The 225,652-nt window shown below is 66.2% G+C and carries 210 protein-coding genes, 6 tRNA genes, 1 other RNA gene, 1 pseudogene and 1 riboswitch (2 of these 219 cut by a window edge); of the genes and pseudogenes, 111 read left to right on the top strand and 107 right to left on the bottom strand.

Annotated features, from left to right (window positions below; all coding sequences use genetic code 11):
* The 4 genes from C3B78_RS02405 to C3B78_RS02420 all read left to right on the top strand — a co-directional run.
* Positions 1-737, top strand: partial view of a carbohydrate ABC transporter permease gene (locus C3B78_RS02405; protein ID WP_104996651.1) — the 3' portion only. It extends 298 nt beyond the left edge of the window; only the last 737 of its 1,035 coding nucleotides appear in the window; the start codon falls outside the window, past its left edge; it ends in the stop codon at positions 735-737.
* Entirely contained in the window at positions 734-1,630 is an 897-nt protein-coding gene (locus C3B78_RS02410) for a carbohydrate ABC transporter permease (protein WP_104996652.1), read from the top strand. Before C3B78_RS02405 ends, C3B78_RS02410 begins: the two co-directional genes overlap by 4 nt.
* A complete protein-coding gene (locus C3B78_RS02415; RefSeq protein ID WP_104996653.1) occupies positions 1,627-1,875 on the top strand; it encodes a hypothetical protein in 249 nt (82 codons plus the stop codon). Before C3B78_RS02410 ends, C3B78_RS02415 begins: the two co-directional genes overlap by 4 nt.
* 134 nt (positions 1,876-2,009) lie before the next feature.
* Positions 2,010-3,062 carry a LacI family DNA-binding transcriptional regulator gene (locus C3B78_RS02420; protein ID WP_104996654.1) on the top strand — a complete coding sequence of 351 codons (1,053 nt, stop codon included), beginning with the start codon at positions 2,010-2,012 and terminating at the stop codon, positions 3,060-3,062.
* Between the two features lie 24 nt (positions 3,063-3,086).
* Here the strand turns inward: C3B78_RS02420 and C3B78_RS02425 are convergent, their stop codons facing one another.
* Together C3B78_RS02425 and C3B78_RS02430 are read right to left on the bottom strand one after the other, a co-directional pair.
* Complete coding sequence (locus tag C3B78_RS02425) at positions 3,087-3,983, bottom strand: hypothetical protein (RefSeq protein WP_104996655.1); 897 nt, start codon at positions 3,981-3,983, stop codon at positions 3,087-3,089.
* Between the two features lie 34 nt (positions 3,984-4,017).
* Positions 4,018-4,824 carry an exodeoxyribonuclease III gene (locus C3B78_RS02430; protein WP_104996656.1) on the bottom strand — a complete coding sequence of 269 codons (807 nt, stop codon included), beginning with the start codon at positions 4,822-4,824 and terminating at the stop codon, positions 4,018-4,020.
* Between the two features lie 243 nt (positions 4,825-5,067).
* Between C3B78_RS02430 and C3B78_RS02435 the strand changes: the two genes are divergently transcribed.
* From C3B78_RS02435 to C3B78_RS02455, 5 genes are all read left to right on the top strand, one after another.
* A complete protein-coding gene (locus C3B78_RS02435) occupies positions 5,068-6,567 on the top strand; it encodes a CoA-acylating methylmalonate-semialdehyde dehydrogenase (protein WP_104996657.1) in 1,500 nt (499 codons plus the stop codon).
* On the top strand, positions 6,567-7,697 hold the full coding sequence (locus C3B78_RS02440; protein ID WP_104996658.1) for an enoyl-CoA hydratase/isomerase family protein: 1,131 nt from the start codon (positions 6,567-6,569) through the stop codon (positions 7,695-7,697). Before C3B78_RS02435 ends, C3B78_RS02440 begins: the two co-directional genes overlap by 1 nt.
* Positions 7,690-8,715, top strand: a complete 1,026-nt coding sequence (mmsB, locus tag C3B78_RS02445) for a 3-hydroxyisobutyrate dehydrogenase (protein WP_104996659.1) — start codon at positions 7,690-7,692, stop codon at positions 8,713-8,715. The genes C3B78_RS02440 and mmsB overlap by 8 nt, the downstream gene beginning before the upstream one ends.
* Positions 8,712-9,488, top strand: coding sequence for an enoyl-CoA hydratase (locus C3B78_RS02450; protein WP_104996660.1), 777 nt, complete (start codon positions 8,712-8,714; stop codon positions 9,486-9,488). The genes mmsB and C3B78_RS02450 overlap by 4 nt, the downstream gene beginning before the upstream one ends.
* A gap of 75 nt (positions 9,489-9,563) precedes the next feature.
* Complete coding sequence (locus C3B78_RS02455; RefSeq protein ID WP_104996661.1) at positions 9,564-10,217, top strand: DedA family protein; 654 nt, start codon at positions 9,564-9,566, stop codon at positions 10,215-10,217.
* 29 nt (positions 10,218-10,246) lie between these two features.
* On the opposite strand, the gene C3B78_RS02460 is transcribed toward C3B78_RS02455, so the two are convergent.
* On the bottom strand, positions 10,247-10,753 hold the full coding sequence (locus C3B78_RS02460; RefSeq protein ID WP_104996662.1) for a MarR family winged helix-turn-helix transcriptional regulator: 507 nt from the start codon (positions 10,751-10,753) through the stop codon (positions 10,247-10,249).
* A 90-nt stretch (positions 10,754-10,843) separates the two neighbouring features.
* Here C3B78_RS02460 and C3B78_RS02465 point away from each other — a divergent pair, with 90 nt between their 5' ends.
* Positions 10,844-12,052, top strand: a complete 1,209-nt coding sequence (locus C3B78_RS02465; protein ID WP_104996663.1) for an acyl-CoA dehydrogenase family protein — start codon at positions 10,844-10,846, stop codon at positions 12,050-12,052.
* 30 nt (positions 12,053-12,082) lie between these two features.
* Here the strand turns inward: C3B78_RS02465 and C3B78_RS02470 are convergent, their stop codons facing one another.
* The 5 genes from C3B78_RS02470 to C3B78_RS02490 form a co-directional block, all read right to left on the bottom strand.
* Positions 12,083-12,868, bottom strand: coding sequence for a MerR family transcriptional regulator (locus tag C3B78_RS02470; protein WP_104996664.1), 786 nt, complete (start codon positions 12,866-12,868; stop codon positions 12,083-12,085).
* Positions 12,869-12,901: 33 nt separating this feature from the next.
* On the bottom strand, positions 12,902-13,258 hold the full coding sequence (locus C3B78_RS02475; protein ID WP_104996665.1) for a hypothetical protein: 357 nt from the start codon (positions 13,256-13,258) through the stop codon (positions 12,902-12,904).
* Between the two features lie 145 nt (positions 13,259-13,403).
* Positions 13,404-13,607, bottom strand: a complete 204-nt coding sequence (locus C3B78_RS02480) for a cold-shock protein (protein ID WP_013599688.1) — start codon at positions 13,605-13,607, stop codon at positions 13,404-13,406.
* A gap of 133 nt (positions 13,608-13,740) precedes the next feature.
* Positions 13,741-14,367, bottom strand: coding sequence for a response regulator (locus C3B78_RS02485; protein ID WP_104996666.1), 627 nt, complete (start codon positions 14,365-14,367; stop codon positions 13,741-13,743).
* Complete coding sequence (locus tag C3B78_RS02490) at positions 14,364-15,608, bottom strand: sensor histidine kinase (RefSeq protein WP_104996667.1); 1,245 nt, start codon at positions 15,606-15,608, stop codon at positions 14,364-14,366. The genes C3B78_RS02485 and C3B78_RS02490 overlap by 4 nt, the downstream gene beginning before the upstream one ends.
* A 192-nt stretch (positions 15,609-15,800) precedes the next feature.
* Between C3B78_RS02490 and C3B78_RS02495 the strand changes: the two genes are divergently transcribed.
* Complete coding sequence (locus tag C3B78_RS02495) at positions 15,801-16,364, top strand: GlcG/HbpS family heme-binding protein (protein WP_104996668.1); 564 nt, start codon at positions 15,801-15,803, stop codon at positions 16,362-16,364.
* Between the two features lie 15 nt (positions 16,365-16,379).
* A complete protein-coding gene (locus tag C3B78_RS02500) occupies positions 16,380-17,063 on the top strand; it encodes an ankyrin repeat domain-containing protein (protein ID WP_442778253.1) in 684 nt (227 codons plus the stop codon).
* 69 nt (positions 17,064-17,132) lie between these two features.
* Here C3B78_RS02500 and C3B78_RS02505 read toward each other — a convergent pair whose 3' ends face one another.
* The 4 genes from C3B78_RS02505 to C3B78_RS02520 form a co-directional block, all read right to left on the bottom strand.
* Positions 17,133-18,323 (bottom strand): acetyl-CoA acetyltransferase, encoded by a 1,191-nt coding sequence (locus C3B78_RS02505; protein WP_104996669.1) that lies wholly within the window; start codon positions 18,321-18,323, stop codon positions 17,133-17,135.
* Positions 18,320-19,009 carry a CoA transferase subunit B gene (locus C3B78_RS02510; protein ID WP_104996670.1) on the bottom strand — a complete coding sequence of 230 codons (690 nt, stop codon included), beginning with the start codon at positions 19,007-19,009 and terminating at the stop codon, positions 18,320-18,322. Before C3B78_RS02510 ends, C3B78_RS02505 begins: the two co-directional genes overlap by 4 nt.
* Positions 19,010-19,079: 70 nt before the next feature.
* Positions 19,080-20,519, bottom strand: a complete 1,440-nt coding sequence (locus C3B78_RS02515; RefSeq protein ID WP_104996671.1) for a short-chain fatty acid transporter — start codon at positions 20,517-20,519, stop codon at positions 19,080-19,082.
* Between the two features lie 47 nt (positions 20,520-20,566).
* The gene (locus C3B78_RS02520; protein WP_104996672.1) at positions 20,567-21,283 is read right to left on the bottom strand and encodes a CoA transferase subunit A; all 717 of its coding nucleotides are present in this window, start codon (positions 21,281-21,283) and stop codon (positions 20,567-20,569) included.
* Positions 21,284-21,463: 180 nt separating this feature from the next.
* On the opposite strand from C3B78_RS02520, the gene C3B78_RS02525 reads away from it, so the two are divergent.
* Positions 21,464-22,255, top strand: a complete 792-nt coding sequence (locus C3B78_RS02525) for an IclR family transcriptional regulator (RefSeq protein ID WP_104996673.1) — start codon at positions 21,464-21,466, stop codon at positions 22,253-22,255.
* A gap of 100 nt (positions 22,256-22,355) precedes the next feature.
* Here the strand turns inward: C3B78_RS02525 and nadE are convergent, their stop codons facing one another.
* The gene (gene nadE, locus C3B78_RS02530; protein ID WP_104996674.1) at positions 22,356-23,210 is read right to left on the bottom strand and encodes an ammonia-dependent NAD(+) synthetase; all 855 of its coding nucleotides are present in this window, start codon (positions 23,208-23,210) and stop codon (positions 22,356-22,358) included.
* Positions 23,211-23,284: 74 nt separating this feature from the next.
* On the opposite strand from nadE, the gene pyrE reads away from it, so the two are divergent.
* The 4 genes from pyrE (at position 23,285) to C3B78_RS02550 (ending at position 26,617) form a co-directional block, all read left to right on the top strand.
* The gene (gene pyrE / locus C3B78_RS02535; RefSeq protein ID WP_104996675.1) at positions 23,285-23,869 is read left to right on the top strand and encodes an orotate phosphoribosyltransferase; all 585 of its coding nucleotides are present in this window, start codon (positions 23,285-23,287) and stop codon (positions 23,867-23,869) included.
* A gap of 130 nt (positions 23,870-23,999) precedes the next feature.
* Positions 24,000-24,767: a GAF and ANTAR domain-containing protein gene (locus C3B78_RS02540; RefSeq protein ID WP_104996676.1), complete on the top strand. Its 768-nt coding sequence runs from the start codon at positions 24,000-24,002 to the stop codon at positions 24,765-24,767.
* Between the two features lie 103 nt (positions 24,768-24,870).
* Positions 24,871-25,494, top strand: a complete 624-nt coding sequence (locus C3B78_RS02545) for a hypothetical protein (protein WP_104996677.1) — start codon at positions 24,871-24,873, stop codon at positions 25,492-25,494.
* 82 nt (positions 25,495-25,576) lie between these two features.
* A complete protein-coding gene (locus C3B78_RS02550; protein WP_104996678.1) occupies positions 25,577-26,617 on the top strand; it encodes an alpha/beta fold hydrolase in 1,041 nt (346 codons plus the stop codon).
* Here the strand turns inward: C3B78_RS02550 and C3B78_RS02555 are convergent.
* A complete protein-coding gene (locus C3B78_RS02555; RefSeq protein ID WP_104996679.1) occupies positions 26,614-27,444 on the bottom strand; it encodes an HAD-IIA family hydrolase in 831 nt (276 codons plus the stop codon). The two genes, C3B78_RS02550 and C3B78_RS02555, sit on opposite strands and share 4 nt — an antisense overlap.
* A gap of 80 nt (positions 27,445-27,524) precedes the next feature.
* Here C3B78_RS02555 and C3B78_RS02560 point away from each other — a divergent pair, with 80 nt between their 5' ends.
* The 3 genes from C3B78_RS02560 to C3B78_RS02570 all read left to right on the top strand — a co-directional run bounded on the left by C3B78_RS02560 (position 27,525) and on the right by C3B78_RS02570 (position 29,762).
* Positions 27,525-28,184, top strand: coding sequence for a TrmH family RNA methyltransferase (locus C3B78_RS02560; RefSeq protein WP_234005638.1), 660 nt, complete (start codon positions 27,525-27,527; stop codon positions 28,182-28,184).
* A 133-nt stretch (positions 28,185-28,317) separates the two neighbouring features.
* Entirely contained in the window at positions 28,318-29,337 is a 1,020-nt protein-coding gene (gene fbaA / locus C3B78_RS02565; RefSeq protein WP_104996681.1) for a class II fructose-bisphosphate aldolase, read from the top strand.
* Between the two features lie 2 nt (positions 29,338-29,339).
* Positions 29,340-29,762, top strand: a complete 423-nt coding sequence (locus tag C3B78_RS02570) for a DUF3151 domain-containing protein (protein ID WP_104996682.1) — start codon at positions 29,340-29,342, stop codon at positions 29,760-29,762.
* 189 nt (positions 29,763-29,951) lie between these two features.
* Here C3B78_RS02570 and C3B78_RS02575 read toward each other — a convergent pair whose 3' ends face one another.
* Positions 29,952-30,593, bottom strand: a complete 642-nt coding sequence (locus tag C3B78_RS02575; protein ID WP_104999593.1) for a uracil-DNA glycosylase — start codon at positions 30,591-30,593, stop codon at positions 29,952-29,954.
* 358 nt (positions 30,594-30,951) lie between these two features.
* Here C3B78_RS02575 and C3B78_RS02580 point away from each other — a divergent pair, with 358 nt between their 5' ends.
* The 6 genes from C3B78_RS02580 (at position 30,952) to C3B78_RS02605 (ending at position 36,319) form a co-directional block, all read left to right on the top strand.
* Positions 30,952-32,013 carry a M14 family zinc carboxypeptidase gene (locus C3B78_RS02580; RefSeq protein WP_104996683.1) on the top strand — a complete coding sequence of 354 codons (1,062 nt, stop codon included), beginning with the start codon at positions 30,952-30,954 and terminating at the stop codon, positions 32,011-32,013.
* 257 nt (positions 32,014-32,270) lie between these two features.
* Positions 32,271-33,560, top strand: a complete 1,290-nt coding sequence (locus C3B78_RS02585) for an adenylosuccinate synthase (RefSeq protein ID WP_104996684.1) — start codon at positions 32,271-32,273, stop codon at positions 33,558-33,560.
* A gap of 177 nt (positions 33,561-33,737) precedes the next feature.
* A complete protein-coding gene (locus C3B78_RS02590; RefSeq protein WP_104996685.1) occupies positions 33,738-34,091 on the top strand; it encodes a YegP family protein in 354 nt (117 codons plus the stop codon).
* Between the two features lie 294 nt (positions 34,092-34,385).
* Positions 34,386-34,937, top strand: a complete 552-nt coding sequence (locus tag C3B78_RS02595) for an RNA polymerase sigma factor (protein WP_104996686.1) — start codon at positions 34,386-34,388, stop codon at positions 34,935-34,937.
* Positions 34,934-35,833: a hypothetical protein gene (locus C3B78_RS02600; protein ID WP_104996687.1), complete on the top strand. Its 900-nt coding sequence runs from the start codon at positions 34,934-34,936 to the stop codon at positions 35,831-35,833. Before C3B78_RS02595 ends, C3B78_RS02600 begins: the two co-directional genes overlap by 4 nt.
* A 60-nt stretch (positions 35,834-35,893) precedes the next feature.
* Positions 35,894-36,319, top strand: coding sequence for a CoA-binding protein (locus C3B78_RS02605; protein ID WP_104996688.1), 426 nt, complete (start codon positions 35,894-35,896; stop codon positions 36,317-36,319).
* Positions 36,320-36,331: 12 nt separating this feature from the next.
* Here the strand turns inward: C3B78_RS02605 and C3B78_RS02610 are convergent, their stop codons facing one another.
* Positions 36,332-37,360: an isopenicillin N synthase family dioxygenase gene (locus tag C3B78_RS02610; protein ID WP_104996689.1), complete on the bottom strand. Its 1,029-nt coding sequence runs from the start codon at positions 37,358-37,360 to the stop codon at positions 36,332-36,334.
* Between the two features lie 45 nt (positions 37,361-37,405).
* On the opposite strand from C3B78_RS02610, the gene C3B78_RS02615 reads away from it, so the two are divergent.
* The 5 genes from C3B78_RS02615 to C3B78_RS02635 all read left to right on the top strand — a co-directional run bounded on the left by C3B78_RS02615 (position 37,406) and on the right by C3B78_RS02635 (position 40,102).
* The gene (locus C3B78_RS02615; RefSeq protein WP_104996690.1) at positions 37,406-37,816 is read left to right on the top strand and encodes an MmcQ/YjbR family DNA-binding protein; all 411 of its coding nucleotides are present in this window, start codon (positions 37,406-37,408) and stop codon (positions 37,814-37,816) included.
* Positions 37,806-38,360 carry a DUF1990 family protein gene (locus tag C3B78_RS02620; RefSeq protein ID WP_234005497.1) on the top strand — a complete coding sequence of 185 codons (555 nt, stop codon included), beginning with the start codon at positions 37,806-37,808 and terminating at the stop codon, positions 38,358-38,360. Before C3B78_RS02615 ends, C3B78_RS02620 begins: the two co-directional genes overlap by 11 nt.
* Positions 38,357-38,674 (top strand): putative quinol monooxygenase, encoded by a 318-nt coding sequence (locus C3B78_RS02625; RefSeq protein WP_104996692.1) that lies wholly within the window; start codon positions 38,357-38,359, stop codon positions 38,672-38,674. Before C3B78_RS02620 ends, C3B78_RS02625 begins: the two co-directional genes overlap by 4 nt.
* Before the next feature lie 75 nt (positions 38,675-38,749).
* Entirely contained in the window at positions 38,750-39,043 is a 294-nt protein-coding gene (locus C3B78_RS02630; RefSeq protein ID WP_104996693.1) for a DUF503 domain-containing protein, read from the top strand.
* A 249-nt stretch (positions 39,044-39,292) separates the two neighbouring features.
* Positions 39,293-40,102 carry a hypothetical protein gene (locus tag C3B78_RS02635; protein WP_104996694.1) on the top strand — a complete coding sequence of 270 codons (810 nt, stop codon included), beginning with the start codon at positions 39,293-39,295 and terminating at the stop codon, positions 40,100-40,102.
* 66 nt (positions 40,103-40,168) lie between these two features.
* On the opposite strand, the gene purL is transcribed toward C3B78_RS02635, so the two are convergent.
* From purL to purS, 3 genes are read right to left on the bottom strand one after another with little or no spacing between them, the layout of a single operon-like run.
* Entirely contained in the window at positions 40,169-42,478 is a 2,310-nt protein-coding gene (purL, locus tag C3B78_RS02640) for a phosphoribosylformylglycinamidine synthase subunit PurL (RefSeq protein WP_104996695.1), read from the bottom strand.
* Complete coding sequence (gene purQ, locus C3B78_RS02645) at positions 42,475-43,248, bottom strand: phosphoribosylformylglycinamidine synthase subunit PurQ (protein ID WP_104996696.1); 774 nt, start codon at positions 43,246-43,248, stop codon at positions 42,475-42,477. Before purQ ends, purL begins: the two co-directional genes overlap by 4 nt.
* A 1-nt stretch (position 43,249) precedes the next feature.
* Positions 43,250-43,501 carry a phosphoribosylformylglycinamidine synthase subunit PurS gene (gene purS / locus C3B78_RS02650; protein ID WP_015935902.1) on the bottom strand — a complete coding sequence of 84 codons (252 nt, stop codon included), beginning with the start codon at positions 43,499-43,501 and terminating at the stop codon, positions 43,250-43,252.
* A 271-nt stretch (positions 43,502-43,772) separates the two neighbouring features.
* On the opposite strand from purS, the gene C3B78_RS02655 reads away from it, so the two are divergent.
* Together C3B78_RS02655 and C3B78_RS02660 are read left to right on the top strand one after the other, a co-directional pair.
* Positions 43,773-43,958 carry a hypothetical protein gene (locus C3B78_RS02655; RefSeq protein ID WP_104996697.1) on the top strand — a complete coding sequence of 62 codons (186 nt, stop codon included), beginning with the start codon at positions 43,773-43,775 and terminating at the stop codon, positions 43,956-43,958.
* 279 nt (positions 43,959-44,237) lie between these two features.
* Positions 44,238-47,342 (top strand): S8 family serine peptidase, encoded by a 3,105-nt coding sequence (locus C3B78_RS02660; RefSeq protein WP_104996698.1) that lies wholly within the window; start codon positions 44,238-44,240, stop codon positions 47,340-47,342.
* Positions 47,343-47,434: 92 nt separating this feature from the next.
* Here C3B78_RS02660 and C3B78_RS02665 read toward each other — a convergent pair whose 3' ends face one another.
* Genes C3B78_RS02665 through C3B78_RS02680 form a run of 4 tightly spaced genes read right to left on the bottom strand, consistent with a single transcriptional unit; the run spans position 47,435 to position 49,777 of the window.
* Positions 47,435-47,782 (bottom strand): serine protease inhibitor, encoded by a 348-nt coding sequence (locus C3B78_RS02665; RefSeq protein ID WP_104996699.1) that lies wholly within the window; start codon positions 47,780-47,782, stop codon positions 47,435-47,437.
* Complete coding sequence (locus tag C3B78_RS02670; protein WP_104996700.1) at positions 47,779-48,723, bottom strand: 3-methyladenine DNA glycosylase; 945 nt, start codon at positions 48,721-48,723, stop codon at positions 47,779-47,781. Before C3B78_RS02670 ends, C3B78_RS02665 begins: the two co-directional genes overlap by 4 nt.
* Entirely contained in the window at positions 48,695-49,243 is a 549-nt protein-coding gene (locus C3B78_RS02675; RefSeq protein ID WP_104996701.1) for an SSI family serine proteinase inhibitor, read from the bottom strand. The genes C3B78_RS02670 and C3B78_RS02675 overlap by 29 nt, the downstream gene beginning before the upstream one ends.
* Positions 49,244-49,294: 51 nt before the next feature.
* Positions 49,295-49,777 (bottom strand): MarR family winged helix-turn-helix transcriptional regulator, encoded by a 483-nt coding sequence (locus C3B78_RS02680; protein WP_104996702.1) that lies wholly within the window; start codon positions 49,775-49,777, stop codon positions 49,295-49,297.
* Between the two features lie 77 nt (positions 49,778-49,854).
* Here C3B78_RS02680 and C3B78_RS02685 point away from each other — a divergent pair, with 77 nt between their 5' ends.
* Positions 49,855-50,097, top strand: coding sequence for a hypothetical protein (locus C3B78_RS02685; RefSeq protein WP_104996703.1), 243 nt, complete (start codon positions 49,855-49,857; stop codon positions 50,095-50,097).
* Positions 50,098-50,213: 116 nt separating this feature from the next.
* Positions 50,214-50,429 carry a hypothetical protein gene (locus C3B78_RS02690; RefSeq protein WP_104999594.1) on the top strand — a complete coding sequence of 72 codons (216 nt, stop codon included), beginning with the start codon at positions 50,214-50,216 and terminating at the stop codon, positions 50,427-50,429.
* 120 nt (positions 50,430-50,549) lie between these two features.
* Here C3B78_RS02690 and C3B78_RS02695 read toward each other — a convergent pair whose 3' ends face one another.
* Complete coding sequence (locus C3B78_RS02695; protein WP_104996704.1) at positions 50,550-51,908, bottom strand: aspartate kinase; 1,359 nt, start codon at positions 51,906-51,908, stop codon at positions 50,550-50,552.
* 206 nt (positions 51,909-52,114) lie between these two features.
* On the opposite strand from C3B78_RS02695, the gene C3B78_RS02700 reads away from it, so the two are divergent.
* The 3 genes from C3B78_RS02700 (at position 52,115) to C3B78_RS02710 (ending at position 55,419) form a co-directional block, all read left to right on the top strand.
* Positions 52,115-53,080, top strand: a complete 966-nt coding sequence (locus C3B78_RS02700) for an ABC transporter ATP-binding protein (RefSeq protein WP_104996705.1) — start codon at positions 52,115-52,117, stop codon at positions 53,078-53,080.
* Complete coding sequence (locus C3B78_RS02705; RefSeq protein ID WP_104996706.1) at positions 53,077-54,210, top strand: ABC transporter permease; 1,134 nt, start codon at positions 53,077-53,079, stop codon at positions 54,208-54,210. Before C3B78_RS02700 ends, C3B78_RS02705 begins: the two co-directional genes overlap by 4 nt.
* 105 nt (positions 54,211-54,315) lie before the next feature.
* On the top strand, positions 54,316-55,419 hold the full coding sequence (locus C3B78_RS02710) for a hypothetical protein (protein ID WP_104996707.1): 1,104 nt from the start codon (positions 54,316-54,318) through the stop codon (positions 55,417-55,419).
* Positions 55,420-55,492: 73 nt separating this feature from the next.
* On the opposite strand, the gene recR is transcribed toward C3B78_RS02710, so the two are convergent.
* The 4 genes from recR to C3B78_RS02730 all read right to left on the bottom strand — a co-directional run bounded on the left by recR (position 55,493) and on the right by C3B78_RS02730 (position 60,116).
* On the bottom strand, positions 55,493-56,092 hold the full coding sequence (gene recR / locus C3B78_RS02715; protein ID WP_104996708.1) for a recombination mediator RecR: 600 nt from the start codon (positions 56,090-56,092) through the stop codon (positions 55,493-55,495).
* A 76-nt stretch (positions 56,093-56,168) separates the two neighbouring features.
* Positions 56,169-59,636 (bottom strand): DNA polymerase III subunit gamma and tau, encoded by a 3,468-nt coding sequence (locus C3B78_RS02720; RefSeq protein ID WP_104996709.1) that lies wholly within the window; start codon positions 59,634-59,636, stop codon positions 56,169-56,171.
* Between the two features lie 21 nt (positions 59,637-59,657).
* An RNA gene (gene ffs / locus C3B78_RS02725) (signal recognition particle sRNA small type) lies at positions 59,658-59,754 on the bottom strand.
* Positions 59,755-59,792: 38 nt separating this feature from the next.
* Positions 59,793-60,116, bottom strand: coding sequence for a hypothetical protein (locus tag C3B78_RS02730; RefSeq protein ID WP_104996710.1), 324 nt, complete (start codon positions 60,114-60,116; stop codon positions 59,793-59,795).
* A 309-nt stretch (positions 60,117-60,425) separates the two neighbouring features.
* Here C3B78_RS02730 and C3B78_RS02735 point away from each other — a divergent pair.
* Positions 60,426-60,510, top strand: a tRNA-Ser gene (locus tag C3B78_RS02735).
* On the opposite strand, the gene C3B78_RS02740 is transcribed toward C3B78_RS02735, so the two are convergent.
* On the bottom strand, positions 60,475-61,461 hold the full coding sequence (locus C3B78_RS02740; protein WP_234005500.1) for an oxygenase MpaB family protein: 987 nt from the start codon (positions 61,459-61,461) through the stop codon (positions 60,475-60,477). The genes C3B78_RS02735 and C3B78_RS02740 overlap by 36 nt on opposite strands.
* Before the next feature lie 685 nt (positions 61,462-62,146).
* On the opposite strand from C3B78_RS02740, the pseudogene C3B78_RS19945 reads away from it, so the two are divergent.
* A pseudogene (locus C3B78_RS19945) lies at positions 62,147-62,500 on the top strand (M23 family metallopeptidase); the annotation flags it as partial.
* A 71-nt stretch (positions 62,501-62,571) separates the two neighbouring features.
* Here the strand turns inward: C3B78_RS19945 and C3B78_RS19950 are convergent.
* Positions 62,572-63,264 (bottom strand): hypothetical protein, encoded by a 693-nt coding sequence (locus tag C3B78_RS19950; protein WP_234005640.1) that lies wholly within the window; start codon positions 63,262-63,264, stop codon positions 62,572-62,574.
* 117 nt (positions 63,265-63,381) lie between these two features.
* Between C3B78_RS19950 and C3B78_RS02750 the strand changes: the two genes are divergently transcribed.
* Complete coding sequence (locus C3B78_RS02750) at positions 63,382-63,894, top strand: glutathione peroxidase (RefSeq protein WP_104996711.1); 513 nt, start codon at positions 63,382-63,384, stop codon at positions 63,892-63,894.
* Between the two features lie 165 nt (positions 63,895-64,059).
* Complete coding sequence (locus C3B78_RS02755) at positions 64,060-64,989, top strand: phosphodiesterase (protein WP_104996712.1); 930 nt, start codon at positions 64,060-64,062, stop codon at positions 64,987-64,989.
* A gap of 36 nt (positions 64,990-65,025) precedes the next feature.
* On the opposite strand, the gene C3B78_RS02760 is transcribed toward C3B78_RS02755, so the two are convergent.
* On the bottom strand, positions 65,026-66,441 hold the full coding sequence (locus C3B78_RS02760) for a stealth family protein (protein ID WP_442778254.1): 1,416 nt from the start codon (positions 66,439-66,441) through the stop codon (positions 65,026-65,028).
* Between the two features lie 277 nt (positions 66,442-66,718).
* Positions 66,719-67,648: a hypothetical protein gene (locus C3B78_RS02765; protein WP_104996714.1), complete on the bottom strand. Its 930-nt coding sequence runs from the start codon at positions 67,646-67,648 to the stop codon at positions 66,719-66,721.
* A 148-nt stretch (positions 67,649-67,796) separates the two neighbouring features.
* Between C3B78_RS02765 and C3B78_RS02770 the strand changes: the two genes are divergently transcribed.
* Both C3B78_RS02770 and C3B78_RS02775 read left to right on the top strand, forming a co-directional pair.
* Complete coding sequence (locus C3B78_RS02770; protein WP_199775313.1) at positions 67,797-68,096, top strand: type II toxin-antitoxin system VapB family antitoxin; 300 nt, start codon at positions 67,797-67,799, stop codon at positions 68,094-68,096.
* On the top strand, positions 68,089-68,763 hold the full coding sequence (locus tag C3B78_RS02775) for a LytR C-terminal domain-containing protein (RefSeq protein ID WP_104996715.1): 675 nt from the start codon (positions 68,089-68,091) through the stop codon (positions 68,761-68,763). The genes C3B78_RS02770 and C3B78_RS02775 overlap by 8 nt, the downstream gene beginning before the upstream one ends.
* A gap of 34 nt (positions 68,764-68,797) precedes the next feature.
* Here C3B78_RS02775 and C3B78_RS02780 read toward each other — a convergent pair whose 3' ends face one another.
* Both C3B78_RS02780 and C3B78_RS02785 read right to left on the bottom strand, forming a co-directional pair.
* Entirely contained in the window at positions 68,798-69,448 is a 651-nt protein-coding gene (locus tag C3B78_RS02780) for a TetR/AcrR family transcriptional regulator (RefSeq protein ID WP_104996716.1), read from the bottom strand.
* A 57-nt stretch (positions 69,449-69,505) separates the two neighbouring features.
* Positions 69,506-70,204 carry a DsbA family oxidoreductase gene (locus tag C3B78_RS02785; RefSeq protein WP_104996717.1) on the bottom strand — a complete coding sequence of 233 codons (699 nt, stop codon included), beginning with the start codon at positions 70,202-70,204 and terminating at the stop codon, positions 69,506-69,508.
* A gap of 227 nt (positions 70,205-70,431) precedes the next feature.
* Here C3B78_RS02785 and C3B78_RS02790 point away from each other — a divergent pair, with 227 nt between their 5' ends.
* Positions 70,432-71,493, top strand: coding sequence for a glycosyltransferase family 4 protein (locus C3B78_RS02790; RefSeq protein WP_104996718.1), 1,062 nt, complete (start codon positions 70,432-70,434; stop codon positions 71,491-71,493).
* A 55-nt stretch (positions 71,494-71,548) separates the two neighbouring features.
* The gene (locus C3B78_RS02795; protein WP_104996719.1) at positions 71,549-73,687 is read left to right on the top strand and encodes an amylo-alpha-1,6-glucosidase; all 2,139 of its coding nucleotides are present in this window, start codon (positions 71,549-71,551) and stop codon (positions 73,685-73,687) included.
* Between the two features lie 18 nt (positions 73,688-73,705).
* Here the strand turns inward: C3B78_RS02795 and C3B78_RS02800 are convergent, their stop codons facing one another.
* From C3B78_RS02800 to C3B78_RS02820, 5 genes are read right to left on the bottom strand one after another with little or no spacing between them, the layout of a single operon-like run.
* Positions 73,706-74,239 (bottom strand): GNAT family N-acetyltransferase, encoded by a 534-nt coding sequence (locus C3B78_RS02800; protein WP_104996720.1) that lies wholly within the window; start codon positions 74,237-74,239, stop codon positions 73,706-73,708.
* A 30-nt stretch (positions 74,240-74,269) separates the two neighbouring features.
* Positions 74,270-75,265 carry a sugar phosphate isomerase/epimerase family protein gene (locus C3B78_RS02805; RefSeq protein ID WP_104996721.1) on the bottom strand — a complete coding sequence of 332 codons (996 nt, stop codon included), beginning with the start codon at positions 75,263-75,265 and terminating at the stop codon, positions 74,270-74,272.
* 1 nt (position 75,266) lies between these two features.
* On the bottom strand, positions 75,267-76,475 hold the full coding sequence (locus C3B78_RS02810; protein WP_104996722.1) for a Gfo/Idh/MocA family protein: 1,209 nt from the start codon (positions 76,473-76,475) through the stop codon (positions 75,267-75,269).
* Complete coding sequence (locus C3B78_RS02815; RefSeq protein WP_104996723.1) at positions 76,472-77,602, bottom strand: Gfo/Idh/MocA family protein; 1,131 nt, start codon at positions 77,600-77,602, stop codon at positions 76,472-76,474. Before C3B78_RS02815 ends, C3B78_RS02810 begins: the two co-directional genes overlap by 4 nt.
* Positions 77,599-78,339: a sugar phosphate isomerase/epimerase family protein gene (locus tag C3B78_RS02820; protein ID WP_104996724.1), complete on the bottom strand. Its 741-nt coding sequence runs from the start codon at positions 78,337-78,339 to the stop codon at positions 77,599-77,601. Before C3B78_RS02820 ends, C3B78_RS02815 begins: the two co-directional genes overlap by 4 nt.
* A gap of 148 nt (positions 78,340-78,487) precedes the next feature.
* Here C3B78_RS02820 and C3B78_RS02825 point away from each other — a divergent pair, with 148 nt between their 5' ends.
* The 6 genes from C3B78_RS02825 to C3B78_RS02850 all read left to right on the top strand — a co-directional run bounded on the left by C3B78_RS02825 (position 78,488) and on the right by C3B78_RS02850 (position 85,031).
* On the top strand, positions 78,488-79,708 hold the full coding sequence (locus tag C3B78_RS02825) for an ROK family transcriptional regulator (protein WP_104996725.1): 1,221 nt from the start codon (positions 78,488-78,490) through the stop codon (positions 79,706-79,708).
* Between the two features lie 309 nt (positions 79,709-80,017).
* Complete coding sequence (locus tag C3B78_RS02830; protein WP_104999598.1) at positions 80,018-81,307, top strand: ABC transporter substrate-binding protein; 1,290 nt, start codon at positions 80,018-80,020, stop codon at positions 81,305-81,307.
* 2 nt (positions 81,308-81,309) lie between these two features.
* Positions 81,310-82,242 carry a carbohydrate ABC transporter permease gene (locus C3B78_RS02835; RefSeq protein ID WP_104996726.1) on the top strand — a complete coding sequence of 311 codons (933 nt, stop codon included), beginning with the start codon at positions 81,310-81,312 and terminating at the stop codon, positions 82,240-82,242.
* Positions 82,242-83,138, top strand: coding sequence for a carbohydrate ABC transporter permease (locus tag C3B78_RS02840; RefSeq protein WP_104996727.1), 897 nt, complete (start codon positions 82,242-82,244; stop codon positions 83,136-83,138). The genes C3B78_RS02835 and C3B78_RS02840 overlap by 1 nt, the downstream gene beginning before the upstream one ends.
* 47 nt (positions 83,139-83,185) lie before the next feature.
* Entirely contained in the window at positions 83,186-84,280 is a 1,095-nt protein-coding gene (locus C3B78_RS02845) for a Gfo/Idh/MocA family protein (protein WP_104996728.1), read from the top strand.
* A gap of 1 nt (position 84,281) precedes the next feature.
* On the top strand, positions 84,282-85,031 hold the full coding sequence (locus C3B78_RS02850) for a ThuA domain-containing protein (RefSeq protein ID WP_104996729.1): 750 nt from the start codon (positions 84,282-84,284) through the stop codon (positions 85,029-85,031).
* A 134-nt stretch (positions 85,032-85,165) separates the two neighbouring features.
* Here the strand turns inward: C3B78_RS02850 and C3B78_RS02855 are convergent, their stop codons facing one another.
* Positions 85,166-86,125 (bottom strand): D-2-hydroxyacid dehydrogenase family protein, encoded by a 960-nt coding sequence (locus tag C3B78_RS02855; protein ID WP_104996730.1) that lies wholly within the window; start codon positions 86,123-86,125, stop codon positions 85,166-85,168.
* Between the two features lie 141 nt (positions 86,126-86,266).
* On the opposite strand from C3B78_RS02855, the gene C3B78_RS02860 reads away from it, so the two are divergent.
* A complete protein-coding gene (locus C3B78_RS02860; RefSeq protein WP_104996731.1) occupies positions 86,267-87,460 on the top strand; it encodes an MFS transporter in 1,194 nt (397 codons plus the stop codon).
* Between the two features lie 255 nt (positions 87,461-87,715).
* Here the strand turns inward: C3B78_RS02860 and aceB are convergent, their stop codons facing one another.
* Positions 87,716-89,368: a malate synthase A gene (aceB, locus tag C3B78_RS02865; protein ID WP_104996732.1), complete on the bottom strand. Its 1,653-nt coding sequence runs from the start codon at positions 89,366-89,368 to the stop codon at positions 87,716-87,718.
* A gap of 93 nt (positions 89,369-89,461) precedes the next feature.
* A complete protein-coding gene (gene aceA, locus C3B78_RS02870; RefSeq protein WP_104996733.1) occupies positions 89,462-90,805 on the bottom strand; it encodes an isocitrate lyase in 1,344 nt (447 codons plus the stop codon).
* A gap of 149 nt (positions 90,806-90,954) precedes the next feature.
* Here aceA and C3B78_RS02875 point away from each other — a divergent pair, with 149 nt between their 5' ends.
* A complete protein-coding gene (locus C3B78_RS02875) occupies positions 90,955-92,469 on the top strand; it encodes an XRE family transcriptional regulator (protein ID WP_104996734.1) in 1,515 nt (504 codons plus the stop codon).
* Between the two features lie 110 nt (positions 92,470-92,579).
* Here the strand turns inward: C3B78_RS02875 and C3B78_RS02880 are convergent, their stop codons facing one another.
* From C3B78_RS02880 to C3B78_RS02890, 3 genes are read right to left on the bottom strand one after another with little or no spacing between them, the layout of a single operon-like run.
* Complete coding sequence (locus C3B78_RS02880) at positions 92,580-93,590, bottom strand: TAXI family TRAP transporter solute-binding subunit (RefSeq protein WP_104996735.1); 1,011 nt, start codon at positions 93,588-93,590, stop codon at positions 92,580-92,582.
* Positions 93,583-95,034, bottom strand: coding sequence for a HAMP domain-containing sensor histidine kinase (locus tag C3B78_RS02885; protein WP_104996736.1), 1,452 nt, complete (start codon positions 95,032-95,034; stop codon positions 93,583-93,585). The genes C3B78_RS02880 and C3B78_RS02885 overlap by 8 nt, the downstream gene beginning before the upstream one ends.
* Entirely contained in the window at positions 95,031-95,699 is a 669-nt protein-coding gene (locus C3B78_RS02890) for a response regulator transcription factor (RefSeq protein WP_104996737.1), read from the bottom strand. The genes C3B78_RS02885 and C3B78_RS02890 overlap by 4 nt, the downstream gene beginning before the upstream one ends.
* A 335-nt stretch (positions 95,700-96,034) precedes the next feature.
* Between C3B78_RS02890 and C3B78_RS02895 the strand changes: the two genes are divergently transcribed.
* The gene (locus C3B78_RS02895) at positions 96,035-97,441 is read left to right on the top strand and encodes an MFS transporter (RefSeq protein WP_104996738.1); all 1,407 of its coding nucleotides are present in this window, start codon (positions 96,035-96,037) and stop codon (positions 97,439-97,441) included.
* A gap of 335 nt (positions 97,442-97,776) precedes the next feature.
* Positions 97,777-99,054, top strand: coding sequence for a serpin family protein (locus C3B78_RS02900; protein ID WP_234005574.1), 1,278 nt, complete (start codon positions 97,777-97,779; stop codon positions 99,052-99,054).
* Between the two features lie 149 nt (positions 99,055-99,203).
* Here C3B78_RS02900 and C3B78_RS02905 read toward each other — a convergent pair whose 3' ends face one another.
* From C3B78_RS02905 to C3B78_RS02935, 7 genes are all read right to left on the bottom strand, one after another.
* Positions 99,204-100,076, bottom strand: coding sequence for a hydroxymethylpyrimidine/phosphomethylpyrimidine kinase (locus tag C3B78_RS02905; RefSeq protein WP_104999600.1), 873 nt, complete (start codon positions 100,074-100,076; stop codon positions 99,204-99,206).
* A gap of 147 nt (positions 100,077-100,223) precedes the next feature.
* A complete protein-coding gene (locus C3B78_RS02910; RefSeq protein WP_104996739.1) occupies positions 100,224-100,973 on the bottom strand; it encodes a dienelactone hydrolase family protein in 750 nt (249 codons plus the stop codon).
* A gap of 42 nt (positions 100,974-101,015) precedes the next feature.
* Positions 101,016-102,365, bottom strand: coding sequence for a tRNA guanosine(34) transglycosylase Tgt (gene tgt, locus C3B78_RS02915; protein WP_104996740.1), 1,350 nt, complete (start codon positions 102,363-102,365; stop codon positions 101,016-101,018).
* A 46-nt stretch (positions 102,366-102,411) separates the two neighbouring features.
* Positions 102,412-103,140: an SRPBCC family protein gene (locus tag C3B78_RS02920; RefSeq protein ID WP_104996741.1), complete on the bottom strand. Its 729-nt coding sequence runs from the start codon at positions 103,138-103,140 to the stop codon at positions 102,412-102,414.
* Between the two features lie 84 nt (positions 103,141-103,224).
* On the bottom strand, positions 103,225-104,244 hold the full coding sequence (locus tag C3B78_RS02925) for a DUF6707 family protein (RefSeq protein WP_104996742.1): 1,020 nt from the start codon (positions 104,242-104,244) through the stop codon (positions 103,225-103,227).
* 88 nt (positions 104,245-104,332) lie between these two features.
* Positions 104,333-104,872 carry an NUDIX hydrolase family protein gene (locus C3B78_RS02930; RefSeq protein WP_104996743.1) on the bottom strand — a complete coding sequence of 180 codons (540 nt, stop codon included), beginning with the start codon at positions 104,870-104,872 and terminating at the stop codon, positions 104,333-104,335.
* Between the two features lie 112 nt (positions 104,873-104,984).
* Complete coding sequence (locus C3B78_RS02935) at positions 104,985-105,719, bottom strand: VOC family protein (protein ID WP_104996744.1); 735 nt, start codon at positions 105,717-105,719, stop codon at positions 104,985-104,987.
* A gap of 106 nt (positions 105,720-105,825) precedes the next feature.
* Here C3B78_RS02935 and C3B78_RS02940 point away from each other — a divergent pair, with 106 nt between their 5' ends.
* On the top strand, positions 105,826-106,464 hold the full coding sequence (locus C3B78_RS02940; protein WP_104996745.1) for a YdeI/OmpD-associated family protein: 639 nt from the start codon (positions 105,826-105,828) through the stop codon (positions 106,462-106,464).
* Between the two features lie 54 nt (positions 106,465-106,518).
* Here the strand turns inward: C3B78_RS02940 and C3B78_RS02945 are convergent, their stop codons facing one another.
* The 4 genes from C3B78_RS02945 to C3B78_RS02960 form a co-directional block, all read right to left on the bottom strand.
* The gene (locus C3B78_RS02945; protein ID WP_199775314.1) at positions 106,519-107,676 is read right to left on the bottom strand and encodes an ABC transporter ATP-binding protein; all 1,158 of its coding nucleotides are present in this window, start codon (positions 107,674-107,676) and stop codon (positions 106,519-106,521) included.
* Positions 107,673-109,262: an ABC transporter permease gene (locus C3B78_RS02950; protein ID WP_199775315.1), complete on the bottom strand. Its 1,590-nt coding sequence runs from the start codon at positions 109,260-109,262 to the stop codon at positions 107,673-107,675. Before C3B78_RS02950 ends, C3B78_RS02945 begins: the two co-directional genes overlap by 4 nt.
* 4 nt (positions 109,263-109,266) lie before the next feature.
* Positions 109,267-110,322, bottom strand: a complete 1,056-nt coding sequence (locus C3B78_RS02955; protein ID WP_104996747.1) for an iron ABC transporter substrate-binding protein — start codon at positions 110,320-110,322, stop codon at positions 109,267-109,269.
* 159 nt (positions 110,323-110,481) lie between these two features.
* Entirely contained in the window at positions 110,482-111,720 is a 1,239-nt protein-coding gene (locus tag C3B78_RS02960) for a glycoside hydrolase family 76 protein (protein ID WP_104996748.1), read from the bottom strand.
* Between the two features lie 134 nt (positions 111,721-111,854).
* On the opposite strand from C3B78_RS02960, the gene C3B78_RS02965 reads away from it, so the two are divergent.
* Together C3B78_RS02965 and C3B78_RS02970 are read left to right on the top strand one after the other, a co-directional pair.
* The gene (locus tag C3B78_RS02965; RefSeq protein WP_104996749.1) at positions 111,855-112,649 is read left to right on the top strand and encodes an SDR family NAD(P)-dependent oxidoreductase; all 795 of its coding nucleotides are present in this window, start codon (positions 111,855-111,857) and stop codon (positions 112,647-112,649) included.
* Between the two features lie 11 nt (positions 112,650-112,660).
* On the top strand, positions 112,661-113,866 hold the full coding sequence (locus tag C3B78_RS02970) for an acyl-CoA dehydrogenase family protein (protein WP_104999602.1): 1,206 nt from the start codon (positions 112,661-112,663) through the stop codon (positions 113,864-113,866).
* Here the strand turns inward: C3B78_RS02970 and C3B78_RS02975 are convergent.
* A complete protein-coding gene (locus C3B78_RS02975) occupies positions 113,863-114,711 on the bottom strand; it encodes a DUF1684 domain-containing protein (protein WP_104996750.1) in 849 nt (282 codons plus the stop codon). The genes C3B78_RS02970 and C3B78_RS02975 overlap by 4 nt on opposite strands.
* Before the next feature lie 95 nt (positions 114,712-114,806).
* Between C3B78_RS02975 and C3B78_RS02980 the strand changes: the two genes are divergently transcribed.
* Both C3B78_RS02980 and ppc read left to right on the top strand, forming a co-directional pair.
* Positions 114,807-115,352 (top strand): hypothetical protein, encoded by a 546-nt coding sequence (locus C3B78_RS02980; protein ID WP_199775316.1) that lies wholly within the window; start codon positions 114,807-114,809, stop codon positions 115,350-115,352.
* Positions 115,353-115,463: 111 nt separating this feature from the next.
* Entirely contained in the window at positions 115,464-118,286 is a 2,823-nt protein-coding gene (gene ppc / locus C3B78_RS02985) for a phosphoenolpyruvate carboxylase (RefSeq protein ID WP_104996751.1), read from the top strand.
* 91 nt (positions 118,287-118,377) lie between these two features.
* On the opposite strand, the gene C3B78_RS02990 is transcribed toward ppc, so the two are convergent.
* On the bottom strand, positions 118,378-118,881 hold the full coding sequence (locus tag C3B78_RS02990) for a hypothetical protein (protein WP_104996752.1): 504 nt from the start codon (positions 118,879-118,881) through the stop codon (positions 118,378-118,380).
* A 143-nt stretch (positions 118,882-119,024) separates the two neighbouring features.
* On the opposite strand from C3B78_RS02990, the gene C3B78_RS02995 reads away from it, so the two are divergent.
* Positions 119,025-119,330 carry a hypothetical protein gene (locus C3B78_RS02995; protein ID WP_104996753.1) on the top strand — a complete coding sequence of 102 codons (306 nt, stop codon included), beginning with the start codon at positions 119,025-119,027 and terminating at the stop codon, positions 119,328-119,330.
* Between the two features lie 38 nt (positions 119,331-119,368).
* On the opposite strand, the gene C3B78_RS03000 is transcribed toward C3B78_RS02995, so the two are convergent.
* The 3 genes from C3B78_RS03000 to C3B78_RS03010 form a co-directional block, all read right to left on the bottom strand.
* A complete protein-coding gene (locus tag C3B78_RS03000) occupies positions 119,369-119,986 on the bottom strand; it encodes a DedA family protein (protein WP_104996754.1) in 618 nt (205 codons plus the stop codon).
* Positions 119,967-120,596: a hypothetical protein gene (locus tag C3B78_RS03005; protein WP_104996755.1), complete on the bottom strand. Its 630-nt coding sequence runs from the start codon at positions 120,594-120,596 to the stop codon at positions 119,967-119,969. The genes C3B78_RS03000 and C3B78_RS03005 overlap by 20 nt, the downstream gene beginning before the upstream one ends.
* A gap of 89 nt (positions 120,597-120,685) precedes the next feature.
* On the bottom strand, positions 120,686-121,669 hold the full coding sequence (locus C3B78_RS03010) for an RluA family pseudouridine synthase (RefSeq protein WP_104996756.1): 984 nt from the start codon (positions 121,667-121,669) through the stop codon (positions 120,686-120,688).
* A gap of 117 nt (positions 121,670-121,786) precedes the next feature.
* Here C3B78_RS03010 and C3B78_RS03015 point away from each other — a divergent pair, with 117 nt between their 5' ends.
* Both C3B78_RS03015 and C3B78_RS03020 read left to right on the top strand, forming a co-directional pair.
* Positions 121,787-122,416, top strand: a complete 630-nt coding sequence (locus C3B78_RS03015; protein WP_104996757.1) for an ArsR/SmtB family transcription factor — start codon at positions 121,787-121,789, stop codon at positions 122,414-122,416.
* A complete protein-coding gene (locus tag C3B78_RS03020) occupies positions 122,409-123,101 on the top strand; it encodes an ATPase (RefSeq protein WP_104996758.1) in 693 nt (230 codons plus the stop codon). Before C3B78_RS03015 ends, C3B78_RS03020 begins: the two co-directional genes overlap by 8 nt.
* 16 nt (positions 123,102-123,117) lie before the next feature.
* On the opposite strand, the gene yczR is transcribed toward C3B78_RS03020, so the two are convergent.
* Entirely contained in the window at positions 123,118-124,605 is a 1,488-nt protein-coding gene (gene yczR, locus C3B78_RS03025) for a MocR-like transcription factor YczR (RefSeq protein WP_104996759.1), read from the bottom strand.
* Between the two features lie 58 nt (positions 124,606-124,663).
* Here yczR and yczE point away from each other — a divergent pair, with 58 nt between their 5' ends.
* Complete coding sequence (gene yczE / locus C3B78_RS03030) at positions 124,664-125,311, top strand: membrane protein YczE (protein WP_104996760.1); 648 nt, start codon at positions 124,664-124,666, stop codon at positions 125,309-125,311.
* A 24-nt stretch (positions 125,312-125,335) separates the two neighbouring features.
* On the opposite strand, the gene C3B78_RS03035 is transcribed toward yczE, so the two are convergent.
* From C3B78_RS03035 to C3B78_RS03045, 3 genes are all read right to left on the bottom strand, one after another.
* Positions 125,336-126,166, bottom strand: a complete 831-nt coding sequence (locus tag C3B78_RS03035; RefSeq protein ID WP_104996761.1) for an Fpg/Nei family DNA glycosylase — start codon at positions 126,164-126,166, stop codon at positions 125,336-125,338.
* Positions 126,159-131,255 (bottom strand): Lhr family ATP-dependent helicase, encoded by a 5,097-nt coding sequence (locus C3B78_RS03040; protein WP_104996762.1) that lies wholly within the window; start codon positions 131,253-131,255, stop codon positions 126,159-126,161. Before C3B78_RS03040 ends, C3B78_RS03035 begins: the two co-directional genes overlap by 8 nt.
* A 78-nt stretch (positions 131,256-131,333) precedes the next feature.
* A complete protein-coding gene (locus C3B78_RS03045; protein ID WP_104996763.1) occupies positions 131,334-132,860 on the bottom strand; it encodes an FAD-dependent oxidoreductase in 1,527 nt (508 codons plus the stop codon).
* A 188-nt stretch (positions 132,861-133,048) separates the two neighbouring features.
* Here C3B78_RS03045 and C3B78_RS03050 point away from each other — a divergent pair, with 188 nt between their 5' ends.
* On the top strand, positions 133,049-133,513 hold the full coding sequence (locus C3B78_RS03050) for a DUF4383 domain-containing protein (protein ID WP_234005575.1): 465 nt from the start codon (positions 133,049-133,051) through the stop codon (positions 133,511-133,513).
* A 96-nt stretch (positions 133,514-133,609) separates the two neighbouring features.
* On the opposite strand, the gene C3B78_RS03055 is transcribed toward C3B78_RS03050, so the two are convergent.
* From C3B78_RS03055 to C3B78_RS03065, 3 genes are all read right to left on the bottom strand, one after another.
* On the bottom strand, positions 133,610-134,254 hold the full coding sequence (locus C3B78_RS03055) for a DUF4232 domain-containing protein (RefSeq protein WP_199775318.1): 645 nt from the start codon (positions 134,252-134,254) through the stop codon (positions 133,610-133,612).
* A 99-nt stretch (positions 134,255-134,353) separates the two neighbouring features.
* Positions 134,354-135,076: a YcnI family copper-binding membrane protein gene (locus C3B78_RS03060; RefSeq protein ID WP_104996765.1), complete on the bottom strand. Its 723-nt coding sequence runs from the start codon at positions 135,074-135,076 to the stop codon at positions 134,354-134,356.
* Between the two features lie 80 nt (positions 135,077-135,156).
* A complete protein-coding gene (locus C3B78_RS03065; protein ID WP_104996766.1) occupies positions 135,157-135,777 on the bottom strand; it encodes a hypothetical protein in 621 nt (206 codons plus the stop codon).
* A gap of 153 nt (positions 135,778-135,930) precedes the next feature.
* Between C3B78_RS03065 and C3B78_RS03070 the strand changes: the two genes are divergently transcribed.
* Positions 135,931-136,275: a hypothetical protein gene (locus C3B78_RS03070; protein WP_104996767.1), complete on the top strand. Its 345-nt coding sequence runs from the start codon at positions 135,931-135,933 to the stop codon at positions 136,273-136,275.
* A 13-nt stretch (positions 136,276-136,288) separates the two neighbouring features.
* On the opposite strand, the gene C3B78_RS03075 is transcribed toward C3B78_RS03070, so the two are convergent.
* Positions 136,289-137,341, bottom strand: coding sequence for a LacI family DNA-binding transcriptional regulator (locus tag C3B78_RS03075; protein ID WP_104996768.1), 1,053 nt, complete (start codon positions 137,339-137,341; stop codon positions 136,289-136,291).
* Positions 137,342-137,544: 203 nt separating this feature from the next.
* Between C3B78_RS03075 and C3B78_RS03080 the strand changes: the two genes are divergently transcribed.
* The 10 genes from C3B78_RS03080 to C3B78_RS03125 are packed head-to-tail and all read left to right on the top strand — an operon-like array spanning position 137,545 to position 150,252.
* Positions 137,545-138,903: an ABC transporter substrate-binding protein gene (locus C3B78_RS03080; protein ID WP_199775319.1), complete on the top strand. Its 1,359-nt coding sequence runs from the start codon at positions 137,545-137,547 to the stop codon at positions 138,901-138,903.
* Positions 138,904-138,909: 6 nt separating this feature from the next.
* Complete coding sequence (locus tag C3B78_RS03085) at positions 138,910-139,926, top strand: carbohydrate ABC transporter permease (protein WP_104996769.1); 1,017 nt, start codon at positions 138,910-138,912, stop codon at positions 139,924-139,926.
* The gene (locus tag C3B78_RS03090) at positions 139,923-140,846 is read left to right on the top strand and encodes a carbohydrate ABC transporter permease (protein WP_104996770.1); all 924 of its coding nucleotides are present in this window, start codon (positions 139,923-139,925) and stop codon (positions 140,844-140,846) included. Before C3B78_RS03085 ends, C3B78_RS03090 begins: the two co-directional genes overlap by 4 nt.
* Positions 140,847-140,848: 2 nt before the next feature.
* Positions 140,849-141,697: a sugar phosphate isomerase/epimerase family protein gene (locus C3B78_RS03095; RefSeq protein ID WP_104996771.1), complete on the top strand. Its 849-nt coding sequence runs from the start codon at positions 140,849-140,851 to the stop codon at positions 141,695-141,697.
* The gene (locus tag C3B78_RS03100; protein WP_104996772.1) at positions 141,694-142,860 is read left to right on the top strand and encodes a Gfo/Idh/MocA family protein; all 1,167 of its coding nucleotides are present in this window, start codon (positions 141,694-141,696) and stop codon (positions 142,858-142,860) included. Before C3B78_RS03095 ends, C3B78_RS03100 begins: the two co-directional genes overlap by 4 nt.
* A gap of 4 nt (positions 142,861-142,864) precedes the next feature.
* A complete protein-coding gene (locus tag C3B78_RS03105) occupies positions 142,865-143,770 on the top strand; it encodes a sugar phosphate isomerase/epimerase family protein (RefSeq protein WP_104996773.1) in 906 nt (301 codons plus the stop codon).
* Between the two features lie 4 nt (positions 143,771-143,774).
* Entirely contained in the window at positions 143,775-145,175 is a 1,401-nt protein-coding gene (uxaC, locus tag C3B78_RS03110; protein WP_104996774.1) for a glucuronate isomerase, read from the top strand.
* The gene (locus C3B78_RS03115) at positions 145,172-146,647 is read left to right on the top strand and encodes a mannitol dehydrogenase family protein (protein WP_234005501.1); all 1,476 of its coding nucleotides are present in this window, start codon (positions 145,172-145,174) and stop codon (positions 146,645-146,647) included. The genes uxaC and C3B78_RS03115 overlap by 4 nt, the downstream gene beginning before the upstream one ends.
* Positions 146,648-146,707: 60 nt before the next feature.
* Positions 146,708-147,937 carry a D-mannonate dehydratase ManD gene (gene manD, locus C3B78_RS03120; protein ID WP_104996544.1) on the top strand — a complete coding sequence of 410 codons (1,230 nt, stop codon included), beginning with the start codon at positions 146,708-146,710 and terminating at the stop codon, positions 147,935-147,937.
* Positions 147,938-147,984: 47 nt separating this feature from the next.
* Positions 147,985-150,252, top strand: coding sequence for a gluconokinase, GntK/IdnK-type (locus tag C3B78_RS03125; RefSeq protein ID WP_104999607.1), 2,268 nt, complete (start codon positions 147,985-147,987; stop codon positions 150,250-150,252).
* 150 nt (positions 150,253-150,402) lie between these two features.
* On the opposite strand, the gene C3B78_RS03130 is transcribed toward C3B78_RS03125, so the two are convergent.
* From C3B78_RS03130 to C3B78_RS03150, 5 genes are all read right to left on the bottom strand, one after another.
* A complete protein-coding gene (locus C3B78_RS03130) occupies positions 150,403-152,148 on the bottom strand; it encodes a thiamine pyrophosphate-dependent enzyme (RefSeq protein ID WP_234005502.1) in 1,746 nt (581 codons plus the stop codon).
* A 20-nt stretch (positions 152,149-152,168) separates the two neighbouring features.
* Positions 152,169-153,686, bottom strand: coding sequence for an amino acid permease (locus C3B78_RS03135; RefSeq protein WP_104996775.1), 1,518 nt, complete (start codon positions 153,684-153,686; stop codon positions 152,169-152,171).
* Between the two features lie 88 nt (positions 153,687-153,774).
* Positions 153,775-154,707 (bottom strand): glutaminase, encoded by a 933-nt coding sequence (locus C3B78_RS03140; RefSeq protein ID WP_104996776.1) that lies wholly within the window; start codon positions 154,705-154,707, stop codon positions 153,775-153,777.
* A complete protein-coding gene (locus C3B78_RS03145; RefSeq protein ID WP_104996777.1) occupies positions 154,704-156,293 on the bottom strand; it encodes a PucR family transcriptional regulator in 1,590 nt (529 codons plus the stop codon). The genes C3B78_RS03140 and C3B78_RS03145 overlap by 4 nt, the downstream gene beginning before the upstream one ends.
* Positions 156,294-156,541: 248 nt before the next feature.
* Positions 156,542-156,631 (bottom strand) — tRNA-Ser (locus tag C3B78_RS03150).
* A 164-nt stretch (positions 156,632-156,795) separates the two neighbouring features.
* Between C3B78_RS03150 and C3B78_RS03155 the strand changes: the two genes are divergently transcribed.
* From C3B78_RS03155 to C3B78_RS03170, 4 genes are all read left to right on the top strand, one after another.
* Entirely contained in the window at positions 156,796-158,616 is a 1,821-nt protein-coding gene (locus C3B78_RS03155; protein WP_104996778.1) for an HNH endonuclease signature motif containing protein, read from the top strand.
* A gap of 135 nt (positions 158,617-158,751) precedes the next feature.
* Positions 158,752-159,828 (top strand): zinc-dependent alcohol dehydrogenase, encoded by a 1,077-nt coding sequence (locus C3B78_RS03160; protein ID WP_104999609.1) that lies wholly within the window; start codon positions 158,752-158,754, stop codon positions 159,826-159,828.
* Positions 159,829-159,832: 4 nt separating this feature from the next.
* Positions 159,833-160,246: a 6-pyruvoyl trahydropterin synthase family protein gene (locus C3B78_RS03165; RefSeq protein WP_104996779.1), complete on the top strand. Its 414-nt coding sequence runs from the start codon at positions 159,833-159,835 to the stop codon at positions 160,244-160,246.
* Between the two features lie 4 nt (positions 160,247-160,250).
* On the top strand, positions 160,251-161,315 hold the full coding sequence (locus C3B78_RS03170; protein ID WP_199775320.1) for a glycosyltransferase family 4 protein: 1,065 nt from the start codon (positions 160,251-160,253) through the stop codon (positions 161,313-161,315).
* Here the strand turns inward: C3B78_RS03170 and C3B78_RS03175 are convergent.
* Positions 161,312-161,812, bottom strand: coding sequence for a nucleoside deaminase (locus C3B78_RS03175; RefSeq protein WP_104996781.1), 501 nt, complete (start codon positions 161,810-161,812; stop codon positions 161,312-161,314). The two genes, C3B78_RS03170 and C3B78_RS03175, sit on opposite strands and share 4 nt — an antisense overlap.
* 83 nt (positions 161,813-161,895) lie before the next feature.
* Here C3B78_RS03175 and C3B78_RS03180 point away from each other — a divergent pair, with 83 nt between their 5' ends.
* Genes C3B78_RS03180 through C3B78_RS03190 form a run of 3 tightly spaced genes read left to right on the top strand, consistent with a single transcriptional unit; the run spans position 161,896 to position 164,039 of the window.
* Positions 161,896-162,678, top strand: coding sequence for a phosphatase PAP2 family protein (locus C3B78_RS03180; RefSeq protein ID WP_104996782.1), 783 nt, complete (start codon positions 161,896-161,898; stop codon positions 162,676-162,678).
* A 12-nt stretch (positions 162,679-162,690) separates the two neighbouring features.
* Positions 162,691-163,326 (top strand): uracil phosphoribosyltransferase, encoded by a 636-nt coding sequence (gene upp, locus C3B78_RS03185; protein WP_104996783.1) that lies wholly within the window; start codon positions 162,691-162,693, stop codon positions 163,324-163,326.
* A 32-nt stretch (positions 163,327-163,358) separates the two neighbouring features.
* Positions 163,359-164,039 carry an HAD-IA family hydrolase gene (locus tag C3B78_RS03190; RefSeq protein ID WP_442778255.1) on the top strand — a complete coding sequence of 227 codons (681 nt, stop codon included), beginning with the start codon at positions 163,359-163,361 and terminating at the stop codon, positions 164,037-164,039.
* Positions 164,040-164,071: 32 nt separating this feature from the next.
* On the opposite strand, the gene C3B78_RS03195 is transcribed toward C3B78_RS03190, so the two are convergent.
* The 3 genes from C3B78_RS03195 to C3B78_RS03205 all read right to left on the bottom strand — a co-directional run bounded on the left by C3B78_RS03195 (position 164,072) and on the right by C3B78_RS03205 (position 167,325).
* Positions 164,072-164,785 (bottom strand): hypothetical protein, encoded by a 714-nt coding sequence (locus C3B78_RS03195; protein WP_104996785.1) that lies wholly within the window; start codon positions 164,783-164,785, stop codon positions 164,072-164,074.
* A 5-nt stretch (positions 164,786-164,790) separates the two neighbouring features.
* A riboswitch (cyclic di-AMP (ydaO/yuaA leader) is annotated at positions 164,791-164,951 on the bottom strand.
* Positions 164,952-165,046: 95 nt separating this feature from the next.
* The gene (locus C3B78_RS03200; protein ID WP_104996786.1) at positions 165,047-166,576 is read right to left on the bottom strand and encodes a HAMP domain-containing sensor histidine kinase; all 1,530 of its coding nucleotides are present in this window, start codon (positions 166,574-166,576) and stop codon (positions 165,047-165,049) included.
* Between the two features lie 8 nt (positions 166,577-166,584).
* Positions 166,585-167,325: a response regulator transcription factor gene (locus tag C3B78_RS03205; protein ID WP_104996787.1), complete on the bottom strand. Its 741-nt coding sequence runs from the start codon at positions 167,323-167,325 to the stop codon at positions 166,585-166,587.
* Positions 167,326-167,985: 660 nt separating this feature from the next.
* Here C3B78_RS03205 and C3B78_RS03210 point away from each other — a divergent pair.
* Together C3B78_RS03210 and C3B78_RS03215 are read left to right on the top strand one after the other, a co-directional pair.
* Positions 167,986-168,852, top strand: coding sequence for a winged helix-turn-helix domain-containing protein (locus tag C3B78_RS03210; protein WP_104996788.1), 867 nt, complete (start codon positions 167,986-167,988; stop codon positions 168,850-168,852).
* Positions 168,853-168,933: 81 nt separating this feature from the next.
* A complete protein-coding gene (locus tag C3B78_RS03215; RefSeq protein ID WP_104996789.1) occupies positions 168,934-169,464 on the top strand; it encodes a SixA phosphatase family protein in 531 nt (176 codons plus the stop codon).
* A 30-nt stretch (positions 169,465-169,494) separates the two neighbouring features.
* Here the strand turns inward: C3B78_RS03215 and C3B78_RS03220 are convergent, their stop codons facing one another.
* The 6 genes from C3B78_RS03220 to C3B78_RS03245 all read right to left on the bottom strand — a co-directional run bounded on the left by C3B78_RS03220 (position 169,495) and on the right by C3B78_RS03245 (position 175,318).
* Complete coding sequence (locus C3B78_RS03220) at positions 169,495-170,205, bottom strand: hypothetical protein (protein WP_104996790.1); 711 nt, start codon at positions 170,203-170,205, stop codon at positions 169,495-169,497.
* A gap of 8 nt (positions 170,206-170,213) precedes the next feature.
* A complete protein-coding gene (locus C3B78_RS03225; protein WP_104996791.1) occupies positions 170,214-170,912 on the bottom strand; it encodes a TetR/AcrR family transcriptional regulator in 699 nt (232 codons plus the stop codon).
* On the bottom strand, positions 170,909-172,945 hold the full coding sequence (locus C3B78_RS03230; protein WP_104996792.1) for a YhgE/Pip family protein: 2,037 nt from the start codon (positions 172,943-172,945) through the stop codon (positions 170,909-170,911). The genes C3B78_RS03225 and C3B78_RS03230 overlap by 4 nt, the downstream gene beginning before the upstream one ends.
* Positions 172,942-173,628, bottom strand: a complete 687-nt coding sequence (locus C3B78_RS03235; protein WP_234005503.1) for an ABC transporter ATP-binding protein — start codon at positions 173,626-173,628, stop codon at positions 172,942-172,944. The genes C3B78_RS03230 and C3B78_RS03235 overlap by 4 nt, the downstream gene beginning before the upstream one ends.
* An 80-nt stretch (positions 173,629-173,708) precedes the next feature.
* Positions 173,709-175,160: a dihydrolipoyl dehydrogenase family protein gene (locus C3B78_RS03240; protein WP_442778267.1), complete on the bottom strand. Its 1,452-nt coding sequence runs from the start codon at positions 175,158-175,160 to the stop codon at positions 173,709-173,711.
* A gap of 81 nt (positions 175,161-175,241) precedes the next feature.
* Positions 175,242-175,318: transfer RNA gene (locus tag C3B78_RS03245), tRNA-Arg, on the bottom strand.
* 277 nt (positions 175,319-175,595) lie between these two features.
* Between C3B78_RS03245 and C3B78_RS03250 the strand changes: the two genes are divergently transcribed.
* Positions 175,596-177,431: a phosphoenolpyruvate carboxykinase (GTP) gene (locus C3B78_RS03250; RefSeq protein WP_104996794.1), complete on the top strand. Its 1,836-nt coding sequence runs from the start codon at positions 175,596-175,598 to the stop codon at positions 177,429-177,431.
* A 78-nt stretch (positions 177,432-177,509) separates the two neighbouring features.
* Here C3B78_RS03250 and C3B78_RS03255 read toward each other — a convergent pair whose 3' ends face one another.
* From C3B78_RS03255 to C3B78_RS03270, 4 genes are all read right to left on the bottom strand, one after another.
* Entirely contained in the window at positions 177,510-178,670 is a 1,161-nt protein-coding gene (locus tag C3B78_RS03255) for a globin domain-containing protein (protein ID WP_104996795.1), read from the bottom strand.
* A gap of 142 nt (positions 178,671-178,812) precedes the next feature.
* Complete coding sequence (locus C3B78_RS03260) at positions 178,813-179,262, bottom strand: RrF2 family transcriptional regulator (RefSeq protein ID WP_104996796.1); 450 nt, start codon at positions 179,260-179,262, stop codon at positions 178,813-178,815.
* A gap of 15 nt (positions 179,263-179,277) precedes the next feature.
* On the bottom strand, positions 179,278-179,766 hold the full coding sequence (locus C3B78_RS03265; protein ID WP_104996797.1) for a hypothetical protein: 489 nt from the start codon (positions 179,764-179,766) through the stop codon (positions 179,278-179,280).
* 6 nt (positions 179,767-179,772) lie between these two features.
* Positions 179,773-181,191, bottom strand: a complete 1,419-nt coding sequence (locus C3B78_RS03270; protein WP_104996798.1) for a phosphomannomutase/phosphoglucomutase — start codon at positions 181,189-181,191, stop codon at positions 179,773-179,775.
* A gap of 143 nt (positions 181,192-181,334) precedes the next feature.
* Here C3B78_RS03270 and C3B78_RS03275 point away from each other — a divergent pair, with 143 nt between their 5' ends.
* Positions 181,335-183,545, top strand: coding sequence for a RecQ family ATP-dependent DNA helicase (locus C3B78_RS03275; protein ID WP_104996799.1), 2,211 nt, complete (start codon positions 181,335-181,337; stop codon positions 183,543-183,545).
* Positions 183,546-183,575: 30 nt separating this feature from the next.
* Here C3B78_RS03275 and C3B78_RS03280 read toward each other — a convergent pair whose 3' ends face one another.
* The 4 genes from C3B78_RS03280 to C3B78_RS03295 all read right to left on the bottom strand — a co-directional run bounded on the left by C3B78_RS03280 (position 183,576) and on the right by C3B78_RS03295 (position 188,092).
* Positions 183,576-185,009 (bottom strand): MFS transporter, encoded by a 1,434-nt coding sequence (locus tag C3B78_RS03280; RefSeq protein ID WP_104996800.1) that lies wholly within the window; start codon positions 185,007-185,009, stop codon positions 183,576-183,578.
* A gap of 124 nt (positions 185,010-185,133) precedes the next feature.
* A tRNA-Ser gene (locus C3B78_RS03285) sits at positions 185,134-185,221 on the bottom strand.
* A gap of 70 nt (positions 185,222-185,291) precedes the next feature.
* Entirely contained in the window at positions 185,292-185,879 is a 588-nt protein-coding gene (locus C3B78_RS03290) for a GNAT family N-acetyltransferase (RefSeq protein ID WP_324778424.1), read from the bottom strand.
* The gene (locus C3B78_RS03295) at positions 185,849-188,092 is read right to left on the bottom strand and encodes a prolyl oligopeptidase family serine peptidase (protein WP_104996802.1); all 2,244 of its coding nucleotides are present in this window, start codon (positions 188,090-188,092) and stop codon (positions 185,849-185,851) included. Before C3B78_RS03295 ends, C3B78_RS03290 begins: the two co-directional genes overlap by 31 nt.
* An 85-nt stretch (positions 188,093-188,177) precedes the next feature.
* On the opposite strand from C3B78_RS03295, the gene C3B78_RS03300 reads away from it, so the two are divergent.
* Positions 188,178-190,118, top strand: coding sequence for an FAD/NAD(P)-binding protein (locus C3B78_RS03300; protein WP_104999611.1), 1,941 nt, complete (start codon positions 188,178-188,180; stop codon positions 190,116-190,118).
* A 110-nt stretch (positions 190,119-190,228) separates the two neighbouring features.
* On the opposite strand, the gene C3B78_RS03305 is transcribed toward C3B78_RS03300, so the two are convergent.
* Positions 190,229-190,316, bottom strand: a tRNA-Ser gene (locus C3B78_RS03305).
* Positions 190,317-190,423: 107 nt separating this feature from the next.
* Between C3B78_RS03305 and C3B78_RS03310 the strand changes: the two genes are divergently transcribed.
* From C3B78_RS03310 to C3B78_RS03345, 8 genes are all read left to right on the top strand, one after another.
* The gene (locus tag C3B78_RS03310) at positions 190,424-191,407 is read left to right on the top strand and encodes an NAD(P)H-quinone oxidoreductase (RefSeq protein ID WP_104996803.1); all 984 of its coding nucleotides are present in this window, start codon (positions 190,424-190,426) and stop codon (positions 191,405-191,407) included.
* A 51-nt stretch (positions 191,408-191,458) separates the two neighbouring features.
* Positions 191,459-191,992, top strand: a complete 534-nt coding sequence (locus tag C3B78_RS03315; RefSeq protein ID WP_104996804.1) for a PadR family transcriptional regulator — start codon at positions 191,459-191,461, stop codon at positions 191,990-191,992.
* 94 nt (positions 191,993-192,086) lie between these two features.
* Positions 192,087-192,371: a DUF1540 domain-containing protein gene (locus C3B78_RS03320; RefSeq protein ID WP_104996805.1), complete on the top strand. Its 285-nt coding sequence runs from the start codon at positions 192,087-192,089 to the stop codon at positions 192,369-192,371.
* 224 nt (positions 192,372-192,595) lie between these two features.
* Positions 192,596-194,896 carry a carbon starvation CstA family protein gene (locus C3B78_RS03325; protein WP_104996806.1) on the top strand — a complete coding sequence of 767 codons (2,301 nt, stop codon included), beginning with the start codon at positions 192,596-192,598 and terminating at the stop codon, positions 194,894-194,896.
* A complete protein-coding gene (locus tag C3B78_RS03330; protein ID WP_104996807.1) occupies positions 194,896-195,099 on the top strand; it encodes a YbdD/YjiX family protein in 204 nt (67 codons plus the stop codon). The genes C3B78_RS03325 and C3B78_RS03330 overlap by 1 nt, the downstream gene beginning before the upstream one ends.
* Before the next feature lie 78 nt (positions 195,100-195,177).
* The gene (locus tag C3B78_RS03335; RefSeq protein ID WP_104996808.1) at positions 195,178-195,810 is read left to right on the top strand and encodes a bacterial proteasome activator family protein; all 633 of its coding nucleotides are present in this window, start codon (positions 195,178-195,180) and stop codon (positions 195,808-195,810) included.
* 7 nt (positions 195,811-195,817) lie between these two features.
* The gene (locus C3B78_RS03340; RefSeq protein ID WP_104996809.1) at positions 195,818-196,294 is read left to right on the top strand and encodes a hypothetical protein; all 477 of its coding nucleotides are present in this window, start codon (positions 195,818-195,820) and stop codon (positions 196,292-196,294) included.
* Positions 196,295-196,357: 63 nt separating this feature from the next.
* The gene (locus tag C3B78_RS03345; protein WP_104996810.1) at positions 196,358-197,203 is read left to right on the top strand and encodes an aldo/keto reductase; all 846 of its coding nucleotides are present in this window, start codon (positions 196,358-196,360) and stop codon (positions 197,201-197,203) included.
* Between the two features lie 108 nt (positions 197,204-197,311).
* Here the strand turns inward: C3B78_RS03345 and C3B78_RS03350 are convergent, their stop codons facing one another.
* The 3 genes from C3B78_RS03350 to C3B78_RS03360 all read right to left on the bottom strand — a co-directional run bounded on the left by C3B78_RS03350 (position 197,312) and on the right by C3B78_RS03360 (position 200,278).
* Positions 197,312-197,497 (bottom strand): hypothetical protein, encoded by a 186-nt coding sequence (locus C3B78_RS03350; RefSeq protein WP_104996811.1) that lies wholly within the window; start codon positions 197,495-197,497, stop codon positions 197,312-197,314.
* A gap of 38 nt (positions 197,498-197,535) precedes the next feature.
* Complete coding sequence (locus C3B78_RS03355) at positions 197,536-198,504, bottom strand: hypothetical protein (RefSeq protein ID WP_104996812.1); 969 nt, start codon at positions 198,502-198,504, stop codon at positions 197,536-197,538.
* 70 nt (positions 198,505-198,574) lie between these two features.
* Positions 198,575-200,278: a phosphodiester glycosidase family protein gene (locus tag C3B78_RS03360; protein WP_104996813.1), complete on the bottom strand. Its 1,704-nt coding sequence runs from the start codon at positions 200,276-200,278 to the stop codon at positions 198,575-198,577.
* Between the two features lie 191 nt (positions 200,279-200,469).
* Between C3B78_RS03360 and C3B78_RS03365 the strand changes: the two genes are divergently transcribed.
* Positions 200,470-202,065, top strand: coding sequence for an alkaline phosphatase D family protein (locus C3B78_RS03365; RefSeq protein ID WP_104996814.1), 1,596 nt, complete (start codon positions 200,470-200,472; stop codon positions 202,063-202,065).
* A gap of 334 nt (positions 202,066-202,399) precedes the next feature.
* On the opposite strand, the gene C3B78_RS03370 is transcribed toward C3B78_RS03365, so the two are convergent.
* The 6 genes from C3B78_RS03370 to tmk all read right to left on the bottom strand — a co-directional run bounded on the left by C3B78_RS03370 (position 202,400) and on the right by tmk (position 208,011).
* Positions 202,400-203,347, bottom strand: a complete 948-nt coding sequence (locus tag C3B78_RS03370) for a DUF6454 family protein (RefSeq protein WP_104996815.1) — start codon at positions 203,345-203,347, stop codon at positions 202,400-202,402.
* A 105-nt stretch (positions 203,348-203,452) separates the two neighbouring features.
* On the bottom strand, positions 203,453-204,019 hold the full coding sequence (locus tag C3B78_RS03375) for a hypothetical protein (RefSeq protein WP_104996816.1): 567 nt from the start codon (positions 204,017-204,019) through the stop codon (positions 203,453-203,455).
* Positions 204,020-204,414: 395 nt separating this feature from the next.
* A tRNA-Thr gene (locus C3B78_RS03380) sits at positions 204,415-204,487 on the bottom strand.
* 104 nt (positions 204,488-204,591) lie between these two features.
* The gene (locus tag C3B78_RS03385) at positions 204,592-206,157 is read right to left on the bottom strand and encodes an alpha/beta hydrolase (protein WP_104996817.1); all 1,566 of its coding nucleotides are present in this window, start codon (positions 206,155-206,157) and stop codon (positions 204,592-204,594) included.
* Between the two features lie 16 nt (positions 206,158-206,173).
* Entirely contained in the window at positions 206,174-207,316 is a 1,143-nt protein-coding gene (locus C3B78_RS03390) for a DNA polymerase III subunit delta' (RefSeq protein WP_104996818.1), read from the bottom strand.
* Positions 207,313-208,011 (bottom strand): dTMP kinase, encoded by a 699-nt coding sequence (tmk, locus tag C3B78_RS03395; protein WP_104996819.1) that lies wholly within the window; start codon positions 208,009-208,011, stop codon positions 207,313-207,315. Before tmk ends, C3B78_RS03390 begins: the two co-directional genes overlap by 4 nt.
* Before the next feature lie 116 nt (positions 208,012-208,127).
* On the opposite strand from tmk, the gene C3B78_RS03400 reads away from it, so the two are divergent.
* Together C3B78_RS03400 and C3B78_RS03405 are read left to right on the top strand one after the other, a co-directional pair.
* Positions 208,128-209,330 carry a trans-sulfuration enzyme family protein gene (locus C3B78_RS03400; protein ID WP_104996820.1) on the top strand — a complete coding sequence of 401 codons (1,203 nt, stop codon included), beginning with the start codon at positions 208,128-208,130 and terminating at the stop codon, positions 209,328-209,330.
* A gap of 10 nt (positions 209,331-209,340) precedes the next feature.
* Positions 209,341-209,700, top strand: coding sequence for a DUF2516 family protein (locus tag C3B78_RS03405; protein ID WP_104996821.1), 360 nt, complete (start codon positions 209,341-209,343; stop codon positions 209,698-209,700).
* A gap of 15 nt (positions 209,701-209,715) precedes the next feature.
* Here C3B78_RS03405 and C3B78_RS03410 read toward each other — a convergent pair whose 3' ends face one another.
* Positions 209,716-210,573 carry a class I SAM-dependent methyltransferase gene (locus tag C3B78_RS03410; RefSeq protein WP_199775321.1) on the bottom strand — a complete coding sequence of 286 codons (858 nt, stop codon included), beginning with the start codon at positions 210,571-210,573 and terminating at the stop codon, positions 209,716-209,718.
* Between the two features lie 111 nt (positions 210,574-210,684).
* Here C3B78_RS03410 and C3B78_RS03415 point away from each other — a divergent pair, with 111 nt between their 5' ends.
* Positions 210,685-211,431: a phosphoglyceromutase gene (locus tag C3B78_RS03415; RefSeq protein ID WP_104996822.1), complete on the top strand. Its 747-nt coding sequence runs from the start codon at positions 210,685-210,687 to the stop codon at positions 211,429-211,431.
* Positions 211,432-211,496: 65 nt separating this feature from the next.
* Here C3B78_RS03415 and phoU read toward each other — a convergent pair whose 3' ends face one another.
* The gene (phoU, locus tag C3B78_RS03420) at positions 211,497-212,159 is read right to left on the bottom strand and encodes a phosphate signaling complex protein PhoU (RefSeq protein WP_104996823.1); all 663 of its coding nucleotides are present in this window, start codon (positions 212,157-212,159) and stop codon (positions 211,497-211,499) included.
* A 205-nt stretch (positions 212,160-212,364) separates the two neighbouring features.
* Between phoU and C3B78_RS03425 the strand changes: the two genes are divergently transcribed.
* On the top strand, positions 212,365-213,621 hold the full coding sequence (locus C3B78_RS03425; RefSeq protein ID WP_104996824.1) for a sensor histidine kinase: 1,257 nt from the start codon (positions 212,365-212,367) through the stop codon (positions 213,619-213,621).
* Positions 213,618-214,298: a response regulator transcription factor gene (locus C3B78_RS03430; RefSeq protein ID WP_104996825.1), complete on the top strand. Its 681-nt coding sequence runs from the start codon at positions 213,618-213,620 to the stop codon at positions 214,296-214,298. The genes C3B78_RS03425 and C3B78_RS03430 overlap by 4 nt, the downstream gene beginning before the upstream one ends.
* 92 nt (positions 214,299-214,390) lie before the next feature.
* On the opposite strand, the gene C3B78_RS03435 is transcribed toward C3B78_RS03430, so the two are convergent.
* A complete protein-coding gene (locus tag C3B78_RS03435; protein ID WP_104996826.1) occupies positions 214,391-214,939 on the bottom strand; it encodes a hypothetical protein in 549 nt (182 codons plus the stop codon).
* Positions 214,940-215,212: 273 nt separating this feature from the next.
* Here C3B78_RS03435 and C3B78_RS03440 point away from each other — a divergent pair, with 273 nt between their 5' ends.
* The 8 genes from C3B78_RS03440 to C3B78_RS03475 all read left to right on the top strand — a co-directional run bounded on the left by C3B78_RS03440 (position 215,213) and on the right by C3B78_RS03475 (position 222,674).
* Positions 215,213-215,695: a CarD family transcriptional regulator gene (locus C3B78_RS03440; RefSeq protein WP_011690592.1), complete on the top strand. Its 483-nt coding sequence runs from the start codon at positions 215,213-215,215 to the stop codon at positions 215,693-215,695.
* A gap of 120 nt (positions 215,696-215,815) precedes the next feature.
* A complete protein-coding gene (gene ispD, locus C3B78_RS03445) occupies positions 215,816-216,598 on the top strand; it encodes a 2-C-methyl-D-erythritol 4-phosphate cytidylyltransferase (RefSeq protein ID WP_104996827.1) in 783 nt (260 codons plus the stop codon).
* Between the two features lie 17 nt (positions 216,599-216,615).
* Positions 216,616-217,116: a 2-C-methyl-D-erythritol 2,4-cyclodiphosphate synthase gene (gene ispF / locus C3B78_RS03450; RefSeq protein ID WP_199775322.1), complete on the top strand. Its 501-nt coding sequence runs from the start codon at positions 216,616-216,618 to the stop codon at positions 217,114-217,116.
* A 9-nt stretch (positions 217,117-217,125) separates the two neighbouring features.
* Complete coding sequence (gene cysS, locus C3B78_RS03455; protein ID WP_104996829.1) at positions 217,126-218,601, top strand: cysteine--tRNA ligase; 1,476 nt, start codon at positions 217,126-217,128, stop codon at positions 218,599-218,601.
* A gap of 104 nt (positions 218,602-218,705) precedes the next feature.
* Positions 218,706-219,695, top strand: coding sequence for a 23S rRNA (guanosine(2251)-2'-O)-methyltransferase RlmB (rlmB, locus tag C3B78_RS03460; protein WP_104996830.1), 990 nt, complete (start codon positions 218,706-218,708; stop codon positions 219,693-219,695).
* 10 nt (positions 219,696-219,705) lie between these two features.
* Entirely contained in the window at positions 219,706-221,817 is a 2,112-nt protein-coding gene (gene glgX, locus C3B78_RS03465; protein ID WP_104996831.1) for a glycogen debranching protein GlgX, read from the top strand.
* Positions 221,818-221,835: 18 nt separating this feature from the next.
* The gene (locus tag C3B78_RS03470; protein WP_104996832.1) at positions 221,836-222,309 is read left to right on the top strand and encodes a ribonuclease domain-containing protein; all 474 of its coding nucleotides are present in this window, start codon (positions 221,836-221,838) and stop codon (positions 222,307-222,309) included.
* An 8-nt stretch (positions 222,310-222,317) separates the two neighbouring features.
* Entirely contained in the window at positions 222,318-222,674 is a 357-nt protein-coding gene (locus C3B78_RS03475) for a barstar family protein (protein WP_104996833.1), read from the top strand.
* A gap of 12 nt (positions 222,675-222,686) precedes the next feature.
* On the opposite strand, the gene C3B78_RS03480 is transcribed toward C3B78_RS03475, so the two are convergent.
* Together C3B78_RS03480 and glgP are read right to left on the bottom strand one after the other, a co-directional pair.
* Positions 222,687-224,468, bottom strand: coding sequence for a thiamine pyrophosphate-requiring protein (locus C3B78_RS03480; RefSeq protein ID WP_104996834.1), 1,782 nt, complete (start codon positions 224,466-224,468; stop codon positions 222,687-222,689).
* Positions 224,469-224,526: 58 nt separating this feature from the next.
* Positions 224,527-225,652, bottom strand: partial view of an alpha-glucan family phosphorylase gene (glgP, locus tag C3B78_RS03485; RefSeq protein ID WP_199775323.1) — the 3' portion only. The gene runs 1,493 nt beyond the window's last position; only the last 1,126 of its 2,619 coding nucleotides appear in the window; its start codon lies beyond the right edge, outside the window; its stop codon occupies positions 224,527-224,529.

The raw sequence follows: 225,652 nt of genomic DNA on the forward strand, positions 1-225,652 counted from the left end.
CCCCGGGCGGTGGTACCGTCGCTTGCCCGCCGGGCACCCTAGGCGGCCAGTTCTGGACCGCCACCGGGACCACCTTCCTCTTCACGGTCATCACCGTGGCCTTTGAGACAGTGCTTGGCTTCTGGATGGCCATGATCATGGCGCGGACGTTCAAGGGCCGCGGCCTGGTCCGCGCAGCCGTCCTCGTTCCGTGGGCCATCCCCACCGCCGTCACGGCCCAGCTGTGGCTCTTCATGTTCGACTTCAACGGCATCATCAACAAGCTGTTCAACGTTTCCATTCTGTGGACCGGCAGCGAATGGCCGGCGAAGTGGGCAGTCATCATCGCAGACACCTGGAAAACCACGCCCTTCATGGCGCTGCTGATCCTGGCCGGCCTGCAGATGATTCCGGCGGAGGTTTATGAGGCTGCAAAGGTCGATGGAGCGAGCGCCTGGCAGCGCTTCCGCCTTATCACGCTTCCGCTGGTAAAGCCCGCGCTGATGGTGGCCATCCTGTTCCGTACCCTGGACGCCCTGCGTATGTTCGACCTTCCCTACATCCTGACCGGCGGTGCCAACAACACCACAACGCTGTCCATCCTGGTGATCAACCAGATCAGGCAAGGGTTCAACTCGGCAGCTGCCTTGTCCACCATTACGTTCATCATCATTTTCCTGGTCGCATTCATCTTCGTCCGGTTCCTTGGGGCGAACGTCGTGGAACAAAGCGGAGCCACCGGTAAGGGGAAGAAATGACAACCACCACTGCCTCCACGGCATTGCGGGCGCAGCAGGACAAAGGCCGCAAGGCTGCCCAGACCCGGGAAAAATGGGCGAGCGCCCGTACTTACATCAGCGCCGCCGTGATCCTGATCTGGTGCCTTGCACCGGCTTACTGGATGGTGGTGACGGCGTTCCGCGAGGTCGGCTTCACCTACGACACAACGCCTTGGCCGACGCACGTGACCATGGACAACTTCATCACGGCTTTCGATACTTCCTTTGGCAACAAGTTCGGCCAGGCGCTCATCAACAGCATCTTCATTGGCGTGACCGTCACGGTGATTTCCCTGGTGATCGGCGTCTTCGCCGCCTATGCACTGGCACGCCTGAACTTCCGGTTCAAGTACCTGGTACTGGGATTCATCCTGGGTGCGTCCATGTTCCCGGGCGTTGCCCTGATTACCCCGTTGTTCCAGCTGTTCACCAACATCGGCTGGATGGGCACCTACCAGGCCCTGATCATCCCGAATATCTCCTTCGTCCTGCCGCTTACCGTCTACACCCTGACCTCCTTCTTCCGCGAGATGCCGTGGGAGCTTGAGGAATCAGCCCGTGTTGACGGCTGCACGCAGGGCCAGGCGTTCCGGAAAGTGATCATGCCGCTGGCGGCCCCGGCCATCTTCACCACGGCGATCCTGGCCTTCATCTCCTCCTGGAATGAATTCCTTATCGCCAGCCAGTTGTCGAATGAGGCAACGAAGCCTGTCACGGTTGCCATCGCCAGCTTCGCCGGCGCGCAGCCCAACCAGATCCCCTACACCGCCATCATGGCCGCGGGCACCATTGTCACCATTCCTCTGGTGATCCTGGTGCTTGTCTTCCAGCGCAAGATCGTTGCCGGCCTGACGGCTGGTGCGGTCAAGTGACACGCGACGCTTCCCGCTCCCGGACTCCGGGGGCGGGGGGCAGCCGCCGGCTCCTGAGGTCCGGCGAGGATTTCGACATCATCATCGGGTTCCTCGGCTTCTGGGCACTGGTCCTTCTTGTGGTCACCGTATGGATGGAGGTGACTGCGCAGCCCGCCCTCGGCTGGGCACTGGGCCTGCTGGCAACGCTTTTGGCGCTGTACGGAATGGTGCGGCTGCGGCGGCGCCTGCCGGGCCGGAGGTAGCACGGCTGGATCCGCTGCCGGAGTCTATCCGGCGCGGTAACACTGCGATGCACGACTGTGTTCAAAATACGATTGGCACGGTGGTATCGCTTCAAGCAGGGCTGACACCTGCAGGGAGTACATGAGGGGACGCCGTGGCACGCACAACTGAAAGGTCTCAACGGGGAGGCCACAGCGGTGTCAGCATCGAGGATGTGGCAGCAGCAGCAGGAGTGTCCACTGCCACCGTCTCCCGGGCAGTCCGGGGGTTGCCCCGGGTATCGCCGGCCACCCGGCAGAAGATCCTGGAGGTCGCCGGAAACCTGGGCTACGTTGCCTCCTCCTCTGCGTCCGGCCTGGCCACCGGACGCACCAGGACCATCGGGGTGCTTGCCCCGTTCGTGAGCCGCTGGTTCTTTTCCAAGGCCATCGAGGGTGCAGACCGCGAGCTGCACGCCCGCAACTACAATCTTTCGCTCTTCAACCTTGGCGGACACGGGAGCAACAGGGAGCGGCTTTTCAGCAAGACCATGGTCTATAAGCAGATCGACGCCCTGCTGGTGTTGTGTATGGCGCTGACCCACGAAGAGCTGGACCATCTGCAGAAGATCGACATTCCGCTGGTGGTAGTGGGCGGCCATGTCGAGGAGTGCGCCTATATCGGCATTGACGACTATGCCGCGGCATCTGCTGCCGTCCGCCACCTGATCGACTTGGGCCACCGGGATATTGCCCTGCTGCACGGAGACGACGAGACAGACCTGAACTTTGATGTTCCCCGGGTTCGTATCCTTGCGTTCAAGGACGTCATGACGGCGGCCGGCCTCCGTACCCGCCCCGAATGGGATGAATGGGGTGACTTCACGGTCCGCAGCGGCCAGGAAGCCCTGCGCCGTCTTTGGTCCAAGCCGGGGAAAAAGCCGACTGCCATCTTCTGCGCCTCGGACGAGATGGCCATGGGCGTCATTTTTGAAGCCGCCCGCATTGGCGTACGGGTTCCGGAGGAACTTTCCGTGGTGGGCATCGATAACCACGATTTCGCCGACGCCATGGGGCTGACCACCGTCGGCCAGCGGCCCGACGAGCAGGCAGAGCTGGCCACCAAGATGCTGTTGGACGAACTGGACGGGCAGATCGGCTCCGTACGGTCCGCCGTGGCGTCCCATGAACTGATTGTCCGAAGGACCACGGCGCCGCCCCAGTCCTGAACGCCTGGCCTAAGCGGGCCGTCGTCAGGAAGCGCGGGCCAGCTGGCGGATGGGGATCCAGCGGGACGCCAGGCGGCGGTAGGCTGCCGCGGCGCCGGTCATGTCCCCCTCGGCGAGGCACTCAATGCCCAGCCGGATGTCCATGGGGGAATCGTCCGGGTACACCTTGTCGGCAACAGCCCCGTAATCAAGTTCCACCATCGAATTAACGTGGAACAGTTCGAGCCATTCGGTGAGCTGGGCGAGGTCGTCCAGCATGTCCAGGTCCGGCGCGGCCAGGGCCAGGTTCGCCACGGCGTAGCGTGCCCGCTCCAACGCGTCGGTAATGTGCGCCCACACCCGGACGGTGACGATCCGGCCGCCCGCCTCCACCACGTCCTTGTGGTCCGACTCCATGAACAGGGAGAACCAGCTGAAGGGGATCCCCCAGGTGGAAGCACGGGTGTGCACCCGGACGGATCCGTCGCGGGCTTTGACCTGGTCTATCCGTTCCTGATGCTTGTCCCGCTGCTCCTCGGGGATCAGCAGTTCGGCCAGCGGACCGTGGATGCCCTCCATCAGGGCGTTGGCCGCCAGTCCGGCCCGCAGCACCAGCTGGCTGGGGCAGTACAGCAGCACCGGCTCCGCGTCAGCACCGTCGTCGGATGCTTCGCCGGCAGTTCCGCCGGATGATGCCGGGGCAGTGGTGACACGGACCAGGTCCGTTCGTCCCGTGGGGAAGGGATCACCGCCGGAGCGCGTGATGCGCCCCAGCGAGGCCAGGAGTTCGGCGTTTTCGACGGCGGCGCGGGAGGCCGAGCGCGCCCCCTCCGCCTGGATTGCTTGGCGCTGCTCCTCCGGGAAGGCTTCCAGCGGCTCGTAGACGCGCAGGGTGGACGAGAAAGGCAGGCCGGCCTGTCCCCGGTAGAGGTTTCCGGTCATCTCGGCCTCCTATTGTGGGTCCAGGATGCTGACATTAGTCCGCCAGTTCCACCAGCACGGGGGCGTGGTCCGAGGCGCCCTTGCCCTTGCGCTCCTCGCGGTCGATCGAAGCGCCGGTCACGCGCGCCGCCAGGGCCGGGCTGGCCAGTACGAAGTCGATCCGCATCCCCTCTTTTTTGGGAAAGCGCAGCTGGGTGTAATCCCAGTACGTGTAGACGCCCGGGCCCGGGGTGTACGGGCGCGCCACGTCGGTGAAGCCTGCCGACTCGAAGGCATGGAAGGCAGCACGCTCGGGTGGGCTGACGTGGGTGTACCGGTTGTTGACGAAGAGGTCGATGTCCCAGACGTCCTCGTCGAACGGGGCGATGTTCCAATCGCCCATCAGCGCCACCTGGGCTTCGGGGTTTTGCATGACCAGTTCCTGGGCGTGCGTCTTCAGGCTCTCCAGCCATTTGAGCTTGTACGGCATGTGTTCGTCGTCCAGGGAACGGCCGTTGGGGACATAGAGGCTCCAGATGCGGATACCGGCGCAGGTGGCAGCCATGGCACGGGCTTCCTGCACGGGGTCCTTGCCGGCCTTGCCGAACGAGGGCTGGTCCAGGAAGGTGCGCTCCACGTCGTCCAGCCCCACGCGGGAAGCGATGGCCACCCCGTTCCACTGGCTGACGCCGAAGTGGGCAACCTCGTAGCCCATCCGCTCAAAGAGTTCCCACGGGAAGTTGTCGTCCTTGCACTTCGTCTCCTGGATGGCCAGGACATCGCAGTCGCTGCGCTGAAGCCAGGCTTCGACGCGGTCGGCGCGGGCACGGAGGGAGTTCACGTTCCAGGTAGCAATCTTCACAGTTCCTAACCTACCTTGAGCGCCGGAAATGCGGACGGGGGCGGGCTCCGAAACGGGGCACAACGGCGCGGACACGCCCAGCCGTTAGCCCGGTTCCGCGGAACAGGGCATCAATGTGCCGCACGACGGCGGCGTCCGCCACAGTGCCACAGGGCCAGGGCAGCGCGTATGGAACTTAGTAGGAAGTCCGAGTATATTCGCAACCAGGAATGACTTGGATCACATGCGAAGGAGCCTGCAGCCATGGTCCGCGAACTGTCCCATTTTGTCGGCGGCCACCATGCTGCCGGACTGTCAGGCCGATTTGGCGACGTCTTTGATCCGTGTACCGGCGAGGTCCAGGCCCGGGTGCCGCTCGCCGGCCGGGACGAGGTGCAGAACGCAGTAGCCGTTGCCGAGAAGGCGCAGGTGGAGTGGGCGGCCATGAACCCCCAGCGGCGCGGCAGGATCATGCTGCGGTTCGTGGACCTGGTCAACCGGGACATCGATGGGCTCGCCCGGCTGCTCTCCTCAGAGCATGGGAAGACCCTCGCCGATTCCAAAGGCGACATCCAGCGCGGCCTCGAGGTGGTGGAGTTCGCTGCCGGCGCGCCGCACCTGCTCAAGGGCGAGTTCTCCAGCGACGCGGGCCAGGGGATTGACATCCACTCACTGCGCCAGCCCCTTGGCGTGGTGGCGGGCATCACGCCGTTCAATTTTCCCGCCATGATTCCGCTGTGGAAGTCAGGCCCCGCCCTGGCGGCCGGCAACGCCTTCATCCTGAAACCCTCCGAACGCGATCCCTCGGTGCCCCTCCGCCTGGCTGAGTTGTACACCGAGGCGGGCGTTCCGGACGGGGTGTTCAATGTGGTGAACGGAGACAAGGAAGCAGTGGACGCGCTGCTTGAGGACCACCAGGTCAAGGCCGTCGGGTTCGTGGGCTCCACCCCGGTGGCCCGGTACATCTACGCCACGGCTGCGGCTAACGGAAAGCGGGCGCAGTGCTTCGGCGGCGCCAAGAACCACATGGTGGTCATGCCTGATGCGGACCTGGACCAGGCGGCCGACGCCCTCATCGGCGCGGGATACGGGTCAGCCGGAGAGCGCTGCATGGCTGTTTCGGTGGCCGTGCCGGTAGGGGAGGAGACGGCCAACCGGCTAGTGGCCAGGCTCCAGGAACGGGTCGCGGCGCTTAAGGTGGGCCCAAGTTTGGACAAGGAAACGGACTTTGGCCCGGTAGTCACGGCTGCCGCCAAGGAGCGCATCGAGGGCTACATTAAGGCCGGGGTGGATGAGGGCGCCACGCTCCTGGCCGACGGCCGGGGCTTCAGCGTGCGGGGACACGAAGGCGGCTTCTGGATAGGGCCTACCCTTTTCGACCACGTCAGCAAGGACATGGCCATCTACCGCAATGAGATCTTCGGTCCCGTCCTCAGCGTTGTCAGGGCGGCTGATTACGACGAAGCCCTGCGGCTGTGCACTGAAAACGAGTTCGGCAACGGCGTGGCGATCTTCACCCGCGATGGTGACGCCGCCAGGGATTTCGCCACCCGGGTGGACGTGGGCATGGTGGGCATCAACGTTCCCATCCCCGTGCCCATCGCGTACTACACGTTCGGCGGCTGGAAGGCGTCAGGATTTGGCGACCTCAATCAACACGGCGCGGACGCGTTCCGCTTCTATACCAAGACCAAGACGGTGACCACGCGGTGGCCCTCAGGAATACGGCACGGAGCCAGCTTCGTGATGCCGGAAGGAAGCTGATGACTGCCAACATGGCAAATAACGCAGTGAACGGCGCGGGGAGCCCCTCTGGAGCTGCAGGCAGCAACGCGGAGGTGCTGTTCGAGCGCCGAGGCCGGCTGGGGGTGGTGACCCTCAACCGGCCCAAGGCGGTGAATGCGCTCACGGCGGGGATGGTTGGCGCGCTCTTGGAGCAGCTCACCCTGTGGGCGGACGACGACGGCGTTGCCACGGTCCTGGTGCAGGGCGCCGGCAGCCGTGGCCTCTGTGCCGGCGGCGACATTGTGGCGATCTACGAAGACATGCTGGCGGGCGGTGACAGGACGGCGCATTTCTGGGAGACGGAGTATCAGGTCAATTCCCTCATTGCCCGGTATCCCAAGCCCTACGTGGCATTGATGGACGGGCTGGTGCTGGGCGGGGGTGTTGGAATTTCCGCCCACGGGTCCGTCCGGGTGGTCACCGAACGCACCCGGACGGGGATGCCCGAAACAACCATCGGCTTTGCCCCCGACGTGGGCGGGACCTTCCTCCTGTCCCGCGCCCCCGGGGAAACCGGAACCCATGCCGCACTGACGGGCGCGCACCTGACCGCGGCGGACGCCCTGTTCCTTGGCCTGGCCAGCCACTTTGTCCCGTCCGAAAAGCTGCCTGCCCTGGTGGCGGCGCTGGACGACGAAACGGCGGACGCCGCCGTCGAGCGTTACCGGGAGGAGGCCCCGCCCTCCGTGCTGGCGGGGCAGCGGGACTGGATCGACAGCTGCTACGCCTCGGACGACGCCGAGGAGGTTGTCCGGCGGCTTAGGGCACACGGCGGCGTTGAAGCCGCTGCCGCGGCCGATACCATCGAGGCGAAGTCGCCCACGTCGGTCAAGGTCACGCTGGCCTCCCTGCGCAGGGTCAAGGGCCGGACACTGGATGAGGCCCTGGTCCAGGAATACCGCGTGGGCCTCCGGTTCCTGTCTGCGCCGGACTTCCGTGAGGGCATCCGGGCGCAGGTGGTGGACAAGGACCGGAACCCCCGCTGGAAACCACCCACCCTGGCCGAGGTGGAACCGGGCCTGGTGGACCGCTTTTTTGAGCCGCTGGGGAACAGGGAATTGGACCTCAACGGCGTGGACCTGCAGCTAAAGGAGCCTGACCATGCCTGAAAAGTACACTGTCGCGTTCCTGGGCCTCGGCCATATGGGCGGGCCCATGGCCGTGAACCTGGTCAGGGCCGGCTACCCCGTGACCGGCTTCGACGTGGTGCCGGCAGCCCTTGACGCCGCCAAAGCCGCCGGCGTCCCCACTGCGGCGAGCGCGGAGGAAGCGGTATCCGGCGCGGATGTGGTCCTCACGATGTTCCCCGGCGGCCGGCATGTCTTGGATGCCTACCGCGGGAACGCCGGACAACGGGGGCTGCTGGCGGCGGCGAAGCCCGGAACCATGTTCCTGGACTGCTCCACCATCAACGTCGATGAGGCCCGCGAAGCAGCAGCCCTCGCTGTGGGCGCAGGCCACCGGTCAGTTGACGCTCCGGTCTCGGGCGGGGTGGTGGGCGCGGAAGCCGGCACCCTGACGTTCATGGTTGGCGGGGAGGCCGAGGGCTTCGAATACGTCCGTCCGCTGCTGGAGATCATGGGCAAGCGCGCGGTGCACTGCGGGGCGCACGGCGCGGGCCAGGCTGCCAAAATCTGCAACAACCTGATCCTCGGTGTTTCCATGATCGCCGTCAGCGAGGCCTTCGTCCTCGGGGAGAAGCTCGGACTGAGTCACCAGGCGCTGTTCGATGTGGCGTCCGCGGCGTCCGGGCAGTGCTGGGCGCTCACCACCAACTGCCCGGTCCCCGGCCCCGTTCCCTCGAGCCCTGCCAACCGCGACTACCAGCCCGGTTTTGCCGGAGCCCTCATGGCAAAGGACCTCAACCTCGCCCTCAACGCGCTGAAAAGCACCGGGGTGGCGGCGCGGATGGGCCCGCTCGCAGCAGAAATCTACGATACGTTTGCCGCGGGGGAGGGCGCCGGCCGGGACTTCTCGGGCATCATCACGGACATCCGCAACAAGTCCGCGGGGCCGGACGGCGCGGAACCAGACAACTCAAGAACCAGTGCACCACAGGACGCGTCAGGTGGTGCACCACCAGGCGCATCACGCAGAGCAGCGCAGGACGACGGGAGCCCGGAATGACGGAATACACGAACATCCTCGTGGAACAGCGGGGCCGGGTAGGCCTTGTGACGCTGAACCGGCCGCAGGCGCTTAATGCCCTCAACAAGGCCACCATGGAGGAACTCGTGTCCGCCGTGAGGATCATGGACGCCGATCCGGGCGTGGGAGCCGTGGTCATCACGGGTTCCGGCAAGGCCTTTGCCGCCGGGGCGGACATCAAGGAGATGGCGGCCCAGGGCTACATCGATATGTATGCAGCCGACTGGTTCCGCGGCTGGGAGGATTTCACCAGGCTCCGCATTCCCACCATTGCCGCCGTCTCCGGATTCGCACTGGGCGGCGGCTGCGAGCTGGCCATGATGTGCGATCTCATCATCGCCGGGGACAACGCCAAGTTCGGCCAGCCGGAAATCAACCTGGGCGTCCTGCCGGGCATGGGCGGTTCGCAGCGGCTGACCCGCGCGGTGGGCAAGGCCAAGGCAATGGACCTGATCCTTACCGGGCGGTTCATTGGAGCGGAGGAGGCTGACCGCTGCGGCCTGGTGTCCCGGGTGGTGCCTGCCGAGGATGTTGTGGAGGAGGCCCTCAAGGCCGCAGAAGTGATCGCGTCGAAGTCCAAGCCCGCGGCCATGGTGGCGAAGGAAGCCGTAAACGCCGCCTTCGAGACCGGGCTGGCCCAGGGTGTCCTGTTCGAGCGCAGGCTGTTCCATTCCCTCTTCGCCACCGAGGACCAGAAGGAAGGCATGGCGGCATTCAGCGAGAAGCGCCAGCCGGAGTTCAGGCACCGGTAAGGATGCGTCCCAGCTTGTTTACAGGTACGTAAGGTAGACAAGGCAGGGCAACCTTGAACCGGATGGGGGAGTTGTATGTGGGCAACGTTGGCGGACACGGGCGGCTCGACAGATAACCTCACCGGCCTGGTAGGTGTGGCAGCCCGCGCCATAGAGCAGCTTGGCGAGTGGGGCGTAGGTGCTTTTACCCTTGCGGAAACTGTGGTGCCGCCCATCCCCAGTGAGGTGATCCTGCCCCTGGCCGGCTACCTTGCCAAGCAGGGGTCCCTGAACCTGGTGCTGGTGTTCGTGGCAAGCACGCTTGGGGCCTACCTCGGTGCCCTGTTCCTCTACTGGCTTGGCGCCAGGCTGGGCCTGGAGCGTTCCATCCGGGGGTTGTCCAGGCTTCCGTTGGTGGACCGGGAGGATTTTGAACACGCGGCAGGCTGGTTCCGCCGCCACGGCAGGTCATCGATCTTTTTCGGCAGGCTGCTCCCCGGCATCCGCAGCCTGATCTCGCTCCCGGCAGGGGCATCCCGCATGCCCATGGGCACCTTCAGCCTGTTCACCCTGGCCGGCAGCGGCCTGTGGAACGGAGCACTGATTGGCCTGGGATACCTCCTGGGCACCCAGTACCAGCTCATCGAGCAGTACTCCAAATTCCTGAACTACGCGGTCTACGCTGCCCTGGGGATTGCCGTGGCCGCCCTCGTGGTCCGGCGGCTCAAGCGGGAGAAATACCGCCGCTGACCCGGACTTCCCCTGGGCCCGCACAGTCTTCAATCCTCAAAATCGCCGGCGTTACGGCGGAAGTCGCGGAGGATCCGGATCAGGTGCTCCACGTCGCCGGGATCAAACCCGGGTGCGCTGAACACTTCGGCATTGAGGGCCGCCGTCGAACGCTTGGCCAGGGTGCGTCCCTCGGTGGTGAGTCCGATCAGCGTGGTCCGGCCGTCCGTGGGGTGCGGGAAGCGGGCCACCAGGCCGGCGCGTTCAAGCCTGTCCACTGCATTGGTGACTGACGTGGGATGGACCTGCAACAGGGCGCTCGCCTTGTTCATGGGAAGCGAACCCTTCCTGGTAAAACTCAGCAGCGCCAGGAGTTCATAACGGGCAAACGTGAGGCCGAAGGGTTTGAGGATGGACTCGATCCTGGCCAGCAGGATCTGCTGGGTGCGCATGATGGCCGTTATGGCCGCCATTGGAGCGGCCACATCCCCCCAGCCGTGTTCTTCCCAGTTCCGCTGGGCTTCGGCAATGGGATCGCGGGGCAGCGGCGCAGCCATGGATGCCTTTCCTCGTGGTGACGTGGCTCACTTTTCCTAGCCTTGTGAATATACTAGGACATCCAACGGTTACGTGAGCGGAAGGGACTTATGCCCGTGCAGCAAGTGCAGCCAGTGCAGCCGCAAGGTGCCGCCGATGCACTGCCTTTTCCTGACGCGGACCTGATGTACGTGGCGGACCTCCTGCCCCACCACGAACGCGAGCGGTACCTCAGTGTCCGCGAATTCCTGCAGGCACGGGTGCGCCAACAGTCCATCCAGTATTGGAACCGTGAAGAGTTCCCCTTCGGCCTGCTGGCGGAGCTGGGCAGGCATGGCCTTGGCGCGCTTCAGGTGGACGGCAGTTCGGTTCTCTTCAAGGGGCTCATGTACGTGGAAATGGCCCGGGCGGATGTGTCCCTCTCGGCCCTGGCCGGGATCCACAACGAACTGATCGTGGGCACCCTCAACGAGTTGGGATCGCAGGAGCAGAAGCACCGCTGGCTGCCGGGACTGGAAGCCTTTACCAGCCTGGGGGCCTTTGCCCTGACGGAACCCGGCCATGGTTCCGACATTTCCGGAGGGCTGGAGACGTCCGCCAGGCTGGACGGAGATGAGTGGATCCTCAACGGCGCCAAGCGCTGGATCGGTGCCGGCACCATCGCCGACTTTGCCCTGGTGTGGGCGCGGGACATGGCTGACCAGCAGGTCAAGGCCTTCATTGTGGAGACGGACCGGCCCGGCTATGCAGCCACCAAGATCTGCAACAAGATAGGCCTGCGGATCATGCAGAACGCAGACATCACCCTGCGCGACGTCCGCATCCCGGCTGCCAACCTGCTGCCCGGGGCCACCGGCTTCGCCAAGGCGAACGACCTTCTCCGGGACTCCCGCGCGTGGGTGGGCTGGCAGGCCGCCGGAATCCAGCTTGCCGCGTTCGACGTTGCGCGGGCCTACTCGCTGAGCCGCCGGCAGTTCGGCCGGGAACTGGCGCGGTTCCAGCTGGTCCAGCAACAGCTCGCGGACATCCTGGGCAATGCCACCGCCTCGCTGGCACTCATGGTGCAGCTGGCCCGCGTCCAGGAGGAGGGGAAGCTGGAGATGGCGCAGGCTGCCATGGCGAAGGCCACCACCACCAGGCTTGCCCGGGCATCAGTGGCCATGGGGCGGTCCTTGCTGGGCGGCAACGGAATCAGCGCCGATTATGAGATGGGCAAGCTCTTCGGTGACGCTGAAATCCTCTACACCTACGAGGGCAGCTACGAGATCAATTCCCTCATTGTGGGGCGTGCCGTCACCGGGAAGTCGGCCTTCGTCTAGCGGGGCCCTCCTGTTTGGCGGGGCCGGGTACTAGAGGTTCCTGTCGGCGTAGACCAGCAGTGCGGCACGAACAAACGCCGCCCCCGCATCACCCCCGTAATTGGCGGCGAACCTGGCATCGGCCACATACATTTCCGCCAGTCCGGTCACGTACCCCTTGAGGTCCCCGCCTTGCTCGGCTGCGGGTGTCCCGGGAATTGCTGACAGCCAATCGACATGCCGCCTGGCCAAGTCCTGCGCCTCAGCTCCATCCGGGGCGGCCCCTGAACCTGCCGCGGCGATCCAGTCGCTGCCGAGCCTTTCAGCAGCGGACTTCCACTCCTGTTTCCTTGCTGCATCCATGTCCCGCCACCAGGCGTCGCTCTTTGCGTAGGCATCCTTGCCCCAGCGCTCTTCCACCTCGTCCTTGTACTGTGTGTGGTCGAAGCCGTCGAACATCTTTTCCGCCGCCACCTCGCCTCCTCCTTTCATTGTTTCGATTGTTTGCCGGACGGACGCCATCTGCCGCGAAAGCCTGTCCTGTTCCTGGCCCAGCCACTCCAGGTGGTGGGTGAGCGCCTCGACCGCGTCTGTCTGCCGGCGGAACACCTCGGCAATGGCCGGCAGGCCCAGCCCAAGCTCCCGCAGGAGGAGGATCCGCTGCAGCTGCAGGAGGGCGGCGGCATCGTAGTACCGGTAGCCGTTGCTGCCCACGCGGCTGGGCTTCAGCAGCCCAATGTCGTCGTAATGGCGCAGCGTACGGCTGGTGGTTCCGGCCATCCTGGCGATGTCCTGGATGGCCCAGTCCGGGCCGGCCCTACCTTCCGCTGCATCCATGCTTCGAGCGTAGGGGTTGACGCTGCGTCAAGGTCAAGCAGGTTTTTCGGGAAAACCATGGCCGCGCGGCCGGTCACGTGCTGACCGGTTCCGGGCCTGCGCCACAAGCCTTCTGAACGCGAAAATGAAGACTGCCTCGATGGCCAGCATCAGTCCCACGAGAAGCCATTGCCCGCGGGCAGCGAAAAAGATGCATCCGGTCAGGGCCAGGATGGTCCCCAGCGCGAGGGTGTAGACGGCAAATCCGATGGCGACGCGTGCGCTGCGCACGCCGGTACGGAAACCGAAGCCGAGGGGTTCCCCGCCGGGGCGCCCGGGAACGCGGTCGGGCGCCGCCGGTCCCAGCCTGTCGAACTCATCCCAGGGATCCTGGCCCTGGTCCTGTCCCATCACCCTCCAATTGTCCCAAAACCCAATCGGAACCGGGGGAGTAGCGACGGAGCCGGGAGCAAAACAGCGGCCCCTCCAGCATGATGCTGAAGGGGCCGCTGCCTGGTACGGGGTTCCCCCGGCAGAGCCGGAGGTCACCTAAGCCTTAGAGCGGGCGGATGTTCTCTGCCTGCGGGCCCTTGGGGCCCTGCGTCACATCGAATTCAACCTTCTGGTTCTCATCGAGTGAACGGTATCCGCTGCTGGCGATTGCCGAGTAGTGGGCGAAAACGTCAGCGGACCCGTCATCGGGGGCAATGAAGCCAAAACCCTTTTCGGCGTTGAACCATTTAACTGTGCCTGTTGCCATGGCTGCATTCCTTCGTGTGACTCTGATTCTCTCCCCGGGCAATAGGCCCGAAGTGCGCGGAGAACGTCCCCCGCAGTCCCCAACGTACGGGGCGGAAGCCGCGCTTGCAAGGGTTGGGCAACATTTGGCGAGGTCAGCGCATCCCTTCGCGCCGGATGGCGGTGGCAATTGCGGCCGCCCTGGTGTCCACCCCGAGCTTCGCGTAGATGTGGGCCAGGTGCGTTTTCACCGTGGCTTCCGAGATAAAAAGGCGCCTGCCGAGTTCGCGGTTGCTCAGCCCCTCAGTGAGGAGGCTCAGCAGTTCGGCCTCCCGCGGGGTGAGGATTTCCTCCGGATTCCGCAGTTGCTGGAACAGCCGCGACGCCACGGGCGGGCTCATGACGCTCTTGCCCTGCACCGCGCCGCGGATAGCGGCGAAGATTTCCTCCGGAGCTGCATCCTTCAGGAGGTATCCCATGGCGCCGGCATCGACTGCGCGCACAATATCCGCGTCGGAGTCGTATGTGGTGAAGACGAGGATCGCCTGGCCGCTGTTGCGCTGGCGGATCTTCCTGATGGCCTCAATCCCGTCCATTCCGGAGCCCATGGCGAGGTCCATGACCACCACGGCAGGGGAGTGCTCCTGCACCCGCTCCACCGCTTCTTCCCCGGATGCCGCCTCTCCGACGACCTCCAGGTCGGGCTGCGTCCCCAGGAGCGCCCGCAGCCCGCTCCTCACCACCAGGTGGTCGTCCACCAGCAGGACGGTGATCGCGCTCATGCCTGCACCCCCGCAGTGCCGGGAGTGCCCCGCCCCGCGGAGGGCAAAGGCAACTGGGCGGCCACGATGGTTCCTTCGCCGGGTGCGCTTTGCACCGAAAAAACGCCACCCAGCTGCTCCACCCGTTGCCGCATGGCCCGCAGCCCATAACCGCCGGCGTCCGACGGCGGGGCTGCCGCCGCCGGGTCGAAGCCTGCGCCGTCGTCGTAGATGTCCAGGGTGACCGCCTCCGGAAGGAAGCCGAGGGTCACGGCTGCTCCGGCCGCGGAGGCGTGCAGCCGGATGTTGGAGGCGGCGCTCTGCATTACCCGCAGCAGCGCATGGCGGACCTCCGGGGGCACAGGACGTGGTTCCCCGGTGACCAGGAGCCTGGCCGCCGGGACGTATTGCCTGGCTGCGAGGAGGAGGGCCTGAGGCAGCGGAGAGCCGTCCAGGCCCGGGGAGGCGAGCTCGTGCACCAGGCTGCGGGTTTCGGACAGATTGCCCCGCAGCAGCACAGTGGCCTCGCGGAGACCTGTCCGCGCCGCGTCACTTGGCCAGGCCCGCCCGGCGGCCTCGAGCAGGAGCAGGCTGCTGGCCAGCCCTTGGGTGACGGTGTCGTGGATCTCCCGGGAGACCCGTTCCCGCTCGGCAATGGTGCCCGCGCGCCGCTCGCTGGCTGCCAGTTGTTCCTGGGCCACGGAAACCTCGGCGTGCAGGCGGCGCTGCTCCTCGGCATCGTGCTGGATCCGGTCATAGATGAGCGTCAGCATGGCGCCCACGGCCGGCGGGCCAAGGAGCATGGCCAGGTCCGTGCCGGCGCTCATCCGGAACAGGCCGGCAGCGGTGGCAGCGGCGGTGATACCAGCCGCGGCGTACGCGGCGGCGCCGGCCAGGGCGCTGCGGCTGAGGAAGAAGAGCGCAAACGAGCACCAGGCAAAACTCGGCGCAGCGACCACCAGGACTGCCCAGACTGCCACCAGGGCGAACATCCATGGAGCCCCGGGACGCCCGCGCCGGGCCAGCACGGCCACGACGGCGTACAACAGGCAGGCGACGGCGGCCAGTCCGAGGACCAGCAGGTTGTCGGCTGGGCTGTGGCGCATGACGTACCGGACTAAGGAAGCCACCAGGAGCACCGCAAAGCCCAGGTGCACCGCCGTGTCGATGCTGCCCAAGCCGGTGCGGGCTGCAGGCAGGCGAGGTCCGCTGCCACCGGCGGCAGCTGTGACCGGCGCAGTGCCGGGGACTGGGGTAGGCATGGGATGTCCCGTTCTGGGTGGTAGGCAACGCTGCCTTCCATGCTATTGCCCCCGCCCTTGCTGGTCCCTCAGCCTTTTGGCTGATACGGCTGGCCTTGTGGTGGAGCAGGGAGCAGACGAAGGCCCGATGCCCTGTGCGGCTGCCCCCGGAAGGATTGATGCGTACCCATCCTGCCCGTCCAAGGAGACACCGTGAAGAAGTCACACAAAGCATTTGCCGCCGCAGCCGCCGGCGCACTCGTCCTTACCGCTGGCGCAGCCGCGGCAGCCAATGCCGGGACCGGCCCGGCACACGCGGCCGTCCCCGCCGCCGACATCCAGCCTGTGCCCGACAACGTGGTGCAGCAGAACCGCATTTCGGTGGGCGCCTCGGCCAAGGCTGTCCAGGCGGCGCTGGCGAAGTGCCAGGCGGACAAGCTGCCGTTCGTGACGGTGGCGGTGGTGGACCGCTTCGGGACCGTGCAGGCACTCCTGCGCGGCGACAATGCGGCAGAACACACCATTGAGGCCGCCCGGGAGAAGGCGTATACGGCGGCAGCGTTCGGTACCCCCACCAGCGAGCTCGCCAAGCGGATCAATGGAACGGGCCCCAGCATCGCGGACCTTCCGGGCACGCTGTTCCTGGCCGGCGGCGTCCCGCTGAAGGTTAACGGTGCTTCGGTCGCCGGCATCGGCGTCGGCGGTGCTCCGGATGGTGCCCTGGATGAAGCCTGTGCCGCAGCCGGCGCTGATGCCATCGCTGCTGCCGGCCAGTAGGCTGGGCCGCGCGGGATGATGCCGGTTCTAAGGTCCGGGACGCTTGTCCTGGTGCTTTCCCTACCCCTGTTCCTGACGGCGTGCCAGGCGGGGCCGAAGGAGGCCCGGCCGCCGCAGGCTGCTCCGCCGTCGTCCGCTGAAAGCACGAAAGGGGGGCCTCCTGCTACGGCGCCCGAGGCGTCATCCCCGCCGGCCCTGTCCGCCGGGGAACAGGCGCAACTCGACCAGGACCTCGTCGCTGCCGCCAAGGCCAACAACGTCCCGTTGGTCAGGGAGCTGATTAGCCGCGGGGGGAACGTCAACGCCAGGGACGCCCTCCAGGACTCGGCCTTCCTGTACGCGGGGGCCGAAGGATTCAACGAGGTGCTCGGGTTGACGCTGGCGGCCGGAGCCGACGTGGACAGCACCAACCGCTACGGCGGCACCGCCCTGATCCCGGCCAGCGAGCACGGCCATGTGGAAACAGTCCGGATCCTGATCGACGCCGGCGTGCCTGTCAACCACGTCAACAACCTGGGCTGGACCGCCATGCAGGAGGCCATCCTGCTGAACAACGGCGGTCCCCGCCAGCAGGAGGTGGTTCGGCTGCTCCTGGAAGCCGGCGCCGACCCGGAAATCCGCGATCCCGAGGGCCGGACCGCCTTCCAGAACGCGGAACGCCTGGGCTTCGCGGAGATTGCGGCCCTGATCCGGAAATAAATTCAACGCGGGGTCAGATTCGGCCCGATAATCCGACCGGCAAGGGCCTAAAGTGACCCCGTGTTGCTGTTAGGAGGCCTCGAGCACGCTGACGTAGTTGGCGATGCCCACGCCGCCCATGTTCTGGACGGCAGCCCGGCGGGGGGCGGGAAGCTGCATGTCACCCGCGGTCCCCGCGAGCTGCATGGCGGCGATGACGTGCTGGGAGACTCCGGTTGCGCCCACGGGGTGGCCCTTCGCCTTGAGGCCGCCAGAGACGTTGACGGGCAGCTTGCCGTCCTTGTACACCCAGCCTTCCTCGATGGCACGGGCGCCCTGGCCGGGCTCGGTCAAGCCCATGGCCTCGTACATCAGCAGTTCTGCGATAGTGAAGCAGTCGTGCACCTCCGCGAAGTCCAGGTCCGCCAGCCCGACGCCGGCCATCGCCAGCGCGCGCTGCCACGAGGCGCGGGTGGCCTCGAAGGCCACGGGGTCACGGCGGGCCGCGGGGAAGAAATCGTTCGCGTGGCCGAAGCCTGCGAGCCGCACGGGCGCAGTGGCACCGCCGGTTGGGGAGGTTGACAGCACGACGGCGGCGGCGCCGTCGGACACGGGGGAGCAGTCCGTGCGGCGCAGGGGATCGGCCACCATGGGGTTCTTGTCCGAGACGGTGCGGCAGAAGTCCTCGCCGAGGTCCTTGCGGAGCTGGGCGTAGGGATTGTCCACGCCGTTGCGGTGGTTCTTGGCGGCGATACTGCCCAGGACGTAGCCCAGGTTCGCGTCGCCGTACCGCTTCCCGTAGTGCTTGGCCACCTCGGCAAAGAGCCCGGTGAATCCAGTGGTGGACGCCTTGCCGGCCATGTCATAATCGGCGCCCAGCAGGCCCGCCCCCACAACCTCGGCGCCCGCATGGGTCATCTTTTCCGCGCCGATCACCAGCACCGTCTTCGCCGTTCCTGCCAGCAGCGCCTTGGTGCCCTGCTGGAAGGCAGCGGAACCAGAGGCGCAGGCGTTCTCCACGCGCGTGGCGGCGACGTTCGCCAGGTCGGGGGAGACCTGCAGCGCCAGCGACGACGGGAACGCCAGCGGCATCATGCCGGAGTTGAACTGCCCGAGGTAGATCTCGTCGATCTGGCCGGGCTCGATGCCGGCATTGCTGATGGCCTCGCTGGACACCTGGACGATCAGGGATTCCAGGGTCTCGTCCGTCAGCTTGCCGAAGCGGCTGTGGCCCCAGCCCGTGAGCAGGACATCCTTGCCGAACTGTTCCTTGAGGCTCATGCTGAGGCTCCTTCCAGGGCTGCTTCTTCCAGCGCGACAGCGAACTCCGCTTCCGTCCTGTCGCGGATCTCCTCCACGGTGACCCCTGGCGCGAGGCGGGTCAGCGTGAGCTGCCGACCGCCTCCTGGTGCCTGCTTGTTCTTCACAAGGTCAAACACTGCGAGGTCGCTGATGATCCGGTCCACGCAGCTCAGGCCGGTGAGCGGCAGGGTGCATTCGGTGACGATCTTGGCGGCGCCGTCCTTGGCGTTGTGTTCGGTTAGCACCACCACGCGGGGTGTGCCGGCGACGAGGTCCATGGCCCCGCCCATGCCCTTGACCATCTTGCCGGGGATCGTCCAGTTGGCAAGGTCGCCGCTGCCGGAAACCTGCATGGCGCCGAGGATGGCGACCTTCACGTGGCCGCCACGGATCATGCCGAAGGACGTGGCTGAGTCAAAGATGCTTCCGCCCGGCAGTACGGTGACGGTCTGCTTGCCGGCGTTGATGAGGTCGGCGTCCTCCTCGCCCTCGTAGGGGAACGGGCCCATGCCCAGCAGGCCGTTTTCGCTCTGCAGCACAACCCGCACGCCTGCGGGCAGGTTGTTGGCCACCAGCGTGGGGATGCCGATGCCCAGGTTGACGTAGTCGCCGTCGTTCAGTTCTTCGGCTGCGATGGCAGCCATTTCATCCCTGGTCCAAGCCATGGTTTTCTCCTTCACATCTCACTGCACAGTTGTCATTGTTTGGGCGGCCCGCGCAGGCCCGGTGGCCGGGCTACTTGGGTATCACCGGCGGAACGTATTCGAAGGTCATCCCCAGAAGCCAGGCGAGCAGTAGAACCACGGGCAGGTGGAACAGGAACTGTTGGAAGGTGAAGCCCACCAGGTCCCGGGCACGCAACCCCAGCACGGCCAGGAGGGGCAGCATGAAGAAGGGATTGATGAGGTTGGGCAGCGCCTCGGCCATGTTGTAGATCTGCACAGTCCAGCCGAGGTTCATGTTCACGTCAGTGGCGGACTGCATCACATACGGCGCCTCAACCAGCCACTTTCCGCCGCCGGACGGAACGAACATGCCGAGGAAGGCGGTGTAGATGGCAATGACGATTGCGAAGGCGCCGTTGCCACCGATGCTGGTGAAGAAGTGGGCCAGGTGCTCGGAAACGGTGAGGCCGCCTGCGCCGGCGGCTTTCGTCAGGATGGCGGCCATCGCGGCGTAGAGCGGGAACTGCACCAGGATGCCTGCGGTGGCGGGGACCGCCTTGGTGACTGCCTGGAGGAACTTGCGCGGGGTGCCGTGCAGCACCAGCCCAAGCATCAGGAAGACCAGCAGATACCCGTTGAGCGAGCTGACTACGGTCAGGAGCGGCAGCGTGAGCAGCTGGGAAACCAGCCAGCCCAGCGTCAGGACTCCGGCGATAACGGGGAGGATCCGGCTGTACTCCAGCCACTCACCCGGGCGCGACTTCTCAGCCGGAGCCTCGGGCTGGTCATCCAGGTCAACGCCCAGGTCGGCGGCCGTCCTGATGGCCCCGCCGGTGGGGGCGGAGAAATGGGCAATGACCGTCGTCAGGAGCATCAGGATCACCAGCGTCAGCAGTGACTGCCACGTGAAAATGGTGGTGCCGAAGTCGAGGACGCCGGTGATTTCCAGCAGGGCCGGAGGAAGGGAGGCCTTGGTTGCCTGCAGCTGCGCCGCCGAGGAAGAGAGCCCGAGTGCCCACACGGCACCGAGCCCCATGAAGGCGGCCGCGCCCAGGGCCCGGTAGTCCACGGCGAGGTCTGTGCGTCGGGCGATGGCCCGGGCCAGGAGTCCGCCGAAGATGAGGCTCAGGCCCCAGTTGATGAACGACACGGACATGGCCATGACGGCGACAAAGCTCACCGCCGTGCGGGACGACCCGGGAATTTGCGCCAGGCGTTCAATCAGCCGGGCAACGGGCGGCGACGTGGCCACGACGTAGCCCGTCAGCACCACCATGGCCATCTGCAGGGTGAAGGCCGTCAAATCCCAGAATCCGTTACCGAACGAATCCACCACGGCCTTGGGCGGAGCCCCGATGGCAAGCGCTGCGGCGGCCACGAGGACCACCCCGGCCAGGGCAAAAATATAGGCGTCCGGGAACCACTTCTGGGTCCATCCGGCCAGGCTTTCCGCCATCCGGGCAAGGCCCTTCTGGCGGACGTCCTGGTCTTGAAGCTGCACTGAATTCATAACTGGTCTTGTTCTCCGTTGAGTGGGATGCGGCGCGTCAGGCGGGCTCAGGCAGAAACGACGCCGGCGCGCGGCCGGACAGTCCGCTGCTCGATGTCCTTCACCCGTGCCGTGGCCTGGACCAGCTGCTGGACGAAGACGCCGGGGGTGACGATATGGTTCGGGTCGAGCGCCCCGGGCGCCACGATCACTTCCGCTTCGGCGATGGTGAGGTGTCCCGCCGTGGCAACCACCGGGTTGAAGTTCCGGGCGGTGTAGCGGTAGGTGAGATTACCGTCGGTGTCCGCGGTGTGGGCGTGGACAAGTGCGACGTCGGCCCGGATGGCGCGCTCCTGGACGTACGTTTCGCCGTCGAACACCTCGTGCGGCTTGCCTTCGGCAACCAGGGTTCCCACTCCGGTCCGCGTGTAGAAGGCAGGGATACCGGCGCCCCCTGCCCGCAGGCGTTCGGCCAGGGTTCCCTGCGGCGTGAACTCAACCTCGAGGCGTCCGGCGAGGTACTGCTGGGCAAAGAGCTTGTTTTCGCCCACATAGCTTGCGATGACCTTGCGGACCTGGCCCGCCTCGATCAGGATGCCCAGGCCCTTGCCGTCCACCCCCATGTTGTTCGAGACCACCGTCAGGTCCTTCACCCCGGAATCGCGGACCGCCTCGATCAGGTCAGCCGGGATTCCGCTGAGGCCGAATCCGCCCACGGCCAGGGTCATGCCGTCCCGCAGGCCCCCTTCCAGTGCGGCGGCGGCAGTTGGCTGGAGTTTGGTCATGGCGTCTCCTCGTTGAGTGTCCGGCAAGTCATCCACTTTGTGGACAAAAGGTCTGAAAAGGGACAGTACGGGGAGTTTTAGGGGGTGTCAAGAAGTATAGAAGCCGTGCAAAATGGCTTGTTTTATAGTGTGGACGGTACTGTAATCGGTATCCATATTATGGACACTTAGGAGAGTGACATGAGCCAATTGCCTGTGCAGGGAGCCCAGGTGGTAAGCCGCATCGCCGGATTGCTGCGGCTGGTCGGGCGCAGCGCGGAGGGGATGGCCCTGGCCGCACTGGTGCGGGAATCAGGCCTCACCCGGCCCACGGTCCACAGGCTTCTCTCCTCCCTTGCTTCCGAGGGGCTGCTGGACCACGATGCCGGAAGCGGCAACTGGGTTTTAGGGCCCGAGATCCTCCTGATGGGATCAGTGGCGTCGGCCCGGTTTCCGCTTGAGGACATCGCCAGGCCGAGCCTTCGCCGGCTTGCCGAAGCCACCGGCGAGAGTGCGTTCTTCTCAATACGGCGTGGTTCCGAAACGGTGTGCCTGCTGCGTGAGGAGGGCAGCTTTCCGGTCCGGTCCTTCGTGCTGCACGAGGGCGTGCGGTTCCCGCTCGGTGTGGCCTCCGCGGGCACGGCAATCATGGCCTTCCTGCCGGAGGCCGAGCAGGAGGACCTGTTCAGCGGCTGGGTGCAACATGCCGGCGATTTCGCCGCCGCACACACGGAGGCACTGGTCCGGGCCAACCTCGCCCGGACCCGGCAGGCGGGCTACTCGGTGAATCCCGGGCTGGTCCTGGAAGGCAGCTGGGGCATGGGCGCGGCGGTGTTCGACCCGTCCGGCCGGCCGGCCTGGGCCCTCTCACTCACCGGAATCGAGCCACGCTTCAAGCCGGACCGGCAGGAAGAACTGGGCAGCCTGCTGATGGCGGAGGCCCACCGGATCACGCAGCAGTTGGGCGGCGAGAAGGCCCGCCTGCCCCGCTGAGCCACTGCTGCTTTGCAGGGCAAAGCACGACGGCGCGCCTCCCTCGGCGGGTCGGCGCGCCGTCATGCTTCCCCTGACGTGGGTGATGCCACGGGAGCCGCTACAGCCCCGCCCGCGGCTCCTCCGGGCCCTCGCTCTTCCACCAGGTGTCAAAAATGGTCACGGGGACCGTGCGCTTGTGCCGGGTGCGCAGGTACTTCTGTTCGATCGACTCGGCGACGGACTCGGGAACATCCCGGCCTTCGAGGTAGTCGTCGATCTGGTCGTAGCTCAGGCCCAGCTCGTCCTCATCGGTGCGGCCCGGTTTGTCGTCCAGCAGGTCCGCGGTGGGCACTTTTTCCCAGACACGGGCCGGGGCGCCGAGCTCGGCCAGCAGGGCCCGGTTCTGCCGCTTGTTCAGGCCGAACAGCGGGAGGATGTCCGCCCCGCCGTCGCCGTACTTGGTGAAGAAGCCCGTTACGGACTCGGCGCCGTGGTCCGTGCCAATTACCAGGTAATTGTGTTCTCCCGCCAGGGCGTACTGGGCAATCATGCGGGTCCGCGCCTTGGTATTGCCCTTGTGGAAGTCGGAAATTTCCGTTCCAACGGTTTTTTCGAACTCATCCTCGAAACCGTCAACCGCCGCGGAGATGTTAAACGTCCACTCCGTCTTGGGCTTGATGAAGTCGAGGGCAGCCCGGGCGTCTTCCTCGTCATGCTGGACACCGTAGGGCAGACGCACTGCCACAAAGTCGGCTGCCACCCCTTCAGCCTCAAGCTCTTCGACTGCGAGCTGGGCCAGCCTTCCCGCCAGGGAAGAGTCCAGCCCGCCGGAAATGCCCAGGACAAAGCCCTTGGTATGGGTGGCCTTCAGGTAGTCCTTCAGGAATGTGACGCGCTTGCGCACCTCCCCGGCAGGATCGATCCGGGGCTGTACGCCCATTTCCCTGATGATGCTGGCCTGGAGTTCGCGCATGTGCACCAGCCTAGCCAGCAGTGTCAACAACGCTCAAGCATCCACACCGGGCCGCCCCCACTAAACTGGAGTCCATGACTTCCCCCAGTGACGCTGCAGTGGATACTGCAGCCGCCCGCGCCCGACTGCTGGAACTGATCAAGGAACTCGCCGTGGTCCGCGGCAAGGTGATCCTCTCCAGCGGAGCCGAGGCTGACTACTACATCGACCTGCGCCGCATCACGCTGCACCACGAGGCCTCCAAGCTGGTGGGCCAGGTGATGCTGGCGCTTGCGGACGACGCCGGAATCGATTTTGAGTGCGCCGGCGGACTCACCATGGGCGCGGACCCGGTGGGCACCGCGGTCATGCACGCGGCAGTGGATGCCGGACGGACCGTCGACGCATTTGTGGTCCGCAAGGCGCAGAAGTCCTATGGCATGGGCCGCCAGGTGGAGGGCCCGTCTGTTGAAGGACGGAAAGTCCTGGTCCTGGAGGACACGTCCACTACCGGCGGCTCGGCCCTGACCGCCGTGGAGGGCGTCCGGAAGGCAGGCGGCAACGTAGTGGCTGTGGCCGTCATTGTGGACCGCGATACGGGCGCCAAGGAAAAGATCGAAGCGGAAACGGGTGTGCCTTACCTGTTCGCCTTCGGCAAGGATGAGCTGGGGCTTTCCTAGTCCTTCGCGGTCCATTCGCCATCGCGGGCCGGCCTTGGGCCGCCCGCGGTGGCCGGTGGCGGTGTGGACCGGGCCGTGGGGCTGCTCTATCATTTGCGGTAACCCTCTATCCCGTACGGAGAACGTGCACATGCTCCCCCCTGAACAGCCTTTGAGCACCACCGATCAGGTCCAGAACCTGATCCTGGAGAGTGCCGACTTCGAGGACTTCCTCAACGAGCTTGCCCGCTTTTCCGCGCACCAGATGGCCGGCGGCGGCGACGACGCGCTCTGCGGCATCACGCTGCTCCGGGACCGCAAGGCTGCCACCATCGGCTGGAGCAGCGATTCGGCCCGGGAAGTGGACCAGATCCAGTATTCGCTCTCGCAGGGACCGTGCCTCACTGCTGCCCAGGAGGAGCGCGAGGTCCACGTTCCGGACCTGTTCGAGGAGAACCGCTGGGGTCCGGACTACGCAACAGCCGTGGCTTCCCACGGCCTGCGGTCCGTGCTGTCCCTGCCTTTCAACCTGCAGGGGGAAGCAAAAGCGGCCCTGAACCTGTATTCCGACGCCCCGCGCAAGTTCGATGAGCGTGCGACTGCCAGGGCCCGTGAATTCACCCGGGAGATCTCCCAGGCGCTGCGGCTGGCCGTACGGTTCTCGCTCCACACCGACAGCGCGGCAAACCTCCGGGCCACCTTGGAATCCCGCACCATCATCGATATCGCCATCGGCATTGTGATGGCTCAGAACAGGTGCAGCCAGGAGGCTGCAGTCGCCATCCTGACAGAGGCGTCCAGCAACACGAACACCAAGCTGAGGGACATCGCCAAGTCCCTGGTTGATTCGGTGGGCGGTGTTGGCACCCGGACCCACTTCCAGGAACCGGGGAAGGTCGAGGCGGACCAGAGCGCTTAGTAGGCTCCCTTCCTTGTTACTGGCGGGTTGTGCAGGGGCTTGGGGGGAGGTTACGCTTACGGAGGTTGAGCCGTCGGCCATAGACACCTCTTTTGGAGTACCTATGGACCGCGCCTTAAATGCCTTTGTTAACCTCGACGTTCCCGCCGATGTTGTCCGAATCGATGTCCGGGGAAGCCTCAACCAGGTCTCCAGGCCCGAACTCGCCCACATTATCCGGCGGATCAGGCGGATGGGCATCCGCTCCCATGTCCGTATTGACCTTTCCGGGGCTGTACTCGTGGAGTCGACCGCCCTCGCCGGCCTGCGGAGCGACCTGAATGCCATCGACACCGGTACGCTGCCCGGAATCTATGGCGGCGGCGTTTCCCTGGAGTTCTCCCGCGGCACCGGGGAGCGGGCCGCGGGCCACGACCTAGATGGACCTGGGCTTGCACTCATCGACGGGCTAACCGACGGCTGCGGGGACGCCGGGGACCTTGCCGAGGGTTTTGCGCTGGTGCCCGCCGGCCGCCTCGATGAGTTGTGCGGCCAGTCGCTGGCAGAGTATTCGGACGCGGAACTGCTGGCCGCGAGCGACTCCATCTTTGCCCTGCTGGACAGCCCGAAAGCGTTCCCGGGCTCGGACCTGCTGGGCCGCTACAACGACATCGGAGACGAGCTGCGGCGGCGCCAGCATGAGGCCGGCGCACCTCTTCCCGCCTCGGAGGGGCAGGCGGCCAGCTGAGCGTTGCCGCTGGCCGGGCGTCACTCAATGGTTACCGCAGCCTTCTTGCGGCGGTAAGTTCAGGTGTGCCTACGGTAGAGGCGTGCCGTATGAGGGGGAGGTAAGTCCGCAGGACCGGCCCGAGGTCCAAGGGGCCCGGCTGCTGGCGGAAGGTGCTGCCCTCAAGCAGTTCTCCCGGCGCGGGTTCCTGTCGGGAGCCGGCGCGTCGGGACTGCTGGCCGCGGACATGCTGCTGACCCGCCAGGTGCAGTCACAGCGGCGGATCAATCGGATCCTGCCCGTTGATGACGGCTTCGCCGATGTCTATTATCCCGATGCCAGTTGGTTCCTGTTTCCCGGCTACAAGACGAGCTGGGAAGAAGCCCAGTGGATCCTCAACTCCCTCCGCGGTGCGCTGAACAAGCGCGCCCGGCTTTCCGCCGTCGGGTATTCAAACCAGGGCCTGGACATTGACGAGATCGTGATTGCGGTCATCGAATATGTACGGGCGCAGAAGCTCACCAAGCTGTTCTTCTACGGCCATAGCTTCGGCGGGATGGTGGCCACCCAAGTGGCCGCACGCCTGCTGGAGATCCACGGCGTGGAGGTGCAGTTCATCGTTCTCGATTCCAGCCCCTACAGCAAGCATGACGTCCTGGACCAGAGCTGGTTCGACGGCGTGGTGTTCCTTTATGAGCGCGGGTTCCGGTTCCCGTCCACCCTCCGCGGCGGTTACGAGCTGGGGGAACGGGTCATCCACAAGGACGAACGGAGCTGGCGCCAAATCCTTGACCAGACCCTGGAGCAGCTGTCGCCAATCGCCCCGTCCAGCGTGCTCATCCAGTCCGAGTCCGCGTACATCTACCACTTCGAGGGCAGCAGGTTCGCGGACAAACTGGGCGGCGCCAAGATGGCCTACATCGGCAACCCCGGCGACCGCACTGTCCGCTACCAGACGGCGGCGGAGGCCTGGGCCGTAGCCTACAAGGCGAACATGGTGTCGAGCTCCCTTCAAACCGAGGGCGCCAGGCCGGCGCATGCGAGCCCGGGCTGGAACCCCAACGTCTACCGGCCGGTCCTGGAGGAACTGCTGGATGAGCACTTCCCGCTGCCCCGCGGCGGCTCCCGGGTGACGGTGTTCTAGATCTGGTTCTTCAGGTCAGCCACGGAGTTCAGGACCTGGTTCGGCCGGAAGGGAAACGCTGCGATGTCGTCCTTTTGGGTGATGCCGCTGAGGACCAGGACGGTGTGAAGGCCCGCCTCCATGCCGGCAATGATGTCCGTGTCCATCCGGTCCCCGATCATTGCGGTGGTTTCGGAATGGGCGTCGATCTGGTTCATCGCCGAGCGGAACATCATGGGGTTCGGCTTGCCCACGATGTACGGCTCACGGCCGGTGGCCTTGGTGATCAGGGCGGCGATTGCTCCGGTGGCAGGCATGGGGCCGTCTTTGGAGGGGCCGGTGGCATCCGGGTTGGTGGCGATGAACCGGGCGCCCGCGAGGATCAGGCGGATGGCCATGGTGATGGCTTCAAAAGAGTATGTGCGCGTCTCGCCGAGCACCACGAAGTCAGGGTTCTGGTCGGTGAGGATGAAACCTGCCTCGTGCAGCGCGGTCGTCAGTCCTGCCTCGCCGATGGTGTAGGCGCGGTTTCCGGAATCCGAGCCCCGCACCTGGTCCTTGAGGAACTGCGCGGTGGCCAGGGCGGAGGTCCAGATGTTCTCTTCGGGGATTTCCAGGCCGGAGGAGCGCAGGCGCGCAGCGAGGTCCCGCGGGGTGAAGATGGAGTTATTGGTCAGCACCAGGAAGCGCTTGGAGGTATCCACCCAGCGCTGGATGAGCTCAGCGGCGCCGGGGATCGGCTGGTTCTCATGGACCAGCACGCCGTCCATGTCCGTCAGCCAGCATTCAATCTCCTGGCCGCTGCGGTATACCGCCGGTGATCCCTTGACCTTGTCCTCGTCTGCCATGCCTACCTCCGCCTGTGATGACTGTGATGAAAAGCCCGAAAGGTCCAGTCTAGTGTTGAGGGGTGAACCAAACGCCCGGCATGACGTCCCACCCCCAGCAGCCCGAACCTGAGGAGGCTGCCCCTGAAAAGCCGGAGGTCGGCGTCGGGCCCTGGGAGGGTGAACTGCCCGAAGGCGACCACTGGGACCCCGATCTCCTCGCCGACGGCGACCGCCGCAACGTGCTTGACAAGTACCGCTACTGGAAGCACGAGGCGATTGTGGCGGAGCTGGACTCCAGGCGCCACAACTTCCACGTCGCCATCGAGAACTGGCAGCACGACCTCAACATCGGCACCGTGGTGCGCACTGCCAACGCGTTCCTCGCCAAGGAAGTGCATATCATCGGACGACGGCGGTGGAACCGGCGGGGCGCCATGGTCACCGACCGCTACCAGCATGTCCGGCACCACCCAACTGTGGCGGACTTCGTGGCCTGGGCACAGGGAGAGGGGCTGGCGATCATCGGGATCGACATTTTCCCGGACTCGGTGCCGCTGGAGACCTATGAACTGCCCAGGGACTGCGTGCTGGTGTTCGGACAGGAGGGACCCGGGCTGACGCCGGAGGTCCATGAGGCTGCCGTGGCCACCCTGTCCATCGAGCAGTTCGGCTCCACCCGGTCCATCAACGCAGCGTCGGCCGCGGCCATCGCCATGCACGCCTGGGTGCGCCGGCACGTGTTCAACCAGCACGTGTAGTGGACGCCGGGATCGCGGGCGCCGTGGGCGTAACCCAGAGCACAGCCCGCGCGGAAATGACTAGGATGGTGCTAGCCGTAAGCGGTACTCCAGGGTTACCAGCCCACAGACGAACCTCAGCATAGGAGTCAGCATGCCCATTGCAACCCCAGAGATCTACTCCGAGATGATCGACCGCGCAAAGGCGGGCGGCTTCGCATTCCCGGCCGTGAACGTGACGTCCTCGCAGACGTTGAACGCCGCTCTCCGCGGCTTCGCCGAGGCTGAGTCCGACGGCATCGTCCAGGTCTCCACCGGCGGCGCAGCGTACTGGTCCGGCGCGTCCACCAAGGACATGGTTGCCGGTTCGCTGGGCTTCGCGGCCTTCGCCCGCGAAGTGGCGAAGAGCTACAACGTCAACATCGCGCTGCACACCGACCACTGCCCGAAGGACAAGCTGGACGGTTTTGTCCTGCCCCTGCTTGCGGCGTCCGAGGCTGAGGTCAAGGCCGGCCGCAACCCGCTGTTCAACTCCCACATGTGGGACGGCTCCGCCGAGACCCTGCAGGAGAACCTGCGCATCGCCCGTGAACTGCTGGAGCGCACCGCTGCCGCCAAGATGATCCTCGAGGTGGAGATCGGCACCGTGGGCGGCGAAGAGGACGGGGTTGAGAACGAGATCAACGAGAAGCTCTACACCACCGTTGAAGACGCCCTGGCCACCGTCGAGGCGCTGGGCGCCGGCGAGAACGGCCGCTACATCACCGCACTGACGTTCGGCAACGTCCACGGCGTCTACAAGCCCGGCGGCGTCAAGCTGCGCCCGGAGATCCTCAAGGACATCCAGGCCCAGGTGGGCGCCAGGATCGGCAAGGACAGCCCGTTCGACCTCGTCTTCCACGGCGGTTCCGGCTCCTCGGACCAGGAAATCGCCGACGCCGTCTCCTACGGCACCATCAAGATGAACATCGACACCGACACCCAGTACGCCTACACGCGTCCCGTGGCGGACCACATGTTCAAGAACTACGACGGCGTCCTGAAGGTCGACGGCGAAGTGGGCAACAAGAAGACCTACGATCCCCGCGTCTGGGGCGCAGCCGCCGAAGCAGGACTGGCGGCCCGCGTTGTGGAAGCCACCAAGCAGCTCGGTTCCGCCGGAAAGACCTTCTAGGAATGTCCGACGAGTTCCGCAGGAACCTGATGGGCCCGGAGCCCACGCTCCTGCCCGCCGAGACGGAGGTTTACGAGCAGCTGGAAGCGGGCCGGGAAGCACTGGACCTCGTGGAGAAGCACCCCACATCTTCGCTGCTGTGGGCCGTGCTTGCCGAAGAGGCGTGGGCAGAGGGACGCACCATCGATTCCTACGCCTACTCGCGGGTCGGATACCACCGCGGCCTGGACTCGCTGCGCCGCAACGGCTGGCGCGGTGTGGGTCCGATCCCGTGGGAGCACGAGCCCAACCGCGGCTTCCTGCGGGCGCTGTACTCGCTCGGCCGCGCCTCGGCTGCGATTGGCGAAGCGGAAGAGCCGGCACGGATCGAGAAGTTCCTCAATGATTCCGACCCTGCGGCCAAGGCAGCCATCGAAGCTTCCTAGCAACAGCAACGCGGGGTCACTTAACGCCCTTTCCGGGACTCGGAGACGGCGTTTAGTGACCCCGCGTTGGTTTAACGAACGACGGCGGGCGGTCACCTTTTTCGCGAAAGGTGACCGCCCGCCGTCGTAAGCGGTGATTCTGGTGGTATGGGCCCACGTCCCCAGGGTTCCCTGGCCGAGCTTGCGAGGTTAGGGGGCGGATGGGGACTTCTGCAGCCCTGTCCGCGCCATCGCGTCCGCATAGGCGACCCGCATGTCCTCGAGGTATTCCTCCTGGCGGGCAGGTGAACCGGCGAAGGCACGGCCGCTGAGGGAGCGCACCTTGTACGTCTTCAGGCCACGGCGCCAGAGCAGCGGGACTTCGGTCTTCAGGAGCAGGTTGGCCAGGCGGTTGGCTTCAGTGCCGTGGGCAACGATGACCGAGGCGCGGGGAACCACCGCCAGAAACTTGAGCAGCGGCTTGAGGCCTGCCGAGATCTGGTCCGGGGTGAATTTGCCGTTTGCCTCGCCGGGGATGTGCCAGGGGTGGACATTCCACGGCATCACGAACTCGGGACGCAGGCCCAGCTTCCACTGGATACCCAGCATCCGGGTGGCGGCGTCGTCGTCCCCGGGTGTGATGAAGCCTGACTTGTCTGCCTCCCCGATGTTCGAGTACAGGCTGATGATGCGGCACTCGTCCACATCGTGCATGGGATCGACGTAGGGCACCATAGTGCCGGGCTTGGCGTCCTGCAGGGAATCGCACAGTTCGTTAACGGCAGCAACGTTGGGTTCGTAGCGGCGGCTCAGGAGTTGCTCATGGAAGGATTCGGGTGCCAGGGCTGTCATGAAGTGCTTGATCTCCTGCGGGGATTGATGGTGCTTCCGCCGGTGGAAATGGGCGCACGGCGGCATGGCTCATCAACGGCGGTTATTTGGGGTGGGCCGATTCCTGGTCGGCCTTTGCCAGTTTAGCAAGCCCCGCCAAACGAAACGCCGGTCGCCCGGACCCAAAACGCATGGACAGGTCGCCGGAGCCGCTGGGGACGGCTTCAGGCGCGTATCTTTCAGAACGTAATAACTGCCTGCAGGATCCAGTCACATCCATTGACAGGATTAATCCAGCTTGGTTGGCTTTTGTCACAGCCCGTGATGGGGGACATGGCGGGCTGGTCGCACCCAATTGCACCGGAAGAGGTACAGCACCGTGAGAAATACCCTGGCAACCTTCAGGACCCTGGCAGTATCGGGGGCCCTGGCCCTTGCAGCAATAGCTGCGCCCGCACCCGCGCTCGCCGTCGGCGAAGGCCCCAACTATGACGGCAACGGCCAGATCACCACATCGAAGCTTGCCACCTATGACCAGATGGTCTCGTTCCTCAAGGACCAGGACGCCCGCCAGTCGGCCATGGAGCTTGAAGTCATCGGCCAAACGGTGAAGGGCCGGGACATCCACCTGGTCAAGTACATTTCAGACCCGGCCAAGCCCACCATCCTCTACCTGACGCAGCAGCACGGCAACGAGCAGCTCACCACCGAAGGTGCGCTGGAATTCGTCAAGCACCTTGGCACCGGCAAATCGCAGGATGTCCTGGACGGGGTGAATATCCTCATCGTGCCCATGCTTAATGCGGACGGCGCCATGGGCGATGTGAACTTCCCGCTGGACGACTACCTGGCCAAGGGCGGCCGGAACATGACCCGCTACAACGCGGAGGAGGTTGACCTCAACCGCGACCACGTGGCCAAAATCCAACCCGAGACCCAGGCGCTCCACAACAACGTGATGCGCAAGTACAACGTGGACTACATGATCGACCTGCACCACCAGGGCACCCGCAGCCAGCGTGACGGTGAACTGGTGTCCGGCTCCATCCTGTACCCCACCACCCCCAACGCCGATCCCGCAGTGGTGGAAAAGTCCAAGCAGCTGGGCGCCGTGGTGTTCCACAACGTTGACTCCACGGGCTGGGGCCACCTGGGCAAGTACTTGGGCGGCAGCGCCGAAACCATCAGCCGCAATGGCATCGCAGTGGAATACGGCATCGCAACGCTCCTGTTCGAGATGCGCGGCATGTCCGACCACTACCTGGACGGCTACGCCCTGGGGCTCCGGAGCAACGGCTACCTGATCAAGCAGACGGTGACCACGCTGACCGCCACCGCCGCTGCCATTGCTGACGGTTCAATTGCCGACGCCGACACCTCCTTCTGGGACAGCCTCGCCACCCAGACCTCCCGCCCGGGAGAGGAAGCCGACGACGAGTAGCAGCCCGCGCTGACAGTGCGCCGCGGTCCTCCCTGCGGGAGCCCTTTACCCTGCAGGAAGGACCGCGGCGGCCAACGAGTGGACAAAGTCCCTCATCGGCTAAACTTGGGTGGTAAGAGCCCCGGAACTCTTGCGTCGTTGCGCCGCCCCGCGGACCAGCGAAGGCCGGTACGTTCGGGGCATTCTCATGAACGGCGCTGCGCAGGACCGCCACTTGGTGGCTACCCGGGCAGCCCGAACGAATGGGGGAGGATCCCATGCCAGCAATTGTGATCGTAGGAGCCCAGTGGGGCGACGAAGGAAAAGGCAAGGCCACCGATCTCCTGGGCGGCCGTGTTGATTACGTCGTCAAGCCAAACGGCGGCAACAACGCCGGGCACACCGTCGTCGTAGGCGGTGAAAAGTACGAACTCAAGCTGTTGCCGGCAGGCATTCTCAGCCCCAACGCAGTCCCCATTATCGGTAACGGCTGCGTGGTCAACCTCGAGGCCCTTTTCCAGGAAATTGACGGCCTGCAGGCCCGCGGTGCGGACACCTCCAAGCTCCGCGTCTCGGCCAACGCCCACCTGGTGGCCCCGTACCACCAGGTGCTGGATAAGGTCACGGAACGTTTCCTCGGCAGCCGCGCCATTGGCACAACAGGCCGCGGCATTGGCCCGGCCTACATGGACAAGGTGGCCCGCCTGGGCATCCGCGTGCAGGACGTCTTCGACGAGTCCATCCTCCGCCAGAAGGTGGAAGGGTCGCTGCGCCAGAAGAACGAGCTCCTGGTCAAGGTTTACAACCGCCGCGGCGTGGTGGTGGACGAGATCGTGGAGTACTTCCTGTCCTTCGCCGAACGGCTCCGCCCGCTGGTCATCGACAGCACCCTGGTCCTGAACTCGGCTTTGGACGAGGGCAAGGTAGTCCTGATGGAAGGCGGCCAGGCGACCTTCCTGGACGTGGACCACGGGACGTACCCGTTCGTGACCTCCTCCAACCCCACGGCAGGAGGCGCCTCCGTTGGTTCGGGCATCGGGCCCACCCGCATCTCGCGCTCCATAGGCATCATCAAGGCGTACACCACCCGCGTGGGCGCCGGCCCGTTCCCCACGGAACTCTTTGACGAGATGGGCATGTACCTGCAGAAGACAGGCGGCGAGTTCGGTGTCAACACCGGCCGACCCCGCCGCTGCGGTTGGTACGACGCCGTCCTGGCCCGCCACGCCTCCCGCGTCAACGGCTTCACGGACTACTTCGTCACCAAGCTGGACGTGCTCACAGGCATCGAGCAGATCCCTGTGTGCGTGGCCTATGACGTGGACGGCGTCAGGCACGATGAAATGCCCATGACGCAGACCGAATTCCACCACGCCAAGCCCATCTTCGAGTACTTCGAGGGCTGGACCGAGGACATCACCACCGCCCGTACCCTGGCAGACCTGCCGGAAAACGCACGCAATTACGTGCTTGCGCTTGAGAAGCTGTCCGGCACGCGCTTCTCCGCAATCGGCGTGGGGCCGGACCGGGACCAGACCATCGTAGTGAACGACCTCATCAACGACTGACCGGGCAGGAATTGCGACGGCGGCGGGCCACCTTTCCGAGGGGGTCCGCCGCTTGCGTTTGCCAGGGCCGCCGGGGCGTGGATCAATTTACACAGGATTAACGCGGTTGGCCTTGTGGGGCCGAAGGCGCGCCCGCGAGACTCGTCTGTACACCGTGTGACCCGAGGAAGGATTGTCATGGCCGGAAAGTTCGAAGCGTTCGTTGACTCTGACGCGTATTTCAGGTTCCGGCTCTTGGCACCTGACGGCGCAGTGGTGGCTGTCTCCGGACCATACGAGGACAAGCATGCCCTCGCGGCCGGCATCGCCGCGGTCCGCGAATGTGCAGGGACCGGGCTGGTCACCGATCTCTGCCCCGCCGGCGTGGCCGTGCGCCAGGCCGCGGCTGACGTGCGGGTCCGGGTACCAGTGCCCGCCGGGGTGGACTGTGATGGCCCGCGCGTCCCGGCAGGAGTGCACACCTTTGTCCTCGCCAAAGGGCCTCGGCGGCAGGGAACCAGGCCACGCTGGAGTGCCGCGGCAGCCCGCTGATTCCCTGGAAAAAGGATCTTCAAAGTTTTTTCCCCACACGCGTAACCCTTGGCGTGCCTGCAGCGATTACCCATATGTAGCGCCGGTCTGGAACTTGTCCCCCATCACGTTCCAGACCGGCTCTTCCACTTTCCGAGGGCAGGGGCAGCTGCCGCATGGGACCGGCGGGATGCGCGTGGCGGTCCCGGACGGTGATTACCCTGGGGGTAAAGTTGTGCCGGGAAACCGGCCTTACACAGGCCGGACAGCTTCTCCGTTCAAACGAACCCCCTTTTGACTGAAAGCACTACGTCCGTGAGTGATGCCCTGACAGACGAGGACCTGCGGGACGGGCCCGTCGGGGCAGCCGGCTTCAGCCTTGTCTATCGGACGTATGCATCACAGGTTCTGGGCTACCTGACAGCCCGGGGTGTCGAGGATCCGGAGGCGGCCATGCAGGAAGTGTTCCTTTCCATCCTGCCGCGCCTTGACTCTGTCCACGGGGGAGCCGCAGGACTTCGTACATTCATCTTTTCGGTGGCCCACGCCAGGATGGTGGACGACCACCGGCGCCAAAGCCGCATGCCCGCCAAACTGCCGTTTGAGCCGGAACTGGACCAGCGGCAAGATTCGTCGGCTGAATCAGAGGCCCTTGAGCGTATTTCGCCGCAGGAAGTCCTTGGTCTGCTTGACTCTTTGCCGCACGACCAGCGCGAGGTACTGGCCCTCCGCCTCGTGGCCGGACTCACCGTGGAGCAGGCAGCGGACGCCATGGGCAAGAGTGAGGGCTCCGTGAAGCAGCTCCAGCGCCGGGCACTCCTCAAGCTCCGGGACCTTGCGGAAGTGAAGGAGTACCTGAAGCCGTGACACCACAAGCACACCACCTGTCCGCCATTGCGGAGGAGATGCTCCTCGATGCAGGCCTGGCACAGGACGCGGAACTTCGCCGCGCACTCCTCGCCGTGGGCCGGCTGGCAGAGCTGCCTGTGCCGGTTCCTTCGGGACGGCTGGCAGCGTTGCTGGGCGAGCCCGTCGATGCGGCACCGGAAAGTGTCCCCGCTCAACGCGGCGAAGACACCAGGAACGTCCCGGGCGACGAGCTCGGCAGGCGCCGCCGGCTCCGTTCACACCGTCCCACGGTCGTGGGCTTGGCGCTCGTGGCTGGAATGGGCATGGGTGTGGGTACTGTTGCGGCCAGCCCGACCGGTTCCGCCCCGGCCGGCAGCCTCTCGATACAGCAGATGCTTGAGGACTGGGCGCCCTCCTGGACCATCGGCACGCCCCAGGCCACCGCCCCAGGGTTCCTTCAGCAGGCCAATGACGACGACGGTAGCGGCATCCCGCCGCAGCAGGACGCCGGGCTGGCCGGCAGTGAAGCCCCCGTTGCCGGGGATTCTCCGTTCGCCCTGCAATCGCAGCCATCCAGGCAGGCTTCCTTGCCGCAATCGCCCGGGCAGGTCCGGAACGGTGCGGGGGGACCTTCCGGTGTTACCGGACAGGGCGGGGCGAAGGAGCCGGGGAAGAATGACGGGGCGGCCGCGCAAAACGGCGGGTCCAAAGCTGCTTCCCCGGACAGGGCGGACCAGGGGACCGGCCCGGGCAACGCACCTGATGCAGGCGAAGGAGAATCAGGGTACGGGGTTGGCCCGGCTTCCGGCATCCTTGCGGAAGCCGGGGAGCTGGCAGGAGTGAAGGGCAACGCTGATTCCAAGGTCGCAAAGGTCATGCCGGGGGCCAAGTGGCTGGAAAAGTTCGTCCGCTAAGCGGTCCCTGGCTGGCGGGGTGCTGGCCGTGCCGCCTGGTTCTCCGCGTAGGCTGGGCGCATGGGCCATACTAACGATCCCGCAGTCATTGAACGCCTGATGCGCACCAAAGGGCGCTGGGCCGTCGTTGGCCTCAGCACCAACGAGTGGCGGGCAGCCTTCGATACCTCGCTGTTCATCAGGGACCGCCTGGGCATGGAAATCATCCCGGTCAACCTCCCCGGGGACCCCGTCCACGGCAAAACCGGGTACCGCAGCCTCCTGGACATTCCGCCTTCAAAGCAGCCCATCGACGTCGTCGACTGCTTTGTCAACTCCCAAAAAGTGGGGGCCGTAGTGGACCAGGCGATTGCAGTGGGAGCAAAAGCGGTGTGGATGCAGCTGGGCGTCATCGACGAGGCTGCGGCGGAGCGGGCCAAGGCGGCGGGACTGGACGTCGTGATGGACAGCTGCCCGGCCCAGCAGGCCTGGAAGTTCAACCTCTGACACGCAGGGACTTCAGCGCTTCAAGAACTCCGGATAGTGCCGCTCGGTGACGTCCGGGTGCGCGCGCATCCTGCCCTTGAGCATGTTGAGGCCGAATGACGAAAGCAGGGGGTTGGCCGGATCATCGGTGATTCCCCTCGCCGCCGCCTTCAGCTCTGGTGGCAGCGGGACAGGATCGATTACGGCATCAAGCCTTGGCGACCAGAAAAATGGAACAGAATAGCGGTCCACCCCTGGTGGAGGGGCCTGAACGCGATGGATGGTGGCCGCCAAATACCCTTCCGTGGCCACTTCCAGCATCTCGCCAAGGTTCACCACCAACGCTTCGGGAATCGGCTCCACAGGAACCCATTCGCTGGCTCCGGGCGGCAGGACCTCCAATCCGCCCACGCTGTCCTGGAGCAGCAGGGTCACGAATCCGTAGTCGGCATGCGAGCCCACGCCCTGGTCGCCAGCGGCCTCCACCACTCCTCCCACATAGTGCACCAGCTTGCCCATCCAGGCCGGCGACCCCTGGAACGGCTCGTCGAAGTAGTCCTCCGGAAGCTGCAGGGAAACTGCGATGGCCCTGAGCAGTTCCATGCCCACGCGGGACATCAATTCCGCCCACTCCATGGCGGCGGGCCGCAGTTCGGGAAAGGACTCGTCTGGCCAGAGGTTGGGGCCCTGCAGCAGCCAGAACGGCTGGTCCTCCGGATAATCGGCTACCGGCGTCCGTTCGGGTGAATAGTCGATCTGCTCCCGGGCGTCAGCCCTTCCCTGGGTCACCTCGGTGCCCATCCGGGTGTAGCCGCGGAAGTGTGGCGAAAGCCGGTTGTCCAGCTTCATGCGTTCTTCCAGGGGCAAGTCGAAGAAGCGCCTGATGACGTCCAGGAGGTGTTCAGCCTGTCCGCTGGCCGCACCGTAGCCGGTGACCTGGAAGAAGCCCACGTTATGGGTGGCGTAACGCAGCTGCTCGATAAAGTCCGGGTGGAATGACCCGTCGGCCTGCCGCGCCGTAGCCAGGTCAAGAACAGGTATGGCCCCCTGATCGTGTGACATCTTCGCAGACTAGCACCGGACGCGATGGCTTTGTAGGCTTCCAGCATGGACCCGGACGCCCTGAGGAAAATCTGCCTATCCTTCCCCGGCGCGTACGAGGATTATCCGTTCGGGCCTGAAACCGCTGTCTTCAAAGTCCGTGCCGAGGCTGCCGGCGGCGGCCGGAATGGGGGCAAGGTTTTCGCGCTCTCCTCAATGAACACAAAGGACGGGTACGTGAACCTCAAGTGCGAGCCGGGCCTGGCCGTTCAGCTCCGCGCCGCCCACCCTGAAATCACCGGAGCCTGGCACATGAACAAGGCCCATTGGAACGGTGTGAAGCTGGACGGAGCATTGCCGGTAGGCATGATCAGGGACATGGTGGAGGACTCCTATGACCTGGTGGTGGCAGGCCTCACCAGGAAGCAGCAGGAGCAGCTGGGCTGGACCCGCCTGGGCGGCGCACGTGGGCAGTAAGGGCGGGGCGGCCGGAGCACTCAACTACCCCGGCATCGGCGGCACGGAGCAGGGCACGGCACCTGCGGGCTACTCCACCGTGCTGAAGGAGGTCCGGGTGGGTACGGGACTTGCCGTGTACCGACGGATTGCTGACGGCACCCTGAGTTGGGAGCTGCAGCGGAGGGCAGGGCTCCGCGTCCGCGCCGATTCCCCCGTGGCGGTGCCCGGGGCGCGGGTGGTGAGCGGCTTCGGGGCCGGGCCCTTCCGGCTGAACGCGCCATGCCAGGTGGTGTGGGTCCGGGAAGCGGCCGGGGAGGACATGCCGCAGTCAGCAGGATTCGGATACGGAACGCTGCCCGGGCACCCGGCAAGGGGCGAGGAATCCTTCGAGGTGGAAATCAGCGCTCGCGGGGAGGTGTTTTTGCGGATCCGGGCCTTCAGCAGGCCAGCAAACTGGTTCTACGCGGCCGGCGGCATTGTCACGCGTGCGGCGCAACGCTATGTCACCTCCCGGTACATTGAAGGGGCACGCACTCTCGCCGCGGAAGGAACATCCACGTGATCTTCATTGTCGTCAAGTTCAAGGTCAAGCCTGAATGGTCCGGGCGCTGGCTCGACCTGGTTTCCGACTTTACCCAAGCCACCAGGGAGGAGCCGGGCAACCTCTGGTTCGACTGGTCCCGCAGCGTGGACGACCCCAACGAGTTCGTCCTGGTGGAGGCCTTCAAGGACGACGCCGCCGGAGACCACGTCAACAGCCCGCACTTCAAGCAGGCTATGGCGGACATGCCCCAGGCGCTCGCCGAAACGCCCCGGATCATCAGCCGCCAGCTCGACGGTGCCGGCTGGGACCAGATGGGCGAGCTCGCCATCTGACCCCATCGATTGCTCCGTACCTGCCGTTCTGGCACTCCTAAGCGGCAATTACGGAGCACTCGATAGCATGAAGGCATGTGGATCGGCTGGATCGAATTCGATATCCTCCTCGGCGACGTCCAGAGCCTGAAGGAAAAACGCTCCGTGATCAGGCCGCTGCTAGCCGAGGTCAGGAGGCGTTTCGACGTCTCGGTTGCCGAGGTGGGTGATCACGACCAGTACCGGCGCTCGCAGGTGGGCGCAGGGCTGGTGGCAGCCGACCGCGCCCACCTCATTGAGGTGCTGGACGCGGTCGAACGCTTTGTGGCAGCCCGGCCTGAATTGGAACTGCTCAGTGCCCGGCAGCGTGACCACCACAGCGAGGACTAACCCCGTCGACTGCTGAGTACTTGTCGTTTTCACGCGCGAAAACGACAAGTACGGATCAATCGATGAGAGGTGTGGATAACTTCTGCGGCCTTTCCCCGATTCTGGTCTCATGGACCGATGAAGACGCCCCGCCCGTTGCCGGACGAACTCCGGACCGGCCCCTTCACCCTTGCAGATGCGGCGCTCGCAGGAGTATCCCCACGGCGCTGGCGTCACGCGTCGTTGGTCCGTCGTGGCAGGGGCATCCGCATGGAACGCACGCCGGCGGCGCTCCCCTTGAGTGCCAGGGTGCGGCCCTTCATTGAGGTCAATGTGCGATGTGCCGCCTCGCACCTCACTGCGGCGGAGCTCCTGGTCCTGCCGCGGCGCCAGCAGAAAGGAAATCCGGAAATGTTCCATGTCATCAGGCCGGAGGGTGCGGCCCACCTTAACAGGCCGCATGTCATCGTGCACAGAATGAAGCTTTACAGCGACGAGGTGACGGTGGTCGATGGAATTCCCGTGACCACTCCGGAGCGCACCTGGCTGGACATGGCGGAGATGCTGACGGTGGACGAACTCGTGGTGATGGGGGACAGCTGCGTGCGGGTGCCCAGGCTGGAGCTCGAGGGCCGGGACATGCCGTTGTGTTCCATCGGCGATCTTCAGCGGATGATCAACCGGCACAAAGGCAAACGGGGACTCCGGAAAGCCAAGGAAGCCGTCAAGCTGGTTCGCGTTGGCTCCGACTCACCTCAGGAGACACTGCTTCGGCTGGCCGTAGCACGGGCCGGGCTGCCTGAACCCGAGCTGAACGTTCCCATCATCTCGGAGGACGGCATGAGGCACCACGAGCCGGATCTCTCCTACCGGAAGTACCGGATCGGGATCGAATACGAGGGCGAACACCATGGCGAAGAGGGCCAGATTGTGCGGGACATCGATCGGTCCGAGCGCTACGCAGCCCTGGGCTGGACCGAGGTAAGGATCTCGAAGCGCCACATGTTCAACGATGCGAAACCTGCGGTCGCCAAAATCCGGACGGCCCTGGTCCAAGCCGGGTGGGGTAAGGGTCGTTAACAAACGATTGCTCCGTAACTGCCGTTCTGAGGGTTCAAAACGGCAGCTACGGAGCAATCGATGGGGTCAGCCGAAGTACTTCGGCAGGGTTCCCTCGTGGGCTTCACGGAGGGCGCCCAGGTTCAGGGACTCCACTCCGTTGATCTCCAGGGTGCCGCTGGCCGCATCCACCACGCCGATGCGCGTGTGGGCGAAGCCGCGGGCGGTGCACATGTCCGTGAACCGGACTTCCTCCGAACGCGGGACGCCCACAACAGCGCGGCCCTGGGACTCGGAGAAGAGGGCCGTGAACAGGTCTACGCCGTCGCGGTCCAGGACATCCTGCAGCGCAATCCGGGCACCCACGCCGTAGCGCAGCGAGGACTCCACCAAGGCTGCCGCAAGGCCGCCTTCGGAGAGGTCGTGCGCGGAGTCGATCATGCCGTCGCGGGAAGCGTTAATCAGGATCTCGCCCAGCGCACGCTCGGCCTCGAGGTCCACCTTCGGCGGCTGCCCGCCCAGGTGGCCGCGCATGTTGGCCCACTCGGAACCGTCCAGCTCGGCACCAGTGGTGCCCAGCAGGTAAATTGCCTGGCCGTCCTCACGCCAGCCCGACGGCGTGCGGCGCGCAACGTCGTCGAGCTTGCCCAGCACCGCCACCACCGGGGAGGGGTGGATGGGCGTGGTGCCCGTCTGGTTGTACAGGGAGACGTTGCCGCCGGTCACCGGGATGCCCAGCACCATGCAGGCATCGGACAGGCCGCGGATGGCCTCGGCGAGCTGCCACATGACGTCCGGGTCCTCGGGGGAGCCGAAGTTCAGGCAGTCACTGACGGCCATGGGCACGGCACCCGCGGTGGCCACGTTGCGGTAGGCCTCGGCCAGCGCCAGCTGGGCGCCATGGTACGGATCGAGGTAGGTGTAGCGGCCGTTGGCGTCGGTGGCCAGGGCCACGCCCAGGCCGGTTTCCTCATCCACGCGTACCACGCCGGCGTCGTCAGGGAAGGCCATGGCCGTGTTGCCGCCCACGTAGCGGTCGTACTGGTTGGTGATCCAGGACTTGGAGCACATGTTCGGCGATGCCACCAGCTCGGTGACGGCCTTTGCCAATTCAGCTGGGGCAGCGGGGCGGCCGGTGTCCTGGACAGATCCGGTGAAGGTGTCAGCCTGCACGCGGTCCTGCCACTCGGGGCGTGCGTACGGGCGGTCGTAGACCGGTCCGTCGTGTGCCACGGTGCGGGGATCGACGTCGACGATCACCTCGCCTTCCCAGGTGATGATGAGGCGGCCGGTATCGGTCACTTCGCCGAGCCAGGAGTACTCCACGGCCCACTTGTCCATCACGGCCTCGAACGCTTCCACGTTCTCCGGGGTCACCACGGCCATCATCCGTTCCTGGGACTCGGACATCAGGATCTCGCCGGGGGTCAGGGTGGGGTCGCGGAGCAGGACGGAGGTCAGCTCAACCTGCATGCCTCCGTCGCCGTTGGAGGCCAGCTCCGACGTGGCGCAGGAGATGCCGGCCGCGCCGAGGTCCTGGATGCCTTCAACGAGGGAGCCCTTGAACAGTTCAAGGCAGCACTCGATGAGGACCTTCTCGGCGAACGGGTCGCCCACCTGGACGGCGGGACGCTTGGAGGGCTTGGTGTCGTCGAAGGACTCGGAGGCCAGCACGGAGGCACCGCCGATGCCGTCGCCGCCGGTGCGCGCACCGAACAGGACCACCTTGTTGCCCTTGCCGGAGGCGTTGGCCAGGCGGATGTCCTCGTGCCGCATCACGCCGACAGCCAGGGCATTGACCAGCGGGTTGCCCTGGTACACGGAGTCAAACACCATTTCGCCGCCGATGTTCGGCAGGCCCAGCGAGTTGCCGTAGCCGCCGATGCCGGCAACCGCGCCGTGCATGACGCGGGCGGTGTCCGGGTGGTCGATGGCGCCGAAGCGCAGGGGGTCCATCACGGCAACGGGGCGGGCGCCCATGGAGATGATGTCGCGGACAATGCCGCCGATGCCGGTAGCGGCACCCTGGTAGGGCTCAACGAACGACGGCGAGTTGTGCGACTCGATCTTGAAGGTCACGGCCCAGCCGTCCCCCAGGTTGGTCACACCGGCGTTTTCGCCGATGCCCACCAGCATGTCCTTCTTCATTTCCTCGGTGACCTTCTGGCCGAACTGGCGCAGGTGGTTCTTGGAGGACTTGTAGGAGCAGTGCTCGCTCCACATGACGGAGTACATGGCAAGCTCGGCGCCGGTGGGGCGGCGGCCAAGCACCTTGACGATCTCGTCGAACTCGTTCCGCTTCAGGCCCAGTTCCGCCCAGGGCAGTTCCGTGTCCGGGGTCTTGGCAGCATGTTCAACGGTGTCGATGTTGAACTTCTTGGTGGTTTCCGTGGTCACTTGTCGCCTCCCACAATCTTGTTCAGGACGGAGGTGAAGAAGCCCAGGCCGTCGGTGTCGGACCCGCCGATGCCATCGAGGGATTCGGGACCGAAGCCAACTTCCACGGCGTGCTCGGGGTGCGGCATGAGCCCCACCACGTTGCCGGCTGCGTTGGAAATGCCGGCGATGTCCCGGCGGGAGCCGTTCGGGTTGAAGCCCACGTAGCGGAAGACGACGCGGCCCTCCGCCTCAAGGGCGTCCAGGGTCTTTTCGTCCGCGATGTACTGGCCGTCCTGGTTCTTCAGCGGGACGGTGATTTCCTGGCCGGCTTCGTAGTCCAGGGTCCAGGCCGTGTTGCTGTTCTCGACGCGCAGCACCTGGTCGCGGCAGAGGAACTTCAGGTGGTCGTTCTTGATCATCGAGCCGGGCAGCAGGTGTGACTCGGTGAGGATCTGGAAGCCGTTGCAGATGCCAAGGACAGGCAGCCTGGCATCGGAATTGGCGGCGTCGATGATTTTGGACATCAACGGTGCGAAGCGGGCAATGGCGCCGGCACGCAGGTAGTCGCCGTAGGAAAAGCCGCCGGGGATGACCACGGCGTCCACGTCGCCAAGCCGGCTGTCACCGTGCCAAAGTTCGACGGCGGTGCCGCCGGCAAGGCGCACGGCGCGGGCGGCGTCCCGGTCGTCGAGGGTGCCGGGGAAGGTAACGATGCCGATGCGGGCACCGGCGAGGCGCGGCTCCGCCGCGGCAGCGACGGCTTCGCCGATCAGGGGGAGTTCAGTCATGTCAGGCCTCGACGACTTCGACGTTGACGACGTCCTCGATCACGGGGTTGGACAGGAGGGTCTCCGCGGCATCGCGTGCCTGGGCCAGGATTTCCTCGGTCACCTCGCCGTCGACGGTCAGTTCGAACCGCTTGCCCTGGCGGACAGAGCTGAAGCTGGTGAAGCCCAGGCGGGGGAGAGCGCCGACGATCGCCTTCCCCTGCGGGTCCAGAATCTCGGGCTTGGGCATGACGTCAACAACGATCCGGGGCATCCGGTAACTCCTGTGCGTGAGCTTGGGTAAGGGCGCAGCGGAGTGGTGCCGTCTCACGCCGTACCGGGGTGTCTGGGACAGGTTGTGCCAGGCACGGTTCCTTATACCTTGTGGACGGGCGCTCCGCGAGCTTGCTAGCCCATTCTACCGGCCGGAGCGCCCCACCCTGTAAACGGCTGCCTGGCGGCGGCCGGCGGTATGGGGCCAAGGCGGAAACAGGGCCAGGGCGGGGGTTCTGGAGTTGCGCGTCCTGCGTCACTAGGATTGCTGGATGGCTGAAAATTCGAAATCCGTGCTGTTGCCCATGGTCGCAGCAGCAGTGTTTGCAGGACTGGGCAGGATGGTGTTCCAAAAGATCAAAGCCGACCGTTTCGCCCGGGAGAACAGGGTGGCGGGGCCGGTGGATGAGAAGACCAGGCAGTGGATCAGCGAGGTGGTCCGCACACCCCGCCAGTAGCGGGAGCGCTTGCCATCTGAGGGTTTGTAAGGACGTCCTGCGGGGCGTCCTTTTTTGGTGCTCCGCCGCAGTCTCCCGCTCCCATGTGACTGGCGAAAATATTGGTTTTGTGTCCTATGTCATATTCAGCTATCACTCTGTACTCTTTGAGTCGACTGGTCTCATGGAATGACAAGATCTGTAATTCCATGCGCAAAGTCAGTCGTTTCGGGCCGCCAACCGTGGCTGGGCCGGTACATCGTGAAAGGTTTGCTCGTGAGATCTACTGGAAAGAGCCCCATGCGGGGCGGGGGATTCCGGAAGGCAGCGGCGCTTGCCGTGGGCTTGCCGCTTCTCCTCACCTCGATGGCCATCAGTCCCGCCACCGCGGCGCCTGCCGGGCTGGATCAGGCAGTCGCTGCCATGGAAACTGCACCTGCCGAATTCAAAGACGGCCGCTACATCGTGGTCCTGGCGGAAGCAGCGGCCGCCGCTTACGAGGGCGGCACCCCCGGGCTTGGCGCAACCAAGCCCGACAACGGGCGGAAGCTGGACGCCGGCAGCGCCAGCTACAGGGCCTATGACGCACACCTGCGCCGGCAGCAGCGGGAGGTGGCAGCAAGCCAGGGGGTGACCCCGGGAAAGCAGTACACGGCCGCGCTGAACGGCTTCACTGCCGAGCTGACAGCCGCCCAGGCCATGGAACTTTCCAAGGATGAGCGCGTCATGGTGGTTGCACCCGACGCGGAGAACGCTCCCGACTACACCACCACGGATTTCCTTAAGCTGACCGGCCCGGACGGGGTCTGGGCCAAGCAGTTCGGCGGCGAAGCGAATGCCGGCAAGGGCATGGTGGTTGGCGTCATCGACTCGGGCTACGCACCGGACAACCCGTTCCTCCAGGGCGAACCGGTACAGCCCCTTAGCGGCCCGGCCCAGGTGGGCGTGCCCTACCGCACCGCGGAAGGCCGGATCGCCATGCTCAAAGCTGACGGCACCACCTTCGAGGGCGAATGCCAAAAAGGCCAGGGCACGGGAGCGGCGTTCGACGGCTCCCTGTGCAACTCCAAGGTTGTTGGCGCAAGGTACTTCGCCGATTCGTTCCTGCAATACGTAGCCCCGCAGAACCGGGCCCCGGAGGAACTCATCTCCCCGGTCGACGTCGGAAGCCACGGAACCCACACGGCCACTACCGCCGCAGGCGACGCGAATGTGGAGCAGGTGATCGACGGCGCAAACTTCGGCAGGAGCTCCGGCGTTGCCCCCGCCGCGAAGGTCTCGGTATACAAAGTCTGCTGGGAGGACACCAACCCGAACACCGGCGGCTGCTACTCCTCCGCCTCGGTGGAGGCGGTGGAGGCCGCAATCAAAGACGGCGTGGATGTCCTGAACTACTCCATCTCCGGCAACAACAACACCACCACCGATCCCGTAGCCCTTGCGTTCCTGAATGCCGCCTCTGCAGGCGTCTTTGTGTCCGCTTCAGCCGGCAACTCCGGGCCCGCAGCGTCCACCGTCAACCACTCCTCACCGTGGCTGACCACGGTTGCCGCGTCCACGTTCCCCAGTGACCTGCTGGGCACCGTCAAGGTCTCGGACGGCTCGCTCTACCGCGGAGCTTCGATCATGAAGTCCGAGGTGGCAGACAGGCCGGTTGTCGTCGCCTCGGCTGCGGCAGCAGCCGGAGCCACCAATCCCAACCTCTGCGCCCCGGGCTCCCTCGACCCGGCGAAGGTTGCGGGCAAGGTGGTGGTCTGCGACCGCGGCGTGGTGGACCGGACGGCCAAGAGCCAGGAAGTCCAGGACAAGGGCGGCGTTGGCATGATTTTGGTGAACCTCACCAGCAGCTCCGAGGACGCGGACAACCATGTGCTGCCCACAGTGCACGTCAACGCACCCAAGAGCCTGGACCTGAAGTCGAAGCTGGAGGCGAACCCCGCACTCACAGCCAGCCTGGTCAAAGGCGACCTCACGGGCCTGCCGCCCGCACCTGCGCCCCAGATCGCCGGTTTCTCCTCCCGCGGACCTACCCTTGCCGCCGGCGGCGACCTGCTGAAGCCGGACATCGCGGCTCCCGGTGTGAACGTCCTTGCCGGCGTCTCCACCATCGGCAACAACGGTGACCAGTTCGGCTTTATGTCCGGAACCTCCATGGCTGCGCCGCACATCGCCGGCTTCGGCGCCCTGGTGCTCGGCAAGCAGCCCAAGTGGACGCCCGCGATGGTCAAGTCTGCCATGATGACCACGGCTTACCCGCTGGTGAACGCCGACGGCACGCCCAATACGGATCCGTTCCAGGGCGGCGCAGGCCACATCGACTCCACCCGGGTCCTGGATCCGGGCCTGGTCTACAACTCAGGCATCAAGGACTGGCTCGGCTTCCTCAACGGCCAGGGCGTGGACACCGGGGCTGCGCAGGCCGGCTCCATTGCGGCCCGCGACCTGAACGTTCCGTCGATCGCACTCGGCAGCCTGGTGGGGGAAGTGCAGGTCAAGCGACAGCTCACTGCCTTGGTTCCCGGAATCTACCGTCCGGAAGTCAACATGCCGGGATTCAATGTCAAGGTGGAGCCGAACGCACTGAACTTCGCCAAGGCCGGCCAGACCCGCGAGGTCACGCTGACCATCCGGAACGTCAGCGCTCCGGTGGGCAAGTTCAGCACCGGCACCCTGGCCTGGAAGGGCCCGCGGACTGTGAGCTCTCCCATCGCAATCCGGCCCGTTGATGCGCAGATCGCCCCGTCCTTCTCCTTCAGCTCCGCTTCCGGCAGCGGGAGCGGCACGATGGAACTGGTGTCCGGTTCGGACAGCCCGATCAACGTAGGGGTGGAGGGGCTGGCTCCGCTGAGCCAAACGGCCATTACCAAGACTCCCGGCGCGTACGCGCCCCGGAACGACGCCCACAACGCGCTGCTTCAGGTGGCAGTTCCGCAGGGAGCCTCGTTCGCCCGCCTGGGCGTCCAGGCGCAGTCGGACGACGTCGACTGGGACATGGTGGTGTACGCCCCCAATGCTTCGGGCGGCCTGACTGCCACCCAGGTGGCGACCGCCGCTGCCAGCGAATTCCTGAACCTGGAATCCCCCCGGGCCGGGACTTACTACATTGCGGTCAACCTCTACTCCACGCCGGACAACGGCGCGGCTAGCGCGTCCGTGCAGGCGGTCACCTTCGCAGGGGACGCCGGCAACCTCACGGTGGACCCGAATCCGATCGTGGCCCCCAATGGCACCGCCACCTCTGCCACGGTTTCCTGGACCGGCCTGTCCGAAGGTGCCTACGTTTCGCGGCTCAGCCTGGGCGGGAACGGCATCAGGACGTGGGTTAACGTCCAGGTGGGAGCCGCGCCGGTTGCCCCCGCCGGGGCTCCGCAGGTAGCGCTCGCGGACGCAGTACCCGCGTCCTAGCAGCCTGATGTCCTGGAGGAAAAGCAGGATCCCGGGCGGCTAAACCGCCCGGGATCCGGCTTTTTGCCTGGAGAACCGCCTGGCCGGGTGTCCTAGGTGCTGCCCCATGCTCCGCCGGCGCTGCCCAGCAGCGGTGCCATCGCTTTCCAGCGTGCGATTTCGCAGCCGTCCGTGCGCGCGAAAGTGGAATTAACCGGGCGGCCATGGAAGATTCCAGTGACCACGGCCATCTGCGGTCCGCCATACTGCTGGGTGCACAAGCGCGGTGGTCCGGGCTTGGGGAAGAAGATATCCTCACCGAACTTCTCCACGGCTGCGAGGGCGGCTTCGGGGTCCGGCAGCGTGCTTCCGGGCTGGGCACGTCCATCGTCGGCTATGAGCCGAAAAACCTGCTCGACGGCGGCCGGATCCTCCCTCAGCCTGACGGTGAGATCGATCATTCGGTCATGCCCGGGACGGTCGAGAGTGCGTCCAGTTCCATTGCCAGCCGCTCCCGGAGTGCTGCGGCCTCGGCGGCGAAGGAGCGCTGGTACTCCACGTAGGCCGCCTTCCCTTGGGGCGTCTCGATGGGAATCGCCGGATAGCCCCACTCCGCCAGGTCGTAGGGAGAAGCCTGCATGTCCATGGCGCGGATCCGCCAGGATAGCTCGAAGCAGTCCATCACCAGTTCGCTGGACAGGGCCGGCAGCAGCTTGTAGGCCCACTTGTACAGGTCCATGTTGGCGTGGAGGCAGCCGGGCTGTTCGTGGTGGCGCTGGCTGTTCCGGCTCGGCGCAAACTCATTCAGCGGCACGGCGTCCGGCGTATAAAAGCGGAATGCATCGAAGTGCGTGCAGCGGATCCTGTTGTCCTCCACCACCTTGTCGGTGCCGGCCGACCCCAGCCTCAGCTGGAGGTATTCATGGCGCAGGTCGAACTTGTCCTGGCGGTAGACCATCGCCCATTCGTGCAGGCCAAAGCAGCCGAACTGGGCCGGGCGTGCGGCGGTCCCCCGCAGGATGATGCGGGCAAAGGCCACGGCCTCGCTGCGGTCGGCAAGAAAAGCGTCGCGGTCAAAGGTGACCGCGGTGCTTCCTTCCGGCAGCCCCAGGAAGGCAAGCTCGCCGTCGTCGAGCATCCTGTAGTGCTTCCAGCCCGTCCGCGCGGCCGCTGCCCTGCCCGGCAGGACGTACCCTGCGCCGGGGTGCCAGCGCCGCAGCTGGCCGGGTTTCTGGGTGTAGTAGGTGAACAGGAAGTCCTCCACTGGATGCTTCCTGCCGGCGGACCTGCGGGCAAGGTAGGGGTCGGCGTAGCGGCCGACGCGCTGGTGGTGGGCTTCCTCGAGCGGCTGCCATACATCCGCCGCCAGAAGCTTAAGCTCCACCGGCGGCACCCAGGACATCCTTCGCAGCTTCCCAGGCGCTGATTTCGCAGCCGTTGGTGCGGGAGAATGCAGCGTCTACCGGCACGCCGTCCACAACGCCCGTCACGGTGGCTTTTTGCGGGCCGCCGTACTGTTGGGTGCAGGCCTGGTCCGTTGCCGGGGCGGAGGGGCTCACCAGCCCGGCGTTTTCCTTCAGCGCAGCGCACGCAGCATCAGCGGCCGGATGGACGCTTTCAGCAACAGGGACCCCTTCGGCGCAGACCAGGGTGTAGCTGATCTCCGGTTCGCCCTCGGCGGGAACGATGATGATGGCAAGTTCGGCGTTACCCTTGCCCGGTCCTGAGGGTGCCGCCGGAGATTCGGGAGCCGGGGCAGGGACGGAGGTCTCGGCGTCGGCAGACGGACTGCCGGACGGCTGCGGGGAACTGGTGGCGGAGGCTGTGGGAGGTGAGGATGGTCCGCCGGACGGGGTGCCGCCGCCTTGGCCCGGAGAGCAGGCCGCGAGCAGCGCCGCTGCCACGAGCAAGGCTGAGATCATGCTCGTGTGCGTCCTGCCTGGGGGTCGCCGCCTGCCCTTCATGCCCTTATTCTACTGCCGGTCCTGCATCTGGCTGGTGTTGGAGGTGGCCGCAATGAGGCCCATCATGGCCGCATGGAGTTCGCCGACCTGGTCCCTGCTCAGCCCCAGCCGTTCCATCATGGTCCCGGGAACGTTGAGCGCCTCCTGCCGGAGCGCGGCGCCTTCGTGGGTCAACTCGACGGCGAGGGCGCGCTCGTTGCCGTCTGCCCGCCGCCGCGTGATCAGGCCCGCGGCCTCAAGCCTGCGGAGCAGCGGGGAGATGGTGGCCGGTTCCTGGGCGAGGGCCTCGCTGATATTCCGGACAGTCCGCGGACTCGCTTCCCAGAGGCACAGCATCACAAGGTACTGCGGGTGGGTCAGATTCAGCTTCTCCAGCACCGGCTTGTAGGCGCCCACAACGCTTCGCGCCGCCACCGTCAGGGCGAAGCACAACTGGTGTTCCAAAAGCAGGTCCTCGTCCTGCCCCTGTTCGCTGCCGGTTGCCGCTGCCATGGATCCTCCGATTGTTAGTGCACTAATCATTAGCGTACACTTTTAGCGGTAGGCATGTCAGGCAAGGAGCCAGTTCCATGGGTAAGGCCAACTCAGCAGGCAAGGAAAACGCGTCGCAGCGCTTTATGCGGGCCACCGGCAGGCTCCGGGCCATCTTCGGCCCCGCGAACCGCTCATCCCTGGGCCACGACATGACGGATGAAAACCGCAGGCTGCTGGCCCAGCGGCAGGCGGAGACCCGGCAGTGGGAAACTGTGACGCGGCCGGACGGCAGCACTTACGTGGTCCCCCGGAATCCAGAGGACAAATCCCTCCGCTGACCCCGGGCAATGCTGTCTTGGCCAGGAGCCTTTTCCGGCCTGCAGGCATAAAATAAGGGCACTGGCTCCTGCCGGCAGGAGCCCTTTCCCCGATGTCCGGGAAGGGGGTGGAAACAGTGGCACATGTACTCAGCGGTTTCATGAATCTCACCGAAAGGCTGCGATTCGTCTTTGGCCCGGCCACGCGGCTGGACCCGGATACGCCTGTGGTCCACAAGCATGACGCTTTCGAACAGGCCTCGGAGGAGGACCTCTCGCACTTCGTCGTGGAAACAGATTCGACCGGCCATCACTACGCTGTGCGCCGCGAAGACCTCGAGAAGGAAAGCTGACCGGCCAGCCCAGCCTGGGGCATCTATAACATCTGCAACGCAGGAAAGCCGGGCTTCCTCCGAGTATCGGAAGACGCCCGGCTTTCCCGCGCATCCGGCGGGTTTGGGTTGCCGGTGGGACTACCGGCCGGTGCCGCCGTAGACCGTTGCTTCGTTTTCGCTGTCCAGGTCAAAGGCCTTGTGGATGACACGCACGGCCTCGTCCAGGAGGTCCGCGTGGGTCACAACGGAGATGCGGATCTCGGAGGTGGAGATCATGTTGATGTTGATACCGGCGTCGGAGAGGGCTTTGAAGAACGTTGCCGAGACGCCGGGGTGCGAGCGCATGCCTGCACCGATCAGCGACAACTTGCCGATCTGCTCGTTGTACTCGATGCTCTCGAAGCCGATCTGGTCCTGCGCCGCATGGAGGGCCGCCAGTGCGTCGGCGCCTTCCACGATGGGGAGCGTAAACGAGATGTCCGTCCGGCCCGTGCCGTGGGTGGAAACGTTCTGCACGATCATGTCGATGTTCGAGTGGGCGTCGGCGATGACCTGGAAGATCGCTGCGGCCTTGCCCGGAATGTCCGGAACGCCAACAACAGTGACCTTGGCTTCGGAACGGTCGTGCGCAACGCCGGAGATGATTGGCTGCTCCAAGGCAACTCCCTCTTGTGTGGTGATCTTGTCTTCGGCGCTGGGGATGACCCAGGTGCCTTCGTGCTGGCTGAATGAGGAACGGACATGCAGGGGCACGCCGAACCTGCGGGCATACTCCACGCAGCGCAGGTGGAGGATCTTGGCGCCGGACGCTGCGAGCTCCAGCATTTCCTCGCTGGAGATCCGCTCAATCTTCTGGGCGGAGGGAACTACGCGGGGATCTGCCGTGTAGATGCCGTCCACGTCCGTGTAGATCTCGCACACATCCGCCTCAAGGGCCGCAGCCAGCGCCACCGCGGTGGTGTCTGACCCGCCCCTGCCGAGGGTGGTGATCTCGTTGGTGGCACGGCTCATGCCCTGGAATCCGGCCACAATGGCGATGTTGCCCTTGTCCAGCGCCGTCCGGATCCGGTGGGGATCCACATCGATGATCCGGGCCTTGCCGTGGATGCCGTCAGTGATCATGCCGGCCTGGGAACCGGTGAAGGACTGGGCGGAGGCGCCCAGTTTATTGATGGCCATGGCCAGCAGCGCCATGGAGATGCGCTCGCCGGCGGACAGCAGCATGTCCATTTCGCGGGCGGGTGCCGAGTCCGTCACCTGGGCGGCAAGGTCCAGGAGTTCGTCCGTGGTGTCACCCATGGCAGAGACCACAACAACCACCTCGTTGCCGGCGGCCTGCGCGTCCACCACCCGTTTGGCAACCCGCTTGATGCCGTCCGCGTCCGCCACGGAGGATCCGCCGAACTTCTGCACGATGAGCTGCTTTGTCACCGCACGGCCGGCGGGCAGCCCCTGCGGCTGCGTTGCGTTGTGCACTTCGGTAGTGGGCGTACTCATGCGCGTACCTTCACTGGATCTGTAGGGGTTTGGAGGCCAGGCAGCCTAACGCCTGGTCGGCGCGACTTCTCCCCACAGTTTATCGCCGCCCGCTGCCCGGGGTTGAATTGTGACCATTTCCGGCCGGCCAGGCAGCCCCTGGAGGGCGCGGGCGGCGTAGGCTCAGAGCGTCAGAATGCAAAGACTGTGGGGGCAGGTGCAGATCGATGGCAAGGATTTCTGAGGTACCGGGATATTCGGGCGTGCCGGTGTCCGACGACGGAATATCGGCGCGTGGCGTCAGCCGAAGCTTCGGCGCGGTGCGCGCCGTCGAACACATGGACTTCCATGCTCCGGCAGGGAAGGTGACCGCCCTGATCGGACCCAACGGCGCCGGCAAGACAACGCTCCTGCTGATGCTGGCATCGCTGCTGGCGCCGGATGAGGGGACAATCAGCGTGGGGGGCCTGGATCCCCTCCGCCACCGCGCGCAGGTCAGAAGGCGCCTGGGCTGGATGCCCGATACGTTGGGCGTGTGGGAGTCTTTGACCGCCCGGGAGATCCTCACCCAGATGGCCCGCTTTTACCGGCTGCCGGCCGGAGGCCTCGGCCAAAGGGTGGCCGCCATGCTGGAAAGGGTCCGGCTGGACGATCTCGCGGACCAGCCGGCACGGGTGTTGTCCCGCGGGCAGCAGCAGCGGCTGAGCCTCGCCAGGGCACTGATCCACGACCCTTCAGTCCTGCTCCTTGATGAGCCAGCCTCTGGCCTGGACCCGGGCTCGCGGGTGGAACTCCGCACCATGCTGAGGCAGTTGGCGGCGGAGGGCAAGGCCGTGGTGGTGTCCTCCCACGTCCTCAGTGAACTCGACGAGATCGCCGACGGCGCAGTGTTCGTCAATAGGGGCCGCACAGTCCGCCAGCAGTCCACTGCCGAAGCAGCCGCCGCGGGCCGGCGGTACGCGATCTCCGGCTCGGACCCGGCAGCACTGGCCGCAAGGCTTACCGCCCTGGGAATGGCGTTCCGCGTCGAGGATGGCCGCCGTCCGGGCGTGAGCCTGGTGCTGAACAACGACGGCGATGCGGAGCGCCTCCTGCGGGACCTGGTGCTGGCCGGCGTCGGAATCATTTCCTGTGCCCCCGCAAGCGGGGCCCTTGAAGAGACCTACATGAACCTTGAGGGGGAGCGGCAGTGAGCCAGGCAACCGACAACAGGCAGGACACCTCGGGAACCGGCGCATCAGCAGCCTATCTTGCGGGAATCAGGAATGTGGTGGTCCTGGAACTGAAGCAGCGCCTGCGTTCGCGCGGCTGGTACATCTTGCTGGCCATCTGGTTTGTCCTGACCGGTGTGGTCACCCTGCTGACGTGGGCCGGCTGGAACGCCTCGCAGGCTGCCCAGCGGGCGTATGGAGGCTATGTTCCGCCGGAGCCGGCCGGGCCGGGTTCAATGATCTTTGAAGTGGTGCTGGCATTCGTCCTGTTGTTCGCATTGCTGGTGGCGCCCGCCTTGTCTGCCAATGCAATCACCGGGGACCGGGCAGGCGGCACCCTGGCGATCCTGCAGGTCACCCTCCTCGAACCCGGCCAGATACTGTGGGGGAAGTTTTTTGCCGCCTGGCTGGCAGCCCTTGCGTTCCTCGTGGCCAGCGCGCCGTTCCTGGTCATTGGTGTGGCTCTCGGGGGAATGACACCGGGACACGTGACGGTTGCACTGCTGATGCTGGCAGTTGAAGTGGGCATCGTATGCGCCTTAGGCGTGGGGATTTCGGCTCTGGCCGGGCGGTCCTTGTTCTCCATTTTGGTGACTTACCTGGCGGTGGCCGGGCTGGTTTTCGGCACGCTGATTTCCTTCGGGCTCGGCACGGGCCTGGCCCAGGGCACCGTCATGGCCAACAACCCGCTGTACCGCCAGTACGCACCGCTGGAGTCCGGGCCGTTCGGGCCGGAGTACACCTGCTCGGGTCCGCTCCGGGAACAGCCTGCCGTCCGTACCGAGCGGGTTGCATGGCTGCTCGGCATGAACCCTTTCGTGGTGGTGGCGGATGCCATCCCATACCGCGACCGCACAGCGCAGACGGGTTTCGCCTCCGTCGGGGCCATTGAAGGAATAAGCCAGGGCACCCGCCAGGCAATGGCCGGCCCGGACGGCACCGTCCCCTGCGCCAACGGCATGGTACGGCCGCCGTACCTGGGGCAGAAAACTCCGCTGTGGCCGCTTGGACTGGGGCTTCAGCTGGTGCTGTCCGCCCTGCTGATGTGGCTCGGCCGGCGGGCGCTCAGGACACCTGCGCACAAGCTGGCCCGGGGTGTGCGCATCGCATAGTCCGGCTCTGGACAGCCCTGGCGTGTTGGGCAACGATAGGACCAGCCGGCACCTTTGCCGGTCTGAGCCGGGCTGGGGCCTGTCCGTGGAAAGGCGGGCTTCCCCATGGCCGACGACGACCAGCCTGCTGCGCATCCAGTCGCCGAACCCTTCTACGAACCGATAGGCGCGAACGCCGGCGGTTCCGGCAGTTCCAGCTGGGAGGATGACGACGACGGCGGCCGGGAACAGATGCACGGCGGCCGGCCGGGCATGCAGCTCGCGGTGGCTGACGCTGGCCGCAGCATCCGTACCGTCAGGTTCTGGGCGCTGGCGGGCAGCGCTGTTGTAGGAACCTGGGCAGCTTCCGCCGCCGCCGTGGTGATGTTTGCGTCGCTGGGGCAGGGGAGTGGCGGGTATAACGCCCCGATGCTGGTGTACGCGCTCGCCGCAACCCTCATGCCGTCCGTGGCGGCCTGTCTTGCGGTGGCCTGGGGCATGCAGTGCCAACGACACGTTGCCGCAGCCACGGAGCCGGCCGTGGGCGGCGTGGTCCTCCCGGCATTGCTGGCCACCACATTCCGTGGGTTCATTTTGGCTGCCCTGGCGTTCTGCGTGCTGATGCTGCAGTCGCTGGCTGCCGGCGGACCAGGCACTGTGGCGGCGGCCGCTGCCGGGGTCATCGCTGTTGAGGGCACCGTTTTCGGCGCTGTTGGAGTGGGGGTGGCGGCTACGGCAGGGAAACCGCGACTGGCCCGGGTGGCGGGTTTGGCGCTCGCCGGAATCCTGGTGGCTGGCTCGGCCGGTGGCGCTGCCGCCCTGGTGCCCCTGGTCCGGGTGGTGGAACCGGTGACCGTGGCAGTGAATGTGCAGTGGGGACCCGCCGGGACACGCCAGGCCTACCAGTGTTCGGAAGTCCCGGCCGGCGTAGCCGAGGTCTACCATACCGAGCGCATCATGTGGCTGGCCGCCTTCAGCCCCTCGGTGGTCTTCCTGGCGCTGGGCGCTGACGCCGATCCGGCCGGGGTTGTCCTGGGATGGGTGCCGTCAGCCATGCAGGAAGCGGGGGACGGCACCCAGGTCCCCTGTGTGAACGGGGAACCGCTGGCCAAGGATTCGGCCAGGATGCCGCTGCCTGTGGTGGGAATTGCCGGCCAGGCCATAGTGGCTGGAGTGCTGCTGGCCGCCGGAAGCAGGACGGCTGGTTCGCGCAGGCGTCCGCGGACCTGACGCGGGCGCGCTTGCGGCTCTTGCGGCGCTTCCCCGGGCCCGGCCCGGCTAGGCAGGGTCCGCCAGGGGCAGGTCAGATGAGGGCGTTCCGGCGTCCCTCGAACGCCCGGCCAAGGGTGACCTCGTCCGCGTATTCCAGGTCGCCGCCCACAGGCAGCCCGGAGGCCAGCCGGGTCACGGTGATGCCGATTGTCTTGAGCATACGGGCCAGGTAGGTGGCGGTGGCCTCGCCCTCAAGGTTGGGGTCCGTAGCGATGATGACTTCCTGGATAGCGCCGTCATTGAGCCGGGTCAGGAGCTCGCGGATGCGGAGCTGCTCCGGTCCGATGCCCGCAATGGGGTTGATGGCGCCGCCCAGCACGTGGTAGCGGCCCCGGAACGACCGCGTGCGCTCCACTGCCAGGACATCCTTTGATTCCTCCACCACGCAGATCACCGCCGGATCCCGGCGCGGGTCACGGCAGATGTTGCACAGTTCCTGCTCGGTGACGTTGCCGCAGGCGGTGCAGAACTTGACCCGTTCCTTGACGGTCGTGATCGCCTCAACCAAGCGCTTCATGTCCTGGGGATCGGCTTCGAGGATGTGGAACGCCAGCCGCTGGGCGGATTTGGGGCCCACCCCCGGAAGGCGTCCGAGCTCATCAATCAGCTCCTGGACAGCACCTTCGTACACGTTTTCCCCTTAGCTTGGGATGGATTGCGGGCAGGGCAAAGACTTAAAGGCGGTCCCCCGTTTGACCGGGCAACCGTCAATATCGCGGTGTGATGGGGCTTCCGTCGGGGGAGCGCTCCTCAATCAGCTTTCCGCCCAGAATACGCTCCACCGCGGCACGGCCGAACACGCCGGACTCTTCGATGGTCTCATCATCGGCGCTGGGGATGTCCTGGACGTACGTGGCAGCAGCTGTCACCGCACGGGCCGGGGCCTTGGCGCGGCCGGCTTCCGCTTCAGGGCTGTTGGAGAGGCGCTGGTAAAGGCTTTGCCGTGCCTCGGCTGCGGCGGCCGGGGACAACTGGGGAGCCTTGGCCGGGGCAGCCTGGGTTGGAGTGGCGGCGGGAGCCGGGGAAGCTGACGCCATGGCGTACTCTGGCTCCCGCGTTATGTCCGGTTCCGCGATGGCTGGTGAGAAACCGCCCCCGCCCGGTTCGTCCGTTCCAAACCGTCCAGCGCCTGCAGATGCTGCAGACGCTGCCAGGCCCCAGTCCGGCTCCGGGCTGGTGCCGGCTCTCGTGACGGGGATTGAAGGTGGTACCTGGGCTGTGGCGGGTTCGTAGCGCGGTGCGGCCACCGGCCCGGTTGGTGCCTCGTCCGGCGCCGCAGGGGAGGCTGCCCTTCCCACGTTGCTTTCTTCACCGACCACCCAGACTCCGGGAGCCTGTTCCACGGCACGGGTCCAAGGATCCTGCGGTTCTGCAGCCGTGCCAGCGGCAGAATGATGCTGCCCGTGAGGCTGGACGCCCGGGACGTTAACGGGGCCGGGGCGTGCCGGCGACGGCCCCTTTGCACCGGAATCGGTGACGGGGGTGCCCGACGGGCCTGAACCGGCCTGCACCCCCGAGGGCTGGGCCCGGTTGGACGGGGCCCAGTCCATGGGAGGTTCTTCGTCCAGAGGGGGAGCGTCCTCGTCCCTGGCCGGTCCCCAGTCGTCGTCGGAATATGAGTAATCTTCCTCCGCGGCGGCGTGGGCCGCCGGGACCGGGGCGGACTCTGCGCGGGGCGGGACCTGCGCAACGGGTTGTCCGGATGCGGGCCGCACGGTACCGCTTCCGGGAGGCGGGGCCGAAAGTGCCGCGGCTGCTGCCTGGGCCGCCACGCCTTCCGGTGCGACGTCGTGGGCCTGGCCCGCATCAGCTTGTCCCTGCCCCGTACGTGCACTTTGCTGATGTTTTGCGTCCGGTACAGAGTGCTGCTGGCTCGCGGCAGCGGGCCCGCCAAGGCCAGGCTGCCGTGCTGCATCGCTGCCCGTCGGAGCAGGTGCCGGCGCCAGCCCCCAAGCGACGTCAGCCGAAGTTGCCGGTGCCACCCGTCCGGCGGGCACTTTTGGGTTTGGGTCAGAGCTCGCCTGCGTGCCGCCACCGGCCGACGCAGTGATCTGGCAGTCGATGCCTACGGTCTTGTGGATGGCCTGGCGCAGATTCTCCGAATGGTCCGCCCGGCCGAAGGCTCCGGCAAGTCCGGACGTGGTGAATGCGAGGGTGAGGCTGTGGCCGTCGAAGGCAGCAACCTGGGCATTGGGTTCAACGAGGGCCCACGTGCTGCGCTTGATTTTGGACAGGGTCTGCAGGACGTCGGGCCAGGCGCGGCGCAAGACCTCCACGTCCCCCATGGGTCCGGGCGCACCGGCAGGCGCCGCCGCGGTGGGTGCCGCTGGGGTGGGCGACTTCTCCGCCTGCCCGGCAGGGGGAGCTGCTTTGGGCTCGGCGGCGGGCGCCGGGCCGGAGCCCTGAGCGGGGCCGGAACCCGGCGTGCGCATGGCACCTTGAGCCGGGCCGGAACCCTGCGTTTCCATGGCATCTTGCGCCGAGCCGGACGCACTCGCAGCGGCCGGCTCCGCCGGGGCCTGCGGCGGCGAGGCAAAGCCGGGGCCGCGACCGGCTGGACGATCCGAGGGGGCAGGAGACGGGCGGTTCCCTGCCGAATCGTCTACCGGCCAGTCGCCGGTGCTGACTCGCGGGGCGGTCAGGGCAGAGCGTGGTCCGCCGGCCGCAGAGGAAGCTTCCCCGACGGAGCCCGCGCCGGGAGCTGCCGGGTCCCCGGGGGCTGCGGTGGCTGCCGGCAATGCCGGGGTGCCGGGCGCCGGGCCCGCAACGGCCGGAGCCGCGGGCGCCGCCTTCGCGGTAGCCAGGGCCGGAACGCTGGCAGCGGTGGCGCCAGCTGAAGACGCAGGAGCCGAGGGCCTTGCTTCCCGGGCAGCGGCGTTGGCTGCCCCGGAAACGTGTGCCGGCGGAGCGGCAGGTGTGGCGGCAGCTGTGGAGCCGTTCACACTTGACCCGGCGGGAGCCCCGACGTCGTTCCCGGCGTAGTTCAGCCTGCGCTCCACGCGGTCTATCCGCGCCGCCATGCCGCGCTCGTTTTGCTCCGAGCTGGGCAAAAGGATCCGCGCGCACAGCAGCTCAAGGTGCAGCCGGGGGGAGGTGGCGCCGGTCATCTCGGTCAGCGCGGTATTGGTGACGTCCGCTGCGCGCGACAGCTCGGCCGCCCCCAGGTTGTGGGCCTGGTTCTTCAGGCGGGCAATCTGGTCCGCAGGCATGCCGCGGAGAATGGTTTGGGCGCTTTCAGGCATGGCCTGGACGATGATGAGGTCGCGGAACCGCTCCAGCAGGTCCTCAACGAAGCGGCGGGGATCGTGGCCGGTTTGGATCACCCGGTCCACGGCCCGGAAAACGGTAGCGGAGTCAGAAGCGGCAACGGCCTCAACCACGTCATCGAGCAACGACGCGTGGGTGTATCCGAGCAGTGCCACGGCAAGTTCGTAGTCCAGGCCGTTCGGCCCGGCACCCGCCATCAGCTGGTCCAGGACGGACAGCGAATCACGGACGGAGCCGCCGCCGGCACGGATCACAAGGGACAGGACGCCGGGGGCCACCGGGACGTTCTCCTGGTTGCACAAGAGCTCCAGGTAGGCCATCAGCGGTTCCGGCGGCACCAGCCGGAACGGGTAGTGGTGGGTGCGGGAGCGGATGGTCCCGATGACCTTGTCCGGTTCCGTGGTGGCGAAGATGAACTTGATGTGTTCCGGTGGTTCTTCCACGATCTTCAGCAGGGCGTTGAAGCCGGCGGACGTGACCATGTGGGCCTCGTCAATGATGAAGATCTTGTAGCGGTCCCGTACTGGTGCATAGGTGGCCCGCTCGCGGAGGTCCCGGGCGTCGTCCACGCCGCCGTGGCTGGCGGCGTCAATCTCGATGACATCCAGCGAGCCGGAACCGCCGCGGGCGAGCTCAACGCAGCTGGGGCAGGTGCCGCAGGGGGTGTCGGTAGGGCCTTGGGCGCAGTTGAGGCAGCGCGCCAGGATACGGGCGGAGGTGGTCTTGCCGCAGCCCCTTGGGCCGGAGAAGAGGTAGGCGTGGTTGACCCGGTTCTTCCTCAAAGCCGTCATCAGCGGCTCGGTGACATGCTCCTGCCCGATAACGTCAGCAAACGAATCTGGACGGTATCTGCGGTAGAGGGCGGTAGTAACTGTCACAGAGAAAACCCTACCAATCCGGGCCGACATCCTGCCGCCCTGTGGGGGAATAGTAAAGACCCCCCATGCACCCGCCAGAGCCCATTTACCCTTGCTACCTTCCGGTCCTGGGGGAGTTCAACAGGATGACGCCACATGAGGGGCCGTCAGACACTTTACCCGAACTTCCGGCGCGACTCGAATCGATTAGCGCCAGCCCTCCACCGGCCAGCTCATAAAGGCTGGCTCCTCATAGGGATGCGCCGCCCGCAGCGCTGCAACCACAGCGTCGAGCAATGCCTGGTCAACCACGCATTCAATCTTGTCCTCGGCCGCCTCCTCCGGCTTTCCCACGTGCCCAAGGTACGGTTCGGAGCCTTCCAGGGGAGTGAAGCGGCCCGTCCCGGGCACGACGAACGAACAGTGCGAGTAATTGCCGATCCTGCCGGCTCCGGCGTTACCGATGGCCGCGAGGACCCGGTCCGTGTGGGAACGCGGGACGTAGACCACCAGTGCATGCAGCTCCTTCATGGTTTCCATCGTGCCCGAAAGCAGCCGGCAAGCGGACGAAACTCGTTGCTTATCCCGGCAACTCCCCGGATTATGGGTACATACGCCGATTGGGGCAATCTCCGATTGTGAGGTGCGTGGCCTGGCTGAACGGGCCGGACCCGGCAGCTCAACGGTGTCTGGGGAATGGACGCGTTGGGGGCGTCCATTTCGTGGTTAAAGTGACGGGCAGCCCTCTCAGGGCCTGTGGAGGACCAGCTTGTTCCGGCCAATTGGGCGATGCGGAAAACATCAGGTAGCCTAGTATCTGCTTTTGATTCAGAAGCAGCTGGAGAATTCGCCTAGCGGCCTATGGCGCACGCCTGGAACGCGTGTTGGGTTAACGCCCTCGGGGGTTCAAATCCCCCATTCTCCGCCGGTGAGGACCCGGCTCCCGTTCAATCGGGGGCCGGGTCCTTTCTATTGGTGCGGCGTCATCCCGCCCTTCGGCGGCCGCCACGCCCAGCCGCCGAAGCCGTTCCCTGGCGGCCAGCTCGCTTGGACCCCTGTGCCCCAAGGCCAGGCGTGCGACGCCGAGAACCAGCTTCGTTGCGAGCCTCACCGGCAGCGGCAGGGGACCCAGTCGGGGAACTTCCAGCCCGAGCATCCGGCGGTACCTTGGCTCCAGGCTGTATACAGCGCCCGCGAAGAGGAGCCGGTACCCCGGCCGGAGCATCCGGTTCAAGGGCGGGTTGCGGACGAATCCCACTGTCTCTGCCACACGGCCGTCACCCCGGAGATCACCGCTTTCGTACCAGCGGTCCAGCTGCCTGTGCATGTCCGCCTCGGTGAGCGGCGGATCCTCCACTCCCATCAGCCGGCCCGCATGGGCCCACTCCCGGACATACGCGTCCGGTCCGCCGGGAATCGTGCCTCCCCACAGTTTGTGGGCCGTGAGGAAGGCGTCAGTGAAGGCCAGATGGATCCAGCTGGCCAGGTGCGGATCGTTGGCGCTGTAGGTGCGCTGTGCCCCCTGGTTGTCGCTGTAGCTGCCCTGGACGGCCTCGTGCAGCCGGCGCACCCTCCGTGAGGCGTTCCCGGCGGCGTCCTTGGAGCCGTAGGTCACCGTGAAGATCCAGCGGATGGTGTTGGCCAGCCTGCCCAGGGGATCCTCGCGGAAGTTTGAATGTTCGTGGACGCCGGCAAGGGCGCCAGGGTGCAGGGACTGCATCAGCAGGGCTCGGATTCCGGCGACGATGGGCGACATTGAACCGTGCACCGCCCATACCGCGGAACCGGGCAGGTGGTACCCCGGGTCATCGCCCTCCGCAAGATCCAATTGCCATTGCTGAACCCCTTCGGAACCGTTGCTGAAGGTTCGGACCAAGCGCTTCTTGATGGGGCTGAGGATGCTTTTGATGGTGCACGCCCTCCTGTGGAGAACTCGGCTGTCGAGCTTATCGTAAGCACGATTCAGCGAAGCTGCAGCGGAGTGGTCCGGTGGCCGTGGCGATGCTGCAGTTCGGTGTCTCCCCAAAAAACCCAAAGTGTGCCCGCTGCGGGGTTCACAGGGCAGCGACTGTATGTTCACATGGTAGGTACCCGTCAAGACAATGCGCGGGTGGCCACGTCCTGGAGTCAGTCTTTTGGGCACTCACGCGGTATCCGGGAAACACGATAAGAACCCCAATGGCCTTCGCCTGCATGGTGCGCGAACCGTGGTCGCCACCGGGGTGCTCGCCATCTCCGTCTGCGCGTTCAACCTCTCCGGCAGCAGCTCTGAACCGGGAACCGCCACGGCCTCCGTTGCCCATGCCGGTGCCGGTGCCGCGGGGAATCTTTTAGGTGACGGAACCGGCGCTGATGGCGGGACCAATGGCAGAGCGGCGGCGGGGGGTGCACCGCCGTCGGACGGCCTTGTAGCCGCGGCTCCCCTGACTGTTGCCATCCTGTCCGATCCCCAAGCTGAAGCCGGTTTTCCGCGGCCGCTCCCGGGCAGCTCCGCCGAGGGTGCTCCGCCAGCGCTGACCGTTGAGCTGACAGGGTTGGGAAGGCCGCCGGCGGGTTATCTCATGGCGCCCCTCAAACTGCTGATTCCCACGTCGCCCTTCGGATTCCGGGTAAGCCCGCTCTCCGGGCTGGCTGGGGATTTCCATCTCGGCCAAGACTATTCGGCCCCGTGCGGCACCCCGGTCTACGCTGCGGATTCAGGCGTGGTCCGTGCGGCCGGATGGCATCCCTGGGGCGGCGGCAACCGGGTTGAAATCGATCACGGCAACGGACTCATCACCACCTACAACCATTTGGAGTCCATTGCCGTCCGCAGCGGTGACTCCGTCAGAGTTGGCCAGGCCATTGCCAGGGTAGGCACCACCGGGTGGTCGACGGGATGCCACCTGCATTTCGAAACAATCCTCAACGGACGCCACACGAGTCCGCTGCAATGGCGCCTGATGGCGGTATGGCCAGTCGGAGCCGGGCCCGCTGAGTCGCTGACCTACCTGCCAGGCACCACTGTTCCGTCCATAGGGCCGGTGCCCATACGCTGGACCATCCCGATGGGGCAGGGCAGCAAGCCTCCTTCGGCCGCTCCATGGGCAAATTTGCCGACGACGGCGGCTGGCTCCTCCGCCGGGCCGGCATCCTCGTTGCTGCTGGCTGCGACGGTTGACCCGGGGGCGCCGTCGACGTCTGAGAGTGGGACGCCGTCGCCGCCGTCGCCGTCGCCGTCTGAGTTTGACCCGGGGACGCCGTCGCCGTCGCCGTCTGAGACCGGCACGCCGGCCCCCGTTGAGCCGAGTCCGGTTGAGCCGGCTCCCGCCCCCATCGAACCGGCACCGACCGAACCGGCGCCGACCGAACCTGCGCCGGTTGAGCCGAGTCCGGTTGAGCCGGTTCCCCCGCCCAGCGAACCTGCACCGACCGAGCCGGCCCCGGTTGAGCCGGTTCCAGTTGAACCTGCCCCGGTTGAGCCGGTTCCCACGCCCATCGAACCTGCACCGACCCAGCCCGCCCCGGTAGAGCCGGTTCCGGTAATACCGGCCCCGGTTGAGCCGGTTCCGGTTGAACCGGCCCCGGTTGAGCCGAGTCCGGTAGAGCCGGTTCCCACCCCCATCGAACCTGCACCGACCGAGCCTGCCCCGACCGAGCCCGCCCCGACCGAGCCCGCGCCGACCGAACCCGCCCCCATCGAACCAGCGCCATAGGCAACCGGCCCCTCACCGGTGCCTTAAAAGTGCGCCGGGATCCTTGCAGGAAACGCCCAGCCCTGACCAATACCGCGGTCCGTTGGTGACGAATTCCATGCATGGACAACCTTTTGGGGAAGCGGTCTGTAACCGACCTGTACCGGTTCCCGCTGACCCTGAACGACGGTGCCCCGACCGATTTTGGCAGGTTCAAGGGCAAAGCGGTGATGGTGGTCAACGTTGCCTCCAACTGCGGGTTCACGCCCCAGTACACGGGGCTGGAGACGCTGTATCAAAAATTCCGGGACCGGGGGTTTGAAGTACTCGGCGTACCGTGCAACCAGTTCGCAGGCCAGGAACCCGGCAGCGACAGCGAAATCGCCGAATTCTGCCAGCGCAACTTCGGGGTCACGTTCCCCCTCACCCTCAAGGCGGACGTCCGTGGCAGGAACCAGCACCCGCTTTACGCGGAGCTCACCAAGTTCAAGAGCGGGCTGCTGCCCGGATTAGTGAAATGGAACTTTGAGAAGTTCCTGGTCAACAGGGACGGCCGGGTGGTGAACCGCTTCGCGCCAACCGTGGAGCCCGATTCGGCGGCGGTTATCGACGCCGTCGAGGAGGCCCTCTGTTGAAAAACGGGCCCTTCGCCGAACCGGGCGGCTGAAAAGCGCAGTTCTTTCATCTTTTTCCACATCAACTACGGCGATTTACCCAAAGTTTGCCAAATGTCTGATTGGATAAACATTACTGAAGGGTACAAGGGAAGCGCCGTTTCCCACCGAACCACAGAGGCAGCAATGGAGCACATCGAGGCCGAACATCCCCGGCCACGCCACTTCCTACTCCACCTGAGCGATCCCCACTTGATGGGAGGTCCGGATCCTCTTTACGGCGTCGTTGACAGCGAAGCACGCCTTATCCAGCTCTTCGAAGAAGTGAAGGCGTCCGGGGCGCGGCCGGAGGCCGTGATCTTCACCGGCGACCTCGCCGACAAGGGCGATCCTGAAGCCTATGTGAAACTGCGGGCAATCGTTGAGCCCGCCTGCGAGGAACTCGGCGCTCAGGTGATCTGGGCGATGGGCAACCACGACAACCGTGAAAACTTCCGGACGGGACTGCTGGACGAAGCCCCGAATGACGCGCCCGTGGACAAGAGCTACTCCGTCAACGGGCTGCGCGTCATCACCATGGACACCTCAGTTCCCGGGTATCACCACGGCGAGCTGAGCCCGTCGCAGCTGGACTGGCTGACGCGGCAACTGGACACTCCTGCCCCCGACGGCACCATCCTGGCGCTGCACCACCCGCCCATACCGTCCATCCTGGACCTCTCGGTCCTGGTAGAGCTGCGTGACCAGGCGTCGCTGGAGGCAGTAGTCCGGAACTCGGACGTCCGCACCATCCTCGCGGGCCACCTGCATTATTCGACCACGGCGAGCTTCGCCGGCATCCCTGTCTCCGTGGCATCGGCCAGTTGTTACACCCAGGACCTCAATGTTCCCGTTGGCGGCACACGGGGCCAGGACAGCGGGCAATCCTTCAACCTGGTCCACGTGTACGAGCACACCATCGTCCACTCGGTAGTTCCGCTGGGCCGTTCCACCACGGTGGGGGAGTACGTCTCCCCGGAAGAGACCGAGTTCCGGCTGGCCGCCGCCGGGATCCGGATTCCAGAAACCGCCAAGCAGCGGAACAGCGCGAAGATCGGGCTCCCCACAAGCCGGTAGGCCGCTGCCTACTTTTCCCTGCCTACTTTTCGCTGCCTACTTTTCCCAAGGCGCCTTGATGGGGAAGTACTTCTCCAGGAAGTCCGTGACCAGTTTGGCGCGCTCGTCGGCATCCACCTCGGGGAAGCTGCCGTCGTTCAGGCAGAAGAAATCCATGTTCCGCTTGGCCAGCAGCTTGGGCAGGTAATTCAGTCCCGTCCGCATGGTGGTGTCCACGTAACGGACCTTCGCCGCCGTCTGGGTCACCGCCCGGCCCGTCAGCAGGGCGTAGTAGTGGTAGAAGGAGTTGGTCACGGAGATGTTGTCCGCCGCCCGGAAGCGGCTGGCCGCCGTCTTCCGGAATTCCTCAGGGAACTCGCGCTCCATCTTCGCCACCACGCTGCGCCGCAGCGGCGCGGCTGTGTGCTCCAGGTGCCGGGTAGTGATGCGGCCGAACCTGTTCCATAACAGCTTGCGGTTGACACGGGCCGCGTTCTCGAACCCGCTCCGTTCTGCAGCATTCTCGCCCAGCCCGATCCGGGTCTCCGCCTCAATGAACTTGGTGATGCCGCCCGGCGTGAAGAACAGGTCCGGGCTGACCGGCCGGCCGAAAAACATGTCGTCATTGGAATACAGGAAGTGCTCGGACAGGCCTTCGATGTTGTGGAGCTGGCACTCCACCGCCTGGGAGTCGTGGGTGGGCAGCACGGAGGGGTCCGAGAAGAATTCCTCACTGCGGACAATGGTCACTGACGGGTGTTCCGCCAGCCACGCGGGTGCCGGTGAATCCGTGGCAATGAAGATGCGGCGGATCCAGGGCGCAAACATGTAGACGGACCGCAGCGCGTACTTGAGTTCGTTGATCTGCCGGAAGCGGGCCTCATGGTCATCCCCTTCGCCCAGGACAACGTCCTTCTGCTGGGCCCGGCGGGCGGCAATGTACTCAGGGGAGCTGCCGTCCACCCAGGAGAACACGAGGTCGATGTCGAAGCTGATGTCGCTGGCGTGGTCCGCGAACATGTTCTCGATGGTGGGCCACGTGTGGCCATAGCGTTCAACGGTGCCGCGGACAGCGTCCTGCCGGAGCAGGGTCCTGCGCGTGAGGGAATTCTCGATCGGCAGGATGATCTCGTCGCCCTTGAAGGACCAAAGCTCAAGCTGGACACCTGCGGACGCACCGAACTCGAAGCCGCCGGCCGGCTCCACCCGCGGCCGGTACAGGCGGAAGATGCGCGCCTTCCGGTTGGAGGAGAGTTCGCCGTCCGCAACCAGCAGGGAGGTCTTCTTCTTGGCGTCCACGGTCATGGAGTAGAAAGGTTCGTCCTGGCAGGCTTCCACCAGGGCGGCCCTGAGCTTCTTCCGGTCTTTCCAGTCCAGGGCAACGACGGGACGGTCATTGTTGCCCCTGACCAGCAGGTAGGCCAGGCCGGCGTTGGCAAGCACATTCCTGACAAACAGCAGGTCCTCCACCATGGCCTGGTACGGAGTCCTGTTGTAGTTGATCAGCGCGATGCGGCCCTTGTGCGTGATGACGTCAGGGCGCGGGTTGAGGCGCTGCTCAGCTTCTGCGGAGGTGATTTCCGCGTGAAATTGTTCCTCTACGGATGCCTGGCCGCCGTAGTAGACCTCGTCTTGAACCGGTGCTTCTGTAATGATGGTCTCCGTGCTGCGTATTGGTTAGCGTTCCTATGTGCATGATAGCCCCGCCCGTAAAACGGCAGGGTCCGGGCAACCAATGCCCGGAAGGGGCTTAGGCGCCCAGCGCCTCCCGCCAGCTGCGCAGGAAAGCACCGCCGGCGTCGTCGTGGATTACGGACGCCCCAAGCCCCAGGTCCTCGGCGGTCAGGACTTGGTACGGTTTTTCCGGGATACCGTCCGCGGGCCGGACATCCACGTGCTTGACCGGGTGGTCGTTGTGGTGAAGCCAGTCAGCCATGGCATAGTCCGTGCGCGAATCGCCAACGGTCCGCCAGGCCTCCGGGGTGATGCCCTGTGCCGCGAGCAGCTCCACTGCCCGGCTGGCTCCCAGGTCCTTCCCAAGCCGCACCGATTCAATGTCCGTGGAAATGATGGTGGGGTCCACCCGGTAGTCCACCTCGTCGTCGGAATTGGGGGCGTGGTGGTCCAGCCGCACCACTCCCAGCCCGTGGCGGGCCATCAGCTCCATGGCGTCGGCGTCGAAGAGTTTTTGCTCCGCCAGGTACTCGACGCTGGGCACCTCGATGTGCTGCTCCACGGACACCATGGCCCTCTTGGTTTCGTCAAAGAACATGTGCGCGGCATAGTCCTCTGCCACCATCCGCCGGATGTCGTCCCCGTAGGCTGCCGGCACGGCGAGTTCGCGGTCCACATGGATGGGGCCGGGCCCGGCCGCGGTGTAGCTGAACCAGACGGCGCCCTTCTCGCAGACGGCGTGGATGATGGTGCCTGACGGAATCCCGGCGGCGATCATGGGTTCCATGACCTGTTCCCTGATGAACGCGTCAGAGCGCCCGGTGTTGAAAACAACGGGGATGCCGGCGGCGGCGAGGGCCACCAGGTCATCGATGATCTCCCGCTTCACATCGCGGGTGACCGGACTTGCCACCGGCCCGTCCACGTCGAGCAGGAGTGCCAGAGGCGGCGTGGCGCGTGCATGGGCTCCTGGTACGGACACGGCGGGGGACTCGGATGCTGTCATGCATCTATTCTCTCAGCAGCGCCGGGCGCGGGCTGTTCCCGGCGGGTATTGGGCACCGCATGTGACACATGGTCACTGTTTGGCCACAACCTGCAACAGGCACGCCCGGGCACTTTCGCTGGACGTGCAGGATGCCTAGTGTGGCAAGGTGATATTCAAAGCTGTGGGCGAGGGCCGCCCTTACCCCGACCATGGTTACATGACGCCCAAGGATTGGGCTTCGCTCCCCCCGCGGCCAGTCCGGCTGGATGAGCTGGTGACCACTAAGCGAACCCTTGACCTGGAAGCCCTGCTGGCCGAGGACTCCACCTTTTTCGGTGACCTGTTCCCGCACGTGGTGCAGTACCAGGGAACCCTGTACCTGGAGGACGGGCTGCACCGCGCCGTCCGCACCGCCCTGCACCAGCGCACCGCAATCCACGCGCGGGTCCTGGTGATAGATGGCTAGGAAGAAGCAGCAGGACGTCAGCGTCCTCCACGGCCACCGCGTTGTCACGGGCCCCGAGCTGCGGGCCACCTTTGAAGCGGCCCGCGAGGCCGACGATACGGCGCGCGTGCGCCGCCGGGCGCTGCACGGGGTTGTCCTGGTCCTTCTCATTGGCCTGATCCTGGCGGCCATCATTACCGCGCTGGCCATCATCGACGGACGGCTGAAGTTTCCCGCCGCAGCGCCGGCCGAGGAGGCCGTCTCCACCTGCCCCGCCGCCACTTTCGACTACACCCCCCACGACCAGATCAACCTCAACGTCTATAACTCCACGAGCAGGCCCGGGCTGGCCCGCTCGGTGGCGGATGAGTTCCTGGCCCGGAAGTTCGTGGTGGGGGCGGTGTCCAACATCGACGCCGGCTACCGTGGCATTGCGGCTGTGGTTTCCGGAGCCGCCGGCCAGGCCGCTGCCTTCAGTGTCCAGCGCAACCTGCCGGGTTCGGACTATTTCCAGGACAGCAGGACAGACGGAAGCGTGGACGTGATCCTCTCCCAGAACTACAGCGCCCTGGCCCCGCCCGAGCTCGTTGACCAGACGCCCGGGAAGCTGAGCTGTCCGAGGGAAAGCCGGCGCATTGCCGACGACGACAAATGGCCCGTCATACCGTCGGCGGCGCCAACTCCGTGACGCGTGGCCAGCCGCCCGCCCACTGCGGTGCTGCTTAGCCCGCCACGGCGGGAAGCGGGGCCAGCCGGACGGGGCGGCCGTCGTCGTCGAACCTTGCCCCGGCGCCCAGCTGGATGAAGCGAACCGTCCTGGCCACCCGGGCTTCCAGTTCGGCGGGCTCATCGCTGCCCCGGGCCGCGCTGGAGGACAGGGTGCCCAGGATCAGCTGTGCCTGCTGGTTGACGTCCGCCACTGGGAGGTAGCCCTGTTCCATTCCGTCCCGCAGGATCCCCTGCAGCAGGATGCTCAGCTCGCCCACGTGGTTGGCGAGTTTGGCAAAGGACGACGGCGAGAGCACGGCTCCCATGGCAGGCCCCGGGGGGAGGTGGCGGCGGCTGAGGTCCACCACCTGCGCGCGGACGTACAGCGCCAGCCTGTCCACGGGGTTGTCCAGGCGCCCCAACGAGTCACGCAGTTCGGCGAGGAACTTTTCGGTCTCATCCAGGGCGTAGGAGATCAGCAGTTCTTCGATGTCCGCGTAGTAGTTGTAGACGGCGGTCCGGCCCACCCCGGCGTGCCGTGCAACGTCCGTCATGGTCAGCCCGGGCAGCCCGTGCGAAAAAAGGAGTTCGCCGAAGGCCGTAAGGATACGCCGCTGGGTGTCCGCTCGCTGCTCGGCGTTGGTGGCCGCTGAAATCCTGGGCATACAGACACTTTACCGCCGTGTGTCAGTAAACGCCCCGCCCCTTCCTGCTGCGCTTTCCTAGGCCGGGCAGCCGTCCGGTCCGCAGGCCTCCCCATCACCGGAGTTGACCATGACAAGGGGATTGGCTTCCTGCCATGCCTGGTTCAAGGCGGCAGTGAAGGTCCCGGCGGGTTGTGCCCCGGAGAGTCCGTACTTCCGGTCGATCACGAAGAACGGGACGCCGCTGATGCCCAGGGACCGGCCTTCCTCGAAATCGTAGCGGACTGCGTCCGCGTACTTGTCCGTGGTGAAGAGTTCATCCACTGCGTCGGGGTCGATGCCGAGCCCGACACCGAGCGACGCAAGGTACTGCCGGCTGCCGATGTCCTTGCCATGCTCGAAGTGGTCGCTGAGCAGGCGTTCCTTTGCAGCGTCCTGCTTGCCGTGGGCAGCGGCAAGGTGGATCAGGCGGTGCGCGGTGAAGCTGTTTGCCACCACCACCGAGTCGAACCGGTAATTCAGGCCCTCGGCCTTCGCCTGGCCGGCAACGTGGCCGAACATCGCCGAGACCTGCTCCGCGGGGATGCCCTTGCGGGAGCTCAGGTACTCAAGTTCCGTGCCGTCATAGTGCTCGGGAAGGGTGGGGTCCAGCTGGTAGCTGCGCCAGGTGACGTCCACGTAATCACGGTGCGGGAAGGCCGCAAGGGCAGCTTCGAAGCGCCGCTTGCCAATAAAGCACCACGGGCAGGCAACATCGGACCAGATCTCTATCTTCATGCTGGAGGTAACCGCGGACTCCGGGCCGCCATTCCGGACCCGGGTGTTAGTTGCCGCACAGTGGGTCTTGTCTGCGGGCCGGTTCCGGGCAATAGTCAGACTGTGGGTTGAGCAGACGGCCCCTCGGGGTGTCAACCCGAACCAGCGCCGCGGGCCGGACGGTTTCCGCGGAACAAGGTGCCCGGCCCGCTGGGGAGCCCGGCCTGTCATTATCCTGGAGGTCAGGGATGCGGATAGGACTGGTTGCAGGACCGTGGATTTCGGTGCCGCCTGCAACATACGGCGGAACCGAAAGAGTTGTGGACAGCCTGGCCAGGGGCTTTGCCGCTGCCGGGCATGACGTGCTGCTGGCGGCACCAGCTGACAGCACCTGCCCGGTGCCGAGGGTTCCGGGGATGCGGCCGTCGGCTCCGGAGGACCTGAACTTCACCCTCTCCGAACTGAGCCACGTGGCGCGCGCCTATGCGGGAATGGACGGCGTGGACATCATCCACGACCACACGATGGCCGGCCCCCTGTATTTACTGCGGCCGGAACGGACCCCTGTGGTGACCACCATCCACGGCCCGCTCAATTCACAAGCGCAGGACATCTACCGTGCCATTGCGCGGAAGGCGGCGGTCATCGCCATTTCCCGTGACCAGGCTTCGCACGCACCTGGCATGCCCATCACCCGCGTGATCCATCACGGGATGGATCTTTCCTCCGTGCCGATGGGCTCCGGCCGTGGGGGCTATCTCTGCTTTGTGGGCAGGGCCTCCCGGGATAAGGGACTGCTGGAGTCAGTCATGATTGCCCGCGAGGCGGGAATACCGCTCAGGATCGCCGTCAAAATGCGCGAGCCGGATGAGATCCGCTATTTCCGTGATGCCGTCGAACCCGTCCTCGGATCGAATGAGGAATTCGTGGGGGAAGTGGACGATGCATCGAAGTACCGGCTGATGGGTGAGGCGCTCGCCTTCCTCAACCCCATCCAATGGCCGGAGCCTTTCGGCCTGGTGATGATTGAGGCGCTGGCTACAGGAACTCCGGTGATCGGCACTGCGGTTGGCTCGGCAGCCGAAATCATCGACCATGGACGGACCGGGTACCTGGGGCGAACGGACGAGCTGGCCGGTTTCGTGGAGATGGCTGCAGGCCTGGACCGGGCGGTGTGCCGAAGGGCGGTGGAGGAACGCTTCAGCGAGGAACGCATGGTGAACGAGTACCTCCGGATCTTCGAGAAGCTGCTGGCAGGGGAGGCCCCCTCGGGGGTTCCGGATGTGGTTGGTTTGCACCAGAATCTTTAAGGGACGGTCTTCCGAACCGTGGTAAGTCCGCCTCCCAGCAAAGGAGCCCTTTCCCTTGACTGCATGGAACGCCGACACCGAGGCCGCCGCATCCGAATCAGGTTCGGTGACGGTGCTGGAAGGATCCTCGTTCTGCATCTCTTCCGGCACTGGGGACATCAGTTCAGACACCGGCACGAACGGTGCTTTCTACCAGGACACGCGCATCATTTCCCACTGGATCCTCCGGGTTAACGGCTCCTTGCGCGAACCGTTGGCGGCGCAGCGGCCCAAGCCCTTCGAAGCCACCTTCGTTGGGAGGGCCCAGTGGCCGGACGGCCGGTTTGACAGCCCGCTGGTGGTCCGCCAAACCCGCCACATCGGCCCCGGCCTGCAGGACGACATCACGCTGGAGAACTACTCGGCGGAGGCTGTGGATTGCGACATCGAACTCCTTGTCGGTGCAGACCAGGACGATCTTTTCGACGTCAAGGTGGGCCGCACGTCCAAGCATGCTGAGGCCGCCCGCACGGTCCGCGACGGCCAGCTCGTAATCGAAAGCGCCCGGAACGGCCAACGGCGGGGAACGGCTGTCCGTGCCCGCGGCGCCGCGGTCAGCACAGACGGGCTCCGCTTCCGGGCCACCATTCCGCCGCGCGGCAAATGGGCCACCAGCATCATCGTGGTCCCCCTGATCAACGGGCAGGCCCCGGCGGACGCCTTCACCGAGAACGGGCTGCCGCACCACCGGGAAGGCGCCCGCCGGCACCGGCACTGGGAGCAGAACGTCCCGCTCATCACCGTTGCGGACGCCAACCTGCAGGCTCTGCTGAACCGCAGCCAAAGCGACTTGGGGTCCCTGCGGATCTTCGATCCGCACCACCCGGAACGGGTGGCCGTTGCCGCCGGTGCCCCCTGGTTCATGGCGCTGTTCGGCCGCGACTCCATCCTCTCCTCCTACATGAGCCTGATGGTGGACCCTAAGCTGGCGGCCGGGACGTTGCAGACCTTGGCTGGCCTCCAGGGGACGAAAGTGGACACGGACTCCGAGGAGGAACCGGGGCGCATCCCGCACGAAGTGAGGTTGGGCGTCACCGCGGGGCTGGCGCTGGGGGGCAGCGCCTATTACGGCACCGCTGACGCCACCCCGTTGTTTGCAGCCCTTGTTGGCGAGCTGAGCAGGTGGGGGCAGTCAAAGGACATTGTGCAGCCGTTGGTGCCCCACGTGGACAGGGCCTTGGAATGGATCGAGCGGTACGGGGACCGCGACGGCGACGGGTTTGTGGAGTACCTCCGGCCCAACGACCATGGACTCGTCAACCAGGGGTGGAAGGATTCCTGGGACGGCATCAACTTCGCGGACGGGACCATGGCCGAGGCGCCCATTGCCCTCTGTGAAGTCCAGGCCTATGTCTACTCCGCCTATGTGGGCCGGTCCCTGCTGGCCCGCTGGAGCGGCGACCGTGCGCTGGAACAGCACTGGGCTGAACGCGCCGCCGATTTGAAGACCGCGTTCAACGAGAAGTTCTGGCTGCCGGACAAGGGCTATTTCGCCGTGGCGCTGGATAAGGACAAGCGGCCGGTGGACGCGTGTACGTCAAACATGGGGCACTGCCTTTGGATGGGCATCGTGGACGAGGACAAGGCGGCCTCCGTGGTGGAGCACCTGATGTCCCCGCAGATGTTCACCGGCTGGGGGATCCGCACCCTCGGATCGGACATGGGTGCCTACAACCCGGTGAGCTACCACAATGGTTCTGTGTGGCCGCATGATTCGGCCCTGGTGGCCACCGGGCTGATGCGTTACGGGTTCGTGGAGGAAGCACGCAAGGTGGCCACCGGAATCTTCGACGCCGCTGAGCATTTTGACGGCAGGCTGCCCGAACTGTTCTGCGGTTTTGACCGGGGCGAGTTCTTCGGGCCGGTGGCGTACCCCACCGCCTGCTCGCCGCAGGCATGGGCGGCGGCGGCGCCGGTGCAACTGGTCCGGGCACTGCTCCGTTTCGACCCCGTTTTCACGCACGGGGTAGTGCACCTGGCGCCGATCCTGCCGGAGGAGGTGGGCGAGTTCCGGGCCGACAACGTGCTGCTGGACACCGCCCGGATCAACATCAGGGCGTCCGGGACCCACGGCACCGTGGAGGGGCTGCCGCCGGGCCTCAAGCTCCTGGCGGAACCGCGCCCGCCCCTGGCCTACCCGCCTGAGTACGCATAAGAAGGCGGTGGAGGCCGGTCACGGGAGGGCTCGCTCCAGCACGAAATCGTGCTCCACGATATGTCCCAGCCGGAACGACCTGGTTCCCACCTTGCGGAACCCTGACTTTTCGTAGAACCGGATGGCGCGGGCGTTCTGGCTGTTGACCCCGAGCCACACACCGGCTGCGCCTGATCCGGCCGCGGCCTGGAGGCTCGCGCGCATCAGCTCCGCAGCGGGGCCCAGGCCGTGGTGCCCGGGATGCACATAGCACTTGCTAAGCTCCACCGCCGGCGTCAGTGTCAGCACCGAGCACACCTCCGGGTCCTCCGCGGGGCGGGTCAGCAGGAGGCTGTACCCGCGGAGGGCACCCTCCACGTCGATCACCAGGACCGTGACGTCCGGGGCGCCGAGGTACGTCCGGAAGTGCCGTTCGCTGAGGGTGTTCGCCAAATGCGACGCAATGTCTTCAGGCGACGTCGACGGCGGGCACGCCAGCGGAAACGTGACGGCTGCCAGGGCTGCCAGCGCCTCGGCGTCGTCCGTTGTTGCAGGGCGGATGGTGTGGGCCATGCAGGGATTCTACGTGCGCGCCCCTGGGAGCTATTGCTTGAAGGCGGCGTCGAAGGAGGTGTTCGACGGCGGGAAGTCGAACTTTTTGAGGGCAGCCAGGGCTTCGGGGGCACCATGGAGGCGGTCCATGCCTGCGTCTTCCCACTCCACGGAGATGGGGCCGTCGTAGCCGATCGCGGACAGGGCGCGGAAGGACGCTTCCCAGGGGACATCGCCGCGTCCGGCGGAGACGAAGTCCCAGCCCCGGCGCGGATCGCCCCAGGGCAGGTGGGAACCCAGGACGGTGTTCCGGCCGGTCTGGCGGAGCTTGGTGTCCTTGCAGTCCACGTGGTAGATCCGGTCCTTGAAGTCCCAGATGAAGGAGACGGGGTCGATGCCCTGCCACATCATGTGGGACGGGTCCCAGTTCAGGCCGAATGCCTCGCGGTGGCCGATCGCTTCGAGGGTGCGGACGGTGGTCCAGTAGTCGTAGGCGATTTCGGAGGGGTGGACTTCGTGGGCGAAACGGACGCCGCATTCGTCGAAGACGTCCAGGATGGGGTTCCAGCGGTCGGCAAAGTCCTGGTAGCCGGCGTCGATGACTTTTTCCGGGACGGGCGGGAACATGGCCACGTACTGCCAGATGGAGGAGCCGGTGAAGCCGACGACGGTGTCCACGCCCAGTGCCTTGGCGAGCCTGGCGGTGTGCTTCATTTCCTCGGCGGCCCGCTGCCGGACGCCTTCGGGATCGCCGTCGCCCCAGACCTTCGCTCCGACGATGTCCTGGTGGCGGAAGTCGATGGGGTCATCGCACACGGCCTGGCCCTTGAGGTGGTTGGAAATGGCCCACACCTTGAGGTTGTACTTGTCCAGGATCTCGAGTTTGGACTCGACGTAGCCGGGTTCGTCCCAGCGCCAGGCGTCCAGGTGGTCGCCGGACACGGCAATTTCCAGGCCGTCATAGCCCCAGCCGGACGCCAGTTTGGCGACCTCTTCGAAGGGCAGGTCGGCCCACTGGCCGGTGAACAGGGTAAACGGGCGGGGCATGTCAGGCTCCTTCGGTGGTACCGGCTGTGCCGGCTGCCGGGGTTGCGGCGGGGGAGAGTTGGACCAGGGTGCTGTTGGAGGCGGCGGATTGCTCCACCGCGTCCAGGATGCGCTGGACTTCCAGTCCGTCGTCGAACGACGGCGATGGCGCGGTTCCGGAGCTGACGGCCAGCAGGAAGTCGCGGACCTCGTGCGTGAAGGTGTGCTCCCAGCCGATGATGTGGCCCTGCGGCCACCACGCATCCACGTAGGGGTGCTCCGGCTCGCTGACCAGGATCCTCCGGAAGCCCTGCTCCCGGGCGGGGGCGGTGGCGTCCAGGAACTGGAGTTCGTTGAGGTTTTCCAGGTCGAACCGGAGGGCTCCCTTGTCGCCGAAAACCTCGAGCTGCAGGGAGTTTTTCCGGCCGGTGGCCACCCGGGATGCCTCCACTGAGGCGACCGCTCCGGAGGCGAGGGACAGCGTAGCCCAGGCGGCGTCGTCGACTGTCACATCTTCAAGCCCGCTTGCAGGGCCTCGCGGGCTGGGGCGCCGGTTGACGAAGGTGTGCACACGGCCCGAGACTTCCGTGACCCGGTCATCGAGCAGGAACAGGACCTGGTCGATCGCGTGGGAGGCGATGTCGCCGAGCGCGCCGGAGCCCGCGGTTTCCTTCTTCAGCCGCCAGGACATGGGCGCCTGGTCATCCGCGAGCCAGTCCTGCAGGTAAGCGGCGCGGACGTGCCTGACTGTTCCGATCCTGCCCTCGGCGATGAGCTCCTTGGCCAGGGCGAGAGCCGGGACCCTGCGGTAGTTGAACCCGACCATCGACTGCACGCCCTTGGACCGGGCATGTGCTGCGGCAGCCGTCATTGCTTCAGCCTCGGCCATTGTGTTGGCCAGCGGCTTTTCCAGCAGGACGTGCTTGCCGGCATCCAGGGCGGCAATGGCGATTTCCGCGTGCATCCAGCCCGGGGCGCAGACGTCGATGATGTGGATGTCGTCCCGGTCCAGGACCGTGCGCCAGTCGGTGGCCGTTTCCGCCCATCCGTACTTGGCGGCAGCCTCCGAGACCGCGGCGGCGTCGCGGCCCACCAGGACCTTCTGCTCGAACGCGGGGACGTCGAAGTAGCTGGCGACGTTCCGCCACGCGTTGGAGTGCGCCTTGCCCATGAAGGCGTAGCCGATCATGGCCACGCCCAGCGGCGCGGTGGTGCCTGTGTCGGGGCTCATGCGGAGCCTCCGAGGGTCAGGGCTTCCGGCGCCCAGTCTTCGGGCAGGGGTGCCGACGCCGGCGCGGAGCTTGCCACGTCCACGAACGTTCCTGAATCCATGGACTCCGAGATGGAGACCATCGCATCCAGCACGTGGTACGCCAGGTCGCCGGTGGCCCGGTGCGGGACACCGGCGCGGAGCGAACGCGCCATGTCCAGGACGCCCATGCCGCGGCCGTTCGCAGGCCCCGTGGCCGGGATGGTGGTCCAGTCCTCGTCGCCCGCGCGCCAAAGCCTGACGTCGCCGTCGAAGTTGTTGGGGTCCGGCAGGGAAAGGGTGGCCTCCGTGCCGGTGATCTCCACGAAGCCCATCCGGGTACGCGGGGACTCGAAGGAGAAGACGCTGTGGGAGGACGCTCCGCTCTCGAACTGGGCCATCGCTGAGACGTGGGTGGGGACTTCCACCGTGAATTCCTCGCCGGCCTTGGGACCGGAGCCAATGACGCGGACGTCCTTGGCCATGGACCCGACGGCGGCCACCTTGCGGATGGAGCCGAACGCCTGGACCAGGGTGGTGAGGTAGTAGGGGCCCATGTCGAACAGGGGGCCGCCGCCGTACTGGAACAGGAAGGCGGGGTTGGGGTGCCAGGACTCCGGGCCGGGCGTCTGGAAGGTGGTCATGCCGGTCAGGGGCGTGCCGATGTCGCCGCGCTGGATCAGGCGCAGCGCAGTCTGGAGCCCGGCACCGAGGAACGTGTCCGGCGCGCAGCCTAGGCGGATTCCCGCGGAGTCGGCGGTTTTGAGGAGCCCCAAGCCTGATTCGCGGTCAAGGGAAAAGGGCTTCTCGGTCCAGACGTGCTTGCCGGCGTTGACGGCTGCTGTGGCCACTTCGACGTGGGCTGCGGGAATGGTCAGGTTGACGATGATCTCGACGCCGGGGTGCTGCAGTGCTTTTTCCACGCCGCCCCACTCGGGGATGCCGTATTCTTTGGCCCGGGCTTCGGCGGCTTCCTCGAAGAGGTCTGCGATGACGTGGACCTTGAGGTCGGGGAACGTGGTGAGGTTGTCCAGGTACTGCTTGCTGATGTTGCCCGCGCCGATGACACCGACGCCCACCGGGCCTTTGCTGCTGGAGGGGGTGCTCATGCGCTGGCTCCTGCGTTGTTGAGGAAAGCCAGGCTCTCGGCGATGCCCTGGAAAATGTCTCCGTCGTAGTCGTCGAATTCCACCACGCCTACCTCCAGGGCCTTTGCCGCGGCGATGACGTCCAGGACCGGCACCTTGCCCTTACCGGCCGGTTGCTGGGCCTTGGTATCCGCGGTCAGGGGGCCGTCCTTGATGTGGATCAGCTTTACCCGGTCCCCGAGCCTGGCGAGGATGTCCACCGGATCCTGCCCGCCCACGGCCACCCAGTAGGTGTCCACTTCCAGGACCAGTTCCGGATCAAGCAGGTCGGCGAAGTATTCCAGGGCGGTCCGGCCTTCGATGATTGACTCCAGCTCCCACTGGTGGTTGTGGTAGCCAACCCGGATGCCGTACTCCGCGCCTTTCTTGGCGGCTTCGTTCAGCTTCCCCGCCGTGTCCCGGATGTCCTCTGCGGACTGCCAGCGGTCCGCCGGAATATAGGGCTCGATGACGGTGGTGATGCCCAGGTCCCTGGCCGCTGTGAAGATTTCGTCCTGGTCCTGACTGAGCAGCGGGGCATGGCCGGACGGCGCCGTCAGTCCGTTCTCTTTCAGGGCAGTGCCCAGTTCCTTCGCGGTGGTCACGAAATTGTAGGGCTCCACCTGGGTGAAGCCGATGTCCGCGACCCTGCGGATGGTTCCGGGGAGGTCCTCTTCCAACGGCCGCCGAAGAGTGTAAAGCTGAAGCGAGTAGTCCATGGCCTGCCCATTCCTTGCTGCTCGTTGCTGCACGTGCCGCAGCACATGAGTTGGGTTTTTTACAAATTACGGCGACTTTTGGCGCAAGTCAATCAAAAGTCAAGGATTACTCGAACCAAAGTATTTCCGAATGTGCTATTCCTTAGGTATGGCGATCGTTCCGAGGCAACAACCGCGTCTACAGCAGGAGGCCGGGCTGCTTTCGCGCACCGGTGACCTGTTCCAGCTGCTCCGTGACGGCAAGCCCCGCACGCGGTCCGAACTGGCGGACCTGACCGGCCTTGCCCGGACCACTGTTGCCGCCCGGATCGATGCCCTCCTTGCCATGGGCTTGGTGGGTCCGGCCGGCGAAGCGGCCTCCTCCGGCGGGCGGCCGCCGTCGAAATTTGCGTTTAACGCGGGGGTCAGGCTGGTGCTCGCCGCCGACATAGGCGCAACCCACGCCTCGGTGGCGGTCACAGACCTGAATGCCACCATCCTTGCCAGGCACTCCGAAGCCATCGATATTGGGGAAGGGCCTGAGCCCGTCCTCAACCGCGTCATGGAAATAGGGCGCAAGCTGTTGGAAGACGTTGGGCGCCGCGTCGGCGATCTTGCCGGAGTGGGCATAGGACTCCCCGGTCCTGTGGAACACAGCACGGGGCGCCCGGTGAAACCTCCCATCATGCCGGGCTGGGACGGGTTCGATGTGGCCGGATTCGTTGGCCGGCAGCTGGGCACGGTGGTGCTGGTGGACAACGACGTGAACATTATGGCGATCGGTGAGCGGTACGCCCACTGGCAGGAATTCCAGAATGTGTTGCTGGTCAAAGTGGCCACGGGAATCGGCGCCGGCATCATCAGCAACGGCCAGATCCAGCGTGGCGCGGATGGTACTTCCGGCGACCTGGGGCATGTCCGGGTCCCCGACGGCGAGGACGTGCTGTGCCGCTGCGGCAACAGCGGGTGCCTCGAGGCTTTGGCATCCGGACCGGCCTTGGCCGGGAAGCTGCGTGCGGAAGGAATCGAGGCCACCACCAGTACAGACGTGGTGGAACTCGCGGCCAAGGGAAACGTCCAGGCCATCCATGCGCTGCGGCAGGCCGGACGGGATTTGGGGGAGGTCCTGGCATTTTGCGTGAACCTGCTCAACCCTTCCGTCATTGTGGTGGGCGGAAGCCTGGCCCGCGCCGGGGACCAGTTGCTGGCGGGGGTGCGCGAGGCTGTTTACCGCAGATCGCTGCCGCTGGCCACATCCCGGCTCCGCATTGAGCAGTCCAAAGCTCCGGCGGATGCCGCCATCCTTGGTGCCAGCCGGATGGTGATTGACCACGTCCTTTCGCCCGAGGCGGTGGAAACCGCAATCCGGACATCTGCCCCCGCCGAGTAGCCCCGCAATTCTGGGCCCGGCCGCGTGCACCCAAGCACGCAGGCCTCGTTCCGGCATGCCCTCGGGCGCCCGCAGGTACCCCGGGGGATCCAATCGGATACTCAAAAATCCCATCCGATTCTTGTTGACATGGATCACACTCCATGGAAATCTGCTTACAGCGGCTCGCTTGCATACTTTTGACCTATGACGGTTGAAAGTGGCGGCTGACCGCTTCATCGTCCCGCTGTCCGGAAACCTGCGGCCGTCCATTATGGCCGTGGCACGGGCGGACCAGGCCACCCCGAAAGGAAACTCGTGAAGGCATCCATGCCAGCAAGACGCCGTCGTCTCGCCCAGAGTGTTGCAGCAACCGTAGTTGCCGGTGTCATGCTCGCCGGCTGCGGAAACCAGCCGGCGTCGGAACCATCGAAGGCCCCGGCCGCGGCCGCTGCCGATCCCAAGAGCGCAGAAGGCGCCAAGGGAAACATCCATTTGTGCGGCGGCAAAGACGCCAGCGGCATCCACAAGAACACCACGGCTGCCTTCAACGCCGCCAACCCGGGCATGACGGCGAAGTACACGGAGATCGGTGCCACGACGGACGAATCCCGCACGCAGGCCGTCCAGCGCCTTGAAGGCAAGTCCACCGAGTGCGACATCTTCATGACGGACGTGATCTGGACGGCCGAGTTCGCCTCCCAGGGCTGGCTGCTTGACCAGACCGAACTGGTCGAAGGAATCAAGGACAACCTCATCACGTCCACGACGGAAACGGTGAAGTACGACGGCAAGTACTGGGCCGCACCCTTCTACACGAACGCCGGCCTGATCTACTACCAGAAGGACAAGGTGGCCAAGCCGGAAACCTGGCAGCAGCTCTACAAAGAGGCAGCCAAGGCCCCAGGCAACGGGCTGGTCTACCAAGGCAAGCAGTATGAGGGCCTGACGGTGAACTTCCTCGAACTCCTCTACAGCGCCGGCGGCGAGGTCCTGGATGCCAACGGCGAAGTGGCGGTGGACAACGACACCACCCGCAAGGTCCTGAACTTCATGGCCGACGGCATCAAGAACGGTTCCGCGGACCGTGCCGTGCTGACCTACAACGAAGATCCCGCACGCCTGGCCTACGAGTCCGGCAACTTCGGATACCAGCGCAACTGGCCCCACGTCTATCGCCTCCTGAACGCCACCAACCTGGCAGGCACCTTCGGCGTGGCACCGCTGCCCTCCTTTGACGGCTCCGCCAAGCCAAGCGGCGTCCTGGGCGGCTGGAACTTCGCCATCTCCGCCCACTCCACCAACCCGGGCGCAGCCGTGGCCTACATCAAGTTCGCCACCTCCCCGGAGTGGCAGAAGCACGTGGCCATGGACAACTCCCAGGCGCCGGTGAACGAGGCCGCCTACTCCGCCCCCGAAGTCCTGGCCAAGATGCCGTTCGCGAAGGAACTGCTCGACTCGGTCAAGGGTGCCAAGCCCAGGCCGGTCTCCCCGGTGTACCCGCAGATTTCCCAGGCCATCAACAAGAACGTCTACGCGGTCCTGTCCGGCACAGCCACAGCGGATGACGCAACGAAGCAGATGGCTGAAGAGATCAAGACCGCCAAGGCGACCTTCTGACCATGGCACCCCCTGTCCTGACTTCCGGTCGTGGCCGCGTGAGCGGCCACGACCGGGCAGAACGCCGCCTGGCCGTCAGGATGACGGCACCGTCCCTCATCCTGATGGCCCTGGTGGCCGCCGTGCCCATCGGCTACGCCCTGTGGCTCTCGCTGAACCAGTACAGCGTCCGCCAGGCCGGCCTGTCCCGCTTCGTCGGCCTCGATAACTACATCGCGGCATTGGCGAGCAAGGAATGGTGGGCGGCCTTCGGCCAGACCTTCCTCTTTGCCGGGCTCTCGGTGTCGCTGGAACTGGTGCTGGGAACGGCCATGGCCCTGCTGCTGAACCTTGCCTTCCGGGGCCGTGCGCTGCTCCGCACCATCGTGCTGCTGCCGTACGCGATCGTCACAGTGGTCAGCGCCATCACCTGGGAGACCATGTTCGAACCAAACCTGGGGCTGGTGACCACGGTCCTTTCCGCCCTGGGCCTGCCCGCCGGCGACATTGTCTGGCTGGGTGAACCTGGCTACGCCATGGCCGTGGTTGTCCTGGCTGACGTCTGGAAGACCACTCCCTTCGCGGCGCTCATCATCCTGGCCGGCCTGCAGGTCATTCCGGATGAGACCTACGAGGCGGCTGAACTGGACGGCGCCAGCAAATGGCAGACCTTCCGGGATGTCACCCTGCCCCTGCTGAAGCCCGCGATTGTCCTGGCGGCGATCTTCCGCACTATGGATTCCCTGCGCGTCTTCGACCTGCCGTTCGTCCTGACCCGCGGCGCCAACGGCACCGAATCAATGTCGATGCTTGCCTACAAGGAGCTGCGGGAAAACCGACTGGTGGGTGAGGGCTCAGCGCTGTCCATTCTGACGTTCCTGACGGTCATGATGGTCTCCATGGTCTATATCCGCTTCGCAGGCAGCAACATCCGCGCCGTCGCCAAGGAGAACTGATGGGTACGCTGCTTGCCGACCGTCCCGCCGATACACCGGCCCGGTCCAAGGCACCTCGCCAACGTTTGCGGGGGGAAGCCAAACTTCACCCGCTAACGTGGCTCTTCGTCCTGGCCGTCATGGCCTTCTCGCTGGTCCCGTTCTACTGGCTGGTCAACACTTCCCTCAAGAAAGGCGCCAGCCTGGGCAAGGGGGAACTGTTCCCCGCCGAACCCTCGCTGGATAACTACCTGACTGTCCTCCAGAACGCCGAATTCCTGCTGGCGCTACGGAACTCGGTGATTATCGCCGTCGTCACCACCACGCTGGCGCTGGTGTTCGCATCCTTTGCCGCTTACGCCCTGGCCCGGCTCAAGATGCGCCGGAAGGCGCTGATCCTGACGCTGATCCTGTCCGTGACCACATTTCCGGCGATCGCCATCGCGGCACCCATGTTCGCGATCTGGCGGGAAATCGGGCTGTACGACACCCTCCTGGGCCTCATTATCCCCAAGATGACCTTCGCTCTGCCGCTGGCCATTTACACCCTGACGTCCTTCTTCCGGGAGATCCCGCGGGAGCTGGAGGAATCCGCGTACATGGACGGCGCTTCCCCGTTCCAGGCTTTCCGAAAGGTGATCCTGCCGCTTGCGGTGCCGGGCCTGGCCACCACGGCCATCCTGGTGTTCATCTCCGTCTGGAACGAGTTCCTCCTGGCCGTCACGCTGACGACGTCGCCGGACGCGCGCCCGGTCCCGGTGGCCATTGCCTTCTTCAACGGCGCCAGCGAGTTCGACCAGCCCATGGGCACCATCAGCGCCGCGTCCGTCCTGATCACACTGCCCCTTGTCATCCTGGTCCTGGTCTGCCAAAAGAGGATTGTCTCGGGCATGACCGCCGGGGCCGTCAAGGGCTGACTTCCCAACCCCATTTCCATCGCACGAAAAAAGAGAAGGATCTACCTGTGAGCAATCAGCAGCCGGAAACCCTGAAGGTGGGGGTGGTTGGCATCGGTTGGGCCGGCCAGCAGCACATCAAGGCCTACAAGGGCATTGAGGGTGTGGAACTCGTGGCGGTCGCCGCCATGGAGGCCGACCTCCTGGCCAGCCTGAAGGACGAGTATGCCATCCCGCACACGTTCGCCCGCTGGGAGGACCTGATCGAGTTGGAGGGGCTGGACGCCGTCAGCGTGGCCGTGCCCACCTTCCTGCACGCACCCATCGCCATCGCAGCCATGGAAACGGGGCTGCATGTCCTGAGCGAAAAGCCGCTGGCGCGCAACGGCGTCGAGGGCCAGGCCATGGTGGACGCGGCACGCAAGGCCGGCCGGGTGCTGGATGTTGCCTTCAACCACCGCCGTCGGGGCGACATCCAGAAGTTGAAGGGCATCATGGACGCCGGTGAGCTGGGCCGCCCGTACTACGCCAAGGCTTCCTGGCTTCGACGCTCCGGCATCCCCATGCTGGGCAGCTGGTTCACCAACCCGGAACTGGCCGGCGGCGGTCCGCTGGCCGATATCGGCGTCCATGTACTGGACTACTCGCTGCACCTGCTGGGCGAACCCAAGGTCCTGTCCGTTTCCGCCGCCACCCACTCCGAGCTGGGCCCGCGTGGTTTGGGCGGGAACGCCCGCTACTCTGCGATGAAGTCCAGCCACAAGTTCGAGGTGGAGGATTTCGCCACCGCGTTCCTCCGGCTCGAAGGAGGCGGTACGCTGATCCTCGAGGCGGGATGGGCGGCTTACCGGGAAGAGACGGATCTCCTGGACTTCACCGTGTACGGGACGGACGGAGGCGCCGAACTGCGCGCTGTAGGGGCTTCCATGGCACCGGTTGCGGACCTGAGGATCTTCAAGGAGAAGGACGGCGAAAACGCCGACTACGAGGTGGTGGCTGAGCCCGGCCGCGCCCACGACGCCGTCGTCGAGGACTTCGTCAACGCCGTCCGCGGCGGCCCGCAGGAGTGGGGCGCGCATGACGGCTCGGTGGCCCTCAGCCGGGCCCTGGTCCTGGACGCCTGCTACCGGTCCGCACTCGAACACCGGGAAGTTGCGCTCTGACATGACGGACAAACTCAACATCCTGGTCTGGAACGAGGGCGTCCACGAGGCGCAGAATACGCCGGCCACCATGGCCGAAATGTATCCCGAAGGGATTCACGGTGCTATTGCCGGCGGCCTGCGCGGGCATCTGACGGACTCCGTCATCCGCACGGCTACACTCGCCGATCCTGAGCACGGACTCAGCGAGGAAGAGCTGGCCTCCACGGACGTCCTGCTGTGGTGGGGACACAAAGCCCACGCCGAGGTCAGCGACGAGGTCGTGGATCGGGTGCAGCGCCACGTCCTGGGCGGAATGGGCCTGCTGGTCCTCCACTCCGGCCACTTCGCCAAGATCTTCACCCGCCTCCTGGGCACCACGTGCTCGCTCAAGTGGCGCAACGACGGTGAACGCGAGACTGTGTGGACGGTCAAACCGTCCCACCCCATCGCGCAGGGCGTTCCAAACCCGCTGATCATCCCCAAGCAGGAGATGTACGGCGAACTCTTTGACATCCCCGACCCGGATGACCTCATCTTCATCAGCTCCTTTGAAGGGGGTGAGGTGTTCCGCTCCGGCGTGACATTCACCCGCGGCAAGGGCCGGATCTTCTATTTCAGCCCCGGTGACCAGGACTACCCGGTTTACCACCAGGCTGAGATCCAACAGGTGCTGGCCAACGGCGTCCGCTGGGCCGCCCAGCCGGATGTCTTCCGCGAGCAGCCCGGGGTGGCCAACGCCCGGCGCGGCTGGTACCTCGGGGACGCCTGAACCGGCGGCGGAAGTCCCCACGGCTACCAAGGAAGTCCGACGGCGGGCGGGTCACCGCAGGGATGCGCGACGCGCCGTCGTCCGTCCTCCCGGTAGTTCAACCTGGCAATGGTTCCGCTGGGTGGGCAGCAGGGTCACGGCGTGATGGTCCGGACGGGCGAGCCCGCCAGCCAGGCCGTGACGTCCTCGAAAGCCCCGCCGTAGAACTGCCGGTAGCTTTCCCGCGTGACGTAGCCGAGATGCGGCGACAGCACGGTGTTGGGCGCCGCGAGGAGCGGGTGCCCGGCCTGCAGCGGTTCCTGGTCGAACACATCCAGCGCCGCCCCGCGGATCCAGCCTTCGGCGAGGGCCTTCAGCAGGGCGTCCTGGTTGACCAGGGGCCCCCGGGCGGTGTTCACCAGGACACCCTCGGGTCCCAGCAGCCGGAGTTCCGGCTCGCCCACGATGTTTTCCGAGCGTTCGGAGAGCCGCAGGTGAAGCGTGGCAACGTCCGCCAGGCGGAAGAGTTCCTGCTTGGACACCAAACGGGCACCGGCCTCCTCCGCTGCCGCCGCCGTCAGGTTCTGGCTCCAGGCCAGGACCTCCATCCCAAAGGCCTGCCCGTACGCCGCAATCCGTCGGCCAATCTTGCCAAGGCCCACGACGCCCAGGGTCTTGCCGGCCAGTTCGAAGCCGACCGTGGTCTGCCAGGAGCCTGCCCGCACGGAGTTCTCTTCGGCCGGCAGGTTCCTGGCGAGGGCCAGCAGCAGGGCCCACGTCAGTTCGGGGGCCGCGGCGGGCGAGCCCGGGGTGCCGCAAACGGTGATGCCCTGCTCGGCGGCGGCGGCCACATCAATGGAGGCATTCGCCATCCCGGTGGTCACCAGGAGCTGGAGGTTTGGAAGTTTTTCAAGCACCTCCCGCGGAAAGGCGGTGCGCTCGCGCATGGCCACCACCATGGTCACATCCGCGAGCGCGGACACCAGGGCCTCCGGGGAGGCGAAGGGTTCACGGAAGGTCATGGTGGCAACGTCCTCGGCTTCCAGGGCAGCCCAGTCGGCGAAACCGTGGGCCACGCCCTGGTAGTCGTCGAGGATGGCGAGGCGGTGCTTCATGGCATTGTCCTTCGTCCCGGGTAACCTTGGCGTGATGTTCATCGTAAGGCAGCGGGTCCTGGCCTTTCCTCAAACCCCTGCCACGTACGGCGTGATAGCAATGGGAGTGATGAAACCACCCCCAAACCGGTTCCTGGCCCCGTGAACGGCCGGATCCTCGCCCGAATTCCCAACAGCTGGATCCTGCTGGCCTGCATTGGCCTGCTGGCCCTGAACCTGCGGGGCCCTTTTGTGGCAGTTGCCCCGGTAGTGGACCTGATGCAGGCAGAGCTCAACTTCTCGCCGGTCCTGTTGGGGCTCCTGACCAGCATCCCGGTGCTGTGCTTCTCCCTTGCCGCTCCGCTGGCCTCCCTGGCCGCGAGGAAATTCGGTGCCGAGTTCGCGGTGACGCTGACCATCCTCGGCGTACTTGCCGGGGTCCTGGTGCGTTCGGCGGGAGGCCCCATCCTGGTGGTGGCCGGGACGGTGCTGATTGGCCTGGCCATCACGGTGGGCAACATCGCGGTGCCGCTGATCATCCGCCGCGATTTCGGGCAGGCCCGGCAGGGGACCGCGATGGGCATCTACACCGCGGCGTTGAACATCGGCTCGTTCCTGACCTCGGTGGCCACAGCGCCGCTCGCCGGCCTGGCCGGGTGGCGGTTCGCGCTGGGATCCGTGGCCGTGCTGGCGGTGGTGGCAGTAGTTTTTTGGACCCTGGCCGTGGGGGCCCGCCGGGCTTTCTTCATTGCCCCCGACGACGGCGGAGGCATCCGGTTGCCTCCGGTTGACGGTGCGCGGTGGACCACGGCCGGCCTGACGGCAGGCTTCGCGGGACAGGCCTTCTCCTATTACGGGGTAACCGCCTGGCTGCCGAAGATCCTGGCCGACGAGCTGGGAATGGCCCCTGCCGCGGCCGGTGCCGGATCCTCGCTGTTCCAGATCCTGGCGATCGCCGGCGGCCTGGGCGTTCCCTTGGCGGCGCGGTTTGCCAGTACGACCACCGTGGCCGTGGCCCTTGGCCTGATGTGGCTGACAGTCCCCCTGGGCCTGCTGCTGGCCCCGGATTGGTGGTGGCTGTGGTGCTCCCTGGGCGGCGTAGCCCAAGGTGGCGGCATCACGTTGATCTTCACCGCCATCATCAAGATCGCCCGGGACCAGGCGTCGGCAGGGAAGATGTCCGCCGTCGTCCAAGGCGCCGGATATGCAATCGGGGCGGCCGCTCCTCCGCTGCTGGGGTACCTTCAGGGGCTGACCGGTTCCTGGGACGTGCCCATGCTGTTGATTCTGGCGTCGGTGCTGACGTTCTTCCTCACCACCACCCTTTCCGTGCGGAAGGTGCCGAAAAACCGCTGAGGCGAACAGCGCCGTCGTCGTACGCCCTCCGCCCCTTCCGACGCTCTCTCACTTGATGCGGGAAATAGTTGATCGCTCTCTCACTTTTCTAAGGAAAGTGAGAGAGCGATCGTGATTTCCAGCATCGAATGAGAGAGCGATCAGGGAGTGCATTGGTGCGTTGGAGGTGCTCCGTCGCCGGGCCGGCCCTCCGGATTTCGGAGGTGCCTGTTGCGGAGGGCGTGCCGGCCCGGCGGACGGAAGTCTTGTTGGAACCTACGCCGCCGCGAGCTCCTCGACAGTGGCCTTCTCACGGGCCTCCGTCAGGTACCGTGCGTAGGCGGGGAGGGTGAGGAAGGACGGGAAGTCCTGGCCGAGGGTGACTTCCTCGAAGATGTCCCGGGCGTCCTCGAACCGGTCGCCGTCGAAGCGTTCCAACCGTGCGAATTCCTCGTCCAGGAGCTCCTCCACCCAGTGGTGGGTGATGATTTCCCCGTGGTCGGTGATGGCCCGGGCGTAGATCCACTGCCAGAGCTGCGAGCGGGAGATTTCCGCGGTGGCGGCGTCTTCCATGAGGTTGTGGATGGCCACTGCGCCGTTGCCCCGGAGCCAGGACTCGATGTAGCGGATGCCCACTTCGATGTTGTTCCGGATGCCCTGTTCGGTGATGGTCCCCTCGGTAGCGGCGACGTTGATCAGGGCGCGGTCATCCGGGGTGACGTCCTCGCGGAGCCGGTCCAGCTGGTTGGTGCGGGTGCCCAGGATGCTGTCGAACACCTCGCGGCAGACGGGCACCAGGTCGGGGTGGGCCACCCAGGAGCCGTCGAAGCCGTCGTTGGCTTCGCGGGTTTTGTCGGCGCGGACTTTTTCGAGGGCGTTGGTGTTCGCTTCTGGGTCTTTGCGGTTGGGGACGGCTGCGGCCATTCCGCCGATGGCCATGGCCCCGCGTTTGTGGCAGGCGCGGACCAGCTGTTCGGTGTAGGCGCGCATGAAGGGCTGGGTCATGGTCACCTGGCCGCGGTCCGGGAGGACGAAGCGGGGGCCGCGGGTGCGGAAGTTCTTGATCAGGGAGAAGATGTAGTCCCACCGGCCGGCGTTCAGGCCCGCGGCGTGGTCGCGCAGTTCGTAGAGGATTTCCTCCATTTCGAAGGCCGCGGTGATGGTCTCGATCAGCACGGTGGCGCGGATAGTGCCCTGCGGGATGCCGAGCAGGTCCTGGGCGAGGATGAAGATGTCGTTCCAGAGCCGGGCTTCGAGGTGGTTTTCGATCTTGGGCAGGTAGAAGTACGGTCCCTTGCCCTGGGCGAGCAGGCGCCGGGTGTTGTGGAAGAAGAACAGGCCGAAGTCCACGATGCCGCCCGCGACCGGTTCGCCGTCGATCAGCATGTGCTTCTCCGGCAGGTGCCAGCCGCGGGGGCGGACCACAATGGTGGGCAGGTCGCCGGCGGGGCGGAGCTTGTATTCCTTGCCTTCGGGGGTGGTGAAGTCGATGCGGCGTTCCAGGGCGTCGGTGAGGTTCAGCTGGCCCTTGATGACGTTGCGCCAGGTGGGGGTGGAGGAGTCCTCCATGTCCGCCAGCCAGACCTTGGCGCCGGAGTTCAGGGCGTTGATGGTCATCTTCTGGTCTACCGGGCCGGTGATTTCCACGCGGCGGTCCTCCAGGCCGGGTGCCGGCGGAGCGACGCGCCAGGAGGGGTCGTTGCGGATGTGCTCGGTCTCGCGGAGGAACCGCGGGTCCTGCCCGGAGGCGATGGCACCCCGCCGGCTGCGCCGGGCCTGCAGCAGCTCCTGCCGCCGTGCCGCCGTCGCCCGGTGCAGCTTGGCGATGAACGCCAGGGCATCCGGAGTCAGCACCTCTTGCTGCCGGCACACAGGCTGCGCGGTCAAGGTAATGCCATTGATGGTGAAGGTGTCGGTGAAGCTGTTCATGTCATGTGCTCCTGATGCAGGCCCAACTGGGTAGCAGTAAGTGTCGTTTTGAGCCTCCAAAACGACACTTAGTGCTACTTACTTGGGAAAGTTTTAGTGGAATTGGCCCTCTTCGGTCGATCCGACCAAGGCGAGGGTGGATGCGTTCGGGTTGAGCGCAGTGGCGATGTCGTCGAAGTAGCCGGTGCCGACTTCGCGCTGGTGCTTGGTTGCGGTGTAGCCGCGGGATTCGGAGGCGAATTCCTTTTCCTGGAGCTCGACGTAGGCGCTCATGCCTTCCCGGGCGTAGCCGTGGGCGAGGTCGAACATCGAGTAGTTCAGGGCGTGGAAGCCGGCCAGGGTGATGAACTGGAACGTGAAGCCCATGGCGCCCAGTTCACGCTGGAACTTCGCGATGGTGGCGTCGTCCAGGTGCTTGCGCCAGTTGAACGACGGCGAGCAGTTGTAGGAGAGCATCTGATCCGGGAACTCGGCCTTGACTGCTTCGGCGAACGTGCGGGCGAGCTCGAGGTCCGGGGTGCCGGTTTCCATCCAGATCAGGTCGGAGTAGGGGGCGTAGGCCTTGGCGCGGGCGATGCAGGGTTCGATGCCGTTGCGGACCTTGTAGAAGCCCTCCGGGGTGCGGACCGGCTGTCCTCCTTCGCGGAGGATGAATTCCTGGTCGCGTTCGTCGACGTCGGAGGTGATCAGGGTCGCTGCCTCCGCGTCGGTGCGGGCAATGACCACCGACGGGGTGCCGGCGACGTCCGCGGCGAGACGGGCAGCGTTGAGGGTCCGGACGTGCTGCTGGGTGGGGATGAGGACCTTGCCGCCGAGGTGGCCGCACTTCTTTTCCGACGCGAGCTGGTCCTCCCAGTGCACACCAGCGGCGCCGGCCTGGATCATGGATTTCATGAGCTCGTAGGCGTTCAGCGGGCCGCCGAAACCGGCTTCAGCATCGGCAACGATCGGGACCAGCCAGTCCTCGACGGTCCGGATGCCCTCGGAGAACTCGATCTGGTCGGCCCGGAGCAGGGCGTTGTTGATCCGGCGGACCACCGTCGGGACCGAGTTGGCCGGGTAGAGCGACTGGTCCGGGTAGGTGTGGCCGGAGTTGTTCGCGTCGGCTGCGACCTGCCAGCCGGAAAGGTAGATGGCCCGCAACCCGGCCTTGACCTGCTGCACGGCCTGGTTGCCGGTCAACGCGCCGAGCGCGTTGGTGTAGCCGCCGGTCTTGTGCTCCTCGGTGAGCTGCTTCCACAGCTTCTCCGAGCCGCGGCGGGCCAGGGTGTGCTCTTCGGAGACGCGGCCGCGGAGACGGACGACGTCGGAGGCTGAGTAGTCCCGGGTCACACCTTCCCAACGGGGGTTGGCGGCCCACTCGAGCTCCAGGGCGGCGGCCTGCGATTCTGCGTCCTGGCCGGGCGTCTGCTGGGTGGGCTCAAATGCTGCAGTCATCGTTGATCTCCTTGATTGAGCTCCGGGATCGGATAGGTGGGAACCGCGTCATTGAGGTTCCCACCGGCCTTCCGGTGCGGTGTTTCTTTCCGTGACACTTACTTTTCCGCACTTCCAAGAGGCTTTCTAGAGAGAAATGCTGGAAAGAAATGCGTTTCTTCACGTATTCTTTAGAAATGTCCCCTGGAAGCTGGAACCGCGAAGCCGCGCCGCCAACACCGTCCGCCGCGTCTGCTGAACTGGACGTCATCAGCCTGGGCCGCCGCGTGCGCCATCTGCGCAAGCAAGCCGGACTGACCCTGGATAACCTCAGCGCCGCCGTCGGTACCGCACCCAGCCAGTTGAGCCTGATCGAGAACGGCAAGCGGGAACCGAAGCTGGGGCTCCTGCAGCACCTGGCGTCCGCCCTCAATGTCAGCATCGACCAACTTCTCGGCGCGGAACCTCCCAGCCGCCGGGCCGCCCTGGAGATCGAGCTCGAACGCTACCAGCGCAGCCCGCTCTACGAGACGCTGAACCTGCCCAAAATCCGCATCAGCTCGCGGCTTCCGGTGGACGTGCTGGAGGCCCAGGTGGGGCTGCTGCATGAGCTGGAGCGCAAGATGAACGAGCAGGTGGCCACCCCGGAGGAAGCGCGCCGGGCGAACGGTGAACTGCGGGCAATGATGCGCGAGCGCGGCAACTATTTTCCGGAGTACGAGGCCGAGGCGCAGAAGGTGCTCAAGGGGGTTGGTTACACTACCGGCCCGCTTAGCCAGCACGTCATCGCGGACATCGCCGAGAACCTCGGATTCACCCTGCACCATGTGGGTGACCTGCCGCATTCCACCCGTTCCGTGACCGATTTGAAGAACCGCAGAATTTACCTGACCCAGAACCAGCGGCAGGACCACGACCCCCGGTCGGTGCTGCTGCAGGCCCTGGGTCACTACGTGCTGGGGCACGAAACCCCGAAGAACTACGGCGACTTCCTGGCCCAGCGCGTGGCAACGAACTATTTTGCTGCAGCGCTCCTGCTGCCGGAAAAGGCAACCCTGGAATTTTTGCAGAAGGCGAAGGCCGCCAAGGAAATCGCCGTGGAGGACATCAGGGACGCTTTTGCCGTGTCCTATGAAACGGCAGCCCACCGGTTTACGAACCTTGCCACGCAGCACTTGGGCATCACCACCCATTTCCAGAAGACGCACCAGAGCGGAATCATCTACAAGGCATACGAGAACGACGGCGTGGCGTTCCCGCAGGACCACACCGGCGCCATCGAGGGCCAGCCGTCGTGCAAGGCCTGGACTTCCCGCGCAGTGTTCGACGTTCCGGACAAGTTCAGCGCCTACAGCCAGTACACCGACACGCCCTCCGGGACGTACTGGTGCACCGCCCGCACCGAACGTTCAGCCAGCGGCGAGTTTTCGCTCAGCATCGGCGTGCCGTACCAGCACGTCAAATGGTTCCGCGGACGGGAAACCACCGCGCGGGCCAAGTCCACCTGCCCCGATCCGAACTGCTGCAAACGGCCGCCGACCGAGCTCGCCTCGCAGTGGGCCGGCAACGCATGGCCCTCCGCCCGGGCCCATTCGCACCTGCTGGCGGCCATGCCGCCCGGCGCCTTCCCCGGCGTCGACGAAACCGAGGTGTACAGCTTCCTTCAGGCGCACTCGGGAACGTGACCCGGACGCTCTCTCACTTAATGCGCGTTTTCCCGGGACCCTCTCTCACTTTCTTAAGGAAAGTGAGAGAGGGTCCCGGGTTTTCCAGCATTAAGTGAGAGAGGATCGGGTCACCCGTGCAGCTCGCGGTAAGCGTCCGCCGCTGCCGGGTGCAACGGAATGCCAGCCGTGTTAATCAGGGAATCCGGGCTCAGGAACTGAACGCCCAGGCTCGAGCGGGGGATCAGCTCCTCAGCATGGCCCACCAGTAATTCCACGGTCCGTTTCACGGTGCGGGCGTCCAGGTCGCGCCGGCACAGCAGCAGGTTGGTCACCCCCACCGTCCAGACGGCAGGGGCACCCCCGTAAGCGCCTGCCGGGATCAGGACCCGGTCATAAAAGACGCCGTACCTGGACCGAAGCGCCGGCAACAACAGGGAAAGATCGAGGAAGTTAAGACCCACGTCGTCATGGGCGGCGGAGATCGCGGCCGTGGGAACGCCCCCGGACCAGAACAGGGCGTCCACTGACCCCGCACGCAGTGCCGCGAGGCCGTCATTGAGGCCCAGGTTCAGGACGGTGACGGCTTGTCCGGCAGCACCGGCCCCGCCGGCAGCGACGGAACCAAGCCCGGCGGCCTCAAGGAGGCGGGGAGTGGTGAGGGACGTCCCCGAACCCGGCTCGCCCACAGCCACCGTCCTGCCGGCCAGCTCCCCGATGCTCCGGATGCCGCTGGCCTTCCGGACCACGCAATGGACGTAGTTTTCGTACACCCGCCCCAGCGCCGTAATGCCGGCGTCGGACGAGTTCTTCCCTGCTTCCCTCTGCGCGGCGGCATCAGCGAGGGCGACGGCGAACGTGGCTTGCCCGGCAGCGAGCTGTCTGAGGTTGTCCAGGCTGCCCCCCGTGGTCAGGGCCGTGGCCTGCCGGGCCACTCCATGGCGCTGCAGGGACGCGGCGAGCAGGGTGGCGAACTCCAGGTAGAAGCCGCCCGGTTCGCCGCCCGCAACGGTGACGGCGTCCGGGCTGTCCGCCGGGGTGCAGGCCGCCAGGGCCGGTAGCAGCAGTCCCGCGAGCCCTGCGGCAACACCGGCCCTGATGGCTTCGCGTCTCGACGGCAGGCTGAAACGAACGTCAGGCATGCGGAGCCACCTGCCCCGTGGCTTCCGGACCGCTTTTAGGGACCAGGGGAAACTCCAGGAACGCCGCCAGGCCGTGCGGGTGCGCCTCGCGGAGCAGCAGGCGTCCGCCATTGGCTGCGGCCAGCTTTTCGACGATGGTCATGCCCAAGCCGTTTCCGCGCACGTCCCGGTGCTTCGGTGAGCGCCAAAACCGCTGTGTGGCAGCTGCCCTTTCCTCGGACGAGAGCCCGGGCCCGTCGTCGGACACTTGGATCACCACGGTGGCGCCGACCTGACGGACGGCAACTGATATCCGGGCGCGGCCGGCATATTTGATCGCGTTGTTCAGCAGTTCCCCGACCATCTGCGCGAGGTCCCCGGCGTCGCAGGCAATCAGTGCGGGCTGGCCGGGCGTTCTGTCGAAATGGATGGAGGCGCCGGCACGTCGCGCGGCAGGTGCTGCACGTTCGGCCTGTTCCTGCAGGACAGGGACTGGATCAATGGGCCCCCGATCTCGTCGGGAAGGCGCCTCACCGGGTGTGCCGGCGGAGTCCTCGAAGGCCCGGTGTTCGGCGGCGGCGAGTTTGAGGACGCCGTCAAGGATCTCCTCCACCCTCTCCAGCTCAGTCTCGACGGCGGATGCAGCCGTCTTTTCCCGGGTGGTCTTCAATTCCAGCTGCAGCAAGTCGACGCGCAGCCGCAGCGCACCAACAGGGTTGCGCAGTTCATGGGAGGTGTCCGCAATGAGCTGGCGTTGCGCTTCGATGCTGTCGCTGACGCTTTGTGCCATCGCAGTGAAGGAACGGCTCAGCGCCCTCAGCTCGGGAGGTCCTTCCTCCGGTAGCCGGCTGCTCCGGCCGGTGGTTTCCAGTTCGGCGACGGCCGCATTGAGCCGGTGGACCGGGCGCAGCACCCAGCGGGTCACCCGGGATGCGGCGATGAGGAGCATTGCCATGAGTGCCGCCGCGGCCAGTCCGACACCTAGCCAGCGTTCGCGGAGTTTCTGCCGGGCAGCGTCCTGGTTGACTTCCAGGACCGCTGCGCCGAGTACCTGGCTGGCGCTTCCAAACGAGCGGGAAATCACCTCCGAGCCTGTGCCGAACGGTTGAAGCGGCGCCACTGTGGTGTCACTGAGGTTCAGGCTGGCCCTGGCCAAAGCATTCCGCACGTCTGCCCGGTCCTCGCTCAGGCCGCCGGAGCGCAGGGTGCCCTGCTGGAGCCGGATCAGGACTCCTTCCTCGTAGAGCTCCGAGTACCTGTCCATTTCGGCCTGCAACTGGGTGGAATCGCCTCCCTCAGTGCCGGCGTCGAACGCAACCTGCGCCAGCCTGTTCAGGGCAGTGGCCCTGTTGATCTGGAGTTCCTGCGTGAGTTCCCGGCTGGCCGAAGCCAGGAGGGCGTTGGACGCGATGAGCACCAGGAGGACGGAGAGGATGCTCAGGATCCCGAGGACACGGAGCTTCACTCAGGGTCCGCCTCGACCCTATAACCAACTCCGCGGACGTTGATGATGAACCCCGGCAGCTGCAGCTTGGACCTCAGCCCGGTCAGGTGCACGTCAAGTGACCGCGAGGAGGCCAGGAACGCATCGCCCCACAGGGCGTCCAAGATCTGCTCCCGGGTCACTACTGACCCTGCATGGCTGGCCAGCAGAGCCAGCAGATCGAATTCCGTGGCGGTCAGGGGGAGCACTTGCCCGTAGAGGACTGCCAGGCGGCGTTCGAGGTCCACCTCAAGTTCCCCCAGCACGATCCGCCGCTGCGTGTTGCCGGGCGCGCGGCCCGCCCGCCGGGTGACGGCTTCGATCCGGGCCAGGAGCTCCACGAGCTTGACCGGCTTGACGAGGTAGTCATCAGCCCCGGATCGGAGGCCAAGGACCACGCTCCGCTCATCGTCGCGCGCTGTGAGGATCAGGATGGGAACGTCCGTGACCTGCCGAAGCTTCCGGAGCACCTCAAGGCCGTCCATGTCGGGAAGTCCCAGGTCCAGCAGGATCACGCCGAAGCGCCGGTGCTCCAGGAGTGCATCGGCGCCCCGGGAAACCCTGGCCGACGCATGCCCGGCGGAAACCACGGCCGCCCCGAGGGCGGATGCCATGGCGTCGTCGTCCTCGACGATCAGCACATCCATTGCCAGTTCCTGTTCCGTTGGGCGGCTTCCGTTTCCAGGGACGCGATTTCCCCTGCCCGCCTTTGGAGATTACCCCTTTCGCTTGTCTTCCGCCCGGCCCGGGGCGGTTCAGCTCCGCCGCCCGGGACCGCTGCCCGCGGGAAAACCTAAGGAAGTGTTAGGAATTCGGATTTCGCTTGGGCTGTGCGCTGGCTCACCAATAGCTTTGGTGGGGTCCCCGGGCTTCCAGGGGACGTTCAACGTCGAGGAGGAACCATGAGCAATGCTGCCATGGACAGCACGAAAGTCGGGCCTGGGCGCACAGCCAGGGCCGCACAGCCAAGGAAGGTTCAGCGATGAGCACCCAGCAAACCGCGGCAGTGAGTGAGTCGGCCCAGACCCGGCGGGCGGTCAGCAACATCCTCAAGGGCTCTGCCGGCAACCTGGTGGAGTGGTATGACCTGTACGTCTACACGGTCTTCGCCGCCTACTTCCAGTCCCACTTCTTCAACTCGAAGGACGACCTCCAGGCGGGCCTGGAAGCGATGGCCGTCTTCTCGACGTCGTTCCTGATGCGGCCCATCGGTGCCTGGTTCTTCGGCCGGTACGCGGACCGCAAGGGCCGCAAGGCCGCGCTTACCCTAAGCGTTACCCTGATGTCTGCGGGGTCATTCGCCATCGCCGTACTGCCCACGACGGAGCAGGTGGGAGTCTGGGCATTGATCCTGCTGATCCTGATCCGCCTGGTCCAGGGCTTCTCGGTGGGCGGCGAGTACGGCACCAGCGCCACCTACATGTCGGAGGCCGCAACGTCCAGGCGGCGCGGCTTCTTCTCCAGCTTCCAGTACGTCACCCTGATCGGTGGCCAGATGCTGGCCCTGCTGGTCCTGGTGATCCTGCAGAATGCCATGCCCAAGGAGGACCTCACCGAGTGGGGCTGGCGGATCCCGTTCGCGCTGGGCGGCGTCGCGGCGCTCGTGGTCCTCTGGCTCCGGCGCTCTATGGAAGAGACCGTTTCGGAGGAACAGGTACAGGCTGCAAAGACCCCGGCCGAAGCGGGGGTTGCCCAGCCCGGCACCATGAAGCTGCTGTTCACGCAGTACTGGAAGCCGCTGCTGGTCTGCATCGGTGTTACGCTCGGCGGCACCGTGGCCTTCTACACCTACACCAACTTCATCCTGAAGTTCATGAACGATACCTCCGGCATCGCCAAGACCGACACCTCGGTGATCAACTTCTGGGCGCTGTTCATCTTCATGCTCCTGCAGCCGGTGTACGGCATGATTTCGGACAAGGTGGGCCGCAAGCCGCTGCTCTTGTGGTTCGGCATCACCGGCGTCCTGTTCACCTGGCCGCTGCTCTCCACCCTGGCCAACACCAAGGATCCCTTCACCGCTTTCATGCTGATGATGGGTGGCCTGGTGATTGTGGGCGGCTACACTTCCATCAACGCACTGGTGAAAGCCGAGCTGTTCCCGGCCTCCATCCGTGCCCTCGGCGTCGGCCTGGGTTACGCGATCGCCAACTCGCTGTTCGGCGGGACCGTTCCGCTTATCGGCGCAGCCTTCCAGAAGGCCGAGCGGGTTGACCTGTTCTTCACCTACGTCACCGTGGCAATTGCCCTCTCGCTGCTGGTGTACATCTTTGCGTTGAAGAACAAGAAGGCAACCCACCTGGACCAGGAGCAGGGCCACGCGTGGGTGCAGGAGCGCAAGGACGGAGACAAGGACGACAGCAAGGACAAGGACCTGCTGGGCGTTTAGCTCCCGGAAGCACACCTGCGGCAGGACAAATGACGACGGCGGGTGCCCGCCCGCCGTCGTCCGTCCACCACGCCAGGACGCTCTATCACTTGATGTGGATTTTCCTTCGACTCTCTCTCACTTTCTTCAGGAAAGTGAGAGAGGGTCCCGGGTTTTCCACCGTTAAGTGAGAGAGGGCCCGGCGCGGCGTCCCGCGAGCCGGGCGAGACCAAATCGAATGCAAAGCGTGACCCTCCCGGCATCGTCCCGCGCCGCCGTCGCTGTTTCACTGGGAGGAGGCGGATTCCTGCCTTGGCATGCCGGGGGAGGCAACAGAGGTGTTTCGTTTTCAGCGGATGATTGCGTTGGGTGCCTTGATAGGACTGGCGGGGTGTGCGGTGCCAGCCCGGCCGCCGGCCCCGGAACTCCTCACGGCCGACGGCGTCGAGCGGGTTTCGGTGGACCGTGCGGACTACGCCGCTGAACTGCGCTCCTTCCGGGCTTCGGCGTTCGTCCTCGGCGAGGCGCTGCTGGCCGACGGCGGCGACGGCGACAACGGGAACGTGGTGTCCTCGCCCGGAAGCCTGCTGATTGCCCTCGCCATGCTGCGCGCCGGTGCCACCGGCGGGACCGCGGCCGAGATGGACAGCGTCCTGCAGTTCCCCCTTGAGAAGCGCGATGAGGCCATGAACTCGCTCCTCCGCTCGCTTGAGAAGTTCGACGGCGACCCCGCCGCAGTGGATGAGGACAATCCGCCGCAGAAACCGGTTATGCATTCCGCCAACGGACTTTTCGTGGACAAGGACGTGCCTACCGGGCAGTCCTTCCTGGACACCCTGGCCCGGCACTACGGATCCGGGGTGTATCCCGTGGATTTCAGCGACGAAGGGGCAACGAAGCCCGCCATAGATGCGTGGGTGAGCAGGAATACCGGCGGCCGGATCAAGGAAGCCCCGGCGGAATACGACCCCGACAACACCTTCAGCCTGCTCAACTCCCTGTACTTCGCCGCCGCCTGGAGCATGCCGTTCGATCCGAACGCCACCTCCGACCTGCCGTTCACGACAGCCGCCGGCGAGGAAATCAACGTGCCGGCCATGCACAACGAACTCACCATGAAGTATGCGGAAGGTGCCGGCTGGCAGGGTGTTGACCTACCCTACGCCGACGGTTTCGTCATGCGGCTGGTCCTGCCCGCGGAGACGGCCGCTCCCGCTGACACTCCCGCCCCGGCGGCCTTCGACGCGGAAAAACTGACGGAAATCGCGGACATGTTTGATGTGGCCCGGCCCGCGTCAGTCCAGGTCCAGCTGCCCCGCTGGGACCACAGGTCCAGTTTTGACCTCCGCAAGGTCTTCGAGGCGCTGGGCCTGGAGAACATGCTGGGCACCACGGAGGACTTCAACAGCATCCAGCCGCAGATGATGGTCACCCAGGCCGCCCAGGCTGCCAACATCACCGTGGCCGAAAAGGGCACCATCGCGGCCGCGGTGACCCAGATCAACGGAATGGCCACCAGCGTCCCGCCGCAGCCCGAGCGGACCATCGAGTTCGACCGGCCGTACCACTACCAGATCGTCCACGTTGAAACTGGGCTGCCGCTGTTTATGGGAACTGTGGCCGACCCCAGGTGAGCGCGTGTCCCGGGCCTGCCCTCGCCGCCCTCCCCGACCTCAGACGCTCTATCAGTTAATGCCGGAAAATCCGGAACCCTCTCGCGCTAGGTGCAAGAGGGTTCCGGGAAAACGCGCATCAAGTGAGAGAGCGTCGGGGGGGCGGCGGGTTAGCGGGCTCCGCCCTGCCAGAGGGCATCGAACGGGGCTCCTGAGGCTACGCGGTTGCGGATGCCCGCGGTGACGAATTCCTTGGCCGTCCGGGCAGCCTCCAGCGGGGTGGCGCCCTTGGCGAGTTCCGCCGTCACGGCTGCGGCCAACGAGCAGCCAGCCCCGGAAACCGCCACCTCGCCCACCTTGGGGGCGCTGAGGACCTCGAGGGTTTCACCGTCATAGAAGACGTCGACGGCGTCCGGGCCTTCCAGCCGCACCCCGCCCTTGGCGAGCACGGCGGCGCCGCTGAGCTCATGGATCCGGATGGCGGCGGCCTTGAGGGATTCGACGTCCGTGATGTCGAGGCCGGACAGCGATTCGGCCTCGAAGTGGTTGGGCGTGACGAAGGTGGCCAGCGGAAGGATCTGCGCCTTCAGCGCCTGGTCCGTGTCCAGGGCGTGCCCGGGTTCCTGGCCCTTGCAGATCAGCACCGGGTCCAGGACCACGTTTTCGAACTGGCCGGCGGCCAGGGCGTCAGCGACTGTGGCGATGGTGGCGGGGCTGCCCAGCATGCCGATCTTCACCGTGTCCAGCACCGGGCGGCCGGGCTCCGAAGGAGCGGACGACGACGGACCGTACGCCGCCGTCGTCGCTTCCAGCTGGTCGGCGATCACCTGCCGGTCCACCGGGACGAACCGGTGGTTCCAGCTGTCGTTCGGGTTGAACGAGACGATGCAGGTGAGGTTGGCGATGCCGAAGACGCCGAGCTCCTGGAACGTTTTCAGGTCCGCCTGGGCGCCGGCGCCGCCGGTAGCTTCGGAGCCTGCGATGGTCAGGACAACTGCGGGAGCTGCGGCGGATCGGGGTGCGTCAACGGAAACGGAAGTCATGGCACCATCCTGCCATCCGTCGTCGGACGCGTCTTTGTGCTGCTGTACAGTCCGCATGCTGATTGCTGTCTCCAACAGCCCCGCCAGCCGGGACGGCTGGCGCTCCCTGCGACGTCCTTGGTGATCCGGTAAAGAAGTGAGGTGGCGTCAGCCCTTCAAGGTCCGGTCGAGCAGGGCGCGCAGCTCCCGGAAGTGCCGTTCCGTGGCTCCCACGTGGAACGCCGAAGTGTCCGCCATTGAGTAGCCGTGGGATGCACCCCGGTAGACCTCGTTGGACGCCTTGAGGCCTGCGGCCTTCAGGGCCTTCCCCAGCCGGGCCACGGCGTCAGCATCCATGCTCCGGTCGTGGTCTGCGTGGCCGAACACGAACTCGGCTCTGGCCGAGCCGAGTCCCCGGTGCGGGCTGTCCGGCTCGTCCGTGGCCAGCCCGCCGCCGTGGAAGCCGCCGCATGCCGCCACCACCTCCGGGTGGGCTGTTGCGGTGCGCACCGCCAGCCTGGCCCCCATGCAGTAGCCAAAGGTGCCGATGGGACCCGGCGCAACGTCGTCGAGCGCCGTGAGCGCCGAAACCCAGGCATCGATGTCCGCGAGCGCCTTGTCAGCAGTGAGGTGGCCAATCCGCGGGAACGCCGCCTGGCCGGCTGCCTGCCTGCCCTCCGGAGTGGTCATGTCCCCTTTCGGGGCAAGCTCGGCAACAGTTCCATCCCGGTAGAAGACGTTCGGGGCCAGGACGACATAGCCCCAGTCGGCAACGCGTTGCGCCATGTCCCCGATGCGCGGGCGCAGGCCGAAGGCGTCCATGTACAGGATCGCGCCCGGGAACGGCCCGCCGCCGCTGGAAGGACGGGCCACCAGGGCTTCCGCGGTGCCTTCCGCGGCAGGGATTCCAATGAGCATGGGGTCAGGCTATCGGACGCAATTCCGACGGCGGCGCGCCGGCTACGCGTAATACCGCGCCAGGGTGTCTGCTTTGAAGTCGAAGAAGGTGCCGTCCTCGATGGCCAGGCGGGCGTCGTCAACCATCTTCACCACGAACCGCTCGTTGTGGATGGAGATCAGCGTGGCGGACAGCATCTCCTTGGCCTTGTACAGGTGATGGATGTAGGCCCGGGAGTAGTTGGCGCAGGCGTAGCAGTCGCAGCCTTCCTGCAGCGGCCCGAAATCGCGTTTGTACTTGGCTCCGGACAGGTTGAACCGGCCCTGCGGCGTGTAGAAGGCGGAGTTGCGGGCCACCCGGGTGGGGGAGACGCAGTCGAAGGTGTCCGCGCCGTTCTCGATGGCCGTGAAGATGTCGTCCGGTTCGGAGATGCCCAGCAGGTGCCGGGGCTTGTCCTCGGGCAGCTCCTCGTTGCACCACCGGACAATCGTGCCCAGGTTCTCCTTCTCCAGCGCCCCGCCGATTCCGAAACCGTCGAACGGCATGGCACCCAGGTCCCGGCACGCCTTCCGGCGCAGGTCCTCGTACTGCGCGCCCTGGATCACGCCGAACAGGGCCTGGTACGGTTTGCCCGCCCTTTCTTCCGTCAGCCGGAAGTGCTCCTCGAGGCAGCGCAGCGCCCACAGCCGGGTGCGCTCCAGCGACTCCTCCTGGTAGCCGCGTGAGTTCTGCAGGGTGGTGAGCTCATCAAAAGCGAACATGATGTCCGCTCCGATCCGGTGCTGGACCTGCATGGAGATTTCGGGGGAGAACCGGTGCCGGTCGCCGTTGAGGTGGCTCTTGAACCACACGCCGTCGTCGTCGATATGGGCCAGGCGTTCCTTGCCGGGGGCCACCGCGTCGTCCGGTCCGGGCCCGCCGGCGGCAGCCACAGTCTTCATGTCGATGACCTTCTTGAAGCCCGAGCCCAGGCTCATCACCTGGAATCCGCCCGAGTCCGTGAACGTGGGCCCTGGCCAGTTCATGAACGCGCCCAGGCCGCCGGCCTCGTCCAGGATGTCCGCGCCTGGCTGCAGGTACAGGTGGTAGGCGTTGGCCAGCAGCGCCTGTGCCCCCAAATCCGCCATGGCTTCGGGCAGTACGGACTTGACCGTGGCCTTGGTTCCCACGGCAATGAAGGCCGGGGTCTGGATCTGGCCATGGGGCGTGGAGATGGTGCCCGTACGTCCCAGGAACCGGCCCCCGTTGGACGCCTCCTGCGGGGCGGACGGCGGGCAGCTCTCGGCCAGGCGCGTGCCTACCCGGAATGAAAACTCCGACTGCCGTGCCCGTGCTTCATCGCCGGCAGTGCGCGGGCCCGGTTCAAACGGGGCGTCGGCAGGGTGTGGAGCAGGGGCGGGGTTGGCTGGCACCGTACAAGTGTGCCAGCAATCAGCACCGTCCCGGCAACCGGGCCGGTCAGCTGACCGGTTCCGCTGCGGGGTAGTGCTCAGCCCGCCAGGCATCCCAGGATGAGCGGATGGCATCCAGCCTGGCGGCGCCGAGATCGTAGGTGGAGGCGATGACCAGGGACCCTTCGCCCTCTGCGCGTACGTCCTTGATGGCAGGATGGTCGGCCACCACCAGGAGCCCTTCGCCGTGTTCCGCGTAGTTGTGCACCGTGACACCCACCTGGTGGCTGGTCCGGTACCAGACCTTCCCGCTGATCTCCTCGCCGGTCCCCAGTTTAAGCTGGTAGCTCTCGCCCGGTGCCGGCAAATCCGCCAGTCCGAGTTTCTCGATCGCGGAGCCCTGCCCTTCCGTCAGATGCAGGAACAGGGTGTGGCGCTTGCCGTGGGGGTGGCGTTCCAGGGCGAAGCGGAGCTGCTGGAGGAACGTGAGCCAGCCCTGCGTGATGTCCTCGTCCCAGGCCGCCCACTCTGAATCGTGGTCCATGGCACTCCGGGTCACGCTGACCCGGGTTCCATTGGGCTCGGGGTGAAGTTCAAAGGTGTCCCCGCCGTGAACGGTGAGGCTGGTGTGGTCCGGGGACTCCTCAACGTCACCGGAGAAGTAGATTTCCTTGATCTCGGCATCCAGGTCTTCAGCCTGCCAGCCATGCCATTGGGCTACTTTGGACGGTTCCCGCAGCATGGTCCAGACCTGCGGCGCGTCGGCGTTGATCACTACGCTCAGATTGTTGGTCATAGCCCCGAATGTACAACTCCGGCCGGGTGCCGGGAAGGGGGCAAATTACCTAACCCGGCACCCTGTTCAGGGGCGGGTGCATCGTCAGGAACGGACGGCTTCCAGCTCGTTGCTGATCCGCCGCTCGAGTTCGCCCATCCCAATGGTTTCCGAGCCCCCGTGGGCGCGGAGGAACAGCAGGGATTCGAGCCGCAGGAGGCGCCATTCGCGCTCGGCGTCGTGGTTGGAGTTGTCGATGGAGCGGAAGATTTCCTTGTCGTACAGGTTCGGCTCGTTGAGCGAGCGCTGCCGGACCTTCGCCGCCATCCTGGCCTTGAACGGATCCGATTCCTGGTTTTCGGGGGTCCGGAGCAGCTTTTCGTAAACCTCAGCCCGCTCCGCCTGGCCGTCCTGCCGGCAGATGTAGCTGGACAGCGCCAGGGATGCCTCCACGGACGCCCACCGCCCAGGGTTCCCGTCGAAGGGCAGGACATTGAGGAGGTCGGCCACGGCGAGTGCGCCCTCGGCATCCTTGAGGGTGATGAACAGCTCGTGGGCAAGGTCGCTCAGGTCCTTCAGGCAGCTGCCTGACTTGAAATTGACGCCCTTGGCCAGCCGGTCCGCCAACAGCAGCACGCCCTGGGCATCAGGATGCGCTTCGGCCGCGGCCTCCACCACTGATTCCGGAGTGCCCTGCGGTGCGGGAATCAGTGCCAGGTCCTCTTCACTGGGACCGCTCACCGCCGGCGGGACCGCCGGGAGGGGAGGTACGACGACGGCGGGAGCGGCGGCAGCGGAGGCAGGCTCTTCGCCGGGCTGCTTGGCGTGTTCCTGCCCCGCGTCTCCCACTGCCGGGGCAGGGACGCCGGCTGCCTGCGGAAGCTGCGTGACGGCGTCGGACTCTTCCTCCAGCACCGTGACTGTGGTGCCCACCGCGATGCGGAGGGTACCGCCGCCGGACAGGCTGGCGAGGACTAGCGCGGGCGCCCCGAAATCGTCCCGTTCCAGCTCAACCTGGTGTATCTCCGCCGTCCGCCCGCCGTCGGGCAGGACAATGTGGTTGCCGGTGGTCAGGGATCCAGCCTGCTGTTCAAGATGGTGACGGGCGGCTGGTGTTTCGGTCATGGGAGTCCTTAAGTTCTCTTGCGGTCCGCCCTACAGTCTACAAAGACGGGCCCTTAAAATCGGGGACCCCCACGTCCCGGCGGGGGTGTCAGAAGCCCACTCCGGCGAAGGCCAGGGCCTGGCGGATGAGGGCTCCGCGGCCACCGGAGAACTCCATCTGGACGCCCGGGCTGAGGACTTCCTCTGGGGTCATCCAGGTCAGTTCCAAGGCGTCCTGGCGGGGCTCGCACTCGCCGGTCACCGGGATGACATAGGCCAGGGCCACGGCGTGTTGCCGGTCATCGGTGAAGCCGGTCTGGGACGGTGCGGGGAAATATTCGGCCACGGTGAACGGCACGGGGCTGATGGGCAGCTGCGGGAACGCCAGCGGTCCCAGGTCCTTTTCCATGTGCCGCAGCAGCGCGGCGCGGATCGTTTCACGGTAAATGACGCGCCCCGACACCAGGGACCGGACCATAGTTCCGTCCTCGTCCGCCTGGAGCAGGGTTCCCACTTCGTTAACGAAGCCCAGGGGGTCCAGCCTGACGGGCACTGCCTCCACGTACACCATGGGCAGCCGCCCGCGCGCCTCAAAGAGGTCCTCTTCGGAGAGCCAGCCGGGATTCGGGTCAGGAGTGCGCACGTTCATGGTTAAGTTCTACCCCATGGGACCCCGCTGGATAGCCGAGGCTCAGCTGCGGGCGGAATGCGTCGGCCCCGCCCGTCACCCGTCGGCCCCCTGCCGCCCGTGGGGCAACTTCTCACCCGTGGTGGCGCCCGGCGATCCAGAGGGTGGCCGGTACGTGCCCGGCGCCGGGCCCGCCCGCGTCGGGATTGGCTACATGGAGGGTGCGTCCGAACGCTTCCTCCGTGAGGCTGACCCGCAGACCTGCCGAGGCGAGGCGCTGCCGCAGGGGTTCCAGTGCGCCGTCGTACTCGAAGCCCAGGCCTGAACGTGCCGGTCCTGAAGCCGGGCGCACCAGCAGGACACCGCCGTTCTTGGTGGAAAAATCGGCGGTGTCGTCCTGGTCCGGAACCGGGCGCGGGCGCGCCCCGATGTGCTGCAGCGTGCGGGAGGCGGCGGCGGGATCTTCGGTAAACCAGACCCCGGCGACGGCCAGCGCCGGGTCAGCGTCCGCGCACTGCGCAAAGTGGGACGCCTTGTCCGCCAGGAACGTGAATCCGTCGGGGGCCGTGATCCTGCAGGCCTCGCCATGGTCCGCGGTGACGAGTTCCGCGGGGGCGGCGCCGTCCTCATCTGCCGCGAGGTTGGTCCGGCGGGCGAATTCCGCAAGGTCCCCCACCTCCACCGCCAGTGCTGTGGTGCCGTCCTCCGCAGCGCCTTCGGGGACGGTGTGGAGGGCGAGGCGGCCCGAGCCGGCGTCAAAAACCCGCCACCCGGCGTCGTTCTCGGTAATGACCATGCCCAACGCGGTGAGGAGCGTGTCCCAGGAGTCGGGCCTGGAGGTGGAATGAAGGGGGCGGACGCGGAGCATGGCTTGTCCTTCGGATCGGTACGGGACGATTAGGGCCCATACTGCCACGTGGGCCGGCGGCTGTCTCGGCGCTTGTCCCGGCGGGCTGCAGGAGCACAATAGGGGCATGGCCGTTGAACTCGAGGAACTGCTGCTGCCGGACGCGGCCGCATGGCGCAGCTGGCTCGAGGCGAACCACAGCACCAGCCCCGGCGTGTGGCTGGTGCTGCACAAAAAGGGCGGAAACGTGACGGAACTGGACTACGCCGCCGCACTGGACGAGGCACTGTGCTTTGGCTGGATCGATGGCCAGGCGCGCCGCCGTGATGAGCACACGTCGCTCCAGCGGATGACGCCCCGGACCCGCAGGAGTCCGTGGTCGGCGCGGAACGTGGGCCACGTGGCGCGGCTGGATGCGGCGGGGAAGATGACCGACGCCGGCTGGGCGGCTGTGAATGCGGCGAAGGCTGACGGGCGCTGGGCAAACGCGTACGGCGGACAGGCCGTGGCCGAGGTTCCGGAGGACCTGGCCGCCGCCATTGCCGCGGTTCCCGCCGCCCAGGCGATGTTCGACGTCCTGACCAGGACAAACCGGTTTGCGCTGATTTACCGGGTCAACTCCGCTGTGCAGGCTGCCACCCGGGAACGGCGGATTGCCGGGTTCGTGGACATGCTGGCGCGGGGCGAGGCCCCGTATCCGCAGAAGAAGCGTCCCGGCGACCCTGCGCCGTCACCCCAACCGACCAGCCCGCCCCCAACTGAGTAGCGCTAAGTGTCGTTTTGAGGCTCCAAAACGACACTTAGCGCTACCTAGTTGGGGTTAGTCGTCCAGGGGGAACGCCACGCCTTCGCCAACCACGCGCAGGCACAGCTCCATGCCGGGCCGGGCGATGGAGGCGTTCCAGTGCCGGATGGTGATGATCTCGCCGCCGCCGGGGTAGCGGTGGTCCGGGCTGGAGGCCAGCTGTGGCGGAACGGACAGTTTCAGGCGCACGGTGGTTTCCGGGCCGAAGTAGTCCGTGTCCACTACAACGCCGCGGATGTTTCCGCCCTCGGCAATCCTGATCTGCTCGGGCCGCAGCATCAGCTGCACCCGGCCCTGCGCCGGCGGCCGCCGGACGGGGATCGCCCCCAGGGAGCAGGTTGCCAGCGAACCCTCCAGCCAGGCGTCCAGGATGACCGCGTCCCCCAGGAACTCGGCCGTGGCCCGGTCCGCCGGGCGGGTGTACACCACGAACGGGTTGCCGATCTGGGCGAGTTTGCCGCCACGCATTACAGCCACCTGGTCCGCGAAGGACAACGCCTCGGCCTGGTCATGGGTCACCAGGATGGTGGTCACGCCGGCCTTATTCAGGACCTTGGCCACTGCCCGGCGGGTGGCTACCCTGAGCCCCGCGTCGAGTGCTGAGAAGGGCTCGTCAAGGAGCATCAGTTCGGGCTCCCGCGCCAGGGCCCGGGCCAGTGCTACGCGCTGCTGCTGCCCGCCGGAGAGCTGGTGCGGGCGGCGCCTGGCCATGGCCGGATCCAGTGACACCATTTCCAGCAGTTCGCTGATCCGTGCGGCCACAGCGCGCCGGCCGCCGGGCAGGCGGTCCGGATCGAGCCCGAAGGCCACATTCTGCCCCACGCTGAGGTGCGGGAACAGGGCGCCGTCCTGGGCTACATACCCGATGTGCCGTTTGTGCGCGGGCACCCAGACGCCGTCGCCCGCCACTTTGGTGCCGTTCAGCGCGATGCTGCCCGTCTCGGGGTGCTCGAAGCCGGCGATCAGCCGCAGCAGGGTGGTCTTGCCTGACCCGGACGGGCCCACAATGGCCGTGGTTCCGCCTTTGGCGACGGAGAGGTTGACGCCCTTCAGGACGGCCTGGTTGCCGAAGTTCTTGGTGACGTCCGTGATCTCCAGGTGGCTGTTTGTGGTGGGCGCCACGGACGGCGCGATCCGCGGTTCCGGCAGCCTCGAGGGGGCTTGTTCTGTCACTGTCCGGCTACTTTCTTGGACTGCTGGAAAAGGAGGTACGTCATCGGCGCGGAGAGCAGGATCATCAGCAGGGCGTACGGCGCGGCGCCTGCGTAGTCGATCTCGCTGCTCTTGCTCCAAAACTCGGTGGCCAGCGTGCGCGTTCCGTTGGGGGAGAGCAGCAGGGTGGCGGTGAGCTCGTTGGCGATGGCAAGGAAGACGAGAGCCGCGCCGCCCGCGGCGGCTGGTGCCGTGAGCCGCAGGGTGACCCGGACGAAGGACACGAGCGGAGGCTTGCCCAAGGCCTGGGCGGCCTCGTCCAGTTCCTTCGGAGCCTGCGCCAGTCCAGCCCGGAGGTTGACCAGGGCGCGCGGCAGGAACAGGAGGACGTAGGCCGCCACCAGCACCCCTGCGGTCTGGTAGATCCCCGGCACAATCCGGATGCTCACCGTCACGAAGGCCAGGCCCACCACGATGCCGGGCAGGGAGCTGGTGATGTAGTTGGAGAGCTCCAGGGACTTGCTGAACCAGCCGGGGTGGCGGACAGCCAGGTATGCCATCGGAAATGCCACCACGATGGTGGCCGCTGCGCCGGTCAGGCCATAGCCGAGCGTGGTGAGGAGGGCCGGCAGGAACTCGTCCGCGGCCCAGGCGGCGGTTCCGCCGGAGGCCACCCAGCGCAGCACAAAGAACAGGGGGAGGCCGAAGGCCAGTACGGTCAGTCCCACGAGGAACAGCTGGGCGGGAAGCTGGTACGCGTGCAGCGGCAGGCGCAGAGCCTTCGCCTGCGCGCCGGGGCCGATGCGGGCGTAGCGGGCGGTGCCGCGGCTCCTGACTTCGGCCAGCAGCAGGAGGAGGCAGAAGAACACCAGCACGCTGGCCAGCATGTTTCCGGCAGCACCGTTGAACGTTGACTGGTACTGCACCATGATGGCCGTGGTGAAGGTGTCGAAGCGGATCATGGCGAACGCCCCGTACTCGGCGAGCAGGTGCAGGGCCACCAGGAGCGCACCGCCGGTCATGGCAATGCGCAGCTGCGGGAGGACTACCCGGAAGAAGGACCGCCAGGCGCCGAGGCCCAGCGCGGCCGCCGACTGCTCGATGGCAGGGTCCAGCCGGCTGAGCGCGGCAGCGGCGGGGATGTAGACCAACGGGAAGTAGGACAGTGTTGCGATCAGGACCCCCGAGCTCAGGCCGCCGAGCGACGGGATTGCCGAGACCCAGGCGTAGCTGTTGACGAACGCAGGGATGGCCAGCGGCGCGGCCAGGAGCACAGCCCAGATCCGCGCGCCGCGCAGCGTTGTGCGTTCCACGAGCCATGCCCCGGCGACACCGAGGACCAGGCACAGCGGGACGGTGATCGCCGTCAGCAGGAGGGTGTTGAGCAGCAGTTCGGCCACGCGCGGACGGAAGATGAGTTCGACGGCGGTGTCCCAGCCGGTTGCCGCGGTCATGTACACCACGTAGGCCAGCGGAACGAGCGAAAACAGGGCAATCAGCACCGCCAGCGCGGACACCGCAGAAACGCCGAAAGGCGGGCGGGGGCTGCTGCCCCGGCCCGCCGTCGTCGAGCTCCCCCGAGGGGGAGCCGAGAGATCAGGAGTCACGGATTTAGAGGAGTCCTGCCGCTGTCATCAGGTCGGTGACCTTCTTCGAGTTGAGCTTGGCGGGATCGACAGTGGGGGCCTGGAGCTCCGCGATCGGAACCAGCTTCTCGTTGGCCGGAACATCCGAGGCGATGGCGTACTCGAACGAGGTGCCGTCCTTTAGGATTTCCTGGCCCTTCTTGCCGGTGATGAACTTCAGGAACGCCTGGGCATCAGCAGCCTTCTTGGAGCTCTTCAGGACACCGCCGCCGGATACGGAGAGGAAGGCGCCCGGATCCTGGTTCTTGAAGTAGTACGGGCTGACGTTCTTGGAGTTCTCGCCCGTCTTCGCCTGGTCGCCGTAGTAGTAGTAGTGGTAGATCAGGGCCGCATCCACTTCACCGGCGTTGACGGCCTTCATGGCGGTGCTGTTGCCCTTGTAGGCCTTGAAGTTTTCCTTCATGCCCTTGAGCCACTCCTCGGTTGCGGCCTCGCCCTTGAGCTCGAGCAGTGCCGAGACAATGGCCTGGAAGTCGGCGCCGGACGGCGAGGCGGCCCACTTGCCCTTCCACTCCGGGTTGGCCAGGTCCAGCATGGACTTGGGCAGCTTGTCTTCCGTCAGCTTGTTCTTGTCGTACACCAGGACCGTGGAGCGGGCAGCGATGCCTGTCCACTTGCCGGTGGAAGGACGGAACTCTGCCGGCACCTGCGCGGCGGTTGCCGCGTCCACATCCGCGAACAGGCCGGCGTTCTCAACCTGGGTCATGGCGGGGGAGTTTTCCGTCAGGAAAACGTCGGCCGGGGAGGCGTCGCCTTCCTGGATGATCTGGTTGGACAGCTCGGTGTCCGACCCCTGGCGCATGGTGACCTTGATGCCGGTCTCCGCCGTGAAGGCGTCGATCCATTCCTTGGTCAGGCTCTCGTGCTGCGCGTTGTAGACGGTGATTCCGCCCGAGTCCCCGCCAGCGGCGGAAGACGAGCCGGTGGCTGCCGGAGTGGAACCGCCGCCGCAGGCGGTCAGTCCGAGGGCTGCGGTGGCGGCGAGTGCGATGCCGGCCAGGGCGCTGTTGCGGATCTTCATGGGGGCTGCTTTCTGGAAAAAAGTCAACGGGACCGGAGTCCTCATGGGCCGGGATTCGGGAGGCCTACGGGGAAAGCGTAGGTTAGCCATACCTAAGCCACCAAGCCGCAGCGGGGTTATGTGAGCAGGATCACAAGAATTACGGAAGTGTTGCGTGCCCTAATTGCCGGGGCTGTCCGGGAGGGTTGCCGCGGCCTCCAGGGCCATCCATGCCTGCAGCTGGGTGGAAAGCTCGACGGCGGTGCCCGCGGGGCAGGTTTCCCGTGCAGGGTTGGCAGCGTGCAGGGAGAAGATGCTTGCGCCGTTCTTTCCGTCGGCTTCGCCGGCTTCCATGGGGCGCCGACCGGCCCAAAAAGCGCCTGCCGTACTGGCCACCAGCGTGGCGGCGGTGCTTCGGGTCCGGGGGGACAGCCTGGCGTCGGCGGCCGCGAGCGCCAGGTAGCGGCAGAGGATTCCAGTGAACAGGCCGCCGTCGCCCGTCCCTTCGCACCGCAGGACGCGGGCCTCGCCGGTGGATGCTGTGCCGGTGGATGGTGCGCTGGCGAGGGGCGGAACCGTCAGGTGCTGGTCCACCGCCTCCACCACGACGGCTGCCCGGGCAAGGTTCGCCTCCCCGCCCTGTTCCAGGAGGGCGCCCAGGACGGGGCCCTGGTTGTAGGTGTAGACCGTCCGTTCCACCACCACTTCGCCGGCCGCGTTCAGCCGCGCACCGTCGAGGTACAGGCCTTGGTCCGGGTCGAAGAGGGTGGCGTCCAGCCAGTCCAGCAGCGCTTGTGCCTTTTCGGGGCGGCCCGTCCGGGCGAAGTAGAGAGCGGCCGGCGCAGTGGCCGGGGTGTTCTTGAAATCCCGTGCTTTGCTCCAGAAAGCGCCGCCGCCCAGGTCCGCCGTGCATGCTGCCTCGAACTGGAGGGTGAGGGACTTCCGGACGCGCGCGTTGCGCCCGCGCCCCGGCTTGCGGGCCTCCTCGGCCAGCTTGTCGAGCCGGTGGGTGGCAAGCGCCAGCCAGGCCATGTCGTCGTAATAGTTGTTGACGAGCGTGAAGGCGTTCCGCAGCCGGATTCCGGTGACCAGGCGGGAGGCGAGCTGCCCGGCGCTGGGGTGCTCCCGGCCGTTGAACCTCGCGGCGGGGGTGGCGCCGCAGCCGAGTTCCCGCAGCCCTGCATCAACCAGGCAGTCAACGTAATGGGCCTGCCACCAGTAGTGCCAGGGCCCCAGGAGCGCGCCCTTCGGATCCCTGCGCCGGGAATGTGGGGTCCACTTCACGGCACCGAGGTGGGTGCCCGGCAGGAACAGCAGCCTCCTGCCGAAGAGCGTGGTCACCGATCGTGCAGCTTCATTTGCCCTGCCGTGCCAGCGGGAAAGATCCTGGCGGTCAGGGGCGGGGTCCGGACGCGTCATGGATCCCACCCTAGTCCGCTGCCTCCCGCCCCCGGGAAGCGCCCATGGATGCAGGGCTTCCGTATTTCAGTTAACATTCACTAACTAACCTCCGCGGCCGGCCTGCCGTGGGGGACGCGCATCAAGGAGGATGTATGGACGTCAACGGCACTGTGGCGCTGGTGACCGGGGGAGCCTCGGGCCTGGGGGCGGCAACAGTCCGGCGCCTGTTCGACGACGGCGCCTCGGTGGTGCTGGTTGACCTCCCGTCGTCGGCAGGGGCTGCCCTCGCAGAAGAACTGAACGCGGCCGGCAGCCCGGGCAGGTCCGCCGTCTTTTCGCCCGCGGACGTGACCAGCGAGTCCGAGGTCCAGGCCGCCGTCGACGCCGCGGTCCGCCTTGGCCCGCTGCGGATCGTGGTGAACTGCGCCGGGATCGCCACCCCCGGAAAGGTTCTGGGCCGGGACGGCGTGCTTCCTCTCGAGGCCTTCAACCGGGTCATCCAGGTGAACCTCATCGGCACCTTCAACGTGGTGCGCCTCGCAGCGGCAGCCATGGCAGCCACCGAACCGGCCACCACAGTGCTGGGCGGCCCGGAGCGCGGCGTGATCATCAATACCGCCTCGGTCGCGGCCTTCGAAGGACAGATCGGCCAGCCGGCGTATGCGGCCTCCAAAGGCGCGGTGGCGGCCATGACGCTGCCAATCGCCCGGGAACTGGCCCGCTCGCTGGTCCGGGTGGTCACCATCGCGCCCGGCATCTTCGAGACACCCATGATGGCCGGCCTGCCGCAGGAGGCACAGGATTCCCTGGGGGCGCAGGTGCCGCATCCCTCACGGCTGGGCAGGCCCCACGAGTACGCAAACCTCGTGGCGCACATCGTGGACAACGCCATGCTGAACGGGGAAACCATCCGCCTCGACGGCGCCATCCGGATGGGCCCGAAGTGACTGCACACGAGATGAAGGACGAGGCCCTGCCGGAGCTGCCCGCCGCGGACTTCTTCGCCTTTGAATCCCTCCTGGGCCAAAAGGAACGCGACAAGCTCGCGGAACTGCGGGAATTCCTGGCCGCTGAGGTAGCTCCGTACGCAGGGGATTGGTGGAACAAGGCCGAGTTCCCCGCGCACATCCTGCCCAAACTGGCTGCCCTTGAGCTCAGCACGCCCGCCCAGCGCGGCTACAGCAATCTGTTCGCCGGCCTGGTGATTGCAGAGATGACGCGCGTGGACACCTCCATTGCCACCTTCTTCCTGGTCCACCACGATCTGTTTGTCCAGGCCCTGTACGACTTCGGGTCCGCGGACCAGAAGCGGCGGCTGCTGGCAGACGCCTCGGATTTGCGCATCACGGGTGCCTTCGCCCTGACCGAGCCCAATCATGGTTCGGATGTGGCGGGCGGCATGGAGACGCGGGCCAGGCGCATCTCTTCCGTGACAGGCGAGGCCGACGACGATGGTGACGCCTGGGTGCTGAACGGCGCCAAGCGGTGGATCGGCAACGGGACGTTCTGCGACTACATGCTGGTGTGGGCGCTGGACGAGGCGGACGGGCTGGTCCGCGGGTTCATCGTGGACGCCACGTTGCCAGGCGTCACGCGGACCCGGATCGAGAACAAGATTGCGCTGCGGACGGTGCAGAACGCGGACATCCTCCTGGCGGACGTCAGGGTGGCCGAGGCCGACCGGTTCGCGTCCGTCAACAGCTTCGAGGACACCAAGGAGCTGCTGCGGGGCTCACGGATCATGGTCGCCTGGCAGGCCGTCGGCCAGCAGTTGGCCGCCTTCGACGTCGCCCGGCAGTACGCCGTGGAGCGCCGGCAGTTCGGCCGCCCGCTGGCGCAGTTCCAGCTGATCCAGCAGCAGCTCGTGACCATGCTCGGCAACGCGGTGGCGAGCATGGGCATGATGGCAGGGCTGGCGCGGCTGCAGGATGACGGAGCCGCAGACATGCCGCAGGTAGCACTCGCGAAGTCATACCTGAGCGCACGGATGAGGGAAACGGTGGCGCTGGGCAGGTCCATCCTGGGCGGGAACGGGATTCTGACCGAGTACCGGATGGCCAAGATTTTCTCCGACGCCGAGGCCATCTACACCTACGAAGGGTCCTTCGAGGTCAACACCCTGATTGTGGGCCGCGCCATCACGGGGGTTTCGGCAATCACCTAACCCCCGCGGGGGTACGGCTTCTCGCCCGCCTCCACGCGCACGTCCAGCGAATTGTTCCTCACCGGCATGGGGCACGTGCCGTACGGGGTGAAGGCGCTGGGATAGTTGATGGCCCGGTTGAAATCCAGCACCACGGTCGCATTTCCGGTTGAATCCGTTCGTGGCCGCGGCAAGGACAGCTTGCGCCAGTCATCCGTTTGTCCCGGCGGGGCGGCGCCGTTGGTTTCGTCATGGAAAGTGACGGTCAGCGCCCCGAGCTTCTCCTCCTCCGCCTGCAGCCGGCACTCGTGGCCGCTCCCGGGAACGCGGAAAACGACTTCGCCCACGGTGCGGTGGATGCCATCCACCAGGGGATTGGCCGTGGCGATGGGCACGTCCACGGGTTCGGGATAGGGTTCGAACCGACCGGGAACCTCCCAGTCGGGGTTGTAGTCGAAGGTAGGCACTCCGGCGAATTCGGTGAACACTGGGGAGGCCGAGTCCCGGGTCCGGATGGCATAGCGCCCGGCCCGCCTGGCCAGTTCCACCACCACCTGGTCCCCGCCAGGTCCGCCGAACTGCACCCACATCAGCGACTCCTCATCGGCGAGGGCCGCGGAAATCGTCCCGGACACTGGTTCCCCTGACTCCACCAGGGACAGGCCGTCGGCGGGCACCGCGGTGAGTTCCGCCGTCGTGCCGTCCGTCGACCAGAGCCCGGGAGCAAGTTCGACGGCAGCGGGGGAGTTCTCAAGCCACTGGAACGAGGTGAGGGTCAGCCAGCCGTGGCGGGCGGCGAGGGCTTTGTTGCGGTTGTCGCGGAAGCGCTGCCAGCGCTCCACCTTGGCTGCGGGGAGGGTGCCCATGGTTCCTTTCACACGGTCGGATTGCCATACCCTACAACCGCACCGCGCCGGCGTTCATTCCACTTTGGTACGGTCCGCCCTGTTGAATAGGTGGCGTGGACATACTTGCTGGAGTAAGCACCGAATGGCTCAAGGCCCTGACCTGGATCACGGCAGTAACAGTCGGCGTGGCAATCCTCCTGTGGCGGCCGCGGCGGCCCGACCTGGCGGGTCTGGCAGCCCTGGTGGTGTTCATGGCAGCCAGTGCCGGTGCGGGGATCTACGTCCTGAACCACCTGGGCGACGGCCGCTGGGGCGGTGACCAGCAGTCAAAACTGAGCCCGCCTCCGCTCACTGACGCACCGATGGTGGGGCAGTTCCTGGAACCGCTGGAAGGGATGCTGGGCGGCGTTACCGACGGCATCAACGAGTTCGTGGACTTCCGGTCCGCGTTGCCGGTGGCGCTGGATTTCTTTGTTGCCGCGGGCTGGGCGCTCGCGCTTTCGGTGCCCCTGGCGCTGGTGGCCATGGTAGTCACCGCCAGGGCCGCCAAGCGGCTCAAGGCAGAATTCACAGGCTATAAGTCTGAAGTTGACCAACTCCGCGCTGAACTCAACCAGGTCAAGCGCCACGTCGGCTACCCGGCCGGCGACATTATCTGAGACGAATTCCCTCTGCAGCCACACTGCGGGTAGCATCTTTAGCTAGTTACGTGGCTCACAGTATCCAGCGCAGTGTACGAGCCAAGTCCGAACCCTCGAAAGATAGTTTCCATGGCTCACACTGCAATGAATCCCGAAACCGATCTTGCCTCCGAACTGCGGGCAGATGTCCGCCGCGTCTCCACCCTGCTGGGAGAGTCGCTGGTCCGCCAGCACGGACCTGAGCTCCTTGACCTGGTTGAGCAGGTGCGCCTCCTCACGAAGGAATCCAAGGAAGCCGCCCGCGGCGGTGCCGACGCCACCGGCCCGTGGAGCGCCCACGACGTCGTGGCCCAGGTCCGCGAGCTTTTGGGCTCCCTGCCCATCGGGCAGGCCACCGACCTGGTCCGTGCCTTCGCCTTCTACTTCCACCTGGCCAACGCGGCCGAACAGGTGCACCGGGTGCGCGGCCTGCGGACCCGCGCGGAAAAGGACGGCTGGCTGGCCAAGACGATTGCGGACATCGCCAGCCAGGCCGGCCCCGGGGTGCTGCAGGAAGTGGTCAACGGACTGGACGTCCGCCCCATCTTCACCGCCCACCCCACCGAAGCCTCGCGCCGGTCCGTGCTGGACAAGATCCGCAAGCTCTCCGACGTGCTGGCCCAGCCCACCGCCGAGGGCACCACTGCACGCCGGCGCCAGGACCGCCAGCTGGCCGAAATCATCGACCAGATGTGGCAGACTGACGAGCTCCGCCAGGTCCGGCCCACGCCGGTGGACGAGGCCCGCAACGCCATTTATTACCTGGGCAGCATCCTCACCGACGCAATGCCGGAAATGCTCACCGAATTCTCGGACCTGCTCAGCGAACACGGCGTGACCCTCGCATCCCAGGACGCCCCCATCCGCTTCGGCTCGTGGATCGGCGGCGACCGGGACGGCAACCCCAATGTCACCGCCGCGGTCACCCGCGAGATCCTCCAGATCCAGAACCAGCATGCGGTGCGCATCAGCATCGGCATGATCGACGAACTGATCTCCATCCTGTCCAACTCCACTGCGCTCGCAGGTGCGGACCAGGAACTGCTGGACTCCATCGACTCGGACCTGAAGAACCTGCCGGGCCTGGACAAGCGCGTCCTGGAGCTCAACGCACAGGAGCCCTACCGACTGAAGCTCACCTGCATCAAGGCCAAGCTGATCAACACCGGCAAGAGGGTGGCGGCCGGATCCAACCACGAGCACGGCCGCGACTACAGCGGAACCGATGAACTCCTCGCGGACCTTGAACTGCTGGAGCGCTCGCTCCGCAACCACTCGGCGTCACTGGCTGCCGACGGCGCACTGGCCCGGGTCCGCCGCGCCATCGCGTCGTTCGGGCTCCACCTGGCCACCCTGGACATCCGCGAGCACGCCGACCACCACCATGACGCCGTCGGCCAGCTGATGGACCGCCTGGGCGGCCCCGGCCTGCGGTATGCGGAGCTCAGCCGCGAGGAGCGCTTTGAGGTGCTGGGTTCAGAGCTCGCCTCGCGCCGGCCGCTGTCCGGGCACCCGATCAAGCTCGACGGCGCCGCTGATGGCACGTACGACGTCTTCCGTGAGATCCGCCGCGCGCTGCGCACGTACGGCCCGGATGTCATCGAGACCTACATCATCTCCATGACCCGTGGCGCGGATGACGTCCTGGCCGCAGCCGTCCTGGCCCGTGAGGCCGGCCTGGTGAACCTGTTTGGCGAGAAGCCCTACGCCAAGCTCGGGTTTGCGCCCCTGCTGGAGACCGTTGAGGAGCTGCGGGCCTCCGCCGAGATCGTTGACCAGCTGCTGTCCGATCCCTCCTACCGCGAACTGGTCCGGCTGCGCGGGGACGTCCAGGAAGTCATGCTGGGCTACTCGGACTCCAACAAGGAATCCGGCGTGATGACCAGCCAGTGGGAGATCCACAAGACCCAGCGCAAGCTGCGGGACGTCGCCGCCAAGCATGGCGTGCGCGTGCGCCTGTTCCATGGCCGCGGCGGCTCCGTGGGCCGCGGCGGCGGACCCACGTACGATGCCATCCTGGCGCAGCCCAACGGCGTGCTGGAAGGCGAGATCAAGTTCACGGAACAGGGCGAGGTCATCTCGGACAAATACTCCCTGCCCGAGCTCGCCCGCGAAAACCTTGAGCTGTCTTTGGCCGCCGTGCTGCAGGGCTCGGCCCTGCACAAGGACCCGCGCACCTCCGCCGACCAGCGGGAACGCTACGGGCACGTCATGGAGACCATTTCCGACGCGGCTTTCGACCGCTACCGGAACCTGATCGACAACCCCGACCTTCCGGCCTACTTCATGGCCTCCACCCCGGTGGAGCAACTGGGCTCGCTGAACATCGGCTCACGGCCGTCCAAGCGACCGGATTCCGGTGCGGGGCTCGGCGGCCTGCGTGCCATCCCTTGGGTGTTCGGCTGGACCCAGTCCCGCCAGATTGTCCCCGGCTGGTTCGGCGTGGGCTCGGGCCTGAAGGCGGCCCGCGAGGCCGGCAACGCGGCCCAGCTCGTGGAAATGTGGGAAAACTGGCATTTCTTCCGGTCGGTGCTCTCCAACGTGGAGATGACCCTCGCCAAGACGGACCTGGACATCGCCGGCTACTACGTCTCCACCCTCGTCCCCGAGGAACTGCATCACATCTTCCGGTCCATCCGGGAGGAGTACGAGCTGACCGTTGCCGAGGTCCAGAACCTGACCGGCGAAAGCTTGCTCCTGGACGCCCAGCCCACGCTCAAGCGTTCACTCGAGATCCGGGACCAGTACCTGGATCCGATCAGCTACCTGCAGGTGGAGCTCCTGCGCCGCGTCCGGGCTGAGGCGGCTGACGCCGCTGACGGCATCAGCGGAGCCGAAATTGACGAACGCCTCCAGCGCGCCATGCTGATCACCGTCAACGGCGTGGCAGCCGGGCTCCGGAACACGGGCTAGGCCCTTCTGGCGTTGCGCCACCACTTTTGGTTGCTTCCCGGTGCCGGGAGCAACCAAAAGTGATGCGCATCCTAAGTAGCCGCTGCTGCCGCTACAGGCAGCGGACCTTCGGGTTGTAGGTTGCCAGCACGCCGTCCGGGTTACCCTGCCAGAGGTACGCATGGAGGTCGTAGTGGATCGGCATGCCGGGGGCGTGGCCTGGCATGGGGCCGTCAAATGCCTTGCCGAACATCGAGGGCCGGTCGCTGTCGGTTCCCAGGTTCTGGTCCGCGTCCACCTTGAACCATTCTGCTGCCACCAGCCTGAGTTGGCCGGCGCTGTTGGCTGCGTACGTCAGTGCATCCGGGACCATCGGGTCCATCAGGCCGAACTGGCTGAATTTGACGTAGTGGTAACCCATGCCTGGAACACATTCACCCACTGCCTGGTAGCCGGCCGCTATGGCTGCGTCCACGTTATGATACTGGACGGTGGCCTGGCGCACAGCCGCCAGGGCGTTCTTCTCCGAGCCTGCCGAAGCGGCACTTATACCCAAAATCGAGGCCAAGAGGACTGCAAATGTGGTTGCAAAAGCGCGAAGGATATTCCGTCTCATGTTCCGTCTTCTTTTCTCGTTGTTGATACTGACGATGAGACCGCGGGAATAGTTTAGTCCCGCCGTGCCGGAGACCGCCATGGGTGATGTGCTTCCACTGCCGGACGGGCTTTTCACCGCCGCTATTGATTAGGGTTGAAGGCATGCCTTCCTTCCAGACCCGCCTGAAGATCACGGGGCTTCGGCCGGGCAACCCGCCCGAAGCCGTGATGGACGCTGCGGTGGAAGCGCTGGGGTTGCGCCATCATGTGGAGTCGAACCAGCTGCAGATCGCCGGCGGCGTGCCGCAGCTGAACCTGCGGTTCCTTGTGGAGGCAACCGAATACAGCGGCGAGAACCAGCAGGCGCGGGAATCGGCAGCCATGATGCGGGACGCCGTCGAACGCGTTGCCCTCACGGGTTCGCTCACTGTGCTGCGCCGGAACCGCGGCCGCTGGGCACCTGTCTAGGACCACTCTGGCATCCTGCGCCCAGGGTCGTGCGGCGGTCAGCCCAGCGGCCCGGGTTCCTCCACCGGAGACCGGCTGCCGCGGCGCCGGGTGGCGATAATGCCGACGGCGGCGCCCACCACCAGCCCGAGCGCCACCCCGATGAGCGAACTGGCCCAGAACGGCAGCTTGGTTGCCGAGCCCGTGAAGTAGCCCAGGCCCACCAGCCAGCATGCCCACAGCACCGCCCCGATGCCTGCGCACAGGCTGAATCCCCCCACGGAGACGTTGGCTATGCCGGCCGCGGCGGAGGTGGCCAGCCGGCCGCCCGGGATGAACCTTGCACCGATGATGGTCCCGTAGGTGGAGGAACGGCCGGCTTTGGCGATGGCCTCGTGGATGCCCTGATGGACCCGCCGGCCCCACTTCCACCGGTCCAGCACGTGGCTCAGCCGCCGCCGGAAGAGCTGGAAAACCACCATGTCGCCGATCCAGGAGGCCACGGCCGAGAGTGTTCCCACCAGGAAGACGTTGGCACGTCCGTCCGCGGACAGGGCGCCGGCGGTGATCACCACCATTTCGGAGGGAACGGGCGGGAAGATGGCATCACCGAGAACCACGGGGATGATCCAAAAATAGATCGCCGTCCCCCAGCTCTCAGCGCTGCCGAAGTCCATGGCCCAACTGCCGGCCGGCCAGGAAGTACCAGTACGGCCAGGCGACCCAGGCGGCTGCTCCCGCCGCGACTCCTGTCCCGCCGATGCCGTAGCGGATCCAGCGTGGAAGCTGCTCCGCCCAGGTCAGGCCAGCCACCGGCAACGCCACCAGCAGTGTGCCTCCAATGGCCTGTCCCAGGCGGGCGAGGTTTCGCGGGTACCCGCCGGACGCCAGGAGCTTCCGGTGTGCCAGCAGGAACCAGCCGGCCTGGACGGTCATCGCCGCGACGGAGATGGCGGTGGAACTCTTGAAGTCGAGCTGCCTGGAAACGAGCAGGAACGAGCTTGCGGATCCGGCCGCGCAGGAGGCCGTGACAACCCATTTTGCGGCTTCGGACGCACCCGTCCGGGGCAGCCGGCGGTGGACCTGGAGGATCACGGGGATGGCCGCCAGGTTGAACAAGGCGCCAGTTGCGTCGTTGATTGTGCCGAAGACATAGGGCCCGTTGCGTGGCACTTCCACGGCAAACATGGCGCCCAGGGTGGCCACTCCCACCGCGCCCAGCCCGGCTGCTGCGTAGGCAGAACGGGCGGCTGTCCGATCGCCGGGTATTTCGATGAGCGCGTCCATTTGTGCTTCCTTGCCTTGGCCCAGGTATCCCTCAGGATAGTCCCGCCGGCACCCGCCATCCAGCGGACGAAGCGGCCAGGAGCGGCCGGTCAGCTGCGGGCCGGGCCGGCCGCGCTGAGTTCAAGCCCGCTGCGGTACTCAACCGGCTTCCCGGTGATGGGGTCAATGAACCGGATGCCGCGGGCCAGGAGCTGGAGCGGCCGGCTGTAGTCGTCCGGCGCCTTGTCCAGCAGGTCCGGATAGAAGGCGTCGTTGATGATGCCCAGGCCGAGGGAAGCCATGTGCACCCGCAGCTGATGGGTCTTTCCGGTGTGCGGTTCCAGCCGGTACCGCGCCAGTCGCCGGGGACTGCCTGATGCCGCGACTGTGGCGCCGGAGGCACCCGGGGAAGCTCCGGCGTCGAAGGTTTCCAGCCGCTCGATCCGCGTTTCGGCGTTCGGCTCACCCTCCACGACTTCGGCGAGCAGGTAGCTGCGGGACTTGGTCATCCGGTTGCGGACCACCACGGGAAATTCGACGGCGGCGTGGCCCGGCGCAGGTTCGGCGGCGGCCACGCACTCGTACTCCTTCTGCACCTGTCGCTTCTCGAAGAGCACCTGGTACTTGCCGCGGGTCTGCGGATTGGTGGAGAACAGCAGTACGCCGGCGGTCATGCGGTCCAGCCGGTGCATGGGGATCAGGTCCGGCAGCTCCAGCTGGTTGCGCAGACGCACCAGCGCCGACTCCTGGATATAGGTGCCGCCCGGGGTGGTGGGCAGGAAATGCGGCTTGTCCACCACCAGCAGGTGCTCGTCCTGGTGCAGGATGGTGGTGTCCACCGGGATCCGCGTCTCCGGCGGCAGGCTGCGGTAGTACCAGATGAAAGTGTGGTCCTGGAGGGGAGTAGCCCGGTCCAGCGGTACCCCGCCCTCGCCAACGATCTCGCCGGCGTCGAACCTGTCCTCGATGCCCTGTGGATCGATGTGCCCCCAGCGGTGCATCATGTAGTCCATGGCCGTGTCCCAGGGGCCCTCCTCCGGCAGGCGCAGGCGGGTGGCGTTAACGCCGTCGCGCACGGGAAGGGGGGATTGCATCACCGGTCCATTCTACCGGCGCGCGCTGCTGCCCTTCCGCCCCTTCCGGCGGCGAACCCGAGTCCGACGATAAAAAAGTTCTTGACAATAAAAATTGTCGGTAAGCATACTGGAAGCATGTTGGAGATAGCGGTCATTGAGGACCCGGCGGCGGCCGAGGTGTCACTGGATCCGATCCGTACCCGGGTCCTTCGGGAGCTGGTCCAGCCGGCATCGGCCACCCGGCTCGCGGTCAGGCTGGCGCTGCCGAGGCAGAAGGTCAACTACCACCTGAAGGCGCTGGAGAAGCACGGCCTGGTGGAGCTGCTGGAGGAGCGGCGCAAGGGCAACGTGACCGAGCGCATCTTCCAGGCCACGGCCTCGTCCTACCTGATCTCGCCCCAGGCGCTGGCTTCGATCTCTCCGGATCCGGGCCGCTTTTCGAGCCATTTCTCGGCATTCTGGCTGCTGGCGCTTGCAGGCCGGATGGTGCAGGAGCTGGGCAAGCTGATTGCCGGTGCGGCCGCAGCCCGCCAGAAGCTGGCCACTTTCGCGGTGGATGGTGAAGTCACCTTCCGCACCGCGGCCGAACGCGCAGCCTTCGCCGAGGAGCTCGGCGTGGCAGTCACCCGGCTGGTGGACAAATACCATGACGGCGACGCGCCCCGCGGGCGGCGGCACCGCCTGGTGGTGGCCCTTCATCCCGTCCTCAAGCCGGTCAAAGAAACCATGGAAACCCCCTCAGGCAAGGAGCAGGACAATGACTGACAACCGCAACTTCGAAATCGTCTGCGACACCGAGCTTCCGGGCACGCCGGAGCGCGTGTGGGAGGCGGTGACCACCGGAACGCCTGCGTGGATGTTCCCCACGGACCAGTGGCCCGACGTCAAGACCGTCAAGGAATACCCGACGCACCTCGTGTCAAGGATTGAGGGGCCGGATGGCTGGTTCAACCAGCTGGAGCACGTCCTGGAACCGCTCGACGGCGGCCGCGCGCGCCTGCACTACGTGCACAGCGGGATCTTTGCGGACAACTGGGACGAACAGTACGACGGCGCCTCCCGCCACACCGAGTTCTACCTCCATACCCTGGGCCAGTACCTGCGGTACTTCGACGGAAAGCCCGTGGTGTTCACGGACATCCAGGCGCCGGCAGCGTCCCAGGCCGCTGACGGCTTTGCCCGCCTGCGCGGCGCACTGGGCATACCGTCCGCGGAGGACGGTTCCCGCGTGGATGTGGAGCTCGACGGCGTGGGGAGGCTTTCAGGGGAAGTGGACTTCTCCAATGACCACTTCCTTGGCGTTCGGACGTCCGAGGCCATGTACCGCTTCTTCGGCCGCAACGCGTGGGGCGCACCCGTAGGGATGACAGTCCATGATTTCAGCGGCCAAGGAGATTCCGAAGCCACCGCCAAGGCATGGGGCGACTTCCTGGCGAAGGTGTACGCGTAGGGCTGGCGTCCCCGGGTCAGGCAATGGCCACGGCCGGGGCGTTCCTGAGGGTGCGCCGGAGCTGCGGGGCGGCATCCAGCCGGTCCTGCGCTGAACGCAGGGCCAGTACTGCGGCCTCCAGCGTCTCCGGCGGCAGGGTAAAGGGCACCCTGAGGTAGCGTTCGAAGGCACCGCCAACACCGAAGCGCGGCCCTGCCGCCAGCCGGATCCCAAAGTCGGGGGCAATGACCGTCAGCGCAGTGCTGATGGGGGCCGGCAGCCTGCACCACGCCGAGAGGCCGCCGGCAGGGTACGCCGCCTCCCACTCGGGCAGGTGGCCGGCGAGGAGTTCCAGGAGCGCCGCCCGGCTGTCCCGGAGCGCGGCTATCCGGGCCGGCAGCGGCTCGTCCAGGGCCCTGACCAGGTGGGCGGCGGCCAGTTGCTCCATCAGGGGTCCGCCGAGATCAAGCGAGGTCCGGGCTGCTGCAAACCGTTGGACCAGGTCCGGAGTAGCACGGATCCAGCCTGTGCGGAGGCCGCCCCAATGGGACTTGCTGAGCGAGCCGATGGTTACCACTGCCGGGCTGAAAGCCGCGACGGGCGTGGTCCAGATGCTGTCAAGGTTCAGCTCCCGGAGGGTCTCATCCACCACCAGGACGGTGCCGGCAGCCGCGGCCGCGCGGGCCAGCCGGCGGCGCTGGAAGTCCGGCATCAGTTGGCCCGTTGGATTGTGGAAGTCCGGAACCACGTACGCCAGCTTGGGCCGCTGTTGCTGCAGTGCCGCCTGCATGCTGTCCATGTCCCACCCCGGCCGGCCCCCCGAGAATGCCACCGGAACGGGCCGGCACCCGGCCGCCCGGATGGCATCGAGGGCGTTCGGGTAGCTGGGGTGCTCCACCAGCACCCGTTCCTGCCGGCCGGCAAGGGCGCGAAGGACGATGTTGAGGGCATGCTGCGCGCCCGACGTCACCAGGATCTGGTCCGCGGTGGTGGGCGCTCCGGCCGCGGAGTAGCGCGCCGCCACTGCCTCCCGCAGGGGGAGCAGGCCGATGGCGTCGTAGCCGAAGCCGGGGAGCAGGGCCGGGAGCTCGGTGAGGGCCGCCGCGAACGCGCGGTGCACCACCTCTCCGCTGGCGGGAAGCGAGGCATAGGCGAGGTCGATCAGTCCTTCCGGGGCAGCCAGTCCGGGGGCGGTGAGCGCCGGGTCCTTGCGTGCGGGGCCTGTGAACACCGTGGTGCCTGCCGGTGTCAGCGGCGGGATCCGTGTCCGGCTCCTGCTGCCTTGGCCGCCGGTAAGGAAACCCTGGTCGCGGAGCAGGGCGTAGGCGGCAGTCACTGTGGTCCGGCTGACGCCCAGGGCTTCGGACAGCGCCCGCTCGCTGGGCAGGGCCGTGTCCAGGGCCACGCGTCCGTCGAGCACCAGCAGGCGTACGACGTCGGCCAGTTCGCGGTAAGCGGCTGCTGCACCTACGTTCCACCCGCCCAAAAGACGGGAAAGGCCGGAGGCGGTAAGGGATGGCATCAGGCCAGTATTTCAGACTGGCTATGTAAATCAAGGCCAGTTCTCTGCCAGAGTCGTGGGTATGTTGCCCCGCAGACTTCTTCAGCTCTTCTCCGGCCTCGCCATGTACGGCCTCTCCCTCGCCATGTTCATCCGCGCCGGACTGGGCCTGGACCCGTGGGATGTCTTCCACCAGGGCGTCGCCGGAAGGATCGGGCTCAGCATCGGCGTGGTGGTCATCATCGTCAGTTTCCTGGTGCTGCTGCTATGGATTCCGCTGCGGCAGTGGCCAGGGTTCGGGACCCTCTGCAACGCCGTCCTGGTTGGTGTTTTCGCGGACATCGGTCTCGTACTGATCCCGGCGTTCTCCCACCTGGGTGGACAGATCGGCCTGCTTGCCGGCGCGGTGCTGCTGAACGGCGTCGCTTCCGCCTGCTACATCGGCGCCCGGTTCGGTCCCGGCGCACGCGACGGCTTGATGACCGGCCTGGCCAGGCGCACCGGGTGGTCCGTCAGGGTGTCCCGCACGCTGATCGAGGTTGTGGTCCTCGCCGCCGGCTGGTTCCTTGGCGGCTCCGTGGGAGTGGGAACCGTTGTGTACGCCCTTGCCATCGGCCCCCTGGTCCAGCTGCTGCTACCGGTGTTCATGGTGCCCGCTGCACACGCCGACGCTGGAAGCGGCGGCGACTCCCGAAGCGCAGCCCCGGAGCCGCTTGCCAGCACCAACTGAGGCGGCAGGCGGAGGCCGGGAATCCTAGGCCAACAATGGCTGGCATGTGGGGCAGAAGTAGATGTCCCGTTCCTCGTCGCCGTCCAGCTTGCCCAGCACCCCGCGCCGGATGGGCGTTCCGCACTTGAGGCAGGCCTGGTGGTCCCTGCGGTACACCCAGTAGCCGGGCCGCCCCGCCATCCTGCCCACCGGCAGGCCCCTGGCGTTGAGGATGGTGACCCGGCGGCCGGGGCCCAGGTTGACTTCCAGGAGCTGCTTCGCGTCGGTCATGAGGGTCCGCAGGTCCGCCACGGAGGACACCGGGGAGGCTGGGTGCACCCCGGAGAGGAAGCAGGCCTCGCACCGGTAGATGTTGCCTATCCCGGCAAGGTTCCGCTGGTCCAGGAGGGCCACTCCCACCGGAACGTCCGGGGCGGATCGGATCCGCCGTTCGGCTTCGTCCGCGTCCCAGTCCGGGCCCAGCAGGTCCGGGCCCAGGAATCCCACGATGGAATCCTCGCTTGCGGTGGCCACCACTTCCACGATGCCCAGCGAGAATCCGACGGCGTCCGCAGCCGCGGTGCGCAGCACGCACCGGGCCGTGTAGCCGGGCTTCCGCCACCTCCCCCCGGGCGGATAGACCTGCCATGTCCCCTCCATCTTCAGGTGGGAATGGATGGTGAGCCTCTTGTCATCCGGTCCCACCACGCGCATCAGCAGGTGCTTGCCCCGCGGGACCACCTCGGCCACGGTCCAGCCAGCCAGGTTCAGCGTGGCGAAGCGCGGAACGCGGAAATCGGAGGCAAGCAGTGCCTGCCCTGCCAGTGCCTGGTGCAGCTGGTTGGCTGCCCGCCAGACGGAGTCGCCCTCAGGCACGGATCCTCAATCCCTTCGGGGTGGAGTAGGCGCCGGCGGAGCTGAGGGCTGCAGCCACCGGGGTGTCAAGGATGCCGTGGCCGTTGACCTTCTCCATGATCAGTTTGTCCACCGCGCCGCGGGTCACCACGCCCACCAGGGCCGTGCCTGCCGCCGCGAGGACGGCATCATCGTCGCTGAAGGCCAGCAGTGTCTTCCCGCCCCTCTCCACGTACAGGACCAGCGCCCCGTCCACCAGCACCACCAGGGCGCCGGCTTTCCGCCCGGGACGGTGCCCGGTGCCGGCGTCGTCCTGGAGGGCGGGCCAGGGAAGGGCTGCACCGTACGGGTTGGCAGGGTCCGTGGCGGCCAGGGCCAGGGCAACCGGCTCGGGCTTGGCCAGCTGGCTGTCCTCCGAGTACGAGCGCAGCCGGTCAACAGTTGCCGGAACGGCGAACTGGGCCGCGCCCAAGTGCTCAATGAAGTAGCCGCGGCGGCAACGTCCGGCCTCCTCCAGCCTGGCCAGGACTTTGTACATCAGGCCGAAACCGCCCAGGATCTGTTCCGCCATCACCGATCCCCTGGTGACCACGCCGTAGCGGTCCAGCAGGAGTTCGGCAGTGGCGCGGGCGTGGATGGTGGCGTCGAGTTCCGGCTGCGGAAGGGCGGACCAGCGGCCGGCAGCCATGGGAGGGGTTGCTGCCGCCCCGGCCAACCCGCCATAACGCCCGCCCGCCAGCCCCGGCGAACCCATGAGCCCGCTGCCGTGCGAGCGGCCCAGCCTGCTGAGCCGCGGAGCCCTGGCCCGCGGTGCCCTCGCCACCTGCCGGTGCGCTGTATGTCCACCGGCAATCAGGGCGCGGACCGGGGCGAAGGTGTCCCCGGTGATCCGGCCTGCCCATGCCAGGTCCCAGAGCGCCGCGACCACTTCCTGGTCGCTGAGCACGGAGTCCATGCCGCCGGCGACGTCCGTCAGTTGCCGGAAGAAGTAGCCGCCGCCGTTGTTCCGCAGGTGGTCCAGCAGCCGCTGCTGGGCAGCACCGGGTTCGTACTCGGCCGCAGGATTCAGGGTCAGTTCCGCGGAGTCGGCAAGGTGGAGGCTGATCCAGCCGTCATTCCCGGGCAGGGCGCCTGCGCCGGACCAGAGGATTTCCCCGGCGGCCATGAGCTCATCCAGCATGGCCGGCTGGTAGTTGGACACCCTGCTGGCGAGGACAAGCGGCTCCCAGGCGGATGCCGGAACAGGAATTCCGGAGAGCTGGTCAACGGCCGTAATGATGCCGTCAAGGCCCCGCAGCGAGGGCTGGCCGCGGCCGGCGCCCGGGGTGCGGACATGCTGCCAGGCGGGCAGGAAGCGCCCGTAGGCTGCCGCGTCCACCGGTTCCACTTCCGCGCGGAGGGCCGCCAGCGATCGACGGCGGAGCTTCCGGAGGACCTCGGCGTCGCACCATTCGCTGACGGCAGCATGTGGGGGCAGGAGCGTCGGGGGCGCGTCACCAGCCGGCTGGGGGCCAGGCTCCACACCATCGGCGGGAGCCGCTTCGCCGTCAACGCTGGCGTCCGGGGCGGCTTCCGGCGGTGCGGCATGCGGCCGGAACTCGCCCTCCACCACCCGCCCGTCTGCGGCCAGCCGCTTCAAGGCCGTGCTGACAACTGCCACGCCCAGGCCCAGCCGCGCTGCAGCCTCGGCGGCGGTGAAGGGTCCGTGCGTGCGGGCGTAGCGCGAAACCAAGTCACTGAGGGGGTCCGCCACCGGCTCGATGAAGGCGAGCGGCACGCCCATGGGCAGCGGAACGCCAATGGCATCGCGGAGCCGCGCGGCGTCTTCAACGGCGGCAAACCGTTCCACGCCGCCGATGTTGACCTTGATGGCGCGGTTGGCCCGCTGCAGGCCGATGAGGTGGGCGGCGGCTTCTGCGGGTTGGGCGTGCCCGGTGTTGGTGGGCCCGGTGTTGGTGGGCCCGGTGTGGGTGGGTTCGGGGTGGGCGGACTCGGTTTCGGCAGGCTCAACCACGCCGGCAGGCTCAACCACCGGTGCAGATTCCACCGCCGCGGCCGGTTCCAGCCGGGCGGCCACTTCCTCCGGTGCCAGGGGGCCGAGGAGCCGCAGCAGGTCGGCGACGCCCTCCATGCCGCGCACCCGGCGGTCCTGGGCCAGCCGCTGCAGCTCCCGCTCGGTGGCTTCGATGACCTTGGGATCCAGCAGCTCGCGCAGTTCCACCCGCCCCAGCAGCTCGTTGAGGAGCGTGGAGTCCAGGGCCAGCGCGGCAGCCCGGCGCTCAGCCAGCGGGGAGTCGCCCTCGTAGAGGAACTGGGCCACGTACCCGAACAGGAGGGACTTGGCGAACGGCGACGGCTGGGAGGTGGTGGTCTGGACAATCCTCAGCTCGCGCCGCTCCATCGACGCCGCGATGTCCTTCAGGGCTGGGAGGTCGTAAACGTCCTGCAGGCATTCACGGACGGTTTCCAGCACGATGGGGAAAGTCGGGTACTTCCGCGCAACATCGAGCAGCTGCGCGGAGCGCTGCCGCTGCTGCCACAGCGGCTGGCGCTTGCCGGGGGTCTGCCGCGGCAGCAACAGGGCACGGGCGGCGCACTCACGGAACCGCGACGCGAAGAGCGCGCTGCCGCCCACCTCGGCGGTGACGATCTGCTCCAGTTCCTCGGGGTCGAACAGGAACAGCTCCGCTCCCGGCGGCTCATCCTCCATCATGGGCACGCGGAGCACTATCCCGTCGTCGGCGGCCATGGCGGAGCCGTCCATCCCGTAGCGCTGGTGGAGCCGCTGCCCGACGGCGAGGGCCCAGGGCGCGTGTACGGGCATGCCGAAAGGGCTGTGCAGGATCACCCGCCAGTCGCCCAGCTCGTCGTGGAACCGCTCCACCACCAGCGTGGTGTCGTTCGGTACAACCTCGGTGGCCATTTTCTGCTCTTTGAGGTACTGGATCAGGTTGTTTGCCGCGAAGGCATCCAGGCCGCTCGCCTCGCAGCGCTCGGTGGCCGGGCCGACGTCGGACGCTGACAGTTCGCGGACGAACGCGCCGAGGGCGCGTCCCAGGTCCACGGGCCGCCCCAGGGAATCGCCCTTCCAGAAGGGAAGTTTGCCCGGCTGGCCGAAGGCAGGGGAGACAAGCACGCGGTCGTGCGTGATGTCTTCGATTTTCCAGCTCGTCGCGCCCAGGGCAAAGACGTCCCCCACCCGGGACTCGTACACCATTTCCTCGTCCAGCTCGCCAACCCGCCGTCCTCCCTTTGGCGCAGGCGCCGGCTTGCCCTCAGCGGATGGGGCTGCGGTACCTTCCACCTCGGTGCCGATGATGTACACGCCGAAGAGGCCACGGTCCGGGATGGTGCCGCCGGAGGTCACGGCCAGGCGCTGAGCCCCCGGCCTGCCCTCGATGGTGCCCGCGTTGCGGTCCCAGATGATCCTGGGACGGAGCTCGGCGAATTCGTCTGACGGGTAACGGCCGGCCAGCAGGTCAAGGGTGGCTTCGAAGGCGGAGCGGGGGAGCGAGGCGAAAGGTGCGGAGCGCCGTACGGTGGCGAACCATTCCTCGACGTCGATGCTGCCCAGGGCGGTGGCGGCGACGGTCTGCTGGGCCAGGATGTCCAGGGGGTTGGCGGGGATGCTGAGGCGCTCAATCCTGCCGGCGAGCATCCGCTCCACGGTGATGGCTGTGTGGACGAGGTCGGCACGGTGCTTCGGAAAGAGGACACCCTGGGAGACTTCGCCCACCTGGTGGCCGGCGCGGCCCACCCGCTGCAGGCCGCTGGCCACGGACGGCGGCGACTCCACCTGCACCACCAGGTCCACGGCACCCATGTCGATGCCCAGTTCCAGGGATGAGGTGGCCACCACGCACCGCAGCCGCCCGGACTTCAGGTCGTCTTCAATGAGTGCACGCTGGTCCTTGGAGACCGAGCCGTGGTGCGCGCGGGCCAGCACCGGATCCGCGCCCGCCGAGCTTCCCGCCTGCGCCATCATGTGCGCCGGCGTGGCCGTGGAGGCGGGAACCCCTGGTGCCGCAGGTTGGGCGTCCGGACCATCCCAGCCGCCGCCCACCGCCGCCAGCTGCCGCTCAGCGTAGATCTCGTTGAGCCGTGCCGTGAGCCGCTCGGACAGGCGGCGGGAGTTGGCGAAGACGATCGTGGACTGGTTGGCGAGCACCAGGTCCACGATTTTCTCTTCCACATGCGGCCAGATGGATGCCTGCGGCTGCAGTCCTGAGGCGGGGCCCGAGTCAAAAGCGCCGGCAGCGCCGGGAAGATCGGACATGTCCTCCACGGGGACCGAGACTGTGAGGTCCCAGTTCTTCCTGGCGGGCGGGGCGACTATCTCCACCGGTGCCGAACCTGCCAGGAACTGCGCCACGAGCTCCTTGGGCTCCACGGTGGCGGACAGGCCGATACGCTGCGCCGGCTTGGGCAGCAGGGCATCCAGACGTTCCAGTGAGACGGCCAGGTGGGCGCCGCGTTTTGTACCGGCCACGGCGTGGACCTCATCGATGATGATGGTGTCCACTTCGGTCAGCGTTTCCCGTGCCCTGGAGGTCAGCATCAGGAACAGCGATTCCGGGGTGGTGATGAGGATGTCCGGCGGGCTGGCCAGCAGCGTGCGGCGGTCCGCGGCCGTCGTATCTCCCGAGCGCACGCCCACGGTGGTGAGCGGTGCCGGCAGACCCAGCCGCTTGGCGGTCTGGGTGATGCCGATCAGCGGCGAGCGGAGGTTCCGTTCGACGTCCACGCCCAGGGCTTTCAGCGGCGAGATGTAGAGGACGCGGGTCTTGCGCTTCGGGGCGCGTGTCCGCCTGCCTTTGGCCGGGCCTTTTTCCCCGGTGGCAGCGGCAGCGCCGGCTCCGGCGGGAGGGCGCTCCGCAGCCTCCGTTTCTGCCGTGGGGGCGGCGAGCAGCCGGTCCAGCGCCCAAAGGAAAGCGGCAAGGGTCTTGCCCGAGCCGGTGGGAGCCACCACCAGGGCGTGCGAACCTGAGGAAATGGCGCGCCAGGCACCCTCCTGTGCGGGCGTTGGCCCTGGAAAGGCACCGAGGAACCAGTCCCTGGTGGGCCGGCTGAACTGTGCCATGGGAGCAGCACCGCCCTGTTCCTGGATCATGCCTCCATCATGCCCCAAGCCACCGACGCTGATGCCGGCCATGCTCCGGCCATGCCGGCGGCCTCCCCGATGCCCGGCTCAAACCTTTCCTGCGGCCGGAAGATCCTTGGTGGCGGGCCCTTCCAGGAGCTTTCCGTCGCTGCTGAAGCGGGAGCCGTGCAGCGGGCAGTCCCACGTCAGCTCGCTGTCATTCCAGTGCAGGATCCCGCCGAGGTGGGTGCATACGGCGGACAGTTTGCACGTGGTGCCGGCAACGGTGGATACCGCCACGGGTTTGGGTCCCTCACGGTAAACCTTGCCTTCGCCTTCGGCCGGAACCACCGGCGCGGGCCCGGCAGCCTGGTCCTCCCTGTCCTTCCGCAGGCCCTGGGCAGCCACCTGTCCCCAGCCGGAGGCCAGCCTGGCTGCCACTCCCGCGTTAAGGGCGACGGCGGACAGGGCTCCGGAGGGAGCGGTGACGCGGTGGTGGATGGTGTCCGCCCACGGCACGTTGCCGCCCAGGATGTCAGCGGAAATTCCGACGGCGGCGGCCACCGCGTTTGTCATGCCCCACTTGTTGTAGCCGGTACCGAAGTAGATATGGCCTTTGCCGCGGGGGAACTTGCCGAAGAAGGGCATGAGGTTGGTTGGCAGATAATCCTGCGCGGACCAGGTATGGGTGGCAACCGCGCCGGGGTAGTGCTGGACGGCCCAGTCGAGGAGGCTGCCCAGGTGGTGTTTCTCGGACCTGGCCCTCCCTACGTGGTGTCCGTGCCCGCCCACCAGCAGCAGTCGCCGGCCGTCCGCCTCATAGTCCCGCAGTGAATGGGTGGGTTGTTCCACCGAGAGGTACATTCCCGGGGGAGGCTCCTGGTCCTCCTGCAGCTGCAGTGCCGCCGCGTAGGAGCGGCTGGGTGTGAGCTTGGCGAAGTACAGGCCGCGGTCCAGCACCGGGGTGCCGGTGGCCAGCACCACCTCGTTGGCGGTGACGTCGCCCCGGGCTGTGTGGACGGTGGCGGGTCCGGAGCCCGTGACGTCCTGTAGCCGCACGCCGCCCACGATCGATCCTCCCCGTCTGCGAATGTCGGAGACCAGGACGTCCAGCACCTCTACCGGGTTGATCTGTGCCTGGTCCGCCAGGCGCACGGCCCCGTGAACGGCAAACGGCAGCCCGGCGTCGCGCACGTATTCCATGTCCAGCCCTGCGGTGGTGCCGGCACTGACCTCTTCGCGGAGCTTTTCCGTGCCCTGGGGGGATGCAGCGTAGGTGTAGGCGTCCCTCCGCTGGTACGGCACCCCGTTCTCGTCGAGGTAGCGCAGGAGCCAGGCCTGGCCTTCGCGGTTGCCGTCCACATATGCCTGCACCTGCTTCTGCGAGTACTGGCGGGCGAGCTGCGACAGGAAGGTCCCCTGGAGGAGGGACACTTTGGCGGTGGTGTTTCCTGTGGTGACGGCACCGGGGAACCTGGCCTCCAGGACAAGCACTTTCTGCCCCGAGCGGGCCAGCAGGAGTGCCGTGACGAGGCCGGTGAGTCCGGCTCCTGCCACCACGGTGTCATAACTGCTTCCGGGCTCGAACGGGTCTGTTGTGAAGGTGTCCGCCCGATCCAACCAAATCGACGTCATGCCTGCTCATCCTGCCTTTTGCTCCAGGCCCCGGTGGGCCATTTGTGATGGGTCTGTTATGAATCCTCATCTATCCGCAACGCACTTACTAAGTATACTTATGATGTCGGGGTTTAAGTCTATGGTCAGGTGGCAGCCCGGCAGCCACGGTGTGAACATAACGGCAAACAGGAGAGATCATGACAAGCATGAGTTCCGACGGTCGCGCGGTGGACCGGACCAACATTCAAAAGGTAACCCTCGCAGTGGGTGCAGTCTTCCTCTTGGTGGGCCTCCTGGGATTCATTCCCGGCATCACCACCAATTACCAGGCCCTGGGTTTCGCCGGACATGGTTCGGAAGCGCTGCTGCTGGGCATTTTCCAGGTGTCGGTGCTGCACAACATCGTCCACCTGCTCTTCGGCGCGGCCGGCATCGCGATGGCCCGCAGCGCCGCGCAGTCCAGGAATTACCTGGTGGGAGGCGGTGCCATCTACCTGGTCCTCTGGATCTACGGCCTGCTGATCGGCAAGGACACGGCAGCGAACTTTGTCCCGGTGAACATTGCGGACGACTGGCTGCACTTCGTCCTCGGCGTGGCAATGGTTGGCCTGGGCCTCGCCCTGTCGCGGGGAACCGCCCGCGCGGGACGACCCACCACAGCCACCAGGTAAGCACCCGCAGGCCAGCAGCACAGCACAAAAAACCGCAGGCGGCCCGGCACCAGCCGGACCGCCTGCGGTCTTTCTTGGACCGTTTCCGGGGGAAGGTTAGGCCGGCTGGAACGGCCCGATGGTCAGCAGCGTGATTTCGGCATTGCTGCAGGCGCGCGTGGGCTGGGCCAGGAACAGGGATTCGGTTTCCTCGGGAGGGTAGATCCGGTAGCCAGCGGCGTCTACCATGGCGCAGTCCGGGTAGTTTCCGGCCTGGGTGTAGCGCAGCACGGCGGAGCCGGTCTGGCCGGGGGCCAGGAGGACGTCGGCCGGAGCAGTGGTTTCATCGCGCACGGCGGGCGCACCGATGGGGGCGCCGGCGCCATCGGCTGCCAGGGAGACGCCGGCAAAGCCCTGGAGGATGCACGGTTCTGCGCCGGTGTTGGTGAGGTTGAGCTTCATGTAGACGCTGCCGGCGGCGCCGCCCCCTGATGCATCGGTGGCAGCCGTAAGCCCGGCCGCCTTGCAGCGGGCCGGTGCCCCCGGCGGCGGGGTCTCTGAGCCGCTGGGCGTGCCTGCGGACGACGGCGGGGCAGGCGTCGTGGGAGCAGCGGACGTTGCATCCGGGCTGGCTGAGCTGGTGCCTGCCGGCGGAGGCGTCTGTGCCTGCGACTGGCCCGGACTGCAGGCACTGAGCATCAATGCCGCCGCCATGGCAGCCGTGGAAATGACCAACCCCTGGAAAATTCGCTGAGACCTCATGGCACCACCTTCGCCGCAGCCGGTGTCCGCGTCAACGACGCCACGAGGCAGTATGGCATTTTGATGCCCGGATCGTGATGATCCGGGCATCAAAGCGCCCTATTTGCTTCGTGCAGCGCTCCTGGCCAACGCCGTGCCGCCCAGCACCAGCCCGCCGACCCCGGCCGCCAGGCCCGCCCAGCTGCGCGCGTCTGCACCGCCATCATCTGCACTTGCCACGGCACCGCCGTCGGAGACTGATGCGGCGTGTTCCGTCCCGTGGCCGGCGGCGCCGGTTGCCTCGGTGACGGTTACCGACGGCGCAGGAGCCTGCAGGGAGTGCACGTCCTGGCCCTCCTTCGCGATGTCGGACCAGTCGGTCTGCCCTGCCTCACAGGTCTGGAGGGTGGGAAAATACAGCGTTGTTCCCGCCGCGTCAGGGAGTTTCACGGAGAGGACCAGGGTGTCCCGGAGCTGGTGCTCCAACGGTGACCTGGCTGTGTAGACAATCTGGCTGGTCCGCTTGGTGATGGCGGTGCCGTCGGCGAGCTTCCTTGGCTCGGCGAGCTGCTCGGTCACTTTCTCCACCGTCCAGTTGGGGTTGACCGTCGGCTGGGCATCGTTCAGCTCCGCAGGCAGCGTGATGGCCACCTTGGTGGTGCCCGATCCGTCGCAGCCGTGCGGGATCGCGAAGGTGAGCAGGGCATAGGAATTGGCCGAGGTTTTGTCCGGCGTTACGCCGACATGCGCCGCGGCACCGCCCGCGGCCGCCAGCAGGAGTACGGCAGCGCCCCCGGTTGCGGCGGAAGTTTGCAGGGCACGGCGAAGAAATGGGGTGTTCATGGGTTTGCCTTTCCGGCGCACACCGGAAACGGCCCGGGGTGCGTAAGTTTGGGAGTCCGCGCCGGCAGGATCCGGCAGGGTCAGGAGGAGAGCACGACGGCGGAAGGCGGGCCGCGGCGGCTGTCCTGCCGGAGGTTGCGCCACGGATGCAGCGGCACGGCGAAAGGCGCGAAAGAAGCCAAAGGCGCGGCGCCGTCGTCGCACGCGGCCGGCCGGGGGAGCGCCGTCAGGGGCCGAAGCCAGGCAGCAAGCGCCCACAGTGCATCCTCGCCCTTGGCGAGAAGGAGGGCGGACCCCAGTGTGGCCAGGGCGTGGGCCGCCAGCATCAGGGGCCCGGACGTTGCCGCGGCCCCGCCAATGTGGTCCAGCGGCAGCGCAACGGCGCCGGGCAGGTGGCTGCCGTGAGCTGCGGTAGCGCCGGATTCGCCAGCGGCTGCGGGGATGCTCGAGGCAGCAAGGACCTCATGCAGTACCAGCTGCCCGGAACCCAGGAGCGCCACAACGGCGGGGAATCCCAGCCGCAGGCGGGTGGCCGTGGTGCTGCCGAGTGCAGTCAACGCCAGCACTGCCAGCATGACGATGGGCGCCGGCAGCGCGCCGCCGCCCGCCAGGTGTGCTCCGGCGGCAAGGGTCAGGATGGCAGCGGCCATGGCTGACGAGCGAAGGAAGTGGAAGGGAACGCGGGGACGGTGTGCATCCACGGTTGGTCCCCTTCCGGCCCTGAAGTCAGTCGTTCAGATTCTATCCGCCGCGGGCCGGGGCAGGGCCCGCTGCCCGAGCGGCGGCCATGTACCCCCTCTTCAGGGCCGGGTTAGACTGCCTGAGTAACCGTCGGCGATGTTGAGGAGAAGTTCATGGACTACACCGGAAGCCAGTCAGAAAAGGTTGTTCCCGCTGGTGAACTTGGCCGCAGCCACATCGGCCAGACCATCAGCTTCCAGCCCAACGAGTTCACCATCGTCTTTGGAAAGCTCGCGGGAATCGCCCGCACGGAAGCGATGGTCTACCTGTCCCTGAAGGGGGTCGGGAACGGCACGCACCTGAAGGATGAATACGACCTGCCGCTTACCCACGACGTTTATGTGCCCGTGGACGTCATCACGAACGCTGAGTCCACCATCAAGGACCTTTTCGGCAAGGTGCAGGAGAACCTGCGCGGAGCAGGCCACAAGGGCGAGGACAGGACGGACCGGCTGTAGCAGGCCGTCCGGATCAATCCCGCGCGGGCCCCGTGGATGCCCGCACCGTAAGGTGTGTGGGCATCACGGCAAGCTGACGGCTGGAGCGGCCCGGAACGGGATTCAGCTGGGAAAGCAGCATGGACACCGCCACCCGGCCGGCCTGCTCGATGGGGCTGGCAATGGTGGTCAGCGGGGGGTTGCAGAAATCCGCGCCGAAGATGTCGTCCGATCCGACGATGCTGATGTCCTCCGGTACGCGGATTCCGCGCTCACGAAGCCGTTGGAGCATTCCGATGGCAAGAAGGTCATTGAACACGATGCACGCCGTGGCGCCGGTGCGCACTGCCGCGTCCGCCGCGGCTGCGCCCGACGTGGTTTTGGGCGTGTAGGGGCCAATCCGGTGGGTCTCCATTCCGCGTTTGGATGATTCCTCCTCGAAGACTTTCCACCGTGCCCGGTTGGACCAGGATGTTGGCGGCCCGCTGACGTAGCAGACGCGGTGGTGGCCCAGGGACGCCAGGTGCTCCAGGGCCTGGATGATCGCCGAGGGCGTGTCGATGACCACTGTTGGAGCACTCGTGGACGCCCGGTTGATGGTCACCAGCGGCTGGGTCTCGGAGACCTCGGCCAGCTGCGCGTCGGTTAAACGCGAGGCTGCAAGGATGAATCCGTCAGCAGACCGCCGCATCTTGTGGAGCGCTTCAAGCTCCATTTCATTGGACTCCTCGGTATCCACGAGCAGCTGCGTGTACCCCGCAGCCTTGAGCTGGTGTTGGGTGCCGCGGATGATGTCGAAGTAGAACGGGTTGGTAATGTCCGGCACAACGACGGCGACGGCGTTCGTGCGCCCTGAGCTGAGGCCCTGTGCCTGTGAGCTGGGCACGTAGTTCAGCTGTGCGGCCGCTGCTTGGATCCGTTCCCTGGTGTGGCGATTAACCCGGTCGGGTTTGGAGAGGGCCCGCGAAACCGTTGATGTGGCCACGCCGGCGAGTTGGGCGACGTCCCGGATTGTTGGAAGTTTCTCCGCACCCGCGCGTCCCTCCGATGTCCCCTCAGCGCGTGCTCCCGGGGTTGGTGCAGTCATTGGCCCTGTCCTTTCGTGCCGAGAAGGCGCCCGGTCCTTCATCCGCGGTGGAGTGGCCGTACCTCAATGGAAACATCTTTTGGCAACTTTTGGCAACCGCTTGCCGCACGAGTTGCCAGCTCCCTAGACTGGGTTTCGAATCGCCTGCAGTGATGCGCGCCACTAGACGTTGTGGCCATGTGGGTGTCCAAGAGGAGAAAACAATGAGGTTTAAATCGTCTTCCGGGCTCGCGGCTATTGTTACGGCTGCGGCATTGGCATTGACCGGCTGCGGTGGCGGCTCCGGCACTACTGATTCATCCACCAGTTCGGACGGAAAGGTGGACGGAACGGGCAAGACCCTCAACGTCCTCGTCGGCGTGTTGAACCAGTACCCGGAACAGCAGAAGCAATGGCAGAGCGACATCGCGGCAAAGTTCAAGGCTGAAACCGGTGCCGACGTAAAGTTCGAGACCTTCGCCTCGGCCAACGACGAACTGACCCGCATCCAGACCTCCGTTGTCTCGGGCCAGGGCCCGGACATCTACGGACTGGGCACCACCTTCACGCCGACCGCCTATGCCACCAAGGCATTTGTGACCTTGTCCGACGACGACTGGAAGAAGGTGGGCGGCAAGGATCGGTTCAACAAGGCCGCCCTGGGGATCTCCGGTCCGGACGAGGAGCACCAGGCCGGCATTCCGTTCGTCAGCCGCCCCTTCGTGATGGCATACAACAAGGAACTGCTGGCCGCGGCCGGAATCGAGAAGCCGGCCACTTCGTGGGATGAGCTTGCGGAGCAGGCGAAGAAGATGACCAAGGACGGCACCTACGGCCTGGCCACCGGCTACAAGGACAACTTCGATCCCTGGAAGTTCATCTGGGCGATGTCCGTCCAGGCAGGCAACCCGATCGTGGACGGGAACAAGCTCAAGCTCGACGACCCCGCCGTCAAGAAGGCCTACGAAACCTACTTCGGCTGGCTGACCGAGGACAAGATCGTTGACCCGGCCTCCGTGGGCTGGAGCAACAGCAACGCCGTCGCGGCCTTTGCCAGCGGCAAGGCCGGTTACCTGATGATGACCACCTCAAGCTCCATTCCGACCCTTGAAAAGTCGGCCGTTGCGGGCAAGTACGAGTACGCCCTGATGCCTACGACGCCTCCGGGAGAGTCGAGCTCGAAGAACGAGGACGCAGCGAGCATCCTCTCCGGTGACAACCTGGTGGTAGCGGACTACTCGAAGCAAAAGGACCTGGCGTTCGCATACATCAAACTGGTCACCTCCAAAGAGGAGCAGTTGAACTACCAGAAGATCTTCGGCGACCTGCCGGCCAACGCAGAAGCACTGGAAGCACTGGCCGGAGATCCCAAACTCAAGGCCATCACGGACGCTGCCGCCAAGTCCAAGGCGACGCCGTTCACCGGCGCCTGGGGAGACATCCAGCTCGGCCTGCTGAACGTCACGGTCCAGTCCGTCCCGGACCTTGCCGCCGGCAAGGTGGACAGCGCTGCCCTTGAAGCACGGATCAAGGATTCCCAGAGCAAGGGCCAGGCCTCCTTGGACCGGGCCTCCAAAGGATAAGTTCTGATGTCAACTGACGCTTCCAACGAAGTCCGGCTTGCGGCGGAGTCCGCCGCAAGCCGGGCGGCACACTCCGCCGCTGACACCGCCGGCCACGAGCCAACCGGGCAGAAGAAGAGCCCGCGCCGCAGGGGCCTCAGCGAACGCAACCGCCCGCTGTGGATGCTGATCCCGGGCGGGGTCCTGATGATCATCATCATCGTTGTACCGCTTTTGCTGGGCATCTTCATGTCCACCCTCAACCTTGATCAGTACACCCTCCGCAAGTGGATCAGCTCGCCCTTCATCGGCGTCGAGAACTTCGTCGAAGCGCTGACGTCCTCACCCCTCCTCCACGCCACCTGGTTGAGCGTCAGCTACTCGCTGCTGGCAATGGTTGTGACCCTTCCGCTGGGCATAGCCGCCGCCGTCGCCACGCAGAACGCGTTCAAGGGGCGGGCCGTGATCCGGTCCGTCTTCCTGATCCCCTACGTGCTTCCGTCGTTCGTGGTGGCGACCGTCTGGCGCACCATGTTCCAGCCGGACGGCATCGTGGACAAGGCCCTGGGGACTGTCGGCATCGAGGCCGGCCTGTGGCTGAACGGGCCGCAGACCTTCTGGACGCTGGTCCTGGTCCAGATCTGGGCTTCCTGGCCCTTCATCTACCTGCTTGCACTCTCCGGGCTGCAGTCCGTGGACCATGAGGTCCATGAGGCCTCAGCCCTGGACGGCGCCCTTTGGTGGAACAAGCTGCGCTACGTCATTTTCCCCTACCTCAAGGGGCCGCTCTCCCTCGCTTTCCTGATCGGCATGCTGCACCACATCAACAACTTCACGCTTCCCTACGTCCTCTTCGGAGTTCCGGCCCCGGCCGACGTGGAAGTGCTGCCGATCCTTACGTATGTCACCAGCTTCCAAAGCTTCCGTTTCGGGCTGAGCGCTGCCATGGCTTTCGTTTCCCTGGTCCTGATCGCCATTCCGCTGTTTGTCTACCTGCGCGCCGTCAAGCTCGACGACGCCGAGTCACCTGGAGCCAAGAAATGAGCACCTCCACTGTCACCAGGCGGAGTCCGGCCACCGCGGACATTCCACGTCCGGGATCGAAGAAACAACACGAAGTCCTGAGGCTGCTTCCGGGGCCTTTGCTCGCGATCATCCTCGTGTTCCTCGGTGCCCTCGTGCTGATCCCCGTGTTCTACATCTTCCTTGCGTCCGTGAACTCGGACATCGGAGTGGCCAACGGAGAGTTCTGGCCCTCAAGCTTCACCCTGGAGAACTACTCGAAGATCTGGACCAGCGTGGGACTGGCCACAGGGCTTGCCAACAGCGTCCTGGTGGCAGGCGCAACAGCTGTTGTTTCGGCAGCGTTGTCCGTCTCAACCGCGTTCGTCCTGGTCCGCTACAGCTTCCGGGGCCGCCTCACCATCCTGCGCGGCCTCCTTGCACTGCAGTCAGTGCCGGGAACCCTGATGGTGCTGCCGGTGTTCGTACTGTTCTCGTCAGCCGCCACCTACTTGGGCATCCAGGTCATCGGGACCCAGTGGGGACTCTTTGTCACCTACCTGACGTTCGCCATGCCGTTCTCCACGTGGGTCATGGTCACCTACCTGCGCGGGCTGCCCCGGGAACTCGAGGAGGCGGCCAAGATTGACGGCGCCAGCAACCTGGGTGTCCTGTTCAGGATCATCCTGCCGCTGAGCTGGCCGGGCATCGTGGTGTCCGGCATCTTCGCCTTCCTGCTGGGTTGGAACGACGTCCTGTTTGCCTCCGTCATGACCCGGCCGGAAAGCCAGACGGCGGCGGTGGCGCTGCAGGTCTTCGGTGCCTCCCAGGAAGGCGGCGCCATCCCGTTCTACGGCCAGATGATGGCTGCGGCGCTGGTATGTGCCGCTCCCGTGGTCATTCTTTACCTGATTTTCCAGCGTTATCTAGTGGGCGGACTTACCGCCGGAGGAGTTAAATAGCCATGGTTTCATCCACCCAGGTCTCGTGGGCCCTGTCCGGATTCGGCGACGAAATCGACGACGACCCCGTCGTGCAGATCGCAGTGCTGCAGGCACTGGGCGCCAACCACATCGAGGTGCGCAGCGCGTGGGGCACCAACATCGTGGACCTGTCCGATGACCAGCTCGCTGACCTTGCCGCGCTGCTCAAGGACAAGGGCATGCAGGTCTCCGCGATTGCCTCCCCGATCGGCAAGGTGGACGTCAGCCTCCCCGTGGAACACGAGGTGGAGCGCCTGCGGAGGGCCGCCAACGCGGCCAAAGTCCTGGGTGCAAAGTACATCCGGATCTTCTCCTTCTACTACGGCGAATCCGTTCCGGTGGACAGCATCCGTGATGCCGTCATCGAACGGATGAGGGCGCTCGCCGCCGTCGCCGAGGAGGCAGGCGTGGTCCTGCTGCACGAAAACGAAAAGGACATTTTCGGGGACGTTCCGGACCGAGTGCTGGACATCATCGAAAGCGTGGACTCACCGGCACTGAAAGTGGCCTGGGACGCGGCCAACTTCGTGCAGGTGGGCGTGAAGCCCTTTGACGAGGGCTACGCCAAGCTCCGCCCGCACCTGGAGTACCTCCAGGTCAAGGATGCCCTGTTCTCCAACGGACATGTGGTCCCGGCGGGGGAGGGCGACGGCGACGTCCTGCGCACCGTCGAAGCGCTCAAGGCTGACGGTTTCACCGGCTTCGCCTCCCTGGAGCCGCATCTTGCCGGCGCCCACGGCCTCGGTGGATTCTCCGGCCCCACAGCATTCGGTATTGCTGCCCGGGCCTTTGCAAAAGTCACAGCGGAAGCAGGAGTGCAGACAGTATGAGTGAGACGTTGAAGGTTGCCATCACGGGTTGCGGCGTCATTGGCCGGACCCATGCAGTTGCCCTGCAGGAGTTTCCCGGCGCCAGCATTGTGGCGCTGGTGGACGCGATCCCGGACGCCGCTGTTGCCCTTGCGGACTTCATCGAAAAGAGCGGACGCCCCAGGCCCTCTGTGCATGAGTCCATCGCAGATGCTTTTGCCGCGGAGGACATCGACCTGGTGGCGCTGGCCACCCCCAGCGGACTGCACATCCAGCAGGGCCTCGAGGTACTGGCTGCCGGCAAGCACGTTGTCATCGAAAAGCCCCTGGACGTGGACCTGAGCCGCGCCCAGGAGATTGAGGCGGCAGCGAATGAAGCCGCACGCCGCGGGGTGGTCGCTTCCGTCATCAGCCAGCACCGCTTTGACCAGGCCAGCGTTGCGGTTGCGGATGCCGTGGCAAAAGGCCGGTTCGGCCGGCTGACGTCCGCCATCGCCTCTGTCGCCTGGTGGCGCGGGCAGGGCTATTACGATTCCGGTGACTGGCGCGGCACTTGGGCAATGGACGGCGGTGGCGCCCTGATGAACCAGGGCGTCCACACGGTTGACCTGCTGCTGTGGTTCATGGGCCGCCCCGTGGAAATCCACGCGCACACGGCCCGCCTGGCACACGAACGCATTGAGGTGGAGGACACCGCCGTTGCAACCGTGACGTTCGAAAACGGCGGCCTGGCAGTACTGCATGCCACCACCGCCGCATACCCGGGCCTGACCGTGCGGGTCCAGCTGATGGGCGCGGAAGGCTCCGCAGTGGTGGACAACGACCAGCTGCACTACTTCCACTCCAAGGACGCCGGCGGCCCTTCCGCGGACATGGGGCTTCAGGGCGGCGGCAACCAGGCCCAGGAAGAACTGGCCAAGTACCCGGCAGAGGATTACGAGGCCAAGGACCCCACGGTGTACCCGGCCGGACACATCCGCCAGTACCGCGACATCCTCGGGGCCATCACCGAAGGCCGCCAGCCCGGGGTCACGGTGAGCGATGCCGTCAATGCCCTGGCCACCGTGCGTGCCGTCTATGTCTCCGCCACGCTCAACCAGGCAGTCCTCTTCGACGACGTCCTGGCCGGCAAGTACAACGACCTGGAGGTCCGCACGGGCTCCACTGCGGCAGAAAGCGCCTGAAGCGATGAAATTTTCAGTATTTACAGCCTCCACGCCGGACTGGACCCCGGAGGAAGCCGTGAACCACCTTTCGGGTCAGGGCTGGGACGGCATCGAGTGGCGGATCACTGACCAGGCGGAGGCGCCCGAGCCGGGTTTCTGGGCCGGCAACAAAGCGACGATTCCGCTGACCGGCCTCGAAGACAATCTTGGGCGGGTGGCAACAATCACCCGCGACGCCGGGCTGGAGTTCTCCGGAATCGGCGGCTATGCGCGGTGTGACAACCACGACGACGTCGAGCGGATGCTGGCGGCCACGGCCGCCTTGGGCGCGGGCCAGGTCCGCGTCACCACGCTTCCGCTGGGAACGGCGGCGTGGGGCAATGAAGGACCCAGCGGGATTCCTTATCCTGCCCTGTTTGAGGCAGCCCGCCGTGACTTCGAATGGGTGGCTGAAAGAGCGGCCCACCATGGCGTCAAGGCGCTGGTGGAGCTGCACCACCGCACCATCACCGCGTCCGCTTCCTCGGCGCGGCGCCTGCTGGAAGGCCTCGACCCCGCGCACGTGGGGGTCATCCACGACCTCGGAAACCTGCTGATCGAGGGCCAGGAAGACTACCTTCCCGCCTTCGAACTGCTGGGGGAATACCTGGCACACATCCATGTCAAGAACGCCGTGTGGGTCCGGCAGGACGCAACGGACGAGTCTGGTGCCGCGGTGTTCAGCAACGAGTGGGCACCGCTGCAGTCCGGACAGGGAAGTGTCCTCGAATATTTCAGGGCGCTCGCTGCCCATGGCTACGACGGTTGGGTCACGGTGGAAGACTTCTCCACGGAGTTGCCCCTTGCCGAACGTACTGCCGGCAATCTTGACTACCTGCGGCGTACGGCGGCACTCGCCGGTCTCACCGCAGGGGCCGGGGCGCGTTGACGCCATGGTGCATTCAATAGCAGCCCACCCCGACCGGCTCCTGCCCGCAGAACCCGGCGTTCGGGAGATTGCCCGTTCGCTCTACAGCCTCGTGGCCGGCCTCCCGATCATCTCACCGCATGGACACGTTGATGCCGCCGTCATCGAACATAACCTGCCCTTTCCCGATCCCGCCGCGCTCCTGGTCACTCCGGACCACTATGTGACCCGCTTGATCCATGCCGGCGGCGTCCCGATGGACCAGTTGGGCCTTGGGGACTCCGCTGCAGGCTCCCGGCAGGTCTGGCGGAACTTCTGTGCCGCGTGGCCTGCCTTCGAAGGCACGGCCTCGGGATACTGGATCCGGCAGGAATTCGAGCACGTGTTCGGTTTGCATGAGGAGCCCACGGCCGAAAACGCCGACAGGATCTACGACGCGATCTCGGCCAAGCTTGCCGAACCAGGCTTCAGGCCCCGGCAGCTGTTCAAGGAATTCAACATCGAGGTGCTGGCCACCACCGACGATCCGCTGGACACGCTCGACAGCCACGCAGCCCTTGCCAAGGATCCGGCCTTCGCCAGCCGCGTCCTGCCCACTTTCAGGCCGGACCAGTACCTCAACATTGCCCATCCGGCCTGGCAGGACAATGTGGAGCGTCTCATTGCTGCCGGCGTAGGCGGTTCGGGATACACCGGCTACATCAGCGCGCTGGAAGCACGGCGGCGCCACTTCGTCGAGAACGGGGCGGTGTCCGCCGACCACGGCGTCCGAACGCCGGCCACCCTGAAGCTGGACCGGTCCGACGCGGAACGGCTGTTCGAGTCGGCGCGTGCGGGGAACGCGAGTCCGGCGGACCGCGACGCTTTCGAAGCCCACATGATTTACGAGATGGCGCGGATGTCCGTGGAGGACGGGCTGGTCATGACCATCCACCCGGGTTCGTACCGCAACCACCACGGGCCGACGTTCGAATCATTTGGCGCGGACACCGGCCACGATATCCCGTTCGCGATCAACTACACCGAGGCCATCCGGCCCCTGCTCCAGGACTTCGGCACGGCCAAGGACTTCCACCTGGTGCTGTTTACCCTGGACGAGACCGTGTTCTCGCGGGAGCTGGCACCGCTGGCGGGGTTCTACCCGTCCGTCTACATCGGTGCCCCGTGGTGGTTCCTGGATGCGCCGGATGCGATGCTGCGGTTCCGCGCCGCCGTCACGGAAACCGCCGGTTTCTCACGCTCCTCGGGATTCATCGACGACACACGGGCTTTCTGCTCCATCCCGGCACGGCACGACACGTCACGCCGGATCGAGTCGGCCTTCCTGGCACGCCTGGTAGCCGAGCACCGCATCAGCGAAGAACGCGCCCGCGAACTGATCGTGGACATCGTTGACGGTTCGCCGAGGAGGGTCTTCAAGCTGTGACTATTGAACTGCCACCACAGCCAGGGTCCGCCGGGGGCCTTCCGCAGTTGAACCGCCACCTGCGCCAGTTGGCCAAGGCTCCAGTGCGGATCGTTCACCTGGGCCTGGGCGCCTTCCACCGCTCCCATCAGGCCTGGTACACCCAGCAGGCGTCCGATGCCCAGGATTGGGGCATCGCGGCCTTCACCGGCCGCCGCCCCGATGCCGCGCTGGCCCTCGCCGAACAGGACGGTCTGTTCACCTTGGTGGAACGTGCGGACGACGGCGACTCCTTTACCGTCATCGGCAGCATTGTGGAGGCAGTGGACGGCGCTGACGTGCAGCGCCTGGCGGATCTGGTGGCGGCCCCCGGTACCGCCGTCATCACCCTGACGATCACTGAAGCCGCCTACGGCATCGGTTCCGACGGCCGGCTGGACCGCACCGCGCCCGGCGTAGCCGCCGACCTTGTTTTGCTCTCGTCCGGCAAAGGCCAACCGACGACGCCGCTGGGCCGCCTCGTGTTCGCCCTCGCCGCCCGCCGGGCAGCTTCCGGGCAACCGCTCGCTGTGGTCTGCTGCGACAACCTCGCCAATAACGGCAGCATTGCGCACCATGCCGTAACGGGCATGGCCGAGGCCTGGGATGCGGACCTGGCCCGATGGATCGATGCCAACGTCAGCTTCGTCAGCACCTCGGTGGACCGGATAACACCGCGCACCACTGACGCCGACATTGCGGCCGTCCAGGCCGCCTGCGGGTATCGCGACACATCGCCGGTGGTGGCCGAGCCCTTCTCCAACTGGGTGCTCAGCGGGGACTTTCCCGCCGGGCGTCCGCACTGGGAAGATGCCGGCGCGGTGTTCGTGGACCACATCGAACCCTATGAGAACCGTAAACTCTGGCTCCTGAACGGTGCGCACTCACTGCTCGCCTACGCCGGCCAACTCCGCGGCCATACCACCGTCGCGGAGGCCTTGGCGGACCCGCGCTGCCTGCAGGCCGTGGAGAGCTTTTGGGACGAGGCGGAAACCAACCTCACGGAACAGGAGGGTGACGGCGTAGACCTGCAGATCCCGGCCTACCGCGCGGCCCTGCTGGCGCGGTTCCGCAACGCCCGGATTGCCCACCACCTGGCGCAAATCGCAATGGACGGAAGCACCAAGCTCCGGATGCGTGCCGTCCCCGTTCTGCAGGCGGAGCGTGCCGCGGGGCGGTCGGGTTCAGCCGCGGCGCTGATGATCGCTGCATGGATGGACTACACGGCTGGCGGCACGGTCCAGGACCCGCTCGCCGGCGAGGTTGCCGCAGCCAACTCGCTCAGCGGCAGGGAGCGGATCCATGCCCTCCTGTCCTTGGTGGACCCTGCCCTCGCCCGGGACGGCGGCACAGTGGACCTGATCGAAGGCCTCTGCAACACCGTAAGCTCCACCCCCGCGGAACCTGGCGCCGCGGAAGCTGTGGCCGTCCAACAGCCGGCCACCACCAACTAAGCCATTGCACTGCCAATCCACCAAGTACCGCTCCATCGATTAAGAAAGCCTGGATCTTTTGTGAAAATCATTGCTGCTGATGTGTTTGTGACCAGTCCCTCCCGTAATTTCGTGACGCTTCGGATTACTACGGAGGATGGTGTGACTGGTATTGGTGATGCGACGCTGAACGGGCGTGAGCTCGCCGTCGCCGCCTATCTCAAAGAACACGTTGCGCAGTTGCTGATCGGGAAGGATCCGCACCGGATCGAGGATACGTGGCAGTTTCTGTATCGGTCGGCGTATTGGCGGCGGGGGCCGGTGACGATGGCGGCGATCGCGGCGGTGGATATGGCGTTGTGGGATATTAAGGGCAAGCTGGCGGGGATGCCGGTGTACCAGTTGCTCGGGGGTGCGTCGCGGAACGGTTTGCGGGCGTACGGGCACGCGTCGGGCGCGGATTTGCCGTCGTTGTTTGATTCGGTGCGGGAGCATCTGGAGCTGGGGTATAAGTCGATCCGGATCCAGACCGCGGTGCCGGGGATCAAGGCCGTGTACGGGGTCGCCGCGCAGGCGCAGGCTTCGGGGGAGCGGTATGACTACGAGCCGGCCGGGCGGGGTGCGTTCCCGGTGGAGGAGGATTGGGATACCCGGGCGTATCTGCGGCACCTGCCTACCGTGTTTGAGGCGGTCCGGAATGAGTTCGGTCCGGAGATCCCGTTGCTGCATGACGGGCATCACAGGATGACGCCGATTCAGGCGGCGAAGCTGGGCAAGGCGCTGGAGCCTTATGATTTGTTCTGGTTGGAGGACTGCACTCCGGCGGAGAACCAGGAGGCGCTGCGCCTGGTCCGGCAGCACACCACCACGCCGCTGGCGATCGGTGAGATTTTCAACACCGTGTATGACTACCAGACGATCATCAAGGAACAGCTGATCGATTACGTCCGGGCCGCGTCCACGCATTTTGGCGGGATCTCCCCGTTGAAGAAGGTGATGGATTTCGCCGCGCAGTACCAGATCAAGTCCGGCTTCCATGGTCCTACGGACATTTCCCCGGTGGGGTTCGCGGCGCAGCTGCATGTGGGCCTGGCGATCCACAATTACGGGATCCAGGAGTACATGCAGCATTCGGACAAGACCAACGAGGTGTTCGGGCAGTCCATGACGTTCGTGGACGGCTACCTCCACCCCGGGGACAAGCCCGGCATCGGCGTCGAATTCAATGAAGAAGCGGCGGCGGCGTTCCCGTACCAGCAGGCCTACCTGCCCTACAACCGCCTCATCGACGGAACGGTCCACGACTGGTGAGCACTTCCATCCCGGCCGCCGGGAAGCCGAAGCTCCGCATCATTGTGATGGGGGTGTCCGGCTGCGGCAAGACCACCATCGGCGGCCTCGTCGCCCGGGAACTCGGCGTGCCGTTCCTCGACGGCGACTCCCTCCACCCCGTGGAGAACGTCGCCAAGATGGCGGCCGGCACGCCCCTGACGGACCACGATCGCTGGCCCTGGCTCGCGACGGTGGGCACCGAGCTGGCCAACGCGGGCGAGGGCGGCATGGTCCTGGCGTGCTCTGCCCTCCGCCGCAGCTACCGCGACGCCATCCGTCAGCAGGCCCCGGACACCATCTTCCTGCACCTGCACGGCAGCAAGGAGGTCCTGAGGGCGCGGACGGAAGGGCGCACCTGCCACTTCATGCCGCCCGCCCTCCTTGACTCCCAGCTCGCCACGCTGGAACCCCTGGAGGCTGACGAATCCGGCTTCGTCGTCGACATCGCTGCCGGCGTGGACGAGGTGGTGCGGGAAGCACTCACCGGAATTGCCGCCGTCGCACGCTTCAGCACTGCCGGCCCTGCCGGTGCCTCCGGCACCCGGCCGCGGCAGTTCGACGTCGACCTCCAGGCGGCGCCGTTCAACCTCGACGACGACGCCGTGGCCTGGGTGGAATCCACCCTGGACGGCATGAGCCTCGAGGAAAAAATCGGCCAGCTGTTCATCAACCACAACAGCGACTACTCCCCGGAGTACCTCGATGGCGTGCTGGAGAACTACCATGTGGGCGGCATGCGGTACCGGCCGGGCCCGTCCGCGGCCGTGCAGGAGCACATCCGGTACGCCCAGTCGAAGACCCGCATCCCTTTGCTGGTGGCCTCCAACCCGGAAATGGGGGGAGCCGGAAGCTGTGACGACGGCACATTCGTGTCCACGCACCTGCAGGCCGGCTCCCACCCGGACAAGGCCATCGCCCGGCAAATGGGGCAGGTAGCCGGGGTGGAAACCGCGGCGCTGGGCTGCAACTGGGCCTTCGCGCCGATCGTGGACATCCACTACAACTGGCGGAACACGGTCATCTCCACCCGGGCATTCGGGAACACCCCGGAAATCGTGGTGGAGCGCGCCAAGGAATACTTCGACGGCATCAGCGAGTCCCCGACAGTGTGCGCCATGAAGCACTTCCCGGGCGACGGCGTGGACGAACGCGACCAGCACGTCGTCACGTCCTACAACACGTTTGGCTACGAGGAGTGGAACCGCACCTACGGGCACGTGTACCGGGAGATGATCGGGCACGGCGTGCAGTCCATTATGGTGGGGCACATCGGCGCCCCGGAGCTGTCCCGGCATTTCCGGCCGGGCATGGCGGACGCGGACATCCTGCCGGCCACGCTGTCCGCGGAGCTGCTGCAGGACCTGCTCCGCGGCGAACTGGGGTTCAACGGCCTTGTCCTTACCGATGCCTCGCAGATGGTGGGCCTCACCCAGGCCATGAAGCGCAAGGACCTGGTGCCGGCCACCATCGCGGCCGGCTGCGACATGTTCCTCTTCTTCCGCAATCCGGCGGAGGACTTCGGCTACATGCTGGACGGCTTCAAGTCCGGCGTCATCACCGAACAGCGCCTCCATGATGCGCTGCGCCGGATCCTTGGGTTGAAAGCTGCCTTGGGGCTGCACCGCAAGCCTGCGGACCAGCTGGTTCCGCCTCCCTCGGCGCTTGCCGTGATTGGCAGCTCCGAACACCGGGCTGTTGCGGCGGACATCGCGGACAAGACCGTCACCCTGGTCAAGGACACTGCACACAACCTGCCCATCACGCCGCAGACGCATCCGCGCATCCGGCTGTACGGCATTTCCGGCGGGGCGGATTTCACCCGCGCCGATCCTCTGGCCTACCTGGACACCGTCAAGGAGGAGCTGGAGACCGCCGGCTTCGAGGTGCACCTGTTCAAGACCGCGGACCAGCGGGAGGCTGCGGGGGAGACCGGCATCAACTTCATGTCGGTCATCTCCGAGGAAGCCACCGGCGACTACGCGGACAAGTATGACGCCGCTCTTGTGTTCGCCAACGTCAAGGGTTTCGCGCAGGAAGCAGCGATCCGGATCAAGTGGTCCACGCCGATGGCCGCGGAGATCCCCTGGTACGTCACCGAGGTCCCCACGGTGTTTGTGTCCCTGAACCAGCCAAACCACCTGATCGATGTGCCGATGGTCAAAACGGCCATCCACGCGCACGCAGGGTCCCGCGAGGCCATCCGGGCCACCATCGAAAAGATCCAGGGCAAGTCCGCATTCCAGGGCACGTTCAACGACAACGTGTTCTGCGGTTCCTTCGACACCCGGCTCTGACCGGCGTCAACCCCGACGGCTGGGACGAGGCCATCCGCCGGCCGGCCAGCCCCCACGCAACAGCGGACGACGGCGGGACCCTCCGCCGTCGTCCGCTGCTGTGTGCCAGTGCTCCGCCAAGCCAGCGTGGTTGCCGGGCGGGGGCGGCGCTTAGTAGGCCTTAACGCGCTGTTCGACGACGAGGTGGATAAGCGCGAAGACGCCGTCCTCGTCGATGGCTGCAAGGGCTGCATTGAGTGCAGCGGGGATGTCCTTGTCCTTGGTGACAGTGACCCCGAAACCGCCGAAGGCCCTGGCCATCAGGCCGAAGTCCGGATTCTTCAGTTGCGTGCCGGAGACGCGGGACGGATAGTGCCGCTCCTGGTGGGTGCGGATGGTCCCGTACTCCTGGTTGTCCATGACGATCACAAGCGGCGTGGCCCCGTACTGGACCGCCGTAGCCAGTTCCTGGCCGTTCATCAGGAACTCGCCGTCGCCTGCAATGGTGACCACCCGGCGTGCCGGTTCCGCCAGCGAGGCCGCGATGGCCGAGGGGACCGAGTAGCCCATCGAGCCGTTGCGGGCGCTGATCATCGAGGCGTACCGGCGGGTTGGGAAGTAGCGGTGGGCCCAGTTGGTGTGTTCGCCAGCGCCGAAGGTCACCATGGCATCCTCCGGAAGCCGTGGCACCAGGTTCGCCATCAGGGTGTCCATCCGCGCCCGGCCCGGTGCGGGGGAGGCCGGGGGCAGGGCGGCGAACCTTTGCTGCTCCGTCCGCATCCGCGCGGTCCAGGCTTTCCACTCCTCCTTGGCCGGCAGGCTGATGCCAGTGAGGTCGCGTACGAAGGCTTCCGGCTTGGCCAGGATTTGCCGGGAGACCGGGCCCGACCGGCCGCGGAGCGAGGGGTCCACGGTAACCAGGAAGTTCTTCTTGCTCCAGTCCTGCCGGCAGACGAACCCGTCCGTAATAACATCGCCCGGCACCGTCCCCACAAAGACCAGCAGGTCGGTTTCCTCCAGGAGATCGTAGGTGGGGCGGGGCCGGCCATAGCCAATAGGGCCAACATAGGAGGGCGAATCGAAGGACACCGTCCCCTGTGTCCGCCATTCCGCAGCTGCCGGGATCTGGTGCCGTTCCAGCCAGGCGGTCAGCTGGTCTGCCGCCGCCTGGGTCCAGTCGTTGCCGCCGGTAACGAACAGCGGCCTGCTCGATTCTTCCAGTGCAGCCCGGAGGGCGATAGCATCCGTGCTGCTCATGCCACCGGAGGCTACGGGTATGGCCGGATGCAGCGCAGGGTCGATCTGCTGGCGGATGATGTCCTCCGGCAGGCCCACCACCACCGGGCCCGGCCGTCCGCTCATGGCCGCAAACACTGCCTCGGCCACGATCTCGGACGCCCGTTCTGCGTGGTCAAGGACCATCACCCGCTTGGCACCGGTATCGAACCAGGCCTTGATGTCGAACTCCTGGAAGGCCTCCCGGTCCCGGTGCGCGAACGGGATCAGGCCCACAAACAGAAGCATGGGGGTGGAATCCTGCCACGCGGTGTGCAGGCCAACATGGGCGTTGGCGGCGCCGGGCCCACGTGTCACCATCGCCACGCCGGGGCGCTGGTTCATCTTTCCGTCCGCTTCAGCCATGTAGGCGGCGCCGCCCTCATGCCTGCAGACGATGGTTTCAATATCCGAGGCGTGCAGGCCATCCAATACGTCGAGGAAGCTCTCGCCCGGCACCACATAGGTGCGCTCCACCCCGTGCGCGGCCAGCGAATCAACTATCACATGGCCCGCGGATTTGGTTGCTGGTTCTGGCTTCTCCGAAGGGTTTGCCTGCAGCCCGTGCTGCGCGGAGGATTCGACGGCGGCGTGCGGGATGTGCGGTTCGGTCAGGGTTGCTGCTGCGGGTTCCGTTGTCATGGTCTTTCTTTATTGTTCGGTTATCTGATGGGTGTGGGGTTGGCGATGACGGGGGAGAGGCCGGTGTAGCCTTCGCGGGTTTGGGCGATTTCGCGGATGCGGGTGCGGCAGGCGTACCAGCCGACGACCATCAGGACCGAGGCGATGGCGGTGACGAGCATGGTGAGGGGGGAGTCGATGAAGACCATTACCAGTACGCCCGCCAGGAAGAGCAGGGACAGGTAGCCGGTGTAGGGGGCGCCGATCATGCGGAAGGAGGGGCGTTCGAGCCAGCCTTTGTCGGCCCAGCGTTTGAGCTGGATCTGGCAGAGGACGATCGTTGCCCAGGTCATGATGATGCCTACGGAGGCGACGTTCAGGACGATTTCGAAGGCCTGGGCCGGGACGAGGTAGTTCAGCGGGACGCCCAGGAGGGACACTCCGGCGGTGATGGCGATGCCGCCGTAGGGGACGCCTGCTTTGTTCATGCGGGAGGCGAATTTGGGGGCGGAGCCGTTGACGGACATGGAGCGCAGGATCCGGCCGGTGGAGTAGAGGCCTGCGTTGAGGGAGGACAGTGCGGCGGTGAGGACGACGAGGTTCATGATGACGTCCACGCCCTGGATGCCGATGGAGCCGAAGAACGTCACGAAGGGGCTGACGCCCTTTTCGTAGGAGGTGTAGGGCAGCAGCAGGGCCAGGAGGATGACGGAGCCGACGTAGAACACGGCGATGCGGAAGACCACGGAGTTGATGGCCTTGGGCATGATCTTCTCGGGGTTCTCGGTTTCGCCGGCGGCGGTGCCGACCAGTTCGATTGAGGCGTAGGCGAACAGGACGCCCTGCATGAGGATGATCATGGGGAGCAGGCCGTTGGGGAAGACGCCGCCGTTGTCCGAGAGGAGGCTCAGGCCGACCTGCTGGCCGTCAACGGGGGTTCCGAAGATGACGAAGTAGGTGCCGGCGATGAGGAAGAGGACCAGGGCGGCGACCTTGATCAGGGCGAACCAGAATTCCATTTCGCCGAAGACCTTCACAGAGACGAGGTTCAGGCAAAGGACCACCACGAGGGCGATCAGTGCCCAGGCCCATTGGGGGACTGCCGCCATCCAGGGGATGTAGTTGCCGAAGAAGTTCATGTAGAGGGCCGCGGCGGTGATGTCCACGATGGTGGTGGTGGCCCAGTTGATCCAGTAGAACCAGCCCGACACGAACGCGGCCTTCTCGCCGAAGAATTCACGGGCGTAGGAAACAAAGGAGCCCGAGGACGGGCGGTGCAGCACCAGTTCGCCCAGGGCGCGCAGGATCAGGAACGCGAAGAACCCGCAGACGGCGTAGGCGATGACCAGGGACGGGCCCGCGGCGTTGAGCCGGCCGCCCGCGCCGAGGAACAGGCCGGTGCCGATCGCACCGCCGATCGCGATCATCTGGATCTGCCGGGGCTTCAAATTCTTGTGGTAGCCCTTGTCCTCGGCGTGCAGGGCGGTTTCGGAGGCGTGGGCGTGCCCGCCGTCGATGATGTGATTTGCTGCAACCTCGTCGTTGGGGTTGTGGGGCATGGTTGATCCTTTCGATCCGGGGAAGATCTGACTGGGTGGGGAAAGGTTGTGGGGAGATACCTTCACATGGCAGGCAAGGGAATGCAGATCAGAAAACTGACCAGCCGGTGCGGTCGGAAAGGTCGGCGAGGGCGGCAGTGCCGGCAAGGGAATTGCCTTTGCCGTCGAGCCGGGGACTCCACACACAGATGGAGCACTCGCCGGGAACGATGACCAGAATGCCGCCACCTACACCGCTTTTGCCAGGAAGGCCCACCCGGTACGCGAACTCTCCGGCAGCGTCGTACATGCCGCAGGTCAGCATGATGGAGCCAACGCGTTTGGCCTCGCTCGGGGACAGGACGGGGCCCGTCGTTCCCCGGCCTTCCCCGGCCAGGAAAAGCCCTGCCTTGGCGAGTTCAACGCAGGTCATCATGATGGAGCAGTGGCGGACGTAGTTCTCCACCACTGCTTCCGCCGGTCGCTTCAGGTTGCCGAAGTCCTTCAGGAAATGCGCGAGCGCCAGGTTGCGGCTGCTGCCCGAAAGCTCGCTGGCGGCCGCCGCTTCATCGATGTACGGCCCGCTGACGCCCGCTTGTGCGGTGAGGAACCGCAGTACCCAAGCGGCGGCGTCGTATGTTTCTTCCATCAGGTGGTCCGTGACCACCAAGGCGCCGGCGTTGATGAAGGGGTTCCGCGGGATCCCGTGTTCCGCCTCCAGTTGGACCAGCGAGTTGAACGGGGTCCCTGAAGGTTCACGCAGGACCCGGGACCACAGCCTTCCGGTGGTGTCGCCCTGCAGGGCCATGGCTAGCGTGAACACTTTGGAGATGCTCTGGATCGAGAAGGGGACATCCGCGTCGCCGGAGCTGAAGACCTGGCCGGAAGTGGTGGCAACGGCTATGCCGAACTTGTTGAAGGGAACGTCCGCAAGGAACGGGATGTTCGCCGGGACAGACCCAGACTCCCGCCGTGGCCGATGGTTCCGCACGAGGTCGTGGAGGAGGGGGCCGAGCGGTGGGGCCGCAATCGCTACGGTCATTTCCGGCCCGCTTTTCGATTGGATGTTTCAGCCCATTCCTGGATGTGCAGCAGGGCAACCAGCGAGTCCCGGGGGTTGCCGAAGTCCAGTCCGGTCACTTTGGATACCTTGCTGATGCGGTAGTAGACGGTGTTTTTGTGCAGCTTCATCCGTTGGGCGCATAAGGCAACATCAAGGGAAGCTTCGAAGTACACCCGCAGCGTTTCGGCCAGTTCAACGTCCTCAGACAGGAGGGCCGAGAGGCTGCGGTGGCGGAAAGCCGAAGACGCGAAATTCTGTACTGCTTCGCGGAAAAGGATCTCTCCCTCAAAATCGTCCACGGTGGCCACTGAGGACGTTGTGGACCTTCCCACGCAGCTCAACAGTGCTTCTGCCATGCGGGTGACCGAGTGGATGGAGAGCAGGTCCGGGACCACCGGGCCTACGGCCGCAAAAGGCGTGATGCCAAGGTGCTTGCGTGCATCCCGGACGATGGACTCTGCAAGGCCCCGGAGTCCCGGTTCCGCTGCTGCAGACTGCAGGCCGGGGACAATCACTGCGGTGTCGCCTTTGAACTGCCCCACGATTGCGGAAGCTTTGTAGGCAGCGGCGTGGATGGAAGCCAGGTTGGCAAGCTCGCCGTGCTTTAGTGCGGCGTCATCGGCTTCGACATCGGAAATCCCGATCAGGATCAGAGCGGCCGGGCGGTCAGCGGAGATCTTTTCGCTGTGCGCGCTGGCTGCTGCCTCCGCGGGGCCTGAAAGGATCCGGGCAATACGGTCTTCCCGCATGTGCACGGACTGCTGGTTGCGGTAACGGATCAGCTCAGCCGAGGTACGGACAGCGGAACCCTGCAACACCTGGTCAACGTCCGGGCCGAAGCCGTCGCCGGTCTCCTGGAGCCAGATGTAGCCCATGATCCTGTTACCGGCGAAAAGCGTGATGGCTACGCGTTCGCGCAGTCCGTCCTGGGGCCTGGCGGGTACGCGCACGGGGAACCGGGTGCCATGCAGTTCACGGTAGGCCCCGAGGTCCTTGAGCAGCAGCTCGTATTTCCGTGGCCCGCGCCTGGCCAGGATGGAGGCTTTGCGAAGCTCATCTATGTCATTGGAAACGGTGGAATACGCCAGGACCTTGTTGGCCGCGTCCTCGATCACCACATGGCTGGAGGTGAGACGGGCAGTGGTCTGGGCGATCGCGAACAGGTCTTCTTCCAGCAGCGTCAGGACTTCGCTCTGATAGCTGCGCGGCTGGATCCTGTCTTTGGCGATAGACAGCAGGCGGTCCCAATCGGCTGCCGGGTCCACCAGGAGCAGGCCGGTACCGGCGTCGCGCAGCAACTCTTCGGCTTCGGACAGCTCCTGCCGGTTTCCCTTGACGGCCACCACCGGCGGGGGGTTCCGCAGCAGCCGGCGCAATGCGGGCAAAGCCGACCGTCCGCGGACTCCAATCAGCAGGACAAACGCCCTGTCACCGTCCAGCTTTTCATCCTCGGCGTCCATGATCAGGAAACGTTCCACCGCGGAGCCGTCCGCCGGCCGGAGGATGAGGCTTCCAAAGCCCAAGGGGAGATCCGAGAGGATATCGTCCACCGTCACCGCAGTCATGGGTTCCTTCTGGTCGATCTGGCCGGACGGCTCTGTCCGGTCAGCCCATGGTATCCACCGCGGAATGCGGAAAATTTGTGCGGAAATCCCAATCCGGCAGGTGCTTTTCGGTTTCCTTTCCAATGTATGTGCTTCACCGGTCTCCACGCCGTGCCGGGCACTCGACGCAGGACGCCGGAACGGCAACTGGTCCACAAACCAAAAGGGCCCCGTTTCTCTTTCACAAAGAGAAACGGGGCCCTGCTACTTGGCGGTGACGGTGGGATTTGAACCCACGTTGGCTTTTACACCAAACAACATTTCGAGTGTTGCACCTTCGGCCGCTCGGACACGTCACCAACCTCAATAGGGTACCGGAGCGAGGCGCCCATCCCCAAAACGGGGCCGATCCCGCCTGGCTCGCTATCGCCCGGACAAGGGTGGCCCAAGAAGATTCAAAACTTTTTCGCAGGCGGTGGGCTGAGGGCCTAATAATGTCGGACCCCCTCACGATGATGGAGGTATGGAATCGAGCGCGGCGGTGGTGCAGGCGGAGGAAGCGGTTGACGCTTCTGTCGCTGCGTTTATGGCTGCGCTGGCTGGCGGAAGCCCTGCAGCTTCTGGTTCCGCCGCTGCTTCTGGTGGTTCCCGTCAAGGCGGGCGTGGCGCTGGCGGGGCCCCTGTCGCCGAGGCTCTCGCTGATGATTCCATCCCGCTCGGTGCGGGTGCCGGCGTGCTCGGTGATGATCCGTTGCAGCGGGTTGTTGATGCGGCCTTGGACGTCCTGGGCGGGGTGGCTCGGTCGGAAGCGAAGTTGGCGGCGGCGAAGGCGCTGGCTGCGGCGGTCCTGGCCGGGGCCACAAGGGCGATGAATCCTCCGCCCGGATCCCCTTACGAGGCTACGGCGCAGGACCGGAGCCTGGTGGCCGAGATCGGGTGTGCGCTGGCCATCGGTGATCGGGCCGCCGGTGCTTTGCTGGCTGAAGCCCATGCCCTGACCACCTCGCTGCCCCGGACCCTGGCGGCGTTGCAGGCCGGGACCATCTCCTGGGCACATGCGCGGACCATGGTGGACCAGGCTGTACGCCTTGACCCGTCCGCGGCAGCGGCCCTGGAGGCGCACTTCCTGGACCCGGAGGCACCTGACGTGGAGGCACCTGATGTGGAGGCACCTGGTGCGGTGCGCGGGTGTCCGATGGGGGAGATGCCCGCCTACCGGTTCAAGGCCAAGGCCCGTACCTGGCGGGAACGGCACCATCCGGAGAGCCTGGAGAAGCGGCACGCCAAGTCGGCGGCGGATCGGCGGGTGGAATACTGGCCGGACAATGACGGGATGGCCTGGATTGCCGCGTACCTTCCCGCGGACCAGGCCTCGGCGGTCTGGAACCGGCTCACGGCACTCTCCCGGGGCCTGCAGGGACCTGCCGAGGCCCGCACCCTGACCCAGCTAAGGGCCGACAGTTTCGCCGCAGGGCTTCTCAACGCAGGGCTCCTCACCAGCGGCACCACCAGCGGAGGCAGCGGGACTGCCTCGCCCCGGGCCGAGGTCCTGGTCACCGTGCCCGTGTTCTCCCTGCTGGGCCTGACCGGGGAACCGGCCATGCTGGACGGGTACGGGCCCATCCCGGCGTCCATGGCCCGGGACCTCGTCGCCGGCGGTGCGAACTCTTTCTACCGGGTGCTGGTGGACCCGCGGGACGGGGCGCCGCTGGAAATCGGCCGGACCAGCTACCGGGTGAGCAAGGCGATGCGGAACTGGCTCAGGATGAGGGACGGCAAATGCCCCTTCCCCGGCTGCAGCAACAATTCCTTCGACAACGAGGCCGATCATCTCCTCGCCTGGCACAACGGCGGCACCACCGGGATCAGCAACCTCGGCCAGCCCTGCCCGAAACACCACAAGCTCCGGCACGCCAGCGCCTGGAAACCCACGCCGGCAACGAAAAACGAACCACCCGGCTGGACCTCACCCACAGGCCGGATCTACAAGAGCGAACACCAGGACTGGGAACCACCACGATGGCCGGAAGGGGCTGTGCCGGCAGAGCTCCGCGCGCTTGATGACCTTGTGGAGATGTGGCCACCGCCCAACGACCTTTCGGGAGTGTCGCTGCCCAACGACCTTTCGGGAGTGTCGCCGCCTGATGGCTTGCCTGATGCTTGGCCTCCAGCAGCCGGTCAGTCGCTCCAAGATCTGTCGCTCCAGGACCTGTATCCAAAGGAGGAGTTCCCCGAGGACACCTTTGCTGACTGGTTCCTGCCCGGATACCAGCTGCCCAAGGACCCACTGCCCGAAGATGTCTGGTGGGGAATGGCCTGCCAGGCAAGCGCCGGCGTCCCGTAATGAAACCCTCGTGGTGACTTTGATGATGACGATTGCCGGAGTGCGCCTCCCGTGGGGGAGGAATCGACGGGACAACGGGTGCTGCCGCCGTCCAACTTTCCCGCGCGCACGTTGACGGCTAGATTCATCAGCAAGATGACTAATCAATCCAGTCCACCGCAGCAATCCAGCCCCTCGCATGCAACCGCCTACTGGACCACAGCCAGGGAGCACGGCGAGCTGCGTCCTGAGGAGCTTCCGACCCCCGGACCGGACGAGGCCCTGGTCCGCGCCCTGTACTCCGGCATCAGCAAGGGCACGGAAATGGTGGTCCATGCAGGCGCTGTTCCGCCCCGGGTTGCCGAGGAGATGCGGGCACCCCGCCAGGAGGGAACCTTCCCCGGGCCGGTGAAGTTCGGGTACCTCTCCGTTGGGGTTGTCGAGGAGGGGCCGGAAGGCTGGCCGGGGCAGCGCGTCTTCTGCCTGAACCCCCACCAGGACCGCTACGTGGTGCCGGTTGGCTCACTGACGAAGATCCCCGACGACGTGCCCTCCCGCCGGGCAGTGCTCACCGGCACGGTGGAAACCGCCGTGAACGCATTGTGGGAGGCGGGTCCGCGGCTGGGAGACCGAATTGCGGTGGTGGGAGCGGGGCTGGTGGGCGGCATGGTTGCCACCCTGCTGAGGACCTTTCCGTTGCAGCGATTGCAGCTGGTTGACCTGGATGCGCGCCGGAGGCACCTGGCCGACTCCCTGGGCGTGGACTTCGCCCACCCGGATGACGCGCTCGCCGACTGCGACATCGTTTTCCACTGCTCGGCATCCCAGGAAGGCCTGGAACGGAGCCTGCAGCTCGTGGGCGACGAGGGGGACGTCATCGAGATGTCCTGGTACGCCAACCGCGAGGTCACCCTGCCGCTGGGGGAGGACTTCCATGCCCGGCGGCTATCCATCCGGGCCAGCCAGGTGGGTGTGGTGGCGCGTGCCCGCCGCCACCGCAGGACCAGCGCCGACCGCCTGGACCTTGCCGTCTCGCTGCTGAAGGACCCCGTATTCGACACCTTCCTCACCGGTATCTCGCCGTTCGCCGAGTTGCCCGGGACGGTTCAGGACCTCGCCAACGGGAAGTTTGAAGCCCTGTGCCACGTCATCGAATACCCCCGCGACGAAGACCGCGAGAACGAAGACCGCCAGACCAAAGACCCGCGCCAGACCCGAGAAGACCAGAGGTAAGTCCATGTTCAGCCTGACCGTCCGCCGCCACTTCATGATCGCCCACAGCCTCCCCCGTGAGGCGTTCGGGCCGGCCCAGGCCCTGCACGGGGCAACCTTCGTCGCCGAAGTGTCCTTCCGCCGTCGGACGCTCAACAAGGACGCTATCGTGCTGGACATCGGCGCCGCCGGCACCATCATCGAGGACGTTCTGGCAGGCCTGAACTACCGCAACCTGGACGAGCATCCGGATTTCGCGGGCAAACTCAGCACCACCGAGGCGCTGGCGGAATACATTGCCCATTCAGTTGCGGAAAAGCTGAAAGATGACGACGACGGCGGCCAGCTTAAGGGCATCGACGTCACCTTGCGCGAAAACCCGGACGCCTGGGCCACCTACTCGCTGGACCTCCCGGCAGCGGACCTTCCAGCAGCCTGATCCCGTGCCCCCCATCCGTCTGCTGGTCCCCGGCAACATCCACCACCATTCCGGCGGCAACGTCTACAACGCGCGGCTGGTGCGGGGCCTGGAGGTTTTGGGGACAGAGGTCGAGGTAATCGCAGTGGACGGCTCCTGGCCGGAAGCCAATGCCCGCGCACGGCGCCGGCTGGGCAGACTGCTTGGCGCCTGGGAACCGGACGCAGGACTGCAGGGCACCGTGATCCTCGTGGATGGGCTGATCGCCATGGGCGCGCCGGATGAGCTGGAATTCGCGGCCAAAGCCGGCCGGGAAACCTGGGTGCTGGTCCACATGCCTGCCCCCGCCCGCTACGGACTTGAGGCAAGGTCCCTGCGTGCCGCCACCGGGGTGCTGTGCACCAGCACCTGGGCAAGGAACGTCCTGGCGGCACGCCACGGCCTTCGCGGGCTGAAGGTCGCCCTTCCCGGTACTGATCCGGCGCCGTTGGCTTCGGGATCCACGCCGCCCCATATCGTCACCGTGGCCGCACTCCTGCCCAACAAGGACCAGTTGCTGGTGGTGGGGGCACTGGGCCGGCTGCAGGACCTTGAGTGGACGGCAGCGCTGGTGGGATCAGACCGGGCAGACGAGGAATACACCGGCAAGGTTCGCGCTGCCGTTCAGGCGAACGGGCTGGGCAGCCGGATCCAAGTGACTGGAGAGTTGACCGGCCAGGCGCTGGAAAGCGCATGGCAGCGGGCGGACCTCAGCCTGCTGGTCTCCCGCGCTGAAGCATTCGGCATGGTGGTCACCGAGTCGCTCGCCCGGGGCATCCCGGTGATCGTGCGTGACGGGACGGGCGCCGTAGAAGCGTTGCGCCTGGGCATACCAGGTACGGACGACGACGGCCCGCTTCCCGGAGCGAAGGTTGCCTTCCCTGCCGATGATGACCCTGCCAACCCCGCCCTGCTGGCCCAGGTCCTCCGCGGCTGGCTCGAGGACCCCGCAACCAGGGATTCCTGGCGGGAGAGGGCGGTTGGGGCGGCGGGCACGCTGCCGGGTTGGGACCGGACAGCGGCGGTGGTGCTGGACGCCATCAGGAATTAGAGCCGGTGCCCGGCGAAGAACTCACGCAGCAGCCCGGCGCACTCAGCCTCGCGCACCCCGGGATAAACCTCAACCCAATGATTCAGGCGGCGCTCGCGGAGCACGTCGAAGACGGATCCTGCCGCCCCCGCCTTCTCATCCCAGGCACCGAAAACCACCCGGGGAATCCGGGCCAGGACAATGGCGCCGGCGCACATGGCGCAGGGCTCCAGGGTCACCACCAACGTGCAGTCGGCGAGCCGCCAGCCGTCGCCGCTGCCGCCGTCGAGCACTGAAAGCTGGCGCAACCGCTCCGCCGCCTCCCGGATGGCAACTATCTCGGCGTGGGCGGTGGGGTCGCCCAGCTCCTCCCGCTGGTTCCGGCCGGAACCCAGCACGGCGCCGTCGGGCCCTATGACCACCGCGCCAATCGGCACATCCTCCGTAGCGAGGGCGCGGCGGGCCTCGGCAAGGGCAAAGCCCATCCACGCGTTATATTTTTTCTCTGCGGAGACCATGGCTCAATGATAGTTTCGTGGGATAACCAGAGCCCGTGACGCCCCAGACGCCGGGAGGCACAGTGAGCACCGTCCGAGACCGCATGGACAAGTGGATCAAGCCCTATGCCGCCCTGTGGCTGACCATGATCATCGGCGGAACACTCGTGGTCACCTTGGCACTGCTCGGCGCAGAGGTGTATGCCAATGTGGTGGCCGAGGAAGGGCTTGCCAGCCTGGATATTCCTGCGCTGGAATACTCCCAGTCATTGCGGAATCCGGAGGTGGACGCCTTCGCCACGGGCTTTACCAACGTGGGCGGCGGGATCGGCATGCCGATCCTCGCCAGCATCCTTACTGCGTGGCTGACATTACTGAGCAGGACGTGGCGGCCCATCGTCCTGGTGGGCGGCGCTGCCCTCGTTTCCACAACTGCCACCACCCTGGGCAAGCGCCTGGTCGGCAGGACCCGTCCGGACCATTCGGAGGCGGTGCCGCCCTATGAGACCACACCGTCCTTCCCCAGCGGACACACGCTGAACACAACAGTGGTGATAGGGGTCCTGGTGTATCTGATGTGCCTCCAGTTCCAAATCCTGTGGGCAAGGATCGCCGCAATAACGGCCGGCGCCATCTTCATCATCGCCATGGGCCTGAGCAGGGTTTTCCTGGGACACCACTGGTTGACCGATGTGATGGCCGGCTGGTTCCTTGGCCTCGCATGGGTGTCCATGGTGATCCTGGCCCACCGGCTGTTCCACCTGATACGCCGCCGCGAGCACGCGGGCCCGGCGCCTACCTTTGAACACCCCGTCCTTCGAGAGGAACCCAACGGGGAAGCGGAGGCCAGCGGCGACCGGTCGGGGAGGGGCCCGGCGGCCGGGTGATACTTTTGACCCATGCGCACTCTCGTTGTGGACCACCCGCTGGTCGCCCATAAGCTCACCGTCCTCCGGGACAAAAACACTCCGTCCCCGGTCTTCCGGCAGCTGACGGAGGAGCTGGTGACCCTCCTCGCCTACGAGGCAACGCGCGAGGTCCGCACCGAGCCAGTCACCATCGAAACGCCCGTCAGCACCACTGTTGGCACGGCGTTCACCAAGCCCACCCCGCTGGTGGTACCCATCCTGCGCGCGGGCCTTGGAATGCTCGAGGGCATGACCAAGCTCGTCCCCACCGCTGAAGTGGGATTCCTCGGCATGGCCCGTGACGAGGAAACCCTGGACATCATCACCTACGCCGAGCGCCTGCCCGAGGACCTTACCGACCGGCAGATCTTCGTCCTGGACCCCATGCTGGCCACCGGCGGTACGCTGCGCGAAGCCATTAAGTTCCTGTTCAAGCGCGGCGCCTCTGATGTCACCTGCATCTGCCTGCTTGCTGCTCCGGAAGGCCTGGCAAAGCTGGAGGAAGAACTCTCCGATGCCAATGTCACCATCGTGCTGGCCTCCATCGACGAAAGGCTCAACGAGAAGTCCTACATCGTTCCCGGCCTCGGCGACGCAGGCGACCGGCTGTACGGCATCGCCGGCTAGGTCTCCGCGAGGGCTGGGGCAGAATGGGAGGCATGACCGTCCCGATGCCTCCCCTAACCCTGGCACTGACCTGCCGTGCCGTCCTCTTTGACATGGATGGGACCCTGGTTGATTCCACCGCGGTAGTTGAACAGGTTTGGGGCGAGTTTGCCGTCCGCTACGGGCTGGACCTTGGAGAGATCCTGCGGACTTCGCACGGCGTCCAAGCAGGCGACACCGTGAAGCGCTTCGCTCCGCCCGGCGCCGATGTGCCGGCACTGACCGCGGAACTTGGTGCCATGGAACGCGTCCGGACCGACGGCATCCTGCCCCTGCCCGGGGCAGCCCGGTTGCTGGCGGCACTTCCAGCAGACGCCATCGCCCTCGTCACGTCCGCTGACCGCGTCCTGGCTGACATCCGGATGGGCGCCGCGGGTCTAGCCATGCCTGCCACGGCCGTGACAGCTGAGCTGGTAACCCGGGGAAAACCGGATCCTGAGGGATACCTGCAGGCCGCCGCCGCCTTGGGCGTGGATCCTGCCGATGCGGTGGTGTTTGAGGATGCTCCCGCCGGCATTGCAGCAGGGGTCGCCGCCGGCATCCGTACGGTGGCTGTTGGACCCAACACCGGACCGTTGCCTGCCGGCATGCTGCACATTGCTGACTACAGTTCAATTGCCGTCGAAGTCGGCGTGGATGACGAGGGCAGGAGGGTCATTTCCTTCCGGCTGTGAGGTTTGAGTCACCGGACGCGGTCGGTGCCGCTTTAGTACCAGTTGTTCGACAAGTGGAAGTTCAGTGCACCGCACGGGGACTGGTAGCGTTCCTGGATGTAATCCAGGCCCCAGTTGATCTGCGTGCGGTAGTTGGTGAGGTAGTCGGCGCCGGCACTGGCCATCTTCTCAGCCGGCAAGGACTGGACGATGCCGTAGGCGCCGCTGCTCGGATTGGTGGCCGTAGTGGTCCAGTCCGATTCCTTGGTCCATAGGGTCTGCAGGCACTGCATCTGGTCCGGAGCCCAGCCATAGGAAGCCAGTTGGCCGGCTGCGTACGCTTGGGCGCCCGCGGGGTCATTAACCGCGACGACGGGTGCGGGCTCGGGTACCGGTACCGGCGCCGGTTCGGGAGCGGGTGCCGGCGCAGGGGCAGGTGCGGGCTCGGCTGCCGGAGCTGGAGCCGGTTCGGCTGCCTGCGGGACAACATTGATCGGCCCAGCCGCGGACTCAGGCGCAGGGTTGGCCCGGATTTCGCTTTGCTCCATGCTCAGCTTCGACAGGGACTCGACAGCGGGCGCCTCGGTGGCTGCCACGCGGGCACCCATGTCGGTGGCCTGGCCCGCAGCGCCAACTCCAACAAGGATGGCGCAGGATACTGCCAGGAACCCGGCGCGCCGGCCGAAGGACGGGAATTTGGCTGCTCGACGCGTAGCGCGGGCATCCGAGCCCGATTGCGGGCGTGGTTTTACAAGGAACTTGGACATGATGGATCGCCTCTCACACCTGCGGAGTTAGCTGTCGGGTTCGGATGAGGGCATCCGGCCGCACGGAAAAAACACGTGCAGGCTTAACCCCAAGGGCATTCAGTGCCCGGGACGGTGGGTCCCCCGCCTCTGCCGTTGCTCAAGAGGAATCCGGGAAGTGGCAGAGCTTGGCGTCAACCCGGGATATGCGGCCCGAACGGGGGCCGCACCCATTCGACGGTACAGGAGCGCAGCGCAGAAGTCACATTTTGGTAACAGGAATCACGATGGCGGCGCGCCGCCTTGTGTAATTTCGCGAACCAAGGGCAGCTGCAGGGCGAACTGTGTGCGGCCGGGCTGAGACGTCACCGTGACCCGTCCACCGTGGGCCTCAACAATGGACTCGACAATGGACAACCCCAAACCGCTGGTGCCTTCAGCGGCGGGTGCGCCGGGCGTGCTGGCCGTTCCCGCGCGTGCCGCGTCTGCGCGGGCGAACCGCGCGAAGACCTGGTCCACGAACTCCGGCGGTATTCCGCCGCCGTCGTCCGTTACGGTTACAACCGCGGCTCCCTCCGGGGTCTTCCACACCCCCGTTACCACTGTGGTGCCCGGAGGGGTGTGCTTGCGGGCGTTGGAGAGCAGGTTCATCAACACCTGCCGCAGCTGCGACGGATCCCCGTTGACCACCACCGGCTCGTCGGGGAGCTCCAGCCGCCAGGTGTGCCCGGGCGCCATGACCTTCTCGTCGCTGACGGCTTCCACCACCAGCTGCGTTAGGTCCACCTCGCTTAGCTTCAGCGGCTGGCCCTCGTCAAGCCGCGCGAGCAGCAGGAGATCCTCCACCAAGGCGGTCATCCGTTCCGACTGGCTTTGCACCCGCGCCAGCGACTTCTGCCCGTCCGGAGTGAAGTTTTCCGTCATCCTCATCAGTTCGGTGTAGCCGCGGATGGCGGTCAGCGGCGTGCGTAGCTCATGGGAAGCGTCAGCCACGAACTGCCGCACCTTGGTTTCGCTCTTCTGCCGCGCCTGCAGCGCGTTGGCAACGTTGTCCAGCATGAGGTTCAGCGCGTGCCCCACGCTGCCCACCTCAGTTCCGGGGTTGGAGTTCGACGGCGGTACACGCACGGCAAGTGCCACCTCGCCGGCATCCAGGGGCAGCTGCGAAACCCGGGTGGCCACCTCGGACAGCTGTTCAAGGGGCTTCATGGTGCGGCGGATCAGGACTGTGCCCACCAGCCCGACCAGGAGCAACCCGCCCAGCGAGACGAACACGAAGGTCCACACCAGGGACGCGAGCGTGCCCTCCTTGGCAGCCAGGGGGAGTCCGGTCACCAGGACGTCGCCGAAACTGGTCTTGACCGCGATCAGCCGGTAGTTGCCGTTTGAAAGCCTGCGGTCAACAGGCCGGGCGTCGGCGGCCAGTGCCAGCAGGACCTGCTTGTCCTCGGTGGACAGTGCGGAGCGCGTGGTGTCCGGGGCAAGGAAGCCGGCGCTGTTGACCTGGCCGTTGAGGATGCGCGCGTTCAGTGTTCCCACGCTTTGGCCGCGGGAATCCAGGGGGTCCCTGCCGTTGAAGCCGCCGGAGGGAGGCCGGCCGGGATCGTTGGAGCGGGCTGCGGCCTGGCTCAGCTGCTCGTCCAGCTGGCGGGTGAGGAACGCGTCCATGGAGGCGTAGCTGGCCACGCCCACCGCACCGCAGATGGCGATCAGCAGCGCCATGGCCAGCAAAATAAGCCGGGTCCGCAGGTGCCAGGTGCCAGGCCTGAGCCAGCACCGGCGCTGCGGCTCCGCGGTGTGCACGGCGGTCATGGCGCCGCCTACTCCGCCGCCTTGATGACGTACCCGGCGCCCCGCACGGTGTGGATCATGGGCGGGTGCACGGCGTCCACTTTCTTGCGCAGGTAGGAAATGTAGAGTTCCACGATGTTTGCCTGGCCGCCGAAGTCGTAGTTCCACACCCGGTCCAGGATCTGGGCCTTGCTGATGACGCGCTTGGGGTTCTCCATGAGGTAGCGCAGCAGCTCGAACTGGGTGGCCGTTAGCTGGACGTCATCACCGGCCCGCGTGACTTCGCGTGTGTCCACGTTCAGAACAAGGTCTCCCACCACCAGTTCAGCAGTGTCCATGGCGGCAACGCCGGAGCGCTGTACCAGCCCGTGCAGCCTCAGCAGGACTTCCTCCATGCTGAACGGCTTGGTGACATAGTCGTCGCCGCCGGCGGCGAGGCCCACGATCCTGTCCTGGACCGCGTCTTTGGCGGTCAGGAAAAGCGCGGGGACCTCGGGCGCGAAAGCGCGGATCCTGCCCAGGACCTCGACGCCGTCGAACCCTGGAATCATGACGTCGAGGACCAGGACGTCGGGGCGGAAATCCTTGGCCAGCTTCACCGCTTCAGGGCCGTCGGCAGCAACTGCCACGGACCAGCCCGCCATGCGCAGCCCCATGCTCATGAGTTCAGAGAGGCTGGGTTCGTCATCCACCACGAGGGCCCTGATGGGGGAGCCGTCCGGATGGGTGAGCTTGGGGAGGTTGTTTGTCATGGAGTGCGAAGTGGCCATGGGACAACTCTCCGATCATTGGTTTATGCCCGGCTATGGCAAACCTGTGGCCCAGCTGTGAATATCCCGGCGTAGCGAGCTGAATGCCGGAGACGCGGCTGCTCCTGCCATGCCCCAGCGGCGGGGTTGCCGTTGAGGTGCAGTTTCCCCGGAGAATTTTTTGTCCGAAACCGTGGGCGGTTGGACACGACGGCAAGGCGGTGAGTGGGATTTCCCTATCAGTCCCGGTCCTGAATATTTTAGCGTGAAACTCCCATTCCGCCGAACAAAGTTCTGTCCAAGGCCGAAAGTGCGCCCCTTCAAGGATAACGAACGTTATTTTTATGGCTCTGCCAGAATCGTGATTTGCAGCACATTAGCCGATTTCGTCTCATTATGCGGACGATCGCGTCCATTGTTACTTGCAAGTTGGCATTGTTACGCTGCACACTTCCAATGTGAACAAGAACTCAACAGCACCTGCAGCCGCAGAATATTGGCCCAGCACATCCGCTGCTGCCGACATGCGCTGTTGTCGAATGCACGCCTGACCTTCCCACCCTCCGAAGTTCTTAGGCATTCGCCCCCAGCCCAGCGTCGGGCGCCCCTCCCCAGTTCTCATTGCGGGGAAACCCAGCATTCGGGCCGTGATGACGGCCATTCACATTGAGGTAAGCACATATGTCAGTTGCATCCGGATACGTCCACATCTCTGTCCGTAACGCCGCCAAGGCGGGCCAGCCCTCCGGCCTCCGCCCCGGCTTCGGCCCCCGGCCTGCCCTTGCTCCCTCTGCTTCCGGAAGCAACTTTCCCGCCCAGGGCTATGCGCCCCAGGGCTATAACCCCAATTCCTACGGGCAGCTCCGCGCCGTCCAGCCTGCCGAGGCGGCGCCGATGACGGCCCCCACTCCCGTAGTAGCCGGCCCGGCTGCTGTCCGGCCCGTCGCCAATGACAACGTCGCCCGCGGATTCGTCCTCTACATGGGTATCGACGAGGAAACCGCAGCAGCCGCCGGAACCTCCATCGCCAAGCTGGCCCAGGAAATCCGCGCCTACGCCCAGTCCCTGGTGTCCGGAGCAGAAAGCTACGCAGCCGTCGCCGTGGCTCCCGCAGGCACCCCCGGTTCCGCGCTCGACGTCGTCCGTTCCACCTTCGGCGACCCCACCGTCAACACCCGCCCGCGCACTGAGGCCCCGCGTCCCGCGCAGGCCCAGGAGCCGCGCCCGTCCGGTGTCCTGATCGACCTCGCCCGCCGCGAGGTCCACCTGGACGGCGAGTCCCTCAACCTGACGTTCAAGGAGTTCGAACTCCTGAACTACCTCGTGGAAAACGGAACCCGCACCGTGGGCCGCGATGAGCTCCTGGAAGGTCTCTGGCGCAATGCCGAAGAGGTCCCCAACGAGCGCACCATCGACGTCCATATCCGCCGGCTGCGCTCCAAGCTGGGCCGGCTCGCCAACACCGTGCGCACCGTCCGCGGCCAGGGATACCGGTTCTACGAGCACCCCGAAGTGGTTGTCTGGGCCGCTCCGGAATACTCGATCTAGGTCTTTTCGCGACCACGCCAAAGCGGCTTTCTGCCGGGTTGGGTCACCGTGCGCTGCGTCGGCTGGCTATAGGCTTAGGCCATGAGTGGGCACCATCTTCGACGGCTTGTGATCATGCGCCACGCCAAGGCCGATTGGCCTGGCGGCGTGGCCGATCACGAGCGTCCGCTGGAGGAGCGTGGCCACCGTGAGGCGCCGCTGGCGGGCCGTTGGCTGCTCAAGCACAACATCGTCCCGGACTTCATCCTCTGCTCCAGTGCCCTGCGGACCAGGCAGACCTGTACCTGGGTGTGCTCGGAGCTGGGGGACAAAGCGCCCACCCCCAAGCTTGAAGACGGGCTGTACGCTGCCTCCGCACTTCGGATGCTGACGGTCATCAACCACGTTCCGGACACCGTGACCACACTGATGGTGATTTCACACCTGCCGGGGGTCCAGGACCTGGCAATGCACCTCGCCTCGCGGGATTCCGACCACGATGCCTACATGGACGCCGCCACCAGGTACCCCACCAACGCCCTCACCGTCCTTGAGACGGAGAAGTCCTGGGCCGAATTGGACGGACAGGACGCCCGTATCACCAAGTTCAAGGTTCCCCGGGCCCGCCACTAGCCTGGCGCCATCCTGACGGGCCGGCAGGAGTCACCGGCGCGGTGGAGGTTTGGCCCCCGTTTTCGGCGTTGTCCTGGCAGGGGAAGCGGACGACGACGGCCGGTTGGCTGCGCTGGAAGGCACCCGCGCAGGCGCGCGGAGGCCGCCGGTTCCCTCACCACGAGTCCGCTGTGCCGATGCCTGCTGGGCCGGCTTGCGCTGGGCTGTCCCTTTGGCAGCTGGCCTGCCCGGCGCCGTCGTCCGTCCCTTCACGGAAGCGCCCCTGCTTGCTGGGCCCGTGGCGGCAGTGCCTTTTCTGCCCGTGCCCCGCCCAGCCGTGCCCCGCCCAGCCGTGCCCTTCCTGGACAGAGCCTGCAGCCTGCGCCCGCGGGGCCAGGCCGCACCGAGGAACAGCACGAGCAGGGTAACCACGGCTGCAGCGGCAGCACCAAAAAAGTAATTGTCGGGATCGTCGGTGGGCAACGGCGTTCCTACAAACGAGGACTCGCCGGCGAAAGCCAGCTCCCACGTGCTGATGAAGGCGAGGGAAAAGCCGATGGTGAGGCTGGCGCCCCCACCGGCAACCAGCAGGGCAAGGCGCCGCCCCCGGTTCAGGATCTCCGTAATACAGGCCAGGCACGCCAGCGCCAGGACACCGAGGAACGCGATGAACACCGGCTCAGCGAGCGTCATCCCGGTCAGCACCAGCAGGCCGGCCGCAACAATACCGGAAATAACCGCGAACTTTCCGCTCTTCCCCATGGGTCCAATCATCCCTGAGCCGGAGGCTGCTTCAGCACGTAGCCGCGCATGATGGCCATGATTGCTGCAACGCTTTGGTCACGCGTCCGCTCGGGGTGGTATGTCTGGCGGTCCAGTCCCACCACGAAGCAGGCCCCGAAGATGGCGGTTTCCAGGCTGCCCCGGGAAACCAACGGGTCCACGGGGTATTCCTTTGCCACCTTCTCCACTGCCTCCCCGATCACCGCCAGCAGCTCGCCGCGAAGGACCGCGAACGTGCCCTGCCACTCGCTGGGCGTACGCCAGTTTTCGCTGACCCAGAGGCGCGCGAAGGACGGGTACTCCGCCATGAAGTCCATGGCCTGGCCGATCATTGCCTCCATGGCCCGCAGCGGGTCGCTTGCCCGGGTGCCGCCGGCCCCGGCGTGGTCCGCAGGACCATCAGCTCCCGATTCCGGTGCTCCCTGTTCCGGCGCTAACAGGAGGCGGGCCTTCAGGATGTCCACACCATGCCGCAGCAGCTGCGCGATGAGCTCCGACTTGCTGCCGAAGTTGTAGTAGACGGTTCCCTTGGAGACGCCCGCCGCAGCGGCGATCTCATCAACCGTGACACCCGCCGCACCCCGCTCGCCGATGAGTTCCATGGATGCGTCGAAGAGTTTCTGGCGCGTAACGCCGGTCCGGGCAGGGCGGAGACTCTTCGCTGCTCCCGGTGGCTCCGTCCTCATAGCGCAATCTCAGGTTTCAGCGTTTTCAGGGTCCAGTACTTGTTCCTGCGCACCGCAAGCGTGGACATGGCCGCACCCAGCGCGGTATAGCCCACCAGGCCCAGTACCGTGGGTGCGATCATGGCCAGGTCCCCGCCATAGACCAGGTGCCGCATCCCGGCCACCACATAGCCCATGGGCAGGACCTCATGGACCACATGGAGAGGCTGCGGAGTGGTTTGCCAGGGGAAGGTGCCGCCGGAGGACACCAGCTGCAGGACCAGCAGGATCAGCACCACGAGTTTCCCCGGAGACCCGAGCAGCGCCACAACGCCTTGGATGAGGGCGCTGAACGCCATGGCTGCGGCGAGCATAAAGAGCCACATCAGGACAGGGTGGGCGGGATTGAGCCCCAGGGCAAGATTCACTACCAGGGTGAGGAGGGTTGCCTGTACCGCCGAGACCGCCAGGAACGGGAGCCAGCCGCCCAGTGCGATCTTCCAGGATGCCGCATTGGACGCCAGCGCCCGCTGGGTGATGGGACGCATTGCCTGGACCAGCATGAAGATGCCGATCCACAACGCAAGGGTGAGGAAGAACGGCGCCAACCCGGCGCCGTACGACTCCGCCTTGGCCTGTGAGACGTTGCTGACCGAAACGGGGTCTGCCATGACGCGGGAGAGGTTGCTCTTCTGGGCGTCATCAGGGTTGGGCACCTGCCCTGCCCCTTTACTGATTTCGTCCGCCAGCGTGCGTGACCCGCCCGCTGCCGTCCCGGCACCATCCACCAGCTGGGCTGCCCCGGCATCCACCCTGCTTGCTCCTTCAGCGAGGCGGCCGGCAGTGTCGAGCGCGGCCTGTTCTCCCGTGGCCAGCGCGGCAGCCCCGGTGTGCAACTGGTCGGCACCGGACGAAGCCTGCGACACGGCGTCCCTCAAGGCCGGCGTGCCCGCGGCGAGCTGCGCCGCGCCGGCACTGACGGACGCTGCTCCGTCCGCCAAATGCTGGATCTGGGCGGCGTCTGCCTGGATCCCCGTTTTGGCTGCAGCCATAGGGCTCGAGCCGGCCGTGGCGTCGAAGTCGGCCAGGATGCTGTCGGCCTGCTCCTGCGTGAGGATGCCTGCCGCGATGAGCCTGTTGTTTGATTCCATCACCCGTGTCCGGAGCCCCTGGTCTGCGGCCTCCAACTGGGCTGCAACGCCCTGCACCTTGGCGTTCAGCTGCGCGTTTCCGGCTGCCACCTGCGCTGCCCCGGCGGCGAGGTTTCGGGAATCGGCGGGCAGCGTGGACGTCTTGTCCTTGAGCGTGGAGAGTCCGCTGCTGAGCTGGCCTGCGCCATCGGTCAGCTCGTTGGCGCCGTCGCGCAGCTTGGCCTGCCCGGCATAAAGCCCGCCGGCGCCGTTGCTCAACTCGGCGGTGCCCTCATGGAGGGCGGCGGCTCCGTCGCGGAGCCGCCCCACGCCGTCCGCCAACTGGCCGGCGCCGTCTGCGGCCTTGACCATCTGTGCATGGATGGTGCCAAAACCCGTCAGCAGCTGGTTGGCCGTTTCCTCGCCCACCTCCGTGGCAACAGTGCTGTGGACGGCGGTGGTGAGTTTATCCACAATGGTGCTCAGGAGGTAGTTGTTGGCATCGTTGGTGGTGACGTTCAGCATTGCCCGGCTGGCGGAATCAAAGCTGCCCGGCGAGACCAGATTGCCCGAAAAGTCCCGGGGAATTTTCAAGGCGAAGGCGTATTCGCCGCTGCTGACCCCTTGGTCCGCCTCTTCCGTGGTGGCGACGGGTATCCAGTGGAACACGTTGCCGTCCACCAGGCTGTCCGCCACCTTCGCCCCCGCCTGGAGCCGCGTACCGTCGCTGGCCGGGGCGCCGGCGTCCTCAACAACAAGGGCCGCGTCGATGTGGTCGAGGTTGCCGTAGGGATCCCAGTTTGCGTAGAGGTACACGGCGCCGTACAGCAGGGGGACCATGGTCAGCGCGAGGATGGTCAGCTTCGGCAGCAGCCCGCCGGTCATCCTCTTGAGTTCGGAGCGGGCCAGCCGCAGTACCGTCATTTGGCAACCTCTGTTTCGAGTTCAGCAGTTTCCGCGGCATTCCCCGTGGCGGCATCCCCCGCGGCGGCGTTGCCGATGGCTGCGCTGGGTCCGTCCCACGACGTCGGGAGGGCGCCAACAGTGGCGACGACGGCGAGCGGCCGTCCGCCGTCGAACGCCAGGCGCTGCAGCCCCGGCAGCCACTCGGACTCATCCGCACCGTGCCGGTCGGGGGAATCGACCACCAGCAAGTCCGTGCGCGGATTTGCCAGCGCGAGCGCGGTCAGGAGCTCAAGCCGCCGGCCGGGGTCCAGTTGCTCGGTCCAGAGGCCGGCAATGTCCTCGAAGCTGTTCACCTTCAGCCACGGGTTGCTTAGCAATGCCCCCCGGTAGCGTCGCGGGACCAGGGCAAGGTCCTCGGTGACAAGGTCCCGGACGCTGAGGTGCTGTTCCGGCTCGTTCACACCGGGGGAGTCCACCAGGGCGCTGGCCAGCCGGCGCGGTTTGATGCGCTCGCTGCCGTCCCAGGTGATGAGGCCTCCTGTTGCCTTCATCCTGCCGCTGAGCACCAGCGCAAGAGCTGTGCGGTGGTCCTGCCGTCGCCCGGTGGCCAACAGGAGTTCGCCGCGGTTCACGTGGAGGGAAGTCGCCGGAAGCAGGGGGTCCCTGCGGCCCATGACAGAGAGCAGCTGTGCTGAGAGCAAGTTTGGCCTTTCGCAGAATGCGTCCGGTCCCAGCCTAACTAAACTGACCGGTCAGTTCAAATAGGGGTCGGTTCGACGTCCTAGAGGCCGTATTTTTCCAGGAGCCGCAGCCAAACCTCACTGATCGTGGGGTAAGACGGGACCGCATGCCACAACCGGTCAAGCGGGACCTCGCCCACTACGGCGATCGTTGCGGCGTGCAGGAGCTCGGACACGTCCGGACCGGCGAACGTGGCGCCCAGCAGTACCTTCCGGTCCTCATCGACCACCAGCTGCGCCCAGCCCTCGTAATTCTCCGAATGCAGTGAAGACCCGGCAACCTGGATGGGGAGTTCCACCGAAGAGGCGTTGTAGCCGTCCTTGCGGGCACTTTCCAGGGTGCGGCCGACGGTGGCAACCTCAGGATCGGTAAACACGACATTGGGCACGGCATGCTGGTTGGCAGTCTGTGCATAGCGGCTCCAGTCGGCCGGCCGCCCGCTCAGTTCGCCCTTGGCCCTGGCCGTGATGGCATCGCCCGTCGCCCGCGCCTCGTACTTGCCCTGGTGCGTCAGCAGGTTCTGGCCGGCTGCGTCACCCACGGCATACAGCCACGGGCCGTCGCCAGGGATGCCCTCCACCAGGCCGGAAATATCCGTACTGAGGTTCAGGCGGCCGCGGCTGTCCGGCTCGATGCCGACGCTTTCCAGTCCCAGGCCCTCAAGCGCGGGATGCCTGCCCGTGGCGACGAGGACCTTGTCAGCGATGACCGCTGACCCGTCGGCCAACTGCAAACTGAACGTGCCGTCGTCGTTCGCGGTGATGCCCTCCGTCACGGTATTGAGCCGGATGTCCACGCCGTCCGCGCGCAGGCCGGCGGCAACCAGACTGGCCGCCTCCTCCGGATAGTTCCCCAGCAGCCTGCTGCGCGCCATGAGCGTCACAGTGGACCCGAGGCGGGCGTATGCCTGGGCCAGCTCTGTCCCGGCGACGCCACCGCCCAGGACAGCGAGCCGCTCCGGGATTTCGCTGGCGGAGGTGGCGTCCCTGGTTCCCCAGACCTGCACGTCCTCAAGCCCTTCGATCGGGGGCATGTTCGGCATTGACCCTGTGGCCAGCACCACCGCGTGGCGCGCCTGCAGCAGGTGCGAGGTGCCGTCCAGCCCTGCTACCTGGACCGACTTGGGAGCCGTAAGCCAGGCGTGGCCCCTGATGAGGTCGATGCCGGAATCCTTGACCCAGTCAACCTGGCTGTCATCCTGCCAGTTGGACGTGAAGTGGTCCCTGCGCTTAAGCACTGCGGCAGCATCCAGTGTCCGCGTGACGGCCTCCTTGGCACCCGGCGCCGTCTGCGCGGAGTGCAGCGCCGTTCCGGGCCGAAGCAGGGCCTTTGACGGCATGCATGCCCAGTAGGAGCACTCGCCGCCCACCAATTCCGCCTCCACCAGCACCACGGAAAGGCCGCCCTGGACGGCGCGGTCCGCAACGTTTTCCCCCGCGGCGCCGGCGCCGATCACCACAACGTCAAATTCCTGCTTCACAGGCTCGGGCATCATGGGGACAGCCTACGCCCGGGAGGTGCGGACGTGGGTCAACGCAAAAGGTCCGCACCGGCGAACCGGTGCGGACCTTATTGGTGCGCCCAAAGGGATTCGAACCCCTGACCTTCTGTTCCGTAGACAGACGCTCTATCCAGCTGAGCTATGGGCGCATTCCGTGTTCCTGGAGAAGAACCGCTCTCCCTGAACCTCGAATTACTTTACGCGAGGGTTGGCTGGGATGCCAAATCGAAGAGCGTGTAATCTCGGCTACTAGACCGGTATAGGTGACCTTCGTCACTTTGTCGTAGAATTTCAGCCTGAAGTTCCTTGATTTCCCGCGGAATTCTATTTCTGTGACCTCAAATCGTCAGCTGACGTCCGAAAAACGGCAGTGGTCCGGACCATAACATTTAGGACACACCGATGAACCCGAGGAAGGGAACCGTAATGGGCGATCTGGCACAGAAGCCGCTGCTTGAGAAAGCACCCACCACACATGCCGGCCTGCTGGCATGGGTCGAAGAGGTTGCCGAGCTTACGCAGCCGGACCGGATCCACTGGGTTGACGGATCCGAGGCGGAAAACACGCGCCTCACAGACGAGCTCGTGGCTGCCGGCACCCTGACCCGGCTGAACCAGGAACTGTTCCCCAACTCCTTCGCCGCTTTCTCCGACCCCGCGGACGTTGCCCGTGTGGAGGAGCAGACCTTCATCTGCTCGGAAAACAGGCGCGACGCAGGCTTCACCAACAACTGGATGGCACCGGCCGAGATGAAGGAGAAGCTGCGCGGACTGTTTGCCGGCTCCATGCGCGGCCGAACCATGTACGTCATCCCGTTCGTCATGGGCCACCTGGACGCGGAGGACCCGAAGTTCGGCGTCGAGATCACGGACAGCGCCTACGTTGTTGCCTCGATGCGGATCATGGCCCGCATCGGCACCGACGTGCTGGACCGCATCACTGAAACCAACGCGTTCTACGTCCCCGCGCTGCACTCCCTCGGCGCCCCGCTGGAGCCCGGCCAGAATGACGTGCCGTGGCCGTGCAACCCGGACAAGTGGATTGTCCACTTCCCTGAGGAGCGGTCCATCTGGTCCTTCGGCTCCGGCTACGGCGGCAACGCCCTGCTGGGCAAGAAGTGCTATGCCCTCCGCATCGCCTCCGTGATGGCCCGCGACGAAGGCTGGCTGGCCGAGCACATGCTCATCCTGAAGCTGACCTCCCCCGAGCAGAAGACGTACTACGTCTCGGCAGCCTTCCCGTCTGCCTGCGGCAAGACCAACCTTGCGCTGCTCGACCCCACCATCAAGGGCTGGAAGGTGGAGACCCTCGGCGACGACATCACCTGGATGCGCTTCGGCAAGGAAGGCGAGCTCCGCGCCGTCAACCCCGAAGCCGGCCTGTTTGGCGTGGCCCCCGGCACCGGCTGGGGCACCAACCCCAACGCGATGCGTGCCATTGCAAAGGGCAACAGCATCTTTACCAACGTCGCCCTCACTGACGACGGCGGCGTGTGGTGGGAGGGCATGACCGAGGAAGTGCCCGCGCACCTCACCGACTGGCAGGGCAACTCCTGGACTCCGGATTCGGACACGCCTGCTGCGCACCCGAACTCCCGCTTCTGCACCCCGATCGACCAGATCGACATGCTGGCCGAGGAGTACCACAGCCCCAATGGTGTGGAGCTCTCCGCCATCCTGTTCGGCGGCCGCCGCAAGACCACCATTCCGCTGGTCACCGAGGCGCGCAGCTGGTCCAACGGCATCTTCATGGGAGCAACCCTGTCCTCGGAAACCACTGCAGCAGCAGCCGGTGCCGTAGGCGTGGTGCGTCGGGATCCCATGGCCATGCTGCCCTTCATCGGCTACGACGCCGGCGACTACCTGAACCACTGGGTCAACCTCTCCGCAAAGGCCAACCCGGAGCGCCTGCCCAAGATCTTCCTGGTCAACTGGTTCCGCCGGAACTCCGAAGGCGGCTTCGCATGGCCCGGCTTCGGCGACAACGCCCGCGTCCTCAAGTGGGCCATCGAGCGGCTCGAGGGCAAGGCCGACGCCGTCGAAACACCCATCGGCTTTGTGCCGACGGGCGATGCCATCGATCTCGACGGCCTGGACATGACCCCGGCGCAGGTTGAGGAAGCCGTCAAGGTGGACCCGGTCGAGTGGGCCACGGAGCTTGCGTCCATCGAGGAATGGTTCGCCAACTTCGGCGAGTCGCTCCCGGCGGCACTTCAGTCCGAGCTGGCCGGCCTGAAGTCCAGGCTGGGACAGGCCTCCTAGGAACAGCGGCGTTCCTCAGCGGGACGACGGCGGCCCCGCACCTTTTCGCGAAAGGTGCGGGGCCGCCGTCGTTGGCTTCTAGCTGGCGAGCCAGATGTCCGGGCCGAAGACCTCATAGTGGATCCGGGCGGCCGGGATGCCGGCGTTGATGGCTTCGTCACGGATGTTCTTCATGAACGGCAGCGGGCCGCAGAGGTATAGGGACGCCTCCGCCGGCAGGTCCACCTCACGCAGAGACATGAAACCTTCCTTGGCTCCGGCCGCGGGCTGTTCGAGCCAGAGCTGCAGCTTGGCACCGTCCAGACGATTGACGTCGTCCGTCATCTGGCTGCGCAGGGCCCAGCTGTCCAAGGTGCTTTCCGCGTGGAGCACCAGCACTTGCCGTTCGGATCCGGACTCTGCCAGGGACCGAAGGATGGACGCGGTAGGGGTGCAGCCGATGCCAGCGGAAGCCAGCACCACCGGCCCGTCACCGTCCTTCAGGGTGATCTCGCCGTAGGGGTTGGAGATCTCCAGGATGTCGCCGACCTGCACGTTGTTGTGGAGCACGGGCGAGACTTCGCCGCCGTCGTCCAGTTTGGTGGTGAAGGTGCGGCCGGTGCCGGCGTCGCCGGAGAGGGAGTACTGGCGGACCTGGCGAAGGCCGTCCGGCAGCGTGACCTTGACGCTGATGTACTGGCCCGGAAGCGCTTCGGTGATGGGGGTGTCGTCCGCGGGCTCCAGCGTGAAGGTCATGGCACCGGTGCCGGCGGGGGTTTTCGCGGCCACGCGCCAGGGAGCCCACATCTTGCTGTTGGCCTGGCGTGCGTACAGGCCCTTCTCGATCTTGATCAGCGCGTCGGCCATGAGCCAATAGACCTCGGTCCATGCCTCGGCGATCTCGGGGGTGATCACCTCTGAGAGGTCATCGGCAATGGCAGCGAAGAGGTGCTCGTAGACTACCTGGTACTGCGGTTCAGTGATACCCAGGGACGCGTGCTTGTGGGCGATCCGGGAGAGGACGGTCTCCGGAAGGGTGCCCGGGTTGTTGACCAGGTGGGTCGCGAAAGCGGCGATGCTTCCGGCGAGAGCCTGCTGCTGGTTGCCCGAGCGCTGGTTGGAGCGGCTGAACAGGCCGTCCAGAAGCTCGGGGTGCGCTGCGAACAGGCGCGCGTAGAAGTTGGGGGTGATGGCGCCGATCCGTGAACCGACCAGGGGCAGCGTTGCTTCGATGACGGGGCGGGATTTTTCCGAGAGCATGGGAACTCCTGAGGTAGTGACCGGGGCCTTCGTCCGGCCTTCGTGAATACCTGCATTCCATATGCTGGTTTTCATACCCAACTTCTACATCTTGTAGAAGTTGGAAGCAAATCGGCCGGTGGTGAAGGCGGGGCCGGGGGTGTCAGAGCCCCGGGCGGAGTCCGATCATGCTGAAGACCGGGGCCATTTGGCCGGACACGGGGAGGTCCGCAATGTTGACGGAATCGAGTTCCTGGTAGAAAGCCTCGCGTGCCCGGGAGAGTGCGGAGCGGAGCCGGCATTCGTTGATCAGGGGGCAGTTCCCGCCGGGAGCCACGCAGTCCGCCGCGTCGGTCCGGGTATCGAGCTGCCGCAGGACCTGACCCACGGTGGCATTGCGGCCGGCGTGGCTAAGGCGGGAACCGCCGGTCCGGCCGCGGACCACCTCGAGATATCCGAGGGTGCGCAGCTTCGCCATCGCTTTGCTGACGTGGTTGTAGGGCGTGCCTACGGAGTCGGCGACGTTCTGCGTGGTCAGCAGGGCACCCGCGGGGGCTGCCGCAAGCACCATGAGGGCCCGCAGGCTGACGTCGGCGAACGCGTTGATCTTCATGGAGGCGCCGCCGGTCTAGTCCACCCAGATCGCGGGCTCGCTGGCATCGGCCGCCAGCTCCCCGAATTCCCACGTCTGGGTTCCGGCATTGGCCGAGTAGGGCAGCACGGCAGCGAAGACAGAGCCGTCGCGGTGTTCAGCCGCCACGTGGATGGCGTCCGAGTCCTCCTCCACCAGCAGGATGTCGCAGACCACGGCGGCAGCCCGGAAGTCCTCCCGGTTCTGCCGCAGCAGGGCTGTGAGGTCGCTGATCATGGCGTCGGCATCAAAGTCGCCGTCTGAACCTTCCGCGGCGTCTGCCGGCGAGACGGCCACCAGCCGCACCTCGCCGTCGTTCTGGACGGTCAGGGCGAAGGGCAGGAAGCCGCCGCTGCGGTGCAGCTGCTCCTGGGCGGCACTGACGCCCGTGCCCAGGAGGTTCTCCAGGTCCGTGGCGGTGGCATCCGGCACCGAGCCGCGCCAGGAGCCCTGTCCTTCGGAGCCCGGCTCCGGGGTGTCTGTCACGCTGGCCTACGCCCGGACAATCGACAGGACCCGGTCCCGGACCTGTTCCATGGTGGCGCGGTCGGTCGCCTCGGCGTTGAGCCGGAGGAAGGGTTCGGTGTTGGACGGACGCAGGTTGAACCAGTAGCTGCCGTCGTTGGCCGTGAACGTGCTGCCGTCCAGGGTGTCGATGGTGATGTCCTCGTCCGCGAAGGCCGCTCGGACACGCTCGACGGCGGCGGGCTTGTCATCGACCTCGGAGTTGATCTCGCCCGAGCTGACGTACGGCTCGTACTCGCGGCCCAGTTCCGAAAGGGGTCCGTCCTGTTCACCCAGGGCCGCCAGCACGTGCATGGCCGCCAGCATGCCCGTGTCCGCGTTCCAGAAGTCACGGAAGTAGAAGTGGGCTGAGTGCTCCCCGCCGAAGACGGCGCCTTCCTTCGCCATGACCGCCTTGATGAAGGAGTGGCCCACCCGCGTGCGGACAGCCCGGCCGCCGTCGTGCTCTACAAGCTCTGACACGGCCCGCGAGGTGAGGAGATTGTGGATGATCGTGGGGGTTGCCTCGCCCAGGGCCTTGGCGCGGGCAATCTCGCGGCGCGCCACCATGCCGGTAATGGCCGACGGCGAGACGGGCTCGCCCTTCTCGTCCACCACGAAGCAGCGGTCGGCGTCGCCGTCGAACGCCAGGCCGATGTCCGCGCGGTGCTCCACCACTGCCGCCTGCAGGTCGCGGAGGTTCTCCGGTTCCAGCGGGTTCGCAGGGTGGTTGGGGAAGGAACCGTCCAGCTCGAAGTACAGGGGGATGATGTCCAGGGGCAGCTTGGGGAGCAGGGTATCGCCCAGCACTGCAGGGGTGGTGAGCCCTGCCATGCCGTTGCCGGCGTCCACAACAACCTTCAGCGGCCGGGACCCGGACAGGTCCACGAGCTTGCGGAGGTATTCGGAGTAGTCCTTGAGGACGTCGCGGACACCGATAAGCCCGCGCTTGGCCGCGGCCGGGATGGCGCCGGTGTTGAGGTACTTCTCGGCGAGGGCCTGGATGTCCTTGAGGCCGGACTCGGAAGAAATGGGAACGGCGCCGGCCTTGGACATCTTGATGCCGTTGTAGCCGGCAGGGTTGTGGCTCGCGGTGAATGTGGCCCCGGCACGGTTCAGGTAACCGCACGCGAAGTACAGCTCGTCCGTGGAAATCAGGTCCAGCAGCTCAACGTTGGCGCCGCGGGTGGCTGCGCCGTTGGCGAAGGCCTTGCTGAACTCCGGGGAGGACGGGCGCATGTCGCCGCCCACCAGGATGGTTTGGCCTTCGAGCTGGAGGATGTCCACGAAGGCGGCCCCCACGGCTTCGACGATTTCGGCGGTGATGGATTCGCCCACGATGCCGCGGACGTCGTACGCCTTGAAGGATGCCGAAAGGTCATAAGTCGTTGTCTGTTCGCTAGTCACGGGCTTTATCTTACGTGGGCCGCGAAAGTGGCTGTGGAGGACGGGTGGGGACAGGCGTATGTGACACGAACCTGCGGTGGCGGGGTTTCCACATAGGACGCTCCCGTGCGCCTGGTGTCGGAGGCGGCTGGGATACTGAATCAATGGTCGATAACCAGCACGCCACCAGCCTCATTGAACCCGTACCCGTTCCTGAACCGGCAAACAGCAACATCCTTCCGTCTTCGGCGACCCACGCGCAGGCGCTCGCCGTTCTCCGCGAGCTGGTGGGCAACCCGACGGCCGGTTTCCACGAGGGCCAGTTTGAAGCCATCGAGGCACTGGTCGACGACGGCCGCAGGGCGTTGGTAGTGCAGCGTACCGGTTGGGGAAAATCGGCAGTCTATTTCGTGGCCTCCTTGCTCCTGCGCCGCCGCGGGGCCGGGCCCACGCTCATCGTGTCGCCACTCCTCGCCCTGATGCGGGACCAGGTAGCCGCGGCGGCCCGGGCAGGAGTGCGTGCCGTGGCCATCAACTCCGCGAACCAGCTGGAATGGGACACCGTCCGCGAACAGCTCGCCGCTGACCAGGTGGACGTCCTGCTCGTGTCCCCCGAACGGCTGACCAACCCGTCCTTCCGCGAAAACCAGCTTCCCGAACTCATCCGGCGCACAGGCCTGCTCGTCATCGACGAGGCACACTGCATCTCCGACTGGGGCCACGACTTCCGGCCCGACTACCGCAGGATCGCGGACCTGATTACCCGGTTGCCGGATTCGGTTCCCGTCCTTGCCACCACAGCCACGGCCAACTCCCGGGTGGTCCACGACATTGAAGAGCAGCTCGGCGCCGGCGTCCTCACCATCCGTGGTGCGCTGGGCAGGGATTCCCTGCGGCTGGGGGTCCTGTCACTTCCTGATGCCAAGCAGCGCCTGGGCTGGCTGTTGACGCATCTGGCCGACCTTCCCGGAAGCGGCATCATCTATACGTTGACGGTGTCCGCGGCGGAGGATACAGCGCGCCTCCTGGCGGAGGCCGGCCACGAGGTGCTGGCCTATACCGGGCGCACGGACCCCGCAGACAGGGAACGCGCCGAACAGCTCCTGAAGGACAACCAGGTAAAGGCGCTGGTTGCCACGTCCGCACTGGGCATGGGTTTTGACAAGCCCGATCTCGGCTTCGTGGTCCACCTCGGAGCGCCGTCCTCGCCGGTGGCTTACTACCAGCAGGTTGGGCGCGCCGGCCGCGGGGCGGCAAACGCCGATGTCCTGCTCCTGCCGGGCCCCGAAGACCGGGACATCTGGCAGTACTTCGCCACGGCCTCCATGCCGTCGGAGGAAAAAGCCGCCGCCGTCCTCACGGCGCTGGCCGAAGCAGGCACCGCACTGTCCACGGTCGCGTTGGAAGCCAGGGTGGACCTCCGACGCACTCCGCTGGAACTGCTGTTGAAAGTCCTCTCGGTGGATGGCGCCGTGGAACGCGTGGGCGGCGGCTGGCGGTCCACCGGCCGGCCCTGGGCCTACGACGCCGAGCGGTACCGGCGGATAGCGGAGGCCCGCGTGGACGAGCAGGACTCCATGGTGATCTACCAGGACACTGCCGGCTGCCGGATGGAATACATCACGTCCGTCCTTGACGACGAGACCGCCCACGCCTGTGGCAGGTGCGATAACTGCGCCGGCAGGTGGTTCCCGGCAGAGATTGCCGAGCATGCCACCGCTGCGGCCGGCCAGACCCTCAGCAGGGCGGGCGGGGTGCTGGAACCACGGCTGCAGTGGCCCAGCGGCATGGACCGTCTTGGTGTCCCGGTGAAGGGAAAGCTCAAACCTGCAGAAGGAGTCTCCGAGGGGCGGGTCCTCGCAAGGCTGACAGACCTGGGCTGGGGCGGGGCACTGCGGGAGCTGTTTGCGGCCGGCGCGGGGGACCGGCCCGTTGACCCCGGCATGCTTCAGGCATGTGTCCAGGTGCTGCGCGAATGGGGTACGGGCAACCCCGGCAATCCCGGGTGGAGCGGGGCGGGACGGCCGGCGGCCATCGTCAGCATCCCCTCGCGGGGCAAGCCTGAGCTGGTGGGATCCCTTGCGAAGGGAATCTCGGAGATCGGCCGCATCCCATACCTGGGCGAGCTACAGCTTGCCCACGGGGGCCCCACGGGAAGCCGCGGCGGCAACAGCGCCTACAGGCTGGCGGGGGTGTGGGACCGCCTGGTGGTGGGGCCGGAGCTTGAGGCCGCACTGGGCCCGTTGCAGGGCGGCAGCGTGATGCTGGTCGATGACATCGTGGACAGCAGGTGGACGCTCACCGTGGCCGGCCGGGCCCTTCGCCAGGCCGGGGCTGGTGCTGTGCTTCCTCTGGTGCTGGCCCAGGCGGGCTGAATCTGGGTGCCCTGACTTAGGCCGGCAGGGCTAGACCCGCTGGGCTTTACCTCGGCTGACTTCCGCTCCGGCATGCCGCGGCAGGAACAGGCTGTCCGCCGTGCTCGCCAACATCAGCACTGCCATGGCGAGGAACGCGCCGCGGAAAGGTCCGGCTGCGTCAGCTGGAAAGCTGTTGAGCCCGTCGAACAGGCGGATGAGCAAGGCCCCGATGGCAATGCCCGCAGCAGTGGCGAGCTGGACCAGTGTGGCAGAAACAGTATTCGCCGAGGTGAGCTGTGCCGGCGCGATGTCGGCGTACTGGACTGACGCGTAGGCAGAGAACCCGATCGAGCGGAAGGCGCCGCTGCAGACCAGCAGGGCAAACGTCAGCGGCCCTGGCGTTTCTGCCGTGAGCAGGGCGCAGAGGATAAACGTGGCCGCAGAAGCAAGGGAGGCAAAGACGAGCATCGCCTTGAAGCCAAAGCGCCGGATCAGCGGAGTGGTGGCCGGCTTGATGCCGATGTTGCCGATGAAGACGGCCGCCACCATGGCACCTGCGTGCAGCGGGGACCAGCCGAACCCGGCCTGGAACATCAGCGGCAGCAGGAACGGGACGGAACTGATGGCCAGCCGGTAGGCGAACCCGCCGGTGGCCATCGCCCTGAACGTGCGGGTGCTGAAAACCCCGAGGTCAAAGAGCGGGTTAGGGGTCCTGCGCATCCAGAACACGGCGCAGGCAACGGCCGCCACGCCGAAACCAGCGCTCAGGGCCGCCCAGGGAGCGTCAGGGTGGGCGCTCACCAGTTCAAGGCCCGCCACCAGGGCGCCCACGCCCAGCGTGGTGAGCGACAGGCCCAACCAGTCCAGCCGCCGCCCGCCGTCGCCCACGGCAGCAGGAACCAGCCGGAGTGCCGCAAGCAGTGCGGCCGCACCCAGCGGGAGGTTGATCAGGAAGATCCAGTGCCAGGAAAGATAGGTGGTCAGGGCCCCGCCTACCAGCGGTGCGAGTACTGGCGCCAGGAGCCCGGGCCACACCAGGAACGCAGTGGCGCGGAGGAGGTCCGCCTTAGGGGTCCCGCGGAGGACCAGGAGGGTTCCCACCGGAACCATCATGGCGCCCCCGAACCCCTGCGCGGTCCTGCTGAGGGTGAGGGCAACCAGGTCCTGGCTGAGCGAACAGGCCAGGGATGCTGCCGTGAAGATGGCGATGGCAAGGCAAAATATGCGGCGGGCGCCAAAGCGCTCAGCCAGCCAGCCGCTGAGCGGAATGCCCATGGCGACGGTCAGCAGGTAGGCCGTCATCGTGATGTTGACGTCCGCGGCGGGAACCCGGAAGTCGGCAGCGATGTTGGGGATGGCCGTGGTGAGGACGGTGCCGTCCAGGAACTCCATGAAGAAAGTGGCAGCCACCAGCAGCGCCAGGCGGGGGCTCCACGCCTGCACCGCGCCGTGCGCCTCATCCACCGTGTTGCTTGCTGCCATCCGACAATCCTGCCACCGCCGGGACGTGCAAGGCGCCGGGTGTCCGTCCCACGGACGGATGCGTCCGGGGTGTTGGACATGCCGGGGTACGCAAAAGGCCCCGGTCCAGGACCGGGGCCAAACGCGGAGACGGGGGGATTTGAACCCCCGGTGGAGTTGTGCCCCACACTTCATTAGCAGTGAAGCCCATTCGGCCGCTCTGGCACGTCTCCAATTGCTATTCCTAGCCCACCAAGGATACGCAGAACGGGGCATGCAGTGCAAAACGGGTCGCCCGGGCCTTCAGGGGACTCCCTGGTTGCCCGGTGAGCGCTTCACTGCGGGGGGCGGTCCGCCCCGGACCATCCTGATTTCGCGAAGGTCTTCCCACCCGGGAATCACGTCGGCGGCGCCGTCAGGTTCAAACCCGAAGTGCCGGTAGAAGCCAATGGCGCGCTGGTTGTCGGCGGCCACCCACAGGCTCGCCGCCTCATTGTCCAGCGCTGCCACCAGGAGGCGGCGGCCCAGGCCCAGCCCCTGGTGCGACGCCAGCAGGTACAGCCCCCACAGTTCCAGGTCGCCGGACGACGGCGGCGCAAAGCCGTGCGAAGCGGCCCCCGGCTCCCTGCGGATGCCGGCGAACCCGACTACCGTGCCGTCGTCGGACGCCACCCAGGCATGCGCGGGTTCCGCGGCCACCAGCAGGTGGCGCCACAGCGGCAGCCGCGAGCCGGTATTCTGCGAGGCCAGGAACCTGTCGGACAGCATTCCGCGGTAGGTCTCCTGCCAGCAGCGGACGTGGATCTCGGCCAGCCGCTCCACGTCGGACGCCACCGCCCGCCGCACCTCGAGCGCCATCGTTACGTGGCCCCGCCAGCCAGCGCCTTCCACAGGAAGTGCTGGCTGCGGGCCTGCAGCGCCGCGGCCTGCCGGTTGTCCGAGGCGCCTGCGTGTCCGCCCTCCAGCGCCTCGTGGAACCAGACGTTGGGGATGCCCATGGCCAGCATGCGGGCTGCCATCTTGCGCGCCTGGACGGGGCCGACCCTGTCATCGGAGGTTGCCGTCCAGATGAACGTCTCCGGGTACTCCACCCCGTCCTTGAGCAAGTGGTAGGGGGAGAAAGTCCTGATGTACTCCCACTGCTCCGGGACGTCGGGGTCGCCGTACTCGGCGATCCAGGAGTGGCCGGCGGACAGCCTGGTGTAGCGGCGCATGTCCAGCAGCGGCACTCCGCAGGAAACGGCCCCGAAAAGCTCCGGGTACCGGGTCATCATGTTGCCCACCAGCAGGCCGCCGTTGGACCCGCCCACGCACCCCAGCCGCTCCCGCGACGTGACGCCACGGGAGATCAGGTCACGGGCAACGGCAGCGAAGTCCTGGTACGCCTTGTGCCGGTTCTCCTGCAACGCTGCCCGGTGCCACGCGGGCCCGTATTCGCCGCCGCCACGGATGTTCGCCATCACGTACACGCCGCCGCGGGAGTGCGGTGCTTCCCCGTCCGCCCCTTGCGCGCCGGAGGTCCTGCGTTCCAGCCATGCCCTGCCGACGGTGCCGCTGTAGGCCGGTGTCCGGGAAACTTCGAATCCGCCGTAGCCGGAAAGCTGGGTGGGGTTCTCGCCGTCCAGTGGCAGGTCCCGGGAGGCAACCTGGAAGTAGGGAATCCGGGTTCCGTCGTCGGATACGGCGAAGTGCTGCTGCACTTCATAGTTACCGTCATCGAAGAACGACGGCGACGCCTTGACCACCGCGTGCCGGCTCACCACGCCGGGCGTACCGGACGCCGCACGCTCCAAGGTGCCGCGCAGCAGGGTGGTCGGGGTGGTGAAGCCCGTGGCGACGAGCCAGAAGTCGTTGCCCGCACCGCCGTCGGCCTCGTCTTCGTCGTCCACTGCGTAGGCGTTGACGTCATGCAGCGGCGGGCAGGCATCCAACGCCGACGACGCCCACGCAGCCTGGGCATTGTGCGTCGGCCGGGAGGGATCCAGCACCCGGATTTCGGAGGACACGTCCTTCAGGAGGTTCAACAGCAGGAAGTCCCGGGTCCAGCTCCAGGACTGCAGGGACGTATTCGCATCCGGGGTGAACAGCACGGCTATGTCCCGGGAGCCGGCCAGGTAATCCTCGAACCGGGCAGCGAGCAGCGAGCCTGCCGGGTACGTTGATGTGCCCAGCACCCAGTCCTGCCGGGGCCGGAACAGCACCCATTCCCGGTGCGCGCTGACGTTTACATCGGTGGGGACGTCGATCTGGATCCAGGATCCTTCACGCAGCACCAGGTTCCTGCGGTTGAAGAAATCGATGTAGTCAACGGCGAAGGTGCGCTCAAAGCCCGGAGTGGAATCGTGAACAACCACGGCCATCATGTGCTGCTCGGGCACCTCGAACAGCCGCGGCGCTCCGGGCAGGGAATCCCCGCGTTTGAGCGTGACAGCCGTCCGGGCGTAGGAGGAGGCGGTCTTCGGCAGTCCGTCCGCCGTGGAGGCCACCAGCAGCGTGTCCGCGTCCAGCCAGGAAACGTGTCCCTTCGCCGTCGGCAGGTCAAAGCCGCCCTTCGCAGGGTCCACAAAGGCACGGGTCTCCACGTCGAATTCCCGGTACCGGTTGGCGTCGCCGCCGTCGGGGGAGAGGGCCAGCAGTGCATGCCGGTACGGTTCCCCGGAAGCGGGGCGCAGGAAGGTGGCGCCGTGGAAAACCCACTCCTGGCCCTCAGCTGCCGCCAGCGCATCGACGTCGAGCAGCACATCCCACTCGGGGGAATCCGTGCAGTAGCTCTCCCAGGTGGTGCGGCGCCACAGGCCCTTGGGGTTCTTCGCGTCCTTCCAGAAGTTGTAGTACCAGTCGCCGCGCTTGCCCACCATGGCGATCCGGTCCGTGGAGTCCAGCACCTCCAGGATGCTGCTTTCCAGCCCGGCGTAGTCCGCGTCCTCCAGGAGGTCCTCGGTGCGCGAATTCTGCTCCTTCACCCAGGCAAGCTGCTCCTCGCCGTAAATGTCCTCGAGCCAGGCGTTTTCGTCAGTGGGCTCGGGCGCGATGCCCTGCGGGTCGGTGCCGGAAGGGTTGCCGGAACCGGGGGCGGGCGCTGGATCAGCTTCAGTGGTGGTCATGCGCCCCATCCAAACAACATCCGCGGACGGCTGGCAAGTCAAGCGTTCAGCGCACACTTTGTTTGCAGCCCGTACGCTGGATGGCGTGGAAAAAACGCAGAGCATCCGGACCGCCATCATCGGCGCAGGTCCGCGGGGCACCAGCGTGCTGGAACGCCTGCTTGCCCGCTGCGCCGCGCAGATCGCTTCCGGTGCAGGAACGGTGCGTCTCCACATCGATGTCATCGACCCCTTTCCGGCGGGCCCCGGGCACGTGTGGCAGCCGCAGCAGTCCCGGCTGTTCCTGATGAACACGCAATCCTTCTACCCCACGCTGATCCCGGAGGCCCCTGACCTGGCGCCGCCGGTCGCAGGAACCACCTTCGACCAGTGGCGGGCCCGGCAGCAGCGCGACCCCTCGCCGTCCCTGGCCGAGGACGAGCTCGCTGAACTGGCCGTCCTGGGCCCGAATGACTTTCCCAGCCGCGCCCTTTACGGCCGCTACCTCCGCAGCACGCTGGAGGAGCTGGCGTCCAAAGCGCCCGACGGCGTCACCATCGACTTCCACGAAACGTCGGCACAGTCCGTGCGCCCCGCGGGGGACGGAACGTTCGACGTCGGCCTGGCCACGGGAGAGACGCTGAGCACCAACGCCGTGGTGCTTGCCTTGGGCCACGTCCCGTCCCGCCTGAACCCTGAGCAGCGCGAACTGCAGGCGTCGGCCAAGCGGTTGGGCCTCCAATACTTCCCGCCGGCTGTCCCTGCGGACGTGGACTGGTCCCTGGTTCCCGCAGGGGAGCCCGTCCTGGTCCGCGGCATGGGCCTGAACTTCTTCGACACCATGGTGCAGCTGACCGAGGGCCGCGGCGGAAAATTCGTCAGCAACGGAACGGTGCTCAGGTACGAGCCTTCGGGCCAGGAGCCGAGGATCATTGCTGCCTCCCGACGGGGCACGCCCTACCGGGCGAAGGCGGCCCTGAACGGCTACTACCCGGCGTCGGTAACCCTGCGCTACTTCACCGAAGCGGCGCTGGAACGATTCCGCACGGCAGGAATCCGCCCGGCGTTCGACCACGATTTCTGGCCGCTCCTGCACCGTGACGCTTTGTGGGCGTATTACTCCACCCTGGTACGTTCCCAGCCGAACGCGGTACCGGATCCGGCGGCCTTCCTCGCCGCCCTGGATGAGGCGCTCCATCCGCACGCGCACAGTGCCGTGAACTGGGAAGACAGTGTGGAGAGCGTGCTGGCCGTGCACGTGGGGCCACGGCACCGGCTGGACCTGCCGGCGCTCGCCGCCCCCCTTGCCGGACGATCCTTTGCCTCACGCGCCGAACTCGATGCCGCCGTCGTGGACTATCTGCTGGATGACGCCCGCCGGTCCGCGCTCGGGGAGGATGACCCCGTGAAGATGGCCATCGGGGCACTCCACCACGGGCGTGCCGCGCTGAAGACAGCAGTGGCCGACGGCGGCATCACCGATGAATCCTGGGTGGCGGGACTGCGTGGCTGGTTCGAGTCGTTTGTGGAAGGACTCGCCAGCGGTCCTCCGGCCCTTCGCTCCGAGCAGCTTGCGGCGCTGGCCAGGGCAGGAGTGGTGAGCTTCGTAGGCCCGGACCCCAAGTTCGCAGTGGACCGGAAGAACGGCGCCTTCACGGCGTCGTCCCCCTGGGTGGCCGGAGCTCCGGTGGCTGCCCGGACCATGGTGGAGGCGCTCGCGCCCGGTAACCGGGTCTCGGCCAGTGATTCGCCGGTGCTGGAGCAGCTGCTGGCAGACGGCCTGGTGCGGCCGCGGCTCATGATGACGGTGGAGGGTGCCCCCGTGCAGTCCACCGGCCTGGACGTGGTGCCGCATCCCTACCGCCCGGTCGCAGCCAACGGCTCCGTGACCGGAGGCCTGTACGTGCTGGGGCTGCAGCTCTCATCCGTCCAGTGGGGCACCGCCATCGCCGCCGAGGCCGTCCAGCCCGGCGGGCCAAACTACCGCAGCGGCCAGCGGACCCTGCGCGACGCGGACGAGATCGCCGGGGCCATCCTGGCGCTGTAGCCGTCCAGCGGTTGCATCAGGCAGCCGGAACCCGGCGCCCGCGGGCCTTTGCAGGGCAAAAGAAAGGACCCCTGCCGGTCAGCATGCTGGCCGGCAGGGGTCCTGTTTCGCGGAAGGTAAGAGATTCGAACTCTTGGTACGGGGTTACCGCACACTAGTTTTCAAGACTAGCTCCTTCGGCCGCTCGGACAACCTTCCTCACCCAGTAGTGTTTCATAGGCACTTGCCTGCAACAAAACAGAACCCGGAAGGCGTCCGGTGCACACTGGTTGCACGCAGTATTCAGTCAGAAACGGGAGTGTTCCATGAAAGCCGTCTACATTTCGGAGCCGGGCGGCCCGGAAGTTCTGGAGGTCCGCGAGGTGGAGGCCCCGGTACCGGGTACCGGAGAGGTGCTCATCGACGTCGTGGCTGCCGGCCTGAACCGGGCGGACGTGCAGCAGCGCAGGGGCTTCTACCCGCCGCCTCCCGGCGCATCGGAAATTCCCGGCCTTGAAGTATCCGGCCGGATCGCCGGGTTCGGTCCCGGCGTCACAAAGGCATTCTCCCTCGGTGACAAGGTGGTGGCGCTGCTGGCCGGCGGCGGGTACGCGCAGCAGGTGGCGGTCCCGGCCGAGCAGGTCCTTCGGGTGCCCGACGGCGTTGACCTGGTGACTGCGGCCGCCCTTCCCGAGGTTGCGGCCACTGTCTACTCCAACCTGGTGATGACGGCCCAGCTGCAGGCGGGCGAGACCGTCCTGATCCACGGTGCAACGGGCGGGATCGGCACCATGGCCATCCAGCTCGCCAAGGCCCTCGGCGCCAGGGTTGCCGCAACTGCAGGATCCGACGAAAAAGTGAGCACGGCCAAAGCCTTCCTGGGGGCCGACATCGCCATCAACTACGCCGAGGAGGACTTTCCGGAAAGCCTTCGCCGCCAGAACGGGGGCAAGGGCGCCGACGTGATCCTCGACGTCGTGGGCGCCAAGTACCTGGCCCAAAATGTGGACGCGCTCGCTGACTACGGACGCCTGGTGGTGATCGGGCTGCAGGGCGGAACGAAGGGGGAGCTCGACCTGGGGCAGCTGCTGAAGAAGCGCGCCGCCGTCGTTGCCACCGCCCTGCGCCCACGCCCGGTAGCGGAAAAAGGCGCCATCATGAACGCCGTGCGCGACGCCGTGTGGCCGCTCGTCAGCGACGGATCGGTCAGGCCGCTGGTGGCAAAGACCTTCCCGCTGGACCAGGTGCGCGCCGCCCACCGGTATTTCGACACCGGCGACCACGTGGGGAAGGTCCTCCTGGTCATGTAGGTTCCGTACACCGATGCCCGCGCTACACGGACGCCAAGAACAAGGAACAGCATGTCCATCCGCCACAGCCTCCTCGCCCTGCTGGAGGACCAGCCCCGCTACGGCTACCAGCTGCGGATTGAATTCGAGAACCGCACCGGTGCCACCTGGCCGCTGAACATCGGGCAGGTGTACACCACGCTGGACCGGCTGGAACGGGATGCGCTGGTGGCCAGGGACGGCGACGACGGAAACGGCCATGTGGTGTACAGCATCACCCCAGCCGGCAAGGCCGAAATCCGGAACTGGTTCGCCGCCCCCGTGGAACGGAACAACCCGCCACGCAACGAGCTGGCCATCAAGCTGGCGCTGGCCGTCACCCTGCCCGGCGTCGACGTCAAGGCCATTATCCAGAGCCAGCGGCTGTCCTCCATGAAGTCCCTGCAGGACTATTCGAAGGCCCGCCGGGACACGGCGCTGAACCAGCGCGCGGGTGACATCGCATCGCTGCTGGTCCTGGACTCCCTCATATTCCAGGCGGAGGCGGAAGTCCGGTGGCTGGATCTGTGCGAGGCCAGGATGATCCAGCAGGGGCTGGCGAAATAAGTAACACAATTGGGTCTTTTTGAATGCCCCGGACAGGCATACCGTAAGTTCCACGAACCGTCCGGCCGGGCGGTGGAACAAACGGAGGAAGCTCATGACAACGCACGTCGCCGACTGCAGCGTAACGAACTGTTCCTTTAACGACCACACCAACTGCAATGCCGCCGCCATCACGGTGGGCGGCGCCGAAAACCACGCACACTGCGCCACGTTCATCGAGACCGGAATCCATGGCGGACTGCCCAAGGTCCTTGCCGACGTCGGGGCGTGCCAGCGCTCCGAGTGCGTCCACAATGACCACCTGATGTGCAAGGCCGCAGAGGTCCACGTAGGCCCCGGCGCGGACAACGCTGACTGCCTCACCTACTCACACGCGTAGGGGCAGCTTTACGCTTTTCCCGCGAGCCAAGGCCTCCGCCCGGACCTTCCGGACGGGGGCCTTCTCTGCGTTGGTGCAGGAACGGTGGCAGCCCGCTCCGGTCGTCGCCGCGTCCACTCCGCTCACCGCACGTTTCTGCGGCAGCTGGAAGAACGCCTCCGGATTATGACTCCGGCTTGGTAGGGTGCGTGACAGAAGACGCATAACAATCTCAAGGAGGAGACATGGCCAAGACGCCTGATCAGCGGGGTAGTGCATCCGGAGGCAGGGGCGTGGCCGCCACCGACCCGGCGCTGCCGCCGACAGCGGTGGATGACGAGGTCCGTGAGGCCGAAGAACGGAAATGGACACCGGGAAAGATCGCGCTCTGGGCTGCGATTGCACTCCTCGGCGGCGTGGCGTGGTTCATGCTGGCCATCATCCGCGGCGAAACCGTGAACGCCATCTGGTTCGTGTTCGCCTCCGTGTGCACATACCTGATCGGCTACCGGTTCTACTCCAAGGTCATCGAGCGCTACATCACCAGGCCCGATGACCACCGCGCCACTCCGGCGGAGTACAAGGCCGACGGCAAGGACTATGTCCGGACGGACCGCAATGTCCTGTTCGGCCACCACTTTGCCGCCATCGCCGGCGCCGGCCCGCTGGTGGGCCCGGTCATCGCGGCCCAGATGGGCTACCTGCCCGGAACTCTCTGGATCATCATCGGCGTCGTCCTGGCCGGCGCCGTCCAGGACTACCTCGTGATGTTCTTCTCCATGCGGCGCGGCGGCCGCTCCCTGGGCCAGATGGCACGCGAGGAACTAGGCGTTATCGGCGGCACTGCCGCCCTCATCGCCACCCTGCTCATCATGGTGATCATCGTGGCCATCCTGGCGCTCGTCGTCGTCAACGCCCTGGGCGAGAGCCCGTGGGGTGTCTTCTCCGTCGGCATGACCATTCCGATTGCGCTGTTCATGGGCATCTACCTCCGCTACCTGCGGCCCGGCAAGGTGATGGAGGTTTCGCTGATCGGTTTCGTCCTGCTGATGGCTGCCATTATCGGCGGCGGCATCGTGGCGGAAACCCCGTGGGGTGCGGACATCTTCAGCCTCGATAAGGTGACCATCGCCTGGGGCATCATCATTTATGGCTTCATCGCGGCCATCCTGCCCGTGTGGCTGCTCCTGGCGCCGCGTGACTACCTCTCCACGTTCATGAAGATCGGTGTGATCGTGATGCTGGCGCTCGCCATCATCGTGGTTCGGCCGGAGATCACCGTACCCGCCTTCAGCGAGTTCGCCAGCAGGGAAAACGGTCCGGTGTTCCCGGGCGCCCTGTTCCCGTTCCTGTTCGTCACCATTGCGTGCGGTGCCTTGTCCGGCTTCCATGCACTGATTTCGTCAGGTACCACACCCAAGCTGGTGGAAAAGGAGCGGCAGACGCGTTTCATCGGCTACGGCGGAATGCTGATGGAGTCCTTCGTGGCCATCATGGCCCTGGTGGCGGCAATATCAATCGACCGCGGCCTTTACTTCGCCATGAACTCCCCGGCAGCGCTGACCGGCGGCACGGTGGAGACAGCAGCCACCTGGGTCAACAGCCTGGGCCTGGCCGGGGTGAACATCACGCCTGACTTCCTGAGTGAAACCGCCGCCAACGTGGGCGAAGAAAGCATCGTTTCGCGTACCGGTGGTGCTCCCACCCTGGCCGTTGGGCTCGCCCACATCATGCAGCAGTTCATCGGCGGGACGGCCATGATGGCGTTCTGGTACCACTTCGCCATCATGTTCGAAGCCCTTTTCATCCTCACCGCAGTGGACGCCGGTACCCGTGTTGCCCGGTTCATGCTGCAGGACTCGATCGGCAACTTCATCCCCAAGTTCAAGGAGCACTCCTGGCGGCCGGGTGCCTGGCTTTGCACCGCGGTCATGGTCGGGGCCTGGGGGGCCGTGCTGCTCATGGGCGTCACCGATCCGCTGGGCGGCATCAACACGCTGTTCCCGTTGTTCGGCATAGCCAACCAGCTGCTTGCCGCGATTGCACTGTCCGTGTGCCTGGCCATCGTGGCAAAGCGGGGAACGTTCAACTACCTGTGGATCGTCGCGCTGCCGCTAACGTTCGCTGCCGTGGTCACCATCACGGCGAGCTACCAGAAGATCTTCTCGTCCACGCCGGCCGTGGGCTACTTCGCCAACAACGCGGCCTTCAGCAAGGCCCTGGCCGACGGGAAGACCGAGTTCGGTACTGCCAAAACGGTGGCTGCAATGGAGGCCGTGGTCCGCAACACCGCCATCCAGGGCTGGCTCTCGGTGATCTTCGTGGTGCTCAGCATCATTGTGATCGCGACGGCGCTGCTTGCCACGATCAAGTCTTTCCGCAGCCGCAGGTCGGGAGCGGTCATCACGGACAATGAAGATCCCGCCAAGCCTTCACGTGTCTTTGCCCCTGCCGGACTCATTCCCACTCCTGCCGAGCGTGAACTGATGGCGGAATGGGAGAAGGTTCCGGCTAAACTCCGCTTCGAACGGGCAGGGCACCACTGATGGGCGCGGCTCTCACCGGACTCTCCAGTGGGTTCAAGGGCTTCGCCCGCTACCTTGGCGGAGTCCTGGGCGCGGACGCCTACGCCAATTACCTCGAGCACCACAGGGCGGCCGGGCACGGGGAGGCACCCCTGACCGAGCGTGAGTTCTGGCGTGACCGGACCGACCGCCAGGACAACAACCCCCAGGGCCGGTGCTGCTGATTGAGCTTGCAGCGTACAAGCCGCCGGGAGGGATCATCCAGTGGGTTCCGGGTGGATTGCTCATGAGAGTATGAACGCATGAGCGATCCACAAGGCACTCAGTCAGCTGAGGACCTCCCGGTAGAGGGCACTCCCGTCGATGAGTGGCAGCCGCAGGTGCCCCCGCCGTCCGCACCTGCCGGTGGCAGGAAGCCCAAGGGCAGCAATGTCCAGGACCTGGTGGATGAACCGGCCAAAGTCATGCGGATCGGAACCATGATCCGGCAGCTCCTGGAAGAAGTGAAGTCTGCGCCCCTGGATGAGGCTGCCCGGGGCAGGCTTGCCGAGATCCATGCCCGTTCCATCAAGGAGCTGGAGGACGGGCTGGCTCCTGAACTTGTGGCGGAACTCGACAGGATCAGCCTGCCCTTCCCCGATGCGGGTACGCCTTCCGACGCTGAACTCCGGATAGCGCAGGCCCAGCTTGTCGGGTGGCTGGAGGGATTGTTCCACGGCATCCAGACTGCCATTGCTGCCCAGCACGCGGCCCGTGAGCAAGCGGCCGCGCAGATGCAGCTCCGCCAGCTCCCGCCGGGCACCATGATTGCCCCGGGAGTGGTCATCGGCGAGAACGGGGAGCCACAGCGCGCCGGCGCCGGTGCGCGCTCCGGAAGCCCGGCACGGCCTGGCCAGCGGGACGACCCGGACCACGGTCCCGGACAATACCTGTAGGCTCCGCTTGGGCTTTTTCAGCGCCGCCAGGCAGGGGCGCAAGGACGACGCGGAACTGGGCCAGGGGCTGTGGCGCCGGGCCCATGACCGTTTCCAGCGGGGGCTGGACCGCTTCCACCAGGTTCTCGAGGGCGTGGAGGATGACCAGCTGTACGCCGAATTGCTGGAGATCGCCAATGAATTGGCCAGCCTCCTCGAACGGGTGCGGCTGGTATGCATGGAAGCGCAACGGCGTTCACCCAACGACGGCCTCGATATCCCCGTGGCCCTTTCCGGGGTTCACCGTGCCCTGTCCAAGGCGGGCAATTCGCTGGCCACGACGGCGGAAGCGGCCGCCATGCTCCGGCTCGCCGTTGGCCCCATCCCGGTAGGTGCAGCCTCCGTCCGCCGCCGGGCCGAGTCCGTTTTCCAGCAGGTGGCCGACGCCGAACGGCACCTCAGCGAAGAGGATTCAGGGCCGCAGCAGTCGGGTAGTCCCGATTAAGCGCCTGGCTTACTTCACGCCCGTATCCTCCGGGTGGAGCCGATAGTTTGGCAGGATGGACGAATGACTCTTTCACCTACCTTGACCTTTAATGACGGAAACACCATCCCCCAGCTCGGCTACGGCGTGTGGCAGGTTGAGGACGGCGTGGCTGAAAAAGTGGTCCGCCAGGCGTTTGAAGCGGGCTACCGCCACATCGATACCGCCAAGATCTACGGTAACGAGGCGGGTGTGGGCCGGGCGATTGCCAGTTCCGGCCTGTCCCCGGAGCAGCTCTTCATCACTACCAAGCTCTGGAACGCGGACCAGGGATATGAGTCCACGCTGGTTGCCTTCGAGGAATCCATGGACAGGCTCGGGCTGGAGACCCTGGACCTTTACCTGATCCACTGGATGCAGCCCAAGCAGGACAAGTACGTGGACACCTGGAAGGCGCTGATCGAGCTGCAGAAGCGCGGCCGGGTCAAGTCCATTGGTGTTTCGAACTTCACGGTCGAGGGCCTGCAGCGGCTCATCGATGAGACCGGCGTGGTTCCGGCCATCCACCAGATCGAGCTCCACCCGTACTTCAGCCAGCGGGAACTGCGTGGGTTCGGCGCGGCCAACGGCATTTTGACGCAGGCGTGGTCGCCCCTGGGCCAAGGCGGCGAGCTGCTGGACGACGGAACGGTCGCTTCGATCGCAGCCAAGCACGGCGCCACCCCGGCACAGGTTGTCATTGCCTGGCACCTCGCAATCGGCAACGTGGTGATTCCCAAGTCCGTCACCGAATCCCGGATCCGGGAAAACTTCGCAGCGCTTGAGGTCAGCCTGGATTCCGACGACGTGGAGGCAATCAACGCGCTGGACCGCTCCGCCAACGGCGAAGGCCGCATCGGCGCGGACCCTGCAGTTTCCGACTTCGCCTAGCCGGCGGCCGGCGCCCGCGCCCGGGTGCCGGCCCCGCAAACCGCCCCGGATTGTCCAACAAGCCGGGGCGGCCCGCGTTAAACGGGTTCGGCAGGGAGCTGGAACATGTCAGGCGGCAGTGCGGACGTGCTCGACTGCCACTGCGTCAACGACGGCCCAGCCGTCCTCTTCGCGGCAGTGCCGGCTGGCGAAACGTTCCGCCTCGGCCAGGGTGTCAAAAACCTCTGCCCGGGCACGGCCGCAGTCGGCGTCGAAGTACGTGACGTGAAATTCCTGTACCAGTTGGTTTTCCATGAATCCAGTCTGCAACCGGGGTCTGACATTCTTTGGAATCAGCCCCGCGTGTTGCCCAGCCGGAGGACCCGCTCCTGCGCGAGCATCGCCGTCCGCTCGGCTTTGTCCGCGGCACGCACCGCCTGCTTGGCCTCCGCAGTGGTGGCCGCCAGCACTTTCCGGGAGCGCTCCAGCCGCTCTTCAACGCCCTTGAGCCGGGCACGGAGCTCAGCTGCCTCCTGAATGAGTTCCGCGATCCCGGTCCGTGCCTGGTCCGCCTGGTCCTGCAGTTCGCGGGCAGCCCGGGCCGCCTCAGCCTCGGCGGCCTGCGCTTCCGCCAGGGCGGCTTTGGCTTTCTCCAATGCAGGCGGTGACGCTGGACGCGGGGCCTGGCGGACTGCCTCTAGCCGCGGCCTGTCCGGCCTGGCACGGGCGGTGCCTGCCGTCGTCGTGCGTGTTTTCCTGCTTACTGTGGCTGCTGGCCCAGGGGACGGAGCTATCGCAGCCGGCGGCAGCGCGGAGGGAACGGCAACAACCCCCTCCAGGTCCACGGTGTTCATTCCGTCGGCGGACAACGCCTTCAGGAGGCGCCCGCTCCGCACGGCGGCCGCTGCCCCTTCATCGGCCGTCAGGGCCCGAAGGGTCTCTTCGACGTCGCCCGCCATGGCATCGCTGATGCCCCGGCCCTGCTCCCTGGCAACAGCGCGGGCGGTCTCGACGGCGGCAGCGAGCAGGACGCGGCGCTCACGGCCCAGCTCCCGCAGCGCCCCGGCGTCCAGGGACGACTGTGCCTCGCGCATCCTGCCACCAAGGTCCGCCAGCTCCGCGAGGACACCGGGCTGGTGCAGGGCCAGCATGTTGACGGCCCACGCGGCGGCTGACGGCTTGGGCAGGGTGCGCACTGCTGCTCCAAGGTCCTTGTCCGACCCGGCAGCCTCCTTGGCCGCAGCCGTGCGTGCTGCCACGAAGTCTTCCAGCGGCCTGGCGTAAAGCCCGCTCGCGATCCCAGCCAGGGCCTCGTCTTCCATGCACGCCATCTTAGGTGCCGCGGCTGCCGCGGGTGCACGCCCCGCGGGCTGCCACACCCGCAGCCGGCGTTCAGTCCTTGCGGCGGGGGAGGACGAGGATTGCGTCGCCTACGGGACGTTCGCCCGATGCGTCGGAGGAGCTGTTGACGACCTTCCCTCCCACGGCCATGGTGGTGGATCCGCCGCCGTCGAGGTTGATGGCCTCCACCATGCCCAGTGACGTGGCAACGTCTGCCGCCTCTTTGATGCTCAGCCCAAGGGATGCCGTCTGGCGTCCGTCGGCGGTGACCAGGAGCGTGCGGCCCTGGCCGTCAACGCCGGCGATGGTGCGCGGGTTACGCTTGTGCACCCAGCCGTAGTAGAAGCTGTTATTGTCCCCGGTGCGCACCATTCCGTCCCGCTTCACCGTGACATTTTCGGCGCCGCCGGACACCAGGACCGGGCCGCCGTTGACCACGTCCGTGGACGTATTGGTCTTCAGGGGTTTGCCGTCCCCGCTGATGAGGTCCGCATCGACGTCCAGGCGGGCGCCCACCGTTGCCAAGCTGCCCAGCGTGGCAGCGTCGGCACCCGTGGCCTGCAGCGTTCGTCCCCCGGCCGGCACGGCCGTGCCCCGGGAAGTGTTGACCGAGGTGACTGTGCCCTGGCCGTCCAGCACCACTTCCAGCCCCGGCCCGGACGGTGTGGACGGGCCGAAGTCCGCGGTGAAGGCAATGACCTCGTCAGGGTCCGTGCAGGTGTAGTCGTGCAGGGGGAGGACGGTGGGAGCATCGCCCGTTCCGCCGCAGTTCCGGATGAGCCCCGGGACACGGTTGATGCCGTCCAAGGCCAGCTGTGCATCCTTGGCGGCCTTGCCGCCGTCGTTGTTCTCCGGGCCGCCGCCCACCGCGGCCACGGTGCCCCGCCAGCCCAACCGCTGGATGCTGGACTCGTTCTTCTTGCCGTCGATCACCAGCGAGGGCCGGTCACCGACCGGTTCGCTGAGGACCTCGCCGTTGAACACGGCTGTTCCTGCGGGATCGCCGGGGGCACCGGCCTTTGGGTCCAGGACGAAGTAGCCCCCGTTGATGCCGGCGAGAGCACCATCGGCAGCCGCCAGTTGGCTGGTGGTTTCCCGGTTGACCAGGTCGGGGCCGTATGTTGAAGCCAGCTCGCCTGTGAACTCCTTCGGGTCAATGGTCAGGACTTCCAGCTTCCACTGGCCCCTTGACTGGTCAATGCTCCCGGCGTCACCGTCCCATCCTGTGTAAAGCACGGACGATGAATAGCCTGCCGCCTTGATCCGCGCGACGGTGGAAGCGCCGTCGTCCTTCGTGGCGAACTGGCCGGCGCGCACCCGGTAACCCAAATCACCGCCGGCATCGGCGAACTGCGGGGACCGCACCTTCTCCACCCTGGCTGCCACGCCGGCTGCGATGAGTGCGTTGGCGACGGACTGGGCTTGTGCCTCACCGGACAGGGCCGACGAGGGGGCGTCCGGGTCGGGTGAATTCGCCGGGATGGCCACTTCAGCCGTCCAAAAAAGGGAAGGGTTGGGGGTTCCGCGGGTAATCGACGTGCGGGTCAGGCCGGGCGCCAGTTCCGTCACGTCGCGCGCTTCGGGCAGGTCCTGGGCGCCGAGGTTAAGTTCGACGGCGGGAAGGGCCTGGGCGTCCCCTGACGGGAGGGACGGGGTAGCTGCGGAAGGGCCGGCGGTGGTGAGGAACGCTGCGGGAAGCCCGAGGACCAGGGCGGTGACGGCAGCCTTGACGGGGAGTTTGTGTGGGGATTGCATGCTGCGACCCTAGCCAGGCGCTTAGCTGGAGGACGAAGCCACACGCCGGAGTTCAGCAGGTTGTGGCGGAGTGTTCACGGCTAGTTTCCGCTGGCAGCTGCCGCACCCCTTCATCGCTTGTTTACCGGCGGGTTCCCTCGGAGTTCCCGGCGGGAGGCGTCCTGTTCAAGGCTCAAGGGGACGCTGGCAGCATGCCCTTGATCCTGCCTGGAAACTCCCGCCTGATAGACCGCCGCCTCTTCCTCTCCGGCGTGGCCGGTGTCTCCGCCGCTGCCGCGCTGGCCGCCGCCCCGGCCACCAAGGCGGACGCTGCCACGACGCCGGCGCGGAGCAAGGATGACCCCTTCACGCTTGGCGTTGCATCCGGCGATCCCACGCCTTCCGGCGTGGTGCTGTGGACCCGCCTTGCCCCGAAACCGTTCGAGCCGAACGGCGGCATGCCCCCCGGCCACCCCGTCGTGGAGTGGCGTGTAGCCACCGACGCCGGGATGCGCAATGTTGTCCAGGGCGGCAGCGCACATGCTCCCGCGCAGTTGGGGCACTCGGTCCACGTGGAAGTGGAGGGCCTGGAACCGGACAGCGAGTACTTCTACGAGTTCAAGTTCCGCAACCACTGGTCCCCGGTAGGCCGGACCAAAACCTTGCCCGCCCCGGGGGCGGATGTCAGGCAGCTGGATTTTGCCTTCGCCTCCTGCCAGAAGTGGGATGACGGCTTCTTCCCCTCCTACCGCCACATGGCGGCAGAGGAACTCGACTTCGTGGTGCACCTGGGTGACTATGTCTACGAGTACGAGATCTCCGCGGACGGTGGCCTGCGCCGCACACCAGTGCCCGCCGCCGCGCAGCCGGCCCCGCAAACGCTTGAGCAGTGGCGGGCCCGCTACGCCCTCTACAAGTCGGATCCCGACCTGCAGGCTGCCCACGCCCGGTTCCCGTTCATCGTGACCTGGGATGACCACGAGGTCCAGAATGACTATGCCGGAGGCTGGGAGGGCCAGACCCAGGCCTTTACCGCAGTGCGGGCCGCGGCCTACATGGCGTACTACGAGCACCAGCCCTTGCGGGCACGGTCGCTGCCCCAGGGCACGGGCATGCAGCTTTACCGGCGGTTGCGCTATGGCCGCCTTGCTCAGTTGGACGTCCTGGATGGGCGACAGTACCGTGACGCCCCGCCCTGCGGCTGGGGCGAAGCCCAGGCATGCGAAGCGGCCTACGACCCCTCAATCAGCATGCTCGGCCCGGAACAGGAGCAGTGGCTCTACGCCGGCCTGCGCGACTCGGACGTACGGTGGAACATCCTGGGGAACAACGTCATGGTGTCCCGCCTGGACCACGACGGTGCCGCTGGCGAGCTGCTGTGGCACGACGCCTGGGACGGCTTCCCGGCGGCGCGCAAAAGGCTGCTGGATGTTATCGCGGGGCCTGCGGTGCGCAACGCCGTGTTCGTCACCGGCGACTGGCACTCCACCTTCGTCAACGATGTCCACCTGGACTTCGACCGGCCCGATTCGCCGGTGGTGGCCACCGAGTTCGTCGGGACCTCCATCAGCTCTAACGGTGACGTGCCAGTTTACGGGCCCTACTACGAGCCCATGATCGGGTTCAACCCGCACATTAAATTCTTCGACGGCGACCGGCGCGGCTACGTCCGTTGCCAGGTCACTCCTGAGCGTTGGCGTACGGAGCTTCGGATGGCCACCGCAGTGGGCACACGGAGCGCAGGACAGTACACGCATGCGGTGTTTGAGGTCGAAGACGGCACGCCAGGCGCAGTGCGGGTTTCGTAGCGGCTTGCCAGGTCTGGCTAGTCTTCCGGCCAGAAACACTGGACGCCCGTCGCGGCCTGCCGCAACCGGCAAGGAGGCGGCACAAACCTCGTGGCGGGGCGCCTGGGGCCGGACGCCGGGATGGGAAAGTCCTGGAAGAAGGTCACGGGATTCCTCGCGTTCGCTGGCTCCGACCGACCAGCGGAAAGAACGGCAGCGCCGCCCTGGTTCCCCTCCGTCGTTATCCGGCCAGTGTAGCCCTGCCCGGCCACCATCGGCGGGGATTACTGCCCAGGATGTGCCGCGGGAGGGACCGGATTCCTGATCCCTCCCGCGGCCACGGATTAGTGCCGGTTTAGGGGCGGGCTTCGAACACGAACAGCTCTGTACCGGCGATTTCTTCGCCGTCGTCCGGGGCAGCGAACATGCGCAGCACGCCGCCGTCGGACTCGAGGGCAACCGGGTTGCGGGTCATCGAGTGCCCGGCGGTGGAGAAAAGCTGGGAAGGCACCTCGTGGACGACTTCACCCGTTGCGAGGTCGGTCAGGGCGAGGCCGCCCAACTGGAACGGCTTCCCGTCGGCAGTCTTGAGGTTGGTGACACCCGAGCAGAGCTGGTGCCCGGCTCCGGCATACTCGCAGTCCTGGTAGTCGATGAAGTGGCTGGGGTTGGCCTGCGTCCCCAGCAGCGCGCCCTGGCCGTTCCAGGTGAACAGCTTGCGGGAACCCCAGCTGACGCCGCTGATCCGGTTGGTCTTGCGGTCCGCGACGACGCCGCCCACGTGGTCCGCCTGGCGGAACTGCTCCGTGACCTCGTAGGTGTCGGGGTTGATGGTGTAGACGATGGAGCTGCTGTTGGGCCGGTACTCGGCCACCGGCACCCAGACGTTTTCGCCGTCGAAATCCGTGCCGCCCGGATGGTAGATGTCGCCTTCGCCCAGGACGATGTCCTTCAGCAGCTTGCCCTGCCGGTCGATGACGAAGACGTGGCCGCGGCCCTCGCCGGCGCTGCGGTCGTAGCCGTCCACGGGCGACGGGTAGCGCACGCTCGGTTCGATGATCTCGACGCTGCTGAGGAAGATCTTGTCTCCCACCAGCGACATGCCCTGCGTGTGGAAGGTCGGGAAGTCCAGTTTGAGCTTCTGGACCTGGTTCCACTGGGTGTTGCGGTCAACCTTGGTGAAGGCTTCCGCTTCTGCCGTGAGGCCATTCGGTGTTTGGCCGTTGGTGGCAACAGCGGAGGTTCCGGCTGTCAGGGCGGCGGCGGCGACGGCTGCGATGGCCAGGACGCGCTTCATCTTCATGTCTGCTCCAGGTGCGTGATGGGGATGCCCGGTGGCCGGGCGCGTTCAAACGTAGGCGCCCGGGATGGCAGGACAGACAACGGCAGGTGTCAAGAGGATTAAGAGTTAGAGAGCTACAGCGCGCCCGACAGCCGAACGGCAGAGGTCGTTCAGGTAATCGGACAATGTTATAGGCGCCTGCCCGGGGCCGACAATCAGCAGGTCCCCGTGCCGTGTCAGAACCATTGCGTCGCCACGGGGTTCTTCTCCCATTTTGACGGCGAGGATGAGCTCTTCGTAGCGGTCGGCCAGGCTCGGGCAGCTAATGGGCGTCAGTCGGTGTGCGCCGCGGATGACCTGCACCGTGTGGTTGCGGACCATGCGGCCGGAGCCGTCCACCACCACCTCAGCCACCGCCGTGTCGGAAGCGGCACCGGTTGAGGCGTGATCTTGCTCCAGTCTGCCCAGAATGTAGGCGGGAGCCCAGTGCCGTCCATTCGAATCGTGGACCGGTACGGGCGTCCTTCCGGCGACGCGGAGTGTGGCCACGACAGTACCCACGAGCTCGGCCAAACGGGGTTCGAACCGCATTCGCAACTCCGGGCCGGATGCTGGCAGCAAGTCGGCCAGGGACGGGGCTGCGGCGGTGTTTCGATGGAATGCGCGGCCGAGGAAGCCTGTGGAATCAGCCATGCCGGTCTCCTGTCCGAGGCCCCGCTACTTGAGCCTTCACAACAGGATGAGGCGTAGGCCTGCCAGCTGTAAAGCCTCAGCGGCCACGAATATAGGAGGGCGGCAGCCATAGACCCATGGAGGTTAGATGCCTGCTGCCAGGGACGGTCGCCTTCATTTCGAATCCAACTCCGAATGGATGGCCTCGACATCGTCCCAGGTAAGCTCTTTCCCTGCCTCCCAGCGCCGATAGAGACTGGGGCACGGGTTCGTGCCGATGCAGGTCCTGTAATGTCCGAAGCTCAATGACGACGACCGGAGACAAAGTGTGGCCCGGCCCTATGGGGTGGACGGGCGTTAACCAGCGAAAAACCCCGGAAACCCCTAGATTTAGGGGCTGTCCGGGGTTTATCCCGAGCTTCCTATCAGAATCGAACTGATGACCTTTTCATTACGAGTGAAACGCTCTACCGACTGAGCTAAGGAAGCACCGCATGAACCTCCGGCGGAACCGGGCGCCTCATGCAAGAGTCAACTGTAATAGAGTCCCCGCGCCCGGGTCAAAATGGGCGCCCGGGTACAGTCGGAGGCCTTCAGCACACCGTGTTGTCCGTGGGAATCTTTCCGCTGACAAGGTAGGCGTCAACCGCATCCTCGATGCAGCCGTTGGACCGGCCGTAGGCGGTGTGGCCTTCGCCTTTCCAGGTCATAAGTGCCGCATTGCCCAACTGCTTGCGCAGCGATGACGCCCATTCCACCGGCGTGGCAGGGTCACCGGTGGTGCCGATCACCACGATGGTGGACCCGCCGTCGTATTCCACCGGGGCGGGGGTGCGCACGTTCGGGTACGGCCAGTCGACGCAGTTGGTGCCGCCATAGGCAAAGAAATACCCGAAGGTGGGGGAGTCCTGCATCAGGCGCTGCTGTTCGGCGCGCATCCCGGCAGTGTCGGACACCATGGGGTAATCAAGGCAGTTGATGGCGTTGAACGCAAAGGTCGAATTGGATGTGTACGTTCCGTCGGATGAGCGGTCTGCGCCGAGGTCCGCGAGCCGCAGCATAAGGCTTACGTCCCCGGTCATTGCCGCTTCCAACGCCTGCGTCAGGGCGGGCCAGCTCTGGTCGTTGTACAGCGGCGTGATGAGGCCGCTGACGAACGTGGTGGCATTGACTACACGGCCGTCCTTTGCCGTGCGCGGAGTCTGCTGGACGGCGGCAATCAGGTCGCGGATCTGCTGGACGCCCGCCTCCACATCCCCGCTCAGCGGGCATCCGTCCTGGCCTTGGCAGCTGGCTACATATGCCCGAATGGCCCTTTCGAACGCGCGGGCCTGGCCGCTGGTCAGTTCCTCATTGCTGATGGACGGATCCAGGGCACCGTCGAGGACCATCCGGCCAACATTGTCAGGGAAGAGCGAAGCGTACGTGGACCCCAGGAAGGTGCCGTAGGAGTAGCCGAGGTAGTTGAGCTTCGCATCATTGACCACGGCCCGGAGGACGTCCAGGTCCTTCGCGGAGCTGATGGTGTCGATGTGACCCAGCACCGGGCCGGTTTGCTCCCCGCACTGGGTGGCGATCGCTTTGTTGTCCGCCAGGGCGGCAGCCAGGCCGGCATCCGTTTCGAGGTCGTAGATCTTCGCCCTGGCTGCGTCCCGTTCCGCGTCCGTCATGCAGGTCACGGGGGCGGACCGCTTCACGCCCCGCGGGTCGAAGCCCACGACGTCGAACGAATCGCGAACAGCCTGGGAGAAATGGGTTCCAGCGGCATCCTTGACGAAGTCGTAGCCGGAGGCGCCGGGACCGCCCGGATTGACCAGCAGGCTGCCCGTCTTTTTCCCCGTGCTCGAAGCCCTCAGCGCTGCGAGCTGGATTGTACCGCCGTCGGGATTGCCGTAGTCCATGGGCACAGTCACCTTGGCGCACTGGAACTCACCCTCGCACGGTTCCCAAACGACCTCCTGGGAATAGAACTTCTCCAGCCCGGCGGGAGCAGAGGCAACGATCGACGGGTCGGCCTTGGCGGTGGCAGCCTCCTCGCTGCGGCCGCCGCCGGTGAGGAGGCTGCAGGACGCCAGAACCATGGCAAGGACCATGGCCCCAAGGGCGCGGACGCCAAGCGCCACGGGTCGCGGCCGTGCGGGCAGGGGGCGGGCAGTCATCGGTCTCCTTGAAGGACTAGATCAGGCTGGCTGCCATGGACTCAATGGTCAACAGCGGTGCAACGTTGGTGGTGGTGATGCGTTCGCGGGCTTTGTTGATGGCATCCATCCGGGCAAGAGTGGATTCCGGCGTGGAGCGGGTGGCGAAATCCTCCAATTCGCTCCTCAGCTCAACGTTCACCAGCTCCACAGCATTCCCGAGCTGGATAATCAGCACATCCCGGTAAAAGGAGAGGAGATCCGTCAGCGTCCGGTCAAGGGAATCCGTGATGGACCGCTTGGCCCGGCGCTTCTGGTCTTCCTCCAGCTGCTTGACCTGGCTGCGCATGGCAGGCGGGAGCGTCCCCGACTCGGGTGCGCCCAGTGTTGCCAGCAAGGCGGCCTTCTCGGCAGCATCCCGTTCTTCGTTGGAGCTGGTGGCCTCCGCGGTGGCGATCTTGACTAGTTTGTCCGCCATCATCACGGCAGCCGTAACGCCGCGCAAGCCAAGCGGAAACCGCACGGTTTCCAGCCGGCGTTCCCTGGCCGCAGGATCACGGGCAAGGCGGCGGGCGATGCCCACGTGGCTTTGAGCTGCCCGCGCGGCGCGCTCCGCGAGGGCCGGATCCACGCCGTCGCGCTTGACCAGCAGGGCGGCGACGTCCGCAGCCGGCGGCAACCGCAACGCCACGCTGCGGCAGCGCGACCGGATAGTCACCAGGACGTCGGCCGGGGACGGTGCGCACAGCATCCACACAGTCCGGGGAGTTGGCTCCTCGATGGCCTTGAGCAGGACGTTCGTGGTGCGCTCGGCCATGCGGTCGGCGTCCTCCACCACGATGATCCGCCAGCGGCCCGCGGAGGGCCGGTTCCCGGCAGTGGCCACCAGTTCACGGGCTTCGTCAATGGTGATGGTGACCTTCTCGGTGCGGACGAAAGTGACGTCCGAATGGGTCTCGCCCAGGATGGTCAGGCACGCGGGGCAGCGCCCGCAGCCGCGCAGGCTGACGTCCTCCTGGTCGCAGTTCAGTGCTGCGGCAAAGGCCTTGGCCGCATTGGAACGCCCGGAACCCGGCGGGCCGGTGAAAAGCCAGGCATGCGTCAGTCCCTCGCCGCTGGAGGCCTGCCGCAGCTGTTCGACGACGGCGGGCTGGCCCTGAAGGTCGTCCCACACCGTCACGGGGCGCCCCCGGCCGCCGTGGCCCGGGCCTGCGATGCGCCCGCCGGTGTTTCGTCCTGTTCGGCCAGGAGGGTATCCACCCGCTCCAGGATCCGGGCGGACAGCCCGCTGACGGATTCGTGGGCAGGCAGCACGAGGTAGGACTCCGGACGCCGGTGCGCCAGTTCCAGGAAGGCCTCCCGGATCCGGAGGTGGAACTCGTCAGCTTCGGACTCCAGGCGGTCCTCCGCCGTCTCGCCGGCCGTGCGGCGGCGGCGGCCTATCGCTGGGTCAACGTCCAGCAGGACAGTGAGGTGGGGCTGCAGGCCCGAAGTGGCCCACTCGTTGAGGGACCGCACGGCGTCCTCGCCCAAGGCGCGTCCTGCACCCTGGTATGCCACCGACGAGTCGATGTACCGGTCCGTCAGGACTATTTCGCCGCGTTCAAGCGAAGGCCGGATCACCTGGCTGGCGTGCGCTGCCCGGGAAGCGGCAAAAATCAGGGCCTCGGTGTGCGCATCAATTTCCCCGTGACCGTGGTCCAGCACAAGGGAGCGCAGTTTCTCGCCGATGGGGGTCCCGCCCGGCTCGCGGGTCAGCAGGACAGTCAGGCCACGCGATTCGAGGACTTCTGCAAGGCGTGCAGCCTGCGTGGACTTACCCGCGCCGTCGCCGCCCTCGAACGCGATGAAAAGACCGGCCCTCTGTTTGCTCACCACCCAAGCCTACCGACCCCCGCCGGCAATTCCCGATTCAGCTGTGGATTCCCGCGGGCGCCATCGGGCGGGTAACGGCTTTCCGGGCCGTCCCCGGCGGACAGTACGCTGTCACCATGAGTCTTTCTGAACAGCAGGCGGCTGCCCTGTCAGCCGAGACGGTTGTGGTTGCGGCGGGGCGTCCCCCGCGGGAACGCGACCAGCCGGTGAATCACCCAGTGGTCCTTTCCTCCACATACTTCGGTACCGGGGCACTCGGCGACGGCGACCGCGGCTACGGCCGGTATTCCAATCCCACCTGGGACCCCTTCGAAGAGGCGCTCGGCCAGCTGGAGGGCTCAGAACTGCCGGGCCTCCTCTACGCGTCAGGACTCGCGGCGGTCAGTTCGGCACTCTCCCTGATCCCTGCCGGGGGAGTGCTGGTCATGCCCACGCACAGCTACTCCGGGTCGCTGGTCATGGCCGCTGAGCTCGCCCAGAAGGGCTTCATCGAGCTCCGGACCGTAGACATTGCGGACACCGGCGCGGTCCGGGAGGCCCTCGCACCCCGCAGCCCCGCTGCGGGGCCGCAGGCCCGGCCGGCGGCGATGCTGTGGCTCGAAAGCCCTACCAACCCCATGCTCGGCATCGCGGATGTCTCCGCCCTCACCGACGCCGCCCACGCCGTCGGGGCCATCGTCGTCACGGACAATACTTTCTCCACACCCCTGGTGCAGCAGCCCCTGCTGCTCGGATCCGACGTCGTCCTGCACTCGGTGACCAAGTACCTTGCGGGCCATTCCGACGTCGTCCTTGGCGCCCTGGCCACCTCCAACCCGGACATTCGGTCCGCGCTGCTCCATCACCGGACTATCCACGGTGCGATTGCGGGGCCCTTCGAAGCATGGCTGGCGCTGCGCGGCCTGAGGACGCTGGCGCTGCGGATAGAACGGTCCCAGGCTTCTGCAATGGTCCTGGCCGAGCGGCTTGGCGACCACCCTGCGGTGGAATCCGTCCGGTTCCCGGGCCTGTCCGCGGATCCCGGCCATGAACGCGCCAAGGCGCAGATGAAGGGCTTCGGATCCATCATCTGTATCCAAGTACGTCCGGCGGCGGGCCTGAGCGGCGCTGACGCCGCCGACAAACTGGTTGCCGCAGTCCAGCTGTGGCTGCCCGCCACATCGCTGGGCGGTGTGGAGTCACTCATTGAACGGCGACGGCGGCACACCGCTGAGCCGGCCAGCGTCCCGGAGAACCTGGTGCGGCTCAGTGTGGGAATTGAGAACGTGGAGGATCTCTGGGCTGATGTGAAGCAGGCGCTGGACTCGCTGGACGGCTAGGCTTGGGCTTGTGGACGTTGAACTCGTTATCATCCAGCCTGTTGAGAAGGCCCTGTTCTTTATCCTTGCCCTGGTTGCGCTGGGGCTGGAGCTCTGGGCGGTGGCGGACTGTGCCCGGCACCGTGCAAACGCGTTCGAGGCCACGGGCAAGCGGACCAAGGCTTTCTGGCTGGCACTGACCGGCGGCGCGGCCCTGATCGGCGCCCTCTCGTTGTATAGCGGTGGTGGCGGTGCATTCTTCGGAACCTTTGGGCTGTTCGGGCTCGCCGCCGTCGTTGCTGCCTCGGTTTACCTGGCGGACGTACGGCCGGCCGTTAAGGACGCGGGCAGGGGCGGCAGCCGCAACACGGGGCCCTACGGCCCCTGGTGAATTAGCCGGGGTGAATCAGCCGGCGCCTCCGCCGGCCAGGGGTGCCACGGCATCCCAGTCCACGGTGAGCTCCCCGAGCCGCCACCGCGAAGGCCCGTCCTGGACTGGCCAGCCCGTGTCCCGCAGGCTCCTGCACATGCCTTGCCAGCGCTGCCTGTTCCCGAAGGACGCCAGCGGCGCGCACTCAAGCCAGGCCCGGTCCATGGCCTGCAAGAGCGCGTGCACCGGTTCGCCCGGGACATTGCGGTGAATCAGTGCCTTGGGCAGCCTTTCGGCAACGTCCGAGGGAAGGACGAAGCTGCCGAACCTGACGGAGATGCTCAGGAACAGCGGCCGCTCCGCATCCAGTGCCACCCACGTCACCCGCCGCCCGATCTCGTCGCAGGTGCCATCGATGAAAAGGCCGCCGGGAGCCAGCCGGTCCTGCACCAGTCGCCAGATTCCGGCCACGTCCGCTTCCTCGTACTGCCGCAGGACGTTGAACGCGCGCACCAGGACCGGCTGGCCAGGCACGGGCAGTTCGAAGCCGCCCACACGGAAGCTGAGCCCGGGCCGCTCCAGGGGAATAGCCGCGCGGACGCGCTCCGGTTCGATTTCGATTCCAAAGACCCGGACATCCCGGCGGACGGCAGAAAGCCGTTCATAAAGCTCGACGGCGGTGGCCGGCGCAGCGCCGTAGCCCAGGTCCACCACCAGCGGATCCGCGGCGTTCCGGAGCCGCCAGGCCTGCGGTCCCGTCAGCCAACGGTCCACCCGGCGCATCCGGTTGGGGTTGGTGGTGCCGCGGGTGACGTTGCCAACCGGCCTGCCCGGCCTGCCGGTATTCCTGCCCAAAATTTGCGGGGCGGTTACCCGTTCAGCCTTTTGCACCACCGCCCAACCTTATCCCTGCAGCACTAGGTCCTGCACCAATAGGTGACGCCTAACCGGGCATCGCTTGTAACGCTGGGCGGGCGGCAACACTGCTCGGCTAGGATGAAAATCATGACTTACAAGCTGATTCTGCTGCGCCACGGCCACAGCGAATGGAACGCAAAGAACCTGTTCACCGGCTGGGTGGACGTTGACCTGAACGACCAGGGCCGCGAGGAGGCAGCACGAGGAGGGGAGTTGCTGGTTGAGAATAATGTTCTCCCGGACATCCTCTACACCTCGCTGTTGAAGCGTGCCATCAACACCGCGAACATCGCCCTGGACAAGGCCGACCGCGGCTGGATCCCGGTGAAGCGCGACTGGCGGCTGAACGAACGCCACTACGGTGCGCTGCAGGGCAAGGACAAGGCGCAGACCCTTGCCGAGTACGGCGAGGAACAGTTCATGGAGTGGCGCCGCTCCTACGACACCCCGCCGCCGCCCCTGGACGACAACTCCGAGTTCTCCCAGGCGCACGATCCCCGCTATGCAGACCTCGGAGACGCCCTTCCCCGCACCGAGTGCCTGAAGGATGTCCTGGTCCGCCTCCTGCCGTACTGGGAATCGGACATCAAGGAGGACCTCAAAGCCGGCAAGACCGTCCTGGTCACGGCCCACGGAAACTCGCTGCGCGCACTGGTCAAGCACCTGGACGGCATCAGCGACGAAGCCATCGCCGGCCTGAACATTCCCACGGGCATCCCGTTGGTGTACGACCTCGACGAAAACTTCCAGCCGATCAAGCCCGGCGGAACCTACCTCGACCCGGAAGCCGCGGAACAGGCCATCTTGGCAGTCGCCAACCAGGGCAAGAAGTAAGCAGTACATAGACGGCGGGCCGGTCACTTCACGTGACCGGCCCGCCGTCGTTATTCCGCAGCGCTTCAGCTGTGTTCGGTCCCTGTAGGCTGCCAGGCGCCGGTCACCAGGTAGGTGACCTTCTGGGCGACCGAGACTCCGTGGTCCGCGAAGCGTTCAAAGTACCGGCTCGCGAGTGCGACGTCCACCGTGGTTGCCGGCGACTCGGACCACTCGGGTGCTGCGATGGCCTTGAACACACTGAGGTGGAGGTCGTTGATGGCCGTGTTCGCCTTCAGGATGTCCCGGGCCACTTCAAGGTCACGGGTTTCCAGCAGGACCGTCAACTTGTTCGCAATTTCCTTGTCCAGCTCAGCCATTTGCTTGAACGTGCCGGTCATGGATTCGGGGATGACGGTAGAGGGGAAGCGCAGGCGTGCCAGCTGGGCGATGTGCCGGGCAAGGTCGCCCATGCGCTCAAGGGAAGCGCTCATCCGCAGCGATCCCACGATCATCCGGAGATCGCTGGCTACCGGCCCCTGCAGGGCCAGGATGTCGATTGCCCTTTCATCCAGGCTGTTCTGCAGGAAATCGATGCGGGCATCCGCAGCGATGACGTCCTGCGCAAGGTCTACGTCCGCCACCTCGAAGGAGGTGGTGGCTTTGTCCATGGCCTCGCTGACCAGCCGGGAGATCTCCACCAGCTGGTCACCAACCTGGGTCAGCTCTTCCTGAAAAACCTTACGCACGTAGGCGTCCTTTCCTTGTAACTCCCGCCGGCCCGGTCCGGGCAGCAGGAATCGCGTCGCCGTTCGGCACTCCAACTACCCACAATCCCAAAGTCCGGTAAACGGTTAAGCCCTTGCAGGTGAACGTTAGTTGAACCGTCCGCCCAAGGGGCCGGGACGCGCCGTTTGGCCTTCATATACAGCATAAGGTGGACCTGTGGATCCTATGCTTATCGGCCTGGTGGCCGGCCTTATCGGCCTGGCGCTCGGTACGTTCGGCGTGCTCGCTTTCCGGGTCAGTGAGAAACAGCGGCAATTGCTGGACGTTGACGCCGGCGAGCTCGCGCTGCCGGCGGGCGCTGCGGAGGTGCTTGCCGTCGTCGGACGCGCCTTTGTGGTGGTGGACGCGGTGGACGGTGTGGTCCGTGCCAACCCGGCCGCCTATGCCTACGGCCTGGTCCGCGGCCACACGGTGGTCCATAAGGAACTGCTGGACATGACCGCCGGGGTCCGCCGCGATGGCGTCATCCTCGAAAGGAAGCTGGAACTTCCCCGCGGTCCCCTCGGCCAGGGAACCATCATTGTCCAGGTCCGGGCGGCGATGCTCGGGGAGGAATACATCCTGCTGCTTGCGGACGACCGCACCGAGATCACCAGGACAGAAGAGATCCGGAACGATTTCGTAGCCAACGTTTCCCACGAGCTGAAGACGCCGGTGGGCGCCATCTCACTGCTGGCCGAAGCCCTGGAGTCCTCGGCGGACGACGAACTGGCCGTCCGGCGCTTCGCCAAGCGAATGCACAAGGAATCCGGCCGGCTCGCCGCATTGGTCCAGGACATCATCGAACTTTCCCGACTGCAGGGAGCAAGCGTCACCCAGCAGGGCCGCCCGGTTGACGTCAATGCCGTGATCGCCGAGGCAGTGGACCGGTCCCAGCTTCCCGCGGAGAGCAAGAACATCCGCATTGTGGTGGGTGGCCGGACCGAGGCGAAGGTCTTCGGGGACCAGGACCTGCTGGTGACCGCGCTGCGCAACCTGATCGACAACGCCATTAGGTACTCCCCGGAGAACACACGGGTGGGAATCGGCGTACGCAGTCGGGAAGGGCTTGTTTCCATTTCCGTTACGGACCAGGGGGAGGGCCTCAGCCCCGAGGACCAGGAACGCGTCTTTGAACGCTTCTACCGGGTGGATTCAGCCCGCTCCCGCCACACCGGGGGGACAGGCCTTGGCTTGAGCATCGTCAAACACGTTGCGTCCAACCACGGCGGGGAAGTGACCCTCTGGTCCCAGCCAGGGCAGGGCTCCACCTTCACCCTCCGGCTTCCCGAGATGGAGGGACAGGAAGGCGGGGAAGAAACACCTGCTACCGCCACCACCGCCGCCGGTCCCGCGCGGGCGGGAACCGCAGGGTCCGAAAAGCCAACTGTTACCCAAGTACCCGGCGCCACCGGCGCCACCGAACGAGGAGCAAAAGCTTGAGCAGGATTTTGATTGTTGAGGATGAGGAGTCGTTCAGCGATCCGCTGTCCTATTTGCTGGGCAAGGAAGGTTTTGAGGTCGAAGTCGTGGACAACGGCCTGGACGCCATCACCGAGTTCGACCGGAACGGGGCGGACCTGGTGCTGCTGGATTTGCAGCTTCCCGGGCTGTCCGGCACCGAAGTGTGCCGCCAGCTCCGCCAGCGGTCCAGTGTCCCGGTGATCATGCTGACGGCCAAGGACGCGGAAATCGACAAGGTGGTGGGCCTGGAACTCGGCGCGGACGACTACGTCACCAAGCCCTACTCCTCCCGCGAACTGGTGGCCAGGGTCAGGGCAGTGCTGCGGCGCCAGGGCGAGCCGGAGGAACTCATTTCTTCCACAGTGCAGGCCGGCCCTGTCCGGATGGACATTGAACGGCATGTGGTCAGCGTGGGCGGCGAGCAGGTGCTGCTGCCGCTGAAGGAGTTCGAGCTCCTCGAAATGCTCCTGCGCAATTCAGGCCGGGTGCTGACCCGCGGCCAGCTCATCGATCGGGTCTGGGGCTCTGACTACGTCGGCGACACCAAGACCCTCGACGTCCACGTGAAGCGGCTGCGCGGAAAGATTGAGCCCGATCCGTCGGCGCCGCGGTTCCTGGTCACCGTGCGGGGGCTTGGCTACAAGTTCGAGCCCTAGAAAGGGCCACCGGCGAAGGGGATGGAAAAGGAGGGGCCGCAAGGGCCCCTCCTTTTCCCTGTCCTGTCGGGCAGTGGACTCAGCCCGGAGCGTTAGTGGCCGGTCCCGCCTGCGCTTTTCGAAGCCGACGGCGACGGCGTGGCCGACGTGCTCGGCGAGGGCGTGCTGCCGGCCGGCAGGTACTCCTTGTACTCCGGCAGCGTGGCATCCAAGACGGGGACCTTCACCGTGTTGCTCACGTTGGTGCCGTCTTCGGTGATCTTGACGTCCACGAGGGAGCCCGGGATTCCTCCGGTGGTGCTGAGGATGGCTTCATCCGAGCTTTCGTTGAGCAGCGTGTAGGAGTTCGCCTTGACCGGAACCTCGGTCTGCGAGCCCTTTGCGCCGTTGACGGTGAGCGTCACGTCCTGGGAAGAAGAGTTGTAGACGGCGCCGATCAGGCGGCCGGGCTGGTCCTCGCCGGAGGAAATGATCAGGATGTTACGCAGCTGGATCGGGCCGAGGTCGGCGACGATGCCGTCCGAGGCAGCGTACTGTTCGCTGGTCTGCTGGGGCGTGATGTAACCGCAGCCGGCGGTCAGCAGGCCCACGCCGAGGGCGGCTGCCGTCAGTGCCAGTTTGCCGCGCTGGGCCCGGGTCATCGCAGTGAAACGCACGTCGCGTACTCCTCAAAGAGTCTTGAAACATTAATCACGCATAGCCTATCCGCAAAGCAGGCCAAACGAGGATTCGAAGCTGTCACATCGGCCTTCCCCGGGACGCGGCACATGCACTATTATCCGCGTTCGTCAAGGGGGTGAAGGGGTCCGATTTGGCCCGTTTTCCGCGTATTCCTGCGGTTCGGCGCCCTCTTCCGGGCCGGTCATATGCCTGAATCGTGATAAACTGGTCAGCGGGAAAGGGGAAATGTCCACATGGTATTTGAGGTCGGCGAGACAGTAGTTTACCCTCACCACGGTGCTGCGAAGATTGAAGAAATCAAGATGCGCACCATCAAGGGCGAAGAGAAAATGTATCTCAAGCTCAAGGTGGCTCAGGGTGATCTGACCATTGAAGTTCCAGCAGAGAACGTTGACCTTGTTGGGGTACGGGACGTAGTGGGCAAGGAAGGCTTGGAGCACGTGTTTGATGTGCTTCGCGCCGAGTTCACCGAAGAACCCACCAACTGGTCGCGCAGGTACAAGGCAAATCTGGAGAAGCTTGCTTCCGGTGACGTCATCAAGGTTGCAGAGGTCGTCCGCGACCTGTGGCGCCGCGATCACGACCGGGGCCTTTCCGCAGGCGAGAAGCGAATGCTGGCCAAGGCCCGGCAGATTCTGATTTCAGAACTGGCGCTGGCTGAAAAGACCGACGAGGAGAAGGCTGCAAGCGTTCTCGACGAGGTCCTGGCTTCCTAAGAATTGAACCCCGGGGGCACCCAAGTGCCGCCGGGGCTTCTTTTTGCCCAAAAGCAGGCCGCGGGCATTCCTCCCGAGGTGTTCAGGCGCCGGCCCTGCAGGGGACGTAGGCTAGTCCGCATGAGCGAAACACCCACCCGCCTGGTCACCGCGGTGATCCTGGTGGCAGCAGGTACAGGGCAAAGGCTGGGTTACGGCATGCCCAAGGCGGCGGTCCCCCTGGGCGGCGAGCCAATCTTGATGCATGCCCTGCGCGGCATCGTCGCATCCGGAGCAGGCAGCCAGGTGTGCGTCGCGCTGCCCCCCGGAGACGACGCCCTCCGCAGCCTGTGCGAGGACTTCCGGCGGGAACTGGCCGACGGAGGCCCGCTACTTTCCATTGTCGACGGCGGCAGCACCCGCGCGGATTCCGTCCGGGCCGGCATGGCAGCCCTGATGGACGGCATAGAAGCGGTGCTGGTGCACGACGCCGCGCGCGCCCTCACCCCCGAGTCCGTCTTCCACCGCGTGGCGGACGCCTTGGCTGCCGGCGCCGTGGCAGTTATTCCTGCCGTAGCGGTAGTGGACACCGTCAAGACGGTAGCTGCCACCACCGGCCCGGACACCGAGCTGGCACCGGAGGTTGTCACCGGGACCGCTCCCCGCGAGGGACTCCGTGCGGTGCAGACGCCGCAGGGCTTCCACCTGGGCACGCTGCTGAAGGCGCACGAAGCCGCGCGGGGCCTGGGCCGGGAAGAGTCCGGCGCCGTCACCGATGACGCAATGCTGGTGGAAATGCTCGGCATCCCCGTCCACGTGGTCCGGGGGTCCACCCAGTCCCTGAAAATAACCACTCCATTGGACCTGATCCTCGCTGAGGGCCTCCTCGAGGGGCCGCTGGGCGCGCGCTGGGTGGAAGGCTAGGAATGGGATCTGCGGACATGGTTATCCCCCGCACCGGAATCGGGCTGGACGTTCACGCCTACGCCACTGAGGACCAGCCCCGCCCGCTGTGGCTGGGCGGACTCCTGTGGCCGGGCGAACGGGGCCTGGCCGGGCACTCCGACGGCGATCCGGTGGCCCATGCCGCCGCCGATGCGCTGTTTTCCGCCGCCGGGGTAGGAGATTTGGGCACGCATTTCGGTACGGACCGGCCGGAGTTTGCCGGCGCCTCCGGCGTCGCGCTGCTGGCCGAGGCTGCGCGGATTGTCCGGGCCGCCGGATTTGAGATCGGCAACGTGGCTGTCCAGTTCGTCGCCAACCGGCCCAAGTTCGGCCCGCGGCGGGAGGAATCCCAACAGGTCCTCAGTGACGCCGCGGACGCGCCCGTCAGCGTCACCGCCACCACCAGCGACCACCTCGGGTTCACCGGCCGCGGTGAAGGCATCGCCGCGGTGGCCACTGCACTTGTCTACCCGAGGCCGCACCTTCCCATCAGCTAATCTGGAGCGGTGACCCTGCGCTTCTATGACACTGCCTCCGCCGAAGTCCGGAACTTCGTCCCCATCGTCGAGGGCAAAGCCAGCCTCTACTACTGCGGGGCCACCGTGCAGGGCATGCCCCACGTAGGCCACATCCGCTCGGCCATTGCCTTTGACCAGCTCACCCGCTGGTTGGTTCACCGCGGGCTCCGGGTCACGGTGGTCCGAAACGTCACGGACATCGACGACAAAATCCTGGCCAAGTCCGAGGCCTCCTTCGCGCCGGGCTTCACCCCGGAACCTGGCGAAGTGGCCGAGGAAGAGTGGTGGGCACTCGCTTACCGCTATGAGCAGGAATTCCTCAAGGCTTACGACACGCTTGGCGTTTCCCGGCCAACGTACGAGCCCCGCGCCACCGGACACATCCCGGAGATGCACGCCCTCATCCAGCAGCTGATCGACCGCGGCCACGCCTATCCCGCCCTGGACGACTCCGGCGATGTCTACTTCGACGTGCGTTCCTGGAGCAAGTACGGCGCACTGACCCGGCAGAACATCGACGACATGCAGGCAGCCCCGGACGTCGAACCTCAATTCAGCAACAGGAAGAAGGACCCGCGCGACTTCGCCCTGTGGAAGGGGTCCAAAGAAGGAGAGCCGACGACGGCGAGCTGGGCTTCCCCCTGGGGTGCCGGCCGCCCGGGCTGGCACCTGGAATGCTCCGCCATGGTCACCAAGTACCTCGGCGCCGAGTTCGATATCCATGGCGGCGGCCTTGACCTCCGGTTCCCGCACCACGAAAACGAGCTGGCCCAGTCGCAGGCGGCGGGCCACCCGTTCGCCAACTTCTGGATGCACAACGGCATGGTGACCTACGAGGGCGAAAAAATGTCCAAGTCCATCGGCAACACCGTCAGCCCTGCCGAGATGCTGCAACTGGCATCCCCCCGCGTGGTCCGCTACTACCTTGGCCAGGCCCACTACCGCTCAGTGCTGGACTACCGGCCCACGTCCCTCCAGGAGGCCGCGGCCGCCGTCGAACGCATTGATGGTTTTATTGCCAAGGCGACCGCCCGGTTCGGTACCGGCTCCGGCTCAGTTGCCGGCCCCGACGGCTCCTCCGCCGATACCTTGCGCACGTTCGCCGAGGCCATGGACGACGACCTGAACGTCCCGCGTGCGCTGGCCGCCCTGCACGAGACGGTCCGGGCCGGCAACACCGCCCTTGCCGAAGGCGATGACCCCGCCGCCCGTCTCGCGTTAGACACGGTGTCAGTCATGACCGACGTCCTGGGGCTGAATGCCGTGGCAGGTACCGATGCCGGCAACGCCAAGGACAAGGCCGCCCTGGACGTCCTGGTGCAGGCCCAGCTGGAAGCCCGTGCCGCGGCAAGGGCGGAGAAGAACTGGGCGGCATCAGATGCCATCCGGGACACCCTCACCGCTGCCGGCATCCTGGTGGAGGACGGCCCGGACGGCGCAACCTGGAGCCTGAAGCGGGACTGACCGGCGCGTTTCCAGGACAAGCGGGTCCATCCTTGGCAGCCGATTTTTCTTCGGTCAGTAGACTGGTAGGCAGACTCAGTCAGCACAATCAAGGGTGGAACACAATGGCCAACAATGGTCGCCGATCGGTTAAAGCGAAGAAGGGCCCAACCATCGGGACCGGTGGCCATGGCCGCAAGGCCCTGGAAGGCAAAGGCCCCACGCCCAAGGCAGAGGACCGCCCTTACCACAAGGCGCACAAGGCCAAACAGCTCTCTGAGCGGTCTGCGGCCAAGCGCAACCCGGGCGCCCGCAGCGCCGGTGCGGCCAAGTCCGGCCCCAAGGGCCGTGCCACCGAGGAAGTCGTCACCGGGCGCAACTCGGTTGTAGAGGCGCTCCGCGCCGGCATTCCCGCCAAGGCCCTGCACGTGGCCATCCGCATCGAAATGGACGACCGTGTCAAGGAATCCCTGAAGCTCGCCGCCGAGCGGGGCATTCCGCTGCTCGAAACCGGAAAGCCCGAACTGGACCGGATGACCGACGACGCCATCCACCAGGGCCTGGTGCTGCAGATCCCGCCGTACGACTACCAGGACGCCTACGAACTGGCCGAAGATACGGTGGCGAAGTGGAAGAAGGGCCACGTCGCCAACGCCCCGCTCTTCGTTGCCTTGGATGGCATTACCGATCCCCGTAACCTTGGCGCCATCATCCGCTCGGTTTCCGCTTTCAGCGGCCACGGCGTCATTGTCCCGGAACGCCGCTCGGTCGGCGTCACCGCCTCAGCCTGGAAGACCAGCGCCGGCGCCGCTGTCCGCGTGCCGGTGGCACGGGCCTCAAACCTTAACAACGCCCTGAAGCAGTTCAAATCCATGGGGATCTTCGTCCTGGGCCTGGACGGCGACGGCGACGTCTCCCTGCCGGACCTGACCCTGGCGACCGAACCGGTGTGCATCGTGGTGGGTTCGGAAGGAAAGGGACTCAGCCGCCTGGTCCGCGAGAACTGCGACCAGATCGTCTCCATTCCCATCGATTCCGCCATGGAATCCCTCAACGCCTCCATGGCCGTAGGCATCTCCCTGTATGAGGTCTCCCGGCAGCGCGCCGCAAAGTAGGCGCCGGGTTATGGTCATGCCGCTCTTCGACACTGCTTCCACCATGGACGCCTCCACGGCGGTTCCGCTCGGTGTCAGTGTTCCGCGCGCCGGCTCGGACGGGACGGGCAGCAACCATGCAGGACGGGCCAACGTGGCCTGCTATGCGCCTGGCGTATCCAGCCTGGAGGTCGTCTACGCCGCCCCGGGCGGGGAGTGGCGGACCCAGGCACTGCCCAACGTCACCCATGGCGTCCACCACGGCATCGTCGAGGACCTGCCGTATGGATCCCGTTATGGTTTCCGGCCCGCATCCGGCGAGCAGTCCCTGCCCTTCGCAGCGCCCACCAGCGAAATTGAGGGCGACGCCGGCCAGCCGCTGCTGCTTGATCCCTACGGCCGCGCCGTGGACCAGCAGGACGGCTTCCTTGCCAGCGTGCGCATGGCAGGCGCCTACGACTGGGGAACCGACCAGCGGCTGCGGCTGCCGTGGCGCAACACGATCATCTATGAGGCCCACGTCCGGGGACAAAGCATGCTCCACCCCGACGTCCCCGAAGAACTCCGGGGAACCTACGCAGGCATGGCCCACCCCGCCATTATCGAGCACCTCACAAGCCTGGGCGTCAGCTCGGTGCAGCTGCTGCCGGTGCACTTCCACTTGGACGAGCCACACCTGCAGGACCTGGGACTAACCAATTACTGGGGCTACAACACGGCGGCCTTCTTCGCCCTGCATCCGGGCTATGCAACGCGCGCCGCCCAGAAGGCCGGGCCGCAGGCTGTCCAGGACGAGTTCAAGTCAATGGTCAAGCACCTCCATGCCGCCGGGCTGGAAGTCATTTTGGACGTCGTCTACAACCACACGGCCGAGGGCGGCCCCGACGGGCAGACCCTGAGCTTCCGCGGGTTGGGCGAGCAGGCGTACTACCGCACCGACGGGCACGGGAGATACGTGGACACCACGGGCTGCGGAAACAGCCTGAACTTCGGCGAGCCCCGCGTGGTCCAGATGGTCCTCGACTCCCTCCGGTACTGGGTGGATGAGTTCCACATTGACGGCTTCCGCTTCGACCTCGCAGTGACCCTCTGCCGGAACGCGGCCAACGAGTTTGACCCGCGGCACCCGTTCCTGGTTGCGGTCGCCGCCGATCCTGTCCTGTCCGACGTGAAGCTGATTGCCGAACCCTGGGACGTGGGCTACGGCGGCTGGCAGACCGGACGTTTTCCGGTCGGCTGGGTCGACTGGAATGACCATTTCCGGGACGCGCTCCGTTCGTTCTGGCTCACCGACCGCGCCGCCCTGGATGCTGGCGGCCACGGCGGGCCCCTCGCCAAGCTCGCGGACTCGCTGTCCGGTTCCGCCGCCCTCTTCCAGCCTTCCGGACGCTCCCGCCTGGCGTCAGTCAACTTCATCACCTCCCACGACGGTTTTACGCTCAATGACCTGGTCTCCTTTGACCGCAAGCACAACGAGGCCAATGGCGAGGAGAACAGGGACGGGCACGGGGATAACCGAAGCTACAACCACGGCGTGGAAGGTCCTACCGAGGACGGCACGATCCTCGCCAAGCGGGCCCAGTCCCGCCGCAATCTGATGGCGTCCATGCTGGTTTCCCTGGGCGTTCCCATGATCACCGCCGGCGACGAACTTGCCCGGACCCAGCAGGGAAACAACAATGCCTACTGCCAGGACAACTCCCTCGCGTGGCTGGACTGGACCCGTACTCCCGAGTCTCACGAAATGCTCCGCAGCACCAAGCGTTACATCCGCCTGCGCAAGGAGTTCCTCGCGGCCCAGCCCCACGATTTCCCTGTCCTCGACGAGCAGTCCTACCTGTACTGGTTCGACCAGAACGGCCACCCGATGTCCATGGAACGCTGGAACGATCCCCACAACCGCGTGGTGCAGCTCCTCCTGGGCTCGGACAACGGCGGCTTTGCCGGGTTGATGGTGGTCAACGGCAGCGCTTCGGACCTGCAGTTCACGCTGCCGCGCGTCACGGCCGGGGCCACAGCCCTGCGCATGTTCGAGCTCCGGCTGACTACCTCGCCACTGCATGAGGAACGCCAGGGCGGGCAGGTTGCCGCAGGGGAAAAGGACCTCGTGGAGGCCTATTCCATCAGCATCTACCGCAGCTAGGCACGGGGGATTTCCACAATGCGCCACCGTTCCGTCCTGCCCCTGTTGCTGGCGGGCCTGGTGCTGCTCGCTTTCCTGGCCTTCGGCGGCACGGGATTCCTCGGCCAGTTGACGGAAGATACGACGCCGGAGGGCACCTCCAGTGCCGTGCCTGCGCCCAGCGCCGCACCCGGGACCAGCGCCTCTCCTGGACAGGTCAACCCTTCGGGGCTGCCGGAGGTTCGTGAGTCCGCGCTCCCCGCGGAGGGACGCAGGGTTCTCGAACTCATCCGCGCGGGCGGACCGTACCGCTACAGCCAGGACGGCCAGCCCTTCGGTAACTTCGAGCGCATCCTGCCACGGCGGGACAGGGGGTATTACCGCGAGTACACAGTGCCGACTCCCGGGGAATCGGACAGGGGAGCGCGCCGCATCGTGGCCGGCGCTGACGGCGAGAAATACTACACGGACGATCACTACGAGTCATTCAAATACATAGCGGAAGGCAGCTAAGCATAGCCATGAAGATCTACTCCGGCGACACCTGGACCCTTGAGGAACTGCAGGAGCAGGTGGCCGACGCGGGACGCCGCAGCCTGGTGGTTCCCGCAGCTGACAGCAAGAAGGCTGTCCTGGAAACCTTCGGCGAGGTCCTCAACTTTCCGGAACACTACGGCGTCAACCTCGACGCGCTCAATGATTCACTGCATGACTTCGCGGACAGCATCACGGACAACGGCAACGCTCCGGTCACGGTCCTGTGGCAGGTGGCTGCGCCGTTCCGCAGTGACAGGGCGTTCGGGATCATCTGCGAAATCCTCCAGGACGCCGAGCGCTACGCGGGCAAGGACCTGGCCGTCACCGCCGTCCTGCTTTAACGCCGTCCCGCTTTAGGAGCGCTCTTCCTGGCCGGTGTAGGTCGCCAGAAGATCCAGGGCCCGGCCGCCGTTCTCCTCTTCAGCCAGCGCCGTGCGCATGCTTTCCGCCTTCTCCCGGCCGGCAGGGAATGGGGGCAGCAAGGGAACTTCCGGGTCCGTCAGCACTTCGATCACCACGGGGCGGTCCGCGGCGAACGCCTGCTCCCACGCCTCCCCGATGAGGTCCGGGTCCTCAACCCGGATGCCTTTCAGGCCCAGCAGGTCTGCGTAGCCTGCAAAAGGAAAGTCCGGCAGCTCCTGGCTTGCCGCGAACCGCGGTTCGCCCTCGGACTCCCGCTGCTCCCATGTCACCTCGGTGAGTTCCCTGTTGTTGAACACGCAGACCACGAAGCGCGGATCGGCCCACTGCCGCCAACGGTGGGCGACCGTCACAAGTTCGGCGATGCCAATCATCTGCATGGCGCCGTCACCTGCCAAGGCCACTACCGGCCGGTCCGGATGCGCCAGTTTTGCCGCAATGCCGTAGGGGAGCGAACATCCCATGCTGGCCAAGGTTCCGGACAGGTGCGCCGGGACGCCCGGCGGAAGGACCAGCTGCCGGGCATACCAGTAAACACAACTGCCGACGTCGATGCTCACCAGGGCGTTCCCGGGCAGCCGGTCGTTCAGTTCCCGGACCACCCGCTCGGGATTCACCGGGCTCGCCGGGACGGCAGCCCTTTCCCCGGCCAAAGCCCGCCAGCGGGAGACTTCCCGCTCAACGTCGGTCCGCCATTGCCCTGGGCCGCGAGGTTGCAGCCTTTGATTCAGGGCCCGCAGCGCCAAAGCGGCGTCGCCCGCCAAACCCACCTCAACCGGGTAGCGGTTGCCGATCTTCCGCTCGTCGATGTCGATCTGGACAGCCCGGGCTGAGCCGGGCGGAGGATAGAACTCCGTCCAGGGATCGTTGGAGCCCACAATAAGCAGCGCATCGCAGTTGCCCAGCAGGTGCGCGCTGGCGGTGGTTCCCAGGTGTCCCATGGTGCCTGCCGCAAACGGCAGGGTCTCATCCATATAGGGCTTGCCCAGCAGGCTGGTGGCAATTCCGGCACCAAGCTTTTCGGCCACCGCCACCACCTCCCCGGCGGCGTGCCGCGCCCCCTGGCCCACGAGCAGGGCAATCCGTTCCGAGGAGTTGAGGAGCTCTGCCGCAGCCTCCAAATCCTGATCCCGGGGCATCCTGGTTGCTGTGCTCCACGAAGGCGCGGTGACCACAATGCCGTGTTCCTGTTCCAGTTCGGGGGCCGGTGCCGACTGGATGTCATGCGGGATGATGACCACGCAGGGTGAGGAGGTGGCCTTGGCTGTGCGGAAAGCCCGGTCCAGGACCATGGGGACCTGCTCCGGTGCGCTGACCTGCTGGACGAACTGGGCGGCCACATCCTTGAACAGGACCGTAAGCTCGATCTCCTGCATATAGGCGGACCCCAGCACGGTGCGGCTTTGTTGCCCTACGATCGCCACAACCGGAACGCCGTCGAGCTTGGCATCGTAGAGCCCGTTCAGCAGGTGGACGGCGCCAGGGCCTTGGGTGGAGGTGACCACTCCCACCCCGCCGGTGTACTTTGCGTGGCCCACGGCCATGAAGGCAGCCGTCTCCTCATGCCGGGCCTGGACGAACTCAACCCTTCCTTCGGCACGGCGCAGTGCGCCCATGAAACCGTTGATCCCGTCGCCGCTGTAGCCGAAGACGCGGTCCACCCCCCAGGTGGTGAGCCGGTCCACGATCACATCGGAGACTGTTCGTTCGGTCATGGGTCCTCCTGCATACGGTTTGACTGCCTGCCGGGACCCTTACCCGCGGAACCCGCGGCTAAGCGTTGACGATCAGTCCCAGCTCGGCCTTCGAAGCGAGGGCGTCGTGCCGCGGCAGGACCCGCACGGTGTAACCGAACGGTCCCGAGCGGTCGATCACCAGCGAGCCGCTGAACAGGTGGCGCCCGCTGCCGAGGTCCTCCTGTACCTTCAGCTCCATCACGGTGATGTCGGTGAGGGTGTCGCTTTCCTCGGCCCGTCCATAGGCCACTTCCACGGATACGTCCTCAGGGGTGAGGCTGTGCAGCGCCACGTACGCGTTGACCTGCAGCGTGTCGCCGATCTGGGGATCCTCGGAGACGCCCACGGAGTCCACGTGCTCCACGTGCACCAGCGGCCATGCCAAACGTACCTTTGCCGTCCAGGCCGCCAGGGTGCGGGCCTGCGAGTAGGAGTTCGCGGAAGCGTTCCGCCCCGCTTCCGCGGCCGGACGGTAGAGGATGTTCACGTAGTCGCGGAGCATGCGTTCGGCGGAGACGGCCGGACCGAGGTGCGAGAGGGTGTGCTTGATCATGGAGACCCAATGCGTGGGCACCTTCTCGGCCCCCGACGTCGAAGGGCCCGCAGCGCCGGCGCCGGCTGATACCGTGCTGCCGTAGAAGCGCGGGGCCACCTGGGTTTCGAGCAGCTCGTACAAAGCTGCTGCCTCTATGTCGTCGCGTTCCTCCGGTGATGCGCCATTGTTGGCGGTGGGAATCGCCCAGCCGTTTTCGCCGTCGTACATTTCATCCCACCAGCCGTCCAGGACGGAGAGGTTCAGCGACCCGTTGAGCGCGGCTTTCATGCCGGACGTTCCGCATGCCTCCAGCGGCCGGAGCGGGTTGTTGAGCCAGACGTCGCAGCCCGGGAACAGCGTCCGGGCCATCGCGATGTCGTAGTTGGGCAGGAAGGCGATCCGGTGGCGCACTTCGGGATCGTCGGTGAACCTGACCAGGTCCTGGATCATCTTCTTGCCGGCGTCGTCAGCGGGGTGCGACTTGCCGGCAATAACCAGCTGGATGGGATGCTCCTTGTGCAGGAGCAGTGCCTTCAGGCGCTCAGGCTCGCGCAGCATCAGGGTGAGCCGCTTGTAGGTGGGCACGCGGCGGGCAAAACCGATGGTCAGGATGTCCGGGTCCAGGACG

It is taken from the genome of Arthrobacter sp. PGP41 (genome assembly GCF_002953935.1).
Taxonomy (GTDB): domain Bacteria; phylum Actinomycetota; class Actinomycetes; order Actinomycetales; family Micrococcaceae; genus Arthrobacter.

Excerpts from the sequence above, each read along its gene's own strand:
- C3B78_RS02410 (WP_104996652.1), top strand. The coding sequence starts at position 734 with ATGACAACCACCACTGCCTCCACGGCATTGCGGGCGCAGCAGGACAAA.
- C3B78_RS02425 (WP_104996655.1), bottom strand. The coding sequence starts at position 3,983 with ATGACCGGAAACCTCTACCGGGGACAGGCCGGCCTGCCTTTCTCGTCC.
- C3B78_RS02435 (WP_104996657.1), top strand. The coding sequence starts at position 5,068 with ATGGTCCGCGAACTGTCCCATTTTGTCGGCGGCCACCATGCTGCCGGA.
- C3B78_RS02440 (WP_104996658.1), top strand. The coding sequence starts at position 6,567 with ATGACTGCCAACATGGCAAATAACGCAGTGAACGGCGCGGGGAGCCCC.
- mmsB (WP_104996659.1), top strand. The coding sequence starts at position 7,690 with ATGCCTGAAAAGTACACTGTCGCGTTCCTGGGCCTCGGCCATATGGGC.
- C3B78_RS02450 (WP_104996660.1), top strand. The coding sequence starts at position 8,712 with ATGACGGAATACACGAACATCCTCGTGGAACAGCGGGGCCGGGTAGGC.
- C3B78_RS02455 (WP_104996661.1), top strand. The coding sequence starts at position 9,564 with ATGTGGGCAACGTTGGCGGACACGGGCGGCTCGACAGATAACCTCACC.
- C3B78_RS02460 (WP_104996662.1), bottom strand. The coding sequence starts at position 10,753 with ATGGCTGCGCCGCTGCCCCGCGATCCCATTGCCGAAGCCCAGCGGAAC.
- C3B78_RS02465 (WP_104996663.1), top strand. The coding sequence starts at position 10,844 with ATGCCCGTGCAGCAAGTGCAGCCAGTGCAGCCGCAAGGTGCCGCCGAT.
- C3B78_RS02470 (WP_104996664.1), bottom strand. The coding sequence starts at position 12,868 with ATGGATGCAGCGGAAGGTAGGGCCGGCCCGGACTGGGCCATCCAGGAC.
- C3B78_RS02475 (WP_104996665.1), bottom strand. The coding sequence starts at position 13,258 with ATGGGACAGGACCAGGGCCAGGATCCCTGGGATGAGTTCGACAGGCTG.
- C3B78_RS02480 (WP_013599688.1), bottom strand. The coding sequence starts at position 13,607 with ATGGCAACAGGCACAGTTAAATGGTTCAACGCCGAAAAGGGTTTTGGC.
- C3B78_RS02485 (WP_104996666.1), bottom strand. The coding sequence starts at position 14,367 with ATGAGCGCGATCACCGTCCTGCTGGTGGACGACCACCTGGTGGTGAGG.
- C3B78_RS02490 (WP_104996667.1), bottom strand. The coding sequence starts at position 15,608 with ATGCCTACCCCAGTCCCCGGCACTGCGCCGGTCACAGCTGCCGCCGGT.
- C3B78_RS02500 (WP_442778253.1), top strand. The coding sequence starts at position 16,380 with ATGATGCCGGTTCTAAGGTCCGGGACGCTTGTCCTGGTGCTTTCCCTA.
- C3B78_RS02505 (WP_104996669.1), bottom strand. The coding sequence starts at position 18,323 with ATGAGCCTCAAGGAACAGTTCGGCAAGGATGTCCTGCTCACGGGCTGG.
- C3B78_RS02510 (WP_104996670.1), bottom strand. The coding sequence starts at position 19,009 with ATGGCTTGGACCAGGGATGAAATGGCTGCCATCGCAGCCGAAGAACTG.
- C3B78_RS02515 (WP_104996671.1), bottom strand. The coding sequence starts at position 20,519 with ATGAATTCAGTGCAGCTTCAAGACCAGGACGTCCGCCAGAAGGGCCTT.
- C3B78_RS02520 (WP_104996672.1), bottom strand. The coding sequence starts at position 21,283 with ATGACCAAACTCCAGCCAACTGCCGCCGCCGCACTGGAAGGGGGCCTG.
- C3B78_RS02525 (WP_104996673.1), top strand. The coding sequence starts at position 21,464 with ATGAGCCAATTGCCTGTGCAGGGAGCCCAGGTGGTAAGCCGCATCGCC.
- nadE (WP_104996674.1), bottom strand. The coding sequence starts at position 23,210 with ATGCGCGAACTCCAGGCCAGCATCATCAGGGAAATGGGCGTACAGCCC.
- pyrE (WP_104996675.1), top strand. The coding sequence starts at position 23,285 with ATGACTTCCCCCAGTGACGCTGCAGTGGATACTGCAGCCGCCCGCGCC.
- C3B78_RS02540 (WP_104996676.1), top strand. The coding sequence starts at position 24,000 with ATGCTCCCCCCTGAACAGCCTTTGAGCACCACCGATCAGGTCCAGAAC.
- C3B78_RS02545 (WP_104996677.1), top strand. The coding sequence starts at position 24,871 with ATGGACCGCGCCTTAAATGCCTTTGTTAACCTCGACGTTCCCGCCGAT.
- C3B78_RS02555 (WP_104996679.1), bottom strand. The coding sequence starts at position 27,444 with ATGGCAGACGAGGACAAGGTCAAGGGATCACCGGCGGTATACCGCAGC.
- C3B78_RS02560 (WP_234005638.1), top strand. The coding sequence starts at position 27,525 with ATGACGTCCCACCCCCAGCAGCCCGAACCTGAGGAGGCTGCCCCTGAA.
- fbaA (WP_104996681.1), top strand. The coding sequence starts at position 28,318 with ATGCCCATTGCAACCCCAGAGATCTACTCCGAGATGATCGACCGCGCA.
- C3B78_RS02570 (WP_104996682.1), top strand. The coding sequence starts at position 29,340 with ATGTCCGACGAGTTCCGCAGGAACCTGATGGGCCCGGAGCCCACGCTC.
- C3B78_RS02575 (WP_104999593.1), bottom strand. The coding sequence starts at position 30,593 with ATGACAGCCCTGGCACCCGAATCCTTCCATGAGCAACTCCTGAGCCGC.
- C3B78_RS02585 (WP_104996684.1), top strand. The coding sequence starts at position 32,271 with ATGCCAGCAATTGTGATCGTAGGAGCCCAGTGGGGCGACGAAGGAAAA.
- C3B78_RS02590 (WP_104996685.1), top strand. The coding sequence starts at position 33,738 with ATGGCCGGAAAGTTCGAAGCGTTCGTTGACTCTGACGCGTATTTCAGG.
- C3B78_RS02605 (WP_104996688.1), top strand. The coding sequence starts at position 35,894 with ATGGGCCATACTAACGATCCCGCAGTCATTGAACGCCTGATGCGCACC.
- C3B78_RS02610 (WP_104996689.1), bottom strand. The coding sequence starts at position 37,360 with ATGTCACACGATCAGGGGGCCATACCTGTTCTTGACCTGGCTACGGCG.
- C3B78_RS02615 (WP_104996690.1), top strand. The coding sequence starts at position 37,406 with ATGGACCCGGACGCCCTGAGGAAAATCTGCCTATCCTTCCCCGGCGCG.
- C3B78_RS02630 (WP_104996693.1), top strand. The coding sequence starts at position 38,750 with ATGTGGATCGGCTGGATCGAATTCGATATCCTCCTCGGCGACGTCCAG.
- C3B78_RS02635 (WP_104996694.1), top strand. The coding sequence starts at position 39,293 with ATGGAACGCACGCCGGCGGCGCTCCCCTTGAGTGCCAGGGTGCGGCCC.
- purQ (WP_104996696.1), bottom strand. The coding sequence starts at position 43,248 with ATGACTGAACTCCCCCTGATCGGCGAAGCCGTCGCTGCCGCGGCGGAG.
- purS (WP_015935902.1), bottom strand. The coding sequence starts at position 43,501 with ATGCCCCGGATCGTTGTTGACGTCATGCCCAAGCCCGAGATTCTGGAC.
- C3B78_RS02655 (WP_104996697.1), top strand. The coding sequence starts at position 43,773 with ATGGCTGAAAATTCGAAATCCGTGCTGTTGCCCATGGTCGCAGCAGCA.
- C3B78_RS02660 (WP_104996698.1), top strand. The coding sequence starts at position 44,238 with ATGCGGGGCGGGGGATTCCGGAAGGCAGCGGCGCTTGCCGTGGGCTTG.
- C3B78_RS02665 (WP_104996699.1), bottom strand. The coding sequence starts at position 47,782 with ATGATCGATCTCACCGTCAGGCTGAGGGAGGATCCGGCCGCCGTCGAG.
- C3B78_RS02670 (WP_104996700.1), bottom strand. The coding sequence starts at position 48,723 with ATGTCCTGGGTGCCGCCGGTGGAGCTTAAGCTTCTGGCGGCGGATGTA.
- C3B78_RS02675 (WP_104996701.1), bottom strand. The coding sequence starts at position 49,243 with ATGATCTCAGCCTTGCTCGTGGCAGCGGCGCTGCTCGCGGCCTGCTCT.
- C3B78_RS02680 (WP_104996702.1), bottom strand. The coding sequence starts at position 49,777 with ATGGCAGCGGCAACCGGCAGCGAACAGGGGCAGGACGAGGACCTGCTT.
- C3B78_RS02685 (WP_104996703.1), top strand. The coding sequence starts at position 49,855 with ATGGGTAAGGCCAACTCAGCAGGCAAGGAAAACGCGTCGCAGCGCTTT.
- C3B78_RS02695 (WP_104996704.1), bottom strand. The coding sequence starts at position 51,908 with ATGAGTACGCCCACTACCGAAGTGCACAACGCAACGCAGCCGCAGGGG.
- C3B78_RS02700 (WP_104996705.1), top strand. The coding sequence starts at position 52,115 with ATGGCAAGGATTTCTGAGGTACCGGGATATTCGGGCGTGCCGGTGTCC.
- C3B78_RS02710 (WP_104996707.1), top strand. The coding sequence starts at position 54,316 with ATGGCCGACGACGACCAGCCTGCTGCGCATCCAGTCGCCGAACCCTTC.
- C3B78_RS02720 (WP_104996709.1), bottom strand. The coding sequence starts at position 59,636 with ATGTCGGCCCGGATTGGTAGGGTTTTCTCTGTGACAGTTACTACCGCC.
- C3B78_RS02730 (WP_104996710.1), bottom strand. The coding sequence starts at position 60,116 with ATGAAGGAGCTGCATGCACTGGTGGTCTACGTCCCGCGTTCCCACACG.
- C3B78_RS19950 (WP_234005640.1), bottom strand. The coding sequence starts at position 63,264 with ATGGGGGCGGGTTCGGTCGGCGCGGGCTCGGTCGGGGCGGGCTCGGTC.
- C3B78_RS02750 (WP_104996711.1), top strand. The coding sequence starts at position 63,382 with ATGGACAACCTTTTGGGGAAGCGGTCTGTAACCGACCTGTACCGGTTC.
- C3B78_RS02755 (WP_104996712.1), top strand. The coding sequence starts at position 64,060 with ATGGAGCACATCGAGGCCGAACATCCCCGGCCACGCCACTTCCTACTC.
- C3B78_RS02760 (WP_442778254.1), bottom strand. The coding sequence starts at position 66,441 with ATGGTGGAGGACCTGCTGTTTGTCAGGAATGTGCTTGCCAACGCCGGC.
- C3B78_RS02765 (WP_104996714.1), bottom strand. The coding sequence starts at position 67,648 with ATGACAGCATCCGAGTCCCCCGCCGTGTCCGTACCAGGAGCCCATGCA.
- C3B78_RS02775 (WP_104996715.1), top strand. The coding sequence starts at position 68,089 with ATGGCTAGGAAGAAGCAGCAGGACGTCAGCGTCCTCCACGGCCACCGC.
- C3B78_RS02780 (WP_104996716.1), bottom strand. The coding sequence starts at position 69,448 with ATGCCCAGGATTTCAGCGGCCACCAACGCCGAGCAGCGAGCGGACACC.
- C3B78_RS02785 (WP_104996717.1), bottom strand. The coding sequence starts at position 70,204 with ATGAAGATAGAGATCTGGTCCGATGTTGCCTGCCCGTGGTGCTTTATT.
- C3B78_RS02790 (WP_104996718.1), top strand. The coding sequence starts at position 70,432 with ATGCGGATAGGACTGGTTGCAGGACCGTGGATTTCGGTGCCGCCTGCA.
- C3B78_RS02800 (WP_104996720.1), bottom strand. The coding sequence starts at position 74,239 with ATGGCCCACACCATCCGCCCTGCAACAACGGACGACGCCGAGGCGCTG.
- C3B78_RS02805 (WP_104996721.1), bottom strand. The coding sequence starts at position 75,265 with ATGCCCCGCCCGTTTACCCTGTTCACCGGCCAGTGGGCCGACCTGCCC.
- C3B78_RS02810 (WP_104996722.1), bottom strand. The coding sequence starts at position 76,475 with ATGAGCCCCGACACAGGCACCACCGCGCCGCTGGGCGTGGCCATGATC.
- C3B78_RS02815 (WP_104996723.1), bottom strand. The coding sequence starts at position 77,602 with ATGAGCACCCCCTCCAGCAGCAAAGGCCCGGTGGGCGTCGGTGTCATC.
- C3B78_RS02820 (WP_104996724.1), bottom strand. The coding sequence starts at position 78,339 with ATGGACTACTCGCTTCAGCTTTACACTCTTCGGCGGCCGTTGGAAGAG.
- C3B78_RS02825 (WP_104996725.1), top strand. The coding sequence starts at position 78,488 with ATGGCGATCGTTCCGAGGCAACAACCGCGTCTACAGCAGGAGGCCGGG.
- C3B78_RS02830 (WP_104999598.1), top strand. The coding sequence starts at position 80,018 with ATGCCAGCAAGACGCCGTCGTCTCGCCCAGAGTGTTGCAGCAACCGTA.
- C3B78_RS02835 (WP_104996726.1), top strand. The coding sequence starts at position 81,310 with ATGGCACCCCCTGTCCTGACTTCCGGTCGTGGCCGCGTGAGCGGCCAC.
- C3B78_RS02840 (WP_104996727.1), top strand. The coding sequence starts at position 82,242 with ATGGGTACGCTGCTTGCCGACCGTCCCGCCGATACACCGGCCCGGTCC.
- C3B78_RS02850 (WP_104996729.1), top strand. The coding sequence starts at position 84,282 with ATGACGGACAAACTCAACATCCTGGTCTGGAACGAGGGCGTCCACGAG.
- C3B78_RS02855 (WP_104996730.1), bottom strand. The coding sequence starts at position 86,125 with ATGAAGCACCGCCTCGCCATCCTCGACGACTACCAGGGCGTGGCCCAC.
- aceB (WP_104996732.1), bottom strand. The coding sequence starts at position 89,368 with ATGAACAGCTTCACCGACACCTTCACCATCAATGGCATTACCTTGACC.
- aceA (WP_104996733.1), bottom strand. The coding sequence starts at position 90,805 with ATGACTGCAGCATTTGAGCCCACCCAGCAGACGCCCGGCCAGGACGCA.
- C3B78_RS02875 (WP_104996734.1), top strand. The coding sequence starts at position 90,955 with ATGCGTTTCTTCACGTATTCTTTAGAAATGTCCCCTGGAAGCTGGAAC.
- C3B78_RS02880 (WP_104996735.1), bottom strand. The coding sequence starts at position 93,590 with ATGCCTGACGTTCGTTTCAGCCTGCCGTCGAGACGCGAAGCCATCAGG.
- C3B78_RS02890 (WP_104996737.1), bottom strand. The coding sequence starts at position 95,699 with ATGGATGTGCTGATCGTCGAGGACGACGACGCCATGGCATCCGCCCTC.
- C3B78_RS02895 (WP_104996738.1), top strand. The coding sequence starts at position 96,035 with ATGAGCACCCAGCAAACCGCGGCAGTGAGTGAGTCGGCCCAGACCCGG.
- C3B78_RS02900 (WP_234005574.1), top strand. The coding sequence starts at position 97,777 with ATGATTGCGTTGGGTGCCTTGATAGGACTGGCGGGGTGTGCGGTGCCA.
- C3B78_RS02905 (WP_104999600.1), bottom strand. The coding sequence starts at position 100,076 with ATGACTTCCGTTTCCGTTGACGCACCCCGATCCGCCGCAGCTCCCGCA.
- C3B78_RS02910 (WP_104996739.1), bottom strand. The coding sequence starts at position 100,973 with ATGCTCATTGGAATCCCTGCCGCGGAAGGCACCGCGGAAGCCCTGGTG.
- C3B78_RS02920 (WP_104996741.1), bottom strand. The coding sequence starts at position 103,140 with ATGACCAACAATCTGAGCGTAGTGATCAACGCCGACGCGCCGCAGGTC.
- C3B78_RS02925 (WP_104996742.1), bottom strand. The coding sequence starts at position 104,244 with ATGACCGAAACACCAGCCGCCCGTCACCATCTTGAACAGCAGGCTGGA.
- C3B78_RS02930 (WP_104996743.1), bottom strand. The coding sequence starts at position 104,872 with ATGAACGTGCGCACTCCTGACCCGAATCCCGGCTGGCTCTCCGAAGAG.
- C3B78_RS02935 (WP_104996744.1), bottom strand. The coding sequence starts at position 105,719 with ATGCTCCGCGTCCGCCCCCTTCATTCCACCTCCAGGCCCGACTCCTGG.
- C3B78_RS02940 (WP_104996745.1), top strand. The coding sequence starts at position 105,826 with ATGGCCGTTGAACTCGAGGAACTGCTGCTGCCGGACGCGGCCGCATGG.
- C3B78_RS02955 (WP_104996747.1), bottom strand. The coding sequence starts at position 110,322 with ATGAAGATCCGCAACAGCGCCCTGGCCGGCATCGCACTCGCCGCCACC.
- C3B78_RS02960 (WP_104996748.1), bottom strand. The coding sequence starts at position 111,720 with ATGACGCGTCCGGACCCCGCCCCTGACCGCCAGGATCTTTCCCGCTGG.
- C3B78_RS02965 (WP_104996749.1), top strand. The coding sequence starts at position 111,855 with ATGGACGTCAACGGCACTGTGGCGCTGGTGACCGGGGGAGCCTCGGGC.
- C3B78_RS02970 (WP_104999602.1), top strand. The coding sequence starts at position 112,661 with ATGAAGGACGAGGCCCTGCCGGAGCTGCCCGCCGCGGACTTCTTCGCC.
- C3B78_RS02975 (WP_104996750.1), bottom strand. The coding sequence starts at position 114,711 with ATGGGCACCCTCCCCGCAGCCAAGGTGGAGCGCTGGCAGCGCTTCCGC.
- ppc (WP_104996751.1), top strand. The coding sequence starts at position 115,464 with ATGGCTCACACTGCAATGAATCCCGAAACCGATCTTGCCTCCGAACTG.
- C3B78_RS02990 (WP_104996752.1), bottom strand. The coding sequence starts at position 118,881 with ATGAGACGGAATATCCTTCGCGCTTTTGCAACCACATTTGCAGTCCTC.
- C3B78_RS02995 (WP_104996753.1), top strand. The coding sequence starts at position 119,025 with ATGCCTTCCTTCCAGACCCGCCTGAAGATCACGGGGCTTCGGCCGGGC.
- C3B78_RS03000 (WP_104996754.1), bottom strand. The coding sequence starts at position 119,986 with ATGGACTTCGGCAGCGCTGAGAGCTGGGGGACGGCGATCTATTTTTGG.
- C3B78_RS03005 (WP_104996755.1), bottom strand. The coding sequence starts at position 120,596 with ATGGACGCGCTCATCGAAATACCCGGCGATCGGACAGCCGCCCGTTCT.
- C3B78_RS03010 (WP_104996756.1), bottom strand. The coding sequence starts at position 121,669 with ATGCAATCCCCCCTTCCCGTGCGCGACGGCGTTAACGCCACCCGCCTG.
- C3B78_RS03015 (WP_104996757.1), top strand. The coding sequence starts at position 121,787 with ATGTTGGAGATAGCGGTCATTGAGGACCCGGCGGCGGCCGAGGTGTCA.
- C3B78_RS03020 (WP_104996758.1), top strand. The coding sequence starts at position 122,409 with ATGACTGACAACCGCAACTTCGAAATCGTCTGCGACACCGAGCTTCCG.
- yczE (WP_104996760.1), top strand. The coding sequence starts at position 124,664 with ATGTTGCCCCGCAGACTTCTTCAGCTCTTCTCCGGCCTCGCCATGTAC.
- C3B78_RS03040 (WP_104996762.1), bottom strand. The coding sequence starts at position 131,255 with ATGATCCAGGAACAGGGCGGTGCTGCTCCCATGGCACAGTTCAGCCGG.
- C3B78_RS03045 (WP_104996763.1), bottom strand. The coding sequence starts at position 132,860 with ATGACGTCGATTTGGTTGGATCGGGCGGACACCTTCACAACAGACCCG.
- C3B78_RS03050 (WP_234005575.1), top strand. The coding sequence starts at position 133,049 with ATGAGTTCCGACGGTCGCGCGGTGGACCGGACCAACATTCAAAAGGTA.
- C3B78_RS03055 (WP_199775318.1), bottom strand. The coding sequence starts at position 134,254 with ATGAGGTCTCAGCGAATTTTCCAGGGGTTGGTCATTTCCACGGCTGCC.
- C3B78_RS03060 (WP_104996765.1), bottom strand. The coding sequence starts at position 135,076 with ATGAACACCCCATTTCTTCGCCGTGCCCTGCAAACTTCCGCCGCAACC.
- C3B78_RS03070 (WP_104996767.1), top strand. The coding sequence starts at position 135,931 with ATGGACTACACCGGAAGCCAGTCAGAAAAGGTTGTTCCCGCTGGTGAA.
- C3B78_RS03075 (WP_104996768.1), bottom strand. The coding sequence starts at position 137,341 with ATGACTGCACCAACCCCGGGAGCACGCGCTGAGGGGACATCGGAGGGA.
- C3B78_RS03080 (WP_199775319.1), top strand. The coding sequence starts at position 137,545 with ATGAGGTTTAAATCGTCTTCCGGGCTCGCGGCTATTGTTACGGCTGCG.
- C3B78_RS03085 (WP_104996769.1), top strand. The coding sequence starts at position 138,910 with ATGTCAACTGACGCTTCCAACGAAGTCCGGCTTGCGGCGGAGTCCGCC.
- C3B78_RS03090 (WP_104996770.1), top strand. The coding sequence starts at position 139,923 with ATGAGCACCTCCACTGTCACCAGGCGGAGTCCGGCCACCGCGGACATT.
- C3B78_RS03095 (WP_104996771.1), top strand. The coding sequence starts at position 140,849 with ATGGTTTCATCCACCCAGGTCTCGTGGGCCCTGTCCGGATTCGGCGAC.
- C3B78_RS03100 (WP_104996772.1), top strand. The coding sequence starts at position 141,694 with ATGAGTGAGACGTTGAAGGTTGCCATCACGGGTTGCGGCGTCATTGGC.
- C3B78_RS03105 (WP_104996773.1), top strand. The coding sequence starts at position 142,865 with ATGAAATTTTCAGTATTTACAGCCTCCACGCCGGACTGGACCCCGGAG.
- uxaC (WP_104996774.1), top strand. The coding sequence starts at position 143,775 with ATGGTGCATTCAATAGCAGCCCACCCCGACCGGCTCCTGCCCGCAGAA.
- C3B78_RS03125 (WP_104999607.1), top strand. The coding sequence starts at position 147,985 with ATGGGGGTGTCCGGCTGCGGCAAGACCACCATCGGCGGCCTCGTCGCC.
- C3B78_RS03130 (WP_234005502.1), bottom strand. The coding sequence starts at position 152,148 with ATGACAACGGAACCCGCAGCAGCAACCCTGACCGAACCGCACATCCCG.
- C3B78_RS03135 (WP_104996775.1), bottom strand. The coding sequence starts at position 153,686 with ATGCCCCACAACCCCAACGACGAGGTTGCAGCAAATCACATCATCGAC.
- C3B78_RS03140 (WP_104996776.1), bottom strand. The coding sequence starts at position 154,707 with ATGACCGTAGCGATTGCGGCCCCACCGCTCGGCCCCCTCCTCCACGAC.
- C3B78_RS03145 (WP_104996777.1), bottom strand. The coding sequence starts at position 156,293 with ATGACTGCGGTGACGGTGGACGATATCCTCTCGGATCTCCCCTTGGGC.
- C3B78_RS03155 (WP_104996778.1), top strand. The coding sequence starts at position 156,796 with ATGGAATCGAGCGCGGCGGTGGTGCAGGCGGAGGAAGCGGTTGACGCT.
- C3B78_RS03160 (WP_104999609.1), top strand. The coding sequence starts at position 158,752 with ATGACTAATCAATCCAGTCCACCGCAGCAATCCAGCCCCTCGCATGCA.
- C3B78_RS03165 (WP_104996779.1), top strand. The coding sequence starts at position 159,833 with ATGTTCAGCCTGACCGTCCGCCGCCACTTCATGATCGCCCACAGCCTC.
- C3B78_RS03175 (WP_104996781.1), bottom strand. The coding sequence starts at position 161,812 with ATGGTCTCCGCAGAGAAAAAATATAACGCGTGGATGGGCTTTGCCCTT.
- C3B78_RS03180 (WP_104996782.1), top strand. The coding sequence starts at position 161,896 with ATGGACAAGTGGATCAAGCCCTATGCCGCCCTGTGGCTGACCATGATC.
- upp (WP_104996783.1), top strand. The coding sequence starts at position 162,691 with ATGCGCACTCTCGTTGTGGACCACCCGCTGGTCGCCCATAAGCTCACC.
- C3B78_RS03190 (WP_442778255.1), top strand. The coding sequence starts at position 163,359 with ATGACCGTCCCGATGCCTCCCCTAACCCTGGCACTGACCTGCCGTGCC.
- C3B78_RS03195 (WP_104996785.1), bottom strand. The coding sequence starts at position 164,785 with ATGTCCAAGTTCCTTGTAAAACCACGCCCGCAATCGGGCTCGGATGCC.
- C3B78_RS03200 (WP_104996786.1), bottom strand. The coding sequence starts at position 166,576 with ATGACCGCCGTGCACACCGCGGAGCCGCAGCGCCGGTGCTGGCTCAGG.
- C3B78_RS03205 (WP_104996787.1), bottom strand. The coding sequence starts at position 167,325 with ATGGCCACTTCGCACTCCATGACAAACAACCTCCCCAAGCTCACCCAT.
- C3B78_RS03210 (WP_104996788.1), top strand. The coding sequence starts at position 167,986 with ATGTCAGTTGCATCCGGATACGTCCACATCTCTGTCCGTAACGCCGCC.
- C3B78_RS03215 (WP_104996789.1), top strand. The coding sequence starts at position 168,934 with ATGAGTGGGCACCATCTTCGACGGCTTGTGATCATGCGCCACGCCAAG.
- C3B78_RS03220 (WP_104996790.1), bottom strand. The coding sequence starts at position 170,205 with ATGGGGAAGAGCGGAAAGTTCGCGGTTATTTCCGGTATTGTTGCGGCC.
- C3B78_RS03225 (WP_104996791.1), bottom strand. The coding sequence starts at position 170,912 with ATGAGGACGGAGCCACCGGGAGCAGCGAAGAGTCTCCGCCCTGCCCGG.
- C3B78_RS03230 (WP_104996792.1), bottom strand. The coding sequence starts at position 172,945 with ATGACGGTACTGCGGCTGGCCCGCTCCGAACTCAAGAGGATGACCGGC.
- C3B78_RS03240 (WP_442778267.1), bottom strand. The coding sequence starts at position 175,160 with ATGCCCGAGCCTGTGAAGCAGGAATTTGACGTTGTGGTGATCGGCGCC.
- C3B78_RS03250 (WP_104996794.1), top strand. The coding sequence starts at position 175,596 with ATGGGCGATCTGGCACAGAAGCCGCTGCTTGAGAAAGCACCCACCACA.
- C3B78_RS03255 (WP_104996795.1), bottom strand. The coding sequence starts at position 178,670 with ATGCTCTCGGAAAAATCCCGCCCCGTCATCGAAGCAACGCTGCCCCTG.
- C3B78_RS03260 (WP_104996796.1), bottom strand. The coding sequence starts at position 179,262 with ATGAAGATCAACGCGTTCGCCGACGTCAGCCTGCGGGCCCTCATGGTG.
- C3B78_RS03275 (WP_104996799.1), top strand. The coding sequence starts at position 181,335 with ATGGTCGATAACCAGCACGCCACCAGCCTCATTGAACCCGTACCCGTT.
- C3B78_RS03280 (WP_104996800.1), bottom strand. The coding sequence starts at position 185,009 with ATGGCAGCAAGCAACACGGTGGATGAGGCGCACGGCGCGGTGCAGGCG.
- C3B78_RS03295 (WP_104996802.1), bottom strand. The coding sequence starts at position 188,092 with ATGACCACCACTGAAGCTGATCCAGCGCCCGCCCCCGGTTCCGGCAAC.
- C3B78_RS03310 (WP_104996803.1), top strand. The coding sequence starts at position 190,424 with ATGAAAGCCGTCTACATTTCGGAGCCGGGCGGCCCGGAAGTTCTGGAG.
- C3B78_RS03315 (WP_104996804.1), top strand. The coding sequence starts at position 191,459 with ATGTCCATCCGCCACAGCCTCCTCGCCCTGCTGGAGGACCAGCCCCGC.
- C3B78_RS03320 (WP_104996805.1), top strand. The coding sequence starts at position 192,087 with ATGACAACGCACGTCGCCGACTGCAGCGTAACGAACTGTTCCTTTAAC.
- C3B78_RS03325 (WP_104996806.1), top strand. The coding sequence starts at position 192,596 with ATGGCCAAGACGCCTGATCAGCGGGGTAGTGCATCCGGAGGCAGGGGC.
- C3B78_RS03330 (WP_104996807.1), top strand. The coding sequence starts at position 194,896 with ATGGGCGCGGCTCTCACCGGACTCTCCAGTGGGTTCAAGGGCTTCGCC.
- C3B78_RS03335 (WP_104996808.1), top strand. The coding sequence starts at position 195,178 with ATGAGCGATCCACAAGGCACTCAGTCAGCTGAGGACCTCCCGGTAGAG.
- C3B78_RS03345 (WP_104996810.1), top strand. The coding sequence starts at position 196,358 with ATGACTCTTTCACCTACCTTGACCTTTAATGACGGAAACACCATCCCC.
- C3B78_RS03350 (WP_104996811.1), bottom strand. The coding sequence starts at position 197,497 with ATGGAAAACCAACTGGTACAGGAATTTCACGTCACGTACTTCGACGCC.
- C3B78_RS03355 (WP_104996812.1), bottom strand. The coding sequence starts at position 198,504 with ATGGAAGACGAGGCCCTGGCTGGGATCGCGAGCGGGCTTTACGCCAGG.
- C3B78_RS03360 (WP_104996813.1), bottom strand. The coding sequence starts at position 200,278 with ATGCAATCCCCACACAAACTCCCCGTCAAGGCTGCCGTCACCGCCCTG.
- C3B78_RS03365 (WP_104996814.1), top strand. The coding sequence starts at position 200,470 with ATGCCCTTGATCCTGCCTGGAAACTCCCGCCTGATAGACCGCCGCCTC.
- C3B78_RS03370 (WP_104996815.1), bottom strand. The coding sequence starts at position 203,347 with ATGAAGATGAAGCGCGTCCTGGCCATCGCAGCCGTCGCCGCCGCCGCC.
- C3B78_RS03375 (WP_104996816.1), bottom strand. The coding sequence starts at position 204,019 with ATGGCTGATTCCACAGGCTTCCTCGGCCGCGCATTCCATCGAAACACC.
- C3B78_RS03385 (WP_104996817.1), bottom strand. The coding sequence starts at position 206,157 with ATGACTGCCCGCCCCCTGCCCGCACGGCCGCGACCCGTGGCGCTTGGC.
- C3B78_RS03400 (WP_104996820.1), top strand. The coding sequence starts at position 208,128 with ATGAGTCTTTCTGAACAGCAGGCGGCTGCCCTGTCAGCCGAGACGGTT.
- C3B78_RS03415 (WP_104996822.1), top strand. The coding sequence starts at position 210,685 with ATGACTTACAAGCTGATTCTGCTGCGCCACGGCCACAGCGAATGGAAC.
- C3B78_RS03425 (WP_104996824.1), top strand. The coding sequence starts at position 212,365 with ATGCTTATCGGCCTGGTGGCCGGCCTTATCGGCCTGGCGCTCGGTACG.
- C3B78_RS03435 (WP_104996826.1), bottom strand. The coding sequence starts at position 214,939 with ATGACCCGGGCCCAGCGCGGCAAACTGGCACTGACGGCAGCCGCCCTC.
- C3B78_RS03440 (WP_011690592.1), top strand. The coding sequence starts at position 215,213 with ATGGTATTTGAGGTCGGCGAGACAGTAGTTTACCCTCACCACGGTGCT.
- ispD (WP_104996827.1), top strand. The coding sequence starts at position 215,816 with ATGAGCGAAACACCCACCCGCCTGGTCACCGCGGTGATCCTGGTGGCA.
- ispF (WP_199775322.1), top strand. The coding sequence starts at position 216,616 with ATGGTTATCCCCCGCACCGGAATCGGGCTGGACGTTCACGCCTACGCC.
- rlmB (WP_104996830.1), top strand. The coding sequence starts at position 218,706 with ATGGCCAACAATGGTCGCCGATCGGTTAAAGCGAAGAAGGGCCCAACC.
- glgX (WP_104996831.1), top strand. The coding sequence starts at position 219,706 with ATGGTCATGCCGCTCTTCGACACTGCTTCCACCATGGACGCCTCCACG.
- C3B78_RS03470 (WP_104996832.1), top strand. The coding sequence starts at position 221,836 with ATGCGCCACCGTTCCGTCCTGCCCCTGTTGCTGGCGGGCCTGGTGCTG.
- C3B78_RS03475 (WP_104996833.1), top strand. The coding sequence starts at position 222,318 with ATGAAGATCTACTCCGGCGACACCTGGACCCTTGAGGAACTGCAGGAG.
- C3B78_RS03480 (WP_104996834.1), bottom strand. The coding sequence starts at position 224,468 with ATGACCGAACGAACAGTCTCCGATGTGATCGTGGACCGGCTCACCACC.